Here is a 230,686-nt window from a genome sequence, read left to right as displayed (position 1 = left end):
TCGACGAAGCAACGAATTCGGACGTTCACGTCCCCATGCGGAGGACGAATGAGTAATTTCACCGCACCACCGGACTGGTCGGGGCCGTCGTCTGACTCCGTAGACGAGCAGTTCGGCGACGTCGTCAGCGGGGCCAACCTCGATACCGCTGAAGAGTTCGACGCAGTCCTCGTCGGCGAACCGTATGACGGCGCGGTTATCTCCCGGCGCGGCGCTGCCGAGGGTCCCAAAGCCCTTAGGAACGCGCTGACAGGGGTGAAGACCCATCACTTCGATAAGGGGCCCATCGATGGCGTCGCTGATCTCGGAGATGTCGATGTACCCACAGGTTCAGTTGCCGAGGTACAGGACGCGGTTCGGGAGGTTACAGGGTCGGTTCACGCACTCGACGCGCTCCCAGTCTTCCTCGGTGGCGACAACTCATTGACTGTCCCGAACGTCGATCCGCTACTCGAGGATTCGAGCGTCGGTGTCCTTAATGTTGACGCTCACCTTGACGTTCGAGAGATCAGAGACGGACCGACCAGCGGGACGCCCTACCGCCAGTTGCACGAGGCCGGACTCGACAGCTACGCTTGTATCGGCGCTCGGCACTTTGAGACGAGTACGGCCTATCACGACTACGTACGCGAAAATAGTGGAACGGTCGTGACTGCTGAGGAGGTTACGGCGGACCTCGCCGAAGCTGTCGATCGGGCCCTCTCCGGTCTCGATAACGTCGATCGTATCTATTGCAGTGTTGATATCGACGTTCTCGATGCGATCTATAGTGGTTCTAGCGCTCCGACGCCCGGTGGACTGCTCCCACGCGAACTGTTCCGACTCGTTCGTCTTGTCGCCAACGACGAGCGAATTGCAGGCTTCGAACTTGTCGAGTGTGCGCCGCCACTCGATGCTGACGGGAGAACCGTTGCAGCCGCAGCACGTACCGTGGCGCACTTCCTCTCGGGGTGGTCAGCATGATCGACCTCATCGTCTACGACGCATCACAGGTCGCAACTCCGACAGACAACGGTGAGATGGTGACGATCCGAGACGGTGCCGTGGCAATCAAAGACGGTGTCATCACTGCGATCGGGCCGACCGAGGAAGTCACACGCGAACACCCTCCAGAGAATACTACGAATGCCATCGACGCTGCCGGAAAAACGGTTCTTCCGGGATTCGTCGACCCACACACACATGCCGTGTTCGCTGGCGACCGTGCCGACGAGTTCACCGCGAAACTCGAGGGAGTAGACTATCAGGATATCCTCGAGGAAGGCGGGGGCATCTTACAAACTGTGCGAGCGACGCGTGATGCCTCCCACGACCAACTCGTTGAGAACCTTCTCGCACATCTCGACGTCATGCTCGCCCACGGGACGACGACGGCCGAGGTAAAATCTGGCTATGGACTCGACCTTGAGACGGAAGTGAAGATGCTCGAAGCAATCGACGAGGCGGCCGATCAGCATCCGGTAGACGTGGTGCCAACATTTATGGGCGCTCACGCTGTGCCCGAAGACACGAACGCCGATGAGTACGTCGACCGGGTCGTCGAAGAGCAGTTACCCGTAGTAGCGAAGAACAACCTCGCCGAGTTCTGTGACATCTTCTGTGAGGAGGGCGTCTTTTCTATCAATCACTCCCGTCGCGTCCTCAAAGCCGGGTTGGAACACGGGCTGAAGCCGAAAATCCACGCCGACGAGTTCGAGCGACTCGGCGGATCACAATTGGCTGCCAACATCGGGGCCACGAGTGCGGATCACTTGCTACAGTCAACCGAGGCAGACATCGCAGCGCTCGGCGAAGCGGACGTAACCCCCGTTCTCCTCCCGGGGACTGCGTTTTCGCTCGCGACTGACTACGCTGATGCAACGGCCTTCGAAGCGGCTGACGTTCCGGTCGCTATAGCGACCGATTTCAATCCGAACTGCTACTCACAGAGTATGGAATTCGCAATTGAACTCGCTTGCAACGGTATGCGTATGACACCCGCGTCGGCTATCCGTAGTGCAACAGTTACGGCTGCGAACGCCATCGACCGAACGGACGGCACGGGTACTCTTCAGGAGGGATCGCCCGGTGACTTAGTCGTCGCCGACGTGCCCGACTATCAGCACCTTCCATACAATTTCGGTGTACAAAATGTCCAAACCGTCGTAAAGCACGGGGAGGTGGTCCACCGTGACTGATGAACCTGTCGTCGTCGACGGAGAGTCACTCACACCAGATGCCGTCGAGCGCGTTGCACGGCACGATGCCACTGTTCGAGTCCCAGAGGAAGTTCGTGAGCGCGTTCGGAAGTCGCGCGAGCGCATCATCGACATCGTCGAGTCTGGAGAGGCAGTCTACGGTGTGAACACGGGATTCGGCGAACTCGTCCAAGAACGGATACCCGAGGACGATATCGAAACGCTCCAGCAGAACCTCGTTCGGAGTCACGCTGCCGGAACAGGCCGCGAACTCGCCCCGGAAGAGGTTCGTGCGATGCTCGTCACTCGGCTTAACGCGCTGGTGAAAGGGTACAGCGGCGTCCGGGAACGAATCGTTGACGTTCTCGTGAGAATAATAAACGAAGCGGTCCATCCTGTCGTGAAGGCCAAAGGGAGTCTCGGTGCGAGCGGCGATCTCGCACCTCTCGCCCATCTTGCTCTCGTCGTCACTGGAGAGGGTGAAGCCACTGTGGATAGTGAGCGTCTTTCGGGAGATGAGGCTTTGAAGCGGAAGAACATCGAACCAGTGACACTCCGTGCGAAAGAGGGATTGGGACTCATCAATGGGACGCAGCTGACCGTCGGGCTGGCCTCTCTCGTCGTCTGTGACGCTGAGCGTGCGATGCGTGCAGCGGATATCGCCGGTGCGATGACCACGGAAGCAACGATGAGTACGACTGCGAGTTCACATCCCAGTATCCAGCGCGTCCGGCCACACCAAGGACAAACCGAAAGTGCGGAGAACATCCGGCGGCTTACTCGGAACTCCGAGATCGTTGAGTCGCATCGTAACTGTGATCGAGTGCAGGACGCGTACTCGCTCCGCTGTCTACCACAGGTACATGGTGCGATCCGGGATTCGATCCAGCACCTCCGCGAGGCTGTCGAGACGGAACTCAACAGCGCGACAGACAACCCGCTTGTGTTCTCTGCTGAAGATGCGGACGACCGTGCAAGCGGCACTGAGCAGGCCGCCATCCTCTCAGGTGGGAACTTCCACGGACAGCCGTTGGCCCTTCGGCTGGATTACGTCACAAGCGGTCTCGCGGAATTAGCATCGATCTCGGAGCGGCGGATGGATCGAATGCTCAACCCTAACGTTCAAGAAGCGCATTTACCACCATTCCTGACTGAAGGGAGCGGTCTTCGCTCGGGGTATATGATCGCTCAGTACACAGCAGCGGATCTTGTGAGCACGAACCGCTCACAAGGACGTCCGTCGATGGACAGCATCCCCGTCAGCGGGAATCAAGAAGACCACGTCAGTATGAGCGCACAAAGCGCTTACGTCACGAGAGAAACGGTCCAGTCTACGCTCCGTGTCGTTGGGATTGAACTGGCCTGTGCGGCTCAGGCACTCGACTTCGTAGAGGACCTCACACCCGGTGTCGGGACCGGTGCAGCCTATCAGACAGTTCGCGAATATGTCCCTCATCTTGACGAAGATCGGCCGATCCATCAGGATATCGAGTCTATGCTAGTGCTCCTGCACTCCGATACGTTACTCGACGCCGTCGAGACAGCACTTGACGAACCGCTATCGTAATGGCGATATTCTGTTTTTATGGACCGCACGTCTGCTATAGTCGATATTAAAAATAACGCTCTTCTGAAGGATTGTTGGTGAGTTAGAGGGCAGTTCAAACGATTTCTTTCAAGGCTTCTCGTCCCAGTTTGCGTAGGATTCTCCGGCGAAGTTGGAAGAGTCTTAAATACGCTGTAAATTTGTCCTTCGAGATTCCTCGATGCGGCGAGAGTCATGCGTCGCTGTCGCGACGGTGGCTCTCGCACGTATTCACGTGCACGTTTCCATCGACATACTCTCCTTCGCCGTGAATAACGGCTTCTCGTTGGTACTTTTCGTCCTTTTCCAGCGGGTCGTAGATGCAAAATCCGTCGGTGTAGACCGTCAACGACTCCTCCTCGTAGGTGTCGAGGAAGAGTCGCACGGTCAATTCGTCGGCGGATTTCGACAGGACAATGTATCGCTGATCGCGAGCGCGATCAGGAGTCGCGCTCGCGGTCTTTTTCCCGGCAGAGACGTAGAACTCATCGATCTCGACTGGGCCAACAAGATCGATGCGAGGCACGTCGAGCGCTTCGCTAGAACGCTCGACGCGCCGGTAAAGTGACCGGTAGGAGACGTTGAGTTCAGCGTCTAACTGGCGGATACTTGTGTTGAATCGGAGCAACGAATAGAACGCGAACAACAATTGATCAAGACCGATCTTCGCATGCGCGAAGATCGTACCGGTCTTGTCGTTGAACGGGTGTCCATAATTTTTACAGCGATGTCGCTGATACTCTCGATAACTGCTGTGCATGATCACTGACTCAGACCGGCAGCGCGGGCACTGGAGGCCCTTTCGCCAGTGAACCTGCTGGAGCAGGTCCGCGGCGCTCACCTCCGAGCGAAACACTTCAACTGGGAACATAGTTGGGTGATGCTGACGCATCACCCTTGCCCGCTACGCTTTCACAGTGCCAGCTCTCCCCGACCAATAATCTGCTTCCGAAGAGCGTTAGTTCGAAATGGACAGGCACTGGCTCACACTCATGCAATAGATGCAGAGTATATTCCAGATTGAGATCCAGACTCCGAATTCACAGACTTTAGTCACCTCAGTCCAGAATTGAGTCGGTGATTTCCAGGGATTACGCGTCTGGCTACCATTAAAGATGCACGTCATCAAACCGTTTCGGGCGAACCTTGAGGAAAAACTCGCACTCGCGCGTGTAGCTACAACAGAGATTAAAGATGTTGATTAGGTTTGCGTAGTGGCCGAGCCACAACTCTCTACACTCGTGTTCCGTATTGAACCACTAGGTGTAGAAGGAGCGGCACTCAATGAACTCATGGATGAGAGATGACCTGAAGTGACCTCACAATCTAAGATGAGGGCAGCTATCAGACGTCTTCCTCCTCGAGGAGTTGCACGCTTATCGATATGAAGTAGACGAACATAAACAGGAAGAAGCCCCCACTGAGCGGTATTAAAGTCGTTCTACTAATCCGGATAGAACCCGTGATTGCTATCGTAATAATCCCTATGAGATAGATAGCAATGATGAACACACCAACCGCATAGTAGAACCGGATATCAGACTCAAAATACTCTTCTAGAGCCATGATATCTTCTTGAAATCACGATACCAAAAAGTTGCGGGTTCTCATAGTAATAATATGCCTCTATACACAATATTCATAGTTGGCCCTTTGAAGAGGAAGAGAGATGGATCCCTGTGAATCGCCTCACGGTTACGGCTCAAGATACTCTTTTTGGTCTCTCTAGAAATGTGATTAGTTCCCAGAGAGTGGGAATCCACCCGTCATACATAGGGCTCCTCAACCAACTGCTGATAGGGAACATCACTCACAGAGGGCGCGAAGAGTCCCTAGTGTTCACTGAACCATGACTGAAATGAGCGTCAATACAACCGATAAACAGCAGACTCAGGAAAAAGACCACGAGACTGTGTCGACTCGGCAACTTTCAGTATGTCCGGAGTGTTCTGGGCGGATTCGATATGATGAAGAACACGGAGAACGCACATGTACGGATTGTGGGTTAGTAGTCAACGACGCTGAAATCGACTATGGTCCTGAGTGGCGGTCCTTCGATAACGAGAACGGCAGACAAAGTCGGGTTGGGGCCCCGATTACGGAACGAAGACACGATAGAGGCCTCAGTACGACGATTGGGTGGCAGAACAAAGATATACACGGAAATACGGTGTCAGTCCGAAAGCGTAAGCAGTTACGTCGACTTCGGACATGGAATGAACGATTCTCCTCAAAGGATTCTCAAGAACGGAATCTGAAGCAAGCTTTCGGCGAACTCGAGCGTATGGCATCAGCGCTTGGATTACCAGATCCGTGTCGTGAAACTGCCGCAGTGATATACCGGAAGGCTGTCGACGAGAGTCTCCTCCCTGGTCGCTCAATTGAAGCGATGACGACTGCATGTCTCTATGCCGCAGCGCGAAAACACGGTACGCCGCGGATGCTTACCACGTTCGAAGCAGTCAGTCGTGTTGAAAAACTCCCCATTCAGCGGGCATATCGCTACCTCTCAAGTGAACTCGATCTGAGGATTGAACCTGCTGATCCTATTCAGTACCTTCATCAATTTGCATCAGAACTAGAGGTAAGTGATGAAGCTGAGCATGTCGCACGAGACATACTCGAGGCAGCAAAGGACGAAGGAATACACATTGGAAAAACCCCTGCCGGCCTTGCCGCTTCAGCACTCTATGCGGCAGCACGTCTGACAAATGAACATATAACTCAAAAGACGGTAGATGAGACAGTAGGGGTGAGCGAGTTTACGATCCGGAACCGGTACCAAGAGCTTCTAGACGCGTATGGCACGGACAGTCATCCATAACAGACTACTCTCGATTCCTGAAATCCGAATAATCGAAAACCACCCGGGGGAACTGGTTAGGGCCAAAGTCCGCGTGCTTCGTGGGCGTGGCCGATTCGATCGAGCGCAACGATATACGTTGCATCGCGCCATGTCACATTACGTTGCTCCACTTCATCCTTCACTGCATTCCACGCTGCTATCATCTCTGTTTCGAGCTCGTTATTGACTCGCTCCAGTGACCATGATCGGCGATTGATATCCTGCAACCATTCAAAATAACTCACTGTGACGCCGCCCGCATTAGCTAAAATGTCGGGAATAACAGGAATCTCCCGTTCTGTGAGGATTGTATCGGCCATACTTGTTGTCGGCCCATTAGCCCCTTCGACTATGAGTGTTGCCTGCACGTCATCAGCATTCGCTTCGGTGAGTACATTTCCGACTGCAGCGGGAATCAGCACATCCACATCAAGCTGGAACAGTTCGTCATTACTGATGATGTTCTCAGCATGGGTATTCGCGTATTCCATAACGGCTTCTGGTTCCTCATCATGCGATGGAATCTCGTGTACCGGGATTCCGCTTCGATCATATGCGGCGCCATTCACGTCACTAATTGCGACGATTGTTGCTCCCCATTCATCTAACAGTCGGGCAGCATTCGCACCAACGCTACCAAACCCTTGTACGGCAACAGTTGTCTCCTCAAGTGGTTGGTCGTAATAGTTGCACGCTTCGCGGGTGATAATCGCAACACTCCGGCCAGGGGCCTCCTCACGCCCTTCACTACCCCCGATGACGGGAGGCTTCCCCGTTACAACGCCAGGGCAGGTTTCGCCTTGTTGCATGCTGTAAGCATCCATCAGCCAGGCCATAGTCTGGGAATCTGTCCCCATATCTGGAGCAGGAATATCTTTATGAGGACCAATCGTATTACGGATCTCCTCGGTAAACCGGCGAGTAAGCCGTTCAGTTTCTGCGTCACTCAGTTTTTTTGGATTGACAACGATACCGCCCTTGGCCCCACCAAATGGGAGATCCATTACAGCACACTTCCATGTCATCCACATACTCAGCCCAATACATTCTTCTCGGGTAACATCTGGATGATAGCGCAACCCACCTTTGAATGGTCCACGAACACTATCGTGCTGTACCCGGTAGCCAGTATACACCGCAAGCGACCCATCATCATGTTCAACCGGAATGTTAACTTCGTGGACGTGAGCAGGATGTTTGAGTCGTTCAACGACGTTTGGGTCGAGGGAAAGATGTTCTGCAGCGTGATTGAGTTGGCGAATTGCGGTCTTTTGAGCGGATTCATCGCTCTGTTCTTCGATGTCCACTTCGTTTGTCACTGTAGGGTTGGAAGTCATGGATTTTAGCTTACGAATTACTCGAGGGCATTTGCTCTATTCTGTATATCTCCACCACATTCTGGGCAGTTACCAGGATACGACTTGGCTTTTATAATCTCACCACAAATTAAGCACTCATATGTAGCTTCACTCTTCGTCTTGTTCATTCCATCGAACATCATCAGAGTCTATGCCACCCATATTTATAATATTTATTCTATTATGTTGTATTATCACCCTTATATAATTTCCTGAGAACGGCGCTGTCTACTGGACATACCATATTGATAACCAGCAAGTGTAACCTTTATAACTCATCTCGTAGTCAGAGTTGCGTGTATGCTCGACGTACTACTCCATACGGGCGCAGAGCATCCTAATCTAGTCTGGATAGTTGTTCCCACTCTCATGTCATTCCTTGCTGGCATTGGGATCGGAATGCAGAGCGGCCGCCTACGTGAGTGGCTCCAGAGAGAAGATACGGAGGCAACCAACTAATACAAAGATGACTCAAGCCCTTGAACTACCAGCGTCAGATACTGAAGATGTCGATCTCGAGAGTGGATCGATTTTCTTTATTGGAACTGCGACAGTGATTATCCGTTATGCCGGATTCACAATTCTCACTGATCCAAACTTCCTGCATAGCGGTGACCATGTTCATCTTGGGTATGGGATAACCTCTGAACGCAAGACCGATCCAGCCATCGAAATTGAGGAGTTGCCGTCGGATATCGATTTCGTACTGCTTTCTCACTATCATGGCGATCATTTTGATCGCATTGTTGAGGAAAAACTCGATCAAACCCTGCCGATCGTGACGACAGAACACGCAGCTGACAAACTGGCGGATAAAGGATTTCACGAAACGTATCCCATGGATACATGGGAGGAGATAACCATCCGGAAAGAGTCTCTAGAGCTCAATATCACGTCATTGCCTGGCAGACATGGCCCCCCTGTTGTTGAAAAGGGCTTACCGCCCGTTATGGGTAGTATGTTAGAGTTTAAATCGACACAGGAAAACACCCTTCTCCAGTTGTATATTACAGGAGATACGGTGATGTACGATGAATTAGAGAAGATTCCTGAAGAGTACCCAGATATCGATCTAGCACTCCTCCATTTAGGTGGGACAAAGATACTCGGTGTACTCCTAACGATGGACGCTGAACAGGGTGTTGAAGCCGTGGAATTGTTTGATGCGGATACTTCGATTCCGATTCATTACAACGACTACGAAGTATTCCGCTCACCACTCTCGGATTTCAAGGAAACGATCACAGAAGCTGGGCTTGAGGACCAAGTCGCATACCTCGACCATGGGGATACCTATGAATTTACACTGCCTAAGAATTGACGAGCGTAATCGCCCAGAAGAGAACGTTCGTAAAATCGCTACTGGGAGGGTGAAAGCTTCAGTCGTCCTCTGGTAGCAATGGTCGGGTTGAATTCACAACAACTAGCAAGCTACTTGCACCCATCGCAAGTGCGGCAAAAAGCGGATTTAGAAGGCCTAGTACGGCCAGCGGGATTGCAATGGCGTTGTAGCAAAATGCCCACCCAATATTCCCTTTCACGCGTCGGTTTGTCGCCTGGGCGAGATTGAAGATAGTTTCGACAGATGAGAGATCGTCGTCGACGAGAGCGACGTCCGCGGCATCAGCGGCCATCGCGGTACCGCCACCGAGGGCGATACCGAGATCAGCTGCGGCTAACGCCGGCGCGTCATTGGTACCATCACCGATCATCACTGTTCGTCCAGTTCTGTTGAATTGTTCGACAGTCGCTGCTTTTCCTTCAGGGGGAACACCCGCAAACACTTCGTCAACAGCACGATACTCACGAAAGCTCTCCGCCGCTCGTGCATCGTCTCCAGTGAGGACAATGATCTCTCGTTCGTTATCCGAAATTGCGGTCAACGTCTCATCCCAGTTCGCTCGTAGTTCATCACCAACGACGATAACGCCCTTAGCAGTTCCGTCGCGACCGACAGCGACTGGAACCCGGCCCGTTTCGCGGCTGTCGGCAATATACTCGGCGACATCTGCGGGAACATCCCAGCCGTGGTCACGGAAGAGATCAGGGTGACCGACGAGAATCTTGTCTCCGTCTACAACACCCGTAACGCCGGTCCGGTGACTGTCAAAGGATTCGACGCGGTCGTCTGCCGAACTGGTGTTCGAGGCGGATTCGGCTGTGCCGCCGTCAGAGACCGTCCGTTCGGCAGCAATCGCTTCCCCAACTGGATGTGACGACCTCCCCTCGAGGAGCGCAGCCTTTTCGAATAAGTCCGCCTTCAGGTCGGTGTTGGCGACAATCATCTCGCCCGTCGTCAATGTACCTGTCTTGTCGAAAATGACAGTGTCTGCGTCACGGATTCGCTCGAACACGCTGTCGTCGAAGACAACAATTGAGCGCTCTAGCGCGTCACGGATCCCCGCGGCAACTGCGAGCGGTGTCGCCAATCCGAGCGCACAGGGACAGGAAACGATTAACACCGTGAGGCCGACAAGAAGGGCAGAGACTCCGTTACCGAGCAGGAGATATACACCTGTGACAATAACTGCAAGGACTAGAACAACCGGCACGAAAAGCGTCGCCAGTTTGTCCGCAAGTTTCTGAATACCATGAGAGCCACTCTGGAGATCCCAGACGAGTTCGGTGATCCGGTCGAGGCTGTTCGTTGCGTTTTCTCCGACACGGACGGTCACCGCACCATTGGTCACCATTGAGCCGCCGACTACGGTATCGCCATTAGTTTTCTGTACAGGAAGGGACTCGCCAGTAACAATTGCTTCGTCGACAGCCGCGTCGCTATTGATAACTTCGCCATCTACGGGAATTCGTTCTCCAGGCCGGACAAGAACACGGTCACTAACCTCGAGGTCATCAACTGTGACATCTTCATATTCACCATCCTCACAAATTCGACGAGCTTCATCAACTTGGATGGAAGTTAGATCAGAGAGGCGTTCAGTCGCCTGTTGCTTGATTGTCGACTCATAATAATTTCCTGCCGTAACAATAACGATGATTGCAACTGTCACATCGTAATAGATGTGTTCACCGCCAAATACGATTGAGAGCGTACTGTAGACGTACGCGCTCACAGCTGCAATCGCGATGAGCAGATCCATATTCGGAGAACGTGTCCGAACGCTAACGTATGCCCCCTGCAGGATCGGCTTCCCCGTTATAGCCAGAATGATTGTCGTGAGCGCCGCGATAACGACGTAAAATGGTGTGGCAACGGAACTCGCGAGAGCTGTTTCGAAGAACTCTGCGGTACGATCATCGTAAAATAGCCCACCAAAATATGTCGGGTAAATAATAACGAGGTACTGTAGCATTACCGACATACCCATAAGGACGCCGACAGCAACTCGCCCCATTTCCCAATCATTTGCCCTCCGGCGACTGAATGCATCGTTGCGGGAGTATGCGCTATAGCCAAGTCCACTTATTTCATCTTGAAGATCTACTTCTGAGACAACATTTGGATCATGATCGATTCGAACTGTATCGGTGATATAACTTGATCTCGCATCACTGACACCCTCAACTGCGGTTGCAGCTGACTCGATGAACGCCTCACAGGTTGCACAATGCATCCCGTCGACTTCCAGAAACGTTGCTTCATGATCTTGCGGGATTTCCCGATTAGACTGTGATTCATCTCGGGTACGACGAACATCTTCTGGCTCGATATCGTCAACGTCGTCGAGTGCGTTGTAGACATCGCGACAACCGAGACAGCAAAATGAGTTTCCGTCATCGACAATCTCGCTCCCTTCTACGGGGAGGTCGCAGAGTTTGCAGCCAGTTTCGGTCGTACTATTGTTGGTCATTTTAGTTTGTTATGGGTCCTAGTTGATATTTGTACTTGCTGTCTCAAATCCGTCGTAGAATGGTAATCCAGGGTGTGGCAGGTGGATACCTAGGCTCATCAATCCGTGGGCAAGCAGGACATATCCGAGAACAACGAACACAACTCCAAGCAGTCGATGCACTCGTTGGCGGTGAACCACGTCGACGGAGTCGATGATAGTTCCATACGCGAAGACGGCAGGAATTGTGCCGAGCCCAAGTGCGCCAAGTGCAAGTGCGCCGCCGGCAGGTGAGCCAATTGCAAACGCGTACAGAAATGCTGGATAGAGGATTGGGCATGGTAACAGTCCATGAACTGTACCGAGTCCAACGATACCTGGGCCGTTCGCAAGACGATCAACGCGTGTCGCAAGCCAGCCAGATATGCGCTCAAGTCCCGGCAAGTGAATACCACCGGTTGTTCTGCCCAGTAGATAATATATTCCAATGACCATGACGAAACCACCGATGACGAGACCGACACCGCCGCGGACGAACTCAACAGTAGACGAGAGCGAGGCGGTCGTCACGAACAACGTACTGCCGAGTGCGCCGAACACTGCACCAAGAAGAGTGTAACTTGCCGTTCGTCCGATATTGAACAGTGCATGTTGACGCACTTCATAGGTTGTAAGATGGCTTTCCCGACCGTTGTTTGATGTGCCGTCATCCATCTGACTTGCATAAATGGTGACGAGTGGACCACACATTCCGATACAGTGTGCTCCAGCGAGGATACCGATCGTGAGAAACAACAGCACGTCAATGCCAAGGAGTGTGAATGGATCCATATCTATATGATTAGTAAGTGGTACTGGTCAAACTATCTGCTCCAAGTGGTAATAGATTTCGCCTCAGTACCATCATATCTTTCTCGCCGAGTATTCCAGAATTGTGTTTCAGTCAGTACTACGGCCATTGTTGTTCCTTTTAAGTAATTTATAGTAATATTACCTATTACTTGAAGAAGAAACCGTTGTTTAGTGACTGGAGTCATACCGAATACTTAGTTGCTATATTATTCGTAGTTCTGGTACGACAGCCGAAAATCACCCACAGTTCCTGGCTGTTAAGAAGTGAATTTGATATAGAAAAGGATACAGACCATCTAAATTACTATAACGAGAGTACAGACATTCACTCCGAAATGCTGTAACTGATTAATGACCTGCCGACGTGATGTTGAGACCAACGATGCCAATAACAATTACACCAATGAATAAAATTCGGAAAAGGCTAACCGGTTCATCAAATAGGATCATCCCTAATAAGGCAGTTCCCACAGCCCCGATACCAGTCCAGACAGCATAAGCTGTCCCGATAGGGAGTTCTTTGACGGCTTGTGCCAATAGGATCATACTGATGAAAAGAGCGACAATAGTTCCAAACGTGGGAATTGGTTTCGAGAATCCATCGGAGTATTCGAGTCCGATTGCCCATCCGATCTCGAACAATGCTGCAATTATCAGAATATACCACGCCATCACAATTCCTATCTGCTTTCTTGGTCAGATATAGTTTCCCTTCTCCTCCGAATCAAAAGCAGACGGATTGTGTTCTCGGTTAACTCTCTCTCTCAGCAGTTCTGGCGCTGCTGAATATACTCATAAGTGTCCCCGAGCAAGATATACTCCGTTTCTTGGAGTTCATCGATAGTCATCGAGCCAGTGACAAACATCGCTGTCTGGAGTTCAGCAGTCAGGTCTTCAATCAACTTAACAACAGCCGCTGTCCCCTCTACTGCTGGCTCTAAGAACGGCTTAGCGAGACCTCCTGCTTGTGCACCCAGTGCGATTGCTTTGGCAACATCCAAGCCAGTACGAACTCCACCGCTTGCGATCACACAGCTGTGTTCATGAGTACACTCTATTGTACTAACGGCAGTCGGAATTCCCCAATCCCGGAACAGAGTCCCGACGCGTTCTTGTCGCGGTGCATTATCTGCCGCTGCGCGATAAGCTTCGATACCTGACCACGTTGTACCACCTTTGCCGGCGACATCAACCGCATCGATTCCGATCGTGGCAAGTTTCCGGGCGGTTTTTGCAGAGATTCCGTTTCCAGTCTCCTTTACGATCACCGGTACAGAGAGTTCATCAACTACTTGCTCAATTGCTGTTAAACAATTTCGTGAATCGACATCTCCCTCCGGTTGGATAGCTTCTTGGAGGAAGTTCAGGTGGACTGCTAGTGCATCGGCATCTATCATTTCGACGGCTCGTTCTATCTTTTCGAGATCGTATTCTCGGAGTTGTGCTGCCCCGAGGTTTCCGTAGAGGAATGCATCGGGCGCGACTTCGCGAACAACTGTATAAGATTCTAAAACATCTTTATCCTCGATCTCTAGCCCTGCCCGTTGACTTCCAACACCCATAGCGATCCCAGTTTCGCCGGCAGCAGCAGCCAAAGATCGGTTGATATCTGTAGTGTTCGGATGGCCACCAGTCATACTTTCGATGACGATCGGTACCGCGAGCTCATGGTCCAAAAATTCCACTGAGGTATCAATCGCATCGCGATGTAAATTCGGAAGAGCCTCGTGGATAAGCTGTACATCTCCAAAACCCGTTCCAACAGTCTCGACATCTTTTTCGTGGATTATCCGAATATGATCGTCTTTTCGATCCTCTGTCTCCGATGGCTTTGTCTCCGACATTGAATCGGTCTGTGGTCGTAAACTGCAAAAGGATATCGATAGTGGGAGTCAATATAGTTGGCAAAGAACACTTTGGAAATATCCTGATATTAGTGACTTAAGATGTTAACTTTTAAATTCAGACTCTTTGTTGACTTCCTCGCGCAATGTCCTTATCTCGACCATGCGCTCAACTTTAGCGTTGTGCTAGTGGATTGATTCGTTGTTTGGTAGGGATATTGTGGTCACAGCGTTATTGAGAAGAGAGTCAAACTTCGATACAATATGTACACCGATTTCATTACGAGTGGCACTTTCAGTTGCTGTTGCCGAAGTTACTATATTGCAACCTCAAGCAGAGGGAATATAATAGACTTTTAAGCGATCGGTTCCTATATAAAAGTACAATAAAAATGGATGCTTCCCTAAACAGTTTATAAGTTCTGTACCCTACTGAAATTACAATCGTACCTGTGTAAAACAATTCCGGTGGTTGTATTTTTACGGTGAAAAGAAATGAGTATAAGATGTTTTGTCTCTGTTCTGTGTATACTAATTCGAATATAACTATATAAGAGTCCTATAAGATTGGATTTTCCTGGGATGATAGTAGAACAGAGCAAAACAGCGTACTAAAACGGCGTCACGCAGACTGAGTCAGTGAGTGGTACGACGGATAGTCTATAGCTGGCTCAAGCGACTCGTCGATGACGCGCTCATTCTGGTTGACGGAGCGCCGTGGCTGAAAGTGGCATGCCACCATCACAACCTCCGATTCCACCAAGTCACCCATGGGAACCGGAATAGCATCGAACGAGCGTTTAAAGAGCTAAAACGCCGAACTAAATCGTTCGCCAACCATTTCTGATACGCTGAGCTGGAAACCGCAGAAGCGTGACTTCAATCGTTCGCGGTTTGCTGGAACTAGCTACTCTGAATATGCCCTTTGTGTGGGCAGCGTCCAGATACCCAGTGTGATGGGAGCAACTCACCTTTTGAAGGTTTTTAATCTCAGTCCAATACAGCTGTGAGTAACGATGGTAAGCAGCACCAGATTTGTAGATATTCCTGTGTCGATGAAAGTCGTCCAACGTGTTGCAGCGGTCACAGACCAAGAAGTAACCAAGTTACCGCCCTTGTATGATGCGATTGATCCCGAGGCGCTAGATTCACTTACCGAGTCCGTCGTGACGAGCCCAGCATCGCTGGAAATTCGATTCACATACGCAGGACAGCAAGTTATAATCGACGGAAGAGGAACTGTTAGTGTCGAAAACTAGCTGATGGGACAGCGAGTAATTGCAGTAGCGGCTCTGGTGAATCGCTGGACAGCGTCGGCTTCGACCGTCAGAACTAGGAGTATAAAGCGAGAAACTGCCGATGATCCATGTCGAAGATTTCCCGCTTCACAAGCAAAGCAGTCCAGTTAGCTAAAAATGCTGTTGGTGAGCGAGGTGGAGTTGCTGTCCCCAAAGGGGGTGGCGGCTTCGCCGAGTATGCGGTGGTGTCGCTGCACTATCTGCGGGTTTACCTGGAGAAATCCTACAGAGAAGCACTTGGAAGTCATTCTGTCAATCAGTCATGGTTAAACTATAGGTTCATCCAAGAGAGAGGATAACTCCGAACATCAGCTAGGAGGGTGATCTAGCGCGAAATCAGCACGACTTATAGGCCTCAACAGCCAGTATGTGAGTATGGCAGACCTAAACCCGATCGCGAAGCGAATACACCAGATCAGTCCCGAACCCGTCGAGCTGACGCTCGACGATGGAACGACGGCCATATTTCATATTTCTGGGGCCGAGTTCTTTCAGCAGGAATTTCAGGCGGAGGGTGTTTCTGAGGACGATGAAGCGGACTATCGATTCATTACGAGCACAGATAACGAATCAGTTCTGGTTGGACGGAAGGGCGTAGACGAATCGAAGTGGACGACGATCGGGACGGTAACTGAAGTCACCAGAGATGGATCGTAACCCTGTTCGCTAAGAATCAGACTATCCACCCGTTCACGACGTGTCATTTCTTGCAATGTGAGGGAAAACTCCGTTCTAGTCGATTCTTCGCCGACAGCTGCCGTCAGCACAGTTAATGGCGGTCAACGGTTCTCCTGGAACGCAACATCTCCGTCCATCAGTATATAGTAATTCAACTTTTTCGGATAATATCGGCATTTCGTCGTGCTGTTTCGAAATTCCACCCATTGAATTACATGCATATATACAATAAATAAACATAACCTCCTCCAAAAATAGGGAATATGTATATATTAGTACAGTAAAATCGGATCGGTCGCTGAAACTCGTGAGACCCAATTACTTATCAATAATTATCCAGATTTGAATCGCTGATTTCGGTCTCGAGGTCACCGACGTATTCCATCAGAATCTCCGGCAGATCGGTGGTGTATCGTTCGTCCTTGAACCGATACTTCGGGCCAATAATAGCGATCGCACCGAGAACGTTCCCATCGGGGCCTGTCACGCGCCGCTCAACTTCTCTGAGACCGTTGACGTACTCTTCGTCGATGAATGCAACGCCTCGATCGCGAATCTGCTCGAGTTCTCGGAGGAAATCGTCTCAGTCCGTGATAGTGTGTGCCGTCTATCTCGGAAGTTCCCAGTCGTCCAGTACCGCTTCGACGCGCTCGTCGGTAATTCGGTGAGACTCGCTTTGCCAGTTGCAACGCTGTGGAGATAATAGTAGATCTCGTCAGAGATAGGTGCGGTGGGTATATACCACTTCTTGGACGAAAAGTGGCTGTCTGGGTAGAAGAATTCGTAGGGAAAAACATCGCAATTATCGCTCCCAACGACGAATTCAACCTCTTCGCCGATTCGGTCAGAAAGTTCTGTGTCAGTCTACTTCGCCAACGTGTATGCCTTCTTGCGTGAGCGTACATACTCGCCGTGATTGAGGAACTATAATCCGATGTGATATACCGCGCCCTCCTTTGTGAGATGGAGGTGAATCGCACTTCTCGCGATCTCCAACTCCTCGGCCAGTTCATCAAGCGTTGCACTACCCACTCTCTGAATCGTGTCGATTACGTCCAGTGACCGTTCTGTAGTTTTTGCTGTCTGCTTGGTTATATCTCTTTGTACCGACTGATACGGTATAATGATTCGCCTGACTCGGTACCATCTCCCTTGGAGATCCTATGCAGAAACCGTTAGCGGAGATGCTCTTGCAGGATTTGATAGCGATATGATCCGTTGTATCCTCTCGACCACTTCTCTAAGTACGGTCGACTTTCACAGAATAACCCGAACAACTCCAGTGAAAACCGGTCGTCGATTTCACCTTCGACACCCTCGTATAGTACTCGTGATTTTATGTAAGGACCTCTCGTCGGATGATCCAGACACTCCGTTTTTAGATACTCTCGTACTACGTCGTCAGTTTCCGCGATATCGAATGTCTGTAACTGGGAAGGGATTTCGTTCATGGTGATTGAGGTGCCTCTGGCGGTTACCGGGAAGATATAGAGTGTTTATTCCGGATGAATCATAATAATGTCGATGTGGCTACAGCGACTTCGGATCGATACACATCTCATTTCACTTTTTAGGAGCGGGCCGTCGTAGTTGGTCGCTTCCAGTGATGTATCTTTGTCGGATTCCGATTCTATAGAAATTGTCTTTCCTAATCACTCAACAAAGGATCAGGGATGTAAAATGTCCTGTCAGCCAGTGAACGAGGAGACCGTAGTCAGAAATACTTTCGACTGCTCACTGTCGATTCCAGATCGTTGCGAGCTCACCGAGAATTTCCGGATTCCGTAGGCTGTCGCTGTTCGGAAGTTCTCGACCGTCGACGACACGCTCGAGGAGCCGATACATAGTCTTCCCGGAGTAGGTTTCGGGTAGTTCGGGCGTGAATACGATGCTCGCTGGCCGTGCGAACTCACCGACGTGCTCGACGACTGCATCCGCGATGGCGTCTTCGACGACATTCTGATCTTGCTGTTCTTGCTCGAGGGTTACAAAGACACAAAGTGACGTCTCGCCAGCAGTACTCTCGGCGACGGCAGCAGCTTCGGTAATGCCGTCTACCGTCGTGATTGTAGCCTCGAGTTCGGCCGTTCCGAGGCGGCGGTTACCGATTGTGATCACATCGTCATCACGGCCGACGATCGTCACGTACCCATCGTCGTCAACGACGGCACGGTCACCTGTGAAATACCGCCAGGTATCCGCCCGCGGGTCCGAAAACGCTTGCCAGTACTCCGCGAGAACCCAGTACCGGTCACTCTCGAGCGGAGCGAGCATCGACGGCCAAGGGCGGTCAATCGTCAGATAACCGGGTTCGCCCGGCGGGAGTTTGCGGCCGTCTTCGTCGACGATCTGGATTTCGATTCCAGGTAACGGTGGGCCGACCGAACCGGGCTTCGACTCGTCGATTCCGGGACGGACCGAAATGAGAACGCATCCGGTTTCGGTCTGCCACCACGTGTCGACGATCGGGCACCGTTCCTCACCGACATGGGTATAGTACCACTCCCACGTATCCGGACCGATCGGTTCACCGACGGTACCGAGCAGGCGTAGCGACGACAGGTCATGGGACGAAGGAAACGACTCGCCCCACTTCATAAACGTCCGGATCACTCCTGGTGTTGTATAAAAGACCTCCACGCCGTTTCGTTCGATCAACTCCCATGGCCGGTGGCGATCAGGATAGCGGAGACTCCCCTCCACAAGGACTACCGTTGCACCCGAGAGAAGCGGCCCGTAGACAACATAGGAGTGGCCGGTAATCCACCCGATATCGGCCGTACACCAGATTGTGGTCCCTGGCGTGAGGTCGAATACTTCCTGAGCCGTCCACGCAACACCTGTGAGGTAGCCCCCGGTCGCGTGAGTCATTCGTTGCTGGTCGCCGGTTGTCCCTGACGTGTGAATGTGAAAGAGGGGATCGGTCGACTTCCGCGACACTGGAGTCACATCTGCGCCGGCGTACGTCTCGACAAGGTCGTCGTAGTCGTATTGGTTCTCACCGAGATGCGTCCCGTGGCTCGCACCGAGTCGATCGACGACGATTGTGGGGAGCGATTTCTCGAGCGATGCTAGGGCCGTATCGGCTTTCCGCTTCTGGTCGATCGCGGTCTCCTCGCGGATACTACCGTCGCAGGTGACGAGCGCGGACGAGTCGACATGTTGCATCCGCTTGACGAGCGCATCGGGAGCAAACCCCGCAAAGACGACATTGTGGACCGCCCCGATGCGAGCGCAGGCGAGCATCGCGATCGGCAACTCGGGGAGCTTCGGCAGGTAGATCGTGACGACGTCTTCCGCTTCGACACCGAGCTCGCGAAGCGCGGCTGCGACGGCCGACACCTCGCGGTAGAGGTCGTAATATGTATAGGTTCGGCGCTCGCCTCGTTTCCCCTCCCACCGTAGTGCGACCTGATTCTTCCGCTCTTCGAGGTGACGATCGATGCAATTTTCCGCGGCGTTCAGGCGGCCGCCGACGAACCATCGGTAAAAGGGCGCATTTTCCTCGTCGACGACGCGATCGTAGGGCTTGCGCCACTCAAGCAACGATGTGGCGGCCTCCCAGCACGCCGGCCACTTGTGATCGAAGCAATCATCGTCGGCTGGCTCCGTCGCAATACTATTGCGACTGAATGTTTGCGCAGTCCAGCGACGAACCGTTGAGTTCTCGAGGGAAGGATACGTCGGTCTCTCTTCGGTCATAAGTCATCCCTTCGACGCCGATCCTCCTGTAGATTCCGTTTAGTATTATTGGCGATGTTACGGTTCGAAAAACGAAACAGGAGGATTTTATCATCTCTATCAGAATGCCACCCATCACTGGTTCCGGTACTGATATTTAACTGAATTTTACAGCCTTCGAGGTCACATGACGTGGGTTGGCGTATCTGAGTATGCAACTCCATCTAGTTTGATTGTTACTTATGATCTACCTTCCCTACTTCGCTCACCCCATACAGGGTTCGCTCGTTGAGGGACTGCTTTGATGTGGACTCTCTGGGATAATCAAGAACGGCTGTAACTCATCCAGAAAGTCTGGTCAGGATTACTCCAGCGCCGTAGTCAGCATCGCGCCACATTAGATAGACGCCATCTCCGCAGACCGCCACGTCAGATGAGGCCCATCACTGGGATTAGGTATCTGGTTCAGATAGAGCAACCCGCCCCGGTCTGGGTATAACTGATAGCCGACAATAATTGAGAACTCCTGAATTACCGCTTGAAGTCTCATTACTCTAATTCAATAGAACTATTCGAGATGATTGTTACGTCGTATACGTGACAGCTGAGCGAAACGCGTCCGACTCAGGCCGAGTCGTCGGTAGCGGTCGGTTCGAACAATCGGTCCAGCGTGGCGGGATCCACGACATCGTTTAACGGTGGCTCGAGGATAGTTGGGGAAGCATCTTCCGCGTCGGAGATCGCTTCGAGGACGCCGACGGCTCGGTGCCGAACTGGAGTACGCAACCGACTCGCACATCCACGCGGACCATATCTCGGGCATCCGCAATCTCGCCGACGAGGGCGTCATCCCTGAGGCGACGTTCGACCTCGATGACGCCTACGCCGATGAAATGACTCTCGCAGCAGATAGCGACAAGTTCGAAGCCGGTGACGTCTCCATCGAGACCGTCTACACGCCCGGTCATACCTCCGGGATGACCTCGTACTTGATCGCCGACTCACTACTTGCGACTGGCGACGACCTGTTGGTCGAGAGTGTCGCCCGCCCAGACTTAGAGGAGGGCGACGAAGGCGCGGAAGACGCCGACAGGCAACTTTATAAGGTCTCCTCAAAGTCGTTTAGCCTTCAGGACTCTTCCGACGAGCCTATCGCTTCAGCGCTGGGTAGTCGAATCGTCGCCGCCGTTGCTATTGGCGTCCTTATTACCGTTCGGTCGGACGGTGAACGGCCGCATCATGTCGTGGTCCTCGTGTTCGAGCATGTGACAGTGCCACATATACGTGCCCGTCTGATCGGTGAATAGTCCGTCGTGCTCTCCGAAGTTGACGATTACGTGGACTATTTCACCAGGATCGACGGTGATCACGTCGTTCCATCCTCGTTCGTACGGCTCGGGTGCCTCGAGTGCGTCGAGGTCGATTTCGTCTTCGTCTGGATCGTAATCCCCGATTGACTGTCGGCCCAGCATCTGGAAGTGCACGAGGTGGAGGTGCATCGGATGGGACATCCCACTTCGGTTGGCGAAACTCCAGATCTCGGTGTCACCGAGCGCAGGTTCCTCGGTCACGGGGGCGTCGATCTTGAGGCCGTCCGGCTCTTCAGCCGTTCCGAGCAAGTGGAGCAGCCGGCCGTAGTCATCGGCCGTACCGCCGTTGAGCGTGAGATATCGCTCGTTGTCGACCGAATCGACGGGGATGTCGGGAACACGAGTGAGTTCGTCGGGGAGCTCAGTAGTATCCTGTGAATCTCCTGCCTCGTTCACGTCCACGAGCATGATCTCGGGGAGCGAAACGATGTCGTCGTCGTCCCCCAAACCCGTCCTGCCGCGATACTGAGCGGGCGCGTCGTTGTGGAGCAGCAGCGTCTCGCCGGCGTATTCGGAGAAGTCGACGACGACGTCGGCGCGCTGGCCAACACCGAGCTCGAGGCGATCGCTGATCTCGACCGGCGTCGAGAGGAGGCCGCCGTCGTTCCCGGTCTGGACGAACGACGGTCCATCCCCACCAGTCTCGCCCGACGACTCGTCGTACTGGCGGAGTTTGAGGGTGTAGTATCGGCTATTCGACCCGTTGAGGAGCCGGAACCGATACGATCTGGGTTCGACGGAGAGGCGCGGCCAGGCCTTCCCGTTGACGACGGACGTGTCCCCATAGAACTGCGGAACGATACTCGGATCGGGATGCGACTCGTCGCTGCCAGCTTGTTCGTCCGAGATGGCCGTCGGATAGAACAGCGATCCGTCCTCCTCGAAACTCCGATCCTGGAGTACGAGCGGGATCTCGTACTCGTTCTTGGGCAGACCGAGGCTCCGTTCGTGTTCGTTCCGCAGGAGATAGAACCCCGCGAGGCCGGCATAGACGTTTAATCGCGTAATGCCGAGCGAGTGATCGTGATACCACAGCGTCGCCGGCGGCTGGTCATTTCTGTAGTAGTAGTCTTTCTTCTGGAACTCGGGGCCCGTCTCCTGAAAGTCTCGAGTGAACCACGCCTGCGCGTGGCCGTCGCTCTCGGACTCGACGTTTCCGCCGTGAAGGTGCGTTACGGTCCGTACGCCTGGCATATCGTACGGAATGAGGTCGCTGTGAATCGTCGTATCTTCGGGCAGGAGATGCTCGTCCGGAAGGTCGTTCGTCCAGCGGACGTAGATCGGTTCGCCCTGCTCGGCTTCGATCGTCGGGCCCGGGAACTGTCCGTCATAGCCCCAAACGGTCGTTGCTGGGAGATCACGGTGTAGCTTCTGTTCGACCTCACTCATCTCGATCTCGTAGCGGGGCTGTCCGTCCTTCGTTCCGGTCGGTTCCGCGACGCCCGGTCGGGGGACTTCATCGACCCACTTCTCAAGATCCGGCGACGAATGGTCCGTTATCGTCGTTGCGTTCTCGGCTTGAGACGGATTCGAATTCCCCGTCGAACAACCTGCGAGAGCCGAGATACCCGTGGCACCGGCTGCGATGCAGAGCTTGCGGCGCGATATCCTAGGTCTAGGTGGCCTAGTGTGATTACCCATAGTACAACTGTACCTATGAACGCCCCGTATATGTGCGTCTGGCTGATTCTTACTGTATCGGAATCGGACCAAGGGACATCGTCAAACGGGTCTATTGCGCACCCCCGTTCAAATTCACGGAGAATCCTATACCGTAATGAACAACCGTATGGAATCCCTCGATTCGCTGAATGGATGAATTGTCCTCGTGGTCGCTCAAGCGGAGGGATCTAGTTCTGACAACGTATTTGATAATTGGAATAGTATGAGATTGGGTGTAATGGGTATATAAGCCACGACTCAGTGGGGGTCGCTCGACGCATCGACGAGGACGATGCAGAGAATTTCTTCGTCCTCGGCATTAGGAATAAAGACGACTACGAAGAGTTTCGACCACTAATTGATGTTCGAAGAGCCGATCCACTGCTTGAGAACCAACGAACGAAGCATCACACAGGCATTTGGACCCGCATCTGCAAGCATAACAGTGTAAACTGTCAAATACTGGGATCCCATTAGCCTACTACCATGACTGCGTCTGGAGCAATCATCACTCTCTTACTTGTGTTCGCCGTATCGCTGTTGATCGTTCGCACTGGGACCATTGCGCTCATGATGACTGGAATGGCACAAGAAGTCGCTTCATTTCAAGCTGCTTCAGCGTTTTCGGGTGCAGGGTTTACTACTGATGAAACCGAACGGGTGCTTGCGACCCCGCAGCGACGCGTAATAGTCAAAAGTCTCATCAGAGCTGGAAGTTTTGGCATTGTTACCTCAATTGCGTCGCTTGTACTTTCATTCACGCGTGACGGAGGGGATTACACTTTCCGGTTGGTTTCTATCATTATCGGTGTTATTGTAATTGTCATGTTTGCTCGGAGTCGCTGGTTCAATCAGCTCATTACACCCGGAATTGAGTGGGCAATAAACCGTACCACTACGCTTGATTTTCGCGATTACACCCATCTTCTAGACTTGCATGAGGACTACCGAGTAGCTGAACTTCAAGTTAAGAATGACAAATGGCTCATACGTGGGCCACTTGGTAACCTGAACCTTGATGCCGAAGGCGTGATGATATTAGGTATTAATCGACAGGATGGTTCGTATATCAGTCCCCCTAATCCAGATTATACACTTCAACCTGGCGACACACTAACTGTCTATGGCCAGAAAGAGCGATTAATAGAACTCTCAGAACGCACGAAAGATGATGAGACAGCACACACTGAGGCTATTAAAGACCACAATCAGAACGCTGAAAATGGACGATTTCCAACGTATTCATAGATACTTCGACCCATATATAAGTTATGATTAGGTATTTAATATACAATATTTGTGCCTTATATTACTAATTTATATATTTATAATATTGTGCTGGAACTTCCATATTCCCACTTCAAACAGGGAATCATGCAGTTAGAGAGGAGAATGTGCATTTAAGAAACAATCTATAACAATTTTCATTCAGAAATCCGATCGGTATTATACATCACAGCCCTAATAAACTCACTTTAGTCTCAATTCCCTGTCTCACAGAAGTTGGTATTCTATGAACAGTCATTCAGTTGTGTACTTAGATAACGGTTAGTAAAGAACTGTTTATCTTTACGCTACCTCTTCTTCTTGGAAGAAAAGATAAAGGTCAAGACCGATCAAGATGACATTAGCTGTCAGGATGACCCAATCGAAGGGGTCATCCCAGAATCTGACGAGGATCAATATTGTTGAGAATGTTCCCAAGACGAGAACACCGACGAGATATAGAACTGGCTGCCAATACGAAGAGAGATACGCGACAAACAAGAGAAAGAATATCGTCGCAAAACCGAGGTAAATCGTCCTCTCTAGCGTCACTCCCCGATACACGTACATGAGAATCACCACCAGCGCCAGCACGATTACGACTCCGTTCAGGAGCTTTTGTGGTTGGTTTTTCCAATCGGCCCCCTCTTGTCCGACCATACACCAATAGAGTTTCAACAGCCAAAATACGTTTGGCCCACCCCAGTGGAGTATCACGATTGTAATCACCTTCAATCGGCTAATAGTTGTTGGCAGTGTAATTTACCTAAACCAAGGCGCTAATGCCCCTTCCTCAGCGAGCGCCGAAGGCGCGAGCAGGGAGGGGATACATCGTCGCTCGTGTTTCTTGGACTGTTCTACAGCAGGCCCGCAGGCCCACGCTATCGGTAGCTTTATGAGTATCTACAAGGTAGATACGGTCAATGGATCGATACGAGGTCGAAGGACACGAAGTCCTCGAAGCCGAAGTCAAACCGACCGGCAACGGTGCGCACATCTACGTCCCGAAAGCGTGGACTGGCGCGACCGTCAAAGTCGTTCGCGTCACCGATCCAAACGACGAAGACGAGTAGGCCATGCGCTACAACTACAGGTATCGGCTTAATCCGACTGACGAGCTCCACAAACGGTTATCGTGGACTGTCGATACCTGTCGACAGGTCTACAACCACTTTCTGCACCGACTCAACCGAGAGGACAGCACAACCGCCTACTCCGAGCAATCGGTTCTTCCCGATCTCAAACACAAGTGGACCGACCTGAAACAAGTCCACTCGAAGGTGCTGCAGAAGGTCGTACAGCGGTTGTACGACAACCTCTCAACACTGAAGGGGCGGAAGGACAACGGCTACCGCGTCGGTGAACTCAAGTGGAAAGGCCCGCAAGAATATCGCTCGATCAAGTACAGTCAAACCGGCTTCGAACTCAAAAACACGAGTGGCCGTACTGTACTTTCTCTTTCAAAAATCGGCGATATTCCGATAGTCTACCACCGCGACGTTCCCGACGGCGCGACGATCAAAGAAGTCGTCGTCAAGCAGGAACCGACTGGCGAGTGGTTCGCCGTTTTCGGAATCGAAACCGAAGACGACGCACCGCCGAAGCCCAAGAAACTCGAGAAGTGCGTCGGGATCGACGTGGGTATCCTGAAGTATGCTCACGACAGCGACGGGACCGCAGTCGAGTCACCGGATCTCTCAGCCGAACGCGACCGACTGGAACGCGAGCAACGAAAACTCTCGCGCAAAGAACACGAGTCGTCGAACTACCGCAAGCAACAGCGCATCGTCGCCAAACGTCACGCCGATCTGCAACGGAAGCGCCGGGACTTCTTGCACAAGCTCTCGAACCACTACGCTCGAGAGTGCGACCTTGTGGCCGTCGAAGACCTCGACGCCAAGGGGTTGATGGAACTCCCATCGAACAGCCGGAACCGTGCCGGAGCAGCGTGGGGAACGTTCCTCCGAATGCTCGAGTACAAGTGCGAACGCGAAGGAACACACTTCGTCGCCGTCGATCCGGCCGGGACGACCAAAGAGTGTGCAGCGTGCGGTATCTCGACCGACAAACCGTTGTGGGTCCGCGAGCACTCGTGTCCGTCGTGCGGATTCACGGCCGACAGGGACTGGAATGCTGCCTACAACATCTTGGTACGTGGACTGAAGCAAGTAGGGACGGGCTGTCCCGAATCAACGCCTGCGGAGACTGCGCTCCCTACGGGAACCCATTCGGTTCCTGCAAAGCGCGTCGTGGAAACAGGAAGCCCCACCCTCAAGGAGCGAACGGCGCAAGCCGTGAGCGAGTAGGGTGGGGAGGAAGTCACTGTCTTAATGACATCCTCTGTCAACGCCCCTGCTGTGGTGATAAGCACATCAACATATCCTTCACGGACAAGATACGCAACTACTTCACGCAATCCGGATGAGATGATATTTGAGGTGAAAGTGAGATAGATTGTAGCATCCTCTCTTGCATTCGCTCAGTAATTACAAATATGACTTATATTCTTCTTTGACGGTTTGTTTACTCACCAAAAGAAGAGAGTATATCCTACTTAAAACAGATTTTATCCATCAGCCAAGGATGAAAACAGGACTAGCTTGGTATTGACCCACTTGTGCGTAGAAGAAGAAAGACACCGGCTGAAAAAACTAGTGCAAGCCATAGAAAGAAGATAGTCGCTGCTTGCCGACCTGTAAGCTGGTCACCACTAAGGAATTCGTCGAGCTCCATGTATAACCATAGGAACTAGGACAAGATAAATTGTTTGATCTAGGTAGGGTCTCTAAATAGGCAAGATATGATTAGTCTCTCTCAAACCACTACTATGTAAGGAATGGAGGTCCAATGATCGGTTCGACTTGATTACCTGGAGATATTAGAGGACTTTATTATTTGAACCCCTCGTCAAACGTTATTGTACCCTGGTATTCCTCTGATTGGTCTTCGGAGTCAGTTTCAATATCAGAGATCAATTTTTCGTGACGCTCATATCCACCCTAGTCATCTATTCTCGCTCTTATGTAGAGCTGTGGAATGTCCCCATAGCAAGGCAGTCGATGGCGCTCACGAGGGATGCGCCAGCGAGATTTAACGAACGGACGATTCCAAATGTGGAAGCGGCCTGTTCCAAGCCGTGCTTGGACAGGCCGCGAAATTTCCGTAGGGTTTGACAAGCGAGAAGAGGCACTCAACCTGGTTGACATGGACACCGTCGGGCGAAACGTACGTCTCATCGTGTACGACGATCTGGTGAGTGTACTCCATTTGTCGATAGGCTTGGAGACCGTCAATTCAGACCTTCCCCAGAGGCTGGGAGGAGGTCTTCAGCCTCTTGAATTACTGGATCTAGGTCGGTTTCGTATCTGATACCAAGCTGGCCATGAATACCTGTAGCACGTCGCGGCACGCCGCGACGAACGTTATCTGGTCGCCGTGTCTTCCACGCCAGCGCGAACGTCCCGATTGAGACAACCCGCCGCGGTGACGGCCGTCCCGCGGCGGGTCTTGGCCTTTATACCCCGACCAGATGCTACTGGATTCGTCAATTTGTACCGCCCCATCGATTATCTGTTGGAATTGATTCCAGACAGCTGGAAAGCCTCGATGAACCGCGACTTCCACCTCTCGAATAGCATAGTACACGGTCTTGTACGCTCGACGAGTAGTGTCGCAATTTTCGAGATACTCAACAGTGTATCAGCATAGAGAATGAAGGCGAGAAGCACCTCTCCAGCGGTGAAGTGCTTCTCGTGAAAGGGAATCCCATAGGTATAAACCGGCTCTACCCGCAGTTTCGACAAATAATCCGATCCGATGAGGGCCACGTTCGGATGCTTGGATCACCACATTCTGGACAAGGAGTACGCTCCCAGAATTTCTTGAGTCGCCGCTCGATGCGGGCATCGAGCGGCTCTGTCTGTAATTCAATCACTCCTAGTCCAACAAGTTGTTTCAGCATCTTTCCGAAAGCTGGCTGAGACATATTTCCCCAAGGTCAGCCACTACAGTGTAACTATGGTACGTTCTGCAGCTCTTCATAAGAGCGTCTATTCTTATTTGGAATAGAAATTTAGTATGGATTAGTAGTAAGAATGTTGATTAGTGTACTAGTTACTACCGAAGATACTAAAGAAAACCTCATAGCAGTACTTCCTATAATAATCCATCATAATAGGACCAACTAGCAGTAGAATATTTACACCCATACGTTTGTAATAGAGTTATCAGAGACGTTTTGCTGCTAGCCTCTAGCGGGTTTGCAGTCTTGTCGTACAAAATCCCGCAAAAGATAGAATTCAAGGGTGTAGATGAATATAGCCTATACTATATAGTAGTCCAAAATGTTAGAACGGAAAGAATTCCAAATCCTGATTCCCATTATAATTAGGTATAGAAAAATTACAACAATATAAGGTTGCTATGAATATAATGGAGAAGACTTGTTTAGACGCGTGAAATCAGTGGTGTTAGAGCCTTACAGCTTGCTCGATATTTCTGACGGCGGTCTTTAGGACGAACTCTCTGAACTGGCCAAACCACGTTCTAGCCCGTAACGTCTCGCCGAACCGATGCTTCAATGTGTAGAAGGTCGCTTCGACGATCGAGCGGGGATAATAGATGTCCCCGTCGTGGCGAGCGCTGTGCGCTTTGTCAAGTGCGTAGAACTCTCGGTGTATGATTACCCGACGGATGCCATCATCCCTGAGTTCGTGCTGTAGCGCGTCCCAGTCGTAGCTTTTGTCAGCTGTGGTCGTGATTAACTGTGCTAGGTTTTTCGTGAGTACTTGCCATCCAACGTGTGGTCGTGCGGTTGTTTCATCGAGCAATGGATATCAAGAATGACGCTGGTATCGCAATCGACGAGCGCTGTCGTCTTGATATCGCCAAAGTTGTATCCGACGCGAAGTACGTAGTGACGGCTGGCTTGATGGCGTTTGAAGCCCGATGCACCGATTGCCTGAACGTCACCGAACTCATGCAGTGAGACAGACAGCCGCAGCAACACGTACCAGACCCGCATTTTAAGATTTTGTTTCCGCGTATAGACGGTGATGAAAGCTGAGAGCTATCTACCGCAAGGCCGAGTTTAGCGATGATTCCAGGCATCTCGTGCAGAATGTCGAGCCACCGGCGGTAAGGATGGTTCCGGTACTCTCGGAGACAGTGGATCGAGACGATCACCCAGTCAGCGTAGCCGCTATCACCCATCTTGAGCGCTGGTTCTGGCTCACCGATGACAGCGTTGTGGGACAAATCGACATATCGGTCAGTGAACCGGGCGAGCTGAGACGGCATACTTGCTGCTACCTCACTTAATCCTTCATAATTCCAGGCGAGAGGTTCCTGATTGACGTCTAAACATGGCCCAATGGAGAATATGCCGAGTACTATCCCTATATATAAGAAATTATCAAAATTATGTGCTATGAGTACGTTTTGATGGTTTAACAGTTAGATCCTTCAGCAGGAGCAACCATATTCTCAATACGGAGAATGAGAATATTGTGTGCGTCGTCTATACCATCAACACGCCCTTCTATGATCAATTTCGAGAGAGGTGTTGGACCTACAGTAATCGAATCATCCTCAGAAATCTCGTTGATCCCTTCTTGGAGGTGTACCTCTGCCCTGCAGAGTTCAGGATCATGAACGCTCGAAAGAGCGATTTCCTCGACAACAATATCTTTGATCTTCTGGCCTTCATGCAAAATGGAGATAGAAGCGGGGTTAGACAGTTGTTGAATCTCAAGAGCTTCATATGCCCCTGCAGTGGGTTTGTACCCCCCTTTTGGTCCAGGAACACCTTCAACGAGTTGCAGTGCCTTGAGACTCTGCATTTGATTTCGAATTGTCCCTGGATTTCGATTGACCTGCTCTGCAATATCCTTACCTTTGATTGTACTTTCAGATTGTGCAGAAAGGTTCGTCAGTGCACGAAGGATTTTCTTCTGGCTCGGAGTTAGTTCGATAGACGCCATAGTTTCTAATTTGCGACCGGATTCCTTAAAGCCGATGGGAGTTACACTCAACCGTTTTCCATGGCTCCAGGGAAAGATTCTATATTTATCAAGATTCAGTCATAGAGCAAAGCAATTTCGCATGCTTGATTACCACGTAGGATGAAGAAGAGACTGTAGGCTATATCGTCATTAGATGCAGTTCAGTTTAATGGCGATATTCGCCTATCCACTGAAATAATGGTCAAACAAGATGGAGATGGTGATATCAAAACTCGTTATGAACAATTGCAGAACCAATGGATAAGAATTTATTATATAGTTATGGTAGCGAATTTATATATAATTATAAAAGCGGTAGGGATCGCTATCGGAAGTGGATTGTCTAATATCACTGAACCGTGGTACGAAGATACGTTAGCGATCATTCTTGGTGGTATCTTTGGATATTGTCTCATTAGTCTTGGTCTTGAACTCCTCCGAGTAGCAGCGATAATACAGAATAAAGGAAATGAATTTACATACCACGAACTACGGGAAACCATAAATATTCCCATTTTATTCAGGTTTGAAAATAAGTCCATGTTAGGATCAATTCTTATTTCAATCGGCTTTGTGATGATTCTCCTCTCGATCATCTTACTCTTCCAGTACCACATTTAATCAAACATCTAGAGGTAGGCTGACAGTGACGTTCACCCACCCCAAATGCAAACTCATCTATTTTCGAGGAGTATTGGTACGCCTATCAGGCCAATCTATCGATAGTACTTAATTCTTAGGACGAACAAGAAGTTGCCGCTCATGAAAATATAGAATCTCTCGTAGCTGCTGAATTTGACTCTAAGACTATAACTAAAGCACGTTAAGCGAATAAGAGTCCAACATATATAGAACATATCGATAGCCTCTCTCCTACTCTTTTCTATGCAGTAACTCCAATAGGAACATTTAATTAAACAGAGTGTTTGCAAATGTGCTGGTGTGAAACCTAATGCCAATGAAAAGATAGATAGTGACTAAAGTATATAACAGTCTCTTTTCTTAGTACTGTTTTGAGTCCTGATAGACTAACACTATATCATCAAAGATAATCCTCCATATATGATTCTGAAATATCCTCCTCTAAATCAGTTACATATTCAGTAAGAATTTCTGGCAATTCATCCGTGTATCGTTCATCCGTAAACCGGTATTTTGGACCAATGATAGCAATTGCACCGAGAACACTTCCATCTGGGTTTTTCACACAACGTCCTACTTCTCTTAGTCCTTCCACATATTCTTCGTCAGCAAAAGCTATCCCTTGATCGCGAATCTGATTTAATTCTTCTAATAGTTCACCTTTTTCCGTTATAGTTTCATCTGTTTGTTCAGGCAATCCCCATTCATCCAATATTTCTCCAACACGTTCATCAGAGAGCTCAGCGAGGATTGCTTTACCAGTCGCAATGGTATGTAAATAATAATAGATTCCAGCAGATGTAGGTGAATTAGATATATGTCCCTCTTTAGAAACGAACTGGCTATCTGGGTGAAAAGATTCGTGTACAAGAATACCTCGGTTATTGTTTTCAACAACAAATTCTACTTCTTCATCTGTTTGATCAGAAAGTTCAGTTACCGTATTTTTAGCAAGAGAGTATGCATTCTTTCGTGTTCTTGCATACTCTCCGTGATTGAGAAACCGTAATCCAATATGATATATCTCTCCTTCTTTCATGAGATATCCCCTGTCAATAAGAGTCCGAAGGTGGATGTGAATTGTACTTCTTGCCATCTCCAGTTCAGAAGTCAATTCCTCTAAAGTTGCACCTCCTAAGTTCTGGATTGTCTCTACCACTAAGAAAGATCGTTCTGTAGTCTTCGCTGTTTGTTTTCCCATACCCCCTCTTACTCCTGAATGTGTATAAGCATTCGCCTATATAGGATTTTTAAATATCGCGGAGAGATGATTTGTTCGAATATCTTCGAGAGAGTGTGTCATAGAATTTACCTCATACCTTGAGTATCTCCCGTCCTGGGTTATCTCCCCGCTCGTAGTGGACGTGCACGAGGCCGCGATCCTTGACCGCGTCATCTGTTCGCTCAACCTGTGTTCAGCGGTTGTACGTCTCGTCTAAGACCGATTGCTTCAGCTAGACGTCCTTGCTGTGTTTCTCGATCTGACCTTCGATCCTGTACCCAATCTCAAGCGGTTCATCTGTGTTTCGCGAATTATACGGGGCGATTGGCAGGCCCCTGCGAGTAGTAGGTGACCATGCCACTCAAGCGTGTTGTAGACACTGTCACCGTATCCAGATAGGTTTCTCGACAGCGAGCGCGTCACTCGCCGTCTCTTCAGAATCCTGCTTAGCCTGTGTGAATGCCACTGCGATATGAATCTATGCTCTTGTCAAGATGATCGTACAGCTGGAGTCGCAGTAATGCTCTTCAGCCGTCGGATCGCAGTTTCAAGATACTTCATCGTTCCCCTGAACTGCCTCGATATGTGATGAATCGATTCATAGATAGAGTTGAGCTGGCCCCGGACGGCGGCCTGCTCGACGACGTGAGCGATGACATAGTCAACCACATGTACAATATCAGTGAAAATCGATCGACCGCGTCTCTTGACGGCAGTCGATCGAAGCCACAACTTAGCCAGACAGGCGGTTTCTGGAGTTCTCGTGTGACTGGGCGAGTACCGAAGACATCCCCAGAGTAGAGTGCAGAAAGCCGCTAATAAAAAGCGTACGCCATTCCTCGTTCGATACACCCACCGTGGATCCGGTTTTCTATCCACTTAACACTAATTCTTGATTGTTACGATTATCATCAGTAAGTGCGTTGTAGTTTGTCTGTCGAACCAACTGGCCGTTTTCAACGCCCTGTTCGGTGAGAAGCGGTCGAAATCAATGTATTCAATAAATTATTTGTATAGTCATGAATTTGTTGGATCGTGTTATCATAGCCCACGTAAACCGTTTAGTTGAACCGTCTATAGATACTATATCGACCTAGAGACAGCTACAGACTACGCAGTGACAAAATGACAAATGGGAAAAACGCATTGCTTTTTGGCGCGCTCGCACTCGTCTGGGGAACAGCCTATACAGCAATCGAAATTGGACTTAAAGCTCTACCACCGCTCCTCTTCGCAGCGGCCCGATTGGACATTGCTGCCATTATCTTCACTGGAGTTGTGCTACTCAGTCGAATTCGATGGCTCCCCCAGACTAAATCGGATGTAGCTCTCATCCTTTCGAACGGGATCCTTGTCATGGGTGCACAATTCGCGTTCGCCTTTATCGGCCAGAGCTACGTCACGAGTGGTGTCGCTGCGATCATCATCAGTTTTACGCCGATCATTACCCCCCTCATCGCGATTCGTATTCTCCCAACGGAGCGCATCTACATCACGGACGTCATCGGCCTCTGTACTGGACTCGCCGGGGTAACCGCTATTGCGATTGCTGGCGGCTCCTTCAACGGACAACTCCTTGGCATTGGACTGCTGATAGCGGCCGCACTCGTCTTCGCGCTCGGGTCTGTGCTGACGGAACGTTGGACGGCAGGTCTCCCGGAAATGGCTCTCTACGCGTGGTCAATGGCTACTGGTGCGATTTTCCTCCACATCACATCCTACGCCTATTCAAGCGTATCATTCGGAGACATTGTGTGGACACCGTCAGCAGTCTTCGCAGTCATATACCTCGGTGTCTTCGCTACAGCCGGCGGATACTTCCTCTACTTTACCTTGCTGAATCAAATCGGTGCAACAAGCGTCAGTCTCATCAACTATGCATCTCCCGTCGTGGCGACGCTCTTCGGTATAATCCTGCTTGGTGAACAAATCACCACGGCGACCGTTGCCGGCTTCGCGCTCATCGTTGTCGGATTCGCATTTTGCAACATTCGGCCACTCTGGCGGTTTCTTCGGTCCATCCGGTACACGGACGGCAGTGACAGGTTGCTCGAACGCAATGAAGTCGCCATCCAAGGTAACGTGTATAAGAAACAGACCGACTCACACACCTGCCAACAGTCAGATGATTAAATGTGATTCAGTTGTCTATAGGATTACGGATGAATATGCACTTTTCGAAGTGGTCTAGCTATATTAGCCTTTAGAGCTTTTTACTCAGAGACTGTTTTGAGTGTAGTACCTAGCGTAACTTCTGAAGAGATCCACGGAGATATTCGTCGATCCAAGAGGTTGCGAAACTCACTTTCATTGTATGACCATACGCGTCAGGCCAGCGTGGCGAACTCAATGACTTTCGAAGTTTTATTCAAACAGGATACGCGATGTTCTTTGAATTCTTCTGTGCCTCCCTTGGCTACTCTATCCGTTAATTAGCAGAGTACGAAAAGGAGATTTCTCAGATAGTACGATTATTGTGGTAAAGTGCTGCCTCTATTACTCCGGTCGTTGAATGCGTCTAACTGTAATGACTCAGAAATCAGCGAAAGATATCGACCCCGGTTCCGCTGAACACCGCGAAGTCGGTGAGGGGTTATTAGAAGAAGAAATGGCACCGAGTTCGTCGATGGCACATCTCTACCGGGGAGAGATTCATCGGATGAAATTTTGGCGTGAGCGTCTCGACCGAACGACAAACTGGGCCGTTATAGTCATGAGCGGAGTCCTGACATGGGGCTTTTCGGGACCTAACCGACCGCACTATATCATATTATTGGGAATAGCGGCATTGACGGCCTTCTTATTCATGGAGGCACAGCGGTATCGCGGCTACGATCTCTGGCGTGGACGCGTTCGGACGCTCCAGAAAAACGTCTTTGCGTACGGATTAGACCCATCTACGGGTCTCGAGGATCCATCGTGGCGAGAGACGTTGAGCCAGGACTACCGCACACCTGTTATCAAAATCACCAGAGAGGAAGCTATTGCGCATCGTCTCCGACGGATCTACCTCTTGCTCTTCACGATTATGTTAGGGGCTTGGACGATACACATAGCCGCATTTACAACGACACCATGGCCAACCAGTGCCTCTATCGGGGTGATACCCGGCCTTCTCGTAATTGGTATCGTCGTCGCACTGTATCTCGTTGCAGTCTTTATTGCCGTACGACCACGAACATGGCAGGCCGAAGACGAACTTCACTCACGAGATATCGGGAAACATCGATAACGAATACTGAGAACGAGATAACGACAAAGGGACGCACTTGCACGTCAAAATATTTGACATAGTCAATCACCGCATTTCGCTCAACCCGACGACGAAGCGGGCTGCAAACCCACCGCTGACGATTATGTGCCTTACTCGCGTACGTCGGAAGACAGTATGGACGAGACGCCCGCCGAATCGGCTGGCCGCCGCCCTGTCATGGAATTCACGCGATGGTTCTTACTTACCAGAAATCGATTCACGGGCTCACTCGTCATCCTGATTGGGATCAGCGCAGCGTTCGTCGTCGTTGGAGGCCTGGCCTTGCCACGGTGACCACGCCGTCACGGATTATGTGGTACCTCAACGGCACCGTCAATGGGCTGTTGACGCTGGTTCCCATTTCGATTGGCGTCAATCAGATCGTCCTCTCCCACGAATTCGGTTCGATACAAGATCTCTACGAACATCGGACTGACGTCACCGACTTTCGGGAGCGCGTCGAAGACCGAACCGACACGTCGGTGAGTTCCCCGTATGCGTCCGATTTTTTCGGGACGCTTCTCTCGTCCGTCTCCGACACTGCGAACTCGTTTCGGCGAGGACACGATAGCGTTCGAGCGAACAACCCGATACCGAACGAACTCGAGGCGGTCAGTGAAGCGGTCGTCAACGAAGCGAATCGAGCGAACGACGAGTTGGAAGCGAACAGTTCGAGTATGCTGCAGATGCTCGTCGTGATGCTCAACTACGATAATTTGTCCTAGTTCTACAAGATCCGGCGGTTACAGACGGAATCATCCGATCGTGACGATGAGTCGACGGAACAACTGCAACAGATATTCTAAATAAAGAGGTCGTATTACCAACTATCGTTATTCCTCTCGCTCAAGCCACTCGTCCAGCTCGCCGAGTACCCCATCGCGAACGGCCACGTGATCATACTCGTCAGGCTGGGTCGATTACGATGTTTCCCGTCGCAGCGTTATATAGAAATGTGTCTCGGTCAGCTGAACAGTTTCACCCATGACAGCACAGACGGCCGACCCGTCGTGGTTAGTCGTTCGGCAGGCCACTGCCGAGCCCTGCCAGCCGTCACGATCAGGCGGTGAGCAACCGCGGAACTGTTGAGTTCGAGAGTTAGACATAGCAGAGAGTCGGGACTGAGTAGTGAAGGTCTATCGGCGAAAGAAGGAAAGTGCGAGTACCGAGGTTCCCTTGTGTCCCTTTTCGACCGGGCGCCACAACCGGCCGTGTAGGAGCTCAACAGTCGGACAGATATCAGTTCGGTCCGATATCAGCGGGTGAGAGCTAGTCGTGACAGGAAAACTGTCATAGAAATCCTTCGTCAGATGGCTCTGAAAACTCGACTGACTAGTATATTTCAAATTGGAAGTCCGACGCTTTGTCCTCGGGAAGTAGATCAGCATCCTCGAGTGTGTCGATTAACTCGACGATCGCATCACAGAATTATTCCGGGTCTTCAAAGCCAGTCGGGTCAAGGTCGTTCATACTCGGCTGTTTGTATCACCACTATTCAACGACAGGTGTGCAAACGTGTAGTCATGTTTGATATCACTGGCGGCTGCCGGCCTGCCACTAATATCTCCCCTTATATACAACCTGTACGTCGCTTTCCACATGCGCGATATCTGGTGGAGACTCCTTGCTGTGGTGAACGAGAAGTAAGCCAATTAAATCTGTCTATCTGTCTTCGACGTACTGGCTTTCCCATTTGCGGCGGGCCTCGAGTTCGCGATATCCCCGATCAGTGATCGTGTATGAATTCGTCCGTTTATCGAGTGATCCCTTCTCAACCAACCCTTTCTCAACAAGCGTATCGAGATTTGGGTAGAGACGTCCGTGGTTAATTTCTGCTTTGTAGTAGTCTTGAAGTTCGTCTTTTATTGCCAAGCCATACGGCTCTTCGTGGCCGGCAATAACGTATAGCAAATCGCGTTGGAAGGCTGTTAGATTATGCATGAGTGCAAATTTCTCACGCTCAAGAATAAAACTGCTCGTTTGCGCTGAGATTCATTGGCAATCTTCTGCGATCAGCGCCGAATCTCGACTGGATCTTGCGCCAGGAGATATGTATCTGGATTCTGTTCTTCATAAACACAGAGTCCAACTTGGGTAAACACCACTTCCAGTCGTGGTACATGTCCAGCAGGGACTGGTATGTGACCATGCTCAAGGCCGTGCGCTGGTAATACAAACTCGGATTTCATTGGGTCGTTCTAGAGAGGCTACTCTTGGTCACAGGAGTCTGCAATGAATATTGTATCGGATCCATCATCCTCAGTTTCGATTTCCTTGAATGAGGCATCCGTCTCTTCCCGTATTACCCCTTGTATCTCCATCTCCCGATTGTCGCAGCAATCTCCCCCATACACGGTTCTAGGGGGGTGACTCTGTGAACTACTCCGCCCTACCGTGCTCGGGCCTACCGGCCCTCGCTTGTTGAGGGCAGAGCTTCTTGTTTCTGTACCAGAACTTGCAAGAACAGGTCCCATAGCGGTTACAGACTCCGCAGGCGATCTCCCTTTACAGGTAGTTCGGAGTGTCCCACTCCTACCGATCGGTACTCGGCCACAACCGACGATGCGCGCTTTTTGTCACGTTTGAACAACGCCGGAAGCGTGGTGAGCATCTTACTACCCTCTTCAACCGCGTGGGTAGTAAGGATGCCGATTCGCGCGGAAACAAGGCGTGCGGGCGCTGTATCCCCTCCCTGCTCCTGTCTTCGACGCTCGCTGAGGAAAGGGGCTTACCGCCCTCAATTACAGCTAATATCGAGGCCGCCGCGAAGACCAGCTGCCCGAAGATCATCATCCCCGAGGCGAACGAGCAGGACGTGATGATTAAGGAGGAGTACGAGAAGATGAGCGAGATCATCCCGTGTTCGAACATCAGTGAGGTCTTAGACGGCGCCCTGCTGGGCGAACCCAAGAAGGTCTCGCCGGTCGACCGTCTCAAGTCGATCACCGGGACAACATTGGAACAAGGCGCCGTCATTTCCACGGGCAGTTTGAGTCCGAGCCTGCAGTAACCGACTCGGAGATCGATGCTCGGTAGTACGCACATCGTATTCAATCAGGTATCCGACGTAATTCCTGCACGCACAGCGAGAGTATCACCGCTCTCAAGTCTAAATAGGAATCTATTGCGCGGCGTGTCTGATCAGGTCACATCACGCCCGACCTCGTCGTACGTTCGTACTGGATGGAACACGAATTAAGAAAACGTTCATACGGATCGATGACGTTGAACTCTGTACGAACCGCGATCGAATCAGGGGATGTAGTTACCGGATACTATGCGGAATTACCCGCCATCGGAGATCAAGACAAGATGACAGACAAACCAGTTTCAGCGGCGATCACGGCAATAGCAACGGGACTTGATGTCGACGATTCGCTCGGACGGTACGCGACGATACTCGCCGAAGAGTTACAACGAAACAATATCCGAGTCATATCGCCCCAACGTACTGCCGCCGCGTGTCTGCTCATCGCGTGTCGGCTTCGCGAGCAGCCGGTGCGAGTCACTGTCATAGCCGATCGGACGCCCTTCTCAAAGGAGCAGATCATCGGTGAAATGCAGCGCCTCTCCCAGAGGCTCGAGATCGGGGTTCCGCTCGCCGATCCGGAGACGCTTATTCAGACGTGCTGTGAGGAACTTGCGTTGCCAGACGTCGTTCGAAAGCGAGCTATGTGTCTCGCCCGAACCGGGGACGCCACCGGCGCGACGAGCGGTGTTTCTCCCTATACGTATACCGCTGCAGTTCTCTACGTTGTCTGTTCACCGACTGACGTCGAACTCTCACAGGCCGATCTTGCCTCCCACTTCGATATTTCGACTGCGACCCTTCGCAAGCGGCGAGACACCCTCCTCGAGGCGACGGGAAGCAAACTGTTCGAGATCCACTTTCCCAATGCGTCTCCCAAGGCGGTGTCGTTTGTCGACGAACTCCTCGCCGAGGCACGGACGACCGATTGGGCACGGAACAAACGGTATTTAGGAATCCTTGCCGGAGCGTGGTTGTACGTTGCGAATGCCGCGGAGATAGCCACAAGCGCGGCGGAATTGGCGCTCGTCACGGGAATCGGTGAGTCAACGATTCGCGCCCGTTACGAAGACTTTGTCGAACACATGGAGCGTACAGACGAGGACCCCGTCGTTACTCTCGGGGAGCAGCGATGAGCGCTCTCGGACGAGCCACCTGCCCCGTCTGTGGGACAGCAATGGATCCGGTTTTGCGCTACGGTGAAGCCCGCTGGGTCTGTGATATGCACGGCGATTTCCCGAACGCAGCTTTCAATACGGATTCAGCGAATCTAAATCCGACGTGTCGCTCCGTCGAATAATGGATCGAAGCGAAAATCGTCTCACTCCTCGTTCTCAGTGTCCGCGTCGTCGACTCGAGTCAGACTATCGAAAAATAGTCTGACTCGACCGTGTTTAGACGCTACTGAGTTCAGACAGTGTGGCTACTTCCGGTCAACTAGATTAAGGGAGGAAGTATCTCTTGATATCAATTATGTAGCGTGTACACAAACAGTCTAGAACGATCTGTACCGCGTCTAAACCAAGCCATCTGACTCTTCTCGAATCCAACCCGCTCGATCGTCGAACCGTTACAGGGACCCGGTTCAAGCCGCTAATGCGGGTATCACGTTGTCAGAGATAGACAGAGCGACCACATTCGATTCGGCTTTCAGCCTCTGGAGAACGGTCAGCGCAAACCCGACGCTACCGAGGTTTCGAATGGAACAGCTCTATTGAATCCTCAGAGGGCGACGGGATTCATCATTTGGCGGCTTGTTCGACGTTATAGACTGCGGCTGCGAGAGTGATTTCACAGAACTGTCGGTACCAAACACGTGCTCGGACGGCTCAAATAATAGTATGATAGGGCCGCCTAGGCTAAAATACTTGATATTCTTGTATACGAACAAGTCGTGAAGATTGGTGATGGTCATCGTGGCCCGATTGTCAATGTATAGTTATATTCTCACCCTCTGAAAATGCAGGCGGCCTCGCTAGTTTCTGTGGCCCGATACTTAGACTCGGGCACCGGAACGTCCACCGGCGTGACGAAATCGTGGATCGTCGCTCTTCTTGGGATTGGGGATATCCAACACCGCCGTATCACCGTCACCGGCGACAATGATCTCTTGTCACTCCCGGTCCGAACCATCGCACTCATCACGTAACAGTTCTCGACGCTTGTCTCCATACTATAGGTGGCGTCGACGGTGTCGTCCGCGGCGAACGCACAGCCCATTCTCCCCACGGTCGTTTGATCGGCCTCGATCGCCGGTATCGTCACTCAATTGTGGGTTGAGAGGGAACAATGAATGCAGAATGACCAATAGCTACGGTTCTGATTCCATGTCCCAGCTGTACGATCGAGCACTTGAGTCGCTCGTCGGCGGTGTCAACTCGCCCGTCAGAGCGGATCCACGACCAACGCCAGCATTCATCGACCACGGTGACGGTGCCCACGTCGTCGACACCGACGGGAATCGGTATCTCGACTACATCATGGGGTACGGGCCGCTGCTCCTCGGTCACGACATGCCCGAACCCGTACGTAAAGCGGTCACCGAGACGATCACCGATGGACCGATGTATGGCGTTCCGACCGAGGTCGAGGTCGAACTCGCCGAGTTCGTCATCGATCACGTCGATAGTGTCGATCGGCTTCGGTTTGTTAATTCCGGCACAGAGGCGACTGCTGCGGTCGCCCGACTCGCTCGAGGGTACACTGGCCGCGACAAAATCGTCGTGATGCAGGGCGGCTACCACGGCGGCCACGAATCGTTCCTCGTCGACGGCGACGTAGATGAACGGGAACCGAGTAGTGCTGGTGTTCCGCCCGCGTTCGCCAAGGAGACAGTTCCGGTCCCATTCAACGACGAGGACGCGATCCGCGATGTCTTCAAGCGCCACGGCTCGGAGATTGCAGCAGTCCTCACCGAGCCGGTTCTGGGGAATCACGGAATCGTGCTGCCGGTCGAGGGGTATCACGAAACGCTCCGTGATCTCTGTGACAACTACGGTTCGCTACTGATCTTTGACGAGGTCATCACTGGGTTCCGGGTTGGCGGCCTGCAGTGTGCGCAGGGCAAGTACGACATCGACCCGGATCTCACGACGTTCGCGAAGGTTATCGGCGGCGGATTCCCGGTCGGAGCAATCGGCGGCCGCGCCGAAATTATGCAGGCATTCACGCCGACGGGTGACGTCTTCGAGTCCGGGACGTTCAACGGCCATCCGGTGACGATGGTCGCCGGTCTCGAAACCCTCCGGTTCGCGAAGGACCACGACATCTATATGCACGTCAATGATCTCGGCGAACGACTTCGAGCCGGCCTCCAGGATATCGTTGAAGAGCACGCTCCGGAATACACCGTCGCGGGAACGGATTCGATGTTCAAGCTACTGTTTACGCGTGACGAACCTGAGACGATGGCCGATCACTGCTCGGCCGGCTGTACACAGCGGCCGGACTGTCCACGATTCGAGCTGTGCCCGAAAACTGGTGCGGATGTCGCAGCCGGCAAAACCGATCAGTGGAAACGGATCTTCTGGCCGGCGATGGTCGACCAAGACGTATTGCTCACGCCGAATCAATTCGAGAGCCAGTTCGTAAGCTACGTGCACACCGAAGACGACATCGATCGGACGCTCGAGGCGTATCAGACTGTCCTCTCGAGGTCGAACTAACCGCTCCCTCCTGGTGTTCCCCTCAGCGCCCACAGTCGTCCACAGCACTATTCGGTGCCATTTCAACACACGAGTTTCAAGAGACACAATCTATGAGATCACGCCTCTCTAGCCCGCTTACTGACATCCAGCAATCACAGACAGTCCTCATCATCTTTGCGAGTACGCTCGTGAGTGTGATGGGCGTCTCCCTCATTAGCCCAGCGCTGCCGACGATACAGGCGGCATGGAACATCTCAGCGAGCCAAGCGAGTCTTCTCATCTCGGCATTTACCTTGCCTGGCATCGTTCTCACGCCGTTCATCGGACTCATAGCCGACCGCGTTGGTCACAAGCGTGTGCTCGTCCCCTCGCTATTCTTGTTTGGCGTGAGTGGCATTGCAGTCGTGTTCGTCGACGGATTCACGACATTTCTCGGTCTCCGCGTCGTGCAGGGAACTGCCGGCAGTGCCATTATGAGTCTCACCGTGACGTTGCTCGGTGACCTGTTCTCGGGGGAACAGCAGAGTCGTCTCATTGGACTGAACGCGGCAATCCTCGCCATCGGCGCGGCTGGCTACCCCTTACTGGGCGGTGGCCTTGCACTGCTCTCGTGGGCCGCGCCGTTCGTCTGTTTCGCACTCGGTATTGTTGTTGCCGTTGCCGGCTCTGCGATTCTCCCTGACCCCGAGAGTAGCATGGACTCGTCCGGACTCTCGTACGTCGTTAACGCGGTGCGAGCGGTACCAACTCGGTCGGCTCTCGGGTTATACGTCGCTATTTTCGGCATTTTCTTTATTCTCTATGGCGCACAGCTCACGGTCATCCCGTTCATTCTCGACGAATCCTACGGCCTTTCCTCCGGAGCGATTGGACTGTTGCTCGGACTTCCGGCGGTAACGATGGGGGTGACGTCCTCACAGTCATCCCGTCTCATGCGCCATCTCTCACCCCCACGACTCATCACACTCGGTTTTGTGACCTACGGTATCGGCATGACGCTCGCTGCACTCGCCCACTCGATCATCGTCCTCGCCTGCGCACTGTTCCTGTTCGGTATCGGACAGGGATTTGCGGAGCCGATCACCGATACGGCGCTGAATACACTCTCGCCCGATGCGTTCCGCGGCGGAATCATGAGTATTCGAACGAGCGTGCTTCAGTTCGGAACCACCCTCGGCCCGCCAGTGTTCGTTGCTGGCGCCTCGATCGTCGGCTACGCTGACACACTCCTCATTGCCGGTATCGCCGCCCTCGTCTTCGGTGTCACTGGTTACAGCCTCCTCATAATCTCAAAGCATAGTAATTCAAACTTGGACATTACATATGGGTGAACGGTCTGTTCTATGAGCTCGTCCATATCCCTATCACGGTTCACCCGAAAGAACTCTCTGCCAGTCACGACAATGCCCTCCCTCTGTCCTCGTGAGTCTATATCGGCAGATAGCCTTTTGTTTGTGTCCGATAGTACGGACGAGCAGTCAAGGTCTCTGCGTCCGCGGCACAGTCGTCCGTGCAAGTCCACAGGCCAGTACGTTGTTGTCGATTACAGATTAGATATCGGTCTCCTCGTTCGGTTGAGGGTCAGGATCCGCGTTCGGCCCGATTACCCGTGCCGTCGAATACAGCTGCTCGCCTATCTCGGCCTAGTGGTTGAGCTTGTTCGTCCAGATCTCTCCGAGTGCATCGATGGTAGCGAGTTCCTTGGCCAACTCGCGATCGTCGGGCATTCGATAGCGCACGTTCGTTGCTCGGGCCACCGACCAGTCGGGATTCGATCGGCTGACGGGTGACATCGACTGGCCGGGAGCGACCGTTCTACTCATGAAGATTTGGTCCTCTGCGACGGTGACGTGCCCACTGGCCGTAATCTAAACCGACCGAACAGATGATAGAGGAGATGCTGGGCCGAACCGGACGGGTTGTCCGGTCTGAACGGTAGCACCCACTGAGAGCGGGCCAGATAGTTCGGTGCGATTATAAACGAGAGAACCTAACATACGAGATGTCGAAGCTGACCTAACGAATAGGAGCCCATACGAGAGCTTCGAGTCGAAAAACGTCATCGCTGTGGACAGCACTAGCTGCTGTCTTGGCTGTGGCGGACCGATGCGAAATCGTCGAATGTCGCTAGAATGACCATGGCACCCAACTCCGATAGAGACCGCGACAAGACAGAGGATTCGACAGTACAATCTACGAAACCGGAATCGGCGCTCGAAACGGCACGCCGGCAGCTTCACCATGCCGCAGACCATCTCAGTATTGACCAGCATGTCGTCGAACGGCTCAAATACCCGAAAAAAGTCCACGAGGTTACCGTCCCTGTTGAACGTGATGACGGCACAGTTGAGGTTTTCACGGGATACCGAGCCCAACATGATAGCGTCAGAGGCCCGTATAAGGGAGGGCTCCGGTACCACCCCGAGGTGACCAGAAATGAATGCGTCGGACTCGGCATGTGGATGACCTGGAAGTGTGCTGTCATGGACCTCCCGTTCGGCGGTGCCAAGGGTGGCGTCGCTGTCAATCCGAAAGAGCTGAGTTCGGCGGAAAAAGAGCGGCTCACCCGTCGGTTTGCACAAGAGATTCGCAACGTCATCGGCCCCAACAAGGATATTCCCGCCCCAGACATGGGGACGGATCTACAGACGATGGCGTGGCTGATGGACGCGTACTCGATGCAAGAAGGCGAGACGACACCGGGCGTCGTCACCGGAAAGCCGCCGGCCGTCGGCGGCAGTAAAGGCCGTGAAGAAGCTCCCGGACGGAGCGTGGCGATCATCACACAGCTCGTCTGCGAGCACTACGACCGGAAACTCGAGGAGACGACGGTAGCAGTACAGGGATATGGAAGTGTCGGCGCAAATGCTGCCCGACTGCTTGACGAATGGGGAGCAACGGTCGTCGGGATCAGCGACGTCAACGGAGCGATGTACGACCCAGAGGGGATTGATACGGCTTCGGTCCCTTCGCACGACGAGGAGCCGGAAGCCGTCACCGACTACGCGGATACCCTGATCTCGAACGAAGAGCTACTCACGCTCGACGTCGACGTGCTCATTCCTGCAGCTCTGGGGAACGTTATTACGGAAGAGAACGCGGGGGAGATTACTGCGAATCTCGTCATCGAAGGAGCAAACGGCCCAACGACATCGGCAGCAGATTCGATGCTCGCCGAACGAGATATTGCAGTGATTCCCGACATTCTCGCCAATGCTGGCGGAGTTACGGTGAGCTACTTCGAGTGGCTCCAAGATATCAATCGTCGAGCCTGGTCGCTCGAACGAGTGAATGACGAACTCGAAACAGAGATGCAGGCCGCATGGCGTGACGTTCAAGCAGAGTTCGAGAGACGTGATGTCTCCTGGCGTGATGCAGCCTACATCGTCGCGCTTTCTCGAATCGCCGAAGCCCACGAGGCTCGGGGGTTGTGGCCGTAACAGATGAGTCCTTCTCCACTCAAGCGAACGCGGCAGCCATCCACTCCGCTTGAGCGAGGATTATTTCGGATATTCCGACTGTCATCGCTCGGTACCACCGCTGTAGTTGTTTGGTTATTCGGGTATCTATTTATCGGATTTGCACTCAACGTGGTTGGCATTTACGATCCTGAATTCGCGGTGATGGGCTTTACCGATCCCTTCTTTCTTGTGTCGAGCTTCCTAGCGGGAGCTTTTATGTGTACGATGTCCGGGACACTCACGCTACTCACACTCCTTCTTGATACGAAGAATGCAAACGCGGAATTTGTTATACTGATGAGTTTGATCGCCTTTGGTTTTGGTGCAGCCACGATGCGAGTTACATCCAGTCCTGTGCAAGCGTGGCTCATTGGCGTGTGGAGCGCTATAGTGTGAACCGGCTTGAGGACAAGTGGTTCGAGAGTGATCTGCTCTTTCGGCATTGCGAGACGGCTTTTTTACCGTCTCAGACGACTCCAAGGCACGCGGCCTACTCGGCCTGTAGATCTAGATAATCCTATTTAAAGTGATCGACGGATTTCTCGTACTGCTCAGTCGCGTGGTCCCAGTCGATGACTTTGAAGAAAGCATCGACGAAGCTCCCTCGATCCGGCCCGTAGTAGGAATGCTCCCAGACGTCAAGTGCGAGGATAGGATGGGCACCCCAGAGCGCACCTTGGTCGTGTTTGTCGACGGCGAGGTTGCGCAGTTGCTTGGCGATCCAAATCTGTAACCGGGATGGATGATATGGAAATCCTCCGCGGGTGACGCATCGTGACTCGGTTACGGTCAGTACAGGCGATGTAGTCGTCGGAGGGACAGCGAATATATTTCTGGGGATGTACATACATCCTGCATGGAGAATTCGTGGACGCCGATCAGCTCCGGTGAGGAAGACGCACTCAACCACCTCGAGCAGTACCGCGACGCGGCTGGGGATGACCAGAGCATCACCCAAGAGGATGCTGTCACCTATCTTATGGAGCAGGATGTCGAACAGACTGATGCACGGGCCCACATCAAACAACTACTTTTGAAGGGCTATCTCTACGAAGTCGATGGCGAACTGAGGATTCCGCCGCGACCCTGACGAGAGAGAATCCCGTCACTTCTTGCCCTTAGTTATAGCCAGACCACCGCAACTACGACCGTAATGATATGAAGTGCAATCCACGACTTGTGACCCTGGGATGCCGTCCGGCACGACCACACAGCCGACGAAACTAATCGTGGCGAGTTGCTCACTGTTCCGGTTCTAGACCTCCACTTCATCGTAGTAGTACGCCGACCGGCGGGAAGCGTCCGAAGTGTCGTTTGGCACTTGTTGCATATGATTCAAATTCCGCGGGGAAGTGCTGCCGACAGATCGTCGAACTCTACGTGAAAGCCGGACTCAAAGACTGCGAGAGAGACTGCTGGTCGCGCTCAAGTGGGCTGTTGACGCGTAGACGTGGAACGTACGCTGAGGACAAACACCCCATATTTATTCTCGCGGATCGCGGCGGCGGCGGTGAGCGGTCCGTGATCCCGGCGAAAGCCGTCGACGTATCGACGATTCGACTCCTGCAGGCGGTCGGCCAGCAAGATTTATTGACCGTCTATACCGACGGCTTTCGGGCGTACGAACCGCTAGACGAGAACGACGCATTCAACCATGAATATGTCAGCCACGGCGACGGTAAGTACGTTGATAGAGACATCCACATGAATACCTGTGAGACCCGCGCATCGCTGACGCAACGGTGGCTCTCACCACATCGTATCGACTCCAAAAAACTCACAACGTATCTACGAGCGTTCTATCTCCGCTGTGAGGTTTTCCGAAACTAGGAGAAGAAGCGCTCAACCCCATCCTCGAAACTCTCCCTAACCCACCAACAATCTATACCACAGGAGCAATCCTACTATCTCCCCTAAACACTGTGAGATTCTTAATCAAACATCGGAAGTTCCGCCCCATCAATACGCGTACAACACGCGGATTGATGGAACTTACGACCGAAAACGATAGATTGTAAAACCGTCATTTTGATAATCAAGAGCACGTTCGGCGACGCAGTGCTTGTACGAGCTCAATATGATGAGCTTCGTGGACTTGTCCTGATGTGTGGATTCACAACATAAAAAATGGCTGTGAACCAGTGGAATCAAGGTACGTTTTGCGATTCATCGCGGTTCAATACTTCATATGCGCCAACAGTAGGCTTGTAAGCACCCACCGATCCAACCACACCTTCGACAAGTTGTAACTTCTTGAGTTCCTGCATCTGCGAGTGCACGCTATCAGATTCGAACCCGGTGCTCTCAGCGATGAGTTCACCCTTTATATATCCTTCATCCTGTTCGTACAATTGTATCAGTGCAGTTAGGATTTTCTTTTGAGCCATGGAAAGCTCTAACCACGCCATACGCAGATGTTGGCGATCGGCGCTCTTAAAATGTCGGTTCAATCAGAAAAAATTCACGATGACATCTGCGACATAGTCAAACCCGCTATAAACAGTAGTTGCTAATTCAACGCGGACAGCCGAACGAAACTGGTCGATCAACCGATTTGGATTGCAGCGCTCCGACGATCTATGTGACACAGCGAGGAACGTAGCGAAGAAACGCCGCCGACAGCGGCGTTTCTGAGCGTTGCCACTCGGTTACGGCGTTCTGACCGATTATCTCGGTCGGACTGATCTTCCCCTATCCGTAATCGGTCACACTAACGAATTCCCTGAAGACACGTGTCGAGATTGGCGGTTTCTCCGGTACAGCACCAGCTGAGACAAGTACATTTGCGAGGATCCACAGATCGTACATCGAAACCGCGAACAGGAAGTAGAACAGCCGTACCCAGAACGTCGGCGACGATGTTCTCGGGAGAAAGTCACCGATCTGGCGGTAGGAGGTTTCAATTCCCCAGCGGCGGCGGAACGCCGCCGCGTACGCTCTCGCCGCTTCAGGCTCAAGGTCGAAATTCGTAATGAACCAGACGTGCTCGTCCTCCGTTGACCGATGTGGCACAGCAAACACAGTCACTGCAACTGAGGCGGTCGGTTCACGTTTTCGCTGCATGAGATACTCGTCAACGACCGTCTCAGCGCCGGCGCTGAGACGGGCCTTCATCCCCTTACTCGGGCGTGCACGGACGATATAGTCGACGTCGAGCTGTTCGAGTTCCGCAACGACGTGAACCTGGTAGAAGCCTCTGTCGAGGTAGACGTGTCTGATCGAGACGTACTCTTGTGCCGTTTCGAGCAGCAAGTGAACGGCTTCGCGCTTGGCGTGAAAGCCGTTCGCCTCCAATGTCAGTACATCGAGTGTAAACCGCGTTCCTGGTGCAACGATACAGATCGTCGCAAAACAGTACGTTCGAGTTGTTCCCTGATCGGGATAGGTGATTAGAACGTGGTCAGTGTCTACATCACCGTAAAACCGCCATTGATGGTTGTCTATCGCAACATCGACACAGTTGGGCAAGAGTCGTTGTTTCCGGAGAATCTCGAAGAGATCATCGCGGACGCCATCGAACTGGTCGTCGATGGCGTCCGCTTCCAGGTTCCGGAGATGGTAGAGAAGTGGTTTTGCGAGTCCATTGCGAGCCGTCGACGTGACGTCGACGGGCTCGCCGTTGTTGAGTTGGCACGTTTTCCCAGCTGTATTGGCGAACTCTTGTTCGAAGGTGACACGAGAGAGGAGTTTCTCGAAGCTCTCTCTTGTGTAGCTCCCACACGGTTTGATGCCAAAGTCGAGCGCCGGATAAACGACGGTTGAGGCGGCGCGACAGACCTGTTTTGCTTCATCAATCTCGACCATAGCGACCCTACCAGCAACGGCGCAAATTAGATTTGGCGTCTACTGTAAATAGCGAGGGATAGTGGATCTACGAAAGATTCGACTGATGATCCAGCGGTGCCGAGCCAAGACATTTCGAAGAGACTCGCCAAATTCGAGCACCTACTAACTCAATGGGAAAATCTGCTACGCTCTTGCGAAGGAATTGTTGAATGCGTGGGCGACGGCTGAATGTCGAAGAGAGTGGGCACCGCGCGGCGCCCAACATGTTCCCTGTGCTCAGATATTTCTGTGGGATTTCGGTCGGTTTTTTACACCTGATTTATGGCTGGTCTCAGGAAGGGCTTCTTCACCCGAGGCTCCCCTCCATCTCGAGTTCGATGAGGCGGTTGAGTTCGACTGCGTATTCGATCGGCAGCTCCTCTGTGATGGGCTCGATGAAGCCCGCCACGATCATTTGCTTGGCGTCGTCGTCGTCGAGGCCACGGGACTGGAGGTAAAAGACGTCCTCGTCGCCGATTTTGCCGACAGTTGCCTCGTGGGCGACGTCCACCTTCGACTCGTTGATCTCCATGTACGGCATGGTGTCCGAGGTGGACTCGTTGTCGAACATCAGCGCATCGCACTCCACCGACGTCGAGGAATGTTCGGCGCCGTCGGCGATGTGGACGAGGCCGCGGTAGTTGGTGCGGCCGCCGTCCTTGGCGATCGACTTGGATTCGATGGTCGAACTCGTCTCTGGCGCGTTGTGGTAGACCTTCGCACCGGTGTCGATGTTCTGATCTTCACCAGCGAAGGCGATGGTGATGTGGTTGTCCGTCGCACCCGGACCCTTGAGGATCGTGGCCGGGTAGAGCATCGTTGCCTTCGAGCCCATGCTCCCAGACACCCACTCCATCGTGCCGTCTGCCTCGACGATGGCACGCTTGGTGTTGAGGTTGTAGGTGTTTTTCGACCAGTTCTGCACGGTCGAATACTGGACGTGCGCGCCCTCGTCCACGAACACTTCGACGCAGCCCGAGTGAAGGTTGAACTCCGAGTATTTCGGCGCCGAGCAGCCCTCGATGTAATGGACCTCCGAGCCCTTTTCGGCGACGATGAGCGTGTGCTCGAACTGTCCCATCCCTTCGGAGTTCATCCGGAAGTACGCCTGGATGGGCATCTCGACGACCGTGTCCTCGGGGACGTAGACGAAGGAGCCGCCCGACCAGATCGCACCGTGGAGCGCAGCGAATTTATTGTCGCTCGGCGGCACGCACTTCGTCATGAAGTACTCTTTGACGATGTCGGGGTGCTCCTGGACCGCTTTGTCCATGTCCATGAAGACGACGCCCTTCTCTTCCCACTGATCCTTCATGTTTTGGTAGACGATTTCGGACTCATACTGGGCGCCGACGCCTGAGAGAGCGTTCTTCTCAGCCTCGGGAATGCCAAGCTTGTCGAAGGTGTCCTTGATGTCCTCGGGGAGCTCATCCCAGTCGTCGACGGCGCCGCGGACGTCGATGTCCGGCCGGATGTAGGGGACGATTTCGGCGACATCTACCTCCGAGAGGTCGGGCTGGCCCGGCCAGTTCGTTGGCACCGGCATGTTCTGCCAGTGTTCTAAGGCGCGAAGCCGGCGCTTGAGCATCCATTCTGGCTCGTTTTTGTCCTCGGAGATGACCCGGATCGTCTCCTCGGTGAGTCCTTTCTCCGAGCGGAATGCCGACTTCTCTTCCTTCTTGAACTCGAAGCGAGCCTCGGTGTCGGTTTCGCGCAGGTGGTCCTGGTCTGAACTCATAGAGTATATCGGTGGATAGAGGTTGGTTCTGGAGCCTTATCAGGGTATGGATCCCGCCGTCCGTAGAGGTTGTCTCAAAGGTGAATCCAGACGTGTCCGAACGCTCCGAGCGTGACGGCGATGAGGACGAAATACGGCAGCGTGAAGTCGTATGCTATCGAGAGAACGCTATGGTACGGAATGATCGAGGTTATAGCGAGCGGGTATAGGATCGAATCAAGACCTGTAATGCACGTCCAGTTCAGAGTTGATGGTGCGACCGACCTAGACATCCTCGGAGAACAAGGGCAGCGCAGAATAGACCTCGTTCGGTAATCACCACGGCTTCGATTTCCTAAGGTTGGCGGCCAGATCGGCAAGCCGATTTCCTAGTGCGGTGAGGAAGTGATTACTTAGCACCAAGCCAACGGGTGTTTCCACGCGTTGACGGCCTAGGACTCAAAAGATGAGATAGCAGCGATCCTCTTTGAGAGGGCTAAAGAAGCGTTCGACGGTGGTTCTGCTGTCGAACGTGCTCTGTAGGCCACCTATAGAAATTCTGCTGGCCGAATAAATCACGGCTGACGTAATAACGATTCAGATTATATCGACGATTCCAATGATGAGATCGTAGAACTAGCAGACCACAGGGCGATGAATCGCCGTTCCACCGGCAGTGGGGAACGTGAATAGCGAAAACTGTTGCTCCCGTTGGCTCCAGCCGGTCACTGAGGGCTGCTCGAAGTAGCTTGCATAAGTTCTGAACAGGTCGAAAGAGACATCGTGAGGCACGCCTATCCTAGCTCGATTTGTCGTTTTCCACGTGCCACGGTCGGTGTTCATCACCGGGGTTCAATAGTTGCGGTTGCGTTGATCACTCCTAGCGGCCCTCAGATCCTCAGCTACTCACCTCGAGTGGATAGTCCACCTTCCCTCGGTGGGGCATGTAGCACACCGACACGAGTAGTTTCCGTGCCGTTGCGACAATCGCCTTCTTCAAATTCATTCGACTAATTCAACCGGTAGAAAAACCGGCTCAGATACTCGTTTTTACTGTTGTACACCGCTGTGTACGCACTGTAAACTACCCCACCCTATTCTCTCGTCGCATATGCGCCTCGGTCCTTGAGGGGGGCTTTGATGTGGACTCCCGGCAATCAGTCACCGGCAATAGGCTGGTGACTCTCGCCGTTCACCGTCCCACCATTCACACGCACGTCTACTGGTGCGTCTCCGCCCCCCGACTTGGGCGAGAAACGGAGTCTGTGTCGTCGCTTTCGGGCGTACTGTAGCCCGATGTTCTTTGTGGCGTTGTAGTCCGCGTTCACCTCGTACCCGCACTTTTGGCACTCGAAGTGTTCTCCGTCGCGGTTATCGTCGTGCGTGAACCCACAGTCCGTCCGAGAACAGCGTTGGGATGTGTGGTTCGGTTCAACTGTCTCCACGGAGACACCGCGTTCCCGGGCCTTGTAGGAGCCGTACTCGAACAGGCGTCGAAACGCCCATACGTGATGCCACTTCGCCTGCGGAATCTATTGTCGGATGACCGTTAGGTCTTCAAACACGATTACGTCGCAGTCGTGTTCGACAGCTTCCGTAACGAGTCCATTGGCGACGGTGTGAATGTACTGTTTGCGCCACGATTCTTCTCGTTTGCATAGGCGAAGCAGGACGTTGTGCTCGGCTTGGGTGCCGCACTGTTGCATTTCTCCACGCCGCTTTTCGAACTCGCGACACCAGTGGTCGTAGTCGTCGCCCTGCCAGAATGTACCGGTCGAGGAGACGGCTAACGAGTTGACACCGAGGTCGATACCGAGGACTGTTTGGTGCTCAGTATCTACCGAAACCTCTGCGTAGTCACCGTCAGTCCGCCGCGTCGAGATGTTGAGGTAGAACTCGTCGGTCACCGCGTCGTATCGGAGTGTACTCTCGCGGAACTCGTAGTCCTCGGAGAGTACGTACTGCTCGTAGGGCGTCGGACTGTCTGCCGGGAGAACGAACGGACATTCGACCCGGCCATCGACTGTCGCCAGCGACGCTTTGCGTCGGTAGAAGGTCGCGCTTCGAGTGTCGTAGTCCATCGTCTCGGCGGTGAACGTCGGACGGGAGACACGCTGTCCCCTCTCCCACCGTTCGACAACGCCTTTGACGGCTTCGACGGCGCGACGTATCGCGGCTTGGACGAGTTGTGCCTGTAACTCCGTCTCCTCGCGGAGGTCAGAGTAGAGTGCGTCTCGGACCTGCCGTTAGTTATTCTTGCACTCGGTGTATGAAGTATCGGACCAGCAGTAGTCGGCGGTTCGATTCGCGCAGTACAGATATTGCTCGGCGGTTCGGTGGAGTGCGTCGCGTTGCTCGTCGGGTACAGCAAGTTTCACGATGGCGGTTCGACGCACGACCATACTTCAGAGAAGTACCGGCGATACTTAAGCGTTCGAGAGTCGATTTGTCAAAGTGTGCCGGTTGCGCCGCACCCTGTCGGTTTCCTCTCCGGCCTACTCACTCCTTTCGGTCGCTCCTTGAAGCCGGAGGTTCCACCTTGATTACGCACGGCTGAGGTCGGATCACCGAACCCGTCCAGATTCGTGTTTCGAGATACCTCCGTCCATCCGCGAGTCGGACGACTTGCGGATCGTCGGATTCAGTCTCATATAACTCACAACCTCCCTGTGGGTGTCGAACCGATCGACTTCTCCAAGTTTCGCGTAGATCAGTAACGCGGGGAAGTAGCTGACATATGGGATGGTCATCAGCACTTGGATCTCTGAAGGAAACCCAGTGCGTTCCTCGATCGCAGTTTCGGGCTTTGCCATTTTTCTCGGTCAAGGTCCCGACCACGTTGAGGTACGACTCCAACAACTCATCTTACGACGTCGGGGGCGAGAGTTCCTGGAGGAACTCTCGTCCCTTCACAACCTCGATGATCACTTCCCACTGGTCTACACCGCTAACCTCGTCAACGATGCACAATCTCTCGATTTCTCGGCTAAACCGAACACGGATGGAGGAGATTGTAACAAGATGAAAGCAGACATCGACGTTGGCCGGGAAGCCATCATTGGGCCCTTCACCCGCACGAATTTGACTTCGTCGGCGAGGTTGCCGGGTGTTCCGAGGGGGTGGTCGTTGGCAGGGAATTGGATGCGAGATTTAACCGATAAAGCTCTCGACACCGGTTCTGGAGATGGGCTCGCCTTCGATAACGTGATCCGGGAGCGAGAGCCACAAATTCGTTTTCGGTTGTCGCCACCTAGGTCGCTTTCGAGGTGTTCTTCATTCATACACCTTTAATCGGTTGCCCACCCAAGGCTATCGTATGTCGTCGATCGAGCTTACGTCGAGTCAGAAAACTATTCTCACGGCGTTGATTAATCTCTATCCTAAGACGGAGAACGCCGTCAGGGGCGAGGATATTGCCGCTGAAGTTGACCGTAACCCTGGTACAATTAGAAACCAGATGCAGAGCCTCAAGGCGCTCCAGTTGGTCGAGGGCGTCCCAGGGCCGAAGGGGGGATACAAACCCACTGCGAATGCCTACGAGGCGCTAGATGTCGAACAGATGGAAGAGCCGGCGTCAGTCCCACTTTTCCACGACGGCGAAACCGTCGAGGACGCTAATGTCGAGGAAATTGACCTCTCAAGCGTCCACCACCCCGAACTCTGCCGTGCAGAAATCCACCTCCAGGGTTCCATCCGTAGCTTCTCCGAGGGCGACGAAGTTAACGTCGGCCCGACGCCGCTATCGAAACTGGTCATCAACGGAGTTCTCGATGGCAAGGATGATACCAACAACATCCTCATCCTCCGGATCAAGAGCATGGAAGCGCCGGCCGACCAACCCGGGCACTAATCGATCACCGTCGGTATCTGAGAAAACCGCAGTCGTCTCCAAGTCTATCTTCCGCTTTGCCGTTCATATGTCGGTCCACGCGTGAACCGTATGCATTGTCGACGAGACGTTGGCGATCCACCGGGTGACGGGTATCGACCCGATATCTACTATTTACCGGCAGTTGCAGTCGGTGACGACCCCTGCTGTATCCTGGTAGTTCACTCAAGGAGGATGATTACTACTTCCAGAAGGAGCGAACGACGTGCGAAGACAGCGATTCTCGTGAGGCTAACGGCTGGACCGGAAACGCCGCGAACGCTGCCACCACTTCTTCCACGCTGTCTCGAAGGATGTGGTGGCCGAAGTGCCGCCTGGAATGCTGGGACGATCGCCGTGGGCGACCTGATTGGTTTCAGTGATGGTACTGATTGAGGCGACCACGGCAACCTCGGTTTGCACGGGTTGGCGTTCGACCGATTCACCGAGATGCTGGAATACAAAGCTGCCGAACACAGCATCAGCGTCGATCACGTGAGCGAACATGACACGTCAAAATCGTGCACCTCGTGAGGGACCACGGACGATAGCCAGCGTATCGGTGGTTGTACGTCTGCGAAGATTGTGAACTGGTCGCCATTGCTGACGTGAATGGAGTCAAGAACATCCGACAGAAGGGACTCCCGAATCTCACCTGTAATGGAGGAGATAGGGATATCGGCTGGATGGCACAGCCTGCGGTGCGCCTGTTCGACAAATCTACGAGGCTAGTAGTCTCACAAGAACGTGTGACCCACGAACCATAATATCCCAACACACGGTAAATCGCGACGTGAACAACGCAGAAGATGTCATTTAGAGAATAAGCTTGTAGATGGGATATCCCCTAGTCCGGTTGCATATTCGTATGCGACATGCGCGGCAGCGACATCTTGAATTGCGAGACCGGTGCTGTCGAATATTGTCAGTTCATTTTGTGGTATTGCCAACCCATCGGTTGCACTTACTAACTCACCAAGTTCGGCGTAGATATCATCTTCATCAAGATCTCCTCGACCCCACGGCACGTTGATCTCACCTGCGTGAATTGCTTGGTCAAAACTATCGACGAAAACGCACCCTTCAGTGAGAATATTCGTACTGAGTTCCTGTTTACCTTCGGCATCGGCACCGATCGCATTAATATGCGTTTGAGGATTGACCGCGCTAAGCGGAACAATTGGTTCTTCAGCAGGGGATACAGTTGAGACAATGTCACATGCGGCCGCTTCATGAACGGTACCGGCCTGAATCTCGAAACCGGGATATGTGTTAATGAATGTGTCTATCGCGTCATCGTCCACATCATTCACGATGGCCTTATTGATTGGTCGGACTTGGGTGAGAGCTTCAAATTGAGCATACGATTGCGTTCCGGCACCGATAAGGCCTAAACTGTGAGCATCGTCAACCGCGAGATGATCTGTAGCGACGGCCGCAGCTGCCGCAGTCCGCTTCCGAGTAAGAACGGTGGCGTCCATGATAGCTAACGGACTAAGCGTCTCTGGATCGGAGTAGATAATTATCCCCATTACCGTTGGCAGGTTATTGTTTGATGGATTATCCGGATGGACGTTAACCCATTTAATTGCAGCACCCTCCCACGAATCAGTCCCCACATATGCAGGCATTGACCGAAAATCACCATTATACTGGGGCAGATCGATATGTGACTTCGGTGGCATTACCACAGTCCCTTGCTCGTAGGCTTGGAACGCTTCTTCTACGACTGCATTTACAGCCTCTATCGGTACTGATTGTGTTACTTCAGAATCGAGCAGGAGGGTTTCCATAGGGCTACTAACATCGTGTCGAACTTAATCCTGGCCCAGTATCAATCCACTCAAGTTGAGACAATTGTTTCATCTTTTAACTATTTGTCATTTATCCCTGGACTTCATCTCTTTTAGACGGTCGAGCAACACTTCCATAGAGTCCTCCGTCTCAAACGTCATTTGGCCCCGATATTCTCTCGGTTGCTCTTCAGAGTCTGATTCAATTTCGGAGAGTTTCTTCTTACGGCGTTCATGCTCTTGTTCGTCGAAGTTACCCATACCCATGGGAATCTAAATCTTGGAACTGATTACCAATAAGCGTAGCGGATCCGTGAAAACAGTTCACATGGGGGTGGTTAGACTGTTCGATAGAAATCTGTCATAAACACATCTGTAGAGGAGTGGGACAGATATTTCCCAGCACGTTTCAGGGTACTATCTGTGATAGCTAAACATGAGTGGATTCGTGTATTCTGAGAAACCTATCGAGATCGTCGAAGGCGATGGTCCGTATCTCTACGATGACAACGAGGACGAATACCTCGATATGGGTGCGAACTACACATGTGTCCCGTTGGGTCATGGCCACGATAGGGTTACGGATGCCATCACAACACAACTTTCGGGATCTGACCTATGTACAAGGCTCGTATCCCGTTGCAATGCGGAGTCAGCTCTCCGAGACACTGGGACATGTAGCGCCCGGTGATATCGAGAAGGTGTGGCTCTGTAATTCCGGAATCGAGGCTAATGAGGCTGCATTGAAGTTTGCTCGTGCAGCCACCGGTAGCACGAAAACCATCGCCACAGTACGGGGATTCCATGGTCGTACAATGGGCGCGCTTTCCACTACGTGGAAGGACAAATGTAAAAACCCTTATGAGCCACTTCTTGAGAACGTAGAGTTCGTCCAATATGGCGATGTTGACGCGATAACGACGGCAATCGATGACAATACAGCGGCTGTCATAGTCGAACCCATCCAAGGCGAGGGGGGCATCAACCCTGCCTCTCCCAATTTTATGAAGACTATCCGTGAGGCGACCACAGAAGCTGGAGCAGCGCTAATTCTGGATGAGGTTCAAACGGAGTTGGGTGGACAGACAAACTTTGGGCCTGTGAGCGTGTAGACGTTGTGCCAGACATACTCACAAGTGCAAAGGGACTCGGAAACGGATTACCCATTGGTGCGACGCTGTATCGCGACTGGATTGCAGAAGAATATGGCGACCATGCGTCGACATTCAGCGGGAACCCTCTTATCTCAGCGGCAGCTGAAGCAACAATATCGACGATTACCGATGAAAACCTCCCTATCCATGCTGCCGAGATCGGAACATACCTGCAGAAGCAGTTAGAGGCAGAACTTGGTGATCGAGTCCGGGATATCCCCGGAGAGGCGTTGATGGTGGGTATTGAGGTTAAACGCAGAGCAAACCGTATCCTACAGGAGTTGGCGATGAATCATCGTGTCCTTGCACTGCCTGCAGGCAGGACTGTCGTACGACTTCTACCTCCACTAATCATCGATAAAAACCACGCTGACCATGTTGTAAATGCACTCGGGGAAATAATTGGCTGAATGATGTTCTGTCGTCCAGACGTTTAGATGGCTGACGGCGATGCTTCAGACCGATATATAGAGATGGAGAACAGACGATGAGACTCTAACTCGCCCCTTACGAGAGATAAGGTACGAGGCACTTCTTCAGCCCACTCACGAATTCAAGTACGTGTTTCCACGGTGTAGTGGGTGAGCGCTTAACTGCTGAATTCACGGTTTGAACTCTGGAACGCTGGTCTTTTTGAAACGGTCCTGCCGTCGTGCGATTTCGTATAGCGATTTGTTTCTTTGTATCGGTCGTGATCGGATGGTAGAGTCCTCCAATTGAATGTCAATTGAGGAGAGTAGCAACAGAGCCAGAGCGCTGATTCTAGCCTTAGTAGCTTAGGAAATAGTGGTAGATGTAACAGGCCACCGAAACTTATAAAGATCCGTTATACTTGGACCAGCGGCAACTAATCTGGTATACGCTACCCAGACACCATAACAAATGTACTGTTGTTATTCACGGTTCAGTGTGGAACGGATTCACTAAGTAGGATCTGGATTACAGACCTACGCTTGTAACCCAAACAGTTCGATTAGGATTTCAGTCTAAAAATAGCGATCGTCACAGAATATGTGGCACTGCTAAATCGGGCTTTACCTGAGTGCTCCGAAGAGCTCTGAGTTGATTCAACTAGTGTCTTTGATATGGGGTTATTGGATAGAAAGCAGGCGTGTCCGCCAGTCTGATCAACCAATCTGGCACATGCTCCTTTTGACGGAGCGCCATTATTAGTGGAATCTCGAAATCTCTGTGCATGATTCGGCCTCAGCCGATGCCAGATCATAAATCAGTACTGGTATCAAGCATACGCCGCTCACACGAGTGAAACTCAAAGAATCTCAATTCATAAGTGGACTATATATAGTAGTCCAATTAAACTGTATCTTTAGCAGTTATGGGTAGCAGTCACTTGCTTATTCTTCTAAACACGACCCGGAGCGCCGGCCGAGCTTTAATTCCGACCTGAGTTTCGCATCGGGTATGTACGAGGACCTCCGCGAGCACTTCGAAACCATCGGGTTTACCACCGCCGTCCCCTTTTACCACCGCCGTCCCCTTCACCGATGACGCGCGATCGATCACGACGCGCTGGACGAGGACCTCGCCGCGATGGAGGCGGCGTGGGCGGCCTGTTCGTCCCCTGCGGCACACCGGCGAGTACTACTCGCTGACCGACGCCGAGCGGAAACCGGTCGTCGAGATCCACGTCGAGGCGACGGCCGACGACGCCACCGTCGTCGCTGGCGCCGCCGGGAACGTCCCGAGATCCGAGACCTGGCCGAGGCCTACGAAGTCGTCGTCGCGGACGCACTGAGGGCCATGCGCCCAGACCACACCTACATCCACGAGCAGGATCTGGCCGACTACTACCACCGGATCTGCGACGATATCGACCTCCTGATCGTCATCTACAAGCGCGGTCTGACGGTCCCCCGCTCCGTGCTCGTCGACCTCAGCGAGCGCGAGGAAGTGGTCGCCGTGAAGTTCGCCATTGAGGGGGCGACCGGCTACACGACCAGCATCGGGAACTTCCTACCGGAGGCGACCCTGCCCCTGTTCGACGTGCTCGACGCCGGGGACTGGGATCAGGCCCGGGAGTTTCAACGCGCCCTGCGGCCGTTGGAGGACCTTCGCGAGGAGCCGGGTGCCGGGAGCACCCTGTCGGCGGGGAACAACGCTCCCGTGATCAATCGCGGCTTGAAACTGGCGGGGCTCAACGGCGGTCCGAGCCGCGAGCCGCTGGTGGGACTCTCCGCCGAGGACGAGGCCCGCCTGAAGGAAATTTATGCACATCTCGGTGTCACTTCCTTCGACGCCTGACCCCGGTTCGTGGGACCTCCGCCGTCGCCCTGGTTCGACCCCGTTTCTCCCGTAAACGATGGATATATGTTACAGCCGGCGTACTCACGAATTATGTCACTGTCAGCCGACCAGGTCCAGGAGCGTCTGCGCGGCGTTGCCGTCGGTCTCCTCACACCGTTCACCCAGGACCTCGAAATCAACCACGAGAAGCTCGCGGAGAACGCCCAGGACCTGTACGACGAGGGCATCCGGACGTTCCTCGCTACGGCCAACATCAGCGAGTACCACTCGCTGTCCCAGCAGGAGCGCATCGACGGCGCACAGACCGCCGTCGAGGCCCTGCCTGACGACGCCTGCGTGCTCGCCGGCGTCGGCGGCTCCACCAAGGGCGCCCAGGAACTGATCCGTGCGTACGACGACGTCGGCGTGGACGCCCACATGATCATGCCGATGGACCACACCTACATCCACGAGAAGGCGGCCATCGACTACTACCACGAACTGGACGCCGCCGCCGAGGCCCCGCTGGTGCCCTACGCCCGCGACTTCGACCCCTCCGTTGAGTTCCTCGCCGATCTCACTCGCGTCGACGGCGTCGCCGGCATCAAGTACACGCTGAAAGACCCCGTCAAGCTGGGCGAGGCCGTCACCGCCGGCGCCGACGACGTCGTCTGGGTGAACGGCCTGGCCGAGCCGTACGCGGTCTCCTACTGGGTCGAGGGCATCGAGGGTTTCTCCGCCGGCGTCAGCAACTTCCGCCCCGAGGTCGGCCTCGCGCTGTTCGAGGCCCTCCAGAACGAAAACTGGGAGCACGCTCGGGAACTGCGTAACATCTGCATGCCCTACCAGAACTTCCGCGACGAGACCGGCGTCGAGAACACCATCCCCGGCGCCATCAGCGTCTCCGCCGTCAAGAAGGGCCTTGAACTGGCCGGCCTCCACGCCGGCGAGGTCCGCGAGCCCATCCGGAAGCTTTCCCCCGAGGACGAGGAACGCGCCGAGGAGATCTACAGTCAACTCGACGACGACATCGCTCGCCTCGTCGAGTAAGCGATCCTCTATTTTGTTGACTGTCTCTACTTGGTGAGCGATTGCTGCGCAAATGGCGGCGCTGGCGGGTCGAAGGCAGTGCAGAACAGCGGGAGGTCAGTGCGGCCGAACTCGCTCGTCGCGATGAAACGCGACTAGTTAGCTATTCGTCGTAAATCGGAGCTGATTCGCTACGCGCAGATGAAACTGCGCAACGTGCGAGGTAGTCCTCACGGCTCCCCAGAGTCGCCGTTCGGCTGGTCGGAGGTCGCTCCCGACGGTTGCGACCTCCCTACACCCCGGTCGGAAGACCTCGCTCGTTGGCGCAAATTGAACTGGCCTCCAGTTCTGACACAGGGCAAAGACTACCCAATAGCGGATGATTTACAGGCTCCAATTGTGGAGATACCAGTAGAACGAATGGGAAAGACACGACTCCTCCGAGAATCTCCGGCAGCAGCGGTGATCTTTGCGAGTACACTCGTCGCTGTAATGGGCGTCTCACTCATCAGTCCTGCACTTCCAGCGGTGCAGGAGGCCTGGAACATTTCGGAGTCACAAGCCAGTCTCTTGCTATCGGCGTTTACACTACCTGGGATCTTTCTCACACTCCCGATAGGGCTGCTGACAGATCGAATCGGCCGGAAACCGGCTTTGATCCCGGCCCTCATTGTCTTCGGACTCAGTGGGGGTGGCATCATATTCATCTCTGATTTTACCATAATTCTCGCACTGCGAGCGATTCAGGGTGCAGCGAGTAGTGCGATCATGATGCTCACGGTCACACTCTTGGGGGACCTCTTCACCGGTGAACAGCGACGGGTGTTGATCGGTACCAACGCGGCGATTCTTGCGGTTGGCGCTGCCGGATATCCATTACTTGGCGGTGCGCTCGCAACACTCGCATGGTCAGCCCCCTTCGCGTGTTTTCTCCTTGCGTTGCTCGTCGCTGTACCTGGGGTTCTCCTGCTCGAGGAGCCACATCGGGACGAGAACAACTCGAACTCGAGTCTCCGTGAGTTCCTCACCGGGCCCACACCGATGCTCCCCTTCGTCGTGCTCTATCTCGCAATCTTCGGCATATTCGTCATCCTCTATGGCGCTCAGCTCACCGCCGTTCCGTTCTTGCTCGCCAACGAATATCACCTCTCTTCAGCAGGTATCGGTCTTCTCGTGGGATTACCCGCGATCACAATGGGAGTAACTGCAATGCAGGGTGATCGCGTGCTTCGGTCGCTCACGAGCTTCCAATCGATCGCGCTCGGATTCGTAAGTTACGGGATCGGACTCGTCGTTGTCGCCATTGCGGACTCCATCTATGTCGTCGCCGGCGCACTCTTACTATTCGGTCTCGGTCAAGGCCTCGCAGAACCGATCACAGATACCGCACTCAACGAACGAGCGCCGGACGAGTTTCGCGGGAGTATCATGAGTATTCGGACGAGCGTACTCAGACTCGGGACGACGATCGGCCCGCCGCTCAGTGTCGGAGCCGCAACGATGTTCGGATATCGACGAACACTGTTGGTTTCTGGTACCGGTGCTTTCATCATTGGAATGACTTGGTTCACCGCCAGGAATTTATAATATCTCTCCCTCTGGATCCTTAGAGACGATGTGAAGTTACTGCTGTATCTCTCGAATGTGGTTCACCGTATCCTCAGCTAGCCGCCTAAAATCTGCTCTGGCTGGTATAATGTCGACAGAACTTCCGTGTCTGCGGACAGCACGCTCTGTCGGTGTCCCAATTGCACCAATAACCGACTCCTCTAGCTCGCATTGCAGCGAGGAGAGAGCGTCACGTTCGGCAGCGATCTCAAAAAAATGCTCGACCGTCTTCGGTGACGTAAACAGTATTCCATCTAACTCACCGTCTACGGCGAGTTTAACTGACTGGCCGGCAGTATCCGGTCGTTTCAAGCGATATAGATGCGTTTCATGAACAGATGCACCAGCTTCTTCTAGCCCCCAAATCAGTACATCACTTCCGTGTGCACTGCGAGCGATCTCGACCGACTTCCCTTCAACTTCGTCTGCCAACTCCTCGACGAGTCCTGTGGAAGTAAATGTCGAAGGAACCACGTCGACTGAATAGCCGCAATTTCGTAACTCAGTTGCTGTCTGGCGACCTACCGCACATACTGTCGTCCCATCTTGATGCCATCCCTGCTCCTCAGCGAGTGCAACTCCGGTGGGACTGGTGAAGATACAGTATTCTGCCTGCTGTGGAGCCTGCCCTGTTGGATAGATGGACAGCATTGGATCTGCGATTGGCGACACTTCCAGTGATTGAAGATAGCAGACGGCTTCGTCGACCCGAGTGTCGTCAGGGCGGAGGACAGCCACCTTCGGCTTAGGCATAGTGAATAATCCAGTATTGATGGCCTTGGGTGTATCGAGAACTGATCGACAGATTCCGGGTTCTTCAAATCCCTTGTCGAGTTATCCAATCGTATGGATAACGACGATTCTCACGACTACGTCGTACCCGAGAGTGAGGAAGAACTTGATACACCAGACGTACGTGGCTACGACTTTCGCGGCGAGTTCGACTTCCACGAGATGCTCGACTCCTATGCGTCAACAGGATTTCAAGCAACACAGCTCGCAGAAGCCATCGATATTGCAGAACGTATGCAAGAAGCGGATGCAACAATCTATCTCACATTCACATCAAATATCATCTCATCGGGGTTGCGCGAGGCCGTTGCCTACCTCGTCCGAGAAGGGTACGTAGATGTTCTCATCACGACATCCGGGTCACTAACTGAGGACGTCATCAAGACAGCAAAACCGTTCAAGATGGGAGACTGGGACGCAGACGAGGCAGCACTTCGGGAACGAGGCATCAACCGACTTGGTAATCTCTTCGTTCCCTCTGATCGGTACGTGTGGCTGGAGGAGTATCTGTATGATTTCTTTGATGAGTTCTTCGCGGAGGAGAAAGTTCGGACACCGACGGCATTCGCACGTGAGTTAGGTGAGACGCTTGACGACGAGGATTCAGTGTTGAAGCAGGCGGCGGACAATGACGTCCCAGTGTACTGCCCGGCATTAACCGACGCCGAAGTCGGGAACTTTCTCTACTACTATCGCCAGGGCTACGATTCAGACGTCGGAATCGAGATTCTGGATGACTACGACTCACTCATCGAAGACGGCTTGCTCGCGGACACGACGGGGCTCATCGCGGTTGGGGGTGGTGTACCGAAACACCATGCGATTATGACGAATCTCTTCCGCGGCGGGGCGGATTACGTCGTCTACATCTCGACGGGCATGGAGGGAGATGGATCGCTGTCGGGTGCACCGCCAAACGAGGCGGTCTCATGGGGTAAAATCAAGGAAGAGCAAGCAAACTATACACAGGTCGAGGCAGAGGCCACACTCGTCTTTCCATTACTTGTAGCTGGAGCTTTCAAACTGTAGGGCCTTTGTTTAGATGCCAGAGCAGCGACTCACTTCGGCAAACTAACCTATTTCAAAGCCAGAACTGAGCAGTGTGCCCTCTCGTCTCTCTCAATTTACGGATCGCCTCGTAACGCTGGCAAAACGCGCTGTCTCTGGTGATGCTTCACCACCGGTCAAGAAGGGCGACGGTGGCTACGCTGACTGAGTGTCGTTATGATCCACGGTCTCCGGGAATACCTTGATCTGCCATATCGACGGCTCCCCGATGTCCTTCACGAGATGCATGGCATCGTCGAGAAACTGAATCTCGAAATGTGCGAGCTGCCAGACTTTACGACCGTCTGCGCACGGAAGCAGCAGCTCAAGATCGCAGTCTGGCGAACTCTCCTTGACTCTCCGCTGAGCTCCACGATAGCGGTGACGTACAGGCTATCGACGCGACTGGCTTCGACCGATACTCTGTTGTCGCCACTACGCAAATCGGACAGACTATACCTTCAGATCGGTAAAGGCGACAGCGTTGGTCGACTGCGAAACTAGCACCGTGTTAGCCATTCATTGTTCGATGAAGCAGCCACATGACACCCGCGTTGGGCGGCAGGTACTCACACGGAACCTCGACCGGCTACAGACCGTGACCGCTGACAAGGGCTATGATTGGGACAAGCTCCACGAAGAACTTCGTGAGGCCGACGTTCGGCCAGTGATCAAACACTGAGAGTTCGCCCCGCTAGATATGGCGCATAATGCTCGCCATGACGACGATACCTATCATCGACGGTCAATCGTCGAGGCTGTGTTTTTCGTGCTCACGCAGCAGTACGGCGACACGCTTCGGGCGCGGACGCGATTCGGGCAGTTCCGTGAACCCGTTCTGAAAGCGGCTGTGAGAAATGTCGAACTTGCTCCGTAACTTCGGTCAGTACAGCATGTGTATTTATCGAATTGAAGGAGAGCCATCCGTATCATTTGCATCGGCTATCCACTGCGGTTGCATCGGGAGGATGTCCGACGGCAAATCGTTCCTGTCGAAGAATCCGACTTCGAGGGCTTCCTCTTCGTCGGCCTCGGGTGTCCCCCTCCCCTCGACGGTACACCGAAAGCAATTCGTGACGAAGTGAACTGCCTTGCCTGAGGGATACGAAAACACCTGCTGTTCCGGGTGTGAATAGACACCCATCAACCGCTTAACCGCTATTTGCAATCCCGTCTCCTCCTCAACCTCTCGTGTAATAGCGTCCCCGACTGGTTCGCACCGTTCGACCGTGCCAGTCGGGAGCGCCCACTGCTCTTTGTCGGCACGTTTTAGCAACAGCACCTCATCTGCGTCATTCACTACGACAGCAGCGACACCCGGCCGTATCTCGTCCGGCCACGAATAGGGAAGTGCCTCCCACGTGTCGGTTGTGTCCGTGAAGAGATTTGCAAGCGTCGAGATAGTCAAATCTGGTTGCTGAAGATCACGAGCAGATGCGGCAGTTGGTTCGTCCTCGGCCACTAGAATCCCGGTGAGTCCCGCACGGTGGGCGCCGAGAATGTCCGTGGCAGGATTATCGCCAATCACGACCGCTTGCACGTCGTCGGCCAACCCGTCGAGAGCCATCTCGAACATAAGCGGCTCGGGTTTGCCAACGACCATCGGCTCTGTCCCCGCCGCAGCTTCAACTGCTCGGACAATGGCCCCGGCCCCGGGTGCGGGCCCGTCTGGGGTCGGGAACGACCCATCGGGGTTCGTCCCCACGAAGGTCGCTCCCCGATGGATGTGTCTCGCCGCCCGCTGGATGTCTTGATACGACGTCTTCTCGTCCGCGCCGACGACCATCGCATTGGGATCGTCGTCCGTGACCTCGATGCCCTCCTCTTGGAGTTCGATTTCCAGCCCTTCGCTACCGACGACAGCAGCGGTGGTCACATCCTGTTGTGAGAGGTAGTGGGCGGTCGCCCAGCCCGACGTGATGATCTCGTCTTCTTCCGCATCGATCCCCAGTTTGCGAAGATTGTTCGCGATCGTCTGACGCTGAGGGCGTGGGTCGTTCGTCAGGAATCGTAGTTCCTTGTCCAGTTCATCGAGGCGATTCACCGACTCGACCGCCTCCGGTAGGGCCTCGTCCCTGAGATACACTACCCCGTTAAGGTCAAGCAAGAACGCGTCGAATTGCTCAGAAACCATGCCATTTTGTAGTACCATCGGCCACTTGTATCCTTTTGGAGGAGGTTACATCTTACATCCGTAGTTTAACTGAGCGGCTGGTTTGTAGCGTCATTAACGAAAGGAACGGGCTGTTGCTCCACGTCTAAACAAGGCCAACTGTAGCGAATGTTGTTTTAAATTGCTTCAGTAACCTCGTCGAGTATATCAGCATCCACAAACAAAATGATATGATCTTCTGATTTGATTATCGTTGAGCCTCGTGGAGTCACGAGTTCATCGTCGCGAGCGATCGCCCCAATAACAACTCCATCTGGAAGATCAGTTATCGAATTCGAAATCTTGCGGTCTGTGAGGATACTATCCTGAGCAACCTCAACTTCAATCACTTCTGCACGGTTATGTTCAAGTATAACAATATTCTCAGTAGGGCTCAATCGAGTAAACCGAACGATCTCTTCAGCGGTTTCCTCACGTGGGTTGACAGTCACGTCGACACCAACTGTTTCGAATAATCCGGTATACTCCTGATTCTCGACGACAGCTACTGTTTCGTCAACACCGAGCTGACGTGCTACCAACGTTACGAGCAAATTTTGTTCATCATGTTCCAATGCAGAAATCATTAGATCAGCTTCCCCCACCTGCTCCCGATTTAAGAAATCCATATCAGTTGGATTTCCATGAAACACTGTCGTGTTTGGGAGTGCTTCGGCAACTTCACGGGCTTTATCACTATTTTGTTCGACTAAACGAGGGTTATATCCATGTTCTTCGAATAGCTTAGCCGTTTGAACTCCGACCTTAGTTGCTCCAGCAATAATAATGTCGTCTGTCTGACTCCGTAATGACGTCGAAATCACATAGGCGAAATTTTCCACAGCGTGAGTACTTCCGATAACTACTATGCTATCACCCGGTTGAATGACTGTCTTTCCACTTGGAATTAGCAGTTCCTCGTTGCGGAAGATCGCTGCAAACGTCAATGAATCATCACTGTCTATCTCGCGCACGGGTCGTTTGATAATAGGACTATCTGGCCCAATTTCGAACGCAGCCATTCGTACAAGGCCGTTAGCAAAGGTATCCACCTCTCGAGCCGATGGAAGCCCAGAGATGCGAAAAATTGCCTTAGACGTCAGTAGATTTGTGCATATCATATGATCAACACCGAAGGCATCTGGATGCCCATCCCACGTTTCATACAGCGTTCGATGTCTGACTCGAGCGATAGTGAAAGCATCAGAAATCAGCTTTGCGGTACCGCAGATAACTGTATTCACCTCGTCATCATCGGTACACGCAATAACAAGGTCTGCCTGTTCGATTCTGGCCTGCTGTAGTGTTTTAATCTCACGTCCGTCTCCGTGTACAGCAAGCACGTCGTGTGCATACGTAAGTTCCTCTACGATACGCTGATCACGTTCAACGATGACTACTTTATGAAGGCCCGACAGAGTAGCAGCAATCGCTCTCCCGACCTCACCAGCACCAATTACCGTAATATGCATCGAATCTCTAGACGAACTATCGTCAACTATAGGTCCAAACAAAGTTTCAGTAATCATCACTACTTCCTCGGTCGATTTTGGGTTATGATCAACCTCTAACGACGTGTCCTGAGCCTACCGCTACTAGCATCTAGACGTCACCGAGCATTATGAGTTCTGTTCCTTAATTCGTCGCCGACTCGAGGACGAGCGTGTCGTCTTTGAGGTAGTGCTCGACGTGGTGGGTGTGTTCCTCGATCGTTTCCAACTGTTCGCGGAGCATTTGTGCGGTCGCGTGGTCACCGAGTCCCTCCGCGAGTTCGATGTGCTCCCGGTCGCTCTCGATGATGTCACCCATCATCTCCAGATCATTCGAGAGCGACGTCCGGATGCCATAGACGTCCTTGTCCTCGGCTTCGACGGTCGCGTTCTCTGCGAGCATTGTTATACTGGCGTGCGGGGCCGCCGAGCGCCTGGAGCCGCTCTGCAAGTTCGTCAGCCGCGTCCTCTACGTCCTCGTAACCTGCTGGAGGAACACGTGGATATCGCGGAACTCCGCGCCCTCGACGTTCCAGTGGTGCTTGTGGAGCTGGTGATAGAGGACGTACGCGTCCGCGAGGTCAGTGTTCAGTGCGTCGATTATCTGTTCTGCTTTCTCCTTTTCGAGCCGGAGTGCGTTCTCTTCGACAGTACCTGCGCTCTGTTGGGACTTCTTCTGACTGCTCATCTTGTCTTTCCTTACGTGTACCACTTACTTCTATGCCACCAATACAAAACAATTTCTCTCATCAATAAAAAATAATTTTCTGGAATGGTATATTCGTGTCAATATCTCTTCGTGATTCGACATCTTGACTTCGCCCCAATACGTCTCTCGCCGCCAAACATCGACTTCATGTCAGATGGGGACTTTAATGACACAGACGAAATTTACTGAGTAGATACCATACAGCGATTGGATGGTGCGACGTTAGATGAATTAACTACCGAGCAATGGCGAGAAGTACGGTACATGTGCACCTTCGAACGCCTATCGATCATGGCTATCAGACGAAGGAGGGTGAGACGTACCACGTTGATTTGCGATTTCTTAACCACGGCGAATACGCACGATCACGGAAACAGGCATGCGTCCTTACCGATAAAGGCATATTAAATTTTTCTAGTTAGGTTGATGGAAAGATAGAGATTGTCGTTGAAAACAACGGCCGGGGTATTCTTGTCCACGAATCGTTCTATCCAGATAGTCAGTTTGATTCAAAGGATACTCACACGTCCAAGTCTGTTACAGTTGGCGGTATCTACTATTATCTTCAAAGTGTCGCAACTGGAAAAGCGATACTTGCTGAATACCCAAGGGATCGTATTGAAGAGATAGTAGACCAGTGAGGGTTAAGAGAACAGACTGAGAAAACAATTACCGATCAAGAATCGCTCTTTGAATCTCTGTATGCGATCAAGGAACGAGGAGTTGCGTTTGCTGACGAGGAATATGTAATGGATTACGAGAATTCGGTCGGATCGTAAAAAACCCGGATGGGAGTATTCTTGGCACGATTGCAGTTATTGCTCCGATATATTGATTCCAGAATGAACGATCAGTGACGAAATTCTAAATATTCTGGATGAATATATAATGTCACTTAAGAAAGAAATCGAAGAGGCCTATCGAGAGGAGCATTTTTAGAACACGATGATCTCCCGTATTTAGAGCATTAAATAATAGGGGAGGATCGCCCATAAATCGCCAGTACGACGGCACTAGCGTAATGTTCAACATCAGGTTCAGCCTCAGCGACGACTTCCTCTCCATCACTAAGAAATTCCCAGTCTCGATGGTCCTTACCAGCAGTCAAACCAGTCTTAATGCGCTCACGGACAGTATTCTCTGTATCGCCTGTTGACTCGTAGAAAATACCCCGTCCGGATTTACTGCGTGTCCATCCGATCCCAGCAGCGGCTGTCTCACCGGGTTTGACCGTTTTTCGACTTTGAACAACAGTCAAGCGATCACCGACTGTTCCCAAATCGGGAGCGGTTCCGATAACCTCAAGAGCAGCATCGCTCGGAATAACTGAAGAGACACTAACTAAATTGTAATTATGAACGTTCGCAGCTGCTAGCGCTGCATCATACGATGCCTTCTCGGTTGAAGCATTTCCGATTCCCCAGACGATTCTAATTTTACCCATATACGTTCAAATCGGACACCGAAATAAGGAGTTTCGATTTACTTGGAGCTTGCTTAACCGCCAGAGCCAACACCTCTCGCCAACAGGCTAACCATCATCAGTCTCAGAACTGAAAAAAACTCTTTCGCCTTTCTCGGTACACAAACCTAGTCAAGAAGGTGGCGATAGCTGCGTTGGCTAGGCCATAATACTTATTCATTGACCACTAATTCCTTTGGAGATTCTCCAATTGAGCAGTCATACGGAATCAGAATCAATTAGCGATCGCGTGGAATTAGCGACAACGAGAGCACTACTGGTCGCCATTGCGACGGCGGCGAACAAGGGATTCAATAGACCGGCGACTGCAAGTGGAATCGCTATAATATTGTAACATAATGCTCAGCCGAGGTTCTGGCGGATTCGTCGGTGAGTCTTGGCAGCGATCGCAAAGATTTCCGCAACTGCCTCGAGATCGTCCGAAATGATTACCGCGTCAGCAGCGTCTGTCGCAAGTTGCGTTCCTCCCATAGTGATTCCAATATCCGCGACCGCCAGTGCAGAGGCATCGTTATTCCCGTCACCAACCATAGCGACCGTTCCCCGGGAACGGAGTCGACGGATCGTTTCGGCCTTGGCTTCAGGCGGAACACCTGCGAATACCTCGCCAACTCCCTCAACATCACGAAAGCGATCGGCCGCCGCCCTCGTCGCCTGTGAGCACGACGATTTCCCGACTCCGTAATAGCGTCTCGACAGCGACTTTCCACTCTGGTCGTGGAGCATCACCGACGGTAATTGAGTTCTGGACATACCCGTTACAGCCGACGAGGACTGGCACGTCACCGTCGGCGTATGCCTGTTCAACATTTGTCTTTAAGGTCGCTGACAGGCTCCATTCATATTCATCGAATAACGCTGGATGGCCGACAAGCGTTTCCTCACCGTCACGCGGCCGCTGACGCCGCGGCGGTGGCGCTCGAACTCGTCGACAGTCGTGTCTGTGTCGCCTTTTTTCCCTTCGACATCGGATGCTTCTTCGACGATCGCACTCGCGATTGGATGTTCTGAGAGCCGCTCGAGGCGAGCGCCAAGAGTCTGGGTGGCCGGATCGTACGGTGAGAACACCGTCCGACAAGCGCGACGAGCGCCAGCAGGTAGATAATCCCACCGCCGAGGTGGAGTTGCGCGTTCGTCCGGAGTCCACGACCGGCATCGAATCGTTGCCGGATCAGCCGAAGAGGGCGCTCTACGAGCGTCCGTAGTTGGTGGCTCGGTTCGGCGTGTCTGGTCTCACTGTCGCTCATCGACGCCCACCCCGTTCACGTTCGATCCGTGGATCGAGCGCGACGTACGCAAGGTCGACGAGGTGATTCGTCACGACGAAGGCGAAGGCGGTCACGAGCACGATTCCCTGGACGATCGGGTAATCGCGTGTGAAGATGGCATCGACCAGTAGCGTACCGAGACCGGGTCGCTGGAAGACGACCTCGATGACGACAGCCCCGTTGAGCACGAAACTGAACTGGAGGCCAACCATCGTCACGACGGGGACGAGCGCGTTTCGCAGCGCATGTTTGTAGACGACGAGACGCTCGCGGAGTCCCTTCGGTCGCGCGGTCGCGACGTAGTCGGTCTCGAGGATGTCGAGCATCGACGCACGGACGAGGCGAGTGAGTATCGCGGCCATGCCGGTACCGAGGGTGATCGCGGGGGGCACGAGATGGCTGAGCGTGCCGACGCCGGAGACCGACGTCAGCCCGAGCCAGAGCGAACACACGAGGAATCACGTACCTGAACCAGAAGTTCGCCATCGAGACGCCGATTAGCGCGGCACACTGGCTCGTACGGTCGATCCAAGTGCCTTGGTAGACGGCGCTCAACACGCCGGTCGGAACGGCGAGCAGCAACGAGACGGCGATCGCCGCCAGCGCGAGTTCGAGCGTGTTCGGCAGGTACTCGAGCAACAGCGACGTGACGGGTTCAGAGCGGTAGTACGACGTCCCGAAGTCGCCGTAGAGGGCGTCGCCGAGCCACGCGAGATACTGGGTGAGGAACGGTTCGTCGAACCTATGTTTGGCGCGGAAAGCCTCGACTTCGCACTCTGACGGCGGACTCTGTCGCTGCTGTCGCAGGATCGTGCGGGCCGGGTTGCCGGGTACAAAGACGACGAACCCGTATGTGATCAGCGACACGAACGTCATGACGGCCGTCAGCGAGCCGGTCTCGCGGAAGTACACGAGCATCCGTTTCGCGGCCAGCTTAGGGCAGTCGTCATCTCGATGTTCGCAGTGAGGAATTCGTATATATGGTCTTGGAATTAAGGTAGCCGTTCGGACTGCATTTGGTCGTACAACCAGTCTGCCGCGTCGCCAAGGTTAGAGCCGGCCCACGCTCCAGACAGTTTCGCGACTAACAGTTTGTCATTCGGATCGAGGTATTCATGGAGATTGTCGCGGATATCTGACGCACTGACGCTTGTTTTGACGATGTACGTCGAATCAAGGTGGCCCCACCACGTACCGTAGTCTTCGATCGCATCTGTGAGATCGTCGTAGTTCTGTCCGGGATCCTGCAGGTCGTATCCGATTACGTAACAGTTCGACACACTATCTCGTTACGGCCGGTCGCGAATAAGGGTTCCCGTGCCGGAGTGAAAGTGAGCGAATCGCCGTACTCAGAACCGATACCCCACTGCTTCGTCAATCGTCTTCCCGTGTTCGGCGGCCAGATCCTGTGCCCGTGTCCACTCCCGGCGAGCCCGTTCGGGGTCGCGATCGCGGAGGGCGTCGTGATACTCGACAAGCGCAGTAATCAGAAGGGTGTTGTTTTCAAGTCGACGGTCATGCATTACAGTCCGGGCCAATGACCGACGGGATAACCGCTTCGGCCGATCGTTAGCAGTAGATCATAGCGCGATTTCTTTATTCAGAACGATCCGGGAAATCCATGGTGAGTACAGGAGGTGGTGATCAATCGGAACTGTTTTAACACCCTATCAAATTTAAGTAGTTTAGCGGAGTCAGGAATTTTTAACGTATGGGGAGGGTCGAAATCTTCTCGCTGTCTGAGACCGATGCGGAAACGCATATGCGGCTATGACCACTGGCGATAAAGGAATACTCCCAATTGAGACTCGAAATAGTTGCAGATGCGGCGGGACATCGTTCTCCCACGTAGACAAAGAAGATTTTGAAGAAGCTACTGACGGTGACTGATCAGTAAGTACACGTAGTTACCGTTCGGTACAGGTGAAGCAGTTATCCAACTCATTTCTCGAACTCATCACTCTGGTAATCGAGATGATCTAATCGAGGACCGAATAGTTCACGGATAAGGACCAGCAAGGGATTGGTCGTTCCTTCACCGACCATTGCGATTTCCGTTTTCGTCCCATCAGCATCTTCGTCCTACAGACCAACGACGACTTTCGCCTGATCGGCGACAATCAGCCGACTTACTTTGGGACAACTCGACTGTTCATACATCCAGTCCATCCGGTGGTCCCATATCGTCGCTTCTGGAAGGCGATCCTGAAAGAGCTTCCGAACCTCTGGGCTTTTCGTCCCGGTATGTAACTCAACTCCTCGTTCAATGGCTCTCTCCGCATGGGGAGACATTCCTCGTCGAAAAGTTCGTCGGAACTGTAAATCAGAAACAGTTCATCCTTAGCTTCATCGGTCAACTTCCAACCGTAGTCGTACACGTCTTTGCGCCCCTCAAGTCGCCCAACGGTACTATCGTCTGGTCTGCGTTCCTATCCAGACCGTGAGAGCAGTTCGTCGAGTACGTCTATGTCCCTCCACCCGGCGTCACTTCTCAAGTAGTTCTCGTCAGTGACGATGCTTTCATCACAGTCGTATTTGATGAATCCTGCTTCGTCAAGTCGAGGGAGGTGATTATGATGGAGCGAGATGACCGTCTGCTCAATGTTCCCTTCGTCCTCCAAAACAAGTTGTTCAGCAATCTCGGTCACAGAAAGTCCGTGTGACGCATCCGTAAGAACGGTCAAAACTGCTCGGTTAGTGGTATCTGCAAGTAGCTGAATGAGTTCTTCGTCCTGCGAATCCATTACTGATAAATATCCCCGGGGGATAATAAGAATAAGGTATCGATTCACATACACAATTACTGAATTTTTATCCGTCAATTTTCGTTGAAGAATATACCTCTCCAATGATTAATAAGCACACGTAATTGCCGTTTAGGGGAATGAACTACTTACCGGCCGTTTTAACAGCCACGAGAGACCAGAGTCTGGTGAGAAATGAACTGGCCTAATCTATTGTTGGCAGTACTAATCCTACTCCTATTAGCGGTCTTTCTGATAGGGACTATCCTAGCCGGTTCGACCTCCGGAATGTGGTAAGTAGTTACCGAACTGCATGTATAGTTGGTTTTATCTGCTGGGACCGATCCAATAAACAACTGTGTGAGGACATCCAACTTTGACCAGAGGAGGATAGACGGTAAGTGGGTACACGTAGTTATCGAATCTCCTGGCTCGGTTTTAAGCAGTATTCTGAATAAAGAAATCGTGCTACTATCTACGGTTACCATGCTCGAAACTCTCGAAACACTCTCCTACAACGCTGTGCTGGCCGTAATCCTCGCAGCCATCGTCCGTACCTACCTCCAGACCAACGAGGCCCCATCGAGGAAGCCCGCCAGCTGTACGCCGAGGGAACAATCGACAAACCCGAACACAAGTGTCGGCTCGGCGAGGCCGTTGACGACCGGCACGACCAGATTCACCTGATCTACGTTAGAGGAAATCTCTGACGAGGATCGCGAATCTCCGATTCGCTCACCGTTGAAGATATCAACGGCGTCGGGCCAAAGACGAGTAAGGCGATCACGAGGGGTTTCGATAATTTAGACGACCTTCGGGCGAGCGAGCGCAAGCGGTTAGAAAACGTGTATGAGGTTGAGGCCGAGACGGCCGGGGCTGTTCTTGGAAGGATTCAATGACCGTTATGTGGGTGCCGATAGACTGTAGTCTGGGATACGGTCTCCCGCGGCTCTTCTACTGCTTCAGATAATAATTATTAATAATATAATATTAGGAATATGGCTATCTCGGAGTGGGAATGAGGCGACTGTGGATGTTCTCAGCCGGGTACAGTAGCCGCGGCCGTCATAGACTCATGATATGCTTTCCACGGTTACAGTCGGGCGGTACAAGCACGGGGAATTCGCGCTTGTACTCGCCACGGGCCGCGGACAGTACCAAGGGCCTGGATTCGCAGTGATTCAGTGCAGCACTCGCCATGAGACGTGTGCCGTGTCAGTTCGCTGTGTGATCTGCCCCTAGATGTTCTCGGGTGGGACGCGAGTACCAGTAGGGCAGACCGTATGAGTGTGAGACAGCGACACGAATAGCTGTTTGCCTGTCTAATTCAGGGAGGCGACGCTGTCACCGAAATTGGGACCGAATAGCAAACCATGATAGTCGGTCCGTCACACATGCAGTTGAAAGCCAAACGGTCATCTGCACTGGGCAGGTTCGTACTGAACGTATGTCACTCTCCACCGCAGTCCGGCGGTGGTTATCAACCGACGACAATATAGTCTACGAATGTCGAGATTGCGGGACAACACTTGAACTCACTACGTCGGAGTGTCCTGTCTGCGGGTCACGTGAAATCGCCGAATACGACGCTGAAGAATATGATGCATAACAGTACGTCATCGCCTATTCGTCGGCCAGACTACTCTCAGACCTCGTCGATCAACTCAGTGACGAGAAGGACCTCAAGCTCCGCCTCGTATTTCACGTCGACGTTTGGAACAAAACAACCCGGACCATCGCTAAAGCTATCTCAGAGATTTCTAAAGCGACCTCGAAAGCGATCGTCTGCGAGCACGCGAGTCTGGCTGACCTGCGGGGGAGCGGTTAGAAGGCGTGTATAGGGTTGGGAAGAGACGGCAGGGGTTGTGCGTGAGCGGGTTCTAGAATGATGGTCTCGAGAATTAGACATCGCTAGTGAATGGCCGATAGAGGTCGGGTTACTTCTGTTTAGACGATGGAGAATGTCTCATGGCCTCGTGCGAGCGTGAGGAGTGTCCCAACAAAGCCACGCATGTGGTGATTTACAATCCTGTGGGTGATGAGCGATCGACCAAGTACTACTGCGAGACTCACGCGAAGGTGGCCGCCGACGAAGCGGTAAATGATAGTGCGGGCGATCTCTTCCTCGGTCCTGTGCCGTTTGAATGATCGTTCGGTTGTGGAACTGTCGCTGACAGATTCACTCGTTTTCAAACACGCCCGTATTGTCTTCGCCCAGCTCGCTCGCTTCGATGTGCGAGTACATTTCAGAGGTCGTTTTCGGATCGGCGTGCCGGAGTGTCCGTTGAGCGCGTTGCGCGCCGTGTTCCTTATACAACGTCTCGCCGACACCACAACGAGCGCCGTGGAGGGTCAGATACTCGCCGTCCTCGATGCACCTGCACTGACTTGCAAGGCACTCTCTAGGTAACGTACGCGGTTATCGGTGGGTGGAGATCGGCAGCTGCACAGTTGGTCCTGAGAACAGGAGTATTACCCCGTTCCGTCTCCCAGTAGCTGACACCGAGATCGTAGTCGTCGTATATCCGGTCGAGCATCGCGAGCGCCGACTGAAACTGGGCGTAGTTCTTACACATATACTCGATCGTCTCTGTTCTCGGGATCATCGGATAGCCTTCGACGCGCTCAATTTCGAGTGACGGTTGTGGATCGAGGACGACCTGTAACGATCCTGCTAGCTCGTCTTGGGGCAGCCGTTCGGATGTGATGGGAAGGTTGAACGACTCGAAAAAGGCCTCCCAGGTGTCGACGTTCTGCTCACGAACGGCAAGGAACAGCGGATAGTCGTCGGGATCATGACCGACTTGGTAGCTGCCCTGTGTCCACACATAGACGGCGTCGATCCGTGTGAACGCGAACGGCCAGTTTCCGAACTGGGGGATGACGTAGGCCTCTTCGATGAATGGTGGACTGGTGCCGGCGCTGGCAGCGACGATCTCACGTGCTGCGTCTCTTACGCGGTTGTCGACGACTGAGAGGCCGTCGTCATAACGGGGTGGCGCGTCAGCGGCGTAGCCGTGACGCGCCGTTCATCGCCACGCCACGGGATGCACGAGAGCACTATCGCAAGTGCTTCGGCATCGAATCAGGCTACCGATTAGCCAGCAGAGCCTTGCTCTCACCAGTTCTCGGGATGCCGGGCTTTGGTTATTGCTGTTTGTCGTGAATCTGTTGCTGCAGAACGTCTGGCGATACCTCCACTGGATGTACGTAGCGGCACCCCGCCGTGGGGGCGCCGCCTCTGGGAGTCGTCGTTCACGGAGCTCTATGAGATGGTGATTCGTACTGTCTGGACAGCCCTCGGTGTGCACAGAGCTGTCCCAGCGAGTCAACCACTTGACGACCAGTTCTTCCGGTAGCTGTCCCTGAATTGGGGCACGCTCGGGAGTGGTAACACTGTCACGTCGGTGGCGATCGCCGCCGACAGCGACTGACCGACGTCAGACATCTCCATCGTTCTAATGGCTATCCAGACATCATAGACGTAGATTCAGTGTCTACTGGAGGAGATCGTGAGTCTCTCGATGTGATCGACTGAGTCTATACCCACGGTGGCGCACGCAGGTCACGCATTGATTCGATGCTGTACTCCGGGGTTATCGTTTCTACTGTCTTCTTCTTGCGTGCCAGCCAGACAGCCGTTACGCCTGCGGCCTGCGCACCAACGACGTCCGACCGCAGCGAGTTCCCGATGTGTACCGCTTCGTCAGGAGTCGCCGAAAGAGTGTCGAGTGTCCGGTAAAACGGGTTGGGATCGGGTTTCACACTGCGGCCCGGTTCGGCGTACGTCGTAACATCGAAGTATTCGTGGATACCTAGCGTGTCGAGCTTCGCGCGCTGGTACATCCGGTCCCCGTTGGTCACGAGACCAAGACGGTAGTTCGAGGCAAGTTGCTCGAGGGAAGCCTCGGCGCCTGGAAGAAACTCTACTGCAGTAGGTTCAGGATCCTCGAATGCGTTGGCAACAGCCAGTGCATCCCTCGGGTCGCGGTTGGCATCCTCTGCGAGACGCTTGAAGCAGCGCTCGCGAAGATCGGGTGTTGAGTCCGCATCAATTTCTGGAATTAGGCTCTCGAACGCAGTGGCATCAAAGAACGGGTCCACACTCGCCGCATCAAAGGCATCCTGCAGCAGATCTTGGGTGGTTTGGGGGTGTTTACAAATGGTGTCATCGAGGTCCAACAGTACAGTCGAGATACCCATTGTTGTTGATCAATTGAGATCGACTACGGAAAAGCATTTTCTACGCTCTCGCAACCACGAGATACTCCCTGTGGAATACATCGCCGCCGCGCTCACTTATTCCGTCCAAAGTTTCGGGTGATGTATGTGGTAGTCATGTAGTGAGAAAACTAAATAGGGGTTCATGTGATTGGTGCAGTTATGTTACGCCACCGTTGGCACCGTCTAGTGTTACTTCAGCTGTGAACTGATCAGCCGATCTCGGTTACGGCATCGTTGTCCTGCGTACCGGTTGAGGTTTGAAGTGACACTAGTTAGCGCGGTTTGAGAAGTGAGCAGGTCGTAGAGTTGGTTTAGAATGATGTTCTCAGACCTGCTCAGCGAGAGCTACGCGGCGGAATTTGATGAATGTTGGGAGCGTGAGCGGACGGCGACGCCCGTCAGGGTGTTCGCCGTCCGGCTCCACGCGACCGATTGTTCGCTTCGGGAGACACAAGCGGTTCTTTACTCACTCGGCGTTGAACGCTCTCATCAAGCGATCCACTGGGTACATCGGCTAGCTGACAGCGTTCCAGGCCCGGCGGCGGCGCAGCCGTCGCGAGTCGCTATTGATGAAACCGCTGTCAAGGTCAACGGTAACTGGTCTTGGGTATACGATGCAATAGACCTAGACTCGAAGCTCATTCTTGCTGTCGCAGTGTTCGGACGACGAGGCACCGATCCAGCCGCTGCGTTCCTGCATCGATTGACCGTGAAACATGTCTAACAGGGCACAATATTCTACTTTCACAGCGCGGAGACATACAATTCTCCGTGGAAAGAAGTCAAATGCAGCATCGTTGAATACTCACGTGAGATGGATGACCTCACCGGTTTCCAACGAGATCTCCTGTACGTGATCGCAGGTGACGACCGCCCGTCCGGACAAGATGTCAAGGAGGAGATAGAGGGAAACTATGAAAGCGAGATTAATCATGGCCGGCTATACCCAAACCTCGATACGCTTGTCAACAAGGAGTTGGTTGAGAAGGGCGAACTCGACCGACGGACGAACTATTATGCGATCAGCGACGCAGGAGAGCAAGCGATCCAGGATAGACGAGAGTGGGAAGATCAGTACGTCGAGTTGTAGTGCATCCTATATTCGTTCGTTCGAGAATGTTGGAGGTTCCGACTATTTTGTCAATGAGAAGGCTTATACTGGGAAAATTGAGTCTACCACTGTATGCCAAGTGGGAGAATTATGGCAAATATTGTTACAGTAATCGGTCGTGGAGTGCCATCCAACTACGAAATTAGCGTCGATGGTGATATCGAACCAGTTGAGACTGACTCGTTCGAGAAACCCACAGTAGTCTCGAAACATGCTGTCGAGGGGACGATCGACATTGGGATCCAACGGTTCCGGTTTTCTGGAGAACTGGCGAACGTGCATGTTCTCGATTGGAACGGAACCGCTGCATCCGAATCACCGAGCACACCGGAAGTCCACATCGATTACGGCGTCCCCAACCGAAAGAACACCAGCTAGTAAATCCTACGGAGTTATATAGGAAAGCGCTTGCAGCTCGAGCGGTGGACCCATCTGCACGGTCTGGTTGTTCCCAGTAGATCCTGTTGCTGTGAGCGCAGCTGCTAATCGCAGCCACGGACCAACTCGCTGGTGATTGAGTAATCGCTGGGGGTTCGGCGGCCAGAACAGTACGCTGCCAAGTGGGTCGTCGGGATCACTGTATCGCTCTGGCGGGAGGATTGTCTCGAGCAATGCGTCAGCGGCGTCGAGGAGTGTCTGGTTCTCCTTGAGGACAGTTGGAACAAGCGAATCGCGGCGCTCGGAAGTAGTCTGGAACGATAGAGCTAGGCGGTATCCAGTCTCATCAACCCGGATGAGATCGAACGCCTCGAGCCAGTTGCGATAGTTACGGATGGTCCGTGCTGAGACGCCCGCTCGGTCGGCAAGGGCACGCTGTGACAGGCGGCTTTCGGCTGTGAGAAGCGTCTGAACGATTCGGCCAACTGTCGGTAGAAGATCGGCGAGCAACTGCTTGGGTTCGAGTGTTCCCAACGCGTAGCGGAGTTCGTCCGGCTGGAGCTCGCGGCTCTCGTCTTCGCCGGCGAGTTGCTGGAGTGCTCGAGCAGCAGCGTACGGTGAGCTGACTAACGCCTGTAGTAACGAGATACTGTCTCGAGTTGGTCGGGGGTTCTTGGCCTGCAGGATCCGCATCGCAGCCATCGCATAACCCGTTCGATCGACCGCCGAGAGGGTAGACGCTGGGCTCCTCCAGTTGGTCGACCTCGTCGAGGATGACGACCGTTCGCGGGCCGTCATGCTGTAGGCGGTCGACGAGTTCGTCGTGAGGCGTCGATTGTCGGGTGTCGATGGTGGCGCCGAGGTCGTCGAGGATCTGGTAGAGCGTCCGGAATCGGGTATAGTTGCGCCAGTAGTTGACGTAGGTGGTCTCGACGTCGAGAACCTCTTCTCAGAGTTGTTCAGTGACGAACTTCGAGATTCAGATCTTACCGGTGCCGCTGAGTCCGGTGACTATAGCCGTGTCGGCAGGCTCACCGTTCGTGATGGACTCGAGGATGCTAGAGAGGTTCTGGTTGACTTCGGCAGTCGCTATCCAACGAACGGTCTATTTCGCACTGAGGACATCTGTCGAAATGTGAGGTAGCGCCGTCTAACTTTCTGTACAATTATCTCAGTGTAGCAGAAGACCTATTGTGAGTTGACAGGAAGAATCTTGCAGTGTTATGTCTCAAATAAAAGACCATCTGGAGCGACTAAAGGACTTCTTTGAAACGGATGAGGTGATACCCACTGTTTCTGCCTTGCTCATCGCCCTACTATTCGTGTTCTTCTCCGACATGGGGTACCGTTTGATCGAGATGGGCACGATGCTTCTCTTCTATGCAGTGCTAGTCCGAATGTGGACTGCGATGACACCGAGTGATTCTGACTTGCTACAAGGACCTTTTTCACACGGGTTTTTTCTCTTCATAAGTTTAGGAGCGGTCGCGATGGGCTTGATGATCGAACAGTGGATTGCATCAATCTCCGGTTCCATCCTTCCTGCTCAGTTCTTAGCACTCGCTATTCTCGTTAGCCGAGTGTATCTAAATTTCCGTGACTCCAGAAATTTCTTGGAAGCAGTTCTTTGGGAGAATCTCTATGAGCGTTACGTCGTTTTGATACCGTGTCTGTTCGTTATCTTGATGCCGATCTTAACCCACCAACTCGAGATATCGACTCTGCTATTCTTCAATATTAGATTCCTTGTCTCACACACCACCGCTTCTTTCCTATCACTAACTTCTCTGGGTCTCGGGCTCGGAGTCGTGATCTACTTCTACATTGAAGAATACCAGTAACACTTAATTCAGTGATTAATACACTACAGCTCCTTCATTGAGTTCGACCGGATTTTCATATCCTGACTGAACCCGTGCTGTATAGTTATCATCTTTTGACACCCATTCCCTATACATGATGGAGGATTTACTTTCAATCTACAGTGCCAGTTCAGTATAACCACTAAATTGTATAACACGATCTCGTAAGAGAGTGCATCAATTGCTTATTGATTAAATGACTCCCGGACGTCGGCTATCAAAGAAGACACGACGACAGCGACCCGCGTCTAACAGCTGGATGAACTCCAAACACGACTCCAGGGTCAATCACTACCCGAAATCGGAAAATAAGGGACACAGGCGCTGTATCCTACAGATGTGTTGACTCAGAACCGTGCAGAATCTGGATGGGCCCTGACAGAGCTCCCCCACGATTTGGAGTTATCTCTATCCGTGGGTAACTCACGGCGCCGGTGGATTCGCTGTGGCCTGCACTCCGCAGGCCTCAAGTTCGCGAATTTGCTGTGCGTTGCGTGCAGCCTCGAGAACGGACGTTCGGATCGCGACTGCAACCCGATGTTTGCACGCACCTTGGTGGTGTTCGTCTGCTGGACACGGACAGCTGTGCGGCAAGCCGTCCTCGATCGTCACTAGGTACTCATGATCCTCGGGCTTTGCATGGCTGGCGTTGCGAACGAGGACACCCTGCACGACAAGTTCGAACTCGAAGGCTTCGTACTGGGCGCGTCGGAGCGTCCGCTGGGTCGGTTCAAGTCGCTCGAGCGGATGTGCTGATGATGATGATGTAGACATGGTCAGGTGTAACTACCGTTAAACTGGTCGATCGTCTCGAGTTACGCGCTCTCGAAGTCGGAGCAGATTAGTTGAACGCCAAGATCACAGGCAGTTTCACAGCTCTGGGTCGGAACAAGCCCGAACTTTCCGTAGAAGTCACAGCTCGTGTTAGTGTGTTCAGGCGCATCGAATACGCCGAAGCGGGAATGCCCGACGGTCGAATCGGACTCTGTAGTGAACTCAACGGCGAGTAGATTCGTGATCCGGCTGGCAGTTTGCATCGTCTTTGATCCCTCTACCCCTGTCACGGAGCGAACAACTCCACCGGATGTGCGTTCGTTTCGAGACTGTTGGCTTAGACGATCGACTTTGGTCGCGACGAGAGGGCGACCTCACCGTTCTCTCGCTCGTCGTCCGTCAGCAGGTCGTATTATCCTCAAGGCCACTGCAGAGTGACGAGCCCGACGCACTGTCGATCCTGGCCGATCTCACTGGGTATCCCCGAGAGCGATTCGAATACACGGACAAGATACGCGACCGCTCGGGGATGGAACCAACGCCGATCGTCGACTGGGAACAGGAGGGTGCGTGGGACGATCTCGACGCGAGTGAGCTAGAAGACGATCCAGACAATGAAGACTGACAAATCTGGTATCGTCTAAATCTCCTCTCATAGCCGTTTCCCATGCTGTTTTCGACACTCTTATGCCCTGATAGAACACCGAACAAATATGTACGATTTAACGGGCTTCCAGCGTGACCTGCTGTACACGATCGCCGGCCAGGATGAACCACATGGACTCGCACTCAAAGAGGAACTCGAGCAGTACTACGAGAAGGAAATCCATCACGGCCGACTCTACCCGAATCTGGACGAACTCGTCGACAAGGGCCTCGTCGAGAAAGGCGAAGCTGATCGACGGACGAACGTCTATACGCTCACGGCTCGTGGCCGCCGCGAGATCGAGGCACGTCGCGAGTGGGAAGACCAGTACGGGGGCGAGCTCCTATCAGAGTAGCAGACGATCGACACAATGGGCCAACAGACGGCTCCTAACCCGCGTCTATACCATAATTTCGAGTTCTTTCAACACGATCTCCCGAACCTCGTAGACGGGTTCGTACTCCGACTCGGATTTCACGATCAACTCATAGCGCTCGAGTTTCGGGAGCCACCCACGCAGCGTTCGATCGTGGACTGGGTTGGCCGCGCGCTCACAATACGCTTCATACACTCTACTGCTTGTCGCGGGATGGGTATTCGCCATGACCTCGAGTACGAGTCGCTGTTCACGAGATAGATCTGAGAGTCGGGAGCAAACCACGGCCTGGTCCGCGTCGGGTTTTGAGTCGTCGCTCACAGCCCATGTGACTCGGTCGGCCGCGCCGTTTGCGGTAGTCCGGACGCTATGAGAGAGCAACGCGATCGTGTCGCGAGCATCTAAATCCGAACATCGGGCAATGTACTCGAGCTCGCTGCCACCGATCACGCTGGGTTCGACGCCGACGCTCACGCGTTTTCTCGAGAATCGGGTGACCGAACACGCGGAGAAAGCGACACTCACGCTTCGAGAGAATCGAAATCAGAACTATCTCAAGGGACTGACGGCGTTGATTGACGACGTGGCCGGTGTCGGCCTTCGAAAGGGGTATCGTCGTATCGGCGGATGCGGCGCGGAGTCTGGGGATGATTCGGTAGTGGGCGGTGTTTCTCACGCACGTGGTATAGGCCCATCTATCGATCTGTTCCCGAGGCGGCACATCGGCTGTAATCGGACGTACCCGAGCCGTCGGTATTCGACTTCGAGAGTTATATTCGCGAGATGGTTCGTGATGAGTTAGACGACTAGAGTTATCGCACTCGAGTTGTAACCATCGCGTGGGATAATACGGTCTTACGGCGGGCCGGCAACACCGAACCTCTACGCATTGGCGCGCTGGCCCGACGGCCAGCACCGTTGTATTCGAAGCTCAGAATATCGGCAGTGGATTCTGGTCGGTTAACGTGCTGGTCTACTGCAACACTTTACCCACACACAATGCCGTGCCAGACCAATCCAATATGGGTGTTCCACAGCACCATCCCAAATAAATAAAATTATTGGATTGTCATTTTTCCAGAAATAGCTCGCGAAGAACAGGCTTGGCCTTTCAAATAGGGACAACTATGATATGTTCTACTCTCATCCGATATACAGGCCCTTAGCTCAGTCTGGTTAGAGCGCTCGGCTCATAACACGATCTGACCCATTAGATCGTGTGAGACACCGAGTGGTCGATGGTTCGAATCCGTCAGAGTCGACCAGCATCCGCACGAACGCACTGCACGTGGTGTTGTTCCACCCTCGAGAGGGGTGGAGGGTATCACAGATGTTACGAGTAGACGCGACGGCAGCACAGACAGCGGAAACGCCCGATAACGAGCAGTCAACCGACTACACGACGCCGCTTTCACGGCGGTTCCTCGCGACTGCCAGTGGGCCGGTCACTCGGATCACTGACCATAGTGACGAGACAACCGAGCGTGTTCGCGCCGACATCTTAATCGAGTACTCGATCGAGACGCTCGAAGAGTTCGCCACGTTCTGGAGGTTCCGCGATTACCGCAGCTGGAAGCGAGCGGCTCTCGAGGCTCTCCTCGAGAGACAGGAACCCGACGCTGTGACGTACGCCGTCAACGAGGATGACCTCGAAGAGTGGGACGTCACGGTCGACGGACGTGTTGAGGGATTTACGGGACTCGTCGAGACAATGGCCGACTACACAGGACGAGATCCTTCTTGTCGAGATGCAATCCCTCATCGGATTGCAGCTCGGATCAACGGCTTCACCGATGGTCGCCAGACGACTGACGACGTTCTCACGGAGTTTGCTGACGAACTGCACCGAGCAGAGCTGTGGGGGCTTGGAGCGTACCTTGCGCTCCTGAATGTCAGACACGCCCACCACGAGCCGATTGAACAGCAGGCTGCAACGCTCGCTCGCACTCTCAGTGACGACGAGGTGAGCCGATGAGCGAACAGTCGATCAAACTTGGTGACGTCTGCTTGGATCTCGCACAGGGGCGGCCAGTCCACGTGATCGCAGACACTGGCCAGACAGTCGCCGAGTGGTCTGAAGCAAACAACTACAATCTGCTCGATAATTACGGCAACTCGCGATTCGATACAGCCGAAGACGATCGCGTGTTCGATGTCGTCTACTGTTCAAATCTAAAGTCCAGGCCCTCGAAAACCTACGCATATCCGGAGTCGCGGCTTGGCCGCATCGAGAGCGAGGCAGCCGATGCTGGCCGTCAGATCTCCGATCGTGTGGTTGTCACTGTTCTTGAAGAGCTGTTCGAACGAGCAGCCATGGACGACGATGGAGCCGTGACCGTCCTCGAGCGCTATGCCACCGACGTGGGTTATGCGGACGAGGCCGCTGAAGCGCGTGAACTGGCCGAGATCGATCAGATCGTCGGAGGTGAGGCGTGATGGTGGCTGATCTGCTGACATACGTCGACGAGAGTAACGCACCTGAGGACACGCTCACCGAGTCGCAAGTGTGGGCGCTTCGCCAGGGCGTGCAGGCGGCGATCGATTGCGGTGACGAGCGTCTCTCACTTCCGTCGAGAGCACTCTCACCAGATCGATGGCATCATTGGGGGGTTGGCGTCTCTGTCTGGCTCCACGACAGCGGCGTCCTCGTCCTCCAGAAGAATGGGAACACGATCGTGACCGATATCTCGATGCTCGAGCACGTTTCGCTGGTACTGGCTGGTGCCCACGCTAGGATTGGTCGCGTGACGCGGGTCGGTCCAGAGAGAGGTGACAAGTGATGGCGATCGTCGACACACCGAGGTTTGCATCAAATTAGATGTGTTTCTAGTAGTTATCGGTCATTCGATTTGCCAAATCTGGATCTCCCAATTTGGATGATCAGCCGTTGCTTGGATTCGGAGGCTCCCTTCTATCTCGACATCGTTGGTTGCTGCTTCTTCTAAGACCCCTTGGAGAGAGGAACGAAGCGATTCGGTGTCATCAATTGACTGTTTCTTTGTCATGAGGTGTGTTACAGGTCGACTGTACTGCTGCTCTATGTTCCTCCTAACTGAGTGACGTGAATGTAGTTGGCGGTCACTGCAACGCGATATGTTGTATAGGTGAATTCCAGATACACGTCGTCTTGATCTCCCTCATCACTGGAGTGGTGGTGAAAGAGAGTGTTCAGGGCATCAGGGTCGATATATTCGTAGAGCGGATCTAACTCAATCGGATCACGATTTGATGCCTCCGCAACAGCAGCGATGACTGTTTGGCTGACGGGGTCATCCTCACTGCACGAATACTTGACAGGGGAATCTGTGCTTGACATCTATTTCCTATTGAGCACTCCATACGTGTGAGTCTCCGTAGTCAGTATCTACGTGTTTAAGTGGCATCTCGTTCAGACGATGATTGATCAGTGATAACGTCGGTGTCTGAACGGACCGTCTGTTCAATGAGTGTGTCTAGTGCTCGTCGCAGCCGCCGCCCAAGTGCAGACGACGAAACATCGAACTCATCGGCCAACTCTTCGAGCGTGACGCAGCGTGGATTGCTAAAGTAGCCACGTTCATGTGCTCGAACGAGCACTTCGTACTGTGCAGGAGTCAATTCGAACCGTTCAGCCGGGTCATCAGGCTCTTCCTGATAGAGACGGTGAAGGTGAAACGGAATTCCTTCCTCTTTGCAGGTTTCACGATATGTTTTTAGCGCCTCCAGAGTGGGGATGCGAGCACGAATGTGAGACTCCTCAGGTGAGATTGTAAGATCGAGATAAACAATATCATGCATAGCCGCTTTTGGATACAATAACTCCTCTACAGCGTCCTCAGTGTATGTCACACGATATAAGCGTCGGTCACCGAGTTCAGTGAGACAGGCATACTCTTTGGTAGTGGGATCAGCTTGGAGCGCTGATTCGAAGGTGTCGAAATCGTCACCAGAAGCCCAGAAGACGTGTTTTCCCTCCCCCGATTGCGTCATATGTATGTCTTCAGTATGAAGCACCATCTCTGGGGCTACTCTGGCTTCTTTTATGAGCGGAGAGACGATGCTGAACTCGGCGATCAGGCTCATTTGTCACCTCTCGGGTATGGATCGCATGACGTGGGCGCTTTGATCACGCCATAGAAAGGGGGCGACAACTCCTGTCTACGTCTCCTCCATTCAGTATCAACTGACTGCATTAGGTTCTCACTCAACAGATGTGCTTTTTTCATACGGACTTCTGACGGGGTGCATCACACCAGAGGTATTGAATCCCCATTGATCCCATTAGCTGGATTACGGAACCATAACTAATAGCGTGTCACCACCGCAGTCGATGGATGATATAGTAGATGTTATTTAATATATGGATCTTGACAGTGACTTGGTAGAGTGCAACCTACAGCGTTCCATCGTTCGCCTGTACTTACCGCGTGTTTCACGAGTAGTTCCGCAGAATGGGACCGTGCCACTATCTAATCGACCTCGTCGACAGCGCTTCGACGATCACTACGCCGAATCTCGCGACGCCTGTCCCGACTGTGGCGTCTGGCCGACCGACAATGAGTCCTGTTCGTGTACGGCGACGCTCTGGGCTCGAGACATGCCGATTGATGGGATCGGTCGCAACGGAGGTGTGGTGTGCTAAACCGATGACTGACGACTATCGCAGTTCGTGGATCCGCAGCGGCCGAGAGTGGGACTGCCTATCGTGGAACCTTCCGCGGGAAACCAGCGCATGTGACCACACAGCCGCTCCGATGCTTTTGCTCCGACGAGTGATACGAGAGCGCTCAGAGCGGCAATGACGAGGAGGAAAAGGAGGAGACGTACGACTGTCTCATGGTCATGGACGGGCCGGGCGTTGAGGGTCACCAGGGGATCTGGTTTGGTCGCGAAACTAACCCGTGGGAACAATTCGATGAAGACGGCAGCACTAGAGTTAGTGCCGAACCAGTCCAGCATATCCCGCTTCCGTGGCCGATAGAACGCGAGGAGATCAAGGAGTTCCTCAACCAAGACGATCGCGGGCTGGACTACCTCGAGCAGTTCACGCTCGAGAGAACAGAGGGTGAGCCGGATGTCTAAGGGGGGGATATCCAGTACTTTGAGTCACTCCAGAAGAGTACGGTCTCGGTTACTGGTTGCACCAGCCGATCAACAGTCAATCCGATCTATTAGTACTACCCTGAGTGTTTAACCTTCCAGAGAGCCAACAGACAATTGACTGATGGAACGCCCGACTCGTCAGAAAGAGCGTGATGATGAGACAGAGCGCGAACCAACTGAACAAGAGGACGTTCAGACCTGCCCTGAATGTGACTCAAGTACACTCATTAGAAGTCCAGATGAGAGCGAAGTGAGCTGCGAGGACTGTGGGTTGATTCTTGAAGAAGAGGCCATCGATCACGGCCCGGAATGGCGCGCATTCAATAACTCGGAACGGGAGAGCAAATCTCGAGTTGGAGCGCCGATGACCCAGACGATGCACGATAAGGGGCTAACCACCACGATCGACTGGAAAAATAAAGACGCCTATGGGCGGTCCCTCTCTGCAGAAAAGAAGAGTCAGATGAATCGGCTGCGGAAATGGCAAACGCGGATTCGAACGAAGGATGCTGGCGAACGAAATCTTCAGTTTGCGCTTTCTGAAACCGACCGGATGGCCTCTTCGTTAGGTGTCCCTCGATCTGTTCGGGAGGTCGCTAGCGTCCTCTACCGACGTGCCCTTAGCGAGGACCTCATTCGCGGACGCTCAATTGAGGGCGTTGCCACGAGTACACTGTATGCAGCCTGTCGTATGGAGGGGATTCCGCGGTCACTGGACGAAGTCGCGGCTGTCTCACGCGTTGAACGCATGGAGATTGGTCGCACGTATCGGTATCTCTCCAAGGAACTTAGTCTTGAGATGGAGCCTGTTGACCCGAAAAAATACGTGCCCCGATTCTGTTCTGAGCTTGACTTATCCGAAGAAGTACAGGCAAAGTCAAATGAAATCATTGATACGACAGCTGAAAAAGGGATGTTGTCAGGAAAATCACCGACTGGATATGCCGCGGCTGCGATCTACGCGAGCGCACTCCTTTGTAATGAGAAAAAGACACAAAAGGAAGTTTCCAATGTTGCTCAAGTAACCGAGGTTACCATTCGAAACCGGTATCAAGAACAAATCGGTGCAATGGGACTTGGTGACTAGGAGGGCGTCATAGAACGATTCTTAGAGGGCTGTTTTCCTTCCGATTTCAGTAAACCAACCGATACGTAGGTGTGCAAATATTTTTCCGGGCGACCGAGCGACAGCGAGGGAGCGCAGAGCAAAATGTTTATTAAAAGCACTCCTCCCTCCCCTACGGGTCGGTCGTCGGCCCGCTCGCTCACTCTGTTCGATCGCGGTGAGTGCAGTCGAATACGCCGGGAGCGCGGCGCTGCGATTGATGGACTTTCGGAGGACGATCGATGAGTAGCGACCGACTCTCCGGTACTCAAGAAGGCCGCCCTCGTGAAAGACTTCGGCGACGATCGCGAATGGTTTGATATTGGTGGAGATCGGATCTGTCGGACTTGAGGAATAAGATAATTCTCACTAACCAGCTCGTACTCCCAAAATCCGAATAGCCCCCAGCCCGGCGAGAGCGTCTGGCAACGACTACCGCCGGACGGGATGATCGAACAGACTGTCGCGCATACCTTGGACGCGACACCCGGGGCTACCATGGCAGGTGTTATCAACTTCGTGGCCCGGACACACGGCGTTTGAAAACCACTCGCCGAAAGATGCTGGGGGTACGGCGAGTGGGTCGCGTGTGGGGGTGACGCGACAGGTGGTAGAAGGCACGCTAGCCTGTTGAGTCCAACGCCAACAGATATTGGTGGGTGGTCGGTAGGAAAGCTCAACCAGCGGAAGGTCCGACGGCGGGAGGGGTAGCCCGCCGCCGGACAGGGTTGAGAAGTTCGGACAACTGGTGGCAGGTGGGTGCCTATCGGTTTGCGTCGCGTGTGGGAATACGCGACATGAGGTATATTCTCTTGGACCCATATTAACCCCACTCCGATTCCAAGCAACTTGGAATCGACGCTAGTCACCATAACGGCTATCAGGTGCTAGTCGAAAGCCAGAGCTGGCCATCGCGTCTGCCGTTCGTTCGGAGGTTGGTCTGTTGTCCCCTGCGAGGCCGACCGTCACGGTGGCAGTCCTTCGAGTACCGTGTCGAATACAGGATACAGTCCCCTCTAGTCCTGTCACGTGTCATTCCAAGCAGTACAGAATTATACCAGAGATTGTGACTTCCAAGTGTAGAGGCCCCACTGCCGCCGATCCTGTCGCAGTCCCCGGAACTAATCCCAATATCATCCGAAAAGGGATAGTCTCTATACTCGAGAGAAAAAGGAACGGATCGATACAACTCTTCCACAGAGCAAACAAGGCCATCTCATATTCTCGAGATGGGACGTATCCAGCTGTCCGTAGCAGACGACGCAACGCCTTTCCTCTCCGCTCCCGTAGCCACGATCACCGGTTCAACCGGCTGCTAAATACCAGCTTCAACTGGGACGGCTCTGCTGCCTGTGATTCCTACACTCCCTCGGGTAGCGACGTTGCCTGCCGTAGTGAACCAATTGAGCCGCCTGTACTTACCGCAGAGGGTGCCAAACCTATCATGTTCTAAGGATTTCAGTAGAGCCTCTCGATTGTACCACTTGGGTTCTCTGTAGCCCTCTGTGCTTCCGACGCGATCGACCGTGGTGTTGCTCACCCGCTCAGAGGAGTGGAGGGAGCGTGTACAATCAATACGCGCTCTCCAAGATGATCATCATGTCACTCCTAGACGGATACGAACACACGTTCGACGAAGACGTCCCCCTCTCTCGACAGTTGCCCGTCAGAGACAGGGACAGCGAGGAACAGATACTGCCCTACGACCGCCACAGTGCGGACGGTACCGCCGAGGAGGGACGATTCTTACCATGATGGTCGAGATCCCATATCACGTGTCTATGACCTCCTCGAGAAATATTGAACATCCGTCGAGAGGGGAGGACATTCAGCGAAGGTGGCCGAACAGCTTGTAGTCGGGAGTGTACCGGCGGAACAGCAGGCTGTTCGACAGCACCGACACGCTCGAGAACGCCATCGCGACGGCAGCAAGCATGGGCTGGAGCAGGCCGGGCGAGGCCAGTAGGATCATCGCCGTGTTGTACCCCAGCGCCCACACGAGATTCTGCTTGATCTTCACGAGCGTCGCATCCGAGATGCGGATCGCCTTCACGATGTCCACCGGATCGTCACGCATTAGGATGATGTCCGCAGCCTCGATGGCGACGTCTGTTCCCGAGACGATGGCCGTGCCGACGTAGGCGACCGCGAGCGCCGGCGCGTCCCGGCCCATACAATCTCCGGGGCTGAGTTCGGATCGTTTCTTGACAAGGAATTACAGTGGGACAAAAACGGCACCTTCGACAGTTCACATGTGTCGAGCGTCCGATCCGCCTGGACAGCGCGTGAGCGCGGGACGTGGTGGCTCGATGATTCGTTCGATTACCGACTCAGAAAGATCCAAATCTTTCTCGACTGGCGCGACGATGGCGACAACCTAATCGAATAGTAACCAATTTGGGAGAAAAACCTTACAATTAGACACGCGCACCCATCGCCCGATGTACGACGCAATCCACCGACATCGACTAACCGCAGATTCTAACGCACATGTCCGCATCAAACGATCAACCCGACGAGCGATAGCGGGTTCTTCTCAGCCTCCGCCGCGGACGACGTGACCGTACTTCAACAGTCCGACAAACACGCCGCCGCCGATCGCGTTCCCAAGCGTAGAGAGGGTGAGAAACGCGATGTAATCCGCGAGCGTGACCGTCGGTGAGAGAAATAGACCGAACAGTACCTCCACATTCCCCGCAATGGAGTAGGGGAGGTGGAGGATGCCGATCGACGCGGTGACGAGCCACACGAATAGGACACGGCCTGCCATTCCCTGTGCGGCCGTCACCAGCCAGGCCACCAGCCCCATCAGCCAGCCCGCAAAGATACCAGCGACGAACAGCCATTCGAGATCATGGTTGACGAGCTTGTGCGCGATCGATACGAATGCTTCCGGTGATGCGACACCGAAATTCGGCATCAATGTAACGACGAGCAGCGTGAATAGCGTATCCCCGACGACGTTGCTGATGTAGATTACTCCCCAAAGACGAGCCAGTCCACGGGCCGTCGCTCGACCAGCGAGCACCGGCATCACCGCGATAGTCGTATGTTCAGTGAACAGTTCCGATCGTCCGAGGATGACGAAGATGAAGCCAATGGAGTACGCGCTCGCCAGTAGTAACTCCGTTCCGAGATCACCGTACCCTCCCTGTGAGAGCGTCAACATCACCGCCATTAACAATGGTCCGAACCCAATGTCGAGACCGGCCGAAAATCCTGACAGTGCGAGCCCCGTTGTTTCGCGGCGTATCTCGTGTTCTCCGCTCTGATAAGCGATTTAAGAATCTCCGGCGTCGGGGTCTGTTCGGTGACGATTGATCCGTCAGCGGACGAGTCCTCGTCCGGCCCTGGTTCACTCTCGCTCACGGACGTTCCCCCGACCATGCATCGTTCTCACTCGATCGTCCCAGGCGAAGGTCATGTGTAAATACTGATTACTCATCCGGGAGATTCTGTTGCCTTCACATTCACCCCTTCTTTCGACTCGTTGACCTGACCGCGAGATCGCGCTGGAGAGATATGAATTGTCTAGTGATGGGGTCTGGAGACGAACCGCAAAACCCCGAACGATCGGTATTTGTGCCGATGAGAGTAATCGTATTGCGTCGCCTAATCGGCCACAAACGGACTCCGAGTTCAGCGACAAACGAGTAGCGCACTAATCCCCCACAATGTAAGAACACGACGACATCCCGTCGAACTGCGGCTACATCGAGATGGGTGAAAAACGAGCTGAGGATGACGATAAATAGAGGCTCAATCCATTGGACGTCGGGTCCCCCCGCCTCCAACCGTCCCACCACCGATTCTGCCTCCAGTTCCACCCTACTACCCCTGCCCGGGATCTTGAGTACAGTTTGACAATCAACCACACTCCATTCAACACAACTCTAATGAGAGACTTCATTCACAGAGTCGCAACGCTGTTCGCCAGCCTGTCGGTCGTTATGGCCGGCGGTATGGCAGCGTTCGCGGGCTCGGCAGCGGCAGACGTTACAAGCACTGGCGACCTTGCAGGCGACAGGACGGACACCGTCACCAGCTTCAACGCGAGCGCAGACGAGGACCGAACGATCACCTACGAGACGACGGCGACGACGGACTCGAACGACAACTTCGAAGAGCTGTCGATCGAACTAACCTACGACGGAAACACCTACGCCGAGTATGGTATCGACGACGCCGAGATCGAATCGGCGGGCACGACCGACGACGTACTCGAGGTCGTCAGGATCAAGGGCGTTGGACATACGAGACAGTCGAGACTCGAGAGGCGTAATTCCATCGGCGAAAGGGGAAAACGCGAATACCGAGGTTCTCTGATGTCCCTTTTTGGCCGGCCGCCACAACCGACCGTGTGGGACATCTCTGTCGCGTGGGATAGTGGCCCGGGCCGATATCAGCGGGTGAGAAACTACATATACTCCGAGAACGGCTGCGAATTGGCAAGTTCGAACAGCGGCACAACGTCGGTCGTCGCGTAATGTTCGAGCATTCGATTCATCTCTCGAAACGTCTTCGTCTCCGTCGCACCGGCCTTGAGTATGTTGTTCAGATGTGCGTCACCATAATCGCAGCGGTCGACGTAGATATCGTTCGGATCCTTTCGACAGTACTCGGCGAGCGCTTTCACGCCACCGTCGAGTCGTGTCTGCATGATATCGATCATATACAGATACAAGATACACACAATTTATCCACATAATCAGTTCAGATACAGTGTTCGGTGTTGTGACCCGGATCCGTGATTTGGCTTTCAGAAAGCAGCCGTCACCGTGACAGTCGGCCTCGAAGGGGGCAACAGAGCAACCTCAGAGCAACCTCCGACCGACAGACATGACGGCCAGCCTTGGCTTTCGGCTAGCGCTTGATAGCTATTGTAGTGACAGGCTAGCGACGGTCCAATCCCTGTAGGCACCGAATTCAACAGGATAGCGGTCCTTGGTCTGTATGTCGCGTTCCAACCGCGCGACACAATCCGACCCCATACCCCGCGAGCGGGCGTTTTTCCTGACTCGTGCCGCTCGCGGTGTTTTCGAGACACACCGGATTTCGAGTGTAACACCCCTCGTTCCGAGTGAAAATCAGTCAGTTAGTCGTCGGTCTGAAAGAGTCGGTCGTCGAACGTCCCGTTTGGTGGGTGGCGTGCCTGGACCGGCTGGTCGGCGTCGATCGCTGCGTTGAGCGGCGTGAGACAGTAGGGGTGGCGAAGTACCGACCAGTCCTCGCGGTCGAATACGACCTCGATATCGTCTGGGTGGGCTTGGCACTCTGGACAGTAGAGATTCGTGTACTTGCCGTCGGGGATTTGGCTACTCATCGGTCGGTCACCTCGAGCGTGCAACTCCGATCGTCTCCCATATGGATCCATTCGCGGTCGTCACCAAAACCTTTCACAAGCGTCGGTTGCTTGCCACAGACAAGGCACTCGGTCGTGACGTGCTCACCGCGAGTGAATACGTCCGTTCCGTGTTTCGTCGTGAATAAAATCTGTACTCGAACTTTCAGAGTAGTATCAGAGCCTTCTCTACTTTCACTGTGGTTGGATCACCTATATGGGAAAGCCACTCTAAGGAATGCACTGGAGAACGTGAACAAAATGGGGGTCACGTTTTCCATACGCCCTGTCACCAAAACACGTTCTCTAATACCCCATAAGAATTTGCTGGAATACACACCAGAACAAGGCTAATTTCTATGTTTAACTGGAAATGCATCTTCGGACAAAGCCAACACCAAACTTTGTTTGAATGCCGCCGCTGCGGGAAAACAGTGGAGTCTGATGCTGAGGTCTGCCCAGAGTGTGGTGCAGATGATATTGTCCGCTATGAATTTTGATGCATCTGTTTCACGTTTAGATAGAGGTATATTCGTGGAGGGTTGGTCCGCCTAATTGTAGACACAGGCCGTCCCCCTTGAATCAGGTAGTTAGCAGTAAGGTTGCCACCCCATGACGTGATTTGGACGATGTGTATCGCCCTCGACTGGATTTTGGCCCAACACCCGCCGCCGTTTCCAGCGATGATCCGTGTCTCCCGTTTCCTGGGCTATGATATTTGAGATTGACATCCTCCCGCGCCTGAAGACGCGGGAATCCCACGGCACTGTACCGCTGAATTGGGATATCGGTGACGTTGTGAACACGAACGCGAATTGCCTAGCGATACAGCTTATCGATCGCAGTGTCTCGGTTACGCGAGTCGTCACTCTACCGGACGGTCGTGAAATTATCGCCAACCATGTCAGTGCATACAGCAAGACGTTCGACGGCGTTATCGTTACCGGTGAGATCGGTGGTACCCCCGACGACGTGACGATAGAGGCAGTTGCAGACGCGTTCGACCACGAACTGATCATTTCGGAACTGGTCCGATCACCGGTCGAACAGCGAGTGGCCGAAATCGAAGCACGACTTCCAGATCAGGAGTTCAACGTGGACACTGAGGCTGAGGCCGCACTCCCGGAACGGAGCCGTCCGTTATTGAACGACGCGGGCCTCTCACCGGGCTGTATTCTCGAGAACGTCTATGTCCTGCCGGGGATTCCCAATGAACTGAAAGCTATGTTCGCGGCCGTAGCTGACGAGTTTACTGGAGAACTCCGTTCCACTCACCTCTATACCGTCGAACCAGAGGCAAACCTGTCCTGTTTCGACTTGATAAGACTACTGAGCGATCGACGACACGAGATGCTGTGATTCATCAGATCACGAAGCGGTCAATGCTGAAGGAACCTGTTGCAGATGTACTCAACCAGCCGTAATTCTCTAGATTCAGTTCCAATTATGCGTGACTCTCCCCCTCTGGAGAGTGCCGCCGCTCCTGCGGCGGCGCTCTCATGGAGTCTTGAGTGAGTCACCCGTACACGGGAAGCGACTGATTCCAGCGTGTACGGATGAGACGGATCGCTTCCGGCACGCCACCCCGAAGGGGGTGGCAGTGCCGGAACCATTCGATCAGGACGTAACCAATCAATGTACAGAACAGCTCGAACAACACGCCGTTCACCGATTGTGAGTGGAAATTCTCGATGTTCGTATACTGCTTCAACTCTCGGAACAGAATCTCGATCAATGTCCGAAGCGTGTAGATATTCATCACATCTATGGGATCGTAATTTGCAGAAGATAGCGTTGTTAGATACGCTATCTCCTCTCCGTCCACGTCCTCAAACAGGAGCCGTCGAAACGTTTCGCCGGTCTCGGCGAGTTCAATCAGCTCGTCACGTACGTGGCGCGTTCCTGCTTCGTCAGTGATGTCGATGTCCTGGATTCGCTCCAGGACATCGACCCGAGAATCTGATTGCAACAAACACACGAAGTCCTTTTCCCGCTCTTTCAACGCACAGAAGCGGTTATAATCGAGATAGCCACGATCGAACACGTGAATCGGCGAGTCGAGGTCTGCGAAGACCTCGACGTCGTCTTGGAGATGATCGAACTGGGTTGGTTCACGTGTCTCACCCGCTGTGACGGACACGCCAAGAGGCTGCTTGGCGTGTCCATCCACACGTGCAGCGAGATTGAATTTGAGGCCCCAGTTACCTGGTTTAATCTCGTCAATGACCTCGTCATCATCAAGCTCACTCGGAATAGTAACTGATCTAGTGAGAGCTAGATTTGTTCCATCGATAGCGACGACTGCTCGATCAAGCCATTCCAACCGCTTGCGCTGGACATTTCGCTGGTGATACAGCTGCGGTGAATGAAGTAGCCCAAAGAGGACACGAACGACCGCGCGATAGTCGCGGTCGTTCGTATGCCGGGAGAACGTCGAAGCAGCCATTTCTTCCAGTTGCTTATGCGTGGCCGTCTTCTCGGCCAGTTCAGCGAGCGAATCAGACGGGTGAATCCCTTCGAAGACACCGATCTTGAGATGATTCTCAAAGTCGTGCTTGGCAGTGTACCTGCCGATCTCGAATTGGTCGGCGATGAACTCGCTGTCGACTTCGTCGAGCAGCGAGTAAAATTTGCTCGCGGTCGTTGGTGACTGACTGTACTCCTCGGATAGGGTCTGACGCGAAGAACGCTGTGTCCGAGAATGAACTGCTTCTGTCATCGTCTCTCTCAATCTAACGGGCTGAGATCAGATTTAAGTACTCGAAATGGCACAGAGGCAAACATCGTTCGGGCGCTCGAGGAGGCAATGGAGCGATTCGAGGTCACGGTCGGTTGCTATCCCGATCGTGAAGCGAAGCACAATCGACTGAAGATTACGGCAACGGACGCCGCCAGTGACTGGCTGTTGTACACCATCGACGCGAGCAAAACACCCGTCTCGCGCGACTCTAGCAGCGACAACACACCCGACTCGGGATAAACGGATAGAAACCGTTCTACCGCCTGAAACCTGCTGTATACATCCTCTCTATCTCGCACGCCTTTCTATCAGAGACTGATTCTTCTCCAGGCTCATAGACTACTGGATCTATCAACTGACGGTTGAAGTACCACTGGGAACCTATACGGCGAGACTCTCTCGCTACTCCAAAATGACCGTCAGATCAGAGGAGCCGTCTCGTGGTGTTGTTTCTCTCCTCGAGTGGTGAGAGGATCCACAATGTCAGATACCGACCAGACTGGCGAGCCACTGACGCCCTAGCAGCGCCTCGAGTCATCGAATCTCCGGATCATTGATGCGGGAGTCGCGACGATCACCGACATGGAGATACTTCAGGCGTGTGTTGCCTACGAAAACCAGCACCAACAACGCCTTCCGATCCTCAAACTGCTAGCTCAGCGAGCTGAAGAACTTCGCGAGGAGTCGTAACTGGTCCACCAATCGCGACACCTGCAAGGATCTGAAAGTGTTGCTTGCACTCTCGAGAGGGGAAGAGGTTTTTCAGATGATAGATCGACCCGAGATTACGATCCAGTACCAGACAGCATTCACCGATGATGGTGGACTCGAACCGACCGAAGAAAGCGTTGAGACCTCTCTCGAGGATTGTGGTGCCGACGTGAGTCATCGCGAGGTCGAAACACGTCTTGATCGACCCGCTGCCACCGAGTTCAACGTCGATGACCGCGTCGAAGTTCGGTACTCGGAGGTTGACGACACTGATCAGGCATCACTGTTCGCGGATACGGGCCGACGGCCAGCAGATGCCGATGGGCGAGGACGCCAGCATACAGTTTCTCTTCGATGCTCCCGGTGAGAACAGTGACTGACTCTTCTGAGAGTACCCACAACGGCGAACGAAAGACCACATATGCGGACGCAAGAGCACGCATACTTGCGCTGGCTGGAGCGACTCCCGATCCGCCCGTCGTAGGTGGATACACCCACGTAATCCGTATCCCCACTACGAGGCAGCTGTGGTGGCCGGACGATTCGACGATGAGGATCAGTAGGTTCTCGAGTGCGAACAGTGCCTGTACCGTCCCACAAGCAGGTGAGACGCTGAATCCGCGTCACATCGGCCAGTGGTGTTGATCACGCCCCAGAAGCATGGAGGCGCTCGAAACAGAGCGCTTTCGGTGAGATCGATGTGTTACAAAACCGACTTCCCAGAGATGAATCGCTACCGAACCGTCTTCGAAGCGCTCGAGGAGAAGTGATCCTAATGGGTGCCGTGACGTTCGAGATGCTTGCGTTCGGGGGACTACCGACAAGGCATTCAGCAACGCTGTTGCGGACGCGAAGCATATGCACGGCCACGGCGGCTATACGGAGACGATCACCGAAAAGTCGGTGTCGGTGAACGAGGCTGCTCGCTCTGTGGTCACTGCCATTGGAATCAGTCGTGTTGACGCTTTCGTCTGCTCGAAAGCGCCTCACCCCTCTCAGGGGCAGATCAACACCACTGTTCGGTGTCGTCACTTCTCATGTGGGATCAGCAAAACTTGAGACTCTCTGCTCTGTCATCCGAGGAAAACCGGAGTCGAACACCTTCGAAATCCACGCAAGTGTGCGGACCAAGCCGTCAACCTTCTATTCCTTAGCGTCATCTGAATCAGTAACGTACAGCTCGTCGTCGACCAGATAGAGATATCCACGATCGATCAGCCGTTGGAGTGCGTACTCCGCGTCGGCTTCCTCAATCTCCTCTGTGACGATGAGTGCTGTCGCCTTCTCCTTCGCCAGCCCATTGTCGCCGCGACAGATACGGGGTTTGAGTTGCCGGTAGACCTTGAGAATCCAGTCAGGCAAGGGTGGGCGCTTATCTCGATACATCGCGTATTTCGTTTTTGGATCTCCGAACGTATTAATGGGCTCGTGCCACGACAGCTCGTCATTTTCGGTGAACCGGATGCTGTGATTCATCCATCTCATCTTCACTGTTGGATCGATAGCAATCATTGAGAGTGTGAACTGTGGTCTACAGCTATATGATCACCTGAAAGGTTTATCTATATGCGTGCGTAAAGCATATGTATATGTCCGATGCTGATACCGGGGTTAACGACAACGGGCCAGAGATGGTTCAGATCAATCTTCGATTGAGCAAAGCCTTCCTTGAGGACATTGATACCACCTGGGAAGAGCAAGGCTTCAATTCTCGGAGCGAATTCCTTCGGTATGCGGCCCGTGACGCGGTGAAGCATCCTGAATTCTCCCGAGAGGGATGGAAACAGATTGCAGCGAGCGAACATGACTTGCGGTCCGGCAGCGCAGAGTTAGTCTCACGAGAGGATGTGGTCGAGATGATGGACCGAGTCGAGGATAACAAGTGACAAGAACTGGACCTGGAAGTTCACGCCACGCGCTGTGGACCAATTCGCTGGGCTCGATCCACACATCCAAGATCGTATCATCTCAAAGCTCGATGAGGTTGTGAACTCAGAGTGGCGAGATCCAGAGGATGTCCTTGACCCGTTGACCGGCGGACCGTTTTCCAAACTCCGTGTCGGCCAATATCGTCTCGCTTGCACCCTTGATTTTGATGAGTCAGTCCTTGAATTCCATCGGATTGTGCACCGGAGTGGAGCCTACACTGCGGACGGTTGATGATGACGTAGCAATCTTAACAGCCTATGCTGGAAATGACATACTCTCTTCGCCACAAAGTTCTTCGAGTTGATTCCTGTGACGATGCTCGAAGTAACAGTGGTACGAGAAGTACCCGCAGACCTTGCCAATATCGTTCAGCCACGAACAGGCTACGGTCGGATGTCCAGACGTTCGCTCCACACACTGCATACGCTACTGTCGAAAGATCGCTTGGTGTCGTCCCCTCGTACTGGAGGTTAACGCCCTCGTCCTGAGATCCCGTCTCCAGCCAAATACCCTGAGCCAGTCAGAACGTTTTGTTCTGTCTCAGGCTGTGACGAACTAACTTTCGGACGGTAATATGATCGGCATCCCGCCCGCTGTCGTCCCAGTTCTTGCCTGTCCAGAATTCGCCGAACTGCGTTCCTCGATGCAATCCGTTCCAATCGAGTCTCACGATGTCTGCCGGTGGATTCCCAGAGAGCGTTGGCCGAGTGAGTGCCTCGATCGCGTTCCTGCTTGGGTGGACTGCCACCGAGGATGTGCACTCGTCGTCCACGCCAGTTTGCCGGATCCGAGAACTCGTATGCGAACTGGTCGGAGTACTCACGCGAGTAGCCGAGTACGATGGCCTCCGAGATCGCGTCGATCGCCTCGCAGCACTTCGGCACGATCACGAGCTCCGATTCAGGATAACTCGCCTGAAGGTCGCGCGCAGCGAGAACGTATTCACGGGCCTCGTCGACAGAGTAAGCATCACCGAGGACGCCAACGTGAAGCTCGTACTCTCTGAAGCGCTCGATGTACCGCCCGAAGTCAGGATTGCGAGCGTCATTTTTGAGCATCCCGACTGGCAACTCGAGCGTCTCGTACTGTGTATGCTGGTAGGAGCAATCCTCACGAAACCCGGTCACATAGCCGAGTGAGAGTGCGTCGATCGCGACCGGGACTCGATGGAGAAAGGCGACGTAGTCAGCCTGGCGAGCGGCTCGGATCTCGGTGGCACTGTCGGCACTGATCGTTGTCCGGTGTGCTGATCGGGACATGAAACGGAGTGCTGGAACCCGCGTTGGGCGCTCTTCCCGTTACCCCACAAATCAGGAGAGACCTCGCGGTCGTGGGGTGATTACGAATAGGATGGTGACGCCTGAAACGCGAGTCTCCTCACTCCTGAAAGGAAGTGGAACAACAGAACCGCTCGCGAGGGGATCAATGGGACGCCCAGCCGAAGAAGAGCCAGATGTCGCCGTGCTTGCCTTTTAGTCTGTGCTGTTCGCGATAGCGTTTGGCTCCCGTCGTCCCCGAACAGTTGATCGCTCCGGCGAGACCCCACTTATTTCGAATCCGCTCATCTCCATCCTCGAGTAGCTGGTGCGCGTATCGACGTTTCTGCTTTCCGTGATGCTCTTGCTTAGGGATGACTTCGAACGAGGAGACGCGCAGCAACGAGATGAACAGTACGATCGAAACGTGAGTTGACGGCCTCGTGGACCTCGCCGACGACGCTGCGGCCAGTGAGGAGTTCAAAGCCTGGCTCGACGGACAGAGCCGGTTCCACGACTACTCGTACCGAAATACACTCCTGATCAAACAGCAGTGTCCCCACGCAATCCGGGTTGCAGGGTACAACACGTGGGCAAACGAGTTCGAGCGCTACGTCCAAGGGGGCGAAAGCGCAATCTGGATCTGGGTGCCGATCATCACGAAACAGTGCCCCGAATGCGGAAACTCGCCAAGCTACCACGAAAACAGTTCCTGTGAGTACAATGAGATACCGCCAGAGGAGTGGTCGAAAGGGCTTGTCGAGTTCAAATCCACCGCTGTCTTCGATGTCTCGCAGACCGACGGAGAGCCGCTTCCTGATCTCGAAACTGAAGCATATGTGATGCCAGTAATCTGGTGCCGGCCCTCCTCGAGAATGCTGAGCAGTTGGATGGCGACGCACAGTTTGTCACCCCTGCCGAGTGGACCTATGGAGAGGCAAAGGGTGTCTATAAACAGCGGTGCCCGATGACCACGCGCCCGCGAGTCGAAGTGAAAAATCGAGACAATCAAGCAGGTTTCGTTGGGACACTCATCCACGAGTTCGCCCACGCCTTGTTGCACTTTGATATTGAGGGTCGTGATGAGCGATCAAAACGCGAGCTAGAAGCCGTTGCGTACGTCGTGGGACGCTACTTCGAACTGGATATGAGTGGATCAGCGTTCTACCTTGCGGCGTGGAACGGTGACGATACCGAGGTGATCTCTGGTCGGCTTGGCCGAATTAGCCAGACAGCTCAAGAGCTAATCGACACACTTGAACGAGAACTCGAGTGTCTCCCGAAGGCGGAATCAAACGCGGATGAGGGCAACAACCAGGATGAAGGATCACCAGTACCAGACAATGACTGATCAGTCGAGTATTGGACTCAGTGTCAATCCAGAAATCCTGTCCGGACGCAATATTCCTTATCCATCGCATTCGTAGGAAACTGCACAGCGGTGTATCCGAACCATCTGACTCGCAGATTCTCACGAATGGGTACCCTTCCCACATCCGGCGACAAGAGCAAGGGGACAGGGAAACAAGTCAAGAATACGACAGCTAAAAAACCAACACATCGATACTGGCGAGAGTATCATCGGTGCGGCATTGCCGATATGACGATCCCACTGGACCACAGTACTACCTGAGGAAAGAGACAACAAGACTCAGAAAATAATCTGTTGAGACTGTACCGAATCGTTCCTTCGAGAGTAACGTCTACCCTATCTTTCCCTGTCTTCGGCCGGATAAGCGTATCTACAACCGTGTTTTCGCCCCTCAAAGCGGGGTAAAGACCAAGAGATCCGGGTTGCTCAAGATTATCCAATAGGTGTATATATGAGAATAGGACTTATATCGTATTATGTGATAGCATATCTCTAGTCTACTCCCAATGAGGCAGGTCACTTCAGTCCCACGGCCTTCAAAGCGCCAGAAACCTCGATACCGTGGCCCGTCGAAGGCTGTAATTGGTCGAAAATATCCTTTTTGATCATGTTCACGCAAAGAGAATCGGATTCCTTCAGGATTCAATTACTGGCGTGAGAACAACGGCTAAGGAAGGGAAACGGCCGGTGGGGGACGGCCGCCGCCTCTTGTCACTAGCAGGGGTCACGGATGGGTTTTGGCTAACAAGCCCCCTGCGCTCCTACAGTGACTCGCGTTATCAATAAACACTAGTCAACCGGCAATAGAGTTGCCGTAATAAGAAAGTCGGGTTCCTTGAGTCGTTGGCGGTGAAAAGCTACGGCGGGAAGTAGTGACCGAGGCAGCTTTCGTAATAATGTCCGGAAACAGGTGAACCTGCATCCCTGCATGATGCCCTTGCACTGAATCACGATAATCTCCCGGACTATGTCTATGGCGACCGTTGGCCCCGAGTGGCGTAGATCCTTCCATTCGAGAGGTACGCCCTGTATCTCGTACGAGTATCACAGTATTCCCGCAACTGATAGAACATTCGGCGGTTAGTTCGCACTCGTTCATATCACTTCCTACTTGGACAATGCGAAGGTCTACTTGTCGGAGCTCGTCATTTGTTTGCAATTACTGATGATTCGAGCCACGGTCGACCGGATCGGATCGACGTGGTCGACAATCTACCGATAAGAGTGACCGACGTCTCGCAGTTCGATGATCCGAATGGCAACAGCGAACTGCTCTCCAAGAACAAGTGTCTTGCCGTCGTCGAATGTGAGACCGAATGGCAGTCGACCTTGGTGGATCCCGACCTTGAAGCGCCAATCTACCTCTTGCCCGCCCGTTCGATCTCCTTTTCGCCTCCCAAGTCGTCGCTCGCTGCCATAGCGGGCTCGATCGCAAGGTGATAGGCGGAGGTATCGACGATCCCGTATTCAAACTTCGGAAGCGGTGATGGCAGACCTCTCAACTGACTCCTCAAAACTATGCTAACCGTTTTATGACACTCTGATGAACAAGGTAAATCCGTCGCCCCGAACGGTGGCGGATCCGCTTCGATCACCAACAGCACTTTTAGCCAATGTCGCCACTTTCCCAGTGAAGCGGGAAATTTTGGATGGTTCACATCCACCATTTCTCGTCTCAGCTCTCTAGTTTTGATGGATCAAGTCGGTACTGTCTCGTGACTCGCCAGAGTCAACTGATTCGACTTCGGTAGCGACGAACAATACAGCGAGTAGTCCGAACGTCCGGTTTCGAGCAAGGGAAAGCAAAACGTCCACGCTACATGAGGTAGAACAGCGGGAAGAGAATCACCCAGACGATGTCGACGAAGTGCCAGTAGAGTCCGAAGAACTCTACCGGACGGTTGTCCTCGAGGTAAGCTTCGATGCTCACGATTCGGTAGATTATGAATGCTGCGATGAGTAGACCAAAGATGACGTGCAGCGCGTGTAATCCGGTCGTCACGAAATACATCGAGTACTCGAGTTCGGTGAACCAGTAAATACCGTGAGCGAACTCCTGGCTCCACTCATAGCCTTTGATGGTGAGGAACGTGAGTCCAAGCAGCAGCGTAACCCCCATCGACGCCAGCAGCCCGCGCTTGTTCTCGCGTTCGGCCATCACCAGCGCGAGGATGACCGTAAAACTCGAGGTGAGCAGGACGTAGGTGTTAATCAGGCCGATCGTCGCCGACGGTGGCACGGTCTCGAAGTTACCCCAGCCGGCATGGATCCGCATAAACACGTACGCCCCGATGACGGCACCGAAGACGACGACGTCCGAGGCCAGGAAGAACCAGATACCGGTCTTCGTCGTGCCGACCCCTTCGAACGGCCAGCGCTCGGCGATGGCCATCTCGGGTGCGTTAAATTCCTCGCGCCCGTACTGGAACAGCGCGATCCCCAAGATTCCGACGCCGACGAGCGAGATTATGGGATAGAGAATATTCTCCGATCCAGCAGCCGTACCGGGGAGCTCCGCCCCGCGTGCGGTCGCGAAGTCGGCGACGTAGGGAGTCAGTCCTGACAGCCCGAGGAACATGACAAACATGCCGAGCCCGATTCCGAACGGCCAGATACTCGCATGATCTTCGTGGTCAGCTTCAAGCGACTCAGCCTCCCCGGTTCGCTCATGGGCGACTGCACCGCCGTCGGCCGCCGTCGCATCGTCGACGAACTCGAGTTCCCCGCTCACATAGCTGGGCCGGTTCGGCCAGTTCTCGAGCGGCGGCGGTGACGTGGTCGCCCACTCGGCGGTCCGCGAGTACGCCCACGGGTTATCGGGCGCATCAGGCCCCGAGATGAAACTCTTCGCGAGTGTGATGAAAACGAGCAGAACGCCCGTACCGATAACGAAGGCCCCGACGGTCGCCAGTTGATGGTAGAGTTCCGTCCCCTCGGGATAGTGGAAGACACGCCTTGGTGTCTCCCACGCGAGGAACATCGGGAAGTACAGCAGATTGAAGCCGACGAAGTAGACGGCAAAGCTGAGCTTTCCGAGCCGTTCATCGTACATTTTGCCGGAGATCTTCGGCCACCAGTAGTAGAGGCCGCCGATCAGTGCGGTAACGCCCGCCACCATCACGTAGTGGAAGTGCGCGACCACCCAGTAGGTACCCCGGAACTCGTAGTCGAGGACCACTGCACCGAGGAAGACGCCCGTGATGCCGCCGATGATAAACAGGATGAGCGCGCCAAGAGTGAACAGGAACGGCGTCGTAAAGCGCACGCGACCCTTGACCATGGTATAGATCAGCGCGAAAACTATCAAGTCGAAGGGTAACGAGATACCAATCGTCGTCGCCATGAACAGCGTCTTGATCGGGAGATTGATCGTTGTCAGAAACATGTGATGCATCCAGACCAAAAAGGACTGCACCGCGACAAGCACCATCGCAATGATAACCCACTTTCGGCCGACGATCCGTCGGCCAGTAAACGTTTGAAACGTCTCGAGCATGATTCCTAACGCAGGGAAAAAGACGATGTATACCTCCGGATGGCCGAAGAACCAAAAGAGGTGTCCCCACAACAGGCTCGATCCCTGGTCGGTCGCGAAGTACTGCGTGAGCAGGAGGCGGTCAGTCAACATGAGGATCAGTGCGGCCAGCAGCGCCGCGAACGCGAATAGCATCATCCAGACAGTCAGGAGGATCCCCCACGTGACCAGCGGCATGTTCCACAGACCGAGGCCCTCAGCACGACAGCGGTGAATCGTCGTAAGGAAATTCACCGTACTGAGGGTGGTCGACATGACGAACAGGGTCAACGCGAGGATCGTCGTATTGCCGCCCATCGTCAGCGTATAGCCGGGGTTGTAGATCGGCACGTTCAGCGGTGCGTACATGTACCAACCGTTGGCCCACGTCGTCCCCTGGAAGAACGAGAGCAAGACGAGAAGCCCCGAAAAGAGGAAGAACCAGTAACTCAGCGCGTTCAGGCGCGGAAACGCCATGTCCGTCGACCCGATCTGGAGCGGAACGATGTAGTTCCCGAAGCCGAATCCGAGCGGCGAGATGAACCAGAACACCATCAACAGCCCGTGGATCGAGACTGACTGATTGTATTCGGTGTTCGTGAGCAGTCCGGTGCCACCGAATTCCCACAGGTGAGCGCGGAACAGCAACGCGAGGACGCCGCCAGCGACGAGGAAGAATAGCGCCGTCACAATGTAAAGAATTCCGACATCTTTGTGGTTAGTCGTCACCAGCCATCGCTTGACGCTCGTCTGGGGCGGAAGTTCGCTCATGGAGCACCGCCTCCTGACCAGTGCCTCGAGTCGATGCCGGTTCGGAACGTGGCGGGGCCAGTTTCGCCCGCAAATCCACGGTAGAAACGGCTTTCGGAACGCGCGACAAGATGCATAGTCAACACTTTCCACTACGATTAAGCATATTGTGATGTCCGGTGCACTTGCAAGCAGTATTTCTCGTGTTTTGGCCCGGCCGCGACCGAATTCGAGGTTATTCCCCTTCAACAGTCCTCAAATAGCACGATATTGGCCAACAATGGGTCGCACAACACTCCCTATCCCTTGACTTAGCAGAGAAACAGATGGAAGCACAGGGCATCGAACCAGTCCTGGACTATGAACTCGTAATCATGGGACCGGATGCAGCAGATATCGTCTGGGACGTGCTGACCAAAATCGAGATTGAGGTCAATCTCGCTGATGATACCGACCGCTGTACGAACGCGTCATGGTCTCGCCCAGCGATTTTCACCTGAACTATGTTCAAAAAACGTTCAAACTACGAAACCCTGTCAACCTGGACCTCCTCATCACGGTAATGACCGGTACGGTGAGCCCTGGCCAGACAACTACACGCTCGATGTCCGGCTTCTTGACTCCAATGGCGATAGCATCCTGCCTGTTTGAGCCAAACCATGACGTACCCGCGAAAATAGAAGGTAGAGGAAGCACACTCTGGTTCCGAGCGTTCTACTGTCCGCAATGCATAAACAGTTGATTACGGCCACTCGACCGGCAGTTCGTCCACATTCTCCTCGAATATCTCGAGGATTGGTTCTATCTAATCAAACTCTGGGCCTTTCACGACTACGTCCTGCTCTTTCTACCACTCGATGAATCCCGCGTCTTCCAATCGGGGCAGATGGTTGTGGCACATCTCGACCTGGAGCACCTCCAACTGCTCATCTCCCAACTGTACACCTTCTGATGGCTGGACCGCGGCCTGCGGATTATGCTTTGAGAGCGTGATCAGTAGCTCCCGACGATGCTCATCCACTAATGCTGCCATGACCTCGTCGAGCATATCTTCAACTGGCTCTGTTGAAATCCCATCCTTTAGATGTATTTTAGCGTGAAAAACACGCTCACTCTATGCGCGAAAGGAACGGATAACAATTTTCCTACATTTTGATGAAGAAAACAATTCGGGCCAAGCACATACGAAGACTGTACCAGAGAAGGTTTTAGCCGGAGACTGCAACGACCAGTATCAATGCAGAGACGAACATTGCTTACGGCGCTCGGTTCTGGCATTGCAGTCGGATTGAGCGGTTGCACAGGCACGTTCGGCAGTGACGGTGGATCAGGCGAAAATACGTATCTGGACGCGAAAGAGTGGGAGAGAGTTGATGATCCATCAAATCTTCCGTTTCCGACGCATGGCGATACGCTCCCGTCTGTGACGGTACCAGCACCGTTGCGGGACGGTCAACAAGTCTCAGTTCCCGCTGACTTTGAAACGGATCTTCTGCTGACGTTCGCCTTCACGACCTGCAACACTATGTGTCCACGTCTGACCAGCATCTTGGCGCAGACACAGGATTTCGCACGCGAAGAGGGATTCGGCGATCAGGTATCGTTCGTTGAGACAACGTTCGATCCTGCCAGAGACAACGCCAACGCCTTTAGACAGTGGGCCGATAAGCACCGTATTGAAATGGACAACGGCAACTGGTATTTCCTGCGACCTAAGGATGAGGACCGCGCCAAAGAAGTCGTTCAGGAACAGTACGGCGTACATTTCAGCAAGACAAATCCAGAGAACATGGATTCATATATGTTCACACATACAGGTTTGATCTTGCTCGCTAACAAGAAGGGATACGTCGAACGGGCCTATAAGCTCCAAGCACAACAGAGTTCTGAGTCGCCGCGGGTATCCAGACAGGATGTCACCGACGATTTAGCGACGCTACGCGAGCGCGAATCTTGACGAGGTGGAGGCAGACCAGCGGCGAGCTGGGTTAGCGGTGACGGCCCAAGAGGTAGACCCCGCCAGCCGCGACGCCAGCCAGCCCAACGATGACAACGCCAAGCGAGCCAAAGCCAGCCTGCTCGGTCTGGTTCTCCTCGGACTGAGAGGTGTTCCCGTCGTCTGTAGCTTGGGCATCAGGAGCAGGATATTTCAGTGTATCTCGATCCTGAACCTCTTTCTGGAAGTGTGTGTGAACCGGCGTTCCATTGATCTCCCCTTCGAGATGGACAGTATAATTGCCGGCTTCCGTGAAGATCACTGGTGCCTCATACACACCGGGTTCACCGTGTTTCTCGCTCAGTTCGAGAGCAGTTTTGTCACTTCCTTGGGTTTGCACGGAGGCAGTCAGGTTCTTGGATTGATTTGTGACCGGTTCTCCCGTCTCGTTATCGACGATCTCGAACTCTAACCACATCCGTTCGCCCGTGATAAGCGGCTCCTCCGCACCGCCGAAGGTGATTTCGTACCCTTCGACGTTTTGCGTTTCATGCGCTGCTGCTGGACCAACTATACTGCCCAACAACAGGAGAGTCAATCCAACTGCGATGAGTGTCTTTCTGGAAGACATCATGTGTGAATAAACTCCGCATAGAAGTAGTACATCTGGTTCAGTCCACTAAAGCAATCTCTGGATTCCAATAGAGTCACGGCGAACGGGTAACAAAGGTGGGCAGAAGGTGGTAGCTCTTGAAGATGTATTCTACAGCCAACAAAGAGTCCAGGTGCGAGAATCGAACTGCGCGTCTCAGCCTGCACCGGCTGAAGGATGGCCACCACCCCAACCCGGACACGTGGACACTGCATCACTCGCTATCACTGGGAGCAGATTATAAGTCCGTATCTTCTTCAGGTTCTGAGACGATCATCGTCTTCCGATATATTTTTCTCCCCAACGGTCACTACAGGACCTGTACTGACCGCAACGGGTATCAAAGCTATCATGTTTTAAGGGTTTCAACAGATCCCTTCAACTATAATCGAAAATAGTGAAGATTCTTCGGCTGCCTATGACATGTTTTTGTTCAATCGTATGTTCTAAAGACTATATGTTTGAGTGGGTTTATTTACTGAATTGATGATGAATATCAGAGATTGCCTGTCGTGGTGAAACATAATCTGGAGAATAGTGGAGGCTCGAGGCAATGACCGGCAGCGACAGCCCTGATACTCCGTTTGAATACGAATCAGAACATCCACCGAGCCTTGCCGTTGTCAACGCACTTGCCAATCTATAAGAAGAGGACCCAACAGACCTAGACTCTCTACGACTACATCTATCCCGAAGCACTGGATACGCTCATCCGGTCCGACCCTGTCACAGTCACGTTCACCGTCAACCAGTACACGGTTCACATCACAGGGTCCAGTACTATTCGGATCACCAGCTGGCCAAGCTACTCAGTACAGTTACTTCAGTTATCACGGAATCCAGTAACAAATACGATGAAGAGAAAGAGCGGAAGAACATGGGTGATTTCAAGTTCTGTGCTCGGTGCAGGATCAACCGGACTTACAGCAATACTCGAACCCGTTTCCTGTACGACAATATGGGTTTCTTAGGCTCGTTTGACCGTGATGACATACCTAAAGTACCAGATCCTCCATCAAGGGATGAGAAGAAGAACTCTGGAAATAGCTCCCCTGAGGATGTGTTTGATGATGGGTATACTGGATACGAGAGTTGGCAGGTGCCGAGAGAGGTTCCCGATGAATGTCCACACAACAATGGCCCAGAGTATCACTGGGAGGATTACAGCTGGGCGGATCAAGGGAAAGCAAGGTGCAGGAACTGTAATACAAAAGTGGAGAAAGACCGGCTTCCTAACTCGGTCATAATCCATGACGGCTGGTAATTGAGGAAGAGCGGCGGGTTCGCCGCTGGGTACACGTGGTTCTGCACTGTTTTTGACTCGGAGACGGCCACAGCTGCCGTGAAACGTCGAACTGGCTGAAGTATATGACAAGGATTCGTGACGCTCTTGGCCTTGATCGAGACGAGTTGCCAGACTACAGCACGATCTACAAGTCGTGTGATCGACTGAAAAAGTGGGTAGTGCGGGCGTTGCTGCGCGTTTCAGCGCAGCAACCTCCACAGTCTGGACATGCAACTCTCGACAGCACGTTCTTCGACCGACGCGCTGCCTCGTCGTACTGTTGTCAGATATTCAGTAACAGTACTCAAACATTGAAATTTCAATATTAACCTATGTAGAGTCTTTTGCCGTTCTTGGCGTACATATCTCGGCTGGGTGGAAATGCGATACGAAGACAGGGCCGCCGGAACGCGGACGACCTGCTGTCCGTGGCTGCCGACAAAGCCTTCCAGAACTGGCACACCAAGTACGAGTTCTACGCGCTCGGTGTCGAATCGCTGATCTTACAGCGTGGATTGAGATTGGTCACGAAGGGACACAACGCGCTCATTCAGGAAAACGGCTACTCTCAGCACTGGATGGCCGAAACCTCGTACTCAACAACGAAGCGCTCGCTCGGCGATGCTGTGCGAGCGCTGGGTTGGTATCGACAGTTCCGTGAAATTGTCCTCATGTTCGCCATTATCAACATAGAAAAGCTCTGTGAGCCACTCTAACCACCATTTAGAAGCTATTCAACAAACAGAAAACCCTGTTCTGGAGAATAGCGTATATCTGTGGAAGGTCGCGATTTGATTCGACGTATAAGCTGTTGGCAATGGTGGTCTCAAAACTACTGTCGCGTCACTTTGGTTCAGAGGTCGCTGTTCAACACGGCAGTCTCGTGACCTTCCTTGAGGATGCAGACGACGATGTCTGGGTGGTTCCGGCAATTGCATCCCAGCGATCCGTCACCGACGCCAGGACCGGGATCCCCCGACACAAGAGCCCGAACAGGGAGCACCTCGAGTGTCGGGCGTGCAACCGGAAGACCGAGCATCGATTCACCGAATACGAAGCCGTGCCTGACGATGAGTGGATCGGCCAGCCGATGTGGGAGTGCTAGGTGTGCAGAACGCCCTGATACGGTCCATACCCAGCCGAGAAGGCTTAATCGAGATAATGATACCAGATCCATCCAGCTCTGACCGTTCAAATGACTCCGGTAGCGAACGCTGAATCAATTCATAGGAGGCCCGCTACGATGAGGAGTGCTATCGAAATAATACTCGCAATCAGAAACCACGGTCGCGCCTCCGACGCTGCAGTTGCTACCGATTTTTCTGGTGGAAGACCGGTTAGCTGGCGGAAGCCGCCGTAGAGCACTAGTGGAAGGAGAAGCCACAGGCCGACCATCGTCAGGACGAGATGCCCTCGCCCGGTCGATTGAAGTGTCTCAACGGTGTATAGAGTCCCTGCGAGATGACCACCAGTAAACAGCAGTAGCAGCACCGAGGCGATCGTGAGATACGAAAATCGACGGCCGATAAGAGCCAACGCCTTCTCTCCAAGCAGTTCTCTACGAGCGGCAGGGAGCACAGCGCCTGCAACCAAGAGTGTGCCGCCGGTCCACAGCGCAGCAAAAATAGTGTGGGTAGTCATGACAACGTCAAGCATCGTCGCCATCACTGACCCTCCGTCTCCAGATGGGTTTTTTGCCCAGTAGCTGAGCCGTCGTCAGCAGATTCATCAGCCTCGAGGATAGTGAGTTCGTTTCGTTCTTTCGTCCAGTAACGGTATCTAGCCATTATCCACCCAAATCTGTGACAGCAGTAGATAAACAACGATGGAAGTGTCCCAGAATGTGGGATTGGAGACCGAGCGGCGGAGATCAGAGCAGAATTCGTCATAGACTCCTAACCAGTTGCGTATCGGACATCCTGCTAGTCCAACAATCTGGGAACACTCGGTACCTCTATACACCCATAGTTGCAAGACAGAGCTAACTGACAGCGTACTCGTCTCCAAGTCGAGACGAACTGGAGAAGGCGATATTCGAATGACTGAGGAATTCATCGACCCAAACCGGCTCTCGCTCATTCCATCACGGTCGAACACGACTCACACAGCCACCGACATGGTCCAGGGGCCCTCGACGGATGACGACGATCCGCCCGTTTCAGTAGTCCTCCAATCGCTCGAGGACAGTAAATGTAGAACGATACTCACGGCGTTATGTGAGCCGAAATCCGCAACCAAACTCTGCAACGAGTGTGAGCTGCCGAGTTCGACAGTGTATCGCAAACTCGAGCGACTCCGTGACGCAGCTCTCGTCAAAGAGTACACTGAAGTCCGACGTGACGGACCGAACGCCACATTGTACGAACGGGATTTCACGGATATCTCGATCAGCATTGACGACGACGACGAATTCACCGTCTCCGTCGAACGACCAGACGAGGATGCAGAGGACCGTATGGCGACGTTCTGGTCAGAGATGAAAAAAGAATCATGACGGACAGTATTATAATCCTACTCGGCATCGTCAAAATCGCCGCGTTAGTCCTCGGGGGTGTCGTCTCCCTATTAGCCTATCGTGCCTATCAACGAACACAGATCGAGGGGCTCCAGTACTTCGCAGTAGGCCTCATGGTCATCACCATCGGGACGTTTCTGGTCGGGATTCTCCACCACATCTTCGGCATTCCGAGCGTCCAAGGAATGCTCTTCGAGAGCCTCATCGCTTGTGGCGGCTTCCTCGTCATGATATACGGACTCTACGGTCAGTAGCCGCTGCTATTCATTCGGTTGGAACTGCTCAGATAGCATCCCAGACAGCCTACCCGCGCCGCGTGCTTCATTCAGAGTGACCTGTTCAGTTATCTCGTTACAAAATCGCTTCTATAGGCCAACCGAACTTCGCGGTTGTCCCACGTTATGGGAGGCCTCCATCGTTCCTTATGAGGCACACACGGAGAGTGTAACAATGAGCGAGTCCCATACACCAGTCCATCAGCCCACCTCAACGCCAAAGCTCACCCGAATACAAAGCGGTGTCGGTGATCAATGAAACGGAATTTACCGTCTCGATACGCGGACACGCTCATCTCGCGGAGCAAACTCATTATCGCCCTGTTGCTTGTCCTCACGGCAATCGTCGGCGCTGGCGCGGCGGTCGGCACCAGTGAAGACGGTGCGATTGGTCAGACAGGCATTGATTCCGAAGAGCAGACAGCACTCGAGGAGATTGAATCGACGTACGAAACGGACGATACGTTGGTTACACAGATCATCGTCAAAGACGAAGGTGAAGATGTCCTCACCCGTGAGTCACTACTGCAGAGTCTCCAACTCCAGCAAGAGATACGTGAGACCGAATCCATCAATACGACGCTACGAACGGAGTCGGACTTCCGCGGTCTCGAGAATATGGTGGCGACGACGGCATACTTCGAAGTACAAGCGGCTGAAAACGGGACACATGACACGGCATCCACCGGTCGGAACCAGCAGCCACCAGCGCCGACACTCGACCAACAGATCGAGGTGCTTGAGTCGCACTCAGACGAGGAGGTTAATGCAATACTCGCACGAGTACTCGATTCGGATTCGACCACCCCTAGCCGTGACCCGACTGCGTTCCTGCCGTCGGACCACGAACCCGGCGCAACGAGCGCCGACGCGAGACTGACACTTGTCTTCCAATCTAACGAACACGGCGGCGCTAGCGGAACGCCCCAAGAGGCGTACGATGCGCAAGTAGCTATCGCCTCACTAGTCGACGAGCGCTTCGACGATGCGTTCGTCTTCGGACAGGGCATCATCGACGAGGCGTCCTCACAGGCCATCGGAGACAGCTTCCTCATCATCATCCCCGTTGCACTCGTCCTTCTGCTCGTTGTCCTCAGTATCGCGTACCGCGACATTGCCGACGTGCTCATCAGCCTGTTCGGGATCGGCGTGGTGATGGTATGGCTCCAGGGTATTCAGGGCTGGCTCGGAATCCCGTCCAGTTCGATACTCATCGCCGTCCCATTCTTGCTCATTGGACTAAGTATCGACTACTCTCTCCACATCATTATGCGCTATCGCGAGGCAAGAACAGGGGATCACGAGACCGATCCCGAGTCCGATGGCCAACGGGATCCAACTACTGCGATGCGGGCGGGAATCGCTGGTGTCGTCGTTGCGCTGGCTGCTGCTACGTTCACGACTGGCATCGGCTTCTTCTCGAACTACGTCAGCCCGCTCGGGTCGATACAGGACTTCGCGCTCCTGAGCGCCGCTGGCATCGTCGCGATGTTCCTCGTCTTTGCGGCATTCGTCCCAGCCGTTAAATTCGAAGTCGAACGACTCCTCTCCCGAATCGGCCGTGACCGACAGCAGACAGCGTTCGGCGTCGGCTCAGGACCGATTCGCCGTACGCTCTCAAGCATTGCGGCCCTCTCACGACGTGCACCGATCGCCGTTCTAGTCGTCTCACTGTTGTTGGCTTCTGCAGGGACCTACGGTGCGACCGGCTTGGATACGGAGTTCAACCAAGCGGACTTTCTCCCGGAGGACGCCCCAGAGTGGATGGAATCGCTCCCGGAACCGTTCGCGCCAGCCGAGTACGATGTCCGAGAAAATCTCGCGTACCTGAGTGACAACTTTCAACTACGCGGGCAGGGATCTGAGGCCCAGATACTGATACGCGGGAACGTGACCACACCGTCAGTACTCACTGCGACCGACAATTCATCTTCGTATATGAATCGGAATGGAGCGATCGCCATGCAATCGGGCGGCACAGCCGTCGTCGAGAGTCCGGCAACTGTCCTCCGTTCGGTCGCGGCTGAGAATCAGACGGTTGCCGCTGCGATTGATGCACGAGACTCGGATGGTGATGGTCTCCCAGACGAGGACATCGCGTCGGTCTACGACCTCGTGTATGACGCTGCTCCCGACCGGGCGTCGACAGTCCTCTATCGGACCGAGAACGGATCGTATGCGACAGCTAGGTTGCTCGTCGGTGTGAAGACCGACGCGGCCGCCCAATCGATTGCCACCGACATGCGAGAGGTCACGACGGGTATCGAAGCGAACGCACCGGTAACAGCCGTTGCGACGGGTGGACCTGTCATTACCGCTGTCGTCCAAAGTGCCCTGTTCGAGACGCTCGTCGAAGGATTCACCGTAACGCTGGGTGTGATCCTGACGTTCCTCCTTGGCCTGTACTGGTGGCGGTACCGAGCGCCGGGGCTTGCGATTGTGGTGCTCGTCCCCGTCCTCCTCGCACTCGCATGGCTGCTCGGCACGATGGCACTGCTCGACATCCCATTCAACAGCGAGACCGTCGTCATCACCAGTTTGGCGATTGGCCTCGGCGTCGATTACAGCATCCACCTCGGGGAACGATTTATCGACGAGCGTGAGCGCCGAACGTCGCTAGACGAGTCGCTTTTCGCTGCAGTCACTGGGACTGGCGGTGCGCTACTAGGGAGTGCAGCGACGACGGCAGCGGGCTTTGGCGTCCTCGCACTCGCACTCTCCCCACCACTCCACCGATTCGGCCTCGTCACTGGGTTGAGCATCATTTTCGCGTTCGTTAGCTGTGTCACCGTGTTACCGTCTCTCCTCGTGATTCGAGAACGATACTTCCGCTGAAAATAGCCGCAATAGAGCCAGAACGGTACCGTTGCTTCTTTCACTGGTAGTTGAGACTGGCCATCTCAATGCATATGCCTCAAACCCTCTGTGCTCATTCGTTCAGAGTTGGTCGATCGGCTTGTTGATGATCTGGAAGACTTCGCTCGCCCGGTAGAACCGATTCCGGTCTTTCCCGGTGAGTTCTTCGAGTATTCCGTCATTTTCGAGCTGTCCGATCAGTCGGTTGGCTGTGCTGTATTCGACATCCAACCAGTCGGCCGCCGTATTCACGTCCAGATACGGATCTTCGAAGAGCCGCATCACCAGTTCGAGGATATTCTCAGATCGCTCGCTCTGATAGCGCTGTTGATAGTCCTCTCGGAGGTCGACTAGCAGGTTGGCCCGCTGATGGGCCTCATCTGCTTGCGACTGCACGCCACGCAGGAAAAACAGGAGCCACTCTTCCCAGTCACCGCGTTGACTGACAGCCAAGAGATGATCGACGTACTCTGACCGTCGTGCGTTGAAATAGGAACTCAGGTAGAGATACGGCTCGGGCAAGAGACCGTCACGTTGCAGGAGGAGACTGATCAATAGCCGCCCGAGTCGTCCGTTCCCATCGAGAAACGGGTGAATCGTCTCGAACTGGTAGTGGATCAGCCCGATTCGGAGAAGTGGATGCAGATTCGTCTCTTGGTTCGCATACTCGAGCAGGTCCTCGAGTAAGTCAGGAATCTCGTTCGGTGGTGGCGGCACGTACCTGGCGTCTTGGATGTATGGCGTACTGCCGATGAAGTTCTGCGTCGTACGGAGTTCCCCTGGGTCTGCCTCATCGCCACGGACACCCGAAAGCAACCGGTCGTGCATCTCGCATAGCAATTCGACGGTGATTGGATCGCCAGCTGTGATCGCATCCAATCCGTGCGTCAGCGCGTGCAGATAGTTCACGACTTCTTGGGTACCCTGCTGTCTGTCTTCGTCGATGAGATCTTCCTGTCCGGCCTCATAGGCGTAGATATCCGAGAGAGTAGCATGTGTCCCCTCGATTTGGGAGGATTCCAGCGCTTCTTTTCGAATGAACGGCTCGATAAGAATTTCTCTCGAGCCGACACGTGGACCGATGCCGTGGAGTCGGCCGAGGGCTTGTGTCGCTTCTGCCAGCGGTGTAATGAGCTGTTCAGTATTGATGGAGGGGGGAAGTGGGTCAGGCCGGAACGCCGAATATGTCCCCTTCGATGTCGTCGTGGGAACGATCTCACCGGGCGCTGCCTCGTCGAAGTCATCTCGCTCCATTAGTGGTATCCCTACGAATACGCCCACCACTATTGGTATTTATGGTACTAAATAAAAATAGCAGGATGGCCAATTGCACCGTTACAACTACTCAGGATCTCTGGAGCCGGGTTTGGAGACACTTTTCTTATCCGGTTTTGCGATTGGAACTCTTGCTCAGTATATCTGCGTATTGACCAGCGTCAAGGGGAACTATGCGTGTTCCTATAACCCTACCAACCAATTTAACCTGTTCCGATGTCATGGGATTCCCATGTCGGAGAAAGGAAACTCCGCCGTCGAGACCCGCCGATTTCACTCCGGTGATGGCGAGCGTATCCGGGAGTTGAACGGCATTGCAATGGCCACGACTCCAGAGTATGAGCCAGACATTCCAGATAAAGATCTTCGAGATGATCAAAGCAACTACCTCGACAGGGGTGGGGAGTTTCTCACCGGGATTGTAGACGGCACAATCGTTCGTATGGGAGCTTATGCGACACCGACTGAGTGGAAAGAGGAATTCGTTCAGTTATATCACGTGATCGAAAGTCGTTCCGGTGATCGGGGGCGATGAAGAAGACGAGCGGGCGGGATCCCACGTCGTCAGATCGCGGTTCCGTGGTCCGCGATTCCTTTTGAATGCGACGCCGGGGATCAGGACCAGTCGCTCGCGGCGCGGTCCCGGAGCATCTCGCGGAACTGTTCGGTCGTGTTCTCAAGGAGTTCGCCGCTGGACCAGTCGAGGATCACGCCGTAACGGCGGATGAGATCCAGTCGCGTGAGTTCGCCGTCTTCGTACCGCTCGACGACGGTCTCGGGGTTGGCTTCGAGCCACTCCCGCCGGTTGTCGCGGATGTACGCGCGTTTCTCTTCGGTGGCGTCCCGGTCGATCTCGTACTCACAGAGTTCCGGGTCGATCTCCTCGATGACGACGCCGTAGTCCTTGGCGGCACGCTTGACGGAGACGTAATCGTCCTTCACATCCTCCAGCACCGCGTCGGGATCGCGTTCGAGCGGATCGCCGAATCCGCCGCCGCCCGAGGAGGGGCGAACGAACTCGTCCCCCTCGCCAACGGGGTGGTTCGAGAAGACCGTACCCATCTCAGTGGTTTCGCCGTCCTGGGTGAGGGAGACGCCGTGCGGGATCCCCGGCAGGCCGCCGTTGATTCCCCACGTGATCGAGCGGGCGCGGTCCGAACAGTACGACATGACGCTGTTTTCGCATTCAAGCATCCGTCCGCCCTTGCGGAGTCCACAGCCGCCGCGGTACTCGCCGGGGCCGGCGGAGTCGGTGACGATCTCGTGCTGTGACGTCAGCAGTGGCGTGTCCCGTTCCTGGCCCTCCAGCGACTGAACGGCGAGGCCGGCACCGAACACCGGTGCGGTCGCCGAGGCTCCGTCTTTGCCGTCGCGGCCGCCCCAGCCACCGGCCATCCAGTCGTACCACGCGAACTCCGCCCCCTCGTGTCCCGGGCGTTTGTCCGTCCCGCCCGCGAGCAGATACTCGAGGTTGAACGAACACGCCATCGCCCGTTCCGGCAGGACCTCCGACCACAGCTCGAAGATCGCGTTCATCACCTTCTCGTACGTCCCGGCGACCGATCCCGTCACGGGGACCGATTCCGGCGCGTCGACGACGGTCCCCTCCGGGAGGTCGGCACTGACGACGCGGTACATGCCGGAGTTCAGTGGCACGTCCGGGAAGAACATCTTCGTCCCGGCGATGACCGCCGAGTAGGACGTACCGAAGGTGGCGTTGAGGAAGTTGCCGATGTACTCGTCCGACCCGGACAGGTCGTAGTGAACTTCGTCGCCGTCGATGGTCATTTCGACGTCCACGGTGACGAGGCCTTCTTCCTTGTCGGGATCGGCGTCGATGTAGTCCTGTGTCCGCCAGGTACCGTCGGGCAGATCGCTGATCTGTTTGCGCATGATCCGCTCGACGTAGTCCTTCGACTCGTCGAAGGCGGTCATCACCGTGTCGACGCCGTATTTCTCCACGAGTTCAATCAGCCGCTCCTCGGCGATGCGGGTCGCCTCGGCCTGCGCGCGGAGATCCCCGAGGCGATCCTCGGAGAGACGCATGTTCGTCGTCATGAAGTTCGCGACGTCCTCCCGGAACTCGCCGGCCTCCCAGATCTTCATCGGCGGGATGCGCAGGCCCTCGGCGAAATGACTGTTCGCGTCGATGTTGAACGATCCCGGTGCTGGACCGCCGACGTCCGCCCAGTGTCCGTTGGACTGGGTGACCGCGATGAGTTCGTCGTCGTAGAACACCGGCCGCATGATGCGGACGTCGTTGATGTGAGTCCCGCCGAGGTAGGGATCGTTGACGATGTAGACGTCGCCGGGTTGGATGTCGCCCTCGAAGTACTCGAGGGTCTCTTTGCAGGTGTAATGGAGGGTCCCGACGTGGACGGCAATGTCCTTCGAGCCCTGCATCACCGTGTTCCCCTCCGCGTCGTTCAGGCAGTTGCTGAAGTCGCGGTTGTAGATAACGAACGAGTAACAGGTCCGCTGGATCTGTTCTGCCATTCGGTCGACGAGGTTCCGGAACGAACTCCGGAGCACCTCGAAGGTAACCGGGTCGAGGTCGATATCAGTCTGTGGGTCTGTCGTTGCCATGTTTACACCGTGATGATGATGTTGCCCGTCTCGTCCACTTCCGCCGTCGCCGCCGGCGGCACAACGACGGTGGAGTCCATCTGTTCGACGATGGCCGGTCCCTCGAAGGTCGCGCCGGCCCCTAATCGCTCGCGGTCGTAGACGTCCGTCTCGACGTACTCGCCAGCGTCGTCGAAGTACGCCTCTCTGGTCTCCCGGCGGGCATCGGCCGCATCGGCCGGTTCGACCTCCGGGAAGGACGGTTTTTCCACGAGACCGCGGCCCGTGACGCGCAGCCCGTAGATCTCGACCGGCTGTTCCTCGTCGGAGTAGGCGTAGTTCTGCTCGTGTTGGCGGTGGAACTTCGCCCGGATCTCGTCCATACTCCGGATCGGACGGGAGCAGACGACGTCGAGTGACCGCCACTGCCCCGCGTAGCGCATTTTGATCTCGTACTCCATCCGGATCTGCTCGTCCTCGACGCCCTCCTCCGAGAGCCGTTCGTGGATCTCCTCCTCCATCTCCGCGAAGTCCGCCTCGATATCGTCGACGACGTCGTCGGTCGCGTCGGCGATGAACGTCTGAGAGAGGTCGTGTTCGACGTCGACCAGCAAGCAACCCAGTGCGGAGTTGATGCCGGGGTACGGGGGAACGATAACCTTAGGAATGTTCATCTCGCGCGCGACGTGGGCCGCGTGTAGCGGACCGGCCCCGCCGAAGGCCACGAGCGGGAAGTCACGCGGGTCGTATCCTTTGCTGGTCGATACCAGACGGACCGCGTTGCACATGTTGGCGACGGCGATCCGCTCGATGGCGGACGCCGCTTCGGTGAGGTCCAGACCCAGCGGGTCGGCGATGTCGCGCTCGATCACGTTCCGGGCCGGTTTCGCGGTCGCGTCCATGTCGCCGCCGAGGAACTTGTCCGGGTCCACCCATCCGAGGACGACGTTGGCGTCGGTCGTCGTCGGCTTATCGCCACCCCGGAGATAGCAGGCCGGGCCGGGATCGGCACCCTGACTTTTCGGACCGACGCGCAGCGAGCCACCGTCGTCGATCCAGGCGATGGATCCGCCGCCGGCACCAATGGTCTCGATGTCCGTCGACGGGAACATGATGGGATACCCGTACTCGACGGCCCACTCGTCGGTCATCTCGATATCGCCTTCGTGGGTGAGGGAGACGTCGGCGCTGGTCCCGCCCATGTCGAAGCCGATGGCGTTCTCGAAGCCGCACTGGTCGGCGATGTGCTGGCTCGCGATAGCGCCCGCCGTGGGACCGGAGTTGGCGATGCGGGCGGCGTAGTAGGCGATTGCCTCGGTTGTCATCACGCCACCGCCGGAGTGCATCGCCAGCACGTCACCGTGATACTCTCGCTCGGAGAGCTGGCTGGAGAGGTCGGTGAGGTACTCCCGGACGACGGGGACGAGCGCCGCGTTGATGACCGTCGTACTCGTCCGTTCGTGTTCGAACATCTCCGGCAGGATCTCGTGTGAGGTGCAGACGAACGCGTCCGGATGCTCCTCCTGTACGATCTCCTCGAGCCGGCGCTCATGAACACCGTTTACGTACGCGTTGATGAGGGAAATCGCGATGGTATCGATGCCGCGCTTTTTGAAGGTACGAACGATCTCTCTCGCACGCTCCTCGTCGAGCGGTTCGACGACGTTGCCGTCGTAGTCGATCCGTTCCGGCACGCCGAGCCGATCGCGTCGCTGGACGTACGGGTCCGCAACGTCCTCGTACGCGTCCCAGATGTCTTCTTTCGTCGCGTCCCGGATCTCGTGTACGTCGCGGAACCCCTCCGTCGTGATCAATCCGATACGTGGAAGCTCGCGTTCGATCAGCGCGTTGGTCCCGACCGTGGATCCGTGCGAGAAAAAGTCGAGCGCCTCGATGGGGGTCTCGGACTTCTCCAGGCCGTTGATGACCCCCTCCGCGGGGTTCTCCGGCGTTGACGGCGTCTTCGCGACCTCGATCTCTCCGCTTTCTTCGTCGAACACGATAACGTCGGTGAACGTGCCGCCGATATCGACACCAGCACGGTTCATTGTGTCATCACACATGTGGTGGCATACCGTACTATATTAAAACTTTTCCTCGGATAGAATTTCATCCGAGTATAGGACCCTAGAATGAATCTACTCCAATCTTAGAACGGGAGGTTCTATTTATATTCACGCCAGCAAACGGATTCACGGGGTTAAACAGCGACACGAACCCGCATTCAGATATGCAGTATCCTCGAATCACCACCCTCTGGTGAGACAATATTCAACTTATTCTCGCATATATGGACTGAATCCAAAATATTATTAAATACGGTTCTGTACCCTGTAACGATGCTCGATTACTACGGTCTGGAGGCGGACCTCTCGGAAGAGGAGCGGATGATTCAGGAGTCGGCCCGGGAGTTCGTCGACGAAACAGTACGGCCGGACATCGGCGAGCACTGGATCGAGGGCACCTTCCCCAGAGATCTCATCCCCGAGATGGGCGAGATGGGCTTTTACGCGCCCAATCTCGGAGGCTACGGCTCGCCCAACGTCAGTGAGAAAGCGTACGGCCTCCTGATGCAGGAACTGGAGGCCTGTGACTCGGGCCTGCGCTCGATGGCTAGCGTCCAGGGCGCACTCGTCATGTACCCGATCCACGCCTACGGCTCCGAAGAGCAGAAAGAGGAGTGGCTCCCCAAACTCGGGAGTGGCGAAGCCGTCGGCTGTTTCGGCCTCACCGAACCCGAACACGGCTCGAACCCCACCGCCATGGAAACCCGCGCCGAGGACGCCGACGGCGGCTACCGCCTCAACGGCTCGAAAACTTGGATTACCAACTCCCCTATCGCCGACGTGGCCGTCGTCTGGGCGCGGGACCAGACTGATCCCGACACCCCAGTCCGGGGCTTTTTGGTCGAGACCGACCGCGATGGCGTCTCGACGAACAAGATCACTGAGAAGTTATCGCTGAGGGCTTCGATCACGGGTGAAATCGGCCTCAACGACGTGTTCGTCCCCGAGGGGAACCTGCTCCCCGGGGTGGAGGGGATGGGCGGCCCGCTGGGCTGTCTCACGCAAGCCCGCTACGGTATCGCCTGGGGCGCGGTCGGCGCGGCCCGAGACGCCTTCGAGACCGCTCGGGAGTACGCCACCGACCGCGAGCAGTTCGGCGCCCCCATCGCCCGCTTCCAGCTCCAGCAGGACAAACTCGCCGAAATGGCCACCCAGATCACGCTCGCCCAACTACTCGCTCACCGCCTCGCGGACCTCAAAGAACGCGGCGATATGCGCCCCCAGCACGTCTCCATGGCCAAACGCAACAACGTCCGCATGGCCCGTAACCAATCGCGGATCGCCCGCGAGATCCTCGGCGGCAACGGCATCACCGCCGACTACTCCCCCATGCGTCACATGGCCAACCTCGAAACGGTCTATACCTACGAAGGCACTCACGACATCCATACCCTCATCCTCGGCGAAGATCTCACCGGATTCGCCGCCTACGAATAAGCCATGACCGGCGAAGCACGCACTCCCGACGGTGACGAACAGCCGCTAGACGGCCTGACCGTTCTCGACGCATCACGGGTCCTCGTGGGGCCGTTCTGCACGATGCAACTGGGCGATCTCGGCGCGGAGGTGATCAAGGTCGAACGGCCGGACGGCGGCGATCAGACCCGTGGCTGGCATCCGCCGACCTACGGCGAGGAGAGCGCCTATTACGTCAGCATCAACCGCAACAAGCGGTCGCTGACGCTGAACCTGGCAAGCGAAGAGGGTCGCGAGGTGTTCCGCGATCTGGTGTCCGAGGCCGACGTACTCGTCGAGAATTTCAGAGTCGGGAAGATGGAAGAGTGGGGGCTAGACTACGCGACGCTCAGTGAGGCCAATCCCGAACTCGTCTACTGTTCGCTCTCGGGCTACGGCGAGTGGGGGCCACAGAAGGACCGGCCGGCCTACGACATCATGATGCAGGCCGAGGGCGGACTGATGAGCATCACCGGCGAGGAGGGCGGACCGCCAGTCCGCGTCGGCGTCGCCATCGCGGACATCGGAGCGGGGATGTACGCCACACAGGCCATCCTCGCGGCACTGCTCTATCGGGAACTGGGCGACGGCACCGGCCAGAAGGTAGACGTGAGCCTCCTCGATGGGCAAGTCGCCTGGATGAGTTACATGGCGTCGTACTATTTCGCGACCGGCGACCCGCCGGGCCGCATGGGGAGCAAACACCCGACCATCGCGCCCTATCAGGCGTTCGAGACCAGCGACGGGTACGTCGTCGTCGCCACTGCTTCCGAGAACCTCTGGCCGAAGTTCTGCCGAGCGCTCGACCGGGAGGATCTGATCGACGACGAGCGCTTCGCGGTCAACGCGGACCGTGTCGCGAATCGCTCGGAACTCGATCAGATCCTCGACGGAGAATTCGAACAGTATACAACCGCCGAGGCCGTCGCGCGGATGGAGGAAGCTGGAGTCCCGGCCAGTCGCGTTCGGGACATGGAAGACGTGTTCGAGCATCCGCAGGTACAGGCCCGGAACATGCATCAGACCGTCGACCATCCCACGATTGGAGCCGTGGAGATGGCCGGGAGCCCGATGCACTTCTCGCGGACGCCCACCGAGATCGACCGGCACCCGCCCCTGCTGGGTGAACACACCGAGGAGATCCTCGACGAGTTCGGATACGACGAGGAGACGATCAGCGAACTCGCCGACCGGGACGTCATCTGATCGGCGCGTCCGAGGCGATTCGACCGAGCGCGGGGTTCGATCAGTCGGTGAGTGCGTCGATCAGTGTCTCTTCCTCGAAGTCGTTGAGCGGGTTCTGCTCGTCTTTGACCGTCGTGATAACGAACTTCGAGGACGTCCGTTCGATCTCCTCTATGGCCTCGTAGTCCTCGACGAGTGACTCGACCATCTTCCGGTTGGCGACGTGAGCGATGGCGACGAAGTCGGTGTCTCCCATCGTAAAGTACACCTGGTTGGCCCCCTCGACCTCGGCGAGTTTCTCGCCGACTTTCTCGTGGTATCCCTCCTCGAACTCCGCCCAGACTTCGGAGATGAGCGTGATGGAAAGCCCGACCTCCGTCAGATCGATGTCGTAGAGATCGTTGGTGATGACGCCGGACTCGCGAAGCTGGTTCAGCCTGTAGTGGACCGTCGACTTCGGGATGTCGGTGACGGCTTCGATCTCTTCCGGACTGGCTGTTCCCTCTCTGGCAATCGCAGTCAGAATCCGAATATCTTTCTCATCCATGGGAGAGTTCTGAACACCGTTCAATGGTCGATCCGTCATATAAATACATACTGGTCAGACATTCGAAATTCGAGTCGTCGAAATCGGGGGAGTGGGTCTGAGACGGTGTTCAGGGGGCGTGTTGCTCGATGGACTCGCAGATGATGTCCATCCCCGCGGTGGCCTGTTCCCGTGTGAGCACGAGCGGGGGGATGAGCCGCAGGACGTTCCCGTGGCGGCCAGCGGACCAGACCAGCACTCCGTTCTCGTAGCAATCCCGCTGGATCGCTTCGACGAGTTCCTTCCCGCTCTGGTCGTCGCCGTCGTCGAACTCGGCACCGATGAACAGGCCGCGACCGCGCACGTCGGTGAGACGTTCGTTCTCGCCGGCGGATTCGCGCAGGCGGTCGCGGATGTAGTCCCCGAGTTCTCGCGCGTGGGCCAGCAGGTCGTTGTCCCGGATGAACTCGATAGCGCGCACGCCACCGACCATCGCCGGTGCGTTGCCGCGATAGGTGCCGACGTGCCCGCCGGCTTCCCACGTGTCGAGGTCCTCGTGGTACATCGTTCCCGACAGCGGGAGACCGATACCGCCGAGGGCCTTGGCCATTGGCATGGCATCGGGCGTGACGTCGTAGTGGTCGCTGGCGAACCACTCGCCGGTCCGGCCGAAACCGGTCTGGATCTCGTCGACGATGAGCGGGATGCCGTTGTCGTCGGCGATCTCCTTGAGACCCGGGAGGAACCCCTCCGGCGGCGTGACGATCCCGCCCTCACCCTGGATCGGTTCGATCCAGATACCCGCAGGATTGGCGAGACCGCTGTAGGGATCTTCGAGGAGTTCGCGGACGTTCTCCAGCGCCCGAGTGCTGGCCTCCTGGGGATCCAGCCCCTGGTGATGGGCGTAGGGGTAGGGCACGTGGTGAACGTTCGGGAGCATCGGTGTGTAGTCCTCCTTGTACTTCTTGCCGGCCGTGAGGCTGAGTGCGCCGGCGCTCCCGCCGTGGTACCCACCACGGAACGCAATGAGTCCGTCGCCGCCAGTGTTGTACTTGGCCAGTTTGATCGTCGCTTCGATGGCGTCGCTGCCCGTCGGGCCGCCGAACACGACCCGGTTGTTGTCGGGGAGTGCACCCGGCGCGATGTCGTTCAGTGCGTCGATGAGATCCAGCCGAGCCTCAGTCGGGAAATCTATCGTGTGCGCGACCTTCTCGGTCTGTTCCTGAACGCCCTCCAGCACGTACGGGTTCGAGTGTCCGACGTTCAACACGCCGATACCAGCGAAGAAATCGAGGAACGTGTTCCCGTCCGCGTCGCGTATCGTCGCGCCCTTTGCCTCGTCGATAGCTATCGGAACGACCTTGGGATACGCGACGGCGCTACTGTCTATCTCCTGCTGTCGTTCGATGAGCCGCTTCGACTCCGGTCCGGGAATCGCTGTCTCGACTGTCGGCTCCTGTGCGAAGTGAAGCTCGTCGAACGCCCGTTCTACAGCCATAGTAGAACAATATCCCACTATATACTAAAACTTTGCATCTAATACAAGAACTATACGGATTGCCGGATAGAGTTTTCTAACTGGTCAATTCTACAGTTCTTCGGCCGGTGTTGTGCTATATCGAGCAGGAGAGGCGATATTCTATTTTATATATAAAATTCTGACGGGGTTCTATCTGCGGGTTGGCTTTAATATCGAGCGTCGGTATCGTGCGAGTGATGCCTGATGCAGTAGGCGGTCGTCCGTCGATAGACGTGTCCGGGCTCGGAGATACCCCACGAGTACTGGGAGGTTCGCGGGTGGCACACCGGTGATACCGTTCCGAACGGGGTATCCGGTGGTCGGGGAGTAACACCGTGTCCCGGAGCGCCCCGGACGTAGTCGTGTTGCGGGAGGGAACCGAAGGGCTCTGGATGTGTGACTACGCCGACGAACTCGACGCTCGACTCCCGGAGTACACCGTCAGGCTCGCCCGGACGCCCGACGCCGAGCGTGATCTGATTCGGCAGGCACCGGTCGTCACCGGCAACCGTATCGACCGGGACCTGCTGAACCGTGCTGAGAAACTGGAACTGTTCGCCTGTACGTTCGCTGGAACCGACCACCTCCCACTCGACGCGCTCGCGGAACGGGAGGTGACGGTGACGAACGCGAGCGGTATCCATGCCCCCGGCATCGCCGAACAGGTACTCGGGTACCTGCTGACGTTCGCTCGCCGACTCCACGTGAGCTGGGAGCGAAACCGGCGCGGTGTCTGGCAACACGTCCAGTCGACGGAACTGAGGGGGTCGACGGTCACCGTCGTCGGCCTTGGTGCCGTCGGCACGGCCGTCGTCGACCGCCTCGACGGTTTCGACGTTGACACCATCGGCGTCCGTCACTCCCCGGAGAAAGGGGGGGCCACCGACGACGTGTTCGGCTACGACGGGATCCACGAGGCGCTCGCCCGGACGGACTATCTCGTACTCGCATGTCCGCTGACCGACGTGACGCGGCACCTGATCGACGCCGAGGCGCTCGCAACGCTGGAACCGTCGAGCGTGGTCGTCAACGTCGCCCGTGGCCCGGTCGTCGAGACCGACGCGTTGGTCGCCGCCCTCCGGACGAACGGTATCCGCGGGGCGGCACTCGACGTGACCGATCCCGAACCACTCCCGTCTGACCACCCGCTCTGGGACCTCGACAACGCTCTCGTGACTCCCCACACCGCCGGCCACACGCCGAAACACTGGTCCCGGCTGGCCTCGATTCTCGCCGGCAACGTCCGGTCGCTTCTCGGCGAGGCAGAGAGTCCATCCCTGCAAAACGTCGTCCAGTACGATTAGCCGCCTCCAGTCGTGCTTTCGCCGATCAGATTGGGTGGGTCAGGGCCAGAGACCGCGCGTACTCTTTGCCTCCGCGACGCGCGCGAGGGCGACGATGTACGCCGCGTCGCGCCACGTCACGTCGCGAGATTCGAACTCACGACGGACGTCGGCCCACGCCGAGAGCATCTCCGACTCCAGTTCCTCACGGACGCGTTCGAGGGACCACTTCCGGCGATTGATGTCCTGCAGCCACTCGAAGTAGCTCACGGTGACGCCGCCGGCGTTCGCGATGGCTCGCACATTTTATTCGATCCTCGACTGCTGCTTCGTCGTGTGGATTGAAACTCTCGATTTGTGACTCCGTCGTCGGGTCGACGCTCTCCATTGTGTCTCCTTATCCGCCAGTATATCGTATAATATTTTCTCATGTAGAAAAATTTCGGACTTCATCCAATACAGGATTGGCCCGGAGTTCCACCAGATGGATCAAAGACCAAGCCGGGACCAGATTCACAGCGTCAATAGAGATGTCGACTCTGTAGTTTCGTTAGACCCGACAGCGACGACTACGTTATTGCCGTAAAAAGCGAAGAGACGGAGTATTGTAACTTCGGATTTCAGTCACTTCCCCCGTTTTTCGGTCGCTAAGGCTAAATCAGTTGTCGCTAATCCGGCGGAACCTGCCGACCCCGAAGGGGGTGGCGGGTTCACCGAGTGAGCGATGCTCCCGCTGTACTGAGCAGTTGGACGAATACTTGAGTGTGTCGTCGCCACCAGCCTGCCGTGGCCCCAACACGTGAGTCTCGCCGCACTGTCTTCCGGCAGATTGCCCAGCGATCCTACGCCGACTGGCCCATGTACGAGTCGAGCCCGCTATTCGATCGCTCATCCCTCCCAGCGCTGGAATCGGATGTTCGCCTCGTTGCGGAAACCTGGTTCCAGCATGACGATCACGAGAGCGTTGATCAATTCGTCCACGCAGTGCCGCTCGCATACGTCCAGTTCGATGCCCACGACCGGTATGCAGGCTCGACGACCTACGAGATGGAGACACTGTTTCGCTTATTCCTGCTGAAAGAATGCCATGGCTGGGACCACGAGATCGCCCTCGTCGAATATCTCACCCAACACCCCGATTTCTGCGAACAGATCAGTCTGGACTCGGTGCCGAACCAATCTACCCTGTGGCGCAGCTGGCACCATCGGTTTACGGCTGGTCTCCAAGACACCGTCGAGACGGCAGCGCAAACAATCCTCATCAAAGCCCAGAATGTAGGCGTCACAGTCCTGCGTGAGCCAGACCGACAGAACCGTGGACACCGTGACGAGCGTACGGAACCGAACCCCGATGAACAGACCGTATTAGAGCAGGCCGAGACAGTCACTAATCGCGTCAGCGATGTTGCCTTCCCAGCGTTCACACTGGACCGTGGTGAGGGCTGTGAGATCCACGAGAACGCTTACTGGGATCTCCAGACCTATCTCGGACTTCGAGAGAACCTTGCCGTCAACGAAGGCGCTCGGAGCTTCATTCACGAGTCCAATCGGGAGCGGACGCCGCTCGGCCACGCCCATCGCGAGCATCTCCGGGATCTTTCGATCAAGCAGATACGCGAGATGTACCGACAGGCGGTGAGTCGACTGCTGGACCGGGTCGCAGAGACAGAACAGTTCTTCCAGGCCGGCATCGTCGCCATCGATATTACCGAGTCCGACCCGTTCACCGGCGATCGATCCGGCCACGAAGACGAGATTATCGGGACGAAGGAGAAAACCGATGAATACGCCTACCAGTGGGCGACAGTCCAACTGGTCGAGAATGCCGTCCCAATCGTCTTAGATGCGCGCCCAGTCCGGAAAGGCGATACGCGCGAGGAAATCGTCGAGGACCTCTTGGACACGACAGAGACCCTCGTTCACGTCGATAACGTGCTGATGGACCGGGAATTCGACAGCCAGCACATTCTAGAGATGCTGAGTCAACGCGGGCTGTCCTATGTCGTCCCGAAACGGATGCAGACCAGCGAGAAAGCCCAGGCCAAACAATTACTCCAGCGTGACAAGGACCGGTACGAGACCGACCGGAAGCTACATCTCGGCGATAACGAGTGGCACTCGACTACGCTAATCTACCGACGCAAAGAGAATTCCGAACACACCGATCATCGGCAGTACTCGGTGTTCATGACGAATAGGGGAACCGGGCATCTCACGGAGTACGGGTACAGATGGGAAATCGAGAACGGCTACAAATCGATCAAGCGCTTCATGGCTGCGACGACCTCAAAGAATTTCGGCCTGCGGTTCTTCTACTTCGCGTTCGCGTGACTCCTTTTGCTCCGAAAGTCAGTAGAGGCGTACACATGGATCCACGAGACACACCAGCCGCTGATATCGACGTGACAGTTCGTATCGTCGATGCTGACGAGTAGGTGCATGGCGACATTCTCCAACCAGTCGTCGAGGCGAAAGCCCGCACAAATCCGGTCGATCTCGCAGCGACGCTTATTCACGAGGTTGCTTACGCAACCTTCCACTCAGATGTAACCGACGAAATCGAGCGATCGAAACACGAGGTTGAGACCGAGGCAGTCGCCTACATCGTCGGGCGGTATTTCAGGTTGGATAGGTTACCACTGGCAGTGGCGGGGAGGGGAGAAGGTTCGCTCGAAGTATAAAGAACCGGTCAATCCAGTCGATTAGCTAGTCTGGTTCTTTCGCGAATAACCCCCCTGATTCGAAGTGAGCTTGTTCACCTCTCCGAATATTTGACACCCCTGATTCGGAATGAGCATCAGTACAAGGCTGGTAGGTGAACAAACCCTCTGATGCTTGATTAAATTTCGTAGGTTCCGTTGTGAAGTTCTGACAACCGTTCATCGCTCTCTACAACTGCCTTCATTACTACATCCTTGTCCTTAACAAGCTGGTGTTCCAGATAGACACCCTGTTTATGTCCGCCACCAATCTGATGAGATTCAGAGATTCCCATTAGCGCGAGCGTGCTGAGAATCTGACTCACTCGATCATACGAGAGAGAATCAGCACCGACGTCACCGCAGGTCGTTTCGTATTGGCTGTAGATACCAGAGGTGCGGAAACGGCGGTTGTTTGAGCCAGTCAAGCGACCAAGAGTGTAGAGGACGAGTTTAGATTGCGGTGGGGTACTTTCAATCGTCTCCTTGACTCGATTGATCTCTGCACGCTTGACTGCTTTATCGACGTGATCCGTACTAACGACCTTCGCATCGTCGTCGTCAGCAATATCACCAGCAATCCGCAGAACGTCGACTGCCTTCCTCGCATCACCATGTTCATCCGCCGACCGGTCAGCAGTCTCGGTTATGACGCCGTCTTGTACGACACCATCTTGGAATGCATCTCGTCGATACTCGAGGATTTGCTCGATCTGGTCGCTCTGGTATGGCTCAAAAATGAAGTCTGTCGTCCGCATCGAGCTTTGAACGCGTGCATTGAGTTTCTGCCCGAAGTCGATGTCGTTGCTGATAGCGATGATTCCGATATAGGCATCAGTATGTCCGGCTTCTCGGGCTCGAGAGAGTTCATGGAGGAGCCCCTCAGCGTCATCAACCATGTCGATCTCATCAAGAATGACAATGAGCCCATCGTAGTACTCGTCGATGATGTCGTAGGCGTAATCGTAGTATTCGGCGGACCCTAAACCGACGCGAGGGATTTCTATGCCAGAACCAGATTTGTCGCTTAGGGCACGAGCGATTGTTCGGGCGACTCGCGTTTCGGTATTATTCTTCTTGCACTCGACGTAGATGCTTGCAGCAGGGACGTTACGGGCAGTGGCAGTATCAACGAGACGGTCAGAGACGTGTCGGCTGACAAGTGATTTACCAGTTCCGGTTTCGCCGTAAATAACGACGTGATTAGGTTGGGATTCGTGGATGAGGTGACGGATTTCTCCACCAACCGACTTGATTTCCGTGTCTCGACCGACGATGCGGTCCGGCCCAGGAACGGTTCCAATTGAAAGTAGATCCCGATCTGCCCAGATTTGAGTTGAAGAACCGTCTTTATCGCCCTCCCGAACGAACAATGGGTCATTCGCCGGGTCGTTCGGTTCTTGTCGCTGGATTTCTTTCGGGACCGACGAAATTTCAGAAGCCGAACTGTTCTCCCTGTTTGTATCGAAATCATCCAACTGTTGATCCGTGATAGATGAGTTACCCCCTCCATCTGATTCCTCTGTCATGGATTCATCCTAGGAAGGAACCTACTTAGTCGTTACCCCCCTAATTCGGAATGAGATTTTCTGGATATCGATGCTAAGAAGTGGAAAATTGATAGGTGACGCCGCCATACCTGATGATACCTGATTCAGAGTGAGCTGTCTTTAAGTCCACATAGTGTAGAGATCTCACACCCCTGATTCGAAGTGAGTAGCTCAGATGATCAGCGAATCCATATCAACCCCCCTCGCTCGGAATGAGATAGTATGAGTTGATCCATCAGCCAAGAATCGGGAGTGCTATACAGACACCCCTGATTCGGAGTGAGCTGTTACCGAACTAATGGACGATATTGAATCCAGTCTAATCAGGATAGATGCAGATTAGAGGTGGAGGGACACACCCCCCTGATTCGGAATGAGATCCCGTAAGGCTGATCGTGTAGACGTGATCTTCCAACGATCTACTAGATTCACCCTAACTAGGACGAGTCATTTTCTTCAAATCGCAAGATGATGTAGGTTTTCAAGAGTTAATCATTTATCACTAACCCTAGCTTTATTACTCATCCATACTAATAGTCCTTCAAGTAGGATACAGCATTAGTTAGAAGTATTCGTGAATACGCCTAACACTGGAAGTACAGCTTTTCTATCCTTCGAATTAAAGCAGTAAACCATACGTCGAGTGAGTATACTCGCCGAATCCGTTACTACAACTTTCTCATCGAATGGAGATACAGCCTCTAATCAAGTGGTATAATGGGCGTAACCTCATTCGGAACGAGGGGGGTGTGTGGTCCACCCGTATCTTGTTGTAATCGCAGGTCAGAATGAGGAAATCTTAGCCGTTCGTGTCTTTGTCAACCTTCGTCAAATCTGCGACCGATTCCATCCCAAAGGTGAGATAATACTCTCGCCAGCTCGGACCAATTCCATCTCAAAGTCCGATGAACTATATTGGTCTGTCTCTTCGTTAGCAGGGGCGACACGCTCTCATGACGACTTCTCGTCGTCGATAATAACATACTCGACATCCTGTCCGGGATGGATAGCAAGGCCTTGGTCGCAAGCACGCTCGAGTGCCGCCACGTTCTGGGTGTACTGCGTGTACGTCTCGACGGCTTGGAAACACGGTTCCGTTCGACGAGTCGGTCGGGATAGATATTGTCAGCGTGTAGCTCCAAAATCACCTGTTCTAAATGACTGATAACTCCGTCCGGAAATTGCGTATGACCGAGAATCTCGAGACAATCGCGCTGGATGCCTTCAATGAACTTAGGCGTGGACCGTTGCCGAGCTTCGATGCCACGTATCTTGAACTCATCCTCATCCGCGACCTTCCCGTAATATTATGCCAGTGTGCCATCATTACCCTCGCGCTGGGGCACAAGCGCCACCCACTTGCACTCACTTTCATGTTCGAGGAGGATATTGACGATGTCCGCGATCTCGGCGACCAACATCTCCAACGATTCTCGTTCGTCATCACTGACGTCCGGGTCTGACGTCACCCAGATCAAGTCGACGACCCCGTGGACGACACGCTATCCACCCATCTCCAACCGCTGTTTCGCAGTCATCAGGATTTCCCGAGCGAACGCGTTGATTGCTTTGTGGCACTCGATTCGGCCGAATTTCGAATTACTGAATCCCTGACACCCGAAGCACGCGACGAAAATTCACTTTAGTGCGGCTGACCGCTCCTCAAGCTCATCAAGGCAGTCTTGGTCGAGATCGTCGCACTGCTGTTTGCGATAAATGTCGACCTTAATCTCATCGCGAGCATCAATCAGCGTTGGGGGACATCGACGAGGTAACCCCGCTCGTCGCAAATTGAGTAGCCGAGATCAGGGACGTCCGCGCGATCACCGTGACAGTCACCCCGGATGACGTCGGGCGACACGTTCCGCGTGCAGATGATGTTCGGGTAGAGAATGCAGAAGTCGAGTTCGTGGATGTTCTCATGGAGGCCGACCCCGGGTGCGAAGATGAACCCGCCGCGGTTGGCGTCGTGGGGCGTCCCCATCGGCTTGTAGAACTCATGCCGCCAGGAGTTCCAAGGAGTCAGGACATCGCGTTCATGGCTTCACAAATCTGGATGGCGGTAAGAACGTTCCCGATCGATGTCCACACGAGTTCTTGAACTGGCTTTTTCGAGCGCGACACGAGATTGAGGACACCGTTGAGGTTCGTCTCCTCGTAGAAGAACGTGTTCAATTCGTCGATGATAGCACGACCCGGCACGTTGTATCGGGTGGAGGAGTGTCCCACCTGGCCGTAACTCGAATTATTATTATCGGTATAGATGATCAATTGAGAGCACTGTTTCTCACTGTCACCGGGATCGCCATCGTACAAAGATAACAGAACCATCAGAGGGGAACAATAGTTTCAGAACACACAAACCAGTTCTCAGGAACGGATCATGGTTGCGATCAGCGCCCCTTCTGGAAGTAGCGTATGTTCCAAATGATCCGGGTGTATTGATACACAAGGATTCCTCGAGACCGTATCCAATCGCCGATCCACTACCCACAGGAATCGCGAAATGATCCCATATCTATGTGTTCCGAATGTTTCGATACACTCAGAAGTTTTAGATAGTACAAACAATCTAGAAATCTCGATCAGTATCTGCCGATAGCCGATCGGGTAATAGCGCACCTACTACTAACCAGAACGAGCACACCAGAACCCCGATACCTCCAGAGACTACGAACACAGGAAATACAACTTCATCGTGTATATTTCGAATGTAACGATACACACGAAACACTCAGAAGGTTCGAACACCGCTAACTATTCAATAGAATCAGATGTATCAATACACTCGGAACCCTTCCCCTCGAGAAGCAACCATCTCGTCACCCACCGGATAGCGAATTGTGTGACCTGTTCGACACACAGAACACCCAGATGTTACAGAATTACAACAACCACTAGAACAGTCTGTACCCAGGAATGAACAAGTAATCCAATCACCCCGCTACATCTGACACATGCAGGCCTATCGCCGTCTCACAAATTGCGGAAGAGCTAGACCAGCGAAGAGATTCAAACCTTCTATATGTATCTGGTGTTTCCGGTGTACCAAACAAATCGAACACGGCCAAACCCATTCGAGACCCGAACGATCGGAAACAATCCAAAGATGCGAATCTTTCCGATGTTCTGTGAGTATCAGATGTTCCGATCTCACCGCACCTTCCAAACACACCGAGATGGCTCTGTTAAAATCATATTTGTCCTACACTTCTGCAGACTATTAAGAAGGAAGGCGACCTTCGAACTCATAGTCGAATCCGTCCTTCCATCGAACACCAACAGTTGGATCCAAAAGTCAAAGGTCAGAATGTAGGCTCGCATCACTCGGATTCTCAGATAACAAACTGAATGTGATGGTCAATTCGGTGTCGGCATCACGTATCTCGATAACCGACTCATAATTTGTAGTTTCGACTGCTGTACCAGAGCGATTAACGACTGTTCAGGGCAAAAGCCGGTTATGGCGACTGAAGAGCAATGGTCAAATCAGACCGCTCTCGACCAGCATGACTCTGGTACAGGGACCACAATTACGAACAACCGAGTGATTCGGTTCTTATTCACGAACAAGGACGTCCAACACGCAGTCAACCTGGTCACCGTTGCGATTTTCTTCTACGCGATCTATCGGGCCGCGGTGGGTTCGACCGATTCGGTAACTAACTTCGGTAACGTCGCGTTCTTCGGCCTTTGGTGGACTCCAGTTATGCTTCTCAGCCTCGTCTTTCTCGGCCGGATCTGGTGCTACTTCTGTCCGATAGGAGCGATCGTTCGGTTTACCCAGCGATTCGGACTGCAACGTCACTTTCCAATGTATTCGCGGAAGTGGGTTGTGCTGAGATACCGCTGTCCGTTCTGTCGCTGACAGCCCTCTCGTTCGCCATGGCGCGGTGGCCGATGTACAAGGTTGGCGTCGCGTACTCGCCTCGTCTCATCCCCGTGTATTGGCTTACCGTTCTTGGCGTCGCCGTCAGCCTCGTCTATCAACGACAGGCGTTCTGTCGATACGTCTGTCCCGCTACGGGAGTTATGAGCGTCACCTCGAAATTCTCGCCGCTGGAAATCGCACAGAACACCGAGACCGGCGTTCAGTGTGCGACGCTCGAATACAAGAGTAACTTCCTTAGCACCGATCGCCGGTGCACCGCCTGCATGAAATGTACGACAGAACAACCCGACGAAGATGTCGAGCTACGGTTCCGCTGGCCGGGCGCCAAGGTCCTCACTGAGCGCATCCCGCTCGTTGACGAGGCACTCGTCGCGCTCATCATCTGGGCCGTTTTCCCGATCGATCACGTGCTCGGCGGTCCCGTCGAAGAAACGACGGTCATCGGGAACCTTCCCGGTGTCCTCGCCCCGGCCGCAGCCTCGCCGTGAGTATTCTTGCGACGATTCTGGCGTTCACTACCGTCAATCGCTTAGCGAGCAGTTGGAGTGGTATCGACTGGACGGCATCGTTCACGAAGTTCGGCCTCGCATACGCACCTCTGGGGATCATGTTCACGCTCGGTAGTCACGCCATCGGCGGACTACTGGAGTCGGGCGGGCAGACACTGAATGTGTTCGCGCGCGGACTGGGAATACCGCTTTCCCTGCCGGCGGGGGCGAACCCCGCGATTGTGTCGGCTTGGAATGACTTTTTCGTCACCGGATGGCTGTGGCTCGCGATTCTCTGGAGTGCGGTGATCGCGTGGCAAATCGCACGGACAATGACTGACTCGAAAAAATTAGCAGTAAAATCGTTTGCGCCGCACTTTGCACTGATGGCTGGAAGTACGTACGTCGTTGCCACCGTTCTAGCGAGCCACTGATAGCTGTCTTGTAATTTCTTCTCGCCATTGTGTACGAGCCCCATTCAAAGTATATGTTTGCCACTAAATCAATAAGAAGAACATATTCAATAAACCCGATTCCATTCGAATAGTACTAACAAAATCGGATCATGTTCAATTGGGATTTCCATGATTCGTCTGCTGTGCTTTGACTTAGTAACCGTTATCCCGGTGGATACCAGTCTGAGGAACATATATGAGTACAGAGCAGTCGAGTAGACTGAACGACAATGACAAATCTATCACGCGATTCGTGATGATATCGCATGCTGTTGTCCACACATATGAGCTCTCGATTCCGATCTTGATGGTCATCTGGCTCTCTGACTTCGGTCTGAGTACGGCGATTCTCGGGACAGCCGTCGCCATCGGGTACGGGTTGTTCGGTATCGGTGCTCTCCCGGCTGGGGTGCTCGTCGACAAGTTCGGGTCACGAGAACTGGTTCTGGTCTGTCTCGCTGGCATGGGCGGATCGTTCCTCCTATTGAGTGTAGCTCAAGGTATCGTCACGATCACAATTGCCATTTGTGTCTGGGGGATGGCAGCAAGCGTCTACCATCCGGCGGGTCTGTCCCTACTCTCGACTGGCGTCGAACAGCGCGGCACTGGTTTCGCCTATCACGGAATAGCCGGCAACTTCGGTATCGCGTTCGGACCGCTGCTAACAGCGATTTTGCTGTTGTTCTTTGACTGGCGCTACGTCACCGCCCTGTTAGTTGTCCCGGCCGCCCTTGCTCTCCTCTACGCGATGTCGGCCAGCTTCGACGAAACGGCCGCCGTACAGACGGAAGTTAACGGCGGTAAATCTACGGACAACAAGCCGATGTCGCTGTCGAAGTTCGTCACTGACAGTCGATCGTTATTTACGCTCGGATTCAGCATCGCAATCGTCGTTGTTATGATGAACGGCCTCTTCTATCGGGGGACACTGACCTTTCTGCCGGACGTCTTGAGTAACTTCGTACCGGACATCGCCGAACAACTTCAACTATTTGATCCGGACAGTCCAATGGCTAAGGAGTTTAATCCCGCATCCTACCTCTACGCCGGATTGTTGATGATCGGGATGGGCGGACAGTACGTCGGCGGCAAGTTGACCGACCGAATTCGTACCGAAACCGGACTCGCCATCATCTTCATCTCACTCGCTGTCGTCACAGTTCTATTCGTTCCAGCGGCCCAAGCTGGCGCCGCACCACTGCTCATCATCAGCGCATTGCTCGGATTCCTGCTGTTCTCGTTACAGCCGATGTACCAAGCGACGATCGCCGAGTACAGTCCACCCGGTGATCGCGGTCTCTCGTACGGTTATACCTACCTCGGGGTCTTTGGCGTCGGTGCCGCTGGTGCAGCTATCGCCGGCTACCTCCTCTCGGTCGTCACTGTCGGAATGACGTTTATCGCGCTCGCAGTGTTCCCCACGATGGGTGCCGTCCTGGCGATACTTCTCTCTCGAACCGGCGATCGGCGAGCCTGACATCCTCCTCGCCCTGAAGGGGTATGACGAGACGCCTTGTATTTTGTTGCATCTGAAAGCACAGTACGTTTCCGAGAATGCGGATTCTCGCGTTGAGATATTGTGATTTACGAGGTGACGGTTCTGTTGAAATTCTATTAGTTCGGTACCTTTTCCGCTGAAACAGCCGTTAGTTAGAATTGCGCAAGTACCTTTTTGCGCCTCGGGTTCGCTCGCTGCGCTCGCTCACCTCTCGGCGCAAAAATCTACGCTAAAAAGGCCGCCTCTGCGGACTTCGTCCGCTTCGGCGGTGAACCGCTCGCTTCGCTCGCGGATGCTGACAGCGGTAACTCCTTAGCCTATATCTAACGTTCAGAGTACCTTGTCGGTGTTGTGAGTAGGACAGCCGACAACGAGTTCACGAAACTGCTCCCACCAACGTCGTGAGCGGACGAATGCGCCATATTTCCGTTTAATACGAGAGTTTACCGTCTCGTTCTGACTACGTTGCCTGTAGAGGTCGGCGTCCAACCGGGAGTTCCACGCCTTATGGAGCGGCGAAAATTCTCGATGCTTGATGACCGGACGAACACCATCTTCATGGGCTAACGCGCGAATCTTCTGGTCGTCGTATCCCCTGTCACCGAGGAGAATCGCTACTTCCTCGGGATTCCGCTTGATGAGCGACGGTGCGATCTATGAGTCGTTTTTTCGTGTCGTCGTCATGTGTAAGTTGATGATTGCGTTCACTCTCGTGTCCACAAGAAGTGTAACTTTCAACTGCTGAATCGTCAGCTTCATTCGTTTCGTGTTTTGCTTCGAGGCGTGACTGCGGTCAAAGCTGGAGGCATCGACCCGACGACACCGTTGGTCGGAGAAGCGCGACTGAGAGAATGATAAGAACCCGCCAAACAGCCATGTCAAGGCGGTTGAACGCCTTACACAACGTCGAAGGAGACGGGGATTTCCTCAAAACCGAGAGCGCTCCGAATTCGAGACATCTCGATAAGTTCGTCAAGAAGCGTCCGGTACGTCGCATTCTTTCGAACCTTGAGACAGAGGAGGACGATATGTTGATTAAACGTGTACCGCCGTTTCGGGAATTCCGATGAGTAGCGAGCGACAGCTTGACGAGCCAAGTGAAATACCTGCTCAACAAACCGGAGTGACCGCGACTTTGGGAAGGCTTGCATCCGGTCAGACTACTGAGAGAGACTCTAACCTCTGAGGATTTCAACAGAGCCACCGAGATTAATCAGCAAGAAAGGTCTGTTCAGATACTACTCTTGAGCTCCGTACTCCCGTTTCATGAACTCGATAAACTCATCTCGATGCTCAAGAAGGAACTCGCCCATCTTGTTCTCCACCGTCTTCTTCTGAAAGTTCATATTCAGTTCCTTCTGCACATCAATGTAGAGTGAGTCAGCCGTAACACTATCTTCAAATAGACCCTTGATCACTTCAGGGAGCAAATTCCACTGCTTCCGCTGGAAGTCTCTTGGCCGGTTGCCGAATTTGTCCGGCTGGTGCTTCTTACAATAGTTGCTTCCCACCTGTGCCTCGTGGTCGCACTGAGTACCGCCACGAGTGATCTCCTGACATCGAGATGCACCGGCAGTCTGCTTCTCAGGCGAAGACGAGGAATCGTCCACCTTTTCATTATCCACTCCAGATTCTGCTGTAGCCGACTGGGTGTTAGAGTCGGTCGCCTCAGTTTCCACCTCCTGTTCAGGAGGCGAGCTGTTGTCTGACAACTGTTCTTCCTCTTCTTCCGGTTCCTCATGATCGGGGTTCGCAAGGCTTTCGCCGAGGCCTGAAAGGTTTCGTTCACCCATGTACGGCCACCTCGCCCTGCTCTTGTTCGGCCTTACAAGACTCAATCACCATGCTTGCAAGCGTATCGAAGTGCTCAATCTGGTCGCACTCGGGATCGTACTGGGCTACAGGTTGACCATTCTTGAAGGCGTCATTGATCGATTTGCGCTTGCGAAGCCCCGGTTTTGGAATCTCCATCAATCGTTCGCCGGGCTTGTCGATCGTCTCGAAGACCTCTAGGTCCACTTTTGCGTACTCTGGAAGATAATCCCGGAAAGATTCGTTCAGGTCTCTCGCGATCTGCTGTTCGCTGCTATCCCGACTGATCGTTTCTTGCATCCGATTCGGCGTAATCGCCACAATGTCTACAGGGAACTCGTTTCGTAACGGCTGAACGGTTCGCTCGAGGAGACGGGCAAGGCCATTGACCGTACCTGCTTCCGGCGTGATTGGGATGATCGTGCGCTGAACAGCCGCAAATGCAGCATCGAGCATTTGGCCCTCTCCACCCGGAGGATCGATTAAGAAGTAGTCATAGCCCTGCTCGTGTAGGGGCACAACGACCTCATGGCGGAGCTTGTTCACGCCATACGTCGTGTTTTTCATCCGATCGACAACTTCACCCATCAGGTTCGTACTCGGTAGCAGATGGATGCCGAAATCGGTCTCAATAAGTAGGTCCTCCGGATTGACATCGCCAAACATTGCCTTCCCAATGTGGGCATCATCATCGTTGAGCACCCCCTGTTCAGTCTCCTCATCGAGCAGCAAGCTCGTGAGGTGGCAATCATGATCAAGATCGATCATTACAACCTCGTTGTCTTGAGCCGCGATTCTCTCAGCGACATTGAGACCGAGAGACGTTTTTGTAACACCACCCTTCTGCAGCGCCGTGACTACACCTGGTAGCCCCTGAATATCTACTGGCATTGTTTTCGAAGCTGACTAGAAGTTGAAAGCAATCCGAACCACACTGAAGTAGCCGTGTTTTGCGTGTACCGCGCGTTTTGATTGGTTCGGATCACCGTTACACCACTCAATGTGTATGGCTCATATATAAAATATCGTGTTACAGAAATCACAGGTAGTTTAAACCTTCCAGATGTACTGAGTGTTCTGATACACACAGACTTAGGGATAAAAGACAACCCACTATACCCAGAGAGGGAACTAACTGCTACTACAGAGGACATTAGCTATAGACATAGTATTCTGATACACATAAATATATTCATCTCAAAAACCAAATTATGTTCCTCGTGTTTCGATACTTGCAAACTCGAACAAGCAGCATTATCCAAGACACTGGGCATATATTTCAGTAGCCCAGAGGCAAGAGTATGGACAACGACACCACAGAAAATCGCCGTCGCGACCACCCCTCGAGAACACGTGGGGAACGGGTTCGCACAGCCGCACGTACACTCAGAAAGCCCCGTACTGCGTCATGGGTGGCCGAAGAGACAGAAGTCTCTGTGAAGACTGCCCAGAAGTATCTCGACCAACTCGTCGAGGATAATGTACTCCGGAAAATCGAGCAAGGGGATCAGACCCTCTACTGCATCGATCAGTTGATGGCAACATACCGAGAAGTCGTCTCCCTCCAGCGTGAACACGATCGCGAAGAACTCACCTCCGCGCTCGAATCAATACAAACCCAGATCATAGACTGGAAGGAGACATACAACGTCGAAACATCAAGCGAACTACGAGCTAGCATCGCTGAACTCGAGGAGACAAACGAGATCGACCAGCGACGAGAAGTAGCTAGTGAATGGGAACAAATCACAGATCGTCTCTCAGTGGTTCGAGCAGCACTCAACGAATACGACTGGGCGGCCAAGCGAGATGCCCTCTCTGCGTGAGGTGATCGATGGGACTCAAGATAGGAGGAGATCATCAATTTCGTCTTGGTAGGACGATCTTGATATCGTGAAGTATTGTAATCGAGTGTTTTCTACCGTCCCAGTAAGGGCATAGATCCAGCTGGCTTTCGGTTCACTCATAGCCGGTAGGATTGCAAACGAGACTACGACACCAAAGACCCATTTTCTGATGCAACCATCCTTCGGGGACCAGTGTTTTATGAAGGTGAACTCATCGTAGAAAGATGGGCGGGACACTCGATTGACGTTGAGCAAACGTTCCAATGCCCTGACTGCGAGTTTTGGTACGTGAAAGAACTAAACCAGACTCTCATAGAAGAGAGTCTCTTGAACGGTAAATTTGAGCACGAACCAATCCCGGTCGAAGAGCAATTGGCACAAACCGCCAGCGATACTGCCCAGGACTACCTCCAGAAGACAATAAAAGAAGTTCGCTCTTATGAAGTACATTGTTGGTGAGTCAAAGAACTTCTCGGACAATCTGTTTGAGTGCTTCTCGACCCGGTTTGCGGAGGATTCGTCGCCGAAGCTGGAACGGTCTGAGATACGCTGTGAGTTTGTCCTTTGAGACGCCTCGATGTGGCGAGAGCCACCGTCGCGCCAGCGACGCGTGGCTCTCGCACGTGTTCACGTGCGCGTCTCCATCAACGTACTCGCCGTCACCGTGAATTACTGATTCTCGGTGGAAGCTCTCGTCATCGTCGAGTGGATCGTAGGCCCGAAATCCGTCAGTATAGACAGTCAGCGACTCCTTCTCGCGGTTGCCGAGAAGGAGTCGCACGGTCGCTTCGTCGGCGGATTTCGCCGGGACGACGTATCGCTGACCGCTGCCGCGATCAACGAGCGTGAACACTGGCGGTTTGTCTCCCTCATACGTTCCTCGTCCACGTTTCGAGAGGGCACGCGAGCGCGACTCTCGGTCGCGCTCGCGGCCTTTCTTCCCGGCAGAGACGTAGAACTCGTCAATCTCGACCGGGCCAACGAGGGAGATGGCTGGCGCGTCGAGTGTTCTGGCGAACTGCTCGACGCGCCGGTGAAGCGAGCGATACGAAACGTCGATTTCAGCGTCTAACTGGCGGATACTCGTGTTGAACCGGAGGAACGAGTAGAACGCGAACAAGAGCTTGTCGAGGCCGATCTTCGCGTGCGCGAAGATCGTGCCGGTCTTGTCGTTAAACGTGCGGTCGCAATCCTTACAGAGATATCGCTGATACTCCTGATAGCTGCCGTGTTTGATCACTGACTCAGACCGGCAGCGCGGGCACTGGAGGCCCTCACGCCAGCGAACCTGCTCCAGCAGGTTCGCGGCGCTCGCCTCCGAGCTCAGCAATTCAAATGGGAACATTGCATTCGGGTGACGCTGCCGCGTCACCCTTGCCCGCTACGTTTTCACAGCGTCAGCTCTACCCAACCAACAATCTGCTTCGGAAGAGCGAAGAAGTTAGAGGGCGGTTTTCCAGTACCACGTAAGTCCTGCAGCGACTGATCCCACGACCGTTTGGAGTAGTATTTCCTCGATCGAGGTTGGTGGAAGGTATTCTGAGAAGAAGTAGACGACAATTGCTTTGAAGACACTCCGTTCCGTGAATAGGTGGGAGAGACTACTCACTAGGGAGAGGATTCCACCGCCGAAGAGATACATCGAGATGAACCCTATCAGGGTCAATGGTGTTTTGATGATGTACTTTATCAAACCGCGCTCGTAGCCGAATGGTTTTGCCATTGATCGTCACCTGTCTACACGGAATTGTAGGTGCTCAAGTCCCATAAGTTATCGTGGGAGTCTAGTTTTCCAATGTGGATCTACACTCGTTAGCTAAGGTTGTAATATCCGATTTGTGTCTGTTTCTACTGACGCGCTGATCCAGCTGGCAAATTTCCCCCGCTAATGGTATGGGACCTAGTGGTTTGTAGAAATCCGAACGCGGAACTTGTGGACTTCTGCAGCGCGCAGATTCTGTATAACATTTAGATATTTATAAGTCTATGATTCCTATCTCTACTCTCTGGAACGGCCAATATCAGCAGAATAAGCTAGATTGGATCAGCCGAGTTATAACTGTGAGTACAAAAGATATCGTACGAATCCACTATCCACTCCGGAAGCGGTGGCCGTGGACCAGAGAGATCGTCCATCGCGACTTCGTGCTTCCAATCTTTGCTATCGTCCTGTTAAGAATATCCCTCAGCAGGGGACAGGACCGTTTCCGTGAGATATTGAACGGTTTCGGGATGCTACTTCGAACAAACTGGAATTGAGATCCCCATACAGAAAATAGCTCCACCACCGAGTACCTGAAAGCTGTTTTTTCGTGCCTGACGGGTGAGGCGCGACAATGTGTGCCTCAAGAGTACCTATGAGTACAGATCAACCGATCCATCGCGAGCAGCATCGCGACTATAGAGAGACCGGTGACCGAGAGCAGAGGTATTCCGGCTACATCACTCGACTGAACGGACATGAACTGATCGCGATCGATGAGTGGCCACCAGGTAAGGAACCAACACCATACGAAATTAATCTTACTGACGGCTTCGAATACCGGACACGATACTTGCGCTGTCGAAACTGTGGCCAGGAGCGAAATCGCCGTGGTGTGTTCAACGATCAGTGCGAGACACCACCGGCTCCACTCGAGGCCGGTGGCTTCTCAATCGACGAGCCGCGAACCTGCCGCACGCTGAGCGAGAATATGGACGTCAGCTTCGCCTCGGTGGGTTCCCTCTACGAGGTTATTAGTGAGAGCGGAAACACCTACAACGTCGACATCGAGGGAGAGATGGGTAGCTGTCCGGATTTCGAGCAATGTCAGCCAGATGACGGCTGTAAGCACCTTCGGCGTGTCGGCCTCGAGATCCACATGGGGCTGGTTCCTACCCCGGACGGCACATTCGATCACTAGCTGTGAGTGATTGAGTCGTCTCTTGAGACAGTTTATCACCCCCAGAAGGGGTGCGGGGCTCGAACGGAGTCCACCGCAGCAATCCATGAATAGAATTGATGGAGTAACAGCGTCACTAGCCAGTGGGACGACTCGTTTTCTGAATCGAGGTATCGCCAGATGACCGACTGTAGCGAGTGTCAACTACCAACCTATACGAGACTTGCCCGCGATCAACCATGGTACGCTGGCCGATTCTGTTCGGACAGCTGTGAGGTCCAATACGACCACCTGCAGACGGACGCTCGAGACGCAGCTCAGGAGGATTAATTCTGATGCTCGAGCAGATTGACCACCGGGGCAAGTGTTTCACAATCGATGACGACGATGTCGTCGATAAGGGTAGAACCGACCGCTGTCGTCGGGCAGCCGCCCTCGATCGTCAAGCCAGCGAAAGCGTCGCGAACTCGAACGTGCGAAAGCGGTCGCTGGTCCAGCCGATGCGGATCCCGATATCGAGGTGCTCGACCGATGACGCCAGATGATCCGGTCTACAGGACGTCCCTGAGTTCGACCGAGCTCTCGGTGGCGACGATCCGGTTCCCAACTCGGAGACGGTGATCAGAGGTATCACCCAGAACGTGTCGCCGTGGATGGTGGGCAGATTCCTGTCGACGAACTACACGAGATACTCCTCGCAGGCGTGAGTGAGGATACACTACGGCGGAGTGGTGCAAGAGTTGGTTCACGAAATCCTATATGTTTATCCGACATCATTGATATTATCACTCAATGCGCCGACTTACTGCGGTCGCGATCGCGGCACTCGTTCTCGTTTCAATTCTAGCTGCTGGTTCAAGCGTGGCGGCTACCACCGCGACAACGCAACTCAGAGATACTACAACGGGAATTTCGTATGGGCCGGTCACTGACAGTAATATCGAGAATTTCGACAAGATCAAATCAACGCTCGAGCAGTTCGGGATAGAACCTCCTAGCGAGACAACAGTCGTCATCGACTCAAACAATGACCGGCATATCGTATTCAGTTCTGACCCCATTCCGGCAGGGGAAGCGACTATCAACGGAAGATCGTTCTCGGCCGCCGAGGTTTCCGGGAATATCATCGTCGCGGATGATTTCGAGGTCAAAACGGGTGGAACACCAGTTTCATTCGACGACTTAGATGAGAATCCCCAAGAACACGAATATGAGGTCGTTCGGCTCGAGGCTTCAACAGCAGTCGTTTCCCTTGCAGCCAAACCCTCATCAGCCGTCTCGAGTCAACAGACAATTGGATACTTTGCCGAACCTGGTGGCCTATCCAGCGACCTCTTTCAAGAGCCACCAGGCGAACTCGCAAGTTGGGGAATGCTGAATGAATCTAACGACTCAGCACACCGGAATGGTGACTTTCTGATTCAGGTACCCGAATCGGGTGCTCGAGCACAGTCATTTAGCCAAGAGTTCTGGGGCGAGGGTGTTGCGGCGGTCGACATCGCAATAGTACCGATCTATGGACCGAGTGGAGATACCTCAGAACCGACCGGGTACGACATAGTGCTTGTCGACGTGAACTATGACAGTCAGACGCTCGATTCTCCTGCTGAAATCCGGAGTGGTGACTACGAAGGGGAGATTGTCACGGTTGAATCGGATCTCGCCGGGTCGTCAACATCTAGTCAAGAATATCTCACCTCGATCGCGTCGTGTGGTGATAAATCGGTTGCCGTTCCAATGTCACCCCCGATCTGTGTCCCGGTGACGCATGATATCGTCGTTCATTCTGGTGTTTTAGTTGATGGGACTAACCCTGGCGAGATGCCGATAACCTACGCAGGTGTGTCCAACAAGATTCAAAACGTTCCGACAGCGACTGAAACTGGTCGGTACGAAATGACTGGCGAAGTCGTCAGTACGAGCGAGATTGATAGTTCGCTCGAGGGTGGATACGCGTTGCGCGTTTTCGATATGGAACGTGTTGGTGATGCGAGCATTGCAAGTAGTTTCGAAGCAGACGCCGATCGGGTAGAGCAACGGATCAAAGCACAGTTCGAGTTTGACGATTCTGAGTGGGGGCAGGGAAGCGACAGTGACGAGGGTACTGACGGCAGTCAGGAGGGTACTGACGGCAGTCAGGAGAGTACTGACAGCAGTGGTGAACCAACTGAGGAACAAAGTAGCGACGGGGGCGAAAACGCAGTCAATCCCAGCAGCGGAAGTGATGGTGGAGATGGGGGAGGGAGTGACAGCAGTGAGGATGGAGAGACAAGCAACGAAATAACGAGCGACAGTAGTACAAACAGTTTCATCGCCTCGTGGACAGCATCCGACATAGGAGCATTCCTTGGGGCTATCTCAGCAGCCGTATTCTTGTTAGGTGTCGTGTTAGAAGGGGCGAGAGGGTTCAAAAATCGATATGGAAGCGAAGAGCCCGTCCTAACTGAGCAAATGACGACCGCGATCGTTGCCAGTGCATCGGTCGGGATGCTTGTAGGCGGGTTCTTACTTGAGTCGGACGTGAGTTTGCTGTTACTCCTATTTGGTAGTGTGGGTGTTTTGACGTTCGTCGGCGATTATCTTATCCGATCAGCCCTTTTGCCAACCCTGAAACAAAATCTGAATTTGGAAGGGGAAGAAAAGAAATCGGTCAGAATTGTCGGCGGGGTTGTCCTTCTGCTTGGGGGATTAGCGCTCGTTGCAATAGTTGGAAGTGTTCTCCTCCCCGGGCCTGCACTCCCGATCGTTCTCCAAGTACTGTTCGCCGTTATGTCTACCATCGTCGCTCTTTTCGGGTCGATAGTTGGCGGGATACGATTCTATAAGAAGTATCTGACAGAAGATACGTTGAATACGGCTGGGGACATGGGGCTTGCGATTACGTTTACCGGATCAATAGGTATGGCTACGGCAGGGTTTCTTGGCGAAAGCATATTTGGTGAGAGATTTATCTTCATGGGTGGAGTGCTTTTCTTCGTTTGTTTCATTGTGGCTACGGTGAAAAGTGTCTACCGGATCGTATGAACATCTGAATAGCGCTGTATGAACGAGCGGAATACACATCAGATATATCGAACATTCAGCCGGAGCCCCTTTCACAGAGGATAGTTATTCAAACGGTAATAAATCTCATTACTCAAGCCCATCTAGTCAGGCCAGCGCGTCGGTGGGGCCTTTATCCACGGGCCTGAATGGCGAGCGTTCGAGGTGGACGAATGTGAACGAACTGGTGCACCACTCACGGCGACGCGACATGACCGGGGCTTATCGACCGAGATTGGCTGCGGGACTGACGCGAATGGGAATACACTCTCCGGACGGAAACGGCTTCCAGATAAACCACGGTCTGACGACTCCAGTGATCTCCTTCGCAGGCAACTAAGTGTATCGCAAAACAAATTGGGTCTCTCGAATCCGAGATAGGAAATCAGTCGCGGAGACGTCAACAGCTCCACGAGCTACAAATAGTTTTCAAGAGTCTCCGTTGGGAGGAGGTGTGAATGCAAATTCAGCTACTATTCAGATAGACCAGCGGTCAAGAGGGGATTAAAATTAACTTTAACATTAAGTCAATGAGATGAACGCCACAAACCTAATTTTGGAAAGGCTGATAATGTTGGTCTGATTAGAGACGGTAGATTGTTTAATAAGCGCTGGAAGGCCCGCTAGACAAACGAATTAGCAAAAGTAGTATCATCACAAAGTCGAAAATAGAGAATAATGGCCAAAGACACAATCGACAACTCGCTTCTATCTAACCTCCATCGTCACAATCCATGGTGGAGAAACGGAGTGAGCGCACTTGATGAATTAGACATCCCAGCGCAAAAGAAAAGTGATTTTTATCGGTTCGCATCACCCCACAAATCCGAGCCGGAACCCGACAAATACGACGTGTATGCGTTAGTTGGGCAAAGAGGAGTCGGAAAAACCGTACTCATTAATCAGTTTATCCGTCAGCGAATCAAAGCAGACGAGATACCTCCTCAAAACGTACTCTACATTCCGTTCGACGAAAACCCGCTGTATCAGCTCCAGTCAAATGATCAGCTGCGACGTGCGGTCAATTATTACGAGGGACGCATCCTGAGCCAGGTGTTTGAGAAGGAAGCACCACAGTACATCATCTTAGACGACGTACATCGGATTGAACATCCGAATAAGTCTCTGGAAGGATGGGGTGAGGAAGTTAAGTCATTACTCGAGGGATCGGAAGACCGACATGTGATTCTCACTGCAAGTGCAGAACTCCAAATCGAACGGGAACTCAAACGAGTTGGATTCGATGCAGATCGGTATTCAGTTTGGTCGGTTTTCCCGGAAAAGTTCCGTGACCATATTCAGAGTGTTTTCCCGGAACTCGGAGAAGACGAGAAACGACTGAGTCCCTCGCCAATTCGCCGAGGTGAGACAGGATTACCAAACGCCTGTCGCACGAACGACCCGACGCAATTTTTCGAGACGTTACGCGAACTCTATGACTCTGTAGAGACCGATGCGAGTCGCATTCGTTCACAGGTGGTGCACTACCTCGCACTCGGTGGGGTCCTCAGCTACGAAGCAGAAGGGGCCGACTCTGCATCTAACCTCTCAGAAGATGCGTACAAACACCGTCGCGAAGACGTACGGCTCTCACTCTACCAAGAGATACCAGGTCTAGATGCAGTAAAGAATATTGCAGACTTGGAGCGGCTATGTGCACTCGTTGCAGCAGATCTGGAAACACCGTTCAGATATAACCGTCTTTCTGAACTCTTCGACGTCGATCGACGAACACTTCGAGAGAGCTACTTCGAAGCCCTCAGTAAGCTGTTCCTCCTCACACCATCGCCAGAATACGATAACAGTCGACCACGTTCCATTCGACTCTACCTACGTGATACAGCACTCGTCAATGCCTATACAGGCCACACGCCCAGTGAGGTCCTCAACGACTATCAGCTCGAATCGAAGCTGGCGCATGTGGCAGCCTTCGACCACTCGATGCGTCTCAGTTTCAATATGAACTTTTCCGCAGGGTATGAATTCGATGACTATGATCCACCAGCTGAACCGACAGTCGAGTACTGGCCCGGAACGGAAGGTGAGGTCAATTTCGTGTTCGAATGTGCTGGTGTTCCTGTTCCGATCGGACTCGGCTACAGGGCAGGTTCGATGGAGCCAACAACGAATGCAGTCGCGGAGTTCATCGAGACCTACGAAGCTCCGCTTGGGGTTGTTGTTGCGGGAGACACAGCGACCTTGCCAGAACCAGTCGAAGTTCTTGAAGAGACTCCAATCGTACGTATTCCATACTGGTTCTACCTCATGCTCACATAGCGACACAAAGATTGGATAGTGAAAGGAATACGTGCAGACTATCTGAATCCCAGACGCTGCAAGAACCCGCGTTTAGGTTTGATACCAGTCCACTCAAAGAACCGCTCAGGTTGACTAAACTCGATCCGTGCTCGTTGCTTTTCTGCCCGAATCGTCGCGGGCACGAGCTTCTGGTACTTCCAGACGTCTTGTGACTCGAGTTCAGCAGAGAAGTCGGCCCGGATGACCCCGTTCCGCGTTTCAAGGGTGAAGAGGCCGCTCTCGTGTGCGTGTCGCCACACTCGCCGGCCATGGTCATAGATGTCCTCGGCAGGGCCTTCAGACGGGAAGTAGTTTGGTTCGTCACGCTCGGCAAATTCGTAGAGCTGTTTGAAGACATCTCGAGCGACAGCTAACTTGTCCGACCGGTCCGGAAGCGAAAGGTCTTGCTCGAACATGAAGTGCGAGAACCAGGAGAAAAGTCGGTTCGGTTCGTTTGCAATCCGGGCGGCTTTCTCGCGCTGGTCACCAGTAACGTCGAACATGACGTCGAAGTCGAGGACCTTCATGCGGGTGCGGAACTCCGACTTGGGCTTCGTGTGGTTACTGGTGAAAATGAATGTGGGGAACGAAACTGAGCCATCCCAGCCCCCTTCCCAGTAGGTCTTGACGATGTCTCGCTCGACATTGCCCTTATCGACGTCGTCGACGACGAACGGGAAGACGGTATTCGACCCTCGACACCGGTTGATTGCGTCCTTCGTGAACTGTGTCCCTTCCACAGGTTCTGCCACATACCCATTCGAGATGAGTCGAATCGCAAACCGGATGAACATCCCCTTTCCGGAGTCGTTTCCACCGTGAATGTAGAGGAATGGGAGGTCCTTGTCGAGCTCAGCGCCGGGAGTACCAGCGTAGTGGCTAGCGAAGTAATCCGCGAACGGGGCCCAAAAAAAGTAGATCAGTGCCTCATAGAAATGGGCCATCGTGGCCTCGGAGTACTTCGTGTCCCCAAAGCGCTGAATCGTCTCGATATAAGATTCAATATGCGCTAGTGCATCGTCGACCTCCGAGGCGTGGTCGGGCGAAGCAGTGAGTTCTAGGGTGGTGTTGTCCACCTGCATTCTAACCGACTGCTCTTTCTCATTGAGCCACATTATCGGAAAGTCGTCATTGAACGACCGCATATAGCGAGCGAAGCCAGCTGGTGATCCACGAAGTTCGGTCGGTTTCACGGCAACGTTGTGACGTGTAAGCGTAGATTTGGCGCTTTTGACCGGGTCTTCGAGACCCTGTGGCGAGAGTCGAATCTGTTGGCTCGGTCCAACATCGGTGGGGTCGACATCTCCGGAACCGTCCGTTGCGAGCGCAATAACTTCGTCTGCCTCATCCGGGTCGGAAGCCACGTTGACCCGTCGAATCCGCTCGTCGTTTTCGTCGAGAAGATCGACGATACGGCGATGAAGATCTCCAGTGGGATTGTTCGACGGCATCGTTCCATCGACCCAGAGGTGCAGTTCCTCTGTTTGCTCCTCTGGTGTCTCGGCAGCATCGAGTCGCTCTGTGAGATCCTTCATGAACACCTCGCATTGCTTTCGATGTGCCTCATAGAACTTCTCGAACCAGGTGTCGATAACTGAAGTCCCATCCGTTGTAAAGGCAACCAGCATGTTCGTCTGGTTTCCCTCCCACGCTTGTTTCGAGAGGTTGGGTGACCCGAGTATGAGTGTACGAGTACCATCGCGATTCTCGATCAGGTACAGCTTCGAGTGAAGCGTCACCTGCTTATCGAGAGTGAACAGCTGAAGCTGCTCATTCTGGAGCAGATGGTTTAGTTGCGCTGCCAAGTCGACGTCTCCCTGCAGATCTTTTCGATACTCACTCTGGCGGTAATCGCCGATAACCACTTCGAGGAAGTCGATGTCGAGCTTTTCGTGATTGAATACTTCGTGAATTATCTGTGGCGACTGCGAGTAGGTGACAGTGCGAATCGCCCGTGCTTCACCGAAGTACTTCACGAACGACTGCCATGACCGGACCATCGCGAACTCCATCTCGAGTTCGACCGTGTCGTCGCCGTCACTGCGTGGGACTGTGATAGGGGTGCTGAAGTTCATGGATTTGTGGGTTTGAACGGACTTAGTGGTGAGATCGCCGCTCACCATCGGCCGAGGGGTGGCTACAGGTACGGAACCCCCTCGATCAGTTCACCGTGGAGTAGATAGCCTTCTCGAGCGTGCTCAGCGCAGCGGTCTGCGTAGTAGGTCGTAATTGGAAGCCGAACACTCCTCGAGACACTTCCAACGTGGGCTTCACTCAGCCAGTACACCTGTTTCAGGAGCGTTAGCATCGACGTGTCGCCCGCACGTCGAACGACGCGTAGCGTTTTCGGGGTACCGAGGTTATCCGAATCATCAAATTCGGGTTTCCCGGTGGTCGCGATGAACCCGTGGGTATCATCTTGGGAGATGAACAGCCTGCCCTTTTCATCGATTTTGAACGAGTTATCCTCGTACCGGGCGATGCGTGGAGCACCGCTCTTCCGGACGTCGAGGATGTCGATTGAGACGCCCGAGTCTGCGAATGGAGCCTGAATCTCATCTGCATCCTCGAATAGCCGACCGTCACGATGGATGACGATATGCTCGGGTGACCGCCCTTCGCGTCGAACGAATTCCTGGAAGACGTCTTTGATGACGTCGATGATGGATTGTTCGTCGAACGTCTCTCCTGATTGTAGTGTCTGGGTCTTCGAGGCGAAGACCGTACCGTCAGCGTAGACCACGTTTGCACTGGCCCCGAGATGTTGCCCCGTCTCCGGATCGCGAGTGACGTCGAGGCCGATGAAACAGTCCGCTTCGCCGGGCATCTCGTCGACGCGCCATGGAACACCACCAGCACCTGCAATGAGCCCCATTGCAGTGTTGTTCATCACCCATCTCGTGCCGAGGTTTTCGGTCACGATCATCTGCGACGGAACCTTTTGCTTTCCGAGCCCTTTCTTGAATTCAGGGTACGGATCGGTGATATCCCCAGCAGTGATTCGGTCGTCGTCCCGTGGTGGGACGACAGCAAGGACAGCGTCTACCGACTCCAGTTCGTTGATGACAGCAAGGTAGCTGAGTTCACCACCGAGTTCGTAGGGAACATGACGCGCTGCCGTTGGCTCACAGTGGCATTGTGAAAGCTTGTTCTCGAAGTTCGAGATGAACTGCTTACTCTCCTGTTCGCTCTCCGTGGGGTAGACGTACGCGATATCGAAGCTCGTGGGTTGCTGGTAAACCCCTGAGCGTATCCCGCTCGACGGAGTGGTAGCCGTTCGTCCGTCCTTAAATCGGAGATTCTTCTCGCGATCGACGGCCGTCGACATATAGGAGAGACTCGGACCGAGAGGCTCTGGAGCAACCGTCGCATCGATGTCGGGGAGACTGCCGAGATGATCGACGAACTCGATAGCGTGACGGAACCGCTTGTCTGGGAGCATCTTTGCCTCGCGGTCCCACCGTCGATGGAAGGCTGGGTCCAGTTCCTTGACCACTTCCTTGCGCGGCGCAACTCGGAGCAGATCTGGCACGTGGATTCGAGCAGGTTCGTCTTCCTGATACTGGATATCGACGAGCCGTGGATTTTTCTCGCGGAGCGCCTCAAGGACACCTTCGGGAACTCGATCCTTCTGAGCATACCAGTCTGCAAGTGAGAGGCCGCCGAGTTCGTCGAGAGCATCGGTGAAGTGGTGGTCGGTGAATCCCACTACTCGTCCGGTCCCACTGATGTTGTACCGCTCGGGGTCGTGCTCGACGATAGTTCCGACCAACTCGCCAGTCTTGTCCTCGTAGACGTCAGCAGTGACCTGACTCCGTGTGTGGTAGCGCACTTCGATGCCTACGAATGCATCACCCGATGGCATGACATCAACCCGTGCGGCGAATTCGTAACACGCCTCAAAGAGCCCATCTCCGGCAGTGATCGACGGTGTTCGCGCACGAATCCGGTTGATCTGGTACGGGTCGTATGCCGAGTCGTCGATTGCAGCTTTGACGAGTGACTTGAGGAGCCGCTCGATCCGATGACGGTCTCGAGCATCAGTCGCTTTCAACTCTCGCTCTGTGGGCTCGCTCAGTGAGAGGGGGTCCGCGAGTTTATCTGGGAGTTTCCGGGTCGATACTATTCGCATCGAACCAGCATACGCTACACCCGCGCCAGTGATCCGTCGGAGTCGACCAGCGCACCGGTAGGTGACTGTATCAGGGGCATCCTCGAAGGCCTCAGCCGCTTCAATCGAGTACTCGTAGACCGAGAGGGTATCGAAGGACCGACTGATCGGGAAGAGCGAAAGGTATGCCTGGTCAGGAGACATGTTTCCGAGGATGGTGTCAACACGGCCTACATCGTCGGTACTGGTCTCGTCTTCCTCTGATGCCTCCAGGGGTGTTGCACGCATTTTCGACGAGCCATTCAGACTCTGTTTCCCGTTGAAGACATTTCCGCGTGCGTTCTCGAGTCGGTACCATTGGCCGATTGTCCAGTCGTAATCCGAGAGCGCGTTGTTCTTCCAGATCGCCAACGAGAACCGATTCCCGTCACGGTCAGCGACAAGAAGACGAGTCGCCATCTTCGGGCTGGGCTTGTCGAGTTCCTTGAGGATCTGAACCTCGATTGTTATCGGCTGCTTGTGAGCGATGTCGTCCTGAGTCTTCATCCTCAAACAGAGGTACGCATCACATAACTTAATTCTAGGGGAAAGCTGAAACGTGATGTTCTTTTTGATTCTAGAAGCCCAATAGGGATTGGTTTTTGTATTGGCGCATCAGAAGAAATACTACACCCATTTAATGATAACATTAATCTTAAGAGTATCAGAAACGGTATCGAGTCACTATTCGGGTCGCAGAATTGTAAGGGGAGAATTAAATTCGCTATATGGACTCTTCAGGAGGGTTAAATAGACGGTCGAGTTCGAAAAGGGCTCAATGTCCCCTGTAGCATAATGCGAAATCAACCGTTCGAGGTCATCTATCGTGCAGGGGCCAGTATCACCGTTATCAAGTCCATCGACATACAGCTCTCCCAGAACCTGCCCAATGTGCTTGCCCTGTACATGTGCGGAGTCAATCGCATCGTATCCCTGCAGAGACGTCTCCAGATTATAATCGGAATAGTAGGTAGGTGTCGTCTCGACGCCCTCCCAGTCACAGAGCGTCTCGAACTTCGGGAAGTCCTTCCATTCCGGAAGTCGATTACCGTGGCGTTCAGTCGCTGGATGTCCGTGATACAGCGATGTTTGCAGCGTATCGACCACGTAGCCGCTTGCACTGAGCGTGTCGGGATTGACACCGTCCGGAACGGAGCGTAACGCTGTGAGGAGTTCCTCGGGAGCATCGGCTTCGATATGATCGAGAGCGTCTCTGAGAGGAGTTGGTCGCTGGGCAAGCAACCCTGCCAAAGTAAGATTGAGCACGACACAGCCATATGTGCAGCGCGGATCCGCGTGCGTGATCGCTGAAGACATCGCACTCACACGTACAAGGTCACTCCACTCGTCCCGAAAGGCGAGCGAATACGGCGCACAGCGCATTACGCTCCCATTTCCGGCATTGCTCCCTTCGGCGCGGGACTTCCACACCTGCTGGCCAGCATCACGTCAGGATGCTCCGTGTTTGATGTTCTGGATGGCATCACTGGTCATCAGGCCAATGTCGAACGGACCACTGTCGTACCAGGCGACAAAGCGCTCAGCGATATCGTCCGGCCTAAACGCGTGATGCTCGGCAAGGCTGCAGGCAATACAGAGCGCCATTTCGGTATCGTCAGTAATGGTCCCTGCAGGCTGATTGTGCGTCCCGTGGCCCAGCATCTCTGTAACCGTTCAGTGCGTCTGCGAGATCTGGTGTGAGGAACGGAATTCGATGGGACGTCCGAGGGCGTCGCAGCTATAAATCGCTTGATCGACCTGTACCCACTTTTGATCTCCCAGCGGTACCCATACTCACTGAGGAGTCCCGCGCCACCGCAGACATGAACACGGGACTGCGTGGCGGTAGTCGCGGCGGCATGAGGTGAAGAGCAGCGCTCGGGAGCCGTCGTCTATCGGGGCTAACAGGAGACGATGATCGGCAACCGTTGTTAGGACAGTTTAAGTACGCCTATTCCAAATCCTTCTTCAAATGCCGGACGGCGATAATATTCATTCAGTCGACAGGGTCGCCGGGGGGTTCGAGAGGAATGCCTACTCAATCTTCGATGACAGTCGCGAGAAAGATATCGTGTTGTGGCAGCCCGGGACAGTCGTCGAAGGCGTTCAGTCGCTGCCCAGACCGGGGGAAGCGAGACAGAGGGCGGAGTCATTTCTGAGTCTGGCGGAAGACTCCGACCTCGCGGTTGCCCCCGAGTGGAGTTATAATGTGGAATGGGTGTTCGAGCACGATGAACTGTTCTTCGAGGAGAGCCCGCTATTTGTCCTTGGCTGTCGCCCAGTCGAGATTGAGGAGATGCAGGAGACAGTCGAAAACCTGTGGGAAGAGGACTTTTACGTGATCGGGGAGGACGTGCCGGACGAACCCGGCAAGGAGTTCGTCACCCCGACAATCGTCCCTCTGCGAGCCGATGCGCTCGGCAACATCGACAAGCCGACAGTCGTGATTCAGTACAAGACCTATCCGATGAGCGAAGGGGCGAACCCGAACGAGGCCGACAACCTCGCAACCGGCAACCGAATCCACCACCTCGGGCCGCTGACCGGAGCCGGAATCGTCGTCTGGACCTGTTCGGACCTCTTGAACGATGAGGACGATGACCTCCAAGAGCAGGTCAGAAAATATGTCAAGAGAGGGAACATCCTCGTTCACCCACAGTGTAACCCGAAACCGTTCCACTCGGAGTGGACCAATTTTCGCTCAAGTATATTCACTAACAAAAACGACGTGACGTACATCTGTGCTAACTGGGGGGATGTCCCAGGCGAGGACGAGAACGACGCACAGTGGGGGTACTCGGGCGTGTACACAAAGGCCCGCGAGTGGTCGTCACTCGAGAACTATAACAGGACGTACAATAACGGGGGTCTACAGGGGGTGCTCCCGTCTAGCCGCGCCGAGTGTGTCTGGACACTGGTCGACGACGGGGTGAGTAGACTACGTGTGCGACGCGAGGGGAACGGCCCTGCCCCAGCACAGGGACTCCGCCCGGAGCCACAGATCCTGTGTACACGGACCTGGAACGGATCGGCATACGACGAACGGCCGGAGGTGATTGACGAGTGTGAGTGTGAGGTGTGTGACGACTGCGACTGTCGGACGTGTTCAGAATGTGAATGGACGGAACGGAAAAGACGACTGCCCGACCAACCACGCGAGGCGGAACTCGTCGCGGCGGTTACATTCTGGGAACTTGACATAGGAAGGCTGGGCAGTCTCGAGGATAGGTATGACGTGCCGCTGGCGGCACTCAAGAACCTCCGAGCGAAGGAGGGTGAGAAACTGGGACACTCGTTCGCGGTTTACGGACACCGCCGCGGTAACAGTGCTGAAAGGAACTCGAAACGCCTCCTTGAGACGTTCCAGGCGGCCAGCGGGAAGTACGGTCGTTCCATTGACCCAGCGGACCGATGTGGACCACTAGATATTCCGATCAATGCCATCGACGCCGGTGAGCGTGGCGTTGACATTTCGCTTTCGCGGCTTGACGATCCGACGGCAGGAGCACGGCGGCAACATCTCACTGACATCGCCAAGTTGTGGGTACGTCAGGAAGAGAGAAGTTACAAACCGCTTGTCTTGATGGTATCGGCTATTGAAACTCAGCTGAAGGAAATCGACGGACTAGAGAACGTGACAAATGGCAAAATTGAACCTGAAGACGTCACCGCGAGTGGTTCGCAGGTCGAATTTGTCGAGGTGAATCAATGACCGATATCCCGGCGGAGTTGGAAGCGACTGGAGAGGTAACTCCGGTCTATCCGATAGAAGACTGCACTGACGAACCTGAACGAGCGAAGAGCGCGGAGTCGCTGTACCGGATAGAACGGACTCGGGAACAGGGATTCGATGACGAGGTGTTGTTCGTCCGGCTGCTGACGGGTGGCGACCACGACTGGGAGACGCTACTGGAGATAGACACCCGACAGCTTGAGCTGGAGTTCTACAATGACGACACGCCGAACCAGTGGAACATCCAGCTGTTCTGGGCCTACGAGGACGACAGTGTACCTGACGACGAGTTTCGCCGCGAATTTGAGAGAAAGACGAAGTTCGCCATCCGGCGGTGTGTCCCCTGCGAGTTGCTGGAGGAGTTCCTCCGCCCGCTGGAGCACAGCCGTCAGGCACTGTCCGAGGTGAACGACGAATTCGGGCGCGAGGCGCTCGTCCAGCGGGTGACTGGCAACGGTTTGGAGTTCCTGTTCGATCAGAACACCAACCGCGACGAGAAGTTCGAGCGACTGCTGGAGATTGACGTGGATGATGTCGGCAGTGCTCGCGCCCCGTCATCGGTGACAACCGATGACCGCCCCACGGCCGTCGACACTGTCGAACTGGGAGACTTCCGGGAGGAGGCGTCTAAACAGCGACTCGACGCTGCGCAGTTCACCCTCCTGTACGGCCCTAACGGGACCGGAAAGACGAGTCTTCTCGACGGGATCACGATGGGGCTCGTCGGCCAGACCCGCCGTGACGACGACCGTGTCGCCACCTATGACGAGTTGAGTGTCACGCTGAAGGGGGCCGACGAACCGCTACCGATGGACTCAGGATCGGTGAACGACCGGGTCGCCGACTGGTTCGGGTTCCGGCCGCAGGGGCCGGCGAGACGGCATGTCGAATTCTACCGCGTCAACTACCACGAGGCCGGCGAGACGACGCGACTCCTTGAACCGACGACCGACTTGGAGATCGAGCGAGTGTTCAGGAACTTCCTCTACGGCGAAGACCTCGCGTACGCTACGAAGGAAAAGGACGAACTTCTGGACCTGCTTGATGGGGAGAGCAACGATACAGAAGAGGAGATTGAGGAGATCGAGTCGAAACGAAAGGAACTCGAAGTCCGCCGAGACAAGGTGAAAGACGCCCTCTCGACGCTCGGAAGCGCTCGACGTGACCTTTCGGCGGCAACGTCTGCGCTCGTCGAAAACGACGATTCGGGAGGCGGAAGAGAATGGACAGACGAGGAGCCGCCACGTGAACAGATCTCACGTTGGCGGGACTGGCTGCGACGGTTCGAACGGCTTGAGGAGGGACTCGACGCCACGATGTCAGACTTGACCTGGGAGACCGCCCGCGATCTACGGTCGGGACTTGACGGCGAGGAGGACCTTCTCGAGCAGAGAAAGAAGGGCCTCAAGGATGTTCGGGAGTTGAAAGACGAGCGTCGCCGAGTCGTCGAGGTTGGGAAACAAGTCGAGTCCGAGATGACTACAGAACTGCCGTTCTCGACGTTCTTCACTGGACTCCTCTTCGTCGCCAATGGAACCGGCCGAGAGGACGCACGTCGACTCGTCCGGGGAATCGAGGAGACGGATCTCAAAGTCGAGGAGATTGAATCGAAACAATCTGCCGAATCGTGGTGCGAGACCGTCGAAACGGCACTGCACAAACGGCGCGAGGACTTGGAAGAGACCCGCAACCGACTGGCAGAACTCGGTGATCTGGAGGAACGTCGGCAAGAACTCCGTAAGCAGATCCGTGCAGACACTGAGGAGTACCTCGAGATCACTGACGACGAAGACGTTCAACACTGCCCAGCCTGTTACGTCGAACAGTCTGCCAAGGATATCCGGACACGCAAGGAGCCCGAGCACACACACGACGCGGGCGGTGTTCCGGAGAGTCTCACCGAATCGCTGAGAAATGTCGAGCAGGCGCTGGAGGTCGTCGAGAGTGCCGACCTGGCAGCTATCGACGACGCCATCCGTCGGTACGACGGCCACCTGTGTAGCTTCGACGACGTTCCGCGGCTGTTCGGTCTTGTCGCAGACGGCAGGGAAGGGGTTCTACCCCCCGAGGCGACTCCCGAGATAGTGGAGGCAGTCGCCAGGCTAGCACAGAACCAGCCTGTCTACAAACGTTCGGCCGATGCGGTGCTAACAACGGTTCTAGAGAAAATCGAGGCCGACATCGCAGAGCTGACCTCGGAGATACGCGACTTCGGTCCCAGCACAGATGTACACCGACAGATCGACGACTGTGAGGATCGACTGTCGGCCGTTCAGCGGGGACTCGATGTACTCGAAAATCAGTGGCCAGAAGAACTGCTCGACGCCAGCCCCGCGGTTGAGTCCGACCGTCGGATGCTAGAGTTCGCAGTCGAAGAGGCGGTGGACTCGGCCGTGTCGAAGCCGGTCTCGAAGTTGTCGGACGAAATCGACACGAAGATGGACGAAAGCGACCGTCTGAAAGATCGTATTGAACGACTGCAAGAGACGCGTGATCACCTCAGGGAGACGTTCGCAGGTGTTGAGGAGAGCCTCGACGAAGTTCTCGGGGAGTACACCGAGATAGTCACGACACTGTTCAAAGTGTTTCAGCGACCCTACGACTTCAACCGCGTCGAACTCACCGACGACAACGAAAAACTCCAGGTCGTCCGGCGGGAAAGCGGAGAGGTGGTAGGGATCGATGAGATGAGTTCCGGCCAGCGGACGGCGCTCGTGCTGGCGATCTTCGTCACGAACAACCTTGCACACGACTCCGCGCCGCCGTTGATGTTGCTAGACGAGCCGTTCGCGCACTTGGACGAGCTCAATACGCTGTCGTTTTTCAATCTCGTGATCGAGCTCGCAGTCCGGGGCGACCGACAGATCGTGTTCGCTACCGCGAACGACAACCTCGCCTCGCTGCTGGAGCGCAAGGTGGGCGAGACCGAGGCGTTCGAGCGGGTCAATTTGGAGAACCGTCGTCGCTGAGCAGCGAGCGCTCGGAGGTCGATCATGAATCTGGTCGTCAACCGAAGGGTTCCGAAGAGGAGGGGGGGACGAAAGCGACCGAAGGATACGCTGGAACTCGTCGACGACAGTCTGCGTGATCAGCGACGTGTAGTTCTCGCCATCTTCACTGAAAGCGTGTGGGTATCGTACTCCACGCCGAACTCACCGTAGCGGATCGGTCTCACCCATGCAAGGAGCAGCAATCTATATCGTCACATGAAGTTTATATAATCCAATTCGAAGGTTTCAACGCCTGTATTTGATGAATTCGACAGTATTCAGAAACCCCCATCCACTGTGTATTAGATGAGTTGTACACAGTAGATTTACGTAGGTCGCCGCCGTCGGTCAAGCACGAACCATGGAACCGGACGAGGGAGACGCTACACCTGGGGGAACGCCGGTCGAGGCGGCCATCCAGCAGTATCTCGACAGTGTTGAGGCTGGCAACTCCCGGAAGAACTTCCAGTCAACCCTCGTGACGTGGCAGTCTTGGCTACACGAGGAGCGGGGAGTGACGAGCCTCGAAGAGCTGGACGTCCTCGACTGTCGACGGTACGCTCGCCACCTCAAGCGACGTGTCCGTGCCGGGGACCTGAAAGCAAGCACCGTGACGACCTACTACGCGTACGTCCGTGCGTTCCTCTCCTTCTGTGTTGCCGACGAACTCCTGGACTCGAATCCAGCGAAGGCCAAGCGCGCGACTGACGAACTCCCAGAAGACCTCGGTGATGCCGATCGCCAGTTCTGGCGACAAGAAGAACGGCGTGCGATCCTGCGCTATGTCGACGAGCGAGTCCAGCGTGCCCTCGACGACGAGGCAGACATCTCTCGGGATCGTGCCTACCGTGACCGGGCAATCATCTATCTCTTGTCTCTCTCGGGTGTCCGTGGGGCAGAGGTATTCGCCGAACCTTCCGACGAGAAACGCACCGGCATCACCTGGAGGGACGTCCAGCTCGACGCTGGTGCCGTCCGCGTCCTCGGGAAGTCACGCGAGTACGAGTATGCCCAGCTTCCTGAGAGGGCTGCGACGGCGCTTGAACGGTACAAGACCGTCCTCGATCCACCGACCGACGAGTGGCCGGTCTTTCCCAGTGCACACGCTCCCTCGAAATATCGCGCCGTACGCGAGCAGCTGTCGCAGCGGGATGTTCCAGACGACGAAATCGAGACCATCCTCGAGAGCGACAACATCGATACGATACTCCGAGAACACGATGTCGTCCCCCCAGCAATTTCGACGAACGGAGCACGCAGCCTGATGAAGCGGCTCTGTAAGGATGCCGACATCGCCGTCGACGGTGACTATCTGAAACCCCACGGCGCTCGTCGAGGACTGGGTCACGAACTCTACGCTAACGGTCATGCTGAATTAGCGCAGTCAGCGCTCCGTCACGCCAGCATCGAGACGACCCACGAATCCTACTCCGATATCCAAGCTGCAGAGACTGCGCAGCAGGTCGATGATCTACTGAGCGAATGATTTAACCAACAAGGAGTTACCGGAGTAGTTTGTTGGTTAAGAACCAGCACTACCGGAAGACCAGTTACTCGTAATATTAAGATTAAATTTGCTCAGAAATCGACGTGTCGAGTGATCACGTGCCGACACTCACGGTGGAGAAGGAATTCAGAGGCACGTTCTGGCGTTCCATTCTCGTGTTGACTCGCATGCTCCTTGATAAGTGACTGAAGCATTGTGAGCGGAACAGCTCCATCTCGAGACTCTATGTCTCGTTTGATGCCAGCACAGATTTCTGTCGTTCGATGATCATCGGGCCCTATCCACTGGTAGACGTACTCTTGGGAATCAGCTTGGGACGAATAGCTTTGTACCCGTCTCAGGTTCGACATCGCGGTACTTTCCGTTCCTATAATCGTGAATGTTCAATCTTCATCTAATCCCGTGCGTGCAGTTACCTCGTCGGTGATTCCTCGCATACTGTAATTGCCCTCAGTCAGTTTCCTGCATAGAATCTCTGCGATTTGCTGGGCCTGAGACTTCGGTATTCCTTCATAATACTGGTGTATCGCCTCAGAACGAGCGTTAACGTCGTTCCAGTCGTACTGTGGAATCGTCTCTGACGGTTCTTCCTCGGTACGGGCGTTCCCAAATAGCCGGTCAATGAGTCCCATAGTAGGATTGAGATTTGTTACCACAAAATGATTTACACGAGTGGAGGAGTGTTATACTCGCTTTCTCATTGAGTCAATTCAGGCATCAATCCTAATTCTTAATCTTAAGAATAAGATTATACCATATCAACCGAGGTTCAGCGCCAAGATGAATAGGAGAAGTTCGGTTGGAGAGAAAATGCTTTCCGAAAATTCGTTGGATAGGGGTGCCGGCAGTCCGACTAAGAGTCGATCGAGTTGGCCTTTCCTATCCCGGACACCCGTTATGGAGCGTTAGGTGTCTCGGACTCGGGCTCATCAAACTCGAGGGCGTCAGTGACGGCCTCAGGGAGATCTGGTCGCGGAGCACCTTCGTGACGCATCACCCGCTCAGACTTGTTCGTCTCCTCATAGACTGCGCGTGCTATCGGGACGCCCCGGAGGAAGTTGTGTTCGTAGAGGATCTCGACACCGCGTTCAGTCGGTCCCCAAAATTTCGAGGGGAGATTCCGCGTTGACGCATTCGGTTCATGAACGTAGACGTCAAGGATACCTGTCTCTCGAAGTCGCTCAAGTTGGTCGAGGATAGCGGCCTCGTTCTTCGGGATCATGTAGTCAAGTTCGGCCAGCGACACGAGGTGAGCTGGATGGCCGAGGATTAACTGGATGATGAGGTGCCGAGTCTCCTGCGAAAGCAGCTCACGTATTCGTCGCTGCTCTGCAAACGGATCCTCGAATCCCTCCGGAGCCGTATCGCTCATATCTCAACCTAGCCTTCTCGACTGCATAATGGTTTGGGTCAACTAGGTCAATGAAGTCGTTGTTTAACTGAGTTAATCAGAAACGCCTATGACCCAGCCAATTGTGTCCAACGGTATGAGTGGTCCATCCGTTCCGCCGAACGCAGGCAAAATTATGGCAGCCGTGCAGCGGGCGTTACGCGGCCTTGACGTCGGGTCCACCGAAGCGACCCAGATTCTGTCGTGGGCAAACAGTGAGACGCCGGCAATCTACGACCGCGATCAGACTGCCTATCTCGTCCTTGGAAGCTATCGTGATCCGTATCTCCGACGCGTACGGGCGGTCAGCGATCGATTGAACCGCCGCTATGGAACATACGCATTTCTCATCGGGGACCTCACTGACATCGATGTCCCACGTCTCCCCGAGTTTCGCGTGAAATTCCACATCACAGCAACACTCAGTGACTACGTCGCTGCTGTCTTCGAACAGGATGCAGGTGGCGAAGTCAACGAACTCGGCAAACTTGGTGAAACCGAGTACTTCGAGAAGGCGTACGCCTTCCCCCGCACGTATCACTGGGAAATGGAAGAAAATCTCGCAACTGAACACGATGTTCTCGCTGCTGGGGCACAGATTATGGCTGCTACGGACGTCGACGAGGAGACGAAAGCTGCAGAACTCGAGGCGCTCGTCGACCGGGCAGAACACGCTGGTATCAATATCACAGTCGACGATATGACTAGCAAGCTCGAGGATAAGCAGATCGACGTTCCCTCGTACAGCTGGGTTCACTTGAACGACTTTCGCCTCTTCGAACTCCACGGGCGGTGTTATCCCTGGACAACTGTGGATGAACTACTCGGAGCAACGGACGAGCTTCCAGGGTCTCCCAGACCGAACTGGGAACAACAGTAGAAGAATAACCTTATACTTAAGATTAAATTCCTTCTATGGGCGTACTTCCTCCAATATCTCGAATGAATTCGAGAGGAAGCCTCGCCAGCCATTCTTCTCAACGTACTCGAAGTCCGGGGAAAGGATAGCGAGTTTTGTGAGTTCCTCTTCCCATCCAGCCTGAGGGTGAGTGTAGACGATCCAAGGGGCAAAGCTCGGTTTGGGGAAAATCTCGTACTCACCCCCACGCCCACCCCTAATTTTCAGGGTTGTTTCGCCAACGCTCGTTCCAAAGCCAGTGATAGTGTATGAAGTCGAGTCGTAGTTCCGGTCTACCGTCTCCCAGATTACCCGATAGTCGTCTAACAGTGCTCGATCGACGCTTTCCAGCGAAGCAATTGCTTCAGTAAGAGCCTCGAATACGGATTTCTCTCCATGTCGGGTCGACCAGTTGAGGACGACACCACTCTGAGCAGACATCCAGAGATATTACTTTCCAGATACAATAAACAAATCGCTATCAAATACTCCAAGCTATAGGAGACGCATTAATCCTAAGTTTAATTCTAATATTAAGATTAGTCCGGTTGGACATCGGCAACAACAGCAATCGACAGGCAGGAGAGAATAGAAGAGTTTGCGAGAGTTTAGTGAATTTGGCTGCAGGACAGGCTGCGATGGGGACACCATTTGCAGTGATCGCCTGCAGTGTAGTCATCATAGGTCGAGCCTTCAGCCTCTTGTAACCGTGTGAGGAGGGCTTCCCGACACTGATCTAACTCGTCTCTCGAAAACGAACGAGTACTCATGTCGGGGCCAACTGAACCGACATAGACATAGCCGGCTTCATCGATTCGTTCGTCAAAGAGCTGTTGGCATGCGAGCAGGTAGATCGGTAACTGGAGGTTGTCATCGAGCGAGCGCTGCACCGTGGTCGCCTTGTAATCGAGGACGACGAGGTTACCAGCCGAGTTGCGACAGACAACGTCAATTTTCCCCGTAATCGTATGACCATCAATGTCGAGCGTGAACGACCGTTCTGCACTGAGGATCTCCCACGAACTCGCCTCAGTGCTGAAGTACCGATCGATGCAATCCTTGGCCTGATCAACGATATCAGCCGAGTAACTCTCCTGGCGGCCGAGTTCCTCACAGACATTGTTCCACTCCTCGGATGACATCAGGTTCCGTTTCGCAGCTATCTCAGCAGTATCGTGGAAGAGGATACCCATGTCCCGAATCGACACAGTGTCGGAACCGGTGGCACCTAGCTGGGGGTCCTCGAACGCACGAACAAGATAATCGAGATAGTGTCGCCGGGAACACTGGCTGTACTTCTCGAGCGAAGTATAGCTGTGCCGGTGACTCAACGCAGGGCCACCATCCGTCGACAGTGCTTCAACGGCAAATCCAGCCGTTGCAGGTGAAACAGAGTCAAGGTCCCCGTTCAGCAAACCACGAGCAAGTTCAAGGACGCGATCCCGCGCCGCTGACTGGGATAAGGGTTCGCCGTTCACAGAGATAGTCGGACCCAGGCCGCCATCGGTCGGAGCAACCTCGTCCGTCCAATCTGTGGCCTCCGGTGGAAGTCCAGTGGTGACCTCTTGCCAGATGGGGAAGGACGCACCGGTGGCTCGCCAAGGGATTTGCTCGGGGAGCCAGGAGTCGATGAACGATAGCGAGAGATCACCGTCATCAACTCCGCCGTCGTCGGCGTGCCGACCAACGAGTACGAGCTGCTCTTCCGCACGCGTCATGGCGACGTGGAAAATGCGGCGCGCTTCATACTCGTCGCGCTTTTCGAAGTCCTGGTCGAGAGGGGTAGCAGCCGTCTCTTCGAGCGTGTGGCCGAGTGTATCGTACGAGCGCGTGCTTGGTTCCCACTGGTCAGCAGAAAGGTTCGGAAGAAAGACGACCGGGAATTCTAGTCCCTTGCTCTTGTGTACGGTCATGATATTGACCGCATCATTCACCGCTTCAGCTTGGTCTTGCACGCCAGCGATACTATCGTCGAGTGACTCCATGAGGGAGAGCAAATCGAGGAACGACTCGTCTAATGCTGGCTGGAGCGCTCCCTCTCCGAAGGAGTCGATAAGTGACTCCAGTGTTCGTAGGTCTCGTCGTTCTTGTGGCGACAGGTACCAGTCGATATTTGTTTGTTCTTTCAACTCGCGGAACAGACGAGCTACAGAGTAGATCTCTCGCTTGGCACGCAGCGCCTGGAAATCTTCGCGGGCTCGTTGAACACGTTCCGGTTCACGAAATTGGTCGAGCGGAAGCGACTGCAATGCCTCCGGTAACGAATCAGAGGCAGTGTTGAGTAATCTGAGATCAGCGTCGTGAAGGCGATAGCGCATCGTCAACACACGATTCAGACTGACCTCGTCTGCTGGGTTTGCGAGTGCTTTGAGATACGCGAGGACGGTCTCAACACCAACCGAATCAGCCGCGAGTCCACCAGTGAGTTGATACGGGATGCCACGCTCTTCAAGCGCCCGTACAATCGGCTTTGCATGACGATTTTTCCGTACGAGAAGTGCGATGTCGCCTGCGTCGTACGTTTCATCGACGTCACCGAGTGACCCTGTAAGGAGGTGGCCGATTGCAGTCGCAATCTGTTCAGCTTGCTCTTCATCGTCCTCAGCTGCCGTTATCGTCGCAATGCCATCGCTCGCATCCGCAGCGTCACCGACCGCGGTGAGTTCCTTCTCGCTCCCACGGGCCTCTAGCTGTGCGATGACGTTGTTCGCGACATCCAGAATCGGTTGCTTGGAGCGGAAGTTCTCCTCAAGTGTTTCTGGAACCAGTGTCTCGTATCGTTCCTCGAGTCGGCGCCCGATATTCTCAACTGCCGCCCCACGCCATTCGTAAATCGCCTGGTCATCATCACCGACCACGAACAGTTGGTCATCGTCAGCGAGCTGGTCGACGAGCTCGAATTGGACAGCATCCGTATCCTGGAATTCGTCACAGAACACGTAATCATACTGTCCCGCAATCTCGGCACGGATGTCTGGATCCTCAAGGAGCTCGAGTGTCGCACCGATCAAGTCGGCAAAGTCGACCAACGATTCCTCGTGTAGGCGTTTCTCGTACGCCGTATAGCCGGCTACCAGATCGGCTGCTTCTTGGCATTCCTCGACGAACGACCGAAGTTTCCCGGTGAGCGTGACGGAGATCGAATCGGGGATACCGCTCGGTGGACTGGAATACGTCCCGAACAGATAGGCTGGTAAACGGAACGCAGGCTTGTGCTCACCATCGATGATCGACGCCTCCTCCGTTTCTAATAGCTCAGCGAGTGAAGTACAGGTTTCCTCCATGCCGCGCAGATATGTCGCGACCGACCGTTCGACCCCAGCCTGACCGAGCGCAGATCGTTCGTCTGCTATTGATTGCTGAAGGTCGGCGATTTCGTCACGCATCTCCTCGAGGCGGTCTGCAGACGGGGCCCGCCAGCTGACCCGCACCGTCTCGTTCGCCCAGTCGACAATTCGGTCGACGAGTGCCTCTAGTTCTAGGAGGCGGTCAGCGTCACCAAGGAATGTCTCGATGGTTCTCGGGGAGATCCCTTTGCTCTTCATTGTGGAGATGAATTTGAGCAGGCTGCCTGCCGCCCCATCGGCATGCGAATCGGGACCATAGACTTCAGGACTGGTGAATCGATAGGTGATTTCATCGAGCGCTTCGTGAATGAGGGCGGTTCGATCAGCGTTATTCACGACATCGAATTGCGGATCGATTTCAGCGTGATACGCGTACTCTCGAAGGATATCGTGGCAGATGGAGTGATAGGTATACGCGTTTACGTCGTATCCCGGTGCGCCAAGCTTCTCGTTCAGCTTCTCGCGCATCGAGTCTGCAGCCTTGTTCGTGAACGTCAATGCGAGGATTCGATCCGGTGAGACATCGTGTTCGTCGATCAAGTGCTCGACCTTTCGAACCATCGTGAACGTCTTACCGGTCCCGGCTCCGGCCAACACTCGCATCGGATACTCACCAGACTCGATGATGCGCTGTTGGGGAATCCGCGGTGACGGCTCTTCGACGGGTTCGTCTTCGGAGGGTGGTGGTGACATCAGAACTGCACCTCCTCTGCGAGTGCATCGGTACACATAGATCGATAATCACATCGGCCACAGGCATTCTCGCGGATGGCGTCCCACTGAATGGGTTCGAAGTCGTTCTCACGTATCCCGTCGTGTGCCCGCTGAATCAGCCCCCAGATCGTTTCTTCTTCGCTATAGTAGGTTTCCTCGACATCACGACCATAGCCCGAGACACGGGGTCGGACGCCGGCAGTACTCTTTTCGAGATCCGTGTTTGCGAGTAGTCCATAGTACGTGAAGACGATCTCCATCCCCGGCTCGTAGACGGATGTATTCTGAATCCCCTCGATGTAGGTCGCCACCTGAATTGCACTCTTAACGATACGAGGGTGATAGTCCTCGCCGGCAAGGTGCTCGCGGAGCTTCTCCTTTGCGCGGTCGGTCGTCGAGAGCTCATACCTGACGGATGGCTTGTAGTCGATAATCTGGAGGCCGTCGTCCGTACGGACGACATTATCAGCGTATCCGTGGAGGAAAATATCATTTCGTTCACATTCGAGTTCGACTTCCGTGAGAACGGATCCACGAACGTGATCAAGTCCTGGACCGCTCGAGAAGTAGGCCTCAATCGCTGCACGGGCGAGTTGTTTATCATACTCGTAGTGAGCAGCAGTGGCGTACTCAGTGCGACTCATGCGAGAGTCCCACTCGTCGGCGAAGGCATCGAGCGCGAGAGTACGAATCTCTTCATCCGACTCTCCAGTTACGGTCTCACAGACATACTCAATGGTGCCGTGCAGCGCCAGCCCACGGTCTAAATATCGGCGCGTTTGATTGGAATTTTCGACAGAGAGGTTGTGCTTATATTCGTACTGACGCGAACACCGAGTGTACGTTCCCAGTCGGGAAGGAGACAACGGTCGCAATGAGTCGGAATCAGTCACGGCGAACCCTCCCTTCAGCGAAGTCGACATGTGCTTCGAATGCGGCTTCAAGTCCGGGGTCATCTGTCTCATCCAACAGCTGCTGGATCGCGCCGAACTGCGTCTCAATCGCGTTCAGGTCGACGTCACCGCCAGTGACGGGTGCGGTCCGTACGTCCTGAAGAGCACGATCTACGCTGGAGAGTACTCTCGTTGCAGCACGACCCTGGCTATGGACGTCCTCGTGGGTGATCGAGTCAAATTCGAACTGGTCCCGGAGCTGTTGCAAGAAGCGGGACGGCTGTTTGTACTTTCCTGGATCTGCTGCGTTCTCTGTATAGGTACAGAAATACAGTTGATCCGTCGCCGCGTTGGCGCCAACCGCGAGGAGCCGTCGGCTCAGCTCAGTGTAGTACGCCGAGAACGGGTGGTTGATGTTGTCGTCTGCGGTCGGGAAGGTTTCACGAACTTCGTCTCGAGTCGGACTCGTGACAGCAGGGTATTCGGGGAGTGATTTGAGTTGCGCAATCGGAAAGAGCGATGAAAAGCGTGGGACTGCAGGGTACTCCTCCTCGACGACGTTCAGGACGAACACCGCCTTCCAGGAAGCGTTTTTGACCACACGAGCAGAGTCGACGAGGACCCCGCCCTCCTTTACGTCGACCTCGCTGTAGAAGTCAGGTGCAGAGTATCGGAATGCTCGCTCCAGTGCCTGACAGAACGCGTTCCACGAGGATTCCAGTAGCGGACAATCCTCAACGAACCTCGCGAGGTCGAGAATACGCCCGATGTGCTGGAACTGGATGCGAGCTTCCAGACGTGATTCGTTCGCAGCTACCCGTTGCTTGAGATCCGTATCGAGAACCCAGGTCGTCAATGCGTCCGAAACTGGTTCAGTCGCCAGCTCGTTACCGTCGAGAATCGTTGTGAAGTCCGGAACTCTCGCTTCAAGCAGAGTTCGGGATTGGTCATCTCCACCCGACTCAAGAGATCGAGCAACATGATATAGCTCCCGAGCGGCAGGGTCATCAGAAAGCGCACTCGTGGTGATGGACGCCGTCGGAATGCCTGCTTGCTGTAAGATACGAACGGTCTCTTGGATAGGTGAACTCGAATCTTTGAGGACGACCGCGAACTCATCGTACGACCACCCCTCTGTCGTTCGACGGCGTTCGATTTCTTCTGCGACGGTCTGCACCTGATCGGCGAACGTCACCTCGGTTATCTCGAATAGACCGTCCGTAGCTGCCGGTTGTGGCGCTTCGCCTGTCGCGAGATACGCTGCTACCTGAGCAGGTCCTGATATGGGACGCGATGAATCGTGATCGACGGTTTCCATGCGAAGATGGTCGGTGATGTCTCCGGGTTCGTTCCGGACCCGCTGAATACTCCCATGTCGTTCTCCGACACACACCAAATCAGTGTCCGTCGACGCGGCTGCCAAGAATCGGCGTTCCAGGGCAGAAAACTCCTCAACCTCTACTGTCAGAATCATATCGAACTGATCGAGAATCGGCGGACGTGCGGTCTCCGCCTCCAGGTACTCTAAGGCTCGTGGGATAATGCTCGCACGTTCAGCATACCCGTTCGTCGCAAGAACCTCCTGCAGGTGAGCCGTGAAGTCGAATAATTCAGTGAGCGAGGAATCGTTCGGGTCCACGTTCTGATTTTGCCACGCTGCTGCGAGCGTGAAGCGACCGACGTCGTCTTCGAAGGCATCGAAGGCCGACGCTTGTTGCAGAAACGAATCGGCCCATTCGTACTCGGAGAGCACCGACGCAAGAACAGCAGCACGCTCATGCTGCGAGACGAGCGTCGGGTTCTGTGGGCTTGCTTCGAGGATTGTTCGAGCAAATCGCGTAAGCGACATCACTTCTGGTCGTTCAACGGTCTCGACATGAGTTGCCAGAATATCGGTAAACGTCTCGATGCCAGTCGGGAACCGCTTCAACACGAGGATATCGCCGACATCGTGTTCACTCAGACACTCGACGAAGATAGGTGCGACTCGCTCCTCGATCGGGGGGCCGGTTGGAGAGAACAGATGAAGTTCACCAGGAAGCTCCGACATTGTATGACCAATTGCAGACATAGTACTGTCGTCTGCACCCCCATTTGATAAATCTTCAGTACGTGACTATGCGATGACGGAGATATAACGCGAAAAACCATGTTCAGCCGATTACTGCGTACACTCGGAAGCAAAGCGGGTGATAGCCCAAAGGAGGATTCAGCAACGGCTTCCCCGGGTGGCTCGTTCAATCACTACACAGACACAGTCGATACAATCAAACAGCTAAAGCGAGAGCAGCGCCACGACGAAGCCGAATCGTTGCTTCTCTGGTGTATTGAGCAAACTGAACAGGAGGATGCTGGTGATCCAGCGCCGTGGTATTACAAACATCTCGCAATCGTCTATCGTAAGGAGAACCGATACGAGGATGAGGTTCAGGTTATCGAGCGCTACCTCAACAACGCTTCCTCACCCCGGGAAGATCTTCAGAAGCGATTGCATCGTGCAAAGGAACTCGCAGAGAACAAAGAATCTGGATAACTACGACCAGGTTGGCTCCAGCAGTTCGCAGGGATCGTCCGGCTTCGAGTAAGGACCGTTGAACTGTCCATCGTCGAGACTCCAGTACTGGGCGCTATCTATGTGCGTATCAACTCGTTCAAGAAGTTCCGGATGGCATGTCAGCAAGAACACTTGGTTCGTATCTGCGAGTTCAGAGATCGTCTGTAGCGTTCGAACGTGATGGCTGGGGTCGAAGTTTGTCAGCGAATCATCGAGTAACACAGGGAGTGATGACTCATGGCGACGAATTCGAGCAAGACGAATCGCGAGGAAGAGCTGCTCAGCGGTGGCTCGTGATAGTTCCGCAGTTTGTTGTGTCTGTCCATCAGCGAGCACCGATTGGAAGTCGAGATTGTCGAATTCCTCGGTGGAGTCAACTTTGGTGTAGGCGTTGTCGGTAATCCGCGCGAAAATCTCGCTAGCTTCGTCGAGGAGTGGCCCAGTCGTCCGGTCAATGAATCGTTCGTGGAGTTCGTTCAGCAGGTACTCTGCGATGCGGTGCGTCGCATACTCTTCGGCAAGCGGTTCGAGCCGACGTCGTCCCGCCTCGATCGTCGCGTGGGCCTCGCGGACATCATCATCGGATGCTAGCTCTTCGAGTTCCTTCGTAAGCTCAACTCGCTCTTCAACGCATTCCGATCGCTCTGTTTCAAGACTCTCGATTGTTTCGTCGATCGTATCGAGTCGTTCTTCGATTGCCTCTCTATCAGCGTACGCCTCAATGACACGCTCGAACGCAGCAATCGCCCAGTCGTCATCGTCATGCTCCGAGTCGCGGTACGGTTCAAACGCCGGTTCGATAGCTGAGACTGTCAGTCGCCGCTGGAGTCGGACGCGAATTCCATCACGCTGTTCCCGCGCTTCCACGAGCTCAGTGACGTTCTCACCGCGTTCGAGGAACTGGTCGACAGTACGAACGAGGGTTGCTGAATCAGCATTGGTGAGATCTGGTGCATCGTTCCACTCGGCAAGGAGATTACGGAGGTCATCTTTGCGACTGGTGACAGTCTGCTGGGCTGTAGTGACCGTTTGTGCAAGGTCGAGATCCTCTTCAATACTTTCGATAGTCGCGAACAATTTCTCTGCTTCTTCGAGCGGGCCACTATCGTCAGTATCGAGAACACCGAGTTCGGATACGGTCTCGGCGGCTGCTGCGAGGTCTGAACGGAGAGTTTCCTCCTTCGTGTCGAGAGCTTCAACGTCGCCTTCCAACGTTGTGAGATCGTTCCGGAGCGATGAGAGGTCTGCATAGAACTCTCGCACGGCAGCCGGACTCGTATCGTCTGAGAGTCCAAGCTTCTCTCGAAGCAAGTCCAGTTGCTCGGTCGCGGTCGAATACTCCGTTTCGAGCTCCGTTTTCCGGGAGCGCAGTCCTTGAATATCGGCAGTCAAGCTGCGTTTGTCTGCCCGAAGCGTCTCGACAGATACGCCATCGACTTCAAGGGACTCGAATTCAAGCCGTGATGCAGCATACGCGCCGACGATCAGTATTATCATGAGTGTGATGACGACACCAAGAATCGCACCACCAACAACTCCCAGCGCACTTCCCACGATCAGCGCGAGTACCGTCCCACCTGCAGCGACAGGAAGCTGGTCACGAAGTGTAAGAGATGCCTCAGATGACGAGTCGGTTGCAGTGTCGATTTCGTGTTCCAGCTGTTCGTGACGAGCCGTCTTTTCGGTCAGGTTTCGCTCGACCTCGTTCAATTCGGATCGGACATCCTCACAGGTCCGCGTAATCGACCGAACCTCGTCTCGAGAGAACAGGTCGGTTTCAACATCACGGACCCGGTCAAGCAAGGAGTCGTCATCCCACTCGGGTTGCAAATCCGCTGCCCGGGAGCGAAGTTTTCGACGCTCTTTCGCAAGCTCTGACCGTTGCTCCTGAAGTGAATTTACCCGCTCACACCAGCCAGCAATTTCCCTATTATATGCCCGTATCGTAGACGTAGCATCCAGTAATCGGTCGCGATATGCTTCGGGATCCTCTACAGTAACCTGTTGAGCGAACTCCTCTTCTGCAGTCGTCAGTTCCTCCTGCACTTCCTCAAGTTGACTTCGTAGTTGCCGACCGCGGTCAAGTTGCTCTGTCGGGAACGCATCGACCTGGTCAAGGTCGGCACCATCAAGTTCAAGATTCAGCTCCTGAAGTGTCTCGAACTCCCCGTATTCCGTGAGAACAGTGTTAAGACGAGTTTGTTCCGTTGTTAGATCAGCAATCTCCTCATCGAGTTCCGCTACGCGGGAATTGACATCATCTCGAGCAGCCTCTTTCCGATCGTGCTCGTCAACCTGAGCGACGGCGGCATCTCGCGCATCGACCCCCGACTGAATCTCGCTAATTGGCTCTTTAAGGTCATAGACCGAGCGTCCGTGTTTGCCTCCGATCGATTTCGCCCGATCACTGAATGCGGCTTGAATCTGGGGGATTTTGAGAACGTCGCCATATGCCGCACCGAGTAAGATTGCAGACAGGCTAACGTCGTCATCGAGACTCGTTGGCATACGCCGGAGTTCGTCCAGGCTAATGGTGAAGAGCTGCTGGTACTGTGCGGGCCCTAGATTGCCGAATACATCAGAGAGTGCTCGATCGGGGGCACCATTGACAGGCACTAGTGCGGGATCACCATAGCCAGTGAGTGCTAGCTCGTATTCAGCGCCATCGACGACGACATCGGCCGTGAGGTCATACTGGTCCGTTGCTGGCGGGAGACCATTGCCGCGAGGAATCCCATAGCCAAGATGGCGAACCGCTTCCATAAACGTCGTCTTCCCGGCCCGTTGTGGACCAGCGATGACGGTCAATCCGCTATCGACATTTTGGACTCGAGCTCGCCTGAAGCATCCAAAATCATCCAGATCGAGGTTCTTAATTTGCATTGTCCCTCCGCGTCGCAAGTTCGTCGATTGACCGAGTGACGGCACGGTCAATCAAATCGTCTAGCCGTTTCTCGTCCAAACCAATCCGATCCTCGGAAATGTCTTCGTGTTCTTCGTCCGCACGCCACTCCCAGACATCACCTGTTTTCGCTCGCAGTTCAGCTCGTGTCGCGTCGTCTTCTCGAATCTCGTTGGAAAGCTCAACCAGTTCGCTGATAATCTCGTCCGATTCTACCAACGTCTCGAGGCCTGGAAGTGGTGGTGCAGAGTAATCACGGACGGACTCGGTCCACACAAAGGGTGAGGCACTACTGCTGCGGTCCCGCAATCGGTTGGCGAGCACATCCGTTGCTTCCTCGTCGAGCGCTTCAAACAGCTCTCCACGGCCACTCAGCGTCCATCGGCACACAAACCCCTCTGGCATCCAGTCTGTCTCAGCCACCGGCATCGAAAGGGTGTCAGTGAGAGAGTCTTGGTCCGCTGCCCGGAGATCTAGCATACGCTCCTCGAGGTACCCTTCCGCATCTGCGAGATTACGAAGGGGAGTATCATCATCTGTACTCGCGGTACTAAGATCGACCACGATTTCTTGCCAGACAATCGGGCTCGTCGGAACAAACTCGATGTCAGGATCGCTGCCTGCATCCACGTCGACGAGCAAACAACCACCGATGGCAGTTTCGCCAATATTTCGTCCTTGTGGTATACCAGCGTACGCTGCTGGCGCTCCGTCGACCAGCTGTGGCGTATGGATGTGCCCGAGCGCCCAGTAGTCGATCTCCTTCTGTGCTAAGTCGCTCGGCCCACAGGGGGCGTACCGCCGACCATCCGGATTTAGGCCCGTATGGAGCAGGCCGATATTCGGGATTGCTGTATCTGGTGGTGTGTAATGGTAATACAGGGAGTTGCTCTCCCACTGGCTTCCATACGATTGCCCCATGATGCGGGCCTCCGGTTCATTGTCATTCGGGTATAGAACCGTTTCAACGTCGTCTGCACCGAACACATGGACATTATTGGGTAGGGGGAGTTTCTCTGCCCCTGCTCCCAATGGATCATGATTCCCATGGATGACATAACATGGGATTTCAGCGTCTTCAAGCCGCTCGAACTGATCGACGAGAAATTCATTCGCGTAGACGGAGCGCGCTTGTTGATCGTAGAGGTCGCCAGCGACAACGACGAAGTCGACGTCCTTGTCGAGTGCGACTTGGATAACTCGACAGAGAGCTTCGTGTGTCGCTCGCTGCAGGCGCTCAGCCAATGATTCAGATGCCGCTTCCACAGCGCGGAGAGGACTTCCGAGATGGAAATCTGCAGTGTGGAGGAACGTGACTCCCATTCAGTGGACTGTTATATGAATCGTATATCAAGTTTCCTGTTTAATGAAAATGCTATGAATAGCTCTCCAATTTAACCAACAGGACTAATGCCTTCTGCCTCAATTGTTGGTTAAGTCGTCTCATGTCGTACTCAGAACCAACGATCCCACCCGAGGTTCCCGGAGAGTTAGCGGACTTACTCGATGAGTGTAATGCGGAAACACTCCGGTCTATTGCCAAGTATGCAGATGCACTCGCAGAGTATCAAGAGCGGGAAGAGCGGATCAACGAGGGTAAAGATAAAGAGACTGCTCGAGAACACCCTGAGGATATGCCCGAAGATGTCCCCACCAAAGCGACGCTGACAGAGAAGGAAATCAACGGGAATCGATATTACTACTGGCAGTGGAGAGAAGGTGATAAAATCAAATCCCAGTACAAAGGCCCAGTAAATCCAAGCGAGTGAGGGTTAACCAACATCTGGTTGATTGCTAGCGCACCTGTTGGTTAATTCTGTGGACTTGTTGTTGCAGGTACCGATGTCAATATCTTGCTGTAGGATGCGTATCTTCCCCATATTCGGGAGAATCAGATCTCAATAGATACTCAATTTAGAGCGTGGCCGAAGTGGCCGAGGTTAATCTTAATATTAATGTTCAAATTAGATTTAAGTTGATTGAGTATGTGCATTCACTATGAGCGACCAATTCACCGAAGCCCTCGATCAAACAGAGGAGGCACAGGAAACCTATGCGAATCAACTCGGGATCAAACCAGAGAAGATTCCGTTTACGGCTGAAACACTTCCTGACGCGGGTATTGCGGTACGCACGAATCAAGATCTGCTCAATGAAGTTGCGAGCCACATCCTGAATCGAGCAGGCCACATCTCGATCGTCGATGAACGGGGAGCTGGGAAATCTCACTTCCGTGATCTCGTGTACGATGCTCTTTCAGAGGGCCCTCGGAGCGAGGAGTTCCGAGTCGCTCGAATACGCGAAGTCGAGTCCATCACAACCCGTCGCTTCTATACGCGTCTTCTTGACGAACTTAGTGAGTACAATGACCTTGAGATTCCAGAGTCGTACCCTCATGCCACAGACGAAGTTCGTCAGCTTGTCGAAGAGGTTGCCGAACAACTCGAATCACTCAATATCGCGTGTATCATCCAAGTTGACCAACTCGAGGATGCGGCACGGAATACACGAACTTTCGAGCAGCTACTAGCCGCGTTGCAGAGCGTCGGTGACCTCGGAGAAAGTGAACCTGTATTCATTCTTTTCCTATTCGGAACTGAACGTGCTGGTGATCGAATCGACGAACTGCGTGAGACGCTCAGTTCGCGACTCGTCGCAAAGGATCGAACGTTGGAACGGTTCGGATTCGCAGAAACCGAGGAACTCATCGCCAGGTGGCTTGCCTGGGCCCGTGAAGAAGAGTACAATTCTGGATATCCGTCTGACCCCTATACGGCGAATGCCATCGAGACTATCGTCGAGGTCAGTGATGGGACCCCGCGTGATACTCGACAGAAGTGCTATCATGCCTTCCGAGCTGGCGCACAGCAGTTCGCTGCCGAACGAGACGTCGAAATCACGAACGAGACGTTAGACGCATATCTTTAATATTAAGCTTAAGAATAAGGGTGTATGAGCAACGACAATCCATTCGGCGAAGCGATGGATGAGGCATCGGAGGAAAAAGACCGAGAAGACCAGCAACCTGCATCAGACTTCGATACCGAACCCTACTACGACGCGCTCAACACTGGCGTAAAGGACCACACGATAGGCGTCTCCGTAAGCGAAGAGATGCATCAGTTCTGGCGTGAACTCCAAGATACGGACGACGTCGACGTCGATCCTGCCCAGTCCATTCGGAATCATCTCGAAAATCTCGCGCATCGGCATCCCGACGTGTTTGAACGAGCAATGCGGAAGCTCGAAATCGATCGCGAGATGTGATCATCAAGTTAACCAACAGAGAACTGATATCCAATCCATTGTTGGTTAACTAACACACATAATCGAATACAGCTCTTAGATTAGAGGATACGGCTACACTATACCAGTTTCTTCGCAGTCGCGATATCAATCAAATCCACAACGACATCGTCAATTCGGCTATCCTCACCGAGGATGTCGAAGGTAGCTTCGAGATCTGTTTTCAGTTCGAACCGGCGACGAATGAGTCAGAGTTTACACTTCGATGCCGGGGTGTCAGACGCATAGCTTACACTTCGATGCCGGGGGAGGCGGAGACCGTGTCGAAGAGCAGACACTCAGATTCGCACGAAGTTGAGGCGAACCTCATTACACATCGATGACGGGGGGCCTCTTATCGAATGTACTTCGGTGACGGTTCTATCACAGAGAGCGTGAAACCGGGTATTACGGGAATAGATCAGTTATATCACCCGAATAAACATCGACGGGGGTGAATCTTTTTAACGCTCCGGCGTACACTAAGCGTATGACCGGTAGTGATCAAGACGGGACGGATCAATCTCTCCTTAGTGAAGGAACGCATTCTAGAGTTGACGAAGAACAAATAGAAACTGCTCATGAAGAAGCTGTCAGAGACACGGTGCCGGACCAAGATAAAGTAACTACTGAAGACAGTGCTCAGCGATCGATCCGGGATATGCTCGACGATGAGGGGGAGACATCGGTCTTCGTCAATCGAGATCTTGTCGAGCCAGACACAATCATCGATGAGGAGCGAATCGTCGGTCGTGACGATCAACTTGAATCTGTTGTCTCATTTCTGAAGCCGACACTCCAAGGAAATCGCCCTCCAAATATGCTGTTATACGGTCCTGCTGGGACAGGAAAATCACTCATCATTGGGGCAGTCACACAACAAATTATCGAGCTCTGTCAATCGAAGGGCAAACGCTTCGGTGTAGTCGATATCAACTGCCAGCCGATCAACACCCTCGACCAAGCAGTCTTCGAGCTCGTCCAGACCGTTGCGAAGGACGTCGACGCGAAGATCGGCGTACCTGAAACAGGCGTATCGACGAAGCAGAAATATCGACGACTGTATAAACTTATCAACGAGCACTATGACTCGGTCATTTTCATCCTCGACGAGATTGACCTCTTGGTCGGCCGGCGAGCAAACGACGAACCTGCCTATTCAAAACTACTCTACCAGCTGTCACGAGCGAGTAATACAAACGAAATCGAAGGGCAGGTATCAGTTGCTGCACTGACGAATGACCCGAAGTTTATGGAGGACATCGACGGTCGTGCCGAGAGTTCATTTAATCCGCGAGATGTCTATTTCCCAGATTATGATGCAAATCAATTACGCCAGATACTCGAAAATCGTCGTGATGCCTTTCGGTCTGATGCATTAACTGACGACGTATTACCCCTCGTATCGGCATTTGCAGCACAGAGTCATGGGGACGCACGAAAAGCAATTGATTTGTTTCGCGGTGCCGGTGATCTCGCGGATGAACGTGGTGACGAGAAGGTTCGCGAAGACCATGTCCGCGAATCCCAGGAGGAAATTGACAAGGATCGATCATTAAAGCTTGTTGAGGGACTGACGACCCAAAAAAAGATCTCACTTTACGCGACAGCCTCTGTTGCGCATTTCTCGAATTGGTCAGGGAGTTCCGTTCCGAGTCCAGTTGGATTCAAGGTCTATCAATGGATTACCGAAGAGATAGATGCTGACCAGATGACCCGCGAGACATACGTCAAGTATGTCAAAGAACTCTCCACGTATGGTCTGATCTCGTCCTCCCGGAAGAGTCGAGGACGTGGTGGCGGAATGTACATGGAGTTCACCTTCACAGGAGATCCCGCAGCAATGATGAACCGGATTGTCGATGATACTCGAATGGAAGCAGTTTCCGATCAAGAAGAACTCCTCCGAACTGTCATCAACTCACAATTAAAGAAGTTCCATAATCAGTGAGTTAGCGGTGGGCCACGCAGAGGAACTTCTCGATCCCCCACCCCCCGTCTTCGATGTGTAAACTTGGATCCAATCCGATAAGGACACATCTCAAGGTCAGCAAAGTGTTACTGGCACAATCAATGAGTGAAAAGTCAGGGGCATTATCAAGCTTCCTCAAGAACTGCGACAGAAGACTGCATCCCAATGTTCTCGTGAACACCCTCCCCCCGTCATCGAAGTGTAAACGGCAGAAAGAGGTGAAGGTCGAAGATCGGGATGAGAGGTTGTATCGGTATCAGAGGACACAAGAACGGAGATATCGCAACAAACAACCATTGTGACGGTCTCGATGAGAAGAGAAACTACGCTCAGTTCGTCGGAGTTGATTTCCTCCTCACCTTGCTATCAGGTCTATTGCGGATATGGTTATTACGCTTCCTATATAAAACCTTGCCAGACTAGAGACAACCATGAATTAGAACGTGAATCTACTGTTTGAGACCGCCTCTACTGGGTATACCTCCTTTTCGTCGTTTTTCACTCTTCTCACGTTCTGCCTCCACTCCTCTCGCAGAGTTTTACACATCGATGACGGGGGGGGGGGAGTGTGGGGAGGTCGAGTCTTACTCGCAGGATACCCTCACTGGCGAGCCGACATCGGCTGCACTCTTCTTACTGTCCGATGGCGCTTAGCGTCGCTACGATCAAGGACCTTCCAGATAAGTTCGCTGTATCATCTCTCACTACTCGATGATTGTCTGCTTTTCAATTGCAATATCGTATCTCTTTTTCATGAGTGTAGGCTAACATTGGCTTAGCTGTTAACCCCGCGACTTTAGGTGCGGGAGGAGGTCAATTGCAACCCTAAGTCTCAATAGTTACTCGGTGGAGTCTTTTGGATCGACGGGTACGATGTACTTGTTCTTCCAGGAATTCCCCTTGCGCCACTGGCAGTACCCTCATAGTCAGTAGGATCGGTCGAAATCTCACGTTCTTCGAGGGCAGTCTGTTCATCACCAGTGATCGAGGCTGCGTTCTCGAGTTTCAGTGACTTCACGCTCGCGTTTAGCGCGTTTCCAGCGGACAAGTTGTTCAGCATATGTACTCACTTGGTCGAGGCGCTCGGGTAGCTGGCGTTCGAGTGGCTCGTAAAGGGCGTGCGGTCGACAAACGGTCCATACGCTGGTGATGAAGGGGTTCGGTTCCACGCCAACCATATCATTCCGTTGTCAGACGGTGGATCGAACCGGCTGTCGAATGTTTGCGGCGCTAGCAATCGCTCTGTGGGTCGTCCTCGTTGTTCGGAGAATCACCCTCTCCGCAGAATGGGCTCATTAGGTTGATCGTGTGGCTGCTAGTCATTCCCGGACCATAGGCAATTGCCTGTGACTATATACGGTGTCCGATATAATTGTATCTATGGGCAAATTAAGGATTAAATCTAAATACGAGCACCTAAGAGAGCGAGTATGGCACGCAAAACGAAAGGTGCCCGAGTCCTGACCGTCCTGTTCGCATTCATTTCAACTACTGGGATAGCTGCTGCCCAGCAGAGCGAGATCAACAATTCTTTGTCGGAGATTGAGTCATTCGTCGCAACAACACTCGGCCAGATCGGTGTCATCGTCTTTCTCGTTGGTGCCGCTGCCTGGTTCGTCTCCCGCAAGCATGCCGACCGTGCCCAGTGGGGCTGGCGAGGTATGTGGGGCGGCGCTGGGATGATCGTCCTCTCAGTTAGCTACAACGTGTTCGTGACGCTCTTCGAAAACCTCGCCCCGGGGATGGTCATGCCCTGGATCGCCTTCTAAGTAGTACAGCCAATAGAATCACGACTTACCCCCAATCGATCCCCTTTCACCCCACCACGAATGGATGGCCAACGATTGTCGCTTGTACTGCTGCTCATTGTCTCCTTGTCACTTTCAATTAGTGGTACAGCGACGATGTCCACCGCGGAGACAACGGCCAACGACACAGACGTCTTCATCTCCGATAAACCGGATCCAGAGGCTGGCTCAGTCCCACCGTTCGTACTCCCAGACCTCGAGGACGTCGATGAAGAAGAGAATATCTCGGTAGCGGAGCTGAGTCAAATACGCGATTTCCACTATTCGACGACCCAACCCCCGTATCAGGTTGGCCCGGATCAGCAGACGCTGCGTGAGTACCGCCTCGACCAACTCGAGTCGATCAGGCGCAACGAGTCGACGAGTCTCTGGCTCCCCGACTCACAACGATCGAATGGTACGCTCGTCACGGATGCTCACGTAACGATCCTTGGGACGGCAGAGGGGACACAAACCCGTCTCGAGTCGGACGCAGGAGACCAGTACGAGAATGAGAGTGAGTTATTGCTGGTACCGCGTGACGGGACTGTCCTCACCCACCTTGATTATTCGACTCGCATCCCGGAGGGGACCTGCGTCACGACCGACCAGACCAGGACCTGCCTCAACGTCACACTCCTCGATCAAGAAACCGACCGGACACTCAAGATCGGATCTCAATCATGGAGTGGCGATCCAGAGACGCCTCACCAGCTCGACTACGCGGACGCGGACGCGAGCGGGCCGACAACGATGGAGGTGGAAGCGACGATCACCTCGAGGCTTGCAGTCCAGGAGACCACCTACGTCCGTGAGGGGACTGACTGGGTGCTATCGAATACAACCGACAATGAGACACTCGACCTCTCCCACACGGTCCAAGACGAGGCTCCCGTTGTCGTCACGACGAACCAGGAGCTGTCGATCGAGCAGACGATAATCGAATCAGACGACGGCATCGACCGGCTCATCCTCGAGTTCGATGGCCCGGAGACGCTCCATGACCGTCGGCTCTGGAGTACTGCGACGTTCGAAGAAGGCGCTGGCAGGATCGAGAATATCTGGGGCGTCTACTCACAGCGCCAGTATGAGACCGCCACGCGGGGTCATCGGCCAAGTGATGAGCTACCGATCTCGCCGGATCAAACCGAGTCCAATACGACGGTACCAGTGCTCAACGACGCATCGTCGGGAGTGTCGATAGGGAATGAGACGCTCGAGCGACAACTTCCAGCGCCAGCGACCCAACAGGAGACCGTTCCGTTCCCGAACATCCTCGAGAAGCAACTCGTCGCACAGCGAGATGACCCCACGCTTGAGGGAGAACCAACCAACCTCGTAAACCCACCAGAACTAGCTAGTTCGAATAGCTTCAGCTTCGCATCCGAGCCAGCACCACTCGATGAGGACGTCAATCTCTCCTCGGTCGAACCGCGTGGACAGACGACGCTCACCATTACAAACGCAGAGCAGCCGATCGCAGAGGTTCGCGACATCCACGGCGATCCAATACCGGTATCGACACAGACTGTCCAAGAGCGCGCCGCTCAACTCGAGACGGAGATCCTCAACGACACGCATGCAGAGTTCCACCTTTTCGAGGAAGATACCGGCGAAGCGCTTGGCAACAAGACTCTCTGGCTCCACGGTGCTGCCCAGGGACAGGTTACGACCGGCTCGGACGGAACCGTAGTCGTCAAACGGAGTGACCTCTACGTGAGGGCTTCGTTCACGGGCGAGACCGATCCAGCGGAAGAGGTGTACTACAGTCCAGTTGAGACGCAGGCCACATTCCAGCCAGAGGCGTTCAACATTTACCAGCTACTGATGAGCTTCACTGGAGCATTCGTCTCGATCATTGCCTTCGTGATTTTGTACATTCCGTTCGCGTACATGCGAGGTGCAAACAAATGACCGTTCGAATTCGATCCAGTACAGTGTGGGTGCACACCCACTCCACAGCTTCCGCGCTGACAACTATACCAGAGATCCCATTCAACCCATGACCGGATTCAGATTGCCCATTTCGATCACAAGCATCACAGAAAGCGTTGACCCCACAACACTGGTGTCGGCCCAGAAGAGCAGTGCCTTCCTTCCAGTTGACGGCGTCGTCATCACCGTCGCGTTCGTCTCCGACTGGATTGCCGACTTTTTCATCTACATCCTGTCCGGCATTATTGGGTTCATCAGTAGCCTCATTGCGAACGGCATTCGTTCATTCATCATCTTTGATAGTCCCTATAATGATCCGACGATGCAGGGTGCCTTCCAGCATAATCTGGATATCTTCCCTCAACTGCTGGTGATCGTCTTCATGGCCGGGATCGCCTCCAAGCCGTTCGCCGATCGACGTGAGGTGACGAACTTCATGCTGGTCTGGAAAACGTTGAAGGTGATCATCTTCGTGGCCGTTGCCCGTCAGATCATGCACTTTAGTCTCCTTTTGACGAATGCGATCATTCTGCATGTCTACGCCGATGATTATGGCGCTGCGTTCGGTCCCAAGGTTCTCGAGGCTGGATTTGGCGGAGCAGCCGCGCTGGGCGCTGGTTCCATCATCGGTGGGATCATCATCAGCTTGGTCTCCGTCGCGGGTATCTTGCTCGCCCTCGGGGTCTTTGTGTTTCGAGAGTTCTTGTTCCACGCGACGTTCATTTTGCTCCCGATTCTGGGGGCCATGCTCTATCTGGATTTCGGCCCACTTCGTCACAGCTCGTCGATCGCGAAAACACTCTTGCGGGCGACAGCGTACATGCTGCTGGCAGGAATCGTGATGGCCGGACTGTTGCAGACAGGTGCGGCAGCCGTCGGGGCGTATTCGGATGTCGCTGTCCAGGGCGAGCAAGCAACTGAGGCAGAGTTTGGCGAACTTATCGAAGCAATGCTCTTCTGGCTGATCGGGCTGGTCGCCCCCGCGGCCGTCGGGCTGAAAGCAGCCATGATGGCTGGAATGTCGCCGAGAGGCCTTGGTCGGAGTGCAAAGAGTAGCTCGAGTTCTCAAAAGCAACCCTCTTCATCGACCCAGTCGGGTGGGAAGTCGCGACGCACTGCACTGATGGAGCAGGCGAGGTACGGAGGAGCGAGAGGGGCCAGATGGGGCGACAGTCTGACGGGTGGAAGGGCGAGCAGTGCTGCCAGCAGAGTGGGATCACGCGTCGGCCAAACGAAAGCAGCAGTTGGGAGTACAGCTGCGTCGAAAGTCCCGGACGACCTCGCCGATGCAGGCAACACAGCGAGTTCCGGTCTGAAAAGAGGTGGAAAGCGCACAGTTCAGGACGTGAAAGCTGGAGTCTCCTACGGACCTCGAAATCTTCACGAATCCCCGACTGAGTGGGCGGCGGCCGGGTTAGAACGCTATCGGGAAAAACCGGTTATCGACACGTCGACTCAACAATCGACCAGTGGCGGGGCAGCCGAAGTCAGTAACAACGCCGCCGACACATCGCCAGACCCGGAATCGAGTCAACAGACATTGGACAAATACGACAATAACAATAACTAACGGAAGATGGACAGAACATCCCCACCCAAGAGTGTCCTGAAGAAAGTCGTTGTCGGCAGCATTTCTCTGAGTCTCTTTACTGCGAATTATGTAGCTGCTCCACTGGGAATCGTTTGGCTTGTTGCGTATTTTTCTGACCCGCTTGTAGCGCTGATCGCAGTTCCTGCAATCTGGATGGTTCCCACGTTTACTGCTGCGTTCTTGGCTACTAGTATCAAGCCACTACACGTCAAGGAGGAACATGCAGATCGTATCTGGCTAATTGGAAGCTTCATTGGTGTGTCTATATTGACAGCAGTATGGTTCCTTCCAGCTTGGGAGACTAACTGGCCTACTCTCGCAAGCATCTTTGTGCCGCTCCGAATCTCTTCCATGTTTGAAAGCTCTTGGTACATGGGAGCCAGTTGGCTTGCGTGTGTTCCACTGATGCTATCAATGAGTGTCGGAACCGTTACAGATAATGTCGATGAGAAAAACTCGACGGGAGAAGGGGAGCAAACAGATGCACTGGATGCGACTGCTCAGAAAGAGAAAGCCGAGACCAAACACAAGAAGACGCCTCACTCCAGCAATGGAGTGACTCAAGAACAACCCATGCCCTCCCAACTCCAATACGGCTGGCAGTCTGCGCCCGACACAGGATTTGCGGACGTTGGTGGGATGGAGTCACTCAAAACGGAGGTTGAGCGCTCGGTGATCCGTCCGCTGACCCGTCTGGATGCCGCCTACGAACGCTTCAACATCTCCCCACCGAACGGGATCCTCTTCTACGGCCCGCCCGGGACGGGCAAGACACTCTTTGCTCGAGCTATTGCTGGCGAACTCGGCCACCCGTATCTCGAGCTCTCGGCGGGCGATATCAAATCGCGCTGGGTCAATGAGTCTACCGAGCAGGTCAACCAACTGTTCGCGGAGGCCGCACAGTTCGATCGGTGTGTGATCTTCATCGACGAGATCGACGCGCTGCTTGCCTCCCGTGAAAGCGACGTCAATCGCGAGCACACCCAGGTCGTCAACGAGTTCCTCGCTCACCTGGACGCCGATGATCCGAATTACCTCGTGATCGCAGCTACAAACCGCGCTGAACTCCTTGATGAGGCGGCCACCCGTCGGGGTCGCTTTGACCAGCAGTACGAACTCGGCCTTCCAGATCGCGACGCTCGAGAGGCCATTTTCCGCGTCCGGCTCGACGAGCTGCCGACGGACCTTGACAACAACGCATATAGGAAGATGGCCGAGCAGACAGAAGGAGTCAGTAGCGCAGATATCGCTGGGATTGTCGACGACGCCGCGATGCGTGCCGCCGAACGCGACGCTGACGAACTCACGCTCGAGGATCTCCACATGTCGCTCCCAGACCAACCAGACCAACGGTCTTGAGACCGTGCCCAGCAAGAGGTAGGTTAGGGCCGCAAGATCGTTCAAAATGTACACTTTATTGAAACATCAAAAGTAGGAGTAACTTTTAACTATATATCCCTAAGACGTACAAATTGCCTATGGAAACATTCCCTATCGCAGGGCGTGTCGTTAATACGAAGTTGGTTTTCGGGTTGACCGCCCGAGAAGCTGGTGAGGTTCTCGTTGTTCCGTTCCTGGCCATGGGTATTGCCCAAAGCCTCGGCTTCACTGGGACACTGTTCCTGGGTGCCGGCGGGATCGGACTTGCCATCGGCATCCTTACTCTGCTGGTTTCCCCTGCCGGCCAACGACCCATCAGCTACGCCCGTGCCGCCGCCGAGTACTATCTCGGGTCGAACGAGTACCACAACCGGAGAACGCGACCCGAACCAGAGACGCCAGTCACCCAGGACGTTGTCTACGTTCGGCAGGCTGGCCTCGATATCGAGACAATCGAAGCCGAGCAGGAAGCGGAAGCCGACGGACGGTGATCGATGATGGGGACTGCACCCACCGACGAGGCAGCCACCGAAACAGCCGCAGAATCACACGACGAGGACGAGGAGCCCGTTGTCCAGCCGACTGCCAGCAGTGACCACACGCCGCCCACACCCGAGTCCGACCTCGAGGTCCTACGAGCACTCGACAAATTCCTTGACGATATCGACACGGACCTCCCAATCGCTCGAGAGCGCTCCCGAGCGCGTGACCACTTCGACCTCAAGGATCGCCTTGGTGGATCGACAACGACCCAGGAGACACTCAGCTTCGACTACGTCCGGGAGGATGGTATCGCCGTCGACGGTGACAGCTATATTGGCCTCTTGAAAGTCCATCCGCAGAACTGGCTCTCGCTCAGTGAACAGGCCAGACACGACACGATGAGTGCGTATATGTCCTTCCTGATGTCGCTTGAGTTCAGCGTGGCCGTCCCCTGCTACCCGAAAACGTTCGACCTTACAGGGCATCTCGAACGCTTCTACACGGCATCATCGAGGACGACTACTCGAGACGAGACGCCGATCCTCCAGTACGGACGGAAATTCTACATCCGGTGGGCGAGCAACCAGATTAGAGACGCCGACCTCAAACAACGTGATTTCTACATCGTCACCCGTGTCGACGCTGATCAAGTCCACAAGAATCTCGACACGGGAAGCGTTCTGAGCCAGCTTGGCGATCTCCCGCTTATCGGCGCTGCCTGCTCGCGAGTGCTCGCCCATACGCCATTCGGCAATTCGCACGAGGATGCACGAACTGAACTCTGCATTCGCGAAGTGAGACAGCGACAGCGCCGGATTATAAACAAGCTCGGCCGGACGGAGGTCTCGATCAACCAGGTAACCGACCGTCAGGAAACCATGGAAATCCTGTATCACTACTACAACCACGTCGACCCGCAGTTCGAGAAGTTCAACCAAGCGACCAAAACGGAGGGTGAGTACTGATGGGCTTCCTTTCAGGACTTCGTTCCCGTCTTACTTCGGGCAATAAGCACACGCTCAAGGAGATCGATGACGAGACGTTCGACCGGGCAGCATCGATCGTCGAGGCCAACGGCGACGACCTTACCAAGGAAAACATCCGAGAGCAGGCCGAGCATCTCCTCGAACTCGAGGAGGTCGACGAAGGGGAGTTCCGATTGGGTGTCGTCCAAGACGACACCGAGCAGTCGCTCGCCGACCGAGATATCATCGCCCCACGAAAACTGAAAGAGGTCTCCAACTTCTTTGAATCGGGGTACATGATCCGCAACGACAAGTTCGTCCGTACGCTGACGATCCACGGCTACCCCGAACGCGTCCCCTTGGGCTGGCTCGATGAACTGTATACGACGAACGATCACGTTCGCGTCACGCAACACATCCAGCCACGCGATACTGGGTCGGTTCTTCGCAAGTTGCAGAAACGCCTCACCCAGCTCCGGGCTCGTCTCCACAAGAAACACGAGAAGAGCCAGACCGACACTCACGAAGAGGAGGCCGACCGCGACATGGTCCAGGATCTCATCTGGGACATCATCCTCGGGGAGACGAAGCTGTTCGACTTCGCGATCTACATCGAAGTGGTCGCCGACACTGAACAGGAACTCAACGAGGCAACCGAACGCGTCGTTGATTCGCTCAGTACCGCGAACGCGGAAGCAGTCCCCCTCGAGAAACGGCAAGTTGAATCACAGGACGCACTCGGCCCGCTTGGTGACGATCCGATCAAGTCGACCCAATTGATGCAGGAGACCGCCATCGGCACGATGTTTCCGTTCATTGAGCCTGTGATCACCGATCCCGAGGGAATCTTCTATGGGTTTGACACAACGGACACACCCGTAATCCTCGACAGATACGAGCTCTCCTCGTACTCGAAAGCAATCGCCGGCACAATGGGTTCCGGAAAGACGTTCGCCGAGAAACACGAGATGTACCATCGGTTGATGATGGACCCCGAGATCGAGATGCTGGTTCTCGATCCGCTTGGAGACTTCGTCGACTTCGCGAACGATCTTGGTGGGCAAGTGATCCGCTTCGGCGGCGATAACACAGTCAACCCGCTTGAGATCCAGCGGGGTATCGACGACGCTGTGGACGATCCATTTAAGAAGAAATTGCGCTCGGTGATGGAGCTGTTTCGCATCCATTTCTCGGCGGTGGCCGAGCAGTCGTTAAGCAAGGAACAGGAGGGAATCCTGCGGCGAGCGGTCCGACTTGCCTACCTCCAATACGGTATCACGGAAGAGACGGTGACCCACGAGAACACGAGCCCGACGATCAAGGACCTCCTTGACATCCTCGCAGAAATCGCCGACGGTGGCCTGCCATCGGAATTCCTGGAACTCCACGAGGATGCGAACGACGAGCGAGTATGGCCCGAGATTGACCAGCTCGAGACGCGATTTCGGGATGGCGACGAGCAGTACGCCTACCAATTATTGCTTGGTCTCGAGGCGTTCCAGAAGGGCGGCGAGAACGACAATCTGACCGGCCGGACGAACGTCGAACTCGACAACCGTTTAGTCGTCATCGACATGTCGATGTTTGCCGACACGGGGCAGGCACCACTGTTTATGCACGTGATGTTCGACTGGATCTACCAGCGAGCGGCCAGCGATCATGACCGCCGGACGCAGGTGACTATCGACGAGGCTCACTACCTGTTGCGGCGGGAGGCGACGACAGACATGATCGATCTGTTCATCCGGCACAGTCGTCATTTTAACACGGCAATCACGCTTATCTCCCAGACTGTCGATGAGTTCGTCGCCCAGTCGGACGGCCAGTCCAAGGAGGCCGCCGAGAAAGCACGCAACGTCTACAATCTTTGTGACATCAAGCAAATCTTTCACCACGAGTCGGTCAGCGACGAGATGATCGACTTCCACGACCTCACCCCTTCCGAGCAAACGTTCCTTACGACAGCCCAGACTGGCGAAGACGGGGGCTACTCGGAGTTTTTGCTGGGTGTCAATGAGTGGTCGAAACCACTCGCACTCCACGTGAACGACTACGAAGTCAGTGTCCTCGACGATGATCTCGATCCGTGGGAGTATCTCGCTGGGAACCGGTATATCGACGCTGACGACGCCAGTTTCCTTGCCGCAGAGGATCGACTCGATGACTATGAGATTCCGGAGTCGGTGCTCGAGGAGGTAGATTTGGATGGGATCGACAGGGATCCCGAAACCGATGAGACGGTCGTCGAGCACGCCGATCGGGAGCGAGCCAATGTGGAGACCGAATATCACGAAAGAGATGCCAGTGAGACTGTTAAGGCCAGTCAAGGAGCGACAGCAGCTGCAGATGAGGGAGCGGAGGATTCCCGTGCTGAAGCGGCAGCGGATCAAGAAGATGATCTCACCACGATCACTGGAGTCGGCGAGACGTACGCAGGGTATCTCGCCGAAGCGGGTGTCGAGACGGTTGGCGAGCTCGCTGTGGCAGATACCGAGTCTCTTTCAGAGGAGACATCGATCCCGCTCATGTTGCTTGACGATTGGGCTGATGCTGCCAGCTCGATGTGTGAACCGGAGACCGCGAGTGGTGACACTTCTTCGAGCACGGAGGTGACAACCGATGCAGACGACTGAGAAAACCGAGAGTACCCCCGACATCGATGCTGAATCCCTTGAATGGATCGTGGCAGAGGACGAGCAAGTGGAGCAGATCTCCGACCTGGACGTGCAGTGGACTGGTACGCCACTGTTTCGAGGCGGATATCGGACATTTCTGGTCGCACTCGTCTTCATAGCGGTCGCGCTTGCTCTTGCGACCGAGAGCATCGCCGGGGTCACAACAGGACCGTCGCTCGTCGGGCTCGAGTCCTACACGCTCGCGGTGGAGGGAACCAGTATCGAAATCCCACTGTGGTGGCTGAGTGCTATTCCGTTCCTGGTTGGCCTGATAGGCATCGCGATCAGTGTGCGTCCGATTGTTCGGGCGCTTCGTACCACCTACGTCCTCACCTCGGAGAAACTCTACGTCCGCACGCGTGGAATTCGTGGCGATGGGTTCACGAAACTCCTGCTCGACCGTGTCGTCGACACCACTTTTCATCAGTCCTCCATCGGCCGGCTGTTGTCGTATGGAACCGTCACGTTCAGTACGTTCGACCATACGTCGCCCGAAATCCAGTGCTGGGCGATTGAAGACCCAACAGAGCTTCACGAGACTGTTCTCGAACTCGAAGCCTCCGCTGCCTCGCCACTTGAGCGTAAACAAGAGTACATCCGAGTTGTGCCGTCGACGGGCGAGCGACCGCCACGGGAAGTTATCAACCAGATCCGTCCCTTGCACGACGTCCGACGAGGTGGGGTGCCGTGGTGGCAGACACTCAACCCGCTTTCGGATCCCGACCCGCTTACGTTCGAGTTTGTGATCTACAGCGACGGGACGGACTCTCCGATCGAATTCTACTATACATGCGAGCAACACCTATCCACGCTCTACGACCGACTCAACTCGGCCTACCCCGACTCCGTGGAAATTGAGCGTGTGACTGTTGACTTTGCGGAGAAGCTCATCACTCCACAGCAGTACTCGTACGACGAGTTCGAAACCGCCCTCGAGAACGGCACTCTCCAGTGTACACCGGCTGAAGTCGAGGCGCTCGTTCGTGTCCGGGGCTCCAAACCGACGCTTGCTGACGGAGGAACTACGACCATCGACGAGCAGGTCGATCGAGACAAGACTACCGAAGAGAACACCAGTACGGAGGCGTCTGATTCTGAGGCTTCCGGTTCCGAGTCTTATTCTCCTACCAGATCCGATTCCAGTTTCCTACTCGGCAAGCAACTCCCGAGCATCGACCTCGATGCACTCCGTGCGAAAGAAAAGGCAGAAAACCGCGATCCAGGGTCGCTCACGTTCGCCCTCGAGACGCCAGTTGACACTGGTGAGGGGGTACTCGCCCGGCCACACCCGGATGAAGTTGAACCGTACGGACTGCGGTGGACCGGCAGCGGAGACCCGTTGGCGGCAATCAAGAAATTCGATCAGAAAATGGGAGAAACTGATCGGTCGAAGGCAAGCTCACACGCACCGTTGACCGTGCTAATCGATCATTTTGCAAGCACGGATCATCCAATCGTCTTCCAGGCCGCGTTCGAAGGCGAGCCCGATCTAACGAAAGAGGGTGAATACCACATCGACGAAATCGAACAGGGTCGCGAGACGCTGTGGGGTGAAGCCGCCATAGCCCTTGAAGAGCTTCTACGCGGTCCAAAGAATAACGAGTCGTCTTCGTCGCGGTCAGAGTCACTCAGTGAATCTCGATCTGAGCGTATTACCGAGATCAAAAACGAAGACTGGGGCCATACGTTCACGACCAACCTGCGGGTAGTGACTGTCCCCACGAACTCGTCTCTGAGCGACACATCCGAAATCGAACACGGCCTACGGAATCTGAGTACCGTGTTCGATCCGCTTGCTGGTGACTACTACCAACTTGAGAGCGAAACCCTCTACGAGAAAAGAGTTCTTGAGCGCAGTCGGCGCAAGCGGTCGCGACGCTGTTTTAATCGGTTTCTCGAGGGGGAGGTCGTCGCTGGTGGGCGGGTGAGTCGATCCAAACCCGACCTGCATCTCGATCCCGGCGAGCTCTGCAATCTGGTGATCGTTCCCAGTACCGAGCATTTGACTGATGAAGCAGTCAAAGAGACGCATGCGAATCCCGAAAGCCGCACGGCTCTTCCCGGGTTGGACACCGCCCAACGCCGCCAGTACACCACGGGAATGGTCCTCGGTCAGGACGCCAACAGTGCCGTCGAGGGACCGCTTCGGTTACCGCCGAGCCGGCAAACACGCCACTGGTTGCTCTGTGGCGCGACTGGGAGCGGGAAGAGCCAAGTTACGTACCACATGTTGCGCTCGCTCGCCGAGACGACACCAGGGCCGAACGTCCTCTTCGACCCGAAAGGCGACAACATGTGTCAGAACTACCTGATGGCCCACTATAAGAAATTCGGGCACCTCGACGACGTATACCACTTCCGCGTACCGGAGACGCTTCCTGCAATCTCGTTCTTCGATATTCGACCAGCACTCGAGGGGAACGATCGCGAGACGGCAGTCAAGGAGAAAGTCGACCACTTCCACGAGCTGATGCGGATGATCATGGGAGCGGAGAAGTACGAACAGGCGTTCGTGGCAAACGAAGTTTTGACGTTCCTGATCCAGGCATTGTTCGATCCGAAACACGGTGACGACGTCTTCGGGTTGGATGATCTCGTCGGGGCCGCGACGAGAATGCATCGTCATCAGGAGCTGCCGGAGGTTTCGGAGATCAATGCCGACATCCACGACTCACTCGCCGCCCAGTTCGCCAAGGACGAGAACCAGTTCGACACGACGATGGGAGCGGTGATGAACCGGCTGAACAAACTGAAAGAGGATCGCCACCTTCACTGGATGCTTCGACACAAACCCGGTCGCGAAGTCGAATCCACCGGAGACGATCTCTACGGCTTCCACCAGCAGGAGACCCATTTCGACTTCAGTGAGTTCCTCGAGGAAGATGTCACGATCCTGTTCGACCTGGGTGACCTGTCGTTACCCGCCCAGCGCGGGTTCACCACAGTCTTATTGAGTAATCTGTGGCACTCGATCCAGCGACGGCGGCGGACGAACCCCGAGAACGTGGTCAACGTCATCATGGAAGAGGCTGCACCGTTCGTCGCGACCGAACTGGTCGCCGATCAACTGCTCCCCCAGGGCCGATCGTCGGGACTGAGCCTCGGCTTCATCATGCAGTATCCCGAGCAGGTCAAGAAGTTCCACAATGGGAACGGTGCGTACGAGGAACTGCTGACAGAGGTGCATACGAAACTGATTGGTGACATCTCGATGAAGAACCGGTTCGCGAAGACGTTCACGCACGACGAGTTATCTGTGGAGGATGTCAGGAACCGGAACAACCGGATGGCAGCGGGCGAGTGGTTCACGAAACTCGTTTCCCCTGGGTTCGGTGAGGAGCGACCAGCGCCGTTGACTCTGCACTCGCCCCCGATCATAAGCGGGCATCCAGAAAGCGACGAGCCGTTGACGGCGGCCGAACAGCAGCAATTCGATGAAGAGCTTCTGCCGGAGGTGCTCGAGCGGACTGAGGACGAGTACGGGTTATACGTACCGACCCACGAGGACGCGATGGAGTGGTCAAATTGGAGCGATACAGATCGGCGGGCTGGTGCGCCGCCGGCGCTGGACGAAGATGAGAGTGCAGAGATAGTGGAGTCCAACGAAGAGAGTGAGGTCATAGAAGCCCAGCAGCCGCTCGAGAAGACCAGCCTTGACGATGGGGGCGACGATCAGTACGATGATCGAGACGATAGCAGTAAAGCAGAGACTACCGACGACGATCCAGTTGACGTTGCAAACGGAGCCGCCTTCTTCGATTCGTCCACGGGCGAAGAGGAATGCCCAGTCTCGGACGATGAACTTCGGCGGCGGGGGCTCTCTCGAGACGACGCGATCTTCCTCAAACGTGTTCTTGACGCGATGAACCGTGACCTCCCGGAGTACACGCTGTTGGAAGGGATGGGCGAATTACAAGAGGATCTTGATGGGGTTGACGTCGACGTGTTGATCGAACTCGGGCTGCTCGAGAAAGGGAAGGTGGACCGACGACCGTATTATACGGTGCTTCCGGATGGACGAGAGCTTCTCGGCGAGACAATCACCGCCCAACCGGGGATTGGAGATCTTGGAGAGAAGACGCCACACAAAGTTGGGGTCGAACTCCTGGTGCGCTGGCTCGAGACTCTCGAGGAGGTCGATCGAGTGGAGCGATACTATCAGCAGTCCTCGGAGACGATTTTCGACGCTGCCGCGTTCGACGTTGATGATGAACTTGTGTGGGTTGGAGAAGTGGAGATGACCTCAAATAACGCGGAGGCAGTTGTGAGTGATTACGAGAAGATGGCTGCGGTCGACGCGGATGCCGTGTGGGCGTTCCCGTCACGTGACGACGCTGGCGAGATCGTGAATGTGCTCGCCGATGCAGAACGTCTTCCTGAGAATGTTAGCGGTCGAACAGCTAACTCATTTTCACTTCTCCAGGAGGCAGTCGAAGGATTCGAAGCCGATGGAATGGCGACTATCCACACCTTCAGGAAGCTGACTTAAACGAGGTGAAATAATGAAGGTTGATATGACATTCGCATTCACCGGTGGTAGACCCTTATGACCTGGCGACAGGCAACCCGTGGCGAGGTCTATGCGTACTATACCGAGGAGTTCCCCGAGTATATAGACCAGTTGCCGCCGTTCATCACACCAACGGCACCGAAAGAGTTCGGGATCAGCTTCCGCGAGCGCCATCCCATCCGCAAAGCGGAGCGCCCCGATCGCGACTTCATTCGACGGCCGACGTGGCGCACCGACTCAGATGGCGATCCGATTGCACAGAACTTCAGCAACGTCGAAGAACTCGTCTCGTTCATCCAATCTCCCGCACGGTACGACCCGTTCCAGGGGAGTGAGTATGCGTTGGCCGATCCCGATCTGCTCGAAAAGAGCGATCCGATTTCGGATGGCGTCTACTACGGGTTGGACAACTGGGACCGATCGTGGGTTCTCGCGGTCGATATCGATGCGAAAGACATCGCCACAGCACGCGCTGAACGTGAGCTTGACGAGAATGACCTCGAGATCCAATCAACAGATGTGAGTCGTGACGACGCGTTGCTCGCCGAATTCGAGATTTGTGACGCCGATCCGAGGGGGTATCCCTACTCGTTCGAGGACATCGACCGTGCGATCGAGTACGGCTTCGAAACACGAGACCTCTTCATGGATGTATTTGCTGCCGAGAAGACGATGGTCGTCTATTCCGGTCAAGGCGTCCACGTCTATCTGCTCGACAACGAGCTTGAGTACGGGTATGACGAGAAAAGCCGAGAAGTGCTCAACGATCTCTTGCTCGAGCGTTATGAGATCCCGATCGATCCCGTTGTGACTGCCGACCGAAGCCGTCTCCTTCGCGTGCCCTACTCGTTGCACGCAGAGGTCTGCCGTGTCGTCCAGCCGATCGAGAGCCCAGCGTTCGATCCCCGAACGGAAGCCCGACCACAGTTCCTTGAAACCGAGCGTGAACTTACCCATGATTGATCCACGAGAGACCGAGCGAGACGCCTACCTCGCTGCAGCGATCCCTACCAACTACACTGACAGAGAGATCGTTCAATTGTTCACCCGCGGGTACGACCGCTACGTCGTCGATAATACGCCAGACCGAGAGACGCTGCTTTCGGATATCGAACAGTTCGGGACTGCTGCGTTCAAGAGTTCCAAGCGTAACCGTCCGCTCGAGTACCCATTCGTCGACGAGCCCGCAACGCTCGTTTTGCTGGCTACTCTCAGTTCAATCTGCGTGAGCGAACAACCTCGCTTCGAGGACACGCCGCCTCGGCAGAACCAAGTCCTACACAACATCTGCGAGCTGTTCGCGACCAACCTCCTCGCACTTGTGCACGAGTACGACGATCTAACGCTCTACCAAGAGATGGCTGAGGTCCTCTACGCGAAAGGTCCCAGTCAGGACGGTCCCCACCCGGGTCGCGTTTGTACGGACGTCAAACCGATGCCCGAATTCGACGAGGAGGTGACTGCCGATACCGAGTACGATCTCTACGTCGAGATCCCAATGGCGGCTGCCTCTCGAAAGTGCCTCGCTCGAGCATCCACCGAAGCGACGAGTGCCGACGAAACGGGCGAGATTCGAACGCAGGTCAAGGACAATCATCTCTACGTCCCGCTCGACCACCTCCATGACACTTATCGATCGTACGCCAAGCGGTGTTTTGGCCGGCTACAGGCAGTCCAAGAGGATGAACTCGGCGAGCCACAACGCAAGTGGCTTCGAGAGCACGAAACTGCCATCACCGAGCGGACTGACTACGCCCTCGAGATCGGCCACTACGAGAAGGTGTGGAAAAACTGGGATCAAGGCGAGCAGATCGTCCGACTGCTCCGAAATGCTGTGCAAGCATCACCACACACTCAGATCGGTGAGTTTCATACTGCTCAGGAGTTGTCCGATGCTCTTGAGGTATATGAGCCAGAAAACGAGAGTGAACGAGCCCAACTCACACAATTGTCGACCCCCCGAAGTGTAGGGAACTCGCTTGCAGATCACTTATCGCATCGATCGGTGACAGTCGATCGGGGTGACCGCGTCAATACGTATCGGATCGGCCACTCGGGCGGTGGATCGCGGCCACTCGAGATTACGGAACTCGAAGACCTGTTTGAACTGCCTTGTCTTGCTGCGATGGATGAGCGGCTTCAAGAGGAGAAACCGGTCCGAAAAGACCTCTTCAACCTCGTTCGGATGGTAATGTGGCTCCCGCAGTACCGCGAGAAATCCGTCGACGCGATCACCGATGAACTCAAAGACCTGTTCAGCCGGTGGCCATGGTTTGATCCAGAGATCTCTGCCTACCAGATCAAGTACGAAGCCCGACGGGGCGATCGTGGAATTGGCCCCGACGGGAACACACCCCTGCCGATGAATTGTAATAATGACGATATGCAACGGTACTGTATTGGCAAAGAGCAGTGCCCCTACTCAATTTATGGTAGCCTTCCATTCCCCGACGATATGTACGACCAACTCGAGGAAACCGACCCCGTTTAATATAGCGACGAACTCCCTCGGATCCAACCCTCTCTTTAGCCCATTCATTTCACAACTATACAGAGGATTTGAAAACCGGATTTGGCGCTATTCTACTAAATCAATATAATATCTGGAATACATTAATTACATACACTAAACAGGAGCTAAAATCACGTTGCGTATTATCTGAGCCTTCGTGATGGAGAAATCAGCAGATAAGGGATATTCTTCTAAGAATGTGATATCGAACTGTCCCTTCTGCCGTTCTTCAATTTGAACATTGAAACTCAGAATCGACTGAGTTGGGTGGCTGAAACTCCCCGTTGCGCGTTTTTTGACTTTCGTGCTTGAAATTTTCACTCGTTGCGCGTGTTGTTACGGCCTTAGATATGTGCAACGGGAATTTAAAATGATTTGAGCCCGCAAAACTGGTCGTGAATGACGAAAAATCGTCCAAAGGAATGGGGAGGTATGCAGAAATAGAGGTGTGCGCGACGGGGAATGAAACGTGGAGAGTCAGAGAGCAGGGTAGGTAAATACGTCAGGATATAGTGAATTAGATAGGAGGTGTGTTATGACTCGAGAATGGTGGGATTGAGTTGGGTGTAGAAAGGTGGAAGGTAGGGGCAGTAACAAGGGGGCGGACGGAAGGAGAATGAGAGAGGAGTGAGAAGCATTTTCAGAATACGATCAGTGGGGGACTGGAGAGCGGTAGAGAGGTGGGTGAGGGAGAGGTGTGAAGCAAGGTGATAGATATACAAGAAAGTTGAGAAGAGAGCAGAATGTGAGGGGCCAATAGAGAAAGAAGAGGGGTGGGAGAAGTAGAGAGAGGATGGTGCTCGAGGCGAGAGGGAGAAAAGAGAGGGAGGTCTGGAGAACGAGTGAAGGGGGAGAACAGGGTGGAGTGTGGTGATTGGAGCGGAGGGGGTGGGGTAGAGGACTGGATCAGGGGACTGGAGATGAGGTTGAGGAGAGGTGAGAGAGGGAGGAACGTACAGGTTAGGGGTCAGGCCGTGGCGGGAGTTTGGAAGAGCACTCGAGGATAGAGAGAGAGCGGACCTGGAAGGGATGGTGACGGAGGGTGGGTTGCTCTCCTCGAGGGGAAGATAGAGGCCGTGGGCGAGGACATCGACGGTGAGGTTGGACTCGAGGCGGTGGTGAGTGAAGAGCAGCGGAGAAGACGTGATGCTCCGTCTACCTATCACACAACGAAATTCTCATTTTGTACAGTAGAGTGGGCAATTGCTCGTCCTTCCTTGGTAGATGACAGTCTTTTCGAGTTGGCACCAACAGATTAATTGGCATCTTTTTGTGTATTTCCAAGCCTATTAGTTCGTCTCATGGATAGCCTGTATCCAGTCTCTGATGAGTTTGTTTACATTGTAGAAAATAATCCCCACCGTGAGTACGGTTGTGGTAAGATAAACAATGAATCCTGGAGCTCCGCCGATAGTGGCACCAAATAGACCACCGACGATTCCAACGATCAGCAATTCAATCCATGTTATCAAGATTCGTGAACTGAGACGGGGTTTTGATGCATTGCTACTGGCCGGATTGCTATCTTCGACGATTGAATTGTTATTATCAGTCATTAGTATGATTCATCTGCCTTTATTGGACCACTGAACACTGAGTAAAGGACGCCAAAGTAGAGGAAGATCAGCGGCAACAAAAGCCCCGCTCCGATTGACATGATGTTAAGCGGTAACGTTGAAACAATAGCTTCCTCAACAGTCAGACCTCCACCACGATCAATATGTGGATACATCAAACTGGCGATAATGCTGACCAACGTAAAAACGAGCCCTGCATTAGCAACGAACGCCTCATAGTAGCGATTGGAGCTTGTTGCTACCGCATAGATTCCAGTAAGAACGAGATTCACTACGACAAGGCCCACAACTAAGGGCGATAGCAAGGCCGATCGCAGTTCAGGTGCAGTAATATAAACGACACCCAGTGTCAGTACGACTAGTATGAGGTATAGTACAAGAGCTCGAGATCCGTCTGTTCGAACATCGTCTCGCAACTCATTACGCGTCTTTAATCGGAGGAATGCAACGCCGTCAACGACAGTCAGCGCGACAACCATCAGGCCGACGACAATCCCTGGCAGTGTAATAAGGGCCGTTATACCGAGCAACCAGTTCGCTATGAATATACCGAGGAAAAACGGTGCCGTGAAGCTTCCGACGATGAACGCTCGCCCCCACCACTTTTGCCATGGCTCGTCCTCACGCTGTTCGTACATTTCAGGTGCAAGTCCACGGAGGATGAGTGCCCCAAGAATAGCGAACATCAGCAGGTAGTGACGACTGAACAGATTCGCATACACGGCTGGGAAGGCTGCGAACAATGCGCCGCCGAACACAACCAACCATACTTCGTTACCGTCCCAAAACGGCGTGATGGCTGCGAGCAACTGCTCGCGCTCATGTTTATCGTCTCGAGTCGCAAACAGAATTCCGACACCGAAATCGAACCCATCGAGAAAGAGGAACATTCCGAGGATGAAAAATACGAGTCCAAACCAGATGTCGGCTAGGGGAAGCCCAAACAGCGTGTCGCTTGCGAGGGTGCCGACGTCAGTCATCTATACTCACCTCGGATTGTGGCGGTGACGAACTTTCCGTCGTAGTAAGTTCGTCCCCATCCGGTGGACCGGCACGGATGATACGCACGATAACATACGTATATAGAGTCAACAAGCCGAGATACACGATCGCAAAACCGGCAAGGGTAGCCGTCGCCTCGGCGCCTGTAAGCCCCGGTGAGACACTATCACTTGTCTTCATCACACCTTGAATGACCCACGGTTGCCGGCCAACCTCCGTAACGATCCACCCGAGCTCGACAGCGAGAAGTCCTAACGGTGCAGATAGCATGAGCGCTTTGTGGAGAAGATCATCCTCATACAGTTCGCCACGCCACCAGCGGTAGACGCCCCAGAACGCAAGCAGAATGAACCAGAACCCCAGAGCGACCATGATTCGGAACGACCAGAAGACGATGGCAACAGGCGGCTGTGGGCCTTCGAACTCATTGAGGCCTTGAATCGTCGCTTGTGGATCACCGCCGCTGGCAAGCCATGAGGCACCGCCTGGTATTCCGAATCCGAAAATCTCCTTCGCGCGTGGGTCCAAGAGATCTTGAATACTTGTCGGGAAAGCAACGATGTATTCGGGAACGTACGAATCAGTCTCCCAGATCGCCTCCATTGCAGCGAACTTCTGTGGTTGCGTTTCAACGATATGTCGAGCATAGAGATCGCCATGAATCGCTTGGAGCGGTGCCGTGATGACCAGGGCAACGAGAGCGATTTTCAGCGTTGTTTCCCAGAATTCGATATTATCAATAGGGTATTTCCAGATGTGGTGTCGAAAAACGTAGTACGCAGCGATACCAGCCATGATAAGAGCTACTGATTCAACAGCCGCGTTCTGCATATGTACGAACATCCACGGAAATCGAGGATTCAGGTAGGCTGCTATTGGATCTACGAGATGGACGATCGGCTGGCCATCTTCCATCACCAGTTCGAATCCACGGGGGGTCTGCATCCAGGAGTTCGCAATGAGGATCCAAACTGCCGAGAGCCACGTTCCGAGACCGACGGCAACACTCGATAAGAAATACAACCGGTCTGAAACCCGCTCTCGACCGAAGACGAAGATACCGAGGAAGGTCGCCTCCAACATGAACGCCATCATTCCTTCGAGTGCGAGTGGCCCACCAAACAGTTCACCTGCAGTCGTCGAGAAGGCAGCAAAGTTCGTTCCGAATTCGAACTCAAGCACGAGCCCAGTCACGGTTCCAGTGGCAAAGCTCACGGCAAAGATCTGCGTCCAAAAGCGGCGTAGTTGCTCATAAACAGCGTTATCTGAGCGAATATCTTTCCACGTGAAGTAGATGAGGAACGGCGCAAGCCCCATACTCACTACAGGAAAAATGATGTGAACGATAACTGTGAGAGCAAACTGGATGCGGCTCGCCAATACCGGATCAAGCATCGCTATCACCGCCCTGGTGGCATACTACTGAATGCCTCCATACGCACAACGGAAAGTCGATGAGTACGCTGACTCTCTGAGGAGAGGGATTCAGGAGTACTCCCCGTTGAAGATGCGGGTGAACGTATCGTTGCGCCATCAACGGCATTTGAGTACCAATATGAATCAATCAATGGCGGATTCCCAATCGGTCGGAATCATAGGATTAGTAGTTTAATTCATAGAATCTAAGCCCAAACACTTGTCAGACCCATCACGCAGCTGAGTGTGACCTCTGTAGTAAGTCCGCACTTTGAGATGGCCATACTGAATCCGTGGGACGAGCTGGTGCACTGCCCCTGCTATGCCAAAGACTACGGTGGATCTGAATGGCTCAAATTCTGCTGAATCGGTCTTGTTGCAATCTCATTCTTCAGATGTGATTTTGCCTGAAAAACTGTTATAGATCGAGTGTACTATTGGCTAGAGTGGATTTGAGATCACCGATTCGATCAACTCACTCTGTGTGACTTGCCAGACGTGAGGGTGGACGATCGTGATGGTGGTGACGTAGAGTGGTCGGGAAGACGTTAGGCTAGGCGATCGCGAGACGGTGTTGTTCGCCCACCTGAGAGGGGTGAGCGGGATATGAGCTGGACTGACCAACACCAGACGGAAGAGGCAGAGGACGACGACCAGATCCTGAGCGAGGAATTCGACGACTGGGTTCGAGAAGGAACAGCGCCAAGCGAGGAAGATGAACCGGAGACAGACCAGATTGATACCACAGCGGACGGAGCCAAGAATTCAGCCGAGGATGGTGAGGAGAGTAGTGAGGGTGAGCAGGTCGGGGCAGCATCGATGAGTTCGGGTACTGTCTCGAGGCAGGGGTCAGACAAGTCGCTGATGATAGACCAGTGTCCGCGGTGTGACGGTCGCGAGTTCGTCTCGAAGAAGCTCGTGTACGAGGAGTTCCACTATAACGAGGAGGACACGCTCGAGGGGCACCAGAACAGTGTTCGAGCTGAGTTTGAGTACACGTGTCTGGAGTGCCAGAAACGGTTCCACGAATTGCCGAGGGGTGCGCGATCGTACTACTCGGAAGTGGCGGTGCTGGGGCAGGATCTGCGGCGAGCGATCCGGGTACAGCTGCGAGCGTAGGCAGGTTTGATGAGATCCTGGTTCCGGAAGCCGTACAGAAGGTAGGGAATCGGTGTGATTTGAGATAGTGGAAGGATGAGAGTAGTGGAGTGAGGTGGGTATGGAGCAGCGAGCAGAGGAGGACCGTACCGCACAGTACCGCCCTCCCACGGGCACCCGCCCACCTCCAGGTTCCGGGCTGCTTGCTCGCTCTCTTCGAGCTCGCTGTGCTGCCGGGCTTTCCCAGTGCAGGGTGTCAGAGGTTCTTCTCAACGGTTGATTCCATCCCATACTCCAGTGAACCAGCTAGTATGTAGGTGGGCGTATTAACCGACCAAAATACTGTTAATCCCTTCAGCCACATGGATTATCAGGCGCAGTTTAAAACGCCACGCAGTGCTGAAGGAAACACTGCCGTGTCGCCCTCAAAAGGACGTGACCCGAAGCACGTCCTGTGGTCAGGTAAACTCTCTCTCTCTCTCCTTACAGGGTGATCTGCTCACCATCTTCAGGAACGTGAACATTCTCAGTCGCCGACCGCAGTTCGTCACGGGTGAGCAAGCAGTGGTTGATTGCCTCCATGTGAACAACGACAACCGTAGTATCGATAGCGTCACGGACGGCAGAAATGTCCTCGATGCCCATCGTGATGGGCTCGCCCTGCTCGAACTGGGCCTCACCGCCATTAAGGACGACCGTGTCGGGCTCGAACCGATCGAGTGTTTCTTCGACCGGCTCGTACCAAATCGTGTCGCCCGCAACGTACACCGTCTCATCGGCCTCGAACATGAACCCCGAAACGGGTCCCATTCCCTCAGCGAGCTCACCGTGGCCGTGGCGGCCGGGCGTCCGGTGGATGGTGATGTCCTTGAACGAGGTTTCGTCGTTGACGGGGCGGACGTCAGTGAAGCCCTCGTCGGTGAAGGCGTCGGCCTCTTCGGGCTGACAGAACAGCGGTACGTCGGCGTTGAGTTCCGCTTTAGCTGCCTCGTCCCAGTGGTCGGGGTGGCGGTGCGTGACAACGATGGCGTCGTAGGATAGGTTAACCTTGGGCAGTGGAACGAGTGGGTTCCGGTCTTGGTTCGCCGTGGTAAGTGAGTCAGGAACTGCCGGGTTGTCCGTCACCGTCGGCATCTCGCCCTGTGGTGTAAACATCGGGTCGACGAGGAACGTCGTGTCACCGACGTCCACGAGGATGGTGGCGTTGCGAATCAACTGAACGTTGGCTTCAGTCGTCGTTGACATACGAGACCAGCTACGGGAGCCATCGTGGTGGGATTTATTTCGACATATTCCAACCCACGCGGCGTTCGACGCGCTCGCTTACTGAATGAATTCGATATCCTCGGGATCGAGATCCACGTCGAGGTCGACATCAAGGGAGTCGGCAGCGAACTGCTGTGCCAGCCACGCTTCAGCGCGGTTAAGACGGTACTGGAACGTCGAACGCGACACACCCACGTCGGCGGCGATCTCGGTGACCGACTGCTGCCGTGGCTCCTCGTAGTACCCGTGTTCGATTGCAGCCTCGAGTGCCGACTTCTGTTCGGGCGTAAGAGTTTGCTGGACACGACCGTCTTCGAGTAGGCACGGCGGCGTGCCGAACCGTTCGACGGACAGCGATAGCCCCTCCCGGAGGTTCTCACGAACTTCTTCGTGGATCGCTGTTACAGACTCGTCGATGAGTAAACGCCATCGGAATTGGTTGCTACGACGCTCCGATCGCATTATTAGCCCCTCGCCGACATGGTTCGCGGCGACGAGTGGAATCGACTGGGGGCCATCCCCTTCACGGCGAAGTGAATGGACTTTCCGTGACTCCGGGTTCGACGAGAGGATCGTGTACTCGTACTCAGTCACGGGCGCACCACACATCCCAGTCGTATTCGAATCACTGGCGATGCGTTCTAGGCGGCCGTCAAGTTTGTCAAGGACAGTAGCCGGACCGACGATTTTGTTGATTCCCCACACTGCCTCGCTGGTCGCATTGACCTCCATCGACCGGGCGTATAAGTCTGGATGTTCGATGAAGAGATCCATCACTTCGTCAGCCTCCTTCTCGTATTCAACTGTGAAGACGAACTCGCGCACGATACCGTAACGTTCTCGCTCAACGGGTAAAGCCTGTTAGGTGTATCCTCTGTACACAACACGGCGTCTTCTTGAGGTGATCCGAACTGAAGACTAGCTCGTTATGCAAGAATGCGCATTGGATGGTACCTCTCCTCAATAACTGTCTGTCGCACTCCGTAAAAGAGTCAATTTTTCGCACTCCGATACTTTCGTATTAAGAGGCGTCATGGGGGAAGGTTCCGGTCATACACGTTCCGTCGGTGACCAATCGCCTCAACGATGAGAACGTTGTCGTCGTGATTCCATGTGATGATCGCTCGGTAGTCGCCGGCGCGAAGTTTGTAATATGGGTAGCCGGAAAGACGCTCGAGTCGGTGTTCGGTCCAGTCAGTCGCCTCATCGACTTTATTCATCATACGATCGCGACTTGCGGGTCAAGGTTCTCAAGGTGGCCGATCGCTTGCTCAGTGTACTTGACGTCAGTCATTCAAGCCGAGGCGCTCGCGAACGTCGTCGGCTGATTGCGTTTCGCCCTGCTCTCGCTGCTCGCGGCTCTTTTCAAGTTCTTCAAGCGTCTCGTCAGAGAGCCTCGTCGGTGGATCGATCCAGTCGCGGAGTGCGTCGCGGATCGCTTCCGACCGTGAGGTATACCCGCGCCGCTCGTACTCCTCGTCGATCTCCTCGAGGAGCCGGTTTGGAACCCGGACATCGATTTTGCTGGTGCCGTTGCCGTTCCCTTCACCGGCATCGTTAGTATCAGTACTCATTACTCTGTGAGACGTACGTCTCACAAATAAATGTTTGCTCTGTACATAGCACTCTTGGTCTGGTGATCTTGCTTCTCGAGGGCAGACCGAGTATTTAGGGTAGAGCGGGATTGGCGTGGAGGCGCCGCTCGAGGAGACGAGAGCAAAAGGAGGGAGAAGATCGTGACAGAGGGGTGAAGTAAGAACAAGGAGTTGTGAGGGAGACGACGCCGTTGAGGAGACATCCCGAGAAGAGAGAGGGAGAAAGAGTACACTTCTACCGAAAGCCCTCGGCCGCTCGGCATCCCGCGCCTCGCTGCGCGCCTCACTCCCTCGCAGCGCTCGGTCGTTGCGGTGCTTGCCAGGCGAGAGCCACGGCTCTCGCTGGCCTCCGCTCGCTACACTTGCGGAGACGTCGGCGGGGGACGACCGAGACGTCCTCGCCCTTTCGAAGCCCACCAGGCTGAGCTGAAGGTAGGGATGCTGTAGCTGTCCCTCGACTGGTGTGTGGTTACGGCACGCCCCACTCGCCTTCCCTCCCTCTGCATCGCTCGCGACCGACCATTCCGGGCTGCTCGCTCCCGGTGGTCGCTGTGCTGCCGGGCTCTGGTTTCGACGCCAGCGGGTAACCGCGAGGGGTTGCGCGGCGTCGCTGCTCACCCCCCACGGTTACTCCGCTGGACGCTCGCACCGGTCGTCTCGGCGCGCGGTGCTGGCTGGTGGGGGTGAGTGTCCCGCTCTACTCGCGCCTCAGGGGACCTGAAGGCGCGAGCGAGAGCGGTTGCAGGAGACGAACACAGTTGGGACTGAGAGGTGTTGGAGTGAAGACGCGTTGGAAAGCGCCTTCGGAGTGTAAGCAATGAATTCTACGAACTTCCGAGATGAAAAAGCTTCGGATGAATCGAGTGTCAACCAAGAGCCAGCTGCGGAGAAGACGGACGCAGGCGTGGCGGTGGAGGACGAGTTCGCGGAGTACGCCGTGGATGAGACGCCGGAGCTCCAGGCGTCGGTCGATCAGGAGATACACACGAAAGTCGAGACGAACCACCCGGAGACGGTGGTTGGACGCGAGGAGAACGAGTTCGGACACCTGCCACTGGCACAGGAAGAGCGGATTCGGGCTCGAGAGGAGGAGCTCGAGTTGATCAGCGCAAAGGCGACGTTCGGAACGCAAGAGGGGCGAGAGAAGCGGACGCGAGAAGTTGTGGTCGAGCAGCGCCGAGAGCGGCGGGTCGAACGGGTGGACCCCCGTTCGGAGCTGGAGCAAGAGCAGTTGGCGGCGGTCAACAAACAATCGGTGCGAATCACAGAGACAGTGCGTGGAGGGCCAAGCCGGGCGGCAGTGAGCCGTGGATTGGCAGAGAAGGTGACGGATGGGACGTCAATGATCGACGCAACCCTCGAGGAGATGGACGAAGTGAAAGCGGAGTCGGGAACAATCGTCGACATCGCAGACGTGCCGGAGGTAGAGGCAGGCGAAGTGGACGTGGAAGGCGAGATCATCAAACTGTGGGAGCCCTCGCAGCCGTCGATCAGCCAGGTTGGACTGATCGCGGATGAGACCGAGAAGATGAAGTTCACGATCTGGGAGAACTCATACCAGACGAACGTGAGTGAGGGCGAAACGGTGCGGATCAGGAACGCGGCGAAGAACTGGCACAACGAGCGATGCAGCCTGGCTGTGACCGGCTGGAGCCGCCTCGAGTTCCCCGAACGCGGGCGGTGGTGGACCCAGGAATAGCGTAGCCGCTCCTCTTTTTTGTGTCCGACCACACGCTCGCTTCGCTCGCATCCTCCCCAGCCTCCTCGCTTCGCTCCCTATGGTCGCATCGCTCGTCCCTCGCACGTTCTGCGCGCTGAAGCGCGCATTCATCGCGCGCCACCGCTAGTACGGCTCAGAGAGCAATACAGAGCTGTCCAGTCGAGCCGCACTCACAGCAGCAGAGAAGGTAGAGACGAGACCGCTCGAGTAGCTGCTCAGTTCGACGCGATTGTGGCGTTGTTCGTCTCTCACGAAAGGTAAATCCGCAGACAATGCAGGGAAACGAGAGCATAGTCGGTGAATCCGCTGCCACCTTTCGGGGCGGCGGATTCGTCTCCATCGCCAGTACCGTTTTGAGCAATCGGCACAACTGCCCCAATGAAGCGGGAGATTTGGGACATGAACAACTGAAGTCTCCCGCTTCAAGACCTTCGATTTAGCGAACCATTCCGTCGCCATTTAGTGATTCAACATAGCCCATAAAAGAGTATAATAGGGTAGATTTCAGCCCACTATTTGATACACTTGTCTGTCTATTCAGCACGGCTTCTCAAAGACCTCTATTAGCTGATGGAAACAATCGCGTTAGGTTCGCATATGTAGTGCCGTTCAGTACAGGGCCTTAGATAGCGGTGCGTTTATCCAGTCTCCTTCAGAAACGACCATAACGACAGTGGGCGATGGAGTCCGCCTTCCTCAACTGCCGAGATGGCTGATGACTCCTATTGGATTCGCATATGGTACGCAGACACCTCATCCAACACGGGGAAGCCATCGTCTTGATAGCAATCGGCGGTGGCCTCGGCGCAAACCTTCGATACGCACTCGGCGCAGCGGCTGGCGGGGCGTTACTTGTGACCCTTCTCGTCAACGCTACCGGGAGCTTCGGCCTTGGATTACTACTCTTCGACGTTCGGGCCGATGACATCCTCTCAAAACGCTCCCGCTATATCTTTGGGACAGGATTCTTCGCGTCATTCACTACATATAGCACGTTCATCGCCGATATAGCACTCACCTCACCTGAATGGGGTCTACTTTATCTCACCAGCAGTTACACAACTGGATTTGCTGGTGTTCTTGCAAGCAGAAAGATAGTCAGGACAACCTCAACGACGACACTCCGACCACCGACGGGGGATGACTGATGGAGGCACTACTCATCAGTATCGGAGGTGCAACCGGGGCTATGACGCGCTATCTCGTCGGTCAACTCCTCGGGGAAACGTCATTCCCGTGGGCGACACTCATCGTCAATGTCATCGGGAGCTTCGTTCTCGGAGCTATCATCTTCAGCGGTAGCCGCGCCGACGTTCACTTCTTGGTGAGTGTTGGGTTCTGCGGTGCATTCACCACTTTCTCGTCGTTCAGTTTCCAGACTATCCGTCTGTGGGAACGCGGCGAGTCAACGAATGCGGTTCTGAACGCGATGGGGAATCTCGTTCTCTCACTCATCGCCTTCACCGCTGCGAGACACCTCGTAGCTTGAACAATATGCACGTGTAGTGAACGGATAGTTCGCTCCAGATTCGGTGAAAAGAACGCTATACGGATCGTTCTATGACACCCTCGAATCAGCCTCCGCTACAGTTTCCACCGTTTGATTAAGTGTAAAACACATCCAACAGAGCACAATATTCTACTTTCACAGCGCGGAAACATATAATCCTCTGTGAAAAAAAGTCAAATGCAGCATCGTTGAATACTCACGTGAGATGGATGACCTCACCGGCTTCCAACGGGACCTCCTGTACGTGATCACAGGTGCCGACCGCCCATCCGGCCAAGATGTCAAGGAGGAGATAGAGGAATACTATGAGAGCGAGATCAATCACGGCCGGCTGTACCCAAACCTCGACACGCTTGTCAACAAGGAGTTGGTCGAGAAGGGGGAACTCGACCGACGGACGAACTACTACGCGATCAACGACGCAGGAGAGCAAGCGATCCAGAAGAGACGAGAGTGGGAAGATCAGTACGTCGAGTTGTAGTGCATCCATATTCGTTCGTTCGAGACCATTGGAAATTCCGACCGTTCTGCCAATGAGAAGGCTTATACTGGAAAATTGAGTCTCCCACTGTATGCCAAGTGGAAGAACGATGACAAATATCGTTACAGTAATCGGTCGTGGAGTGCCATCCAACTACGAAATTAGCGTCGATGGTGATATCGAACCAATTGAGGCTGACTCGTTCGAGAAACCCACAGTGGTCTCGAAACATGCTGTCGAGGGGACGATCGAAACTGGGTTCCAACGGTTCCGGTTTTCTGGAAAACTGGCGAACGTGCATGTTCTCGATTGGAACGGAACCGCTGCATCCGAATCACCGAGCACACCGGAAGTCCACATCGATTACGGCGTCCCCGGTCGGAAGAACAACAGCTAGTAAATCCTATGGAGTTATATGCGAAAGCGTTTGCTGCTCGAGCGGTGGGCCCATCTGCACTACCCGGTTGTTCCCGGTAGATTCTGTTGCTGTGAGCGCAGTTGCTAATCGCAGCCACGGACCAACTCGCTGGTGATTGAGTAATCGCTGGGGGGTCCGGCGGCCAGAACAGCACACCATTAAGTGGGTCGTCGGGATCACTGTATCGCTCTGGCGGGAGGATTGTCTCGAGAAGGGCGTCGGTAACGTCGAGGAGCGTCTGGTTCTCCTCGAGGACTGTTGGAATAACCGAATCGCGGCGTTCGGAAGTAGCCTAGAACGATAGTGATTGGCGGTATCCAGTCTCGTCAATACGGATGGGATCTAACGCCTCGAGCCGGTTGCGATAGTTCCGGATGGTCCGTGCTGAGACGCCTGTTCGGTCAGCGAGGTCACGCTGTGACAGGCGGTTTTCGAGTGTGAGAAAACACTGCACCTGTAAACTCGCACTCTATTCAGGTGCAAACCGTCTGATCTCTTCTTCAACGTATTTCAAAGTCCTCTCACGACTCTTCTGTTCAGAAATATTATTAGCAAAATGCTGCCTCACAGCAGAACCAGTAAGACACAACCCATTCTGTCGGTCTAACTCATAATCCTGCTCGCTTCGATCAAAATCAGGATCCAAAAACAAACCATACAACATAGCTGGCCAACCACCACGATTCAATCTCACCTTCCGTTCCGAAGTAAGCCCAGTACGATGAAGAATCAACGTAGCCAAAGCTTCTAAATCCATAAACACCACCTGATAATCCTCAAACATAGAACGATCTAACTCATCCAAGAAATCCTCTATCTTACCAATATTGAACTCAGGCGAGATGAAGATCAACACCTTCTCTTCAATCTGCCTCGGACGGCACACATCATCTATGATCTCCAAATACTTCCGATACTGCGGCCCATCCTTCTCAGTGATCTTCGGGTAGTCGCGTCTCCTACTACTAACACTCTTAGAATCCAAGATCAGCAACGGTTGGTTCTCATTCTCTTCATCAAAGACAAAACCGAACCCGTCCGGAACACGATTACCTGTATCCTCCATACCCATAGGATGCAACGGACAGTCCAACACCTGAGAGAAAGACAAGGTACACAGCTTCTCCATCTCATCCCGCTTTTCCTTCACACCCTCAACCTTCTCAAAATCAGCCAACTCCCCTACGATGTACTGAGGGTTGCCATTGATTTTCTTCACCAAATCCTCGGGAACCGCCTCATTCTGCGGATCATACTCAGCTTCGATCTCATTCTGAATCTCAACCATAGACTCGAAACTTGCAATCTTCCGCTCAAGCCCAGGAGGGGATACAACCATAGAAACACCGCCAACCCGGTCAATTAGAGGCTTAATCTCCTCTTTTGTATCGTCTTGGAATGCAAGAATACAAAGACTCGGGTGATCTTTCAGTTGGGTAGCGATCGGTTGCAACAAGTCATCGCTGTATTCACCGGGAACCACAAGATACGACATCTCCTCTAATTCAAAGGAGATCAGCGAGCCATTCTGCTCGACAGTTGCTTCAAAACCCAGTTCGGTCAGTAGTTCTTCAATAGCGTCTAATGTCTCAACCTTCCAATAGACATGATGAGATTCGTCATACGGATTTTGATGACCCTCCCTACATAGAAACTTCCTCTCACCACCAAGCTCAACCACTTCACAAGACTTGCTACACCCAGGCTCAGGACAATTTATCTTACGGCGCTCAGACCGGACACAGAACGGATTCTCCCTGAGCTCGTCAGAAACCTCCTCAGGAGACAATCTATACTCGAAACCGTACTCAAGCGCCTTGAAAGATTCAGAACTCATACCGACACCTCCACCTCTTCTTTGCTCTCTTCACGAAGAACCGCAGTAATCATCTCCTCTTCCTCTTTACTCACGTCTCCCAGAATCTCGATCTTCACCCCTTTAACCTGGATCTCCTGATCACCAATACGCAATGTATACTCCCGACGCTGACTTTCCTCATTGAACTTGGACAGCTGGCTTTCCAAGTTATTCCCCTCAGCAAAAGACTCGATCGGCTCACCCGTCTCAATCTCAATCCTGACCGGATCGCCAACAACATTCACGTTCTCAAGGGTCAATGCAGTCTGCTCAGCAGTACTCAGGTTATCCAAAATATCTACATACTCTTCCTTCTCCTCGTCGCTCAGCGAATCATTGTCATTGATCCGTTCCTTCTGCTCCTCTACATTATCCTCAACAAACTCGGCAGGAGTCTTATCCGGATAATCAATCGGATCAACAAACTTCACCTCCTCCCCATACTCTATGTCATCGTAAAGCGTGGTCATCACCGGGTCCAGGAAGTCTTCTTCCTCCTTTTCGATATCATGGTCGTACTCATCGTTCGAGTAGTCGACATGGATGTACCGCGTTGTGACCGGCCAATATTTCCGAGGCTCTACCTCCCGACCTCCTTCAGTTTCATAGTCCAAGTTCTCTTTATCACGGAACTTGAACTGGCGGAAATGTCCTGCCTTGTACTCAACAAAAACCTCGATCATCACCTCATCCTCCCCGATTAAGTGAACGCTCTTCAACTCCGCTTTGTACTTCCGTCGCTTGTTCGCTTCCGCAATATTCTCATCAAGCGTTCTATGAAGTAACTCTATCTCATCCTCAGAAAGTTCCTCAAACCGTTTGTCCCCGGAGATTTCCTCACGACGGTAGGTACGCTTGTTCTTGAAAGTTTTCAGTGCCTGAATCAACTCAAGATGCTCTTCCCAACCCCACTCATAGATATACAAGAGCAAAGCAGATTTGCTATCCATATCATCGGTAGTCAGGAGTTCCATTTTGTCGCGGTTGATCAGCTTGATACCTTCGATAATCGTGGGGACTCCTATACCGTCAAGTCCTGCGACATAGCAGTGGAAGTCTTCTAGAACACCTCCCTCGTATAGCGTTTCAACATCCTCTCGGATCGAGTTCTTATCTAGTTCGACTGAGTTGATCTCAGCCAGTTTTTCTACTTCAGCACGGGAGAACCATCCGTCATAATATTCAAGGATATCTTTAATATTTCCTTCAAACTCGTCTTGCAGGTTGTCCTGCATACTGCGAGCAGCCATTTCTAACCTGTTTACTGCTTATCTATAATATAACTTGTCACCACCACTACCATCCAAAACCTGGATTCTAAATTCTTGGCTCTGTTGAAATCCTCAGAGAGTTACAGGTTCGCCCGGTAATCTGACCGGATGAAGGCCCTCCCAAAGTCGCAGTTGCTCCGATTCGTTGAGCAAGCGATGCACTTGGCTCGGCGATCTGTCGCTCGCTATTCCTCGAAATTCTCGAAACGGCGATACACACTTCATCAACACATCGTTTTGCTCTGTCTCAAAGTTCGGAAGAATACGACGTACCGGACGCTTCTCGGCGAACTTATCGAGATGTCTCGGATTCGGGGAGCCATCGATCTGGAGGAACTCCCAACTCCTTCGACGTTGTGTAAGGCGTTCAATCGATTCAATATGGCAGTTTGGCGCGTCCTGCTCAACCTCTCGATCACACCCCTCCCGACCAACGGTGTCGTCGGGATCGCTGCCTCCGGCTTTGACCGCAGTCACGCCTCGAAGCACTACACGAAACGAACGAAGCTGACGATTCAACAGCTGAAAGTCACACTTCTCGTGGACACGAGAGTGAACACAATCATCGACTTACATGTGACGACGACACGAAAACACGACTCACAAATCGCACCGTCGCTCATCAAGCGGAATACCGATGAAGTAGCGATTCTCCTTGGTGACAAGGGATACGACGACCAGAAGATTCACGCGTTAGCCCGTGAAGATGGTGTTCGTCCGGTCATCAAACATCGAGAATTTTCGCCGCTCCACAAGGCGTGGAACTCACGGTTGGACGCCGACCTCTACGGTCAACGTAGTCAGAATGAAACGGTAAACTCTCGCATTAAACGGAAATATGGCGCATTCGTCCGCTCACGACTCTGGTGGAAGCAATTCCGTGAACTCGTTGTCGGCTGTCTCACTCACAACATCCACAAGGCACTCTGAACGTTAGATATAGGGTTCTAATCTCCCATTCAGGAATCTCCGAGAATATCCTGTGTCCCCAAAGGATCTATATTCTCTCTAGATAGGTACACTATGAACGATACTCAAAACCGTAGTGGAGAACAGTTATTGATAGGGGGTCGGAGGGCTGGCCTTAGTAATCCAATTAATCGTGTTTCAGAACAGTCTCGGAATAGTGAGTAATCCGGGAGTTTCTGGAACGCTTGGAGACATTGTGAGTGGCGGATTGTTGCTTGTGGCAGTGGTTTGCCTCGCCGGAGGAGTGTACCTCCGCCAGCGTGGTTCTTGATGGATACGCAGTTCTAACTAACGACTGTTTCAGCGGGGAAGGTGTCGAACAAATGGGATTTCAACAGAGCCGAAGAGGCATAGTTCACAGAGGGGCAAAGATAGGTGAGATGATAAAAGGAGTGCGGCTTCGGCTCAGCTACGAGTCGTCAAGTTCGTAAGCGTCTCCAGTGTCACTGTTCTCGCTCACTGGTTGTCTCTGAGACATCCATAGACACCCGCCGCTCGGAGTTCGTTCCAACGTCAATAGCCAACCGACCTTCGAGCTCCCTATCGATTAACACACCACCAGTCGGAACTACGGTGCGGCAGCCGCCGTGTCGCCAGTCTCTGGATCGAAGGGGAGGTTGATGACGAGTTCGTCGAACCAGACGACTGGGCGCTTACTCTGGCCGTCTTCCTCGAAGAAGATGATGCCCAGCTGGGCGAGCCGACTGAGTTCCTCGTGGACATTCTTCACGTCCCGGTCAACGACCCGTGCGGTCTCGTTGATGCTGGCTGGCTCTTCCCGGCGGATGGCCTCGATGAGATCGAGGACGCGCGGCGTCAGTGTCTCCATGAGGTCGTCGTAGCTGGTAAACGAGAGCATCGGCGTGGAATCCATCGAATCGCCCCGCTCGAGCGCCTCGATACCGTCGGTAACATTATCGTGGAACTCACTGGACGACTTTACGGTCACGACGAGGGTTGATTCGGCCCGAAGCTGTTCGCGCTCCATCGGATGCAGCGGCGGCGTAGTATCGTTCATGGGAATCACCGTGGTGTGATGGCCTCACTTGACCTCGAACTCGGATTTCGGGATTTCGCTCCAGAATCGTTCCCAGAGTTCGACCATCCCGGGGAACGTGATTATGTCTGGGTCGGGGTCCGGTGCGACGTGCAGTTCGTGCCCTTTCGTGTCCTCATGCGAGTTGTCGTACCGACGAATCGTCCCATCGTCAAGCGTGCGGGGCGGATCCGGCTCCGTCGCGCCGTAGTGGAGCTTGTAGGCCCACCCAGACGGGTACGCGTCGCGGTCTGTCCGCATGCAAAACACGCGGACGACGGTCCCGTTGGGGTACTTCCTCCCCTCGCTTACGCCATCGAGGTCGTCGTCGGTCAGTGAGACCATCCTCGTCCATTGGTACACCGACCAATATAATAAGACTATTGGTCAGGAGAACAATAGCAGTCGTCCCATTCCCAATACTCATACAATTCCTTTTCACCAGTCCATTCCACCACGTCGCGTCCTTCCCATTCGCCTGTCTTCTCGTATCCTTCTCGGGACCATATCGAAAGATGGTTTCTCGCAGTTTGTCACTACCTTCACCGTAAGAGTCGTCGTTTGGACCCACAGATCATGGACGATTTAGAAGCCTCAGGATAATCTTCAGGAGTTCCTTCGAATGGGCGTGGTCAGTAGCCAGTTCGAAAGCAGGAACCTCATCACCGCAAACCGGGCACTCGATTCGTTCGTTGGCCTCTGCTTCTAACGCCTTTTTGACGGTTTTTCTGTCCCTGATTCACCTATCGGTCACCCTCCCTGCCAGGGTCTTTTGGTTCGACCGTGTGCCTCCTCCCGGTATATCCGTCACGACGAACCTCTCTGCCTCGTCCGATTCCGGGAAGCACTTTGGACACGGCATGCTTGCCTTCTCTTCTACTTCTTCTAGTGATATCAATACATCACCGGGAGTCCTATGTACGTTCTTGGCCCGTGGTACCACCTATATCAAGTACCTATTCTTTCCTCGAAGACCCCCCTCTTCATCGAGATTGTCAACGAGTACGCGGTCGAAATTCTCCCTCCAGCCAATCACGTTCTCTGAAGAAACCAAGTAAGGCTTGGTGACAGCAGGATAAAAGACCGTCTCAGAAATCATCAAGTGACGTCGGTCGTGGCTCCGAGCCAATCGAGGTCTGTCCCCGTTCGATAGCTGTCGTTGAGTCACTTCCATCTGTACGAGTTTGTTTTTCGCCGCCGAACGCCTCGAGGAACTCCCGTCCAGATGCGGTGAACGGCGGCCGGGCTGGCACCGTTGTATCGCCACCGATCCAGTCTTCGATTGCTTGGACGACTGTTGGAGCGGTTTGTGAACCGATACCCTCGGCGTTGCTGACAAGCCGTTGTTCGAAGCGAACTGAGTTTTCATACTGGACCGCTAACTTCTCGATCGTCGGATGTGACAAATCGATAGTATCGGTCCCCTCACCAAAGTTTTGCCAGGCGTTTCGGATTCGATCGTCGAGGATGATTACTCGCCCTCGAGCAATGCCCTGGAAACTCGTAAGATGGAGGTCTTCAGCAGTGATGCCGGCATCCATCTGTCGGGCCATCGTCTCTAGCCACTGTGGTGGCGTCTGCGACGTTGCTGTGTACAGTTCGGCAAGCGGCCGAATCGCCTCTGCCAATTGACTCCCGGTCCGCGAGACGTGTGAAACATCGATATCGAGTGTTAACTGAATTAGTTCGACGTCGATCCCTTCGGCCCAGAGCCAACACATCACACCTGCTGTGACGCCGGCCTCATCGGTTCCCAGATCATGGCGCTCGAGGAGTTCGAGAAACTCTGGACTCTCATCGTCAGTAACCGTCTCGCCGAGATTACACTGGTAGAACATCTCGGCCAATTCAGCGACGATTGTCTCTGGATCAGTTGGGGCAGTCGCTTCCAGTGTTTCGACCAACGATTTGATGGCGACGGGCGGACAGTCAATTCGTGTTGCGTGATCGTACTCGAACGCAGCTGTCCCAAGATCGGTGGTTGCAAGCATTGACTCTGAGACCATCTCGATGAAGCCATTCTCGACGAGTTCGGTGAGTACGTCACGAACCCGGTCGGTGATTTCGTCACGACCGCCCTGTGCTTCGCTGCCGATCATCGGGTTCTCCCCAAGCGTGAGTCGGTCCCGGAGCGCGTAGTGGCCGTACAAGGTCGACGAGACAAACCCGACCAGAGCGTCGACGGAGTCCCACCCGTTCTGGACTAACTCGATCAGAAGCCATTCGAGGTTCGTCTTTGCACTCTCGAGATTCGTCGTATAGTCAGCGTCCGAGTCCAAGCCTTTCGGATGGCCGAAATGAGAGCCGATCGACTCGAGTGACTTTTCCTCAACCGGGGTATCGAACTGGAAGACATCAGCAGCGTCTTCGCGACTGTAAATCGGGTAGGCGTAGGCTTCCTCCATCTCAGAGTCACGCCCAGCACGTCCGATCCACTGGATATACTCCCACCGCCCAACGAAGTTCCCAAACCGGGTGAGATCGGCAACGATCACTGCCTGGACGGGACTGTCAAAGCCGTAGGCGAGCGTCGTGGTACACGAAATTGCCTGAATTTCACCGTTTTTGACACCCTTTTCTACGATCTGTTTGATGTCGTTCTCGAGTGCCGAATAGTGAAACCCGACGCCCTGTTCCAGACACTTGATCAGATCCTGATGTGTGTCTGTCAGCGTCGTATCAATCGCATTCTCGATCTTCTCCCGGTAGTTGGTCCCCGGACGTTTGAAATCTGAATGAGAGGCAATCTGGACCGCTCGCGAGCGAGTGTGATCCGTCGTGAAGTTAAAGATCATAAACGGCGCTTCATCGGCCCGCTTGGCCATGTGGTCGGCGATGAATTCGCCGTAAGTTTTGTTCCCACTCTTCCCGAGTGGTCGCTCGACGATAGGCACACCACGGTCTTCGGGGCTGATGATTAGCTCGGCATCCAGCCATTGGGCGATTTCGTCGGGGTTGCCGATCGTCGCCGACATCGCACAGATTTCGACATCCCGATCCATGGCCATCGCGAGACTTTTTTCGATGGTTGGCCCCCGAAAGCCTGCGTACAATTCGTGGAAATCGTCATAGACGAGGACGTCGATCCGTGAATCAACACCACGGATTGCAGCTTCGAAGTGCGAATCAAACGTCGCGACGATCACATCGGCATACTGGTAGCCGGCTTCATCGCCCCACGTCGCGTTTGTCAGCGTATATCGGTCTGTATCGATCCACTTGTTGAGACTGCTGTACTTTCCGTTCGTCAGTTGAACGCTCGGGACGAGATAGCCGACGGTCTGTCCTCGCTCGAGCGCCCGTTTGACGACAGCCTCAGCACAGAACGTTTTGCCGTTGCCAGTCTCAGCGGCCAAGAGTGTATTCGACTCCTCAAGGCCGCCCTGCTCGAAAAAGGCACGTTGGGTTCCGTTGATCTCGTCGAACGGTTTTGCCTCGAGGAGGGCTTCGATACAGTGGGTTTCTGTCGCTGACAATGAGTCTGGAAGCTCCGCCATTGTGGGGTCTCGTTCTATTGCCTGTCTTCTCAGTCTGCTATCAAAAATATATTGGATAAACAATGATTATAAGAATCAAGGTTAGTGACATGATAATCCGTTCTGGAGACAGAGTACGACATCTCCCCACAGCAAGGTCCCGAAAGAAGTCAATCTGGGTCTCGAGTTCGTCCTTGACGACGTCGTAGTTGAGGGCGGCCTGCACCAGCAGATTCATCTCCTCGATATCGTCGTCGCGGCCTGCGATCAGCCTGAACAGGACGATGTCTTCGTTGCAGACCGGCCGGACTGTCAATCGGTCCGTGTCGAAGAACGGCTCGCTGCGTTTACGCATCCCGTCAGTCAGGACTAGTTGTTTTCTGTAACCAAGCGATCGAGTGTATCCAGCGCCGCTCGCGTATCGGACTGTTACCGGGGATGCTGACGTGGAACAGGTGATTTAGGAGGATACCTTCTGGTGAGCTCGTTAAGTAGTCGCTCACTATGGCGAGAAAACATAAGAAATATATGAATTGTATTCGGCATATATAGTATCTCGAAGTCAGATCGCATGAGGACGATGCATGGTTATTAATATCAACGCAATTAGTTTCTCGCCTGTAGCATACGGTATTGAATCTGGGGATGACGAAAACTGGATCGTCAGTACAAGAACCGTCGATATTGATGACCGAGTTATGGGAATCTTCGTCGGTTATCTAAGTCGGGTGATCAACAAAGAGGATACTGGAAGGGTTACAGTAGGACACTTTTCTAACGGTAGTTCCGAGGAAGAAGAAAATTCGATAGATGGGACTCAGGAACGCCTAGATAGGATTCTGGAACTTGACCTGAATGACGAGGATAGCTCCAATTATGAGGAGTTTGAAGAAATAGCTAAGTCTCTGAAGACTCGGCTCATCTCTCACATGGACGGTCGAACTTCCAAGGGCTATCTCTTTATTATCCAAGCAGTCAACGACGGTGAACCGTTTGTTGGAATTCTCAAACTGGATGTTATAGAGAGTGAGGAGCGACCGATTCTGAATGAACAGACAAGGCGGTTAGAATACGAGGAGATCGAAAACGCATTCCCTCCGACAGAAGAACTTCAGAAAGGCTGTACGTATCCTATCTTCGATCCTATTGACGATGACAACGTATTCAATCTGGATGGGGACGTGAAGTTTCTACAAGAAGACGCTGACTCTGAATACTTTGAGGAGTTCATGGGGTGCGTGACGAGTAGCGGGAGTCGAGAGCAAAGTCAAACTATCCTGAACGGGTTATCAGGGATTAAGCAAGAACAGGATGGTACTGTACTCAGTCCTGATGAAGTTCAGGATGCCAGAACTACCATCCAAGGTTCAGATAGTGTAGCAGACGGTGAGACTGTCCACGAAGCGGCAGAGCAGGCACTTGGCGAAGACTATGACGAGGAAGAGGTGGATGATATGCTCTACGAGGAAGGTGAGAGTGAAGTTCAGATTGATCCAAACAATACTACGAAATACGTCGTGTACGATGTCGACGGAATTGAAATCAAGGCAAAGATGTCTGATGCAGATGGGGACAGGATAAATATACAGAGACCTGAACACGAGAATGGAGAGTACATCGTTACTGTTCGAGGAGACGACCTCGAACAAGACTTTCAGGGATAGATTCGTGAGAACTAATGCCCGAATTAGATTCTGCAATTTCGACCTTCTTGGAGAAGTGGGACGGATCCTCGGTAGAGCGGAATAATACGTACTCTATAGACTCAGATCAAATTGAGGAAGACCGGATACCCGAACTAATTGAGGATGTTAAGAGACTGGCAGAGTCGTTCAATCCTGGTTCCTTCGAGATAGACGTTGATGCTGGAGAAGATCGGTACAACGTGGACTGGGACCCAAATCTCGGTGTGATCCAGTCCGATCGCATCTCTGGCAACGGATACGATATCGGGGACTTGTATGACGATGACAGGGCAACTGAAGATGCCATTCGAAGTCTCTCAGATGACCGTCTTCGTGGTATAGAAGATCTAATAGATACGTTAGAGGTTCTGATTCCTCGAGTAGATATCGACCTTACGATTGATTTTGGAATTGAAAAGCGAGGAATCGTGCGGAAGTTAGAGGAAGAGTACAGCTTCGAAGACATGAGCCTGTACTTCGACTTCTCATTTGATTTCTTTGAAGAGCGTATCTCTAACATATCTCCTGAGAATTTCAAAGAGGAGTATCTTGATGACGGAGATACGCTGGCTTTCGTGATTTACGAGTTTGACTCAATGATGTGCAATGACGACTTTGCTGTTACGGGGCTGGGTTCGGTAGACCAGCTGGCGGAGTGGGAAACGAATCGTCAAAGCACTTGGAGGGATATCGTTAGTTCCGTCGCAACGCAATCACTCATTGAGAACGTGTCGACGGTGTATCTGCCACCCTCGTTCTTCAAATTCGATTCAGAGCCTACTACGAATGAGGAAAACCGGATTGAGGCTCTATTCAAAACTCACGCTATCTTATTCTCGGTTCTCTCCATCACCAGTAGTGCACAGCAGGATGGAGATCTGTGGAATCTCCAGATTAGCGGGAAGCAATTAGTTGAGGGTCGTATCCAAGCGTATTCAAATGAGGTTCTTGTCCGTGATGCGGACCAATCAGAGACGACGTTACAAACAGAAGGGTTAGACGTTGAAGATTTCCACTCCCTGTTCGAATGGGCGTACATCAAAGGAAACGAGCCAGAGACACGGTTACCCATAGTCAGGAATGTCACCACTCTGTTTGCTCAGGATCTGTCGGATGTGATTGAGAATATAAGCGAGATTCATGGATCTACCAAATCGAACTACCAGTACTACGTTGAGCAGACCACAGACGACTTCTTTGAGTTTCGTCAAGAGTTGATCGACAGCACCTTCGAGACTAACAGTAGATTCTCCGATCTCCGCTCTCAACTGATCAACAGCCTATCGAGAGACATATTCAGGACCATTGCCTTTATCCTCGTGATCGGAGCAACAGTATATTACAGACTTCCAGAGACTGTCGAATCGAATACTGTTTTCACAATTCTTCTCTCGTTGATATTCATATACGGTCTGGTGGTCCTTCGGCGAGTTAGAGGCATTCATCACCAGTTGGATATGCTCGTTGATGATAGAAGCTCTGCAGTAGATTTCTACGGTAAATTCTTTGATGGGAATGAAAAGGAAAAATATCAACTAAAGACTGACGTGAATGATATTCGATTCCAGTGGGTGTTTGACTGCGTAGGATGGACCCGTGGTTCGTTCGAGTTTGAATACACCATTGCATACGATCTGTTCATTTACTATATTCTAGTAGTAATAATACTGCTTGGGACCGTATTGGGATTGATCGACATACACGTGTACAATCTCACAGGCTGGTTCCCACCGTAGGAGTACTTGATTTTAAATACAGGTAATGCGCGTCACTCAACAGTTACGTCCGCACGGCCAACAACATCCTGCTCAGCCTAGAAGGTACTATCAAGCGCTTCGAAGGAGCCAATGAGGAGCAGTTGGAGACAAACGACGATAACATGTCGCAGGCGTTGCTCGCCCGCGAGCGAGTCAGTGATGATCTACAGGAGAATATTCGCTAACATCCAAACTCTACGGGATTTCAATTATAACTTTTTCTTGATTATCATTACCTTCTTCTAATGCAAGAGTGATCTCATCAGTTGACTCGTCTATTTGATCAATTGGAATAGTCACTGAGGTCCCACTCTCGGTACTTATCTTGATTTCCTGAGTACCACGTGACGCACTGCTGGCTTGATCAGCAATCCAGTTGCCAAAGCGGTTGCCAAGCGCCTGTATGGTCGCGGTTGCAAATGCAGCCCCACCAACGATGCCAAGAGTGATTAGGTACTCCCACTCGTGAGTTCGCTCAATAGAGATTTCCAACTTGCCGTCTGGATGGTAGCCGTCAGAAGTGTCTTGTACTAACTCCCACGGTTCTACTGTAAGTTCTGAGACTAAAGGCCCAAGATCAATATTGTCTACAGCCCCTGGTCGTTGAATACCAATTGTAATTTTTCGATCCATCGTATCGGTCATATCAGCCCTTTCAGTTGACTTCTATAAAAACTCCATTTCTCTTTTTGATATAAAAGACAGACGAGCAGAGAGTCCACATCCCGCCGGCGTAACGCACCGTGCTGTTCTTCGAGTGCCGGGAGAGGGTAGAGGGCTCGTTCGTGGGTCTTCAGCCAGAGGTGAGTTTCCGTGAGTCAACGGCAGAGTGCTGAGAACATCTCCATCGACGACATTCCGGACGATATCGCCAATACGCAATCAGAAACCGTCGAATCCGACGAGGTCCCCGAGGAATTCGAGTCTATCACCTGTGGGTTCGCCGTTGAGCATCCGCCGACGAATCCGCTCGTCGTGCTGAAAGCGGCGCGGTGGTGGTACATTCACGGCAAAGGCGGATCCAATCTCGTCTCCCGGTGAGCCATCGAGTGAGCGCGGCACCACGCAACCGACACGCCCAGCGACGTCGAGTGGTTCGACGAGTTCCTTGACAAGGGGCGAGGACCCGTGGTCACAGGACTCCGGATAGACGATGTTGCCTACAGATTCCTGGTTCGGAGAACGTCGGTCGTTGTCTTCGGTTTCAACCCTTACTGCGGATCGTAACAGGTCGCCGTTTACTTCTTTTACCAGTATTCCCCGGAGGTAGTTCTGGAGCGTCTTAGCCGGATCGATCGGATGGCAAAGTAACTTATCGACATACTCGAAGACTGACCCGCTCTCCAATCTCTTGTCGTCAGTCTAATAGATGTTCGTGGCCCAGACTAGAAGCAGTCAGGGCATTCCCATACAAACCCTCGGCTCCGACGACGGTCGCTTTTTGGCACTTGAAGAGACTCACAGTGCCCGCAGGCCTTGAATTCGGACTCGGGAATTAGTTCTATGAGCTCCTCCTTCCAGGTCCGGATTTCAGCCTTCTTGATGTTGTTTCGTTCGTTCTCCACTGTGGAACTGTTCCTGTTGAATTCCCACTCTCGATTTTCGTTACGGCGCCATTCAGCCAATATTCGGAGAAGCTCGTCTTGGTCGTCGACGCCGTCAAGATCCTCCTGGCAGTCCTCCACGATATCTCGTCGAATTTTCGGTTCCATCTTGTCCCAGACCGCGGGTGTACTTCCATCTCCTTCGTGCCGCTCTTCCTGTCGTTTTTGCTTTTCTTCCAGCTCCTCGATTCTGCCATCAAGAGACTCTCGTATCGGGTCAATATCGGGGATACTCATACGAAGATACCACGACTGGAACGTCATAATATTCTGGTTCTGTACCGCTTCTGCCCGGTTTAAACAGGTATTGCGGATCGCCTGATTCCATCGTGTTCAGCTGTTCGAGATCAGTGATCCATCCCGGATTGATACTATTCTCTGGGAATCAGGTGTTGTTTGACTTCTCTGGAACAATGATTGCAGAGTGCCGCTGGCATCGGGAGCGTATCTGGGGAGAATTGTCGGGTGTCGCCTGAACGGGCTTCATGACCACAGACGGTTGTCCCAGTTTCATTCCGTACGAGATGGTACTTTGCCTTCCCAGATTGGCGAAGTGAAAATTCAGATTCGTCTTCTGTGGGATAATCGTTGTCTACAATATCTTCGACCGTTGCCGAGGTAATCCAGTATCTGCTGAGATCCGTCCACCAGGTGTTTGAGCATCGAATTTGCTGGCGGAAGAGCTGCCGGTAATCAACCGTGAACCGTTGCGAATCCTGCTGAATGAGGTCATCGGTATGGAACTCGAGCGTCCGTGGGGATCGCTCTTCCCTGTTTGATTCAGGCTCCAACTCGATGATCCACTCCGTTTTGACGTACGCTCCACCGGTGTATTCGACAGTGTCTGCGCTTACAGACTTTGTACGGTCACGAAGCCAACGAACGGTCGGTGGACGGAGCTTCTCAGTTAGCCGCTCTGAGAAGATGTCGTGTAGCAGTTCATCCGTGGCGAGTGCGTCTTGGAGGGCGGTTCCGAGCTCTTGAGGCGCCGTCTGGTTCGTGTAGCTCTCTGCCTGTGCGATGAGCGTCTCTCGAGCTTCGGCAATCCCATCGACGGTCAACCAGAATCCGTACGGTTCGTGACCATCGGTGAGCACTTCGCCATCGGTGAGCCGAACCAGCATTGGCCGGATATGATCCGGTGTCGGAGACAGATGTAACTGGTATTGGTCGGTGACAGGGACTACTGGATAGGGGAACTCTTCTCTAGAGGATAATTCCTCCTCTTTCCGGGGGATAGAGAAGTCTCCGAGGTCTGCTATCGGGACGTGCCTCGGCATACAATCCGGGATACGATTCCAATACGTTCCATATCGGTGGTCGCAAGGACCGCGATTGATTTGCATTATGAGTACCGGTTAGTCCCAGTTACTTAGTATCCAGCGGGGGGAGTGGCTATAGAAGAACTAACACACATAGAATCGGTGACTTAGACTAAGTAAAGGTTATAACATTCCCGCTAGGTGATGTAACTATCCAGATGACTCAGAAGACAATTGGACAGAACACCGGTCAATCGGGTCGGGTGAATTTGTCGGGACCTGAACTCGAGCAATTCGATGCGGAGGTCGGAGACACAATCAAGGTCGATATCGCCGAGTCGAAGGGGATCGCCAAGGCGATTATCGAGAACAGTACGGAGAGTGAGTTCGTGATCGTGTCCAAACCAGCAACTAGTTCATCATCCACAGAGGGAATCAATGAGTAGCGAGTACCCCTCTCTTTTCGAGAGCTGTCAGCCACGGGACGACGTCTTAGACGGCTCACTTCAGGAGGAACAGTTTGCTGCGAAACTTTCGACTGTCGTCCACAACCCGGAGAAGGCAGCACCAGTCTATCGGGGCCCCGACTCGTTCTATGATATGACCTACCCCACGGAGGGGCTCCGTACGTTGCTCTCCAATCTCACGGGGCGTTTCTTGACGACGACAGAGTACGACCCGGGATCATATACTTCGAGTATTCTCTGTCTCGACACGCGATTTGGTGGTGGGAAAACACACGACCTCATCGCTTCCTACCATCTTGCTGAGAACCCCTCCAATATTGACAACCTCTCGAACTACCTGCTGGACGGTGATGAGGAACTTGCGACTGACTATCAGAATGCGGTAGCCGAGGGCCTCGATATTGCGACGGGAGTCTTCATCGGAACGAAAGCCGATAGCAAGGATGCCCGCCACGCCGACGATGATCCGAATGCTCCGAACACTCGGACGATGTGGGGCGAACTCGCGTACCAACTCTACGGGCTCGATGGCTACGAGTATCTCAAGGACTACGACCAAGACCAGGACGCACCCGGTGAGGGGACTCTCTCGAAACTCTTCGCTCAGTACGACCAGCCGGCTCTCATTCTGATTGACGAAATCGCCGACTACATGAACAAAGCCGCGGGCACGCCTGTCGGCGACAAGACGCTCGCCGATCAGACGCTTTCGTTCGTGATGGCGCTCCTCGAAGCGGCTGCCGAATCGGAGCACGTCACGGTCGTCTACTCCATCGCGGATACGGCGTTTGGTGAGCAGGCTGACCGGGTTCGTGATGGCGTCCGTGATCATATCGAGGAGGTCAATGAAATTGGCCGGCGGCAGCACAAGACGGTCACGCCGACCGACGAAAACGAGATCGGACAAGTCCTCCAGCATCGGCTTTTCTCGGAAGTTCCAGATAATGCCGCTCGCGAAGCCGCTGACTCATACTTCCAATTCTATGACCAGGAAGACCGGCAGTATCCACAGGAAGCCACCGACGCAGGCTATGTGGATGTCCTCGCTCGCGAATACCCCTTCCATCCCTCCTTAATCGGCGCTCTCACGGACAAGATCGATACGATCCCTCGATTCCAGCGCACTCGTGACGCCCTCCGCTTACTTGCACGAGCTGTCTACTACCTCTGGAATCACCAGCCCGACAGTTACGACCGCCACTGGATTCGGATCTACGACCTCACAGTCGCTGATAACGATCCTGGCGGTGGGATTCAGACGATCCTTCGCGAGCGGTTATTCGACTTTGTCGATCTCGGTCCCGCAGTGACCGCCGACATCTACGACGACGATGGTACCGCGCACGCCCAGCTTGAGGATCGGAAATGGACCGAAAACGGTCTCCCACCCCTCGGGACCCATCTGACAACGACAGTTCTCTGGCACAGCCTCGCATATGGTGAACAGGCCGCTGGCCTAACTCACGCCGATTTGAACCTCGCCATCGGCCATCCCGATCTGAACTTCGACGACTACGATGCCGCACTATCCGCACTCCGGGGCGACGATATGGACGTCGCGTGTTACTTCCTCTACGAGGAAGAGCGCCTCCGGTTCAAGCAAGAACCAAACCTGATTCGGATAATCGACCAGCGGATCGAGTCTACCCCCAAAGCGAGCGCTCATTCGCGTTTCGAGAACCGTCTCACCTCGAAGGAAATTGGGGATGGTGGCTTCCAGCCGGTGGAGTTCCCTGAATCGCCGGCGGACTTACCGGATACACCGGATACGCCGAAGCTCGCGGTGATGCATCCAGACACCGCTGCTGTCGAAGACGGCGGCGATACGCCGCCGAACCGGGTGACTCAGCTCTATGAGCAGCAAGCCGCAAAACACGAGGGAGAGACTGAGACGCGAATATACAAGAACTACGCTCTGTTCCTAGCCCCTGACGCTGATCGAATGGATGCTGCAATCGACGAGGCTCGGCGTCTCGAGGCTATAGAGGCCCTGCTTGATAGCCCTGAGCAGAAAGCGGACCTCTCCTCAGAACAAATCGAGGAGCTTCGAGAACGGAGCGACGAGGCACAGTTGATGCTCGGAGAGCTCGTTCGGAACGTCTACCGGCATCTCTACTACCCTGACCGGGACGGGCTCACCCACATCACCATCGGTGCAACCGAATCCAACGGCGGGACGACACTGGTCGATGCTGTCCAGACAACGCTCGAGGATAAGATCGTGAAACGCGACGCCGGTGCTCGTGGGTCCGCTCACGTCCAACAGAAACTCTGGCAGCAGACCCAGGACGCTATGTCCACCGAAGCGCTGGTCAACCAATACGCGAAGAAGCCGGGGCTGGACTACCTCTTCAGCACGAAACCAATTCGAGAGACTGTCTCCTCTCTCGTTAGTGACCACGGGTACGCATACTGGGATGGTGAGTCTGGTACTGCATACTGGGCCGGGACGACAGAGCCGTCGACGTGGCCACACCCGGAACCGTTCGCGGAATCCCCTGATGTCGAGACCTCGATTCGGGATAGCGATGTCCAGATCGGGAGTGCCTTCGTCGTCTACCGAGATATCGACGCGCTCGTCGACGACCACCTCGACGAAATCGACCGACCAGAACAGACGGTTGCCACTTGTGCTGAGTGTGGGGCGGAGGTTGAAAATCCAGAAGGCAGCGAACCCTACTACTGTGAGGAACACCAGTCCGATACGACCTGTAGTTCCTGCGGCAAAGAGGTCGCTAGCGAGCAGCTGCTGGACGAACGCGGCCGATGCCAGGAGTGCCAGCCCGACGAGTCCTGGGAGGCGAGTAAGAAGATGATGTCTGCCTCACGGGCGTTCTCGGAAGTCCGTCGTGATGCGGAATCGAAAGCTGGTACTGACCGGACGCCGCTGCTTGAAGAAGTGACCATCCAGGTCGGTGGGGACGAACCTTTCCAAGCGGCCAAATTCATCAGTCAGCGACCTGGATTCAAAGCCCGCGAAGACGCGGTGACGGTTCGAATGCAGTACGAAACTCGAAGTGACGACGGGACGTACAGCGCGGAATTCACGGGGTCACCGAGCCGATTCCGGGACGTGATCGACCAGCCCGGCTCGTTCGGCGATGATCGAGAGACCATCCAGTTCCGCTTCCAGTTTGACGAGTCCGAACCAATTACTGACGAGGGTGACGACCTCCTCGCTGCCCTCGATAATGACCTCGATGCGGGCAACATCGACGTCCGAGTCGAAGGGCGTGGCCCGATCCGGTCGAGTTCGGAGGTGACGGTCTGATGGCGAGTCGCGGTTCGGAATTTGAGACCTCACCCGCCGAGGGGACAGAGGAGGATCGGCTGGTCCGCTACGGGACGAGTATGTTCGGTGGCCGCCCAACGTTCACGCTCGTCCGACGAGAGACAGACGGTGGCGGAGAGTGGACGCTCCATGAACTACTCC

Annotated in this window: 176 protein-coding genes, 1 tRNA gene, 48 pseudogenes and 1 riboswitch (2 of these 226 only partly in view); of the genes and pseudogenes, 121 read left to right on the top strand and 104 right to left on the bottom strand. The window is 54.0% G+C overall.

What is annotated here, in order from left to right; all coding sequences use genetic code 11:
• The 4 genes in view from hutU to hutH are tightly spaced (each overlapping or abutting the next) and all read left to right on the top strand, a layout consistent with a single transcriptional unit that may run on beyond the window.
• Positions 1 to 56, top strand: the 3' portion of a protein-coding gene (hutU, locus tag AC0QDI_RS19295) for a urocanate hydratase (RefSeq protein WP_474670926.1). It extends 1,690 nt beyond the left edge of the window; the window shows 56 of its 1,746 coding nt (coding positions 1,691–1,746); its start codon lies beyond the left edge, outside the window; its stop codon occupies positions 54 to 56.
• Positions 49 to 963: a formimidoylglutamase gene (gene hutG / locus AC0QDI_RS19290; protein WP_474670924.1), complete on the top strand. Its 915-nt coding sequence runs from the start codon at positions 49 to 51 to the stop codon at positions 961 to 963. The genes hutU and hutG overlap by 8 nt, the downstream gene beginning before the upstream one ends.
• The gene (gene hutI / locus AC0QDI_RS19285; protein ID WP_474670922.1) at positions 960 to 2,177 is read left to right on the top strand and encodes an imidazolonepropionase; all 1,218 of its coding nucleotides are present in this window, start codon (positions 960 to 962) and stop codon (positions 2,175 to 2,177) included. The genes hutG and hutI overlap by 4 nt, the downstream gene beginning before the upstream one ends.
• Complete coding sequence (hutH, locus tag AC0QDI_RS19280; protein ID WP_474670920.1) at positions 2,170 to 3,744, top strand: histidine ammonia-lyase; 1,575 nt, start codon at positions 2,170 to 2,172, stop codon at positions 3,742 to 3,744. The genes hutI and hutH overlap by 8 nt, the downstream gene beginning before the upstream one ends.
• Positions 3,745 to 3,838: 94 nt before the next feature.
• On the opposite strand, the pseudogene AC0QDI_RS19275 reads toward hutH, so the two are convergent.
• A pseudogene (locus AC0QDI_RS19275) lies at positions 3,839 to 4,633 on the bottom strand (transposase).
• A gap of 473 nt (positions 4,634 to 5,106) precedes the next feature.
• Positions 5,107 to 5,328, bottom strand: a complete 222-nt coding sequence (locus AC0QDI_RS19270) for a hypothetical protein (protein ID WP_474670918.1) — start codon at positions 5,326 to 5,328, stop codon at positions 5,107 to 5,109.
• A 283-nt stretch (positions 5,329 to 5,611) separates the two neighbouring features.
• Here AC0QDI_RS19270 and AC0QDI_RS19265 point away from each other — a divergent pair, with 283 nt between their 5' ends.
• Positions 5,612 to 6,586: a transcription initiation factor IIB gene (locus AC0QDI_RS19265; RefSeq protein WP_474670916.1), complete on the top strand. Its 975-nt coding sequence runs from the start codon at positions 5,612 to 5,614 to the stop codon at positions 6,584 to 6,586.
• A gap of 56 nt (positions 6,587 to 6,642) precedes the next feature.
• On the opposite strand, the gene gdhB (AC0QDI_RS19260) is transcribed toward AC0QDI_RS19265, so the two are convergent.
• Positions 6,643 to 7,944 carry a glutamate dehydrogenase GdhB gene (gene gdhB, locus AC0QDI_RS19260; protein WP_474670915.1) on the bottom strand — a complete coding sequence of 434 codons (1,302 nt, stop codon included), beginning with the start codon at positions 7,942 to 7,944 and terminating at the stop codon, positions 6,643 to 6,645.
• Between the two features lie 17 nt (positions 7,945 to 7,961).
• Positions 7,962 to 8,093: a rubrerythrin-like domain-containing protein gene (locus AC0QDI_RS19255; RefSeq protein WP_474670954.1), complete on the bottom strand. Its 132-nt coding sequence runs from the start codon at positions 8,091 to 8,093 to the stop codon at positions 7,962 to 7,964.
• Positions 8,094 to 8,431: 338 nt separating this feature from the next.
• On the opposite strand from AC0QDI_RS19255, the gene AC0QDI_RS19250 reads away from it, so the two are divergent.
• Positions 8,432 to 9,286: an MBL fold metallo-hydrolase gene (locus AC0QDI_RS19250; RefSeq protein ID WP_474670913.1), complete on the top strand. Its 855-nt coding sequence runs from the start codon at positions 8,432 to 8,434 to the stop codon at positions 9,284 to 9,286.
• Between the two features lie 58 nt (positions 9,287 to 9,344).
• Here AC0QDI_RS19250 and AC0QDI_RS19245 read toward each other — a convergent pair whose 3' ends face one another.
• From AC0QDI_RS19245 to fni, 4 genes are all read right to left on the bottom strand, one after another.
• On the bottom strand, positions 9,345 to 11,777 hold the full coding sequence (locus tag AC0QDI_RS19245) for a heavy metal translocating P-type ATPase (protein ID WP_474670912.1): 2,433 nt from the start codon (positions 11,775 to 11,777) through the stop codon (positions 9,345 to 9,347).
• 18 nt (positions 11,778 to 11,795) lie between these two features.
• Complete coding sequence (locus AC0QDI_RS19240; RefSeq protein ID WP_474670910.1) at positions 11,796 to 12,587, bottom strand: sulfite exporter TauE/SafE family protein; 792 nt, start codon at positions 12,585 to 12,587, stop codon at positions 11,796 to 11,798.
• 369 nt (positions 12,588 to 12,956) lie between these two features.
• Positions 12,957 to 13,280: a quaternary ammonium compound efflux SMR transporter SugE gene (sugE, locus tag AC0QDI_RS19235; RefSeq protein WP_474670909.1), complete on the bottom strand. Its 324-nt coding sequence runs from the start codon at positions 13,278 to 13,280 to the stop codon at positions 12,957 to 12,959.
• Between the two features lie 92 nt (positions 13,281 to 13,372).
• Positions 13,373 to 14,452: a type 2 isopentenyl-diphosphate Delta-isomerase gene (gene fni, locus AC0QDI_RS19230; protein ID WP_474670907.1), complete on the bottom strand. Its 1,080-nt coding sequence runs from the start codon at positions 14,450 to 14,452 to the stop codon at positions 13,373 to 13,375.
• Between the two features lie 673 nt (positions 14,453 to 15,125).
• Here fni and AC0QDI_RS19225 point away from each other — a divergent pair.
• From AC0QDI_RS19225 to AC0QDI_RS19210, 4 genes and pseudogenes are all read left to right on the top strand, one after another.
• Positions 15,126 to 15,296 (top strand): annotated as a pseudogene (locus AC0QDI_RS19225) (IS6 family transposase); the annotation flags it as partial.
• Positions 15,297 to 15,468: 172 nt separating this feature from the next.
• Positions 15,469 to 15,711 (top strand): HalOD1 output domain-containing protein, encoded by a 243-nt coding sequence (locus AC0QDI_RS19220; protein ID WP_474670905.1) that lies wholly within the window; start codon positions 15,469 to 15,471, stop codon positions 15,709 to 15,711.
• Between the two features lie 107 nt (positions 15,712 to 15,818).
• Positions 15,819 to 15,989 (top strand): annotated as a pseudogene (locus AC0QDI_RS19215) (IS5/IS1182 family transposase); the annotation flags it as partial.
• Between the two features lie 136 nt (positions 15,990 to 16,125).
• Complete coding sequence (locus AC0QDI_RS19210) at positions 16,126 to 16,407, top strand: DUF8072 family protein (protein ID WP_474670903.1); 282 nt, start codon at positions 16,126 to 16,128, stop codon at positions 16,405 to 16,407.
• A 346-nt stretch (positions 16,408 to 16,753) separates the two neighbouring features.
• On the opposite strand, the gene AC0QDI_RS19205 is transcribed toward AC0QDI_RS19210, so the two are convergent.
• The 3 genes from AC0QDI_RS19205 to AC0QDI_RS19195 all read right to left on the bottom strand — a co-directional run bounded on the left by AC0QDI_RS19205 (position 16,754) and on the right by AC0QDI_RS19195 (position 20,895).
• Positions 16,754 to 16,960, bottom strand: coding sequence for a hypothetical protein (locus AC0QDI_RS19205; RefSeq protein ID WP_474670952.1), 207 nt, complete (start codon positions 16,958 to 16,960; stop codon positions 16,754 to 16,756).
• A 1,202-nt stretch (positions 16,961 to 18,162) separates the two neighbouring features.
• The gene (locus AC0QDI_RS19200) at positions 18,163 to 20,130 is read right to left on the bottom strand and encodes an acetate--CoA ligase (RefSeq protein ID WP_226777621.1); all 1,968 of its coding nucleotides are present in this window, start codon (positions 20,128 to 20,130) and stop codon (positions 18,163 to 18,165) included.
• A 603-nt stretch (positions 20,131 to 20,733) separates the two neighbouring features.
• Positions 20,734 to 20,895 (bottom strand): HalOD1 output domain-containing protein, encoded by a 162-nt coding sequence (locus tag AC0QDI_RS19195; RefSeq protein WP_226777623.1) that lies wholly within the window; start codon positions 20,893 to 20,895, stop codon positions 20,734 to 20,736.
• Here AC0QDI_RS19195 and AC0QDI_RS19190 point away from each other — a divergent pair.
• Positions 20,868 to 21,215, top strand: a pseudogene (locus tag AC0QDI_RS19190) (MBL fold metallo-hydrolase); the annotation flags it as partial. The gene AC0QDI_RS19195 and the pseudogene AC0QDI_RS19190 overlap by 28 nt on opposite strands.
• Before the next feature lie 51 nt (positions 21,216 to 21,266).
• Here the strand turns inward: AC0QDI_RS19190 and AC0QDI_RS19185 are convergent.
• Positions 21,267 to 23,120, bottom strand: a complete 1,854-nt coding sequence (locus tag AC0QDI_RS19185; RefSeq protein WP_474670900.1) for a multicopper oxidase family protein — start codon at positions 23,118 to 23,120, stop codon at positions 21,267 to 21,269.
• A 507-nt stretch (positions 23,121 to 23,627) separates the two neighbouring features.
• Here AC0QDI_RS19185 and AC0QDI_RS19180 point away from each other — a divergent pair.
• Positions 23,628 to 24,389 (top strand): TrkA C-terminal domain-containing protein, encoded by a 762-nt coding sequence (locus AC0QDI_RS19180; protein ID WP_474670898.1) that lies wholly within the window; start codon positions 23,628 to 23,630, stop codon positions 24,387 to 24,389.
• Between the two features lie 321 nt (positions 24,390 to 24,710).
• On the opposite strand, the gene AC0QDI_RS19175 is transcribed toward AC0QDI_RS19180, so the two are convergent.
• Positions 24,711 to 25,067 carry a hypothetical protein gene (locus tag AC0QDI_RS19175; RefSeq protein ID WP_474670897.1) on the bottom strand — a complete coding sequence of 119 codons (357 nt, stop codon included), beginning with the start codon at positions 25,065 to 25,067 and terminating at the stop codon, positions 24,711 to 24,713.
• A gap of 263 nt (positions 25,068 to 25,330) precedes the next feature.
• Here AC0QDI_RS19175 and AC0QDI_RS19170 point away from each other — a divergent pair, with 263 nt between their 5' ends.
• A complete protein-coding gene (locus tag AC0QDI_RS19170) occupies positions 25,331 to 25,480 on the top strand; it encodes a DUF2080 family transposase-associated protein (protein ID WP_474670895.1) in 150 nt (49 codons plus the stop codon).
• Between the two features lie 3 nt (positions 25,481 to 25,483).
• Positions 25,484 to 26,713 carry an RNA-guided endonuclease InsQ/TnpB family protein gene (locus tag AC0QDI_RS19165; protein ID WP_474670893.1) on the top strand — a complete coding sequence of 410 codons (1,230 nt, stop codon included), beginning with the start codon at positions 25,484 to 25,486 and terminating at the stop codon, positions 26,711 to 26,713.
• Between the two features lie 17 nt (positions 26,714 to 26,730).
• On the opposite strand, the pseudogene AC0QDI_RS19160 reads toward AC0QDI_RS19165, so the two are convergent.
• The 4 genes and pseudogenes from AC0QDI_RS19160 to AC0QDI_RS19145 all read right to left on the bottom strand — a co-directional run.
• Positions 26,731 to 26,871, bottom strand: a pseudogene (locus AC0QDI_RS19160) (deoxyhypusine synthase family protein); the annotation flags it as partial.
• Positions 26,872 to 27,426: 555 nt separating this feature from the next.
• Positions 27,427 to 28,392, bottom strand: a pseudogene (locus AC0QDI_RS19155) (IS1595 family transposase).
• 484 nt (positions 28,393 to 28,876) lie between these two features.
• Positions 28,877 to 29,705, bottom strand: a pseudogene (locus tag AC0QDI_RS19150) (IS5 family transposase).
• Between the two features lie 149 nt (positions 29,706 to 29,854).
• On the bottom strand, positions 29,855 to 30,388 hold the full coding sequence (locus AC0QDI_RS19145; RefSeq protein ID WP_474670892.1) for an Rrf2 family transcriptional regulator: 534 nt from the start codon (positions 30,386 to 30,388) through the stop codon (positions 29,855 to 29,857).
• Positions 30,389 to 30,607: 219 nt separating this feature from the next.
• Between AC0QDI_RS19145 and AC0QDI_RS19140 the strand changes: the two genes are divergently transcribed.
• Positions 30,608 to 31,030 carry a hypothetical protein gene (locus AC0QDI_RS19140; RefSeq protein ID WP_474670890.1) on the top strand — a complete coding sequence of 141 codons (423 nt, stop codon included), beginning with the start codon at positions 30,608 to 30,610 and terminating at the stop codon, positions 31,028 to 31,030.
• Between the two features lie 421 nt (positions 31,031 to 31,451).
• Here AC0QDI_RS19140 and AC0QDI_RS19135 read toward each other — a convergent pair whose 3' ends face one another.
• Together AC0QDI_RS19135 and AC0QDI_RS19130 are read right to left on the bottom strand one after the other, a co-directional pair.
• Positions 31,452 to 32,252: an IclR family transcriptional regulator gene (locus AC0QDI_RS19135; RefSeq protein WP_474670889.1), complete on the bottom strand. Its 801-nt coding sequence runs from the start codon at positions 32,250 to 32,252 to the stop codon at positions 31,452 to 31,454.
• Positions 32,253 to 32,364: 112 nt separating this feature from the next.
• A pseudogene (locus tag AC0QDI_RS19130) lies at positions 32,365 to 33,087 on the bottom strand (transposase); the annotation flags it as partial.
• A 311-nt stretch (positions 33,088 to 33,398) separates the two neighbouring features.
• Between AC0QDI_RS19130 and AC0QDI_RS19125 the strand changes: the two are divergent.
• The 3 genes from AC0QDI_RS19125 (at position 33,399) to AC0QDI_RS19115 (ending at position 36,251) form a co-directional block, all read left to right on the top strand.
• Positions 33,399 to 34,406 carry a DMT family transporter gene (locus AC0QDI_RS19125; RefSeq protein WP_226777631.1) on the top strand — a complete coding sequence of 336 codons (1,008 nt, stop codon included), beginning with the start codon at positions 33,399 to 33,401 and terminating at the stop codon, positions 34,404 to 34,406.
• A gap of 394 nt (positions 34,407 to 34,800) precedes the next feature.
• A complete protein-coding gene (locus tag AC0QDI_RS19120; RefSeq protein ID WP_474670887.1) occupies positions 34,801 to 35,505 on the top strand; it encodes a DUF2270 domain-containing protein in 705 nt (234 codons plus the stop codon).
• A 212-nt stretch (positions 35,506 to 35,717) separates the two neighbouring features.
• Positions 35,718 to 36,251, top strand: coding sequence for a DUF7972 family membrane protein (locus tag AC0QDI_RS19115; RefSeq protein ID WP_474670885.1), 534 nt, complete (start codon positions 35,718 to 35,720; stop codon positions 36,249 to 36,251).
• 937 nt (positions 36,252 to 37,188) lie between these two features.
• Here the strand turns inward: AC0QDI_RS19115 and AC0QDI_RS19110 are convergent.
• Positions 37,189 to 37,467, bottom strand: a complete 279-nt coding sequence (locus tag AC0QDI_RS19110) for a PadR family transcriptional regulator (RefSeq protein WP_474670884.1) — start codon at positions 37,465 to 37,467, stop codon at positions 37,189 to 37,191.
• A gap of 799 nt (positions 37,468 to 38,266) precedes the next feature.
• On the opposite strand from AC0QDI_RS19110, the pseudogene AC0QDI_RS19105 reads away from it, so the two are divergent.
• Positions 38,267 to 38,536, top strand: a pseudogene (locus tag AC0QDI_RS19105) (ATP-dependent protease LonB); the annotation flags it as partial.
• A gap of 302 nt (positions 38,537 to 38,838) precedes the next feature.
• Positions 38,839 to 39,690 carry a transcription initiation factor IIB family protein gene (locus AC0QDI_RS19100; RefSeq protein ID WP_474670882.1) on the top strand — a complete coding sequence of 284 codons (852 nt, stop codon included), beginning with the start codon at positions 38,839 to 38,841 and terminating at the stop codon, positions 39,688 to 39,690.
• Between the two features lie 606 nt (positions 39,691 to 40,296).
• Here the strand turns inward: AC0QDI_RS19100 and AC0QDI_RS19095 are convergent.
• Positions 40,297 to 40,383, bottom strand: a pseudogene (locus tag AC0QDI_RS19095) (IS5/IS1182 family transposase); the annotation flags it as partial.
• 118 nt (positions 40,384 to 40,501) lie between these two features.
• Positions 40,502 to 40,819 carry a hypothetical protein gene (locus tag AC0QDI_RS19090; RefSeq protein ID WP_226777634.1) on the bottom strand — a complete coding sequence of 106 codons (318 nt, stop codon included), beginning with the start codon at positions 40,817 to 40,819 and terminating at the stop codon, positions 40,502 to 40,504.
• A 35-nt stretch (positions 40,820 to 40,854) separates the two neighbouring features.
• On the opposite strand from AC0QDI_RS19090, the gene hemL reads away from it, so the two are divergent.
• Complete coding sequence (gene hemL, locus AC0QDI_RS19085) at positions 40,855 to 42,219, top strand: glutamate-1-semialdehyde 2,1-aminomutase (RefSeq protein WP_474670880.1); 1,365 nt, start codon at positions 40,855 to 40,857, stop codon at positions 42,217 to 42,219.
• A gap of 92 nt (positions 42,220 to 42,311) precedes the next feature.
• Positions 42,312 to 43,532 (top strand): MFS transporter, encoded by a 1,221-nt coding sequence (locus AC0QDI_RS19080; RefSeq protein WP_474670878.1) that lies wholly within the window; start codon positions 42,312 to 42,314, stop codon positions 43,530 to 43,532.
• Positions 43,533 to 43,844: 312 nt separating this feature from the next.
• On the opposite strand, the gene AC0QDI_RS19075 is transcribed toward AC0QDI_RS19080, so the two are convergent.
• On the bottom strand, positions 43,845 to 43,994 hold the full coding sequence (locus AC0QDI_RS19075; protein ID WP_226777637.1) for a 3-alpha domain-containing protein: 150 nt from the start codon (positions 43,992 to 43,994) through the stop codon (positions 43,845 to 43,847).
• A 345-nt stretch (positions 43,995 to 44,339) separates the two neighbouring features.
• On the opposite strand from AC0QDI_RS19075, the gene gdhB (AC0QDI_RS19070) reads away from it, so the two are divergent.
• Complete coding sequence (gene gdhB, locus AC0QDI_RS19070) at positions 44,340 to 45,641, top strand: glutamate dehydrogenase GdhB (RefSeq protein ID WP_474670950.1); 1,302 nt, start codon at positions 44,340 to 44,342, stop codon at positions 45,639 to 45,641.
• 538 nt (positions 45,642 to 46,179) lie between these two features.
• Here gdhB (AC0QDI_RS19070) and AC0QDI_RS19065 read toward each other — a convergent pair.
• A pseudogene (locus tag AC0QDI_RS19065) lies at positions 46,180 to 46,383 on the bottom strand (Fe-Mn family superoxide dismutase); the annotation flags it as partial.
• Between the two features lie 135 nt (positions 46,384 to 46,518).
• On the opposite strand from AC0QDI_RS19065, the gene AC0QDI_RS19060 reads away from it, so the two are divergent.
• From AC0QDI_RS19060 to AC0QDI_RS19050, 3 genes and pseudogenes are all read left to right on the top strand, one after another.
• Positions 46,519 to 46,752 carry a hypothetical protein gene (locus tag AC0QDI_RS19060; protein WP_226777639.1) on the top strand — a complete coding sequence of 78 codons (234 nt, stop codon included), beginning with the start codon at positions 46,519 to 46,521 and terminating at the stop codon, positions 46,750 to 46,752.
• Between the two features lie 272 nt (positions 46,753 to 47,024).
• Positions 47,025 to 47,524, top strand: a pseudogene (locus AC0QDI_RS19055) (transposase); the annotation flags it as partial.
• Positions 47,525 to 47,584: 60 nt separating this feature from the next.
• A pseudogene (locus AC0QDI_RS19050) lies at positions 47,585 to 47,788 on the top strand (IS5/IS1182 family transposase); the annotation flags it as partial.
• 21 nt (positions 47,789 to 47,809) lie between these two features.
• Here AC0QDI_RS19050 and AC0QDI_RS19045 read toward each other — a convergent pair.
• From AC0QDI_RS19045 to sufB, 3 genes are all read right to left on the bottom strand, one after another.
• A complete protein-coding gene (locus AC0QDI_RS19045) occupies positions 47,810 to 48,070 on the bottom strand; it encodes a helix-turn-helix domain-containing protein (protein WP_226777640.1) in 261 nt (86 codons plus the stop codon).
• A 283-nt stretch (positions 48,071 to 48,353) separates the two neighbouring features.
• Entirely contained in the window at positions 48,354 to 49,466 is a 1,113-nt protein-coding gene (locus AC0QDI_RS19040) for a transposase (protein ID WP_226777641.1), read from the bottom strand.
• A 328-nt stretch (positions 49,467 to 49,794) separates the two neighbouring features.
• Positions 49,795 to 51,225, bottom strand: a complete 1,431-nt coding sequence (sufB, locus tag AC0QDI_RS19035) for a Fe-S cluster assembly protein SufB (RefSeq protein ID WP_474670875.1) — start codon at positions 51,223 to 51,225, stop codon at positions 49,795 to 49,797.
• A gap of 120 nt (positions 51,226 to 51,345) precedes the next feature.
• On the opposite strand from sufB, the gene AC0QDI_RS19030 reads away from it, so the two are divergent.
• Positions 51,346 to 51,540, top strand: coding sequence for a hypothetical protein (locus tag AC0QDI_RS19030; protein WP_226777642.1), 195 nt, complete (start codon positions 51,346 to 51,348; stop codon positions 51,538 to 51,540).
• Positions 51,541 to 52,102: 562 nt separating this feature from the next.
• Here the strand turns inward: AC0QDI_RS19030 and AC0QDI_RS19025 are convergent.
• From AC0QDI_RS19025 to AC0QDI_RS19015, 3 pseudogenes are all read right to left on the bottom strand, one after another.
• Positions 52,103 to 52,292, bottom strand: a pseudogene (locus tag AC0QDI_RS19025) (IS110 family transposase); the annotation flags it as partial.
• Between the two features lie 69 nt (positions 52,293 to 52,361).
• Positions 52,362 to 53,606, bottom strand: a pseudogene (locus AC0QDI_RS19020) (RNA-guided endonuclease InsQ/TnpB family protein).
• Between the two features lie 165 nt (positions 53,607 to 53,771).
• A pseudogene (locus tag AC0QDI_RS19015) lies at positions 53,772 to 54,117 on the bottom strand (transposase); the annotation flags it as partial.
• Positions 54,118 to 54,520: 403 nt separating this feature from the next.
• Here AC0QDI_RS19015 and AC0QDI_RS19010 point away from each other — a divergent pair.
• Both AC0QDI_RS19010 and AC0QDI_RS19005 read left to right on the top strand, forming a co-directional pair.
• Positions 54,521 to 55,054, top strand: coding sequence for an Rrf2 family transcriptional regulator (locus AC0QDI_RS19010; protein ID WP_474670873.1), 534 nt, complete (start codon positions 54,521 to 54,523; stop codon positions 55,052 to 55,054).
• Positions 55,055 to 55,522: 468 nt separating this feature from the next.
• Positions 55,523 to 55,606: a transposase gene (locus AC0QDI_RS19005; RefSeq protein ID WP_233289931.1), complete on the top strand. Its 84-nt coding sequence runs from the start codon at positions 55,523 to 55,525 to the stop codon at positions 55,604 to 55,606.
• A 278-nt stretch (positions 55,607 to 55,884) separates the two neighbouring features.
• Here AC0QDI_RS19005 and AC0QDI_RS19000 read toward each other — a convergent pair whose 3' ends face one another.
• Entirely contained in the window at positions 55,885 to 56,865 is a 981-nt protein-coding gene (locus AC0QDI_RS19000) for an ornithine cyclodeaminase family protein (RefSeq protein ID WP_474670872.1), read from the bottom strand.
• Positions 56,866 to 56,952: 87 nt separating this feature from the next.
• A complete protein-coding gene (locus tag AC0QDI_RS18995) occupies positions 56,953 to 57,126 on the bottom strand; it encodes a DUF5786 family protein (RefSeq protein WP_474670870.1) in 174 nt (57 codons plus the stop codon).
• Between the two features lie 175 nt (positions 57,127 to 57,301).
• Between AC0QDI_RS18995 and AC0QDI_RS18990 the strand changes: the two genes are divergently transcribed.
• From AC0QDI_RS18990 to AC0QDI_RS18970, 5 genes and pseudogenes are all read left to right on the top strand, one after another.
• Positions 57,302 to 57,556 (top strand): aminotransferase class III-fold pyridoxal phosphate-dependent enzyme, encoded by a 255-nt coding sequence (locus AC0QDI_RS18990; RefSeq protein ID WP_474670868.1) that lies wholly within the window; start codon positions 57,302 to 57,304, stop codon positions 57,554 to 57,556.
• Positions 57,450 to 58,429 (top strand): annotated as a pseudogene (locus AC0QDI_RS18985) (aspartate aminotransferase family protein). The gene AC0QDI_RS18990 and the pseudogene AC0QDI_RS18985 overlap by 107 nt, the downstream one beginning before the upstream one ends.
• A gap of 1,351 nt (positions 58,430 to 59,780) precedes the next feature.
• Positions 59,781 to 60,281, top strand: a complete 501-nt coding sequence (locus AC0QDI_RS18980; RefSeq protein ID WP_474670867.1) for a dihydrodipicolinate synthase family protein — start codon at positions 59,781 to 59,783, stop codon at positions 60,279 to 60,281.
• Positions 60,282 to 60,374: 93 nt separating this feature from the next.
• Positions 60,375 to 61,313, top strand: coding sequence for a dihydrodipicolinate synthase family protein (locus tag AC0QDI_RS18975; RefSeq protein ID WP_226777647.1), 939 nt, complete (start codon positions 60,375 to 60,377; stop codon positions 61,311 to 61,313).
• Between the two features lie 399 nt (positions 61,314 to 61,712).
• A complete protein-coding gene (locus AC0QDI_RS18970) occupies positions 61,713 to 62,879 on the top strand; it encodes an MFS transporter (protein ID WP_474670864.1) in 1,167 nt (388 codons plus the stop codon).
• A 36-nt stretch (positions 62,880 to 62,915) separates the two neighbouring features.
• On the opposite strand, the gene AC0QDI_RS18965 is transcribed toward AC0QDI_RS18970, so the two are convergent.
• Complete coding sequence (locus tag AC0QDI_RS18965; RefSeq protein WP_474670862.1) at positions 62,916 to 63,653, bottom strand: uroporphyrinogen-III synthase; 738 nt, start codon at positions 63,651 to 63,653, stop codon at positions 62,916 to 62,918.
• A gap of 93 nt (positions 63,654 to 63,746) precedes the next feature.
• Between AC0QDI_RS18965 and AC0QDI_RS18960 the strand changes: the two genes are divergently transcribed.
• The gene (locus AC0QDI_RS18960; RefSeq protein ID WP_226777650.1) at positions 63,747 to 64,721 is read left to right on the top strand and encodes a deoxyhypusine synthase; all 975 of its coding nucleotides are present in this window, start codon (positions 63,747 to 63,749) and stop codon (positions 64,719 to 64,721) included.
• A 73-nt stretch (positions 64,722 to 64,794) separates the two neighbouring features.
• Positions 64,795 to 65,616, top strand: a pseudogene (locus tag AC0QDI_RS18955) (IS5 family transposase).
• 24 nt (positions 65,617 to 65,640) lie between these two features.
• Here AC0QDI_RS18955 and AC0QDI_RS18950 read toward each other — a convergent pair.
• The 3 genes and pseudogenes from AC0QDI_RS18950 to dpsA all read right to left on the bottom strand — a co-directional run bounded on the left by AC0QDI_RS18950 (position 65,641) and on the right by dpsA (position 69,069).
• On the bottom strand, positions 65,641 to 66,873 hold the full coding sequence (locus AC0QDI_RS18950; RefSeq protein WP_226777651.1) for an HAD-IIA family hydrolase: 1,233 nt from the start codon (positions 66,871 to 66,873) through the stop codon (positions 65,641 to 65,643).
• A gap of 155 nt (positions 66,874 to 67,028) precedes the next feature.
• A complete protein-coding gene (gene trkA, locus AC0QDI_RS18945; RefSeq protein ID WP_226777972.1) occupies positions 67,029 to 68,363 on the bottom strand; it encodes a Trk system potassium transporter TrkA in 1,335 nt (444 codons plus the stop codon).
• Positions 68,364 to 68,526: 163 nt separating this feature from the next.
• Positions 68,527 to 69,069 (bottom strand): annotated as a pseudogene (gene dpsA, locus AC0QDI_RS18940) (DNA starvation/stationary phase protection protein DpsA).
• 689 nt (positions 69,070 to 69,758) lie between these two features.
• Between dpsA and AC0QDI_RS18935 the strand changes: the two are divergent.
• Complete coding sequence (locus tag AC0QDI_RS18935; RefSeq protein WP_226777973.1) at positions 69,759 to 69,869, top strand: hypothetical protein; 111 nt, start codon at positions 69,759 to 69,761, stop codon at positions 69,867 to 69,869.
• A gap of 188 nt (positions 69,870 to 70,057) precedes the next feature.
• On the opposite strand, the gene AC0QDI_RS18930 is transcribed toward AC0QDI_RS18935, so the two are convergent.
• From AC0QDI_RS18930 to AC0QDI_RS18905, 6 genes and pseudogenes are all read right to left on the bottom strand, one after another.
• Positions 70,058 to 70,534, bottom strand: a complete 477-nt coding sequence (locus AC0QDI_RS18930; protein WP_474670860.1) for a pyruvoyl-dependent arginine decarboxylase — start codon at positions 70,532 to 70,534, stop codon at positions 70,058 to 70,060.
• A 237-nt stretch (positions 70,535 to 70,771) separates the two neighbouring features.
• Positions 70,772 to 71,596, bottom strand: a pseudogene (locus AC0QDI_RS18925) (HAD-IC family P-type ATPase); the annotation flags it as partial.
• A 220-nt stretch (positions 71,597 to 71,816) separates the two neighbouring features.
• Positions 71,817 to 72,759: pseudogene (gene nikB / locus AC0QDI_RS18920) on the bottom strand (nickel ABC transporter permease).
• Positions 72,760 to 72,833: 74 nt separating this feature from the next.
• A complete protein-coding gene (locus tag AC0QDI_RS18915; protein ID WP_226777653.1) occupies positions 72,834 to 73,121 on the bottom strand; it encodes a hypothetical protein in 288 nt (95 codons plus the stop codon).
• A 69-nt stretch (positions 73,122 to 73,190) separates the two neighbouring features.
• Positions 73,191 to 73,364, bottom strand: a complete 174-nt coding sequence (locus tag AC0QDI_RS18910) for a hypothetical protein (RefSeq protein ID WP_474670858.1) — start codon at positions 73,362 to 73,364, stop codon at positions 73,191 to 73,193.
• A 906-nt stretch (positions 73,365 to 74,270) separates the two neighbouring features.
• Positions 74,271 to 74,585, bottom strand: a complete 315-nt coding sequence (locus AC0QDI_RS18905) for a DUF7344 domain-containing protein (protein WP_340674441.1) — start codon at positions 74,583 to 74,585, stop codon at positions 74,271 to 74,273.
• 360 nt (positions 74,586 to 74,945) lie between these two features.
• Here AC0QDI_RS18905 and AC0QDI_RS18900 point away from each other — a divergent pair, with 360 nt between their 5' ends.
• The 3 genes from AC0QDI_RS18900 (at position 74,946) to AC0QDI_RS18890 (ending at position 76,733) form a co-directional block, all read left to right on the top strand.
• A complete protein-coding gene (locus AC0QDI_RS18900) occupies positions 74,946 to 75,272 on the top strand; it encodes a hypothetical protein (RefSeq protein ID WP_226777655.1) in 327 nt (108 codons plus the stop codon).
• Positions 75,273 to 75,307: 35 nt separating this feature from the next.
• A complete protein-coding gene (locus AC0QDI_RS18895; protein WP_474670948.1) occupies positions 75,308 to 75,484 on the top strand; it encodes a helix-hairpin-helix domain-containing protein in 177 nt (58 codons plus the stop codon).
• 1,069 nt (positions 75,485 to 76,553) lie between these two features.
• Positions 76,554 to 76,733, top strand: a complete 180-nt coding sequence (locus AC0QDI_RS18890; protein ID WP_226777656.1) for a hypothetical protein — start codon at positions 76,554 to 76,556, stop codon at positions 76,731 to 76,733.
• Between the two features lie 31 nt (positions 76,734 to 76,764).
• Here the strand turns inward: AC0QDI_RS18890 and AC0QDI_RS18885 are convergent.
• Positions 76,765 to 76,959, bottom strand: a pseudogene (locus tag AC0QDI_RS18885) (integrase); the annotation flags it as partial.
• Positions 76,960 to 77,062: 103 nt separating this feature from the next.
• Positions 77,063 to 77,575 (bottom strand): annotated as a pseudogene (locus AC0QDI_RS18880) (RNA polymerase subunit sigma-70); the annotation flags it as partial.
• Between AC0QDI_RS18880 and AC0QDI_RS18875 the strand changes: the two are divergent.
• Positions 77,575 to 77,944: pseudogene (locus AC0QDI_RS18875) on the top strand (ISH3 family transposase); the annotation flags it as partial. The pseudogenes AC0QDI_RS18880 and AC0QDI_RS18875 overlap by 1 nt on opposite strands.
• A gap of 181 nt (positions 77,945 to 78,125) precedes the next feature.
• Here AC0QDI_RS18875 and AC0QDI_RS18870 read toward each other — a convergent pair.
• The gene (locus AC0QDI_RS18870; protein WP_226777657.1) at positions 78,126 to 78,788 is read right to left on the bottom strand and encodes an HAD family hydrolase; all 663 of its coding nucleotides are present in this window, start codon (positions 78,786 to 78,788) and stop codon (positions 78,126 to 78,128) included.
• A 337-nt stretch (positions 78,789 to 79,125) separates the two neighbouring features.
• On the opposite strand from AC0QDI_RS18870, the pseudogene AC0QDI_RS18865 reads away from it, so the two are divergent.
• The 3 genes and pseudogenes from AC0QDI_RS18865 to AC0QDI_RS18855 all read left to right on the top strand — a co-directional run.
• Positions 79,126 to 79,527 (top strand): annotated as a pseudogene (locus AC0QDI_RS18865) (DDE-type integrase/transposase/recombinase); the annotation flags it as partial.
• 96 nt (positions 79,528 to 79,623) lie between these two features.
• Positions 79,624 to 79,899, top strand: a complete 276-nt coding sequence (locus tag AC0QDI_RS18860) for a PadR family transcriptional regulator (protein ID WP_226777658.1) — start codon at positions 79,624 to 79,626, stop codon at positions 79,897 to 79,899.
• Positions 79,900 to 79,992: 93 nt separating this feature from the next.
• On the top strand, positions 79,993 to 80,298 hold the full coding sequence (locus AC0QDI_RS18855) for a hypothetical protein (RefSeq protein WP_474670856.1): 306 nt from the start codon (positions 79,993 to 79,995) through the stop codon (positions 80,296 to 80,298).
• A gap of 6 nt (positions 80,299 to 80,304) precedes the next feature.
• Here the strand turns inward: AC0QDI_RS18855 and AC0QDI_RS18850 are convergent, their stop codons facing one another.
• Entirely contained in the window at positions 80,305 to 81,096 is a 792-nt protein-coding gene (locus AC0QDI_RS18850; protein ID WP_474670855.1) for an AsnC family transcriptional regulator, read from the bottom strand.
• A pseudogene (locus tag AC0QDI_RS18845) lies at positions 81,035 to 81,382 on the bottom strand (AAA family ATPase); the annotation flags it as partial. The pseudogene AC0QDI_RS18845 and the gene AC0QDI_RS18850, both read right to left, overlap by 62 nt.
• A 139-nt stretch (positions 81,383 to 81,521) precedes the next feature.
• On the opposite strand from AC0QDI_RS18845, the gene AC0QDI_RS18840 reads away from it, so the two are divergent.
• Entirely contained in the window at positions 81,522 to 82,139 is a 618-nt protein-coding gene (locus AC0QDI_RS18840) for a hypothetical protein (RefSeq protein WP_474670854.1), read from the top strand.
• Between the two features lie 444 nt (positions 82,140 to 82,583).
• Here the strand turns inward: AC0QDI_RS18840 and AC0QDI_RS18835 are convergent, their stop codons facing one another.
• Entirely contained in the window at positions 82,584 to 82,934 is a 351-nt protein-coding gene (locus AC0QDI_RS18835; RefSeq protein WP_474670853.1) for an SWIM zinc finger family protein, read from the bottom strand.
• A gap of 713 nt (positions 82,935 to 83,647) precedes the next feature.
• Here AC0QDI_RS18835 and AC0QDI_RS18830 point away from each other — a divergent pair.
• Positions 83,648 to 83,935, top strand: coding sequence for a PadR family transcriptional regulator (locus AC0QDI_RS18830; RefSeq protein ID WP_226777663.1), 288 nt, complete (start codon positions 83,648 to 83,650; stop codon positions 83,933 to 83,935).
• A 45-nt stretch (positions 83,936 to 83,980) separates the two neighbouring features.
• Here AC0QDI_RS18830 and AC0QDI_RS18825 read toward each other — a convergent pair whose 3' ends face one another.
• Positions 83,981 to 84,430 carry a Cdc6/Cdc18 family protein gene (locus AC0QDI_RS18825; protein WP_474670852.1) on the bottom strand — a complete coding sequence of 150 codons (450 nt, stop codon included), beginning with the start codon at positions 84,428 to 84,430 and terminating at the stop codon, positions 83,981 to 83,983.
• 682 nt (positions 84,431 to 85,112) lie between these two features.
• Here AC0QDI_RS18825 and AC0QDI_RS18820 point away from each other — a divergent pair.
• The 4 genes from AC0QDI_RS18820 (at position 85,113) to AC0QDI_RS18805 (ending at position 86,736) form a co-directional block, all read left to right on the top strand.
• Positions 85,113 to 85,221 (top strand) — tRNA-Ile (locus AC0QDI_RS18820).
• A 23-nt stretch (positions 85,222 to 85,244) separates the two neighbouring features.
• Entirely contained in the window at positions 85,245 to 85,931 is a 687-nt protein-coding gene (locus AC0QDI_RS18815) for a hypothetical protein (RefSeq protein ID WP_474670851.1), read from the top strand.
• Positions 85,928 to 86,392 carry a hypothetical protein gene (locus AC0QDI_RS18810; RefSeq protein ID WP_474670849.1) on the top strand — a complete coding sequence of 155 codons (465 nt, stop codon included), beginning with the start codon at positions 85,928 to 85,930 and terminating at the stop codon, positions 86,390 to 86,392. The genes AC0QDI_RS18815 and AC0QDI_RS18810 overlap by 4 nt, the downstream gene beginning before the upstream one ends.
• On the top strand, positions 86,392 to 86,736 hold the full coding sequence (locus AC0QDI_RS18805; protein WP_474670847.1) for a hypothetical protein: 345 nt from the start codon (positions 86,392 to 86,394) through the stop codon (positions 86,734 to 86,736). The genes AC0QDI_RS18810 and AC0QDI_RS18805 overlap by 1 nt, the downstream gene beginning before the upstream one ends.
• A gap of 257 nt (positions 86,737 to 86,993) precedes the next feature.
• Here the strand turns inward: AC0QDI_RS18805 and AC0QDI_RS18800 are convergent, their stop codons facing one another.
• Entirely contained in the window at positions 86,994 to 87,272 is a 279-nt protein-coding gene (locus AC0QDI_RS18800) for a HalOD1 output domain-containing protein (protein ID WP_226777668.1), read from the bottom strand.
• A 56-nt stretch (positions 87,273 to 87,328) separates the two neighbouring features.
• Entirely contained in the window at positions 87,329 to 88,018 is a 690-nt protein-coding gene (locus tag AC0QDI_RS18795) for a helix-turn-helix domain-containing protein (RefSeq protein WP_474670845.1), read from the bottom strand.
• Between the two features lie 753 nt (positions 88,019 to 88,771).
• Here AC0QDI_RS18795 and AC0QDI_RS18790 point away from each other — a divergent pair.
• The 3 genes from AC0QDI_RS18790 (at position 88,772) to AC0QDI_RS18780 (ending at position 91,898) form a co-directional block, all read left to right on the top strand.
• Positions 88,772 to 89,017, top strand: a complete 246-nt coding sequence (locus AC0QDI_RS18790; protein ID WP_226777670.1) for a hypothetical protein — start codon at positions 88,772 to 88,774, stop codon at positions 89,015 to 89,017.
• Between the two features lie 142 nt (positions 89,018 to 89,159).
• Entirely contained in the window at positions 89,160 to 90,125 is a 966-nt protein-coding gene (locus AC0QDI_RS18785; protein WP_474670843.1) for a transcription initiation factor IIB, read from the top strand.
• A 1,617-nt stretch (positions 90,126 to 91,742) separates the two neighbouring features.
• Complete coding sequence (locus tag AC0QDI_RS18780; RefSeq protein ID WP_226777672.1) at positions 91,743 to 91,898, top strand: hypothetical protein; 156 nt, start codon at positions 91,743 to 91,745, stop codon at positions 91,896 to 91,898.
• Between the two features lie 73 nt (positions 91,899 to 91,971).
• Here AC0QDI_RS18780 and AC0QDI_RS18775 read toward each other — a convergent pair.
• Both AC0QDI_RS18775 and AC0QDI_RS18770 read right to left on the bottom strand, forming a co-directional pair.
• Positions 91,972 to 92,310 (bottom strand): annotated as a pseudogene (locus AC0QDI_RS18775) (heavy metal translocating P-type ATPase); the annotation flags it as partial.
• 369 nt (positions 92,311 to 92,679) lie between these two features.
• Positions 92,680 to 93,530 (bottom strand): annotated as a pseudogene (locus tag AC0QDI_RS18770) (formate/nitrite transporter family protein).
• 509 nt (positions 93,531 to 94,039) lie between these two features.
• On the opposite strand from AC0QDI_RS18770, the gene AC0QDI_RS18765 reads away from it, so the two are divergent.
• Positions 94,040 to 94,630 (top strand): hypothetical protein, encoded by a 591-nt coding sequence (locus AC0QDI_RS18765; RefSeq protein ID WP_226777673.1) that lies wholly within the window; start codon positions 94,040 to 94,042, stop codon positions 94,628 to 94,630.
• Positions 94,631 to 95,238: 608 nt separating this feature from the next.
• Here AC0QDI_RS18765 and AC0QDI_RS18760 read toward each other — a convergent pair.
• Positions 95,239 to 95,466: a hypothetical protein gene (locus tag AC0QDI_RS18760; RefSeq protein ID WP_226777674.1), complete on the bottom strand. Its 228-nt coding sequence runs from the start codon at positions 95,464 to 95,466 to the stop codon at positions 95,239 to 95,241.
• 377 nt (positions 95,467 to 95,843) lie between these two features.
• On the opposite strand from AC0QDI_RS18760, the gene AC0QDI_RS18755 reads away from it, so the two are divergent.
• Together AC0QDI_RS18755 and AC0QDI_RS18750 are read left to right on the top strand one after the other, a co-directional pair.
• Positions 95,844 to 95,984, top strand: coding sequence for a zinc ribbon domain-containing protein (locus AC0QDI_RS18755; RefSeq protein ID WP_340674442.1), 141 nt, complete (start codon positions 95,844 to 95,846; stop codon positions 95,982 to 95,984).
• Between the two features lie 211 nt (positions 95,985 to 96,195).
• On the top strand, positions 96,196 to 96,843 hold the full coding sequence (locus tag AC0QDI_RS18750; RefSeq protein ID WP_474670840.1) for a molybdopterin-binding protein: 648 nt from the start codon (positions 96,196 to 96,198) through the stop codon (positions 96,841 to 96,843).
• A 157-nt stretch (positions 96,844 to 97,000) separates the two neighbouring features.
• On the opposite strand, the gene AC0QDI_RS18745 is transcribed toward AC0QDI_RS18750, so the two are convergent.
• The gene (locus AC0QDI_RS18745; protein ID WP_474670838.1) at positions 97,001 to 98,203 is read right to left on the bottom strand and encodes an IS4 family transposase; all 1,203 of its coding nucleotides are present in this window, start codon (positions 98,201 to 98,203) and stop codon (positions 97,001 to 97,003) included.
• A 54-nt stretch (positions 98,204 to 98,257) separates the two neighbouring features.
• Here AC0QDI_RS18745 and AC0QDI_RS18740 point away from each other — a divergent pair.
• From AC0QDI_RS18740 to AC0QDI_RS18730, 3 pseudogenes are all read left to right on the top strand, one after another.
• A pseudogene (locus AC0QDI_RS18740) lies at positions 98,258 to 98,464 on the top strand (competence/damage-inducible protein A); the annotation flags it as partial.
• Positions 98,465 to 98,758: 294 nt separating this feature from the next.
• Positions 98,759 to 98,914 (top strand): annotated as a pseudogene (locus AC0QDI_RS18735) (DUF8129 domain-containing protein); the annotation flags it as partial.
• Between the two features lie 76 nt (positions 98,915 to 98,990).
• Positions 98,991 to 99,315: pseudogene (locus tag AC0QDI_RS18730) on the top strand (hypothetical protein).
• A gap of 763 nt (positions 99,316 to 100,078) precedes the next feature.
• Here the strand turns inward: AC0QDI_RS18730 and AC0QDI_RS18725 are convergent.
• On the bottom strand, positions 100,079 to 100,447 hold the full coding sequence (locus AC0QDI_RS18725) for a hypothetical protein (RefSeq protein ID WP_226777711.1): 369 nt from the start codon (positions 100,445 to 100,447) through the stop codon (positions 100,079 to 100,081).
• Between the two features lie 77 nt (positions 100,448 to 100,524).
• Here AC0QDI_RS18725 and AC0QDI_RS18720 point away from each other — a divergent pair, with 77 nt between their 5' ends.
• Entirely contained in the window at positions 100,525 to 100,821 is a 297-nt protein-coding gene (locus AC0QDI_RS18720; protein ID WP_474670836.1) for a ribbon-helix-helix domain-containing protein, read from the top strand.
• Positions 100,811 to 101,095: a type II toxin-antitoxin system RelE family toxin gene (locus AC0QDI_RS18715; RefSeq protein WP_226777713.1), complete on the top strand. Its 285-nt coding sequence runs from the start codon at positions 100,811 to 100,813 to the stop codon at positions 101,093 to 101,095. Before AC0QDI_RS18720 ends, AC0QDI_RS18715 begins: the two co-directional genes overlap by 11 nt.
• A gap of 24 nt (positions 101,096 to 101,119) precedes the next feature.
• Here the strand turns inward: AC0QDI_RS18715 and AC0QDI_RS18710 are convergent.
• A pseudogene (locus AC0QDI_RS18710) lies at positions 101,120 to 102,123 on the bottom strand (DUF6610 family protein).
• 371 nt (positions 102,124 to 102,494) lie between these two features.
• On the opposite strand from AC0QDI_RS18710, the pseudogene AC0QDI_RS18705 reads away from it, so the two are divergent.
• Both AC0QDI_RS18705 and AC0QDI_RS18700 read left to right on the top strand, forming a co-directional pair.
• Positions 102,495 to 103,471: pseudogene (locus AC0QDI_RS18705) on the top strand (DUF955 domain-containing protein).
• Between the two features lie 1,170 nt (positions 103,472 to 104,641).
• Positions 104,642 to 104,932 (top strand): hypothetical protein, encoded by a 291-nt coding sequence (locus AC0QDI_RS18700; protein ID WP_226777714.1) that lies wholly within the window; start codon positions 104,642 to 104,644, stop codon positions 104,930 to 104,932.
• Positions 104,933 to 105,049: 117 nt separating this feature from the next.
• Here the strand turns inward: AC0QDI_RS18700 and AC0QDI_RS18695 are convergent.
• Both AC0QDI_RS18695 and AC0QDI_RS18690 read right to left on the bottom strand, forming a co-directional pair.
• Positions 105,050 to 105,136, bottom strand: a pseudogene (locus AC0QDI_RS18695) (IS5/IS1182 family transposase); the annotation flags it as partial.
• A gap of 172 nt (positions 105,137 to 105,308) precedes the next feature.
• Positions 105,309 to 107,777: a cbb3-type cytochrome c oxidase subunit I gene (locus AC0QDI_RS18690; protein WP_474670834.1), complete on the bottom strand. Its 2,469-nt coding sequence runs from the start codon at positions 107,775 to 107,777 to the stop codon at positions 105,309 to 105,311.
• Positions 107,778 to 108,082: 305 nt separating this feature from the next.
• On the opposite strand from AC0QDI_RS18690, the gene AC0QDI_RS18685 reads away from it, so the two are divergent.
• Complete coding sequence (locus AC0QDI_RS18685) at positions 108,083 to 108,256, top strand: hypothetical protein (protein ID WP_474670832.1); 174 nt, start codon at positions 108,083 to 108,085, stop codon at positions 108,254 to 108,256.
• 347 nt (positions 108,257 to 108,603) lie between these two features.
• On the opposite strand, the gene AC0QDI_RS18680 is transcribed toward AC0QDI_RS18685, so the two are convergent.
• The gene (locus tag AC0QDI_RS18680) at positions 108,604 to 108,804 is read right to left on the bottom strand and encodes a hypothetical protein (protein WP_226777717.1); all 201 of its coding nucleotides are present in this window, start codon (positions 108,802 to 108,804) and stop codon (positions 108,604 to 108,606) included.
• A gap of 189 nt (positions 108,805 to 108,993) precedes the next feature.
• Here AC0QDI_RS18680 and AC0QDI_RS18675 point away from each other — a divergent pair, with 189 nt between their 5' ends.
• Entirely contained in the window at positions 108,994 to 109,713 is a 720-nt protein-coding gene (locus AC0QDI_RS18675) for an SCO family protein (RefSeq protein ID WP_226777718.1), read from the top strand.
• Positions 109,714 to 109,744: 31 nt separating this feature from the next.
• Here the strand turns inward: AC0QDI_RS18675 and AC0QDI_RS18670 are convergent, their stop codons facing one another.
• On the bottom strand, positions 109,745 to 110,323 hold the full coding sequence (locus AC0QDI_RS18670) for a FixH family protein (RefSeq protein ID WP_474670830.1): 579 nt from the start codon (positions 110,321 to 110,323) through the stop codon (positions 109,745 to 109,747).
• A 701-nt stretch (positions 110,324 to 111,024) separates the two neighbouring features.
• Between AC0QDI_RS18670 and AC0QDI_RS18665 the strand changes: the two are divergent.
• From AC0QDI_RS18665 to AC0QDI_RS18650, 4 genes and pseudogenes are all read left to right on the top strand, one after another.
• A pseudogene (locus tag AC0QDI_RS18665) lies at positions 111,025 to 111,315 on the top strand (HalOD1 output domain-containing protein); the annotation flags it as partial.
• The gene (locus tag AC0QDI_RS18660) at positions 111,222 to 111,608 is read left to right on the top strand and encodes a hypothetical protein (protein ID WP_474670828.1); all 387 of its coding nucleotides are present in this window, start codon (positions 111,222 to 111,224) and stop codon (positions 111,606 to 111,608) included. The pseudogene AC0QDI_RS18665 and the gene AC0QDI_RS18660, both read left to right, overlap by 94 nt.
• A 23-nt stretch (positions 111,609 to 111,631) precedes the next feature.
• Positions 111,632 to 112,345 (top strand): annotated as a pseudogene (locus AC0QDI_RS18655) (transposase); the annotation flags it as partial.
• 95 nt (positions 112,346 to 112,440) lie between these two features.
• A complete protein-coding gene (locus AC0QDI_RS18650) occupies positions 112,441 to 112,734 on the top strand; it encodes a hypothetical protein (RefSeq protein ID WP_474670826.1) in 294 nt (97 codons plus the stop codon).
• A gap of 119 nt (positions 112,735 to 112,853) precedes the next feature.
• Here AC0QDI_RS18650 and AC0QDI_RS18645 read toward each other — a convergent pair whose 3' ends face one another.
• Positions 112,854 to 113,294, bottom strand: a complete 441-nt coding sequence (locus AC0QDI_RS18645; RefSeq protein WP_226777722.1) for a CopD family protein — start codon at positions 113,292 to 113,294, stop codon at positions 112,854 to 112,856.
• Positions 113,295 to 113,667: 373 nt separating this feature from the next.
• Here AC0QDI_RS18645 and AC0QDI_RS18640 point away from each other — a divergent pair, with 373 nt between their 5' ends.
• The 3 genes from AC0QDI_RS18640 to AC0QDI_RS18630 all read left to right on the top strand — a co-directional run bounded on the left by AC0QDI_RS18640 (position 113,668) and on the right by AC0QDI_RS18630 (position 117,254).
• Positions 113,668 to 114,123 carry a helix-turn-helix domain-containing protein gene (locus AC0QDI_RS18640; RefSeq protein ID WP_474670825.1) on the top strand — a complete coding sequence of 152 codons (456 nt, stop codon included), beginning with the start codon at positions 113,668 to 113,670 and terminating at the stop codon, positions 114,121 to 114,123.
• Complete coding sequence (locus tag AC0QDI_RS18635; protein ID WP_135536018.1) at positions 114,120 to 114,398, top strand: DUF7521 family protein; 279 nt, start codon at positions 114,120 to 114,122, stop codon at positions 114,396 to 114,398. The genes AC0QDI_RS18640 and AC0QDI_RS18635 overlap by 4 nt, the downstream gene beginning before the upstream one ends.
• Before the next feature lie 276 nt (positions 114,399 to 114,674).
• Complete coding sequence (locus AC0QDI_RS18630; RefSeq protein ID WP_474670823.1) at positions 114,675 to 117,254, top strand: efflux RND transporter permease subunit; 2,580 nt, start codon at positions 114,675 to 114,677, stop codon at positions 117,252 to 117,254.
• A gap of 102 nt (positions 117,255 to 117,356) precedes the next feature.
• On the opposite strand, the gene AC0QDI_RS18625 is transcribed toward AC0QDI_RS18630, so the two are convergent.
• Complete coding sequence (locus tag AC0QDI_RS18625; protein WP_226777725.1) at positions 117,357 to 118,529, bottom strand: Fic family protein; 1,173 nt, start codon at positions 118,527 to 118,529, stop codon at positions 117,357 to 117,359.
• A gap of 253 nt (positions 118,530 to 118,782) precedes the next feature.
• Here AC0QDI_RS18625 and AC0QDI_RS18620 point away from each other — a divergent pair, with 253 nt between their 5' ends.
• Positions 118,783 to 119,085 (top strand): hypothetical protein, encoded by a 303-nt coding sequence (locus tag AC0QDI_RS18620; RefSeq protein WP_226777726.1) that lies wholly within the window; start codon positions 118,783 to 118,785, stop codon positions 119,083 to 119,085.
• A gap of 80 nt (positions 119,086 to 119,165) precedes the next feature.
• On the opposite strand, the gene AC0QDI_RS18615 is transcribed toward AC0QDI_RS18620, so the two are convergent.
• Together AC0QDI_RS18615 and AC0QDI_RS18610 are read right to left on the bottom strand one after the other, a co-directional pair.
• On the bottom strand, positions 119,166 to 121,136 hold the full coding sequence (locus AC0QDI_RS18615; RefSeq protein WP_226777727.1) for a hydantoinase B/oxoprolinase family protein: 1,971 nt from the start codon (positions 121,134 to 121,136) through the stop codon (positions 119,166 to 119,168).
• Between the two features lie 2 nt (positions 121,137 to 121,138).
• Positions 121,139 to 123,163 carry a hydantoinase/oxoprolinase family protein gene (locus tag AC0QDI_RS18610; protein ID WP_226777978.1) on the bottom strand — a complete coding sequence of 675 codons (2,025 nt, stop codon included), beginning with the start codon at positions 123,161 to 123,163 and terminating at the stop codon, positions 121,139 to 121,141.
• A 291-nt stretch (positions 123,164 to 123,454) separates the two neighbouring features.
• Between AC0QDI_RS18610 and AC0QDI_RS18605 the strand changes: the two genes are divergently transcribed.
• Positions 123,455 to 124,618, top strand: a complete 1,164-nt coding sequence (locus AC0QDI_RS18605; RefSeq protein ID WP_474670821.1) for an acyl-CoA dehydrogenase family protein — start codon at positions 123,455 to 123,457, stop codon at positions 124,616 to 124,618.
• 3 nt (positions 124,619 to 124,621) lie between these two features.
• Positions 124,622 to 125,842 (top strand): CaiB/BaiF CoA transferase family protein, encoded by a 1,221-nt coding sequence (locus AC0QDI_RS18600; RefSeq protein WP_474670819.1) that lies wholly within the window; start codon positions 124,622 to 124,624, stop codon positions 125,840 to 125,842.
• Between the two features lie 40 nt (positions 125,843 to 125,882).
• Here the strand turns inward: AC0QDI_RS18600 and AC0QDI_RS18595 are convergent, their stop codons facing one another.
• Both AC0QDI_RS18595 and AC0QDI_RS18590 read right to left on the bottom strand, forming a co-directional pair.
• Positions 125,883 to 126,368 carry an Lrp/AsnC family transcriptional regulator gene (locus tag AC0QDI_RS18595; RefSeq protein WP_474670817.1) on the bottom strand — a complete coding sequence of 162 codons (486 nt, stop codon included), beginning with the start codon at positions 126,366 to 126,368 and terminating at the stop codon, positions 125,883 to 125,885.
• Positions 126,369 to 126,477: 109 nt separating this feature from the next.
• Positions 126,478 to 127,845, bottom strand: coding sequence for an aspartate aminotransferase family protein (locus AC0QDI_RS18590; RefSeq protein ID WP_474670815.1), 1,368 nt, complete (start codon positions 127,843 to 127,845; stop codon positions 126,478 to 126,480).
• 413 nt (positions 127,846 to 128,258) lie between these two features.
• On the opposite strand from AC0QDI_RS18590, the gene AC0QDI_RS18585 reads away from it, so the two are divergent.
• Positions 128,259 to 129,170, top strand: coding sequence for a D-2-hydroxyacid dehydrogenase (locus AC0QDI_RS18585; RefSeq protein WP_226777732.1), 912 nt, complete (start codon positions 128,259 to 128,261; stop codon positions 129,168 to 129,170).
• 39 nt (positions 129,171 to 129,209) lie between these two features.
• On the opposite strand, the pseudogene AC0QDI_RS18580 reads toward AC0QDI_RS18585, so the two are convergent.
• A pseudogene (locus AC0QDI_RS18580) lies at positions 129,210 to 129,443 on the bottom strand (Glu/Leu/Phe/Val dehydrogenase); the annotation flags it as partial.
• Positions 129,444 to 129,753: 310 nt separating this feature from the next.
• Here AC0QDI_RS18580 and AC0QDI_RS18575 point away from each other — a divergent pair.
• The 3 genes and pseudogenes from AC0QDI_RS18575 to AC0QDI_RS18565 form a co-directional block, all read left to right on the top strand.
• Positions 129,754 to 129,867 (top strand): annotated as a pseudogene (locus AC0QDI_RS18575) (IS5/IS1182 family transposase); the annotation flags it as partial.
• Between the two features lie 68 nt (positions 129,868 to 129,935).
• A complete protein-coding gene (locus tag AC0QDI_RS18570; RefSeq protein ID WP_474670813.1) occupies positions 129,936 to 131,480 on the top strand; it encodes a transposase in 1,545 nt (514 codons plus the stop codon).
• A gap of 56 nt (positions 131,481 to 131,536) precedes the next feature.
• Positions 131,537 to 131,779: pseudogene (locus AC0QDI_RS18565) on the top strand (DUF955 domain-containing protein); the annotation flags it as partial.
• A 209-nt stretch (positions 131,780 to 131,988) separates the two neighbouring features.
• Here the strand turns inward: AC0QDI_RS18565 and AC0QDI_RS18560 are convergent.
• Together AC0QDI_RS18560 and AC0QDI_RS18555 are read right to left on the bottom strand one after the other, a co-directional pair.
• Positions 131,989 to 133,377 (bottom strand): Cdc6/Cdc18 family protein, encoded by a 1,389-nt coding sequence (locus tag AC0QDI_RS18560; RefSeq protein ID WP_226777734.1) that lies wholly within the window; start codon positions 133,375 to 133,377, stop codon positions 131,989 to 131,991.
• 849 nt (positions 133,378 to 134,226) lie between these two features.
• A pseudogene (locus AC0QDI_RS18555) lies at positions 134,227 to 135,642 on the bottom strand (type B DNA-directed DNA polymerase); the annotation flags it as partial.
• A 1,219-nt stretch (positions 135,643 to 136,861) separates the two neighbouring features.
• On the opposite strand from AC0QDI_RS18555, the gene AC0QDI_RS18550 reads away from it, so the two are divergent.
• From AC0QDI_RS18550 to AC0QDI_RS18535, 4 genes are all read left to right on the top strand, one after another.
• On the top strand, positions 136,862 to 137,266 hold the full coding sequence (locus AC0QDI_RS18550) for a hypothetical protein (protein ID WP_474670811.1): 405 nt from the start codon (positions 136,862 to 136,864) through the stop codon (positions 137,264 to 137,266).
• A gap of 164 nt (positions 137,267 to 137,430) precedes the next feature.
• On the top strand, positions 137,431 to 137,778 hold the full coding sequence (locus tag AC0QDI_RS18545) for a hypothetical protein (RefSeq protein ID WP_474670809.1): 348 nt from the start codon (positions 137,431 to 137,433) through the stop codon (positions 137,776 to 137,778).
• On the top strand, positions 137,775 to 138,212 hold the full coding sequence (locus tag AC0QDI_RS18540) for a hypothetical protein (RefSeq protein WP_474670808.1): 438 nt from the start codon (positions 137,775 to 137,777) through the stop codon (positions 138,210 to 138,212). Before AC0QDI_RS18545 ends, AC0QDI_RS18540 begins: the two co-directional genes overlap by 4 nt.
• A 217-nt stretch (positions 138,213 to 138,429) precedes the next feature.
• Positions 138,430 to 139,710 (top strand): MFS transporter, encoded by a 1,281-nt coding sequence (locus AC0QDI_RS18535; RefSeq protein WP_226777738.1) that lies wholly within the window; start codon positions 138,430 to 138,432, stop codon positions 139,708 to 139,710.
• Positions 139,711 to 140,061: 351 nt separating this feature from the next.
• Here AC0QDI_RS18535 and AC0QDI_RS18530 read toward each other — a convergent pair.
• The 3 genes and pseudogenes from AC0QDI_RS18530 to AC0QDI_RS18520 all read right to left on the bottom strand — a co-directional run bounded on the left by AC0QDI_RS18530 (position 140,062) and on the right by AC0QDI_RS18520 (position 142,434).
• Positions 140,062 to 140,882, bottom strand: a pseudogene (locus tag AC0QDI_RS18530) (IS5 family transposase).
• 87 nt (positions 140,883 to 140,969) lie between these two features.
• Positions 140,970 to 141,524 (bottom strand): hypothetical protein, encoded by a 555-nt coding sequence (locus AC0QDI_RS18525; RefSeq protein WP_226777739.1) that lies wholly within the window; start codon positions 141,522 to 141,524, stop codon positions 140,970 to 140,972.
• Positions 141,517 to 142,434, bottom strand: a complete 918-nt coding sequence (locus tag AC0QDI_RS18520; RefSeq protein WP_226777740.1) for a ParA family protein — start codon at positions 142,432 to 142,434, stop codon at positions 141,517 to 141,519. Before AC0QDI_RS18520 ends, AC0QDI_RS18525 begins: the two co-directional genes overlap by 8 nt.
• A gap of 410 nt (positions 142,435 to 142,844) precedes the next feature.
• Here AC0QDI_RS18520 and AC0QDI_RS18515 point away from each other — a divergent pair, with 410 nt between their 5' ends.
• On the top strand, positions 142,845 to 143,369 hold the full coding sequence (locus tag AC0QDI_RS18515) for a DUF7342 family protein (RefSeq protein ID WP_226777741.1): 525 nt from the start codon (positions 142,845 to 142,847) through the stop codon (positions 143,367 to 143,369).
• A gap of 481 nt (positions 143,370 to 143,850) precedes the next feature.
• On the opposite strand, the gene AC0QDI_RS18510 is transcribed toward AC0QDI_RS18515, so the two are convergent.
• Together AC0QDI_RS18510 and AC0QDI_RS18505 are read right to left on the bottom strand one after the other, a co-directional pair.
• Positions 143,851 to 144,735: an IS1595 family transposase gene (locus AC0QDI_RS18510; RefSeq protein WP_474670804.1), complete on the bottom strand. Its 885-nt coding sequence runs from the start codon at positions 144,733 to 144,735 to the stop codon at positions 143,851 to 143,853.
• Between the two features lie 96 nt (positions 144,736 to 144,831).
• On the bottom strand, positions 144,832 to 145,113 hold the full coding sequence (locus AC0QDI_RS18505) for a hypothetical protein (protein ID WP_226777742.1): 282 nt from the start codon (positions 145,111 to 145,113) through the stop codon (positions 144,832 to 144,834).
• A 634-nt stretch (positions 145,114 to 145,747) separates the two neighbouring features.
• Here AC0QDI_RS18505 and AC0QDI_RS18500 point away from each other — a divergent pair.
• From AC0QDI_RS18500 to AC0QDI_RS18480, 5 genes and pseudogenes are all read left to right on the top strand, one after another.
• Positions 145,748 to 146,293 (top strand): hypothetical protein, encoded by a 546-nt coding sequence (locus tag AC0QDI_RS18500; protein WP_226777743.1) that lies wholly within the window; start codon positions 145,748 to 145,750, stop codon positions 146,291 to 146,293.
• Between the two features lie 314 nt (positions 146,294 to 146,607).
• Positions 146,608 to 146,807: pseudogene (locus tag AC0QDI_RS18495) on the top strand (hypothetical protein).
• Between the two features lie 257 nt (positions 146,808 to 147,064).
• Complete coding sequence (locus AC0QDI_RS18490; RefSeq protein WP_474670802.1) at positions 147,065 to 149,296, top strand: MFS transporter; 2,232 nt, start codon at positions 147,065 to 147,067, stop codon at positions 149,294 to 149,296.
• A 156-nt stretch (positions 149,297 to 149,452) separates the two neighbouring features.
• Positions 149,453 to 149,599: pseudogene (locus AC0QDI_RS18485) on the top strand (transcription initiation factor IIB family protein); the annotation flags it as partial.
• A 393-nt stretch (positions 149,600 to 149,992) separates the two neighbouring features.
• Entirely contained in the window at positions 149,993 to 151,591 is a 1,599-nt protein-coding gene (locus AC0QDI_RS18480; RefSeq protein ID WP_474670800.1) for an ATP-binding protein, read from the top strand.
• A gap of 38 nt (positions 151,592 to 151,629) precedes the next feature.
• Here AC0QDI_RS18480 and AC0QDI_RS18475 read toward each other — a convergent pair whose 3' ends face one another.
• From AC0QDI_RS18475 to AC0QDI_RS18465, 3 genes and pseudogenes are all read right to left on the bottom strand, one after another.
• On the bottom strand, positions 151,630 to 153,687 hold the full coding sequence (locus tag AC0QDI_RS18475; protein ID WP_474670798.1) for a phospholipase D family protein: 2,058 nt from the start codon (positions 153,685 to 153,687) through the stop codon (positions 151,630 to 151,632).
• Positions 153,688 to 153,749: 62 nt separating this feature from the next.
• Positions 153,750 to 156,269, bottom strand: a complete 2,520-nt coding sequence (locus AC0QDI_RS18470) for a Piwi domain-containing protein (RefSeq protein ID WP_474670796.1) — start codon at positions 156,267 to 156,269, stop codon at positions 153,750 to 153,752.
• A 564-nt stretch (positions 156,270 to 156,833) separates the two neighbouring features.
• Positions 156,834 to 157,424 (bottom strand): annotated as a pseudogene (locus AC0QDI_RS18465) (ADP-ribosylglycohydrolase family protein); the annotation flags it as partial.
• 310 nt (positions 157,425 to 157,734) lie between these two features.
• Here AC0QDI_RS18465 and AC0QDI_RS18460 point away from each other — a divergent pair.
• The 3 genes from AC0QDI_RS18460 to AC0QDI_RS18450 all read left to right on the top strand — a co-directional run bounded on the left by AC0QDI_RS18460 (position 157,735) and on the right by AC0QDI_RS18450 (position 163,971).
• Positions 157,735 to 159,474: a hypothetical protein gene (locus AC0QDI_RS18460; RefSeq protein ID WP_474670794.1), complete on the top strand. Its 1,740-nt coding sequence runs from the start codon at positions 157,735 to 157,737 to the stop codon at positions 159,472 to 159,474.
• On the top strand, positions 159,471 to 162,464 hold the full coding sequence (locus AC0QDI_RS18455; RefSeq protein ID WP_474670792.1) for an AAA family ATPase: 2,994 nt from the start codon (positions 159,471 to 159,473) through the stop codon (positions 162,462 to 162,464). Before AC0QDI_RS18460 ends, AC0QDI_RS18455 begins: the two co-directional genes overlap by 4 nt.
• A 382-nt stretch (positions 162,465 to 162,846) precedes the next feature.
• Positions 162,847 to 163,971, top strand: coding sequence for a tyrosine-type recombinase/integrase (locus AC0QDI_RS18450; protein ID WP_474670790.1), 1,125 nt, complete (start codon positions 162,847 to 162,849; stop codon positions 163,969 to 163,971).
• 404 nt (positions 163,972 to 164,375) lie between these two features.
• On the opposite strand, the gene AC0QDI_RS18445 is transcribed toward AC0QDI_RS18450, so the two are convergent.
• Positions 164,376 to 164,624, bottom strand: coding sequence for a hypothetical protein (locus AC0QDI_RS18445; RefSeq protein ID WP_474670788.1), 249 nt, complete (start codon positions 164,622 to 164,624; stop codon positions 164,376 to 164,378).
• A 263-nt stretch (positions 164,625 to 164,887) separates the two neighbouring features.
• A complete protein-coding gene (locus AC0QDI_RS18440; RefSeq protein WP_474670787.1) occupies positions 164,888 to 165,364 on the bottom strand; it encodes an ArsR family transcriptional regulator in 477 nt (158 codons plus the stop codon).
• A 115-nt stretch (positions 165,365 to 165,479) separates the two neighbouring features.
• Here AC0QDI_RS18440 and AC0QDI_RS18435 point away from each other — a divergent pair, with 115 nt between their 5' ends.
• Positions 165,480 to 166,262 carry a DUF8170 family protein gene (locus AC0QDI_RS18435; RefSeq protein WP_474670785.1) on the top strand — a complete coding sequence of 261 codons (783 nt, stop codon included), beginning with the start codon at positions 165,480 to 165,482 and terminating at the stop codon, positions 166,260 to 166,262.
• 33 nt (positions 166,263 to 166,295) lie between these two features.
• Here the strand turns inward: AC0QDI_RS18435 and AC0QDI_RS18430 are convergent, their stop codons facing one another.
• The 4 genes from AC0QDI_RS18430 to AC0QDI_RS18415 form a co-directional block, all read right to left on the bottom strand.
• Positions 166,296 to 166,721, bottom strand: a complete 426-nt coding sequence (locus AC0QDI_RS18430) for a hypothetical protein (RefSeq protein ID WP_474670783.1) — start codon at positions 166,719 to 166,721, stop codon at positions 166,296 to 166,298.
• A 167-nt stretch (positions 166,722 to 166,888) separates the two neighbouring features.
• Entirely contained in the window at positions 166,889 to 170,320 is a 3,432-nt protein-coding gene (locus AC0QDI_RS18425) for an ATP-dependent helicase (RefSeq protein ID WP_474670781.1), read from the bottom strand.
• Entirely contained in the window at positions 170,320 to 171,264 is a 945-nt protein-coding gene (locus tag AC0QDI_RS18420; RefSeq protein ID WP_474670779.1) for a PD-(D/E)XK nuclease family protein, read from the bottom strand. Before AC0QDI_RS18420 ends, AC0QDI_RS18425 begins: the two co-directional genes overlap by 1 nt.
• Positions 171,227 to 173,305 (bottom strand): PD-(D/E)XK nuclease family protein, encoded by a 2,079-nt coding sequence (locus AC0QDI_RS18415; protein ID WP_474670777.1) that lies wholly within the window; start codon positions 173,303 to 173,305, stop codon positions 171,227 to 171,229. The genes AC0QDI_RS18420 and AC0QDI_RS18415 overlap by 38 nt, the downstream gene beginning before the upstream one ends.
• 78 nt (positions 173,306 to 173,383) lie before the next feature.
• Between AC0QDI_RS18415 and AC0QDI_RS18410 the strand changes: the two genes are divergently transcribed.
• Positions 173,384 to 173,767, top strand: a complete 384-nt coding sequence (locus AC0QDI_RS18410) for a hypothetical protein (protein ID WP_474670775.1) — start codon at positions 173,384 to 173,386, stop codon at positions 173,765 to 173,767.
• Here AC0QDI_RS18410 and AC0QDI_RS18405 read toward each other — a convergent pair whose 3' ends face one another.
• Both AC0QDI_RS18405 and AC0QDI_RS18400 read right to left on the bottom strand, forming a co-directional pair.
• Entirely contained in the window at positions 173,768 to 176,671 is a 2,904-nt protein-coding gene (locus tag AC0QDI_RS18405) for an AAA family ATPase (RefSeq protein WP_474670773.1), read from the bottom strand.
• Entirely contained in the window at positions 176,661 to 178,013 is a 1,353-nt protein-coding gene (locus tag AC0QDI_RS18400; protein ID WP_474670771.1) for a metallophosphoesterase family protein, read from the bottom strand. Before AC0QDI_RS18400 ends, AC0QDI_RS18405 begins: the two co-directional genes overlap by 11 nt.
• Before the next feature lie 122 nt (positions 178,014 to 178,135).
• Between AC0QDI_RS18400 and AC0QDI_RS18395 the strand changes: the two genes are divergently transcribed.
• The 10 genes from AC0QDI_RS18395 (at position 178,136) to AC0QDI_RS18350 (ending at position 190,088) form a co-directional block, all read left to right on the top strand.
• On the top strand, positions 178,136 to 178,459 hold the full coding sequence (locus AC0QDI_RS18395; RefSeq protein WP_474670769.1) for a DUF6788 family protein: 324 nt from the start codon (positions 178,136 to 178,138) through the stop codon (positions 178,457 to 178,459).
• A 229-nt stretch (positions 178,460 to 178,688) separates the two neighbouring features.
• Positions 178,689 to 179,618, top strand: coding sequence for a hypothetical protein (locus AC0QDI_RS18390; RefSeq protein ID WP_474670767.1), 930 nt, complete (start codon positions 178,689 to 178,691; stop codon positions 179,616 to 179,618).
• 24 nt (positions 179,619 to 179,642) lie between these two features.
• Complete coding sequence (locus AC0QDI_RS18385; protein ID WP_006111064.1) at positions 179,643 to 179,957, top strand: hypothetical protein; 315 nt, start codon at positions 179,643 to 179,645, stop codon at positions 179,955 to 179,957.
• A 679-nt stretch (positions 179,958 to 180,636) separates the two neighbouring features.
• Complete coding sequence (locus AC0QDI_RS18380) at positions 180,637 to 181,926, top strand: orc1/cdc6 family replication initiation protein (RefSeq protein ID WP_474670945.1); 1,290 nt, start codon at positions 180,637 to 180,639, stop codon at positions 181,924 to 181,926.
• A gap of 1,451 nt (positions 181,927 to 183,377) precedes the next feature.
• Positions 183,378 to 183,716 (top strand): hypothetical protein, encoded by a 339-nt coding sequence (locus tag AC0QDI_RS18375; protein WP_474670765.1) that lies wholly within the window; start codon positions 183,378 to 183,380, stop codon positions 183,714 to 183,716.
• 135 nt (positions 183,717 to 183,851) lie between these two features.
• Complete coding sequence (locus AC0QDI_RS18370; RefSeq protein WP_474670764.1) at positions 183,852 to 185,648, top strand: DUF8186 domain-containing protein; 1,797 nt, start codon at positions 183,852 to 183,854, stop codon at positions 185,646 to 185,648.
• Between the two features lie 88 nt (positions 185,649 to 185,736).
• Positions 185,737 to 187,239, top strand: a complete 1,503-nt coding sequence (locus AC0QDI_RS18365; protein WP_474670762.1) for a TrbL/VirB6 family protein — start codon at positions 185,737 to 185,739, stop codon at positions 187,237 to 187,239.
• Between the two features lie 6 nt (positions 187,240 to 187,245).
• Positions 187,246 to 188,619, top strand: coding sequence for an AAA family ATPase (locus AC0QDI_RS18360; RefSeq protein ID WP_474670760.1), 1,374 nt, complete (start codon positions 187,246 to 187,248; stop codon positions 188,617 to 188,619).
• Between the two features lie 119 nt (positions 188,620 to 188,738).
• A complete protein-coding gene (locus AC0QDI_RS18355; RefSeq protein ID WP_474670758.1) occupies positions 188,739 to 189,131 on the top strand; it encodes a hypothetical protein in 393 nt (130 codons plus the stop codon).
• 6 nt (positions 189,132 to 189,137) lie between these two features.
• Positions 189,138 to 190,088 (top strand): TraC-like domain-containing protein, encoded by a 951-nt coding sequence (locus tag AC0QDI_RS18350; protein ID WP_474670756.1) that lies wholly within the window; start codon positions 189,138 to 189,140, stop codon positions 190,086 to 190,088.
• 11 nt (positions 190,089 to 190,099) lie between these two features.
• Here AC0QDI_RS18350 and AC0QDI_RS18345 read toward each other — a convergent pair whose 3' ends face one another.
• Positions 190,100 to 190,807 carry a hypothetical protein gene (locus tag AC0QDI_RS18345; RefSeq protein WP_474670754.1) on the bottom strand — a complete coding sequence of 236 codons (708 nt, stop codon included), beginning with the start codon at positions 190,805 to 190,807 and terminating at the stop codon, positions 190,100 to 190,102.
• A 60-nt stretch (positions 190,808 to 190,867) separates the two neighbouring features.
• Here AC0QDI_RS18345 and AC0QDI_RS18340 point away from each other — a divergent pair, with 60 nt between their 5' ends.
• Genes AC0QDI_RS18340 through AC0QDI_RS18325 form a run of 4 tightly spaced genes read left to right on the top strand, consistent with a single transcriptional unit; the run spans position 190,868 to position 199,764 of the window.
• On the top strand, positions 190,868 to 192,721 hold the full coding sequence (locus AC0QDI_RS18340) for a helicase HerA domain-containing protein (RefSeq protein WP_474670752.1): 1,854 nt from the start codon (positions 190,868 to 190,870) through the stop codon (positions 192,719 to 192,721).
• On the top strand, positions 192,708 to 197,252 hold the full coding sequence (locus tag AC0QDI_RS18335; RefSeq protein ID WP_474670750.1) for a type IV secretion system DNA-binding domain-containing protein: 4,545 nt from the start codon (positions 192,708 to 192,710) through the stop codon (positions 197,250 to 197,252). The genes AC0QDI_RS18340 and AC0QDI_RS18335 overlap by 14 nt, the downstream gene beginning before the upstream one ends.
• A gap of 57 nt (positions 197,253 to 197,309) precedes the next feature.
• Positions 197,310 to 198,236: a bifunctional DNA primase/polymerase gene (locus tag AC0QDI_RS18330; protein WP_474670748.1), complete on the top strand. Its 927-nt coding sequence runs from the start codon at positions 197,310 to 197,312 to the stop codon at positions 198,234 to 198,236.
• Complete coding sequence (locus AC0QDI_RS18325; protein ID WP_474670746.1) at positions 198,229 to 199,764, top strand: primase-associated protein; 1,536 nt, start codon at positions 198,229 to 198,231, stop codon at positions 199,762 to 199,764. The genes AC0QDI_RS18330 and AC0QDI_RS18325 overlap by 8 nt, the downstream gene beginning before the upstream one ends.
• A gap of 1,576 nt (positions 199,765 to 201,340) precedes the next feature.
• On the opposite strand, the gene cydB is transcribed toward AC0QDI_RS18325, so the two are convergent.
• The gene (gene cydB, locus AC0QDI_RS18320) at positions 201,341 to 202,342 is read right to left on the bottom strand and encodes a cytochrome d ubiquinol oxidase subunit II (protein WP_474670744.1); all 1,002 of its coding nucleotides are present in this window, start codon (positions 202,340 to 202,342) and stop codon (positions 201,341 to 201,343) included.
• The gene (locus AC0QDI_RS18315) at positions 202,335 to 203,759 is read right to left on the bottom strand and encodes a cytochrome ubiquinol oxidase subunit I (protein ID WP_474670742.1); all 1,425 of its coding nucleotides are present in this window, start codon (positions 203,757 to 203,759) and stop codon (positions 202,335 to 202,337) included. The genes cydB and AC0QDI_RS18315 overlap by 8 nt, the downstream gene beginning before the upstream one ends.
• Before the next feature lie 627 nt (positions 203,760 to 204,386).
• Here AC0QDI_RS18315 and AC0QDI_RS18310 point away from each other — a divergent pair.
• A complete protein-coding gene (locus tag AC0QDI_RS18310) occupies positions 204,387 to 204,899 on the top strand; it encodes a hypothetical protein (protein ID WP_474670740.1) in 513 nt (170 codons plus the stop codon).
• Between the two features lie 462 nt (positions 204,900 to 205,361).
• Here the strand turns inward: AC0QDI_RS18310 and AC0QDI_RS18305 are convergent, their stop codons facing one another.
• From AC0QDI_RS18305 to AC0QDI_RS18290, 4 genes and pseudogenes are all read right to left on the bottom strand, one after another.
• Positions 205,362 to 206,123: an MBL fold metallo-hydrolase gene (locus tag AC0QDI_RS18305; protein WP_474670738.1), complete on the bottom strand. Its 762-nt coding sequence runs from the start codon at positions 206,121 to 206,123 to the stop codon at positions 205,362 to 205,364.
• Positions 206,124 to 206,201: 78 nt separating this feature from the next.
• The gene (locus AC0QDI_RS18300; RefSeq protein ID WP_474670736.1) at positions 206,202 to 206,969 is read right to left on the bottom strand and encodes a helix-turn-helix domain-containing protein; all 768 of its coding nucleotides are present in this window, start codon (positions 206,967 to 206,969) and stop codon (positions 206,202 to 206,204) included.
• A 206-nt stretch (positions 206,970 to 207,175) separates the two neighbouring features.
• Positions 207,176 to 207,438 (bottom strand): annotated as a pseudogene (locus AC0QDI_RS18295) (type II toxin-antitoxin system RelE family toxin).
• Entirely contained in the window at positions 207,431 to 207,718 is a 288-nt protein-coding gene (locus AC0QDI_RS18290) for a ribbon-helix-helix domain-containing protein (protein WP_006111184.1), read from the bottom strand. The pseudogene AC0QDI_RS18295 and the gene AC0QDI_RS18290 overlap by 8 nt, the downstream one beginning before the upstream one ends.
• 838 nt (positions 207,719 to 208,556) lie before the next feature.
• On the opposite strand from AC0QDI_RS18290, the gene AC0QDI_RS18285 reads away from it, so the two are divergent.
• The gene (locus AC0QDI_RS18285; RefSeq protein ID WP_474670734.1) at positions 208,557 to 209,438 is read left to right on the top strand and encodes a DNA-binding protein; all 882 of its coding nucleotides are present in this window, start codon (positions 208,557 to 208,559) and stop codon (positions 209,436 to 209,438) included.
• Between the two features lie 275 nt (positions 209,439 to 209,713).
• Here AC0QDI_RS18285 and AC0QDI_RS18280 read toward each other — a convergent pair.
• Positions 209,714 to 209,860: pseudogene (locus AC0QDI_RS18280) on the bottom strand (IS5/IS1182 family transposase); the annotation flags it as partial.
• 266 nt (positions 209,861 to 210,126) lie between these two features.
• Positions 210,127 to 210,191, top strand: a riboswitch (Fluoride riboswitch).
• Positions 210,192 to 210,196: 5 nt separating this feature from the next.
• Here AC0QDI_RS18280 and AC0QDI_RS18275 point away from each other — a divergent pair.
• The 4 genes from AC0QDI_RS18275 (at position 210,197) to AC0QDI_RS18260 (ending at position 211,847) form a co-directional block, all read left to right on the top strand.
• Positions 210,197 to 210,607 carry a fluoride efflux transporter FluC gene (locus tag AC0QDI_RS18275; protein ID WP_474670732.1) on the top strand — a complete coding sequence of 137 codons (411 nt, stop codon included), beginning with the start codon at positions 210,197 to 210,199 and terminating at the stop codon, positions 210,605 to 210,607.
• Complete coding sequence (gene crcB, locus AC0QDI_RS18270) at positions 210,607 to 210,948, top strand: fluoride efflux transporter CrcB (protein ID WP_474670731.1); 342 nt, start codon at positions 210,607 to 210,609, stop codon at positions 210,946 to 210,948. The genes AC0QDI_RS18275 and crcB overlap by 1 nt, the downstream gene beginning before the upstream one ends.
• Positions 210,949 to 211,174: 226 nt before the next feature.
• Positions 211,175 to 211,450: a PadR family transcriptional regulator gene (locus AC0QDI_RS18265; protein WP_474670729.1), complete on the top strand. Its 276-nt coding sequence runs from the start codon at positions 211,175 to 211,177 to the stop codon at positions 211,448 to 211,450.
• A 91-nt stretch (positions 211,451 to 211,541) separates the two neighbouring features.
• A complete protein-coding gene (locus tag AC0QDI_RS18260) occupies positions 211,542 to 211,847 on the top strand; it encodes a hypothetical protein (RefSeq protein ID WP_474670727.1) in 306 nt (101 codons plus the stop codon).
• A 313-nt stretch (positions 211,848 to 212,160) separates the two neighbouring features.
• On the opposite strand, the gene AC0QDI_RS18255 is transcribed toward AC0QDI_RS18260, so the two are convergent.
• From AC0QDI_RS18255 to AC0QDI_RS18245, 3 genes are read right to left on the bottom strand one after another with little or no spacing between them, the layout of a single operon-like run.
• Positions 212,161 to 212,322, bottom strand: coding sequence for a MerR family transcriptional regulator (locus AC0QDI_RS18255; RefSeq protein ID WP_474670725.1), 162 nt, complete (start codon positions 212,320 to 212,322; stop codon positions 212,161 to 212,163).
• 15 nt (positions 212,323 to 212,337) lie between these two features.
• Positions 212,338 to 213,705 carry a hypothetical protein gene (locus AC0QDI_RS18250; RefSeq protein WP_474670723.1) on the bottom strand — a complete coding sequence of 456 codons (1,368 nt, stop codon included), beginning with the start codon at positions 213,703 to 213,705 and terminating at the stop codon, positions 212,338 to 212,340.
• Positions 213,702 to 214,961 (bottom strand): hypothetical protein, encoded by a 1,260-nt coding sequence (locus AC0QDI_RS18245; protein ID WP_474670721.1) that lies wholly within the window; start codon positions 214,959 to 214,961, stop codon positions 213,702 to 213,704. Before AC0QDI_RS18245 ends, AC0QDI_RS18250 begins: the two co-directional genes overlap by 4 nt.
• 144 nt (positions 214,962 to 215,105) lie before the next feature.
• Here AC0QDI_RS18245 and AC0QDI_RS18240 point away from each other — a divergent pair, with 144 nt between their 5' ends.
• Positions 215,106 to 215,927, top strand: coding sequence for an IS5 family transposase (locus AC0QDI_RS18240; RefSeq protein ID WP_474670719.1), 822 nt, complete (start codon positions 215,106 to 215,108; stop codon positions 215,925 to 215,927).
• A 607-nt stretch (positions 215,928 to 216,534) separates the two neighbouring features.
• On the opposite strand, the gene AC0QDI_RS18235 is transcribed toward AC0QDI_RS18240, so the two are convergent.
• The 4 genes and pseudogenes from AC0QDI_RS18235 to AC0QDI_RS18220 form a co-directional block, all read right to left on the bottom strand.
• Positions 216,535 to 216,984 (bottom strand): HVO_A0114 family putative DNA-binding protein, encoded by a 450-nt coding sequence (locus AC0QDI_RS18235; protein WP_474670717.1) that lies wholly within the window; start codon positions 216,982 to 216,984, stop codon positions 216,535 to 216,537.
• Positions 216,985 to 217,008: 24 nt separating this feature from the next.
• On the bottom strand, positions 217,009 to 217,347 hold the full coding sequence (locus AC0QDI_RS18230; RefSeq protein WP_474670715.1) for a toxin-antitoxin system TumE family protein: 339 nt from the start codon (positions 217,345 to 217,347) through the stop codon (positions 217,009 to 217,011).
• 743 nt (positions 217,348 to 218,090) lie between these two features.
• Positions 218,091 to 220,499, bottom strand: coding sequence for a DEAD/DEAH box helicase (locus AC0QDI_RS18225; protein ID WP_474670713.1), 2,409 nt, complete (start codon positions 220,497 to 220,499; stop codon positions 218,091 to 218,093).
• A 151-nt stretch (positions 220,500 to 220,650) separates the two neighbouring features.
• Positions 220,651 to 220,854, bottom strand: a pseudogene (locus tag AC0QDI_RS18220) (hypothetical protein); the annotation flags it as partial.
• 208 nt (positions 220,855 to 221,062) lie between these two features.
• Here AC0QDI_RS18220 and AC0QDI_RS18215 point away from each other — a divergent pair.
• A complete protein-coding gene (locus AC0QDI_RS18215; protein WP_474670711.1) occupies positions 221,063 to 222,142 on the top strand; it encodes a nucleoid-associated protein in 1,080 nt (359 codons plus the stop codon).
• A 14-nt stretch (positions 222,143 to 222,156) separates the two neighbouring features.
• Positions 222,157 to 223,899 carry a hypothetical protein gene (locus tag AC0QDI_RS18210; protein ID WP_474670709.1) on the top strand — a complete coding sequence of 581 codons (1,743 nt, stop codon included), beginning with the start codon at positions 222,157 to 222,159 and terminating at the stop codon, positions 223,897 to 223,899.
• Between the two features lie 216 nt (positions 223,900 to 224,115).
• On the opposite strand, the gene AC0QDI_RS18205 is transcribed toward AC0QDI_RS18210, so the two are convergent.
• Positions 224,116 to 224,565 (bottom strand): hypothetical protein, encoded by a 450-nt coding sequence (locus tag AC0QDI_RS18205; RefSeq protein ID WP_474670707.1) that lies wholly within the window; start codon positions 224,563 to 224,565, stop codon positions 224,116 to 224,118.
• 168 nt (positions 224,566 to 224,733) lie between these two features.
• On the opposite strand from AC0QDI_RS18205, the pseudogene AC0QDI_RS18200 reads away from it, so the two are divergent.
• Positions 224,734 to 225,033: pseudogene (locus tag AC0QDI_RS18200) on the top strand (DUF8013 domain-containing protein); the annotation flags it as partial.
• 272 nt (positions 225,034 to 225,305) lie between these two features.
• On the opposite strand, the gene AC0QDI_RS18195 reads toward AC0QDI_RS18200, so the two are convergent.
• Both AC0QDI_RS18195 and AC0QDI_RS18190 read right to left on the bottom strand, forming a co-directional pair.
• Positions 225,306 to 225,761, bottom strand: coding sequence for a hypothetical protein (locus AC0QDI_RS18195; RefSeq protein WP_474670705.1), 456 nt, complete (start codon positions 225,759 to 225,761; stop codon positions 225,306 to 225,308).
• Positions 225,762 to 225,895: 134 nt separating this feature from the next.
• Complete coding sequence (locus AC0QDI_RS18190) at positions 225,896 to 226,804, bottom strand: hypothetical protein (RefSeq protein WP_474670703.1); 909 nt, start codon at positions 226,802 to 226,804, stop codon at positions 225,896 to 225,898.
• A 200-nt stretch (positions 226,805 to 227,004) separates the two neighbouring features.
• Between AC0QDI_RS18190 and AC0QDI_RS18185 the strand changes: the two genes are divergently transcribed.
• The 3 genes in view from AC0QDI_RS18185 to AC0QDI_RS18175 are tightly spaced (each overlapping or abutting the next) and all read left to right on the top strand, a layout consistent with a single transcriptional unit that may run on beyond the window.
• Entirely contained in the window at positions 227,005 to 227,232 is a 228-nt protein-coding gene (locus AC0QDI_RS18185) for a hypothetical protein (protein ID WP_474670701.1), read from the top strand.
• Positions 227,225 to 230,524 (top strand): ATP-binding protein, encoded by a 3,300-nt coding sequence (locus tag AC0QDI_RS18180; protein WP_474670699.1) that lies wholly within the window; start codon positions 227,225 to 227,227, stop codon positions 230,522 to 230,524. Before AC0QDI_RS18185 ends, AC0QDI_RS18180 begins: the two co-directional genes overlap by 8 nt.
• Positions 230,524 to 230,686: the start of a DUF7680 family protein gene (locus tag AC0QDI_RS18175; protein WP_474670697.1), read on the top strand. Its footprint extends 479 nt past the window's final position; only the first 163 of its 642 coding nucleotides appear in the window; it begins with the start codon at positions 230,524 to 230,526; its stop codon lies beyond the right edge, outside the window. Before AC0QDI_RS18180 ends, AC0QDI_RS18175 begins: the two co-directional genes overlap by 1 nt.

The sequence above is a fragment of the Natrinema sp. LJW11 genome (assembly GCF_056135975.1).
The sequence above is the reverse complement of the archived record's forward strand: the minus strand, read 5'-3'. Positions and strand labels throughout refer to the sequence as shown.

Excerpts from the sequence above, each read along its gene's own strand:
- AC0QDI_RS18355 (WP_474670758.1), top strand. The coding sequence starts at position 188,739 with ATGGAAACATTCCCTATCGCAGGGCGTGTCGTTAATACGAAGTTGGTT.
- AC0QDI_RS18965 (WP_474670862.1), bottom strand. The coding sequence starts at position 63,653 with ATGCCTAAGCCGAAGGTGGCTGTCCTCCGCCCTGACGACACTCGGGTC.
- AC0QDI_RS18960 (WP_226777650.1), top strand. The coding sequence starts at position 63,747 with ATGGATAACGACGATTCTCACGACTACGTCGTACCCGAGAGTGAGGAA.
- AC0QDI_RS18370 (WP_474670764.1), top strand. The coding sequence starts at position 183,852 with ATGTCCACCGCGGAGACAACGGCCAACGACACAGACGTCTTCATCTCC.
- AC0QDI_RS19005 (WP_233289931.1), top strand. The coding sequence starts at position 55,523 with ATGCTGGAATACAAAGCTGCCGAACACAGCATCAGCGTCGATCACGTG.
- AC0QDI_RS18610 (WP_226777978.1), bottom strand. The coding sequence starts at position 123,163 with ATGAACCGTGCTGGTGTCGATATCGGCGGCACGTTCACCGACGTTATC.
- AC0QDI_RS18285 (WP_474670734.1), top strand. The coding sequence starts at position 208,557 with ATGAATTCTACGAACTTCCGAGATGAAAAAGCTTCGGATGAATCGAGT.
- AC0QDI_RS19110 (WP_474670884.1), bottom strand. The coding sequence starts at position 37,467 with ATGCATAATCTAACAGCCTTCCAACGCGATTTGCTATACGTTATTGCC.
- AC0QDI_RS18430 (WP_474670783.1), bottom strand. The coding sequence starts at position 166,721 with ATGTCTGCTCAGAGTGGTGTCGTCCTCAACTGGTCGACCCGACATGGA.
- AC0QDI_RS18365 (WP_474670762.1), top strand. The coding sequence starts at position 185,737 with ATGACCGGATTCAGATTGCCCATTTCGATCACAAGCATCACAGAAAGC.
- AC0QDI_RS18785 (WP_474670843.1), top strand. The coding sequence starts at position 89,160 with ATGGAACGCCCGACTCGTCAGAAAGAGCGTGATGATGAGACAGAGCGC.
- AC0QDI_RS18305 (WP_474670738.1), bottom strand. The coding sequence starts at position 206,123 with ATGTCAACGACGACTGAAGCCAACGTTCAGTTGATTCGCAACGCCACC.
- AC0QDI_RS19120 (WP_474670887.1), top strand. The coding sequence starts at position 34,801 with ATGACTCAGAAATCAGCGAAAGATATCGACCCCGGTTCCGCTGAACAC.
- AC0QDI_RS18720 (WP_474670836.1), top strand. The coding sequence starts at position 100,525 with ATGTCCGATGCTGATACCGGGGTTAACGACAACGGGCCAGAGATGGTT.
- AC0QDI_RS19040 (WP_226777641.1), bottom strand. The coding sequence starts at position 49,466 with ATGGTCGAGATTGATGAAGCAAAACAGGTCTGTCGCGCCGCCTCAACC.
- cydB (WP_474670744.1), bottom strand. The coding sequence starts at position 202,342 with ATGACTGACGTCGGCACCCTCGCAAGCGACACGCTGTTTGGGCTTCCC.
- AC0QDI_RS19265 (WP_474670916.1), top strand. The coding sequence starts at position 5,612 with ATGACTGAAATGAGCGTCAATACAACCGATAAACAGCAGACTCAGGAA.
- AC0QDI_RS18975 (WP_226777647.1), top strand. The coding sequence starts at position 60,375 with ATGTCACTGTCAGCCGACCAGGTCCAGGAGCGTCTGCGCGGCGTTGCC.
- AC0QDI_RS19250 (WP_474670913.1), top strand. The coding sequence starts at position 8,432 with ATGACTCAAGCCCTTGAACTACCAGCGTCAGATACTGAAGATGTCGAT.
- AC0QDI_RS18800 (WP_226777668.1), bottom strand. The coding sequence starts at position 87,272 with ATGTCAAGCACAGATTCCCCTGTCAAGTATTCGTGCAGTGAGGATGAC.
- AC0QDI_RS18905 (WP_340674441.1), bottom strand. The coding sequence starts at position 74,585 with ATGGATTCGCAGGACGAAGAACTCATTCAGCTACTTGCAGATACCACT.
- AC0QDI_RS18615 (WP_226777727.1), bottom strand. The coding sequence starts at position 121,136 with ATGGCAACGACAGACCCACAGACTGATATCGACCTCGACCCGGTTACC.
- AC0QDI_RS18890 (WP_226777656.1), top strand. The coding sequence starts at position 76,554 with ATGGCCTCGTGCGAGCGTGAGGAGTGTCCCAACAAAGCCACGCATGTG.
- AC0QDI_RS18450 (WP_474670790.1), top strand. The coding sequence starts at position 162,847 with ATGGAACCGGACGAGGGAGACGCTACACCTGGGGGAACGCCGGTCGAG.
- AC0QDI_RS18225 (WP_474670713.1), bottom strand. The coding sequence starts at position 220,499 with ATGGCGGAGCTTCCAGACTCATTGTCAGCGACAGAAACCCACTGTATC.
- AC0QDI_RS18475 (WP_474670798.1), bottom strand. The coding sequence starts at position 153,687 with ATGAACTTCAGCACCCCTATCACAGTCCCACGCAGTGACGGCGACGAC.
- AC0QDI_RS18235 (WP_474670717.1), bottom strand. The coding sequence starts at position 216,984 with ATGAACGATACTACGCCGCCGCTGCATCCGATGGAGCGCGAACAGCTT.
- AC0QDI_RS18330 (WP_474670748.1), top strand. The coding sequence starts at position 197,310 with ATGACCTGGCGACAGGCAACCCGTGGCGAGGTCTATGCGTACTATACC.
- AC0QDI_RS19000 (WP_474670872.1), bottom strand. The coding sequence starts at position 56,865 with ATGGAAACCCTCCTGCTCGATTCTGAAGTAACACAATCAGTACCGATA.
- AC0QDI_RS18840 (WP_474670854.1), top strand. The coding sequence starts at position 81,522 with ATGTCTCAAATAAAAGACCATCTGGAGCGACTAAAGGACTTCTTTGAA.
- AC0QDI_RS18670 (WP_474670830.1), bottom strand. The coding sequence starts at position 110,323 with ATGTCTTCCAGAAAGACACTCATCGCAGTTGGATTGACTCTCCTGTTG.
- AC0QDI_RS18805 (WP_474670847.1), top strand. The coding sequence starts at position 86,392 with ATGGTGGCTGATCTGCTGACATACGTCGACGAGAGTAACGCACCTGAG.
- AC0QDI_RS18600 (WP_474670819.1), top strand. The coding sequence starts at position 124,622 with ATGACCGGCGAAGCACGCACTCCCGACGGTGACGAACAGCCGCTAGAC.
- AC0QDI_RS19240 (WP_474670910.1), bottom strand. The coding sequence starts at position 12,587 with ATGGATCCATTCACACTCCTTGGCATTGACGTGCTGTTGTTTCTCACG.
- AC0QDI_RS18395 (WP_474670769.1), top strand. The coding sequence starts at position 178,136 with ATGTCGTACTCAGAACCAACGATCCCACCCGAGGTTCCCGGAGAGTTA.
- AC0QDI_RS18420 (WP_474670779.1), bottom strand. The coding sequence starts at position 171,264 with ATGTCGACTTCGCTGAAGGGAGGGTTCGCCGTGACTGATTCCGACTCA.
- AC0QDI_RS19075 (WP_226777637.1), bottom strand. The coding sequence starts at position 43,994 with ATGTCACCCGTCAGCCGATCGAATCCCGACTGGTCGGTGGCCCGAGCA.
- AC0QDI_RS18520 (WP_226777740.1), bottom strand. The coding sequence starts at position 142,434 with ATGCCAGTAGATATTCAGGGGCTACCAGGTGTAGTCACGGCGCTGCAG.
- AC0QDI_RS18180 (WP_474670699.1), top strand. The coding sequence starts at position 227,225 with ATGAGTAGCGAGTACCCCTCTCTTTTCGAGAGCTGTCAGCCACGGGAC.
- AC0QDI_RS18455 (WP_474670792.1), top strand. The coding sequence starts at position 159,471 with ATGACCGATATCCCGGCGGAGTTGGAAGCGACTGGAGAGGTAACTCCG.
- AC0QDI_RS18745 (WP_474670838.1), bottom strand. The coding sequence starts at position 98,203 with ATGACAGAAGCAGTTCATTCTCGGACACAGCGTTCTTCGCGTCAGACC.
- AC0QDI_RS19080 (WP_474670878.1), top strand. The coding sequence starts at position 42,312 with ATGAGATCACGCCTCTCTAGCCCGCTTACTGACATCCAGCAATCACAG.
- AC0QDI_RS19045 (WP_226777640.1), bottom strand. The coding sequence starts at position 48,070 with ATGGCGTGGTTAGAGCTTTCCATGGCTCAAAAGAAAATCCTAACTGCA.
- AC0QDI_RS18375 (WP_474670765.1), top strand. The coding sequence starts at position 183,378 with ATGGCACGCAAAACGAAAGGTGCCCGAGTCCTGACCGTCCTGTTCGCA.
- AC0QDI_RS18340 (WP_474670752.1), top strand. The coding sequence starts at position 190,868 with ATGCAGGAGACCGCCATCGGCACGATGTTTCCGTTCATTGAGCCTGTG.
- AC0QDI_RS19115 (WP_474670885.1), top strand. The coding sequence starts at position 35,718 with ATGGTTCTTACTTACCAGAAATCGATTCACGGGCTCACTCGTCATCCT.
- AC0QDI_RS18410 (WP_474670775.1), top strand. The coding sequence starts at position 173,384 with ATGTTCAGCCGATTACTGCGTACACTCGGAAGCAAAGCGGGTGATAGC.
- AC0QDI_RS19060 (WP_226777639.1), top strand. The coding sequence starts at position 46,519 with ATGGAGAATTCGTGGACGCCGATCAGCTCCGGTGAGGAAGACGCACTC.
- hemL (WP_474670880.1), top strand. The coding sequence starts at position 40,855 with ATGACCAATAGCTACGGTTCTGATTCCATGTCCCAGCTGTACGATCGA.
- AC0QDI_RS18490 (WP_474670802.1), top strand. The coding sequence starts at position 147,065 with ATGCGCCGACTTACTGCGGTCGCGATCGCGGCACTCGTTCTCGTTTCA.
- AC0QDI_RS18290 (WP_006111184.1), bottom strand. The coding sequence starts at position 207,718 with ATGAGTACTGATACTAACGATGCCGGTGAAGGGAACGGCAACGGCACC.
- AC0QDI_RS18950 (WP_226777651.1), bottom strand. The coding sequence starts at position 66,873 with ATGGTTTCTGAGCAATTCGACGCGTTCTTGCTTGACCTTAACGGGGTA.
- AC0QDI_RS19180 (WP_474670898.1), top strand. The coding sequence starts at position 23,628 with ATGACTGCGTCTGGAGCAATCATCACTCTCTTACTTGTGTTCGCCGTA.
- trkA (WP_226777972.1), bottom strand. The coding sequence starts at position 68,363 with ATGCATATTACGGTAATTGGTGCTGGTGAGGTCGGGAGAGCGATTGCT.
- AC0QDI_RS18870 (WP_226777657.1), bottom strand. The coding sequence starts at position 78,788 with ATGGGTATCTCGACTGTACTGTTGGACCTCGATGACACCATTTGTAAA.
- AC0QDI_RS19165 (WP_474670893.1), top strand. The coding sequence starts at position 25,484 with ATGCGCTACAACTACAGGTATCGGCTTAATCCGACTGACGAGCTCCAC.
- hutG (WP_474670924.1), top strand. The coding sequence starts at position 49 with ATGAGTAATTTCACCGCACCACCGGACTGGTCGGGGCCGTCGTCTGAC.
- AC0QDI_RS18680 (WP_226777717.1), bottom strand. The coding sequence starts at position 108,804 with ATGCTCGACGAGGTCATGGCAGCATTAGTGGATGAGCATCGTCGGGAG.
- fni (WP_474670907.1), bottom strand. The coding sequence starts at position 14,452 with ATGTCGGAGACAAAGCCATCGGAGACAGAGGATCGAAAAGACGATCAT.
- AC0QDI_RS19135 (WP_474670889.1), bottom strand. The coding sequence starts at position 32,252 with ATGGGAAAACAAACAGCGAAGACTACAGAACGATCTTTCTTAGTGGTA.
- AC0QDI_RS18195 (WP_474670705.1), bottom strand. The coding sequence starts at position 225,761 with ATGAGTATCCCCGATATTGACCCGATACGAGAGTCTCTTGATGGCAGA.
- AC0QDI_RS18215 (WP_474670711.1), top strand. The coding sequence starts at position 221,063 with ATGGTTATTAATATCAACGCAATTAGTTTCTCGCCTGTAGCATACGGT.
- AC0QDI_RS18990 (WP_474670868.1), top strand. The coding sequence starts at position 57,302 with ATGAGTGGATTCGTGTATTCTGAGAAACCTATCGAGATCGTCGAAGGC.
- AC0QDI_RS18995 (WP_474670870.1), bottom strand. The coding sequence starts at position 57,126 with ATGGGTAACTTCGACGAACAAGAGCATGAACGCCGTAAGAAGAAACTC.
- AC0QDI_RS18850 (WP_474670855.1), bottom strand. The coding sequence starts at position 81,096 with ATGACGGCCCGCGAACGGTCGTCATCCTCGACGAGGTCGACCAACTGG.
- AC0QDI_RS18265 (WP_474670729.1), top strand. The coding sequence starts at position 211,175 with ATGGATGACCTCACCGGCTTCCAACGGGACCTCCTGTACGTGATCACA.
- AC0QDI_RS19010 (WP_474670873.1), top strand. The coding sequence starts at position 54,521 with ATGTCGTCGATCGAGCTTACGTCGAGTCAGAAAACTATTCTCACGGCG.
- AC0QDI_RS19185 (WP_474670900.1), bottom strand. The coding sequence starts at position 23,120 with ATGGGTAATCACACTAGGCCACCTAGACCTAGGATATCGCGCCGCAAG.
- gdhB (WP_474670915.1), bottom strand. The coding sequence starts at position 7,944 with ATGACTTCCAACCCTACAGTGACAAACGAAGTGGACATCGAAGAACAG.
- AC0QDI_RS18510 (WP_474670804.1), bottom strand. The coding sequence starts at position 144,735 with ATGTTCCCATTTGAATTGCTGAGCTCGGAGGCGAGCGCCGCGAACCTG.
- AC0QDI_RS18400 (WP_474670771.1), bottom strand. The coding sequence starts at position 178,013 with ATGGGAGTCACGTTCCTCCACACTGCAGATTTCCATCTCGGAAGTCCT.
- AC0QDI_RS18620 (WP_226777726.1), top strand. The coding sequence starts at position 118,783 with ATGTCGGAGAAAGGAAACTCCGCCGTCGAGACCCGCCGATTTCACTCC.
- AC0QDI_RS18500 (WP_226777743.1), top strand. The coding sequence starts at position 145,748 with ATGAGTACAGATCAACCGATCCATCGCGAGCAGCATCGCGACTATAGA.
- AC0QDI_RS18765 (WP_226777673.1), top strand. The coding sequence starts at position 94,040 with ATGAGAGACTTCATTCACAGAGTCGCAACGCTGTTCGCCAGCCTGTCG.
- AC0QDI_RS18445 (WP_474670788.1), bottom strand. The coding sequence starts at position 164,624 with ATGGGACTCATTGACCGGCTATTTGGGAACGCCCGTACCGAGGAAGAA.
- AC0QDI_RS19220 (WP_474670905.1), top strand. The coding sequence starts at position 15,469 with ATGGTAAGCAGCACCAGATTTGTAGATATTCCTGTGTCGATGAAAGTC.
- AC0QDI_RS18435 (WP_474670785.1), top strand. The coding sequence starts at position 165,480 with ATGAGTGGTCCATCCGTTCCGCCGAACGCAGGCAAAATTATGGCAGCC.
- AC0QDI_RS18760 (WP_226777674.1), bottom strand. The coding sequence starts at position 95,466 with ATGAGTAGCCAAATCCCCGACGGCAAGTACACGAATCTCTACTGTCCA.
- AC0QDI_RS18550 (WP_474670811.1), top strand. The coding sequence starts at position 136,862 with ATGGCGACTGAAGAGCAATGGTCAAATCAGACCGCTCTCGACCAGCAT.
- AC0QDI_RS18640 (WP_474670825.1), top strand. The coding sequence starts at position 113,668 with ATGACTGAGGAATTCATCGACCCAAACCGGCTCTCGCTCATTCCATCA.
- AC0QDI_RS18810 (WP_474670849.1), top strand. The coding sequence starts at position 85,928 with ATGAGCGAACAGTCGATCAAACTTGGTGACGTCTGCTTGGATCTCGCA.
- gdhB (WP_474670950.1), top strand. The coding sequence starts at position 44,340 with ATGGCACCCAACTCCGATAGAGACCGCGACAAGACAGAGGATTCGACA.
- AC0QDI_RS18910 (WP_474670858.1), bottom strand. The coding sequence starts at position 73,364 with ATGCATGACCGTCGACTTGAAAACAACACCCTTCTGATTACTGCGCTT.
- AC0QDI_RS18830 (WP_226777663.1), top strand. The coding sequence starts at position 83,648 with ATGTACGATTTAACGGGCTTCCAGCGTGACCTGCTGTACACGATCGCC.
- AC0QDI_RS18190 (WP_474670703.1), bottom strand. The coding sequence starts at position 226,804 with ATGCCGAGGCACGTCCCGATAGCAGACCTCGGAGACTTCTCTATCCCC.
- AC0QDI_RS18605 (WP_474670821.1), top strand. The coding sequence starts at position 123,455 with ATGCTCGATTACTACGGTCTGGAGGCGGACCTCTCGGAAGAGGAGCGG.
- AC0QDI_RS18425 (WP_474670781.1), bottom strand. The coding sequence starts at position 170,320 with ATGTCACCACCACCCTCCGAAGACGAACCCGTCGAAGAGCCGTCACCG.
- AC0QDI_RS18470 (WP_474670796.1), bottom strand. The coding sequence starts at position 156,269 with ATGAAGACTCAGGACGACATCGCTCACAAGCAGCCGATAACAATCGAG.
- AC0QDI_RS18780 (WP_226777672.1), top strand. The coding sequence starts at position 91,743 with ATGTCACTCCTAGACGGATACGAACACACGTTCGACGAAGACGTCCCC.
- AC0QDI_RS18380 (WP_474670945.1), top strand. The coding sequence starts at position 180,637 with ATGCTCGACGATGAGGGGGAGACATCGGTCTTCGTCAATCGAGATCTT.
- AC0QDI_RS18750 (WP_474670840.1), top strand. The coding sequence starts at position 96,196 with ATGATATTTGAGATTGACATCCTCCCGCGCCTGAAGACGCGGGAATCC.
- AC0QDI_RS19140 (WP_474670890.1), top strand. The coding sequence starts at position 30,608 with ATGGTCAAACAAGATGGAGATGGTGATATCAAAACTCGTTATGAACAA.
- AC0QDI_RS18795 (WP_474670845.1), bottom strand. The coding sequence starts at position 88,018 with ATGAGCCTGATCGCCGAGTTCAGCATCGTCTCTCCGCTCATAAAAGAA.
- AC0QDI_RS18980 (WP_474670867.1), top strand. The coding sequence starts at position 59,781 with ATGCGCCCAGACCACACCTACATCCACGAGCAGGATCTGGCCGACTAC.
- AC0QDI_RS18245 (WP_474670721.1), bottom strand. The coding sequence starts at position 214,961 with ATGCAGGACAACCTGCAAGACGAGTTTGAAGGAAATATTAAAGATATC.
- AC0QDI_RS18660 (WP_474670828.1), top strand. The coding sequence starts at position 111,222 with ATGGGTGATTTCAAGTTCTGTGCTCGGTGCAGGATCAACCGGACTTAC.
- AC0QDI_RS18260 (WP_474670727.1), top strand. The coding sequence starts at position 211,542 with ATGCCAAGTGGAAGAACGATGACAAATATCGTTACAGTAATCGGTCGT.
- AC0QDI_RS18250 (WP_474670723.1), bottom strand. The coding sequence starts at position 213,705 with ATGAGTTCTGAATCTTTCAAGGCGCTTGAGTACGGTTTCGAGTATAGA.
- AC0QDI_RS18390 (WP_474670767.1), top strand. The coding sequence starts at position 178,689 with ATGAGCGACCAATTCACCGAAGCCCTCGATCAAACAGAGGAGGCACAG.
- AC0QDI_RS18590 (WP_474670815.1), bottom strand. The coding sequence starts at position 127,845 with ATGGCTGTAGAACGGGCGTTCGACGAGCTTCACTTCGCACAGGAGCCG.
- AC0QDI_RS18585 (WP_226777732.1), top strand. The coding sequence starts at position 128,259 with ATGTGTGACTACGCCGACGAACTCGACGCTCGACTCCCGGAGTACACC.
- AC0QDI_RS18690 (WP_474670834.1), bottom strand. The coding sequence starts at position 107,777 with ATGAGCGAACTTCCGCCCCAGACGAGCGTCAAGCGATGGCTGGTGACG.
- AC0QDI_RS18755 (WP_340674442.1), top strand. The coding sequence starts at position 95,844 with ATGTTTAACTGGAAATGCATCTTCGGACAAAGCCAACACCAAACTTTG.
- AC0QDI_RS18310 (WP_474670740.1), top strand. The coding sequence starts at position 204,387 with ATGAGCTGGACTGACCAACACCAGACGGAAGAGGCAGAGGACGACGAC.
- AC0QDI_RS19200 (WP_226777621.1), bottom strand. The coding sequence starts at position 20,130 with ATGACCGAAGAGAGACCGACGTATCCTTCCCTCGAGAACTCAACGGTT.
- AC0QDI_RS18970 (WP_474670864.1), top strand. The coding sequence starts at position 61,713 with ATGGGAAAGACACGACTCCTCCGAGAATCTCCGGCAGCAGCGGTGATC.
- AC0QDI_RS19170 (WP_474670895.1), top strand. The coding sequence starts at position 25,331 with ATGGATCGATACGAGGTCGAAGGACACGAAGTCCTCGAAGCCGAAGTC.
- AC0QDI_RS19270 (WP_474670918.1), bottom strand. The coding sequence starts at position 5,328 with ATGGCTCTAGAAGAGTATTTTGAGTCTGATATCCGGTTCTACTATGCG.
- AC0QDI_RS18185 (WP_474670701.1), top strand. The coding sequence starts at position 227,005 with ATGACTCAGAAGACAATTGGACAGAACACCGGTCAATCGGGTCGGGTG.
- AC0QDI_RS18240 (WP_474670719.1), top strand. The coding sequence starts at position 215,106 with ATGAAGGCCCTCCCAAAGTCGCAGTTGCTCCGATTCGTTGAGCAAGCG.
- AC0QDI_RS18515 (WP_226777741.1), top strand. The coding sequence starts at position 142,845 with ATGGACAACGACACCACAGAAAATCGCCGTCGCGACCACCCCTCGAGA.
- sufB (WP_474670875.1), bottom strand. The coding sequence starts at position 51,225 with ATGAGTTCAGACCAGGACCACCTGCGCGAAACCGACACCGAGGCTCGC.
- AC0QDI_RS18405 (WP_474670773.1), bottom strand. The coding sequence starts at position 176,671 with ATGCAAATTAAGAACCTCGATCTGGATGATTTTGGATGCTTCAGGCGA.
- AC0QDI_RS18645 (WP_226777722.1), bottom strand. The coding sequence starts at position 113,294 with ATGGCGACGATGCTTGACGTTGTCATGACTACCCACACTATTTTTGCT.
- AC0QDI_RS18480 (WP_474670800.1), top strand. The coding sequence starts at position 149,993 with ATGGCCAAAGACACAATCGACAACTCGCTTCTATCTAACCTCCATCGT.
- AC0QDI_RS18335 (WP_474670750.1), top strand. The coding sequence starts at position 192,708 with ATGCAGACGACTGAGAAAACCGAGAGTACCCCCGACATCGATGCTGAA.
- AC0QDI_RS18930 (WP_474670860.1), bottom strand. The coding sequence starts at position 70,534 with ATGGGTAAAATTAGAATCGTCTGGGGAATCGGAAATGCTTCAACCGAG.
- AC0QDI_RS18635 (WP_135536018.1), top strand. The coding sequence starts at position 114,120 with ATGACGGACAGTATTATAATCCTACTCGGCATCGTCAAAATCGCCGCG.
- AC0QDI_RS19125 (WP_226777631.1), top strand. The coding sequence starts at position 33,399 with ATGACAAATGGGAAAAACGCATTGCTTTTTGGCGCGCTCGCACTCGTC.
- AC0QDI_RS18685 (WP_474670832.1), top strand. The coding sequence starts at position 108,083 with ATGGAAGCACAGGGCATCGAACCAGTCCTGGACTATGAACTCGTAATC.
- AC0QDI_RS18855 (WP_474670856.1), top strand. The coding sequence starts at position 79,993 with ATGCCAAGTGGGAGAATTATGGCAAATATTGTTACAGTAATCGGTCGT.
- AC0QDI_RS18360 (WP_474670760.1), top strand. The coding sequence starts at position 187,246 with ATGGACAGAACATCCCCACCCAAGAGTGTCCTGAAGAAAGTCGTTGTC.
- AC0QDI_RS18790 (WP_226777670.1), top strand. The coding sequence starts at position 88,772 with ATGGTCATGGACGGGCCGGGCGTTGAGGGTCACCAGGGGATCTGGTTT.
- AC0QDI_RS18725 (WP_226777711.1), bottom strand. The coding sequence starts at position 100,447 with ATGATTGCTATCGATCCAACAGTGAAGATGAGATGGATGAATCACAGC.
- AC0QDI_RS19100 (WP_474670882.1), top strand. The coding sequence starts at position 38,839 with ATGACAGACAAACCAGTTTCAGCGGCGATCACGGCAATAGCAACGGGA.
- AC0QDI_RS18505 (WP_226777742.1), bottom strand. The coding sequence starts at position 145,113 with ATGGCAAAACCATTCGGCTACGAGCGCGGTTTGATAAAGTACATCATC.
- AC0QDI_RS19030 (WP_226777642.1), top strand. The coding sequence starts at position 51,346 with ATGAGGACGAAATACGGCAGCGTGAAGTCGTATGCTATCGAGAGAACG.
- AC0QDI_RS18205 (WP_474670707.1), bottom strand. The coding sequence starts at position 224,565 with ATGACCGATACGATGGATCGAAAAATTACAATTGGTATTCAACGACCA.
- AC0QDI_RS19145 (WP_474670892.1), bottom strand. The coding sequence starts at position 30,388 with ATGGCGTCTATCGAACTAACTCCGAGCCAGAAGAAAATCCTTCGTGCA.
- AC0QDI_RS18630 (WP_474670823.1), top strand. The coding sequence starts at position 114,675 with ATGAAACGGAATTTACCGTCTCGATACGCGGACACGCTCATCTCGCGG.
- sugE (WP_474670909.1), bottom strand. The coding sequence starts at position 13,280 with ATGGCGTGGTATATTCTGATAATTGCAGCATTGTTCGAGATCGGATGG.
- AC0QDI_RS19210 (WP_474670903.1), top strand. The coding sequence starts at position 16,126 with ATGGCAGACCTAAACCCGATCGCGAAGCGAATACACCAGATCAGTCCC.
- AC0QDI_RS18385 (WP_006111064.1), top strand. The coding sequence starts at position 179,643 with ATGAGCAACGACAATCCATTCGGCGAAGCGATGGATGAGGCATCGGAG.
- AC0QDI_RS18560 (WP_226777734.1), bottom strand. The coding sequence starts at position 133,377 with ATGACAGAGGAATCAGATGGAGGGGGTAACTCATCTATCACGGATCAA.
- AC0QDI_RS18835 (WP_474670853.1), bottom strand. The coding sequence starts at position 82,934 with ATGTCTACATCATCATCATCAGCACATCCGCTCGAGCGACTTGAACCG.
- AC0QDI_RS18440 (WP_474670787.1), bottom strand. The coding sequence starts at position 165,364 with ATGAGCGATACGGCTCCGGAGGGATTCGAGGATCCGTTTGCAGAGCAG.
- AC0QDI_RS18415 (WP_474670777.1), bottom strand. The coding sequence starts at position 173,305 with ATGTCTGCAATTGGTCATACAATGTCGGAGCTTCCTGGTGAACTTCAT.
- AC0QDI_RS18325 (WP_474670746.1), top strand. The coding sequence starts at position 198,229 with ATGATTGATCCACGAGAGACCGAGCGAGACGCCTACCTCGCTGCAGCG.
- AC0QDI_RS18535 (WP_226777738.1), top strand. The coding sequence starts at position 138,430 with ATGAGTACAGAGCAGTCGAGTAGACTGAACGACAATGACAAATCTATC.
- AC0QDI_RS18675 (WP_226777718.1), top strand. The coding sequence starts at position 108,994 with ATGCAGAGACGAACATTGCTTACGGCGCTCGGTTCTGGCATTGCAGTC.
- AC0QDI_RS18595 (WP_474670817.1), bottom strand. The coding sequence starts at position 126,368 with ATGGATGAGAAAGATATTCGGATTCTGACTGCGATTGCCAGAGAGGGA.
- AC0QDI_RS18860 (WP_226777658.1), top strand. The coding sequence starts at position 79,624 with ATGGATGACCTCACCGGTTTCCAACGAGATCTCCTGTACGTGATCGCA.
- AC0QDI_RS18625 (WP_226777725.1), bottom strand. The coding sequence starts at position 118,529 with ATGGAGCGAGATGACTTCGACGAGGCAGCGCCCGGTGAGATCGTTCCC.
- AC0QDI_RS19255 (WP_474670954.1), bottom strand. The coding sequence starts at position 8,093 with ATGAACAAGACGAAGAGTGAAGCTACATATGAGTGCTTAATTTGTGGT.
- AC0QDI_RS18230 (WP_474670715.1), bottom strand. The coding sequence starts at position 217,347 with ATGGTCTCACTGACCGACGACGACCTCGATGGCGTAAGCGAGGGGAGG.
- AC0QDI_RS18315 (WP_474670742.1), bottom strand. The coding sequence starts at position 203,759 with ATGCTTGATCCGGTATTGGCGAGCCGCATCCAGTTTGCTCTCACAGTT.
- AC0QDI_RS19245 (WP_474670912.1), bottom strand. The coding sequence starts at position 11,777 with ATGACCAACAATAGTACGACCGAAACTGGCTGCAAACTCTGCGACCTC.
- AC0QDI_RS18545 (WP_474670809.1), top strand. The coding sequence starts at position 137,431 with ATGAGCGTCACCTCGAAATTCTCGCCGCTGGAAATCGCACAGAACACC.
- AC0QDI_RS18460 (WP_474670794.1), top strand. The coding sequence starts at position 157,735 with ATGCCGGACGGCGATAATATTCATTCAGTCGACAGGGTCGCCGGGGGG.
- AC0QDI_RS18210 (WP_474670709.1), top strand. The coding sequence starts at position 222,157 with ATGCCCGAATTAGATTCTGCAATTTCGACCTTCTTGGAGAAGTGGGAC.
- AC0QDI_RS18525 (WP_226777739.1), bottom strand. The coding sequence starts at position 141,524 with ATGGGTGAACGAAACCTTTCAGGCCTCGGCGAAAGCCTTGCGAACCCC.
- AC0QDI_RS18275 (WP_474670732.1), top strand. The coding sequence starts at position 210,197 with ATGGTACGCAGACACCTCATCCAACACGGGGAAGCCATCGTCTTGATA.
- hutI (WP_474670922.1), top strand. The coding sequence starts at position 960 with ATGATCGACCTCATCGTCTACGACGCATCACAGGTCGCAACTCCGACA.
- crcB (WP_474670731.1), top strand. The coding sequence starts at position 210,607 with ATGGAGGCACTACTCATCAGTATCGGAGGTGCAACCGGGGCTATGACG.
- AC0QDI_RS18350 (WP_474670756.1), top strand. The coding sequence starts at position 189,138 with ATGGGGACTGCACCCACCGACGAGGCAGCCACCGAAACAGCCGCAGAA.
- AC0QDI_RS19175 (WP_474670897.1), bottom strand. The coding sequence starts at position 25,067 with ATGGTCGGACAAGAGGGGGCCGATTGGAAAAACCAACCACAAAAGCTC.